Consider the following 203,357-nt stretch of genomic DNA (forward strand, 5'->3'; position numbering starts at 1 on the left):
GAGGGCCTTGAGTCGTCGCTGGACGTTTGTGCCGGTCCCCAGCTTCTCGGTCGAGCCGAGCAGGATCGAAATGGAGCCGTCGCGACAGGCGCTGAAGACCGCGTGGCGCGCCTTGTCGGTCTTCGCCTCATGGATGAATCGAATGCGTTCGGCCGGGACGCCACGGGCCACCAGAGCTGCTTTGACGCGCCCGTACGTCTGTGAGTCGTCGGGGTGCGGGGTGCCGAAGTCGGCGAAGACGAGCTGGAGGTGGCCACGGGTGCCGCCGTACTCCACCGTCATGCCCTCGTGGTACTCGCGGGCGATCTCGTCCGCCATCAGCTCGACCTTGGGGGAGGCCTCGTGGATGTCGACGAGCATCGGGTCGAGGGCGACCTTTCGTCCGTCGCCGCAGATGAGCAGCATGTTGTCGGGGAAGTCGTCGGGCGCCTCGCCCATGCGTCGCGGGTCGCCAAGACGAATCAGCTCGGCACGCTCGGCCAGGTCGGCCACGAAGCGCTTCTGCGCCTCCGTCGAGCGGGCGGTGAAGTTCTTGACCTCCGCCGTCGGCCGCACCAGGTCGAGAGCGTCGGAGGGGAGCAGGTCGGCGATCTCGGCGAAGATCGAGCGCATCTCGGGGAAGTTCTGGATCGCGACGGGGCGACGGGACATCCGGAATCCCGATCCATCGGGAGTCACCTCGACCCGGTTCTCGTAACGGACGAACGTCGCAGCCCACGCGTCGAAGTGCGCGACGCCCATCTCTTCGAGACGCTCGGGCTGGAGGTATGTCTGCCAGACGAAAGTCTCCGCCAGCGTGTTCGACCAAGGCGTTCCGGTGAAAAACGAGACGATCGGCTTACCAGGACGACGCTCGGCCAGGGTGTTGATCTTCAGCAGGAGGTCGGCGGCGCGTTTCGACGAGCCGAGGAGAATCCCTCCGCGCGGGTCGCGATCGGGAGTCGCTTGAAGGCGTGGACTTCGTCGATGCTGATGTGGTCGACGCCGAGGTGTTCGAACAGGATCATGTTTTTATCCGTGTTGGCGTTGTCTCGCAGCTCGGCGAGCTGGGCGTCGAGGCGCCGGATGGCCTGGGCGATGAGCTTCGCCCCGCGCTTGCCACCGGTGGAGCCGCTGGCCTTGTCGTCCTGGAGGAACGAGCGCAGGTCGGCCTTCTTCTCCTCGATCCAAGCCTCTTCGACCTCGGGCGCGACGGGGAGGCTGACGAGCGCCTGATGGGTGAGGATGACCGCATCCCATGAGCCGGTGGCACAGCGCGCGGCGAAGAGTCGGCGCCCGGACCCCTGGAGGTCTTCGCGTCCGGCGATGAGGAACTTGCCTGTGGGGTAGAGCTGCTTGGCCTCGCGGGCCACCTGCTCCAGGAGGTGGTTGGGGACGGCGATCATCGGCTTGTTGGCGAGACCGAAGCGCCGAAGCGTCATGGCTCCGGCGACCATGTCGGTCGTCTTGCCTGCGCCGACAGCATGTCCGACCATGAAGCGAGCGTTCGAGACCATGCCGTCGATGGCGTTCCGCTGGTGGGGCCAGAGGGTGAAGTCTTCGCTCATCCCGGGGAACGTGAGGTGGGCGCCGTCGGGCTTGCGGACGACGTAGCTGCTGAAGCGCTGGTTGTACTCGTGGCAGATGGCCTCGGTGCGGGCGGCGTCTTCCCAGACCCATTCCGCGAATCGCTCCTGGATGGCGCTCTGCTTCGCTTCGGCGGCCATGGTCTGCGCGGGGCGCTTGACCTTCTTCAGCTTGCCGTTCTTCAGCACCTCTTCGGTGATGACGGGGGCCTTGCCGTTGAGTGCCAGCTCCAGCAGGCGGAGCGGGTTGGCGTCAGGAGTGCCCCAGGTGAGCGTGATGTCGGGAGAGAGGTCCCCACTCTCGTTGGTCAGCTCCCAGTAGGAGATGGGGGCGGTGTAGGTGACCTTGACGCGGCCGAGGAACACCTCCTGGACGAACTTCACGATGTACGCGGGCTTGATCCACGGGGCGCCGAGGGAGACCCGGATGTCGAGGGGCCCAAGGTCGGCGGGCATGACGGCTCGGAGGGCTTCGACGTTTGCACTGAACGCGGGGTCGGTCTCGGCGGCACGCTGGGCGTCGGCGAGCTTCTGTCGAACGTTGCCGGAGAGGTAGTCGACGGCGAGCACGTAGTCGTCGCTGGTGGGGGAGCGGAAGATGTGCCCGGCGAGCTGGTCGACGACCACCTGGGGGTCAGGCTCACCGATGAGGTCGCCGATGCGCGCCAGGTCGAGGCCTCGACCTTCGCCCCGCACGATCGACAGGGCCTCGGTGGCCGATGACGCGCTGGTCGCGCGGTCGGGCGTCTTGTTGACGCGGCGCACGAGGATCGGGGCCGGTGCAGCCTCACCGATCTCCTGGTCGAACTCTTCCATGGCGAGGACGGTCACGTAGTCCGGGTCCTGCCTGAAGCCGCCCATCGTCGGGCGTTTGTAGCTGAGCGCGGGCAAGCCCGTCTCGGGGTCGACGGCGCCCTCGTGGAGCGCGCCACGGTTGAGCGCGCCGAACTTGTCCGCGTAGTCGAGGTACGCGCCGCGCGCGAGATCGCGCAGGGGCGTGATCGACTCGTCCGACCGCGCGGGGTCGCTCTCGGCCTCGATGAGAGCGAGGGAGGCGTCACGCAGGGTGATCAGGGACCGCAGTTCTTGCGGGGCTCGGGGGAGCTGGACGAGGGCGCCACTGATCACCTGGTGGACCTCGTCGTCGGCGATGTGGAACGAGCCCTCTTTCCGGCCCTCGTCGTCGGTGAGGATCACGTCACCGAACTCGGGCGCAACCGTGGATCGAGGGGGCAGTGCGGGCATGAGACCTCGGAGCGCGGCCATGGCCCGGGCGATGTCGCCGTCGTGATCGGTCGAGAGAACGACGAGCGGGCTCTGCGGGTAGCCGGTGACGGCCATCCTGCCCGCGACGTGCTCTGGGTGCTGCCCCCAGTAGGCGTTGACCGAGACGGGGACACCGGCCTTGGCAGGGTCGGCGTGGGCGGTGATGGTCATCCGCCGGGGGCTCGCGCCGTAAGGGTTGTAGGCGCTCGGGGCGTCGTGAAGAGCGAGGTCTGGCGGGAGCTGCGCGTCGCGCTTCTGGAAGACGACCAGGTCGGTGACAACCTCAGTGCCGGATGCCGAGAAGGCTCCTGAGGGAAGGCGCACGGCGCCGACGAGATCGCCGATGCGCTGCGCCTGCTCGATCATCTGCGCGGAGTCCATGACGTTCCGGCTGGTGATGATCAGGACGAGCCCTCCGACACGCACAGCGTCGAACGCTCGGAGCATGAAGTAGCCGTGCAGGGAGGTCGAGGTGCCGTAGGCGGGGTCGTAGACGGAGCCCCTGCCCGCGAAGGGGACGTTGCCGATTGCGACGTCGAAAGCTCCGGCGCGCAGGGAGATGTCCTGGAGGGCGCTCGTGATGATCTGCGCCTTGGGGTTCAGGACGCGAGCGATGCGGGCGGCGGTGGGGTCGATCTCGACGCCGGTCCAGTCGATCGCCAGGTCGGAGGGGGCGTGCGCCATGAAGCGGCCCGAGCCGCAGCCGGGTTCGAAGACGGACCCGCCAGTGAAGCCCGATGCCCGGAGGAGGCCGAACATTGCCTCGATGATCTCGGGTGGCGTGAAGAAGGACGTGTCGAGATGGTCGGCCGCGGTCTTGAGGTCACCTGGGCGGTCCGAGAACGACTGCTCAAGGCGGTCGGCGACGTCGAGCCAGCCGCTCTTGGGCTGGGGCGAGAACGCGGGAGCAAGGGCTCCCCATCCGGGCCAGTCGAGCAGGCGCTCGCGCTGAACCGCCGTCGGCCCTGCTTCAGTGAGGACGCGGAGGGTCTCCAGTGCGAGCAGTGCACGGCGGGCGGGGTTCTCTCGGCGAGCGGTCTCGGTCACGGGAGCCTTTCAGTCGACTGCGACCAGTCTACAGTACATGTAAACCGGCTATGCGTCACGAAACTGAGAGAGCCCCGCATCGCCGAGTGGCGAGCGGGGCTCTCAGGTGCAGCGAGTGTCAGCCGACGAGCGCGAGCGGCGCCGAGTCGAACAGGCCCTGCTGGACGTCCTGCATGTAGCAGTCCGCCGCCCAGAGAACGAAGGCGCGTGCGCCCTCCGATGCCCACTCCGAGACGAAGTCGGTCTCGACGTTCTTGATCGTGATCGACTCGATCACGAGCCCGTCGTTCGACAGCTCGGCGACGACGTCGTGCGACGCGCCGTCAAGTTCGAGCGTTCCCATGAACGAGACGGCGGCCTCGGCCGATGCCTCGTCGAACTTGTGCGTGAAGTTGATTTCCTGACCCTCGATTTCGAGAGTGGTCCAGGACTGCTGCGCGACCATCATTCCCCCCACCTACCTTTCCCTATCTTCGTTTGCCCACCCCTGTGCGAAGCGGTCTCTCTTGTCCTATGAAGCTAACGAGAGCAGCCGACATGGACCCATCCCCCCGACTGGGGGACATTGGACGCATAGACGGTGGGGTGTACTGTGCAACCCCCGCCGATCGTTGATTTTCCGGGGTTCTTGGCCGTTCATCGGGCGGCATTAGTGCATGAATCACCCGGGAATGATTTTGAAAAAGGGGTCAAAACCTGGAATTGATTTCCCCGAACCTGGCTTTTCGACAGGCGTCGGCCTTCGGGCGCTCTCGGGGTGGCAGCTCGGGCGCAGCGCGGCGATCCACGGAGCCGGGGAGGGCCGCTCGCGGGCAAAGAAGAAGGGGAGTGAGCCATCGGCCCTTGGGGCAGATGTTGGCTCACTCCCCAGGGTCCAGGGGGAATACCCCCGTTAGGGGACGGTCGCGCACCGTCTAGTTAGAGAGTAACGCGAGTTAGACCCATTTGTCCAAGTCTCGACACGGTCTCGTGCCATCGTGTGCGACCCCAAAACGGAGGACAGACCTCCGTACCCCCAGCTCCGTTCGTCCTCTAAAATGGGGACAAGTAACCGATTCATCCGCCGCGGTACGCTCGCACCGTACTCGCAGGGGTTCTGGGCAGCCGGGGCGGATGAACCGGACCCCAATCCGACCTGCTCTCGGCTCCGAAGCATCGGCGCAGTGAGAAATCCGAGCAGCAGTGAACTGCGTAACTCGACCCTCGTCAATTGGCGACAAGGGGGTTGTCGCTCAAAGGAACGCTGATTTGACAGGGTCAGACCCTCAGGGCACGTCGGGCGGCGCTAGCTGGACGGACGGCCTCCTGCCGGACGCCGACTCCTGGAAGCGCGTCTTGTCATACAGGTCCGAGGATGCCAGCGAGGCCTATCGACTTGCTGGCTGCGGCCTCACGCCCAGCGACATCATCACGGCGCGCTACAACCTGACCGACGTGCTCGCGCAGGGCTACCTGAGCCCAGTGGCGGCCGCGGTGCTCGCAGACGAGACGGCCACCTACTTTCAGGTCAGGCTCGACCAGGCTCTAGATGCCCGTGGCGCAAGCGTTCGAACGCTCATGGACTCGTCCTCCGAATGGACGTTCACGAAGATCGGCGCACTCCTGAGGATCACGAAGCAACGTGCCCGGGTCGTGGCCGAACGTCTTCGCCGTCCCTGACCTCTGGCGATCCTGCATTCGATGCAACTCCCGCTAGTTTACTGGCAGGAGCCGCTGTTCGGGAGCCGGGAGTTGCATCTAATTCAGGGAGTCGCGCTCAACGACCAGGACAACAAAAAGCCAGGCCGGGAAGTCTTGGACTAAGGAAGCAGAACCTTGGGCAGGAATGAAGTCAACGTTTACTTTTCGTAGGAGCATGCCTACGAACGTGGCGCAGGCATCGTCCTTCGGGCATCGACTTTTTCGCGGACGCCGAAGAAGACGAGGACGAGGGCCGCAATGGGATTGATGAACCACCATTCGAAGAGGACTTTGAGTAGCAGGCGGAGTAGGTCCGCTGTCGACAGATAGGCGCAGGTCAGCGACTACTTAGAACGACAACGGCGGTCGCCGCTCCTAGTTTTGTTCCCGTCGTCCGAGCAACGACAGCCGGGGTCCGATGACGACGCCCAAGCCATGAGAATCGTGCCGAGGTGGGATGCTCAGGCCGAGCGCCCGGTGACTCCGAGGGCTGAACTCAGGGATGTAGGTATGTTGACCGAACTACGGGTGCGGGCGCTTAGTTGTGGAATTCGAACTCACGGCGGCCGCAGGTCTTCACGAGTCGTCACCCGCTCAGTATCGAGGCGGCACGTGACCCATGCCGCGGTTCGCTCGAAGAAGCAATCCGGTAGGTGGCGCGTCTTCTGACAAAAGTGCAACGGCCTTCTCACATTCACCCGATTGGCTCGTCCAGGTACTTAGCTAGTTGCCAGAAGGGAACTCCCAAGGCATTCGAAATTTTGCACCATGTCCTCAGGCTGCCCGTGGATCGCCCCTGTTCCAACTTGATAATGGCTGTCCGAGAGACACCCGATTCGTCGCGCAAACGCTCGAAGCTAAATCCCCGCTCGTGCCGAAGCCTTTCCAGGGCAGAACGCATGGCCTCGAAGTTCTCAGATCCAGAATTTGGCACCGTCCAAGACTTCCGCAACTCTAGCCATGGCACAGTACACAAAAGTGTACTAATTTGATGGCATGGCATCGTCAGCGGGCTCGCAGTCGGCTCAGGGATCTGACCTCCGTACGTGGTCCAGCGCGGCCGGCCGTCTAGAAATGTCACTCAAGGCCTTCGGCATCGATCCCGTGGACACCGTCAACGACCTCAGCTCGATCCTCGAGGCGCTCAGTGTCAACTCGCTTGGGCTGAAAAAAGCGCACCACCTGCTGCTACTGGAGCGGCTGACCATGGAAGAGCGGCCATCTCGACTCAATGGTCACCTAGAAGCCGACGACATCCGAGAGATCTTGGCGAGGATGTCGTTTCTCGACGTCGGCATGTCACTCACTCCCAACGAGGTGGCGTCCTTGCTGGGGTGTTCGACGCGTGTCGTACTCGACGACATTGAGTGGGGCAGGCTCCATGCGATCAGGGCCGCAGATCGGTACCTGTTGCCGTCGTGGCAGTTCGAATTTACAAGCGATGGCCGCAGCGCGAAGGTCATAACCCAGCAGATGGAGATGATCGTCGCGGCGATACCTCCGGAAATTCCCGCTGCATTCACGAGAGCCATCATGACGCTCGATGATCCGACTCTTCCGCGGCGTGGCAAAGATCACTTGTCGCCTCGGGATTTTCTGCTCAGCGGAGGTTCCGCTCGACCGGTCGCCGCAACGCTGCTCCGCTACCTGGAGGGTTCATCGGAGCGCCTCTTCGAAATTTGGAACATGGCATGACCGACGTCAGCGCCGGCCACATTCAATCCTTTCCGGGCGGAGCGCACTCCGTCAGGTTCGGACGCAACACCGCTGTGAGGGACGCAGCACGAGAGGAAAGTGAGCAGGTCAACCGGCCAGCTCGCTCCACGCGACGACCCGGCTTGGGGTCGCCTCACTCGAAAGCTGTCCCATGGATTCCGCCGTCTTCGTATCTGCCTCTTTCCAGCAAGTCCTCGCCTTCGCTGACACGCTTTCAATCGGGCGGGCCGGATTTCTCAGGGGACTCGCCGATGGAGTGCGCGGGTCTATTCGTGCATCGAGGACGCCGCAACGGTCTGGCGACTGGCCGTTGCCCGAAGCTGCCGAGAGCTTCTGTGCGACGAGCTACGCGCGGGAGCCGATCTTGACGACCAGTGTTTCGCGAGCAGCCACGCTCCTGACGATTCCCCAAGGCGAGGTCAGAGGGCTGATCGCTGCCGGCCGTCTTCTGGCGGTCCTCGTGGACGGGGAGCAGCGGGTTCCGCTTTGGCAATTCACAGAGGAGAGTCCCCGCGACCTCCTGCCGGGCCTGGAACAAATCCTTTCAAGTGCCGACGGAATGGACTGGCGACTCCTGAGCGCATTCATGACGACCCCTCAACGCGCTCTGAAGATGAATCTCGCTCTAAATGCCATCGAGTGGGCCCACGTCGGAGGAGCGGAGGACAGTCTGTTCTCCGCCCTTGAGGCCGCTCGTGACTGACCGACCTACTGAGGCTCGCCTGGAAGCGGACGCGTCCCTCCGACGAGACTCTCAGGGGCTGCACGCCCTCCTGCACTCGGGGGACGTCGACTCCGAAACGGGATGGGCGGCGGTCAATAGTGCCCTTAGGAGCGCGCCTGGTCCGGGCGCGTCGATGCTCACCGAGGACGTTCGTTCTTTCCTCGTGGACTCCGGGATTGTCACGAGCACGCAACTCTCGGACGCTGAGGAAGCCGCCCGGAGTGGGCAACTTCATGTAGAGCTGGCGGGAAGCCTCATTCTCAACATCGCGTCCGCGTTCGTCCCGCAAAGCCTCGCCTCATACCTAAACATCCCTCTTCAACAGGTCGATGCGTGGCTGGCCAGTGGCCTTTTGTCAGCATTCTTTGTGGGAAACCTCGTGCTCATTCCCGCCTGGCAAATCGACTCTTCGACCCATACCGGCCTGCTCAACAGCCTCCAGGGCCTGCACGATCTTGAAGACGCCAAACGAATCCATGACCTCGGCGACTTCATGTACGACGCTCAACCCACGCTGCGCCGACATGCGGCGGCCACTCCCGTCGGTTGGCTCAGCAGTGGAGGCGACATGCAACCCGTTCTAAATGCATTGAACGATCTTCAACGCACTATTGCCGATCGATCCGGGGTATGACCGCGTGGGTTCCCGACGCGGCGGATCCGCGCGTGGTCGTGGCGGGAGATTGGCACAGCAACATCATCTGGGCCATGAAGGTCATCCCTCGCGCCGCACAGATGGCGCCAGGGGCGAAGACGATCTTGCAATTGGGCGATTTCAACATCGGGCGAGGTCGCGTCGCCAAGGCTTTCGTGAACATGGTCGACGCCCGGTGCCGCGGCAATGGGATCGAGCAAGTTCTCATTACCCCCGGAAACCATGAAGACTATGGCCGCCTTAGAAGCACACCTGCATGGGTGCGACGAGAGCCCGTTCGGATCGGTCAGCACATCTGGGTCCTGCCACACGGATACCGTTTCGTGATCGGAGGGCGCACGTTCATGTCGTTCGGGGGAGCGGCGTCGGTAGATCGGCACCGGCGAAATGCTCACGGAAAAAACCGCGATTGGTGGCCAGACGAGGTCGCCCGCAAAGAAGCGTACGCGGAGGCCGCTCTATCGGGCCCGGCAGACATCATGCTCACTCACGAGGCCGTCAACGGCGCCACCGAAGCGACGGCAGGCATCGAGGAAGGACGGAACCCCGGCAGATGGCCAGCGGACCGACTCTGGGCGTCCGCCATCTCGCGCTCCCGAACAACAGACCTGTGGAATGCCATCCACCCTGGCATCCTGTTCCACGGCCACATCCACAGCCGAGCCGAAGCAACCCTCGAAGACGGCCGTCGCGTCTATTCCATGGCGCCCGATGAACGACCGGGAAATATCGGCGTTCTTGAACTAGAAACGCTCCACTGGAGGTGGGGATGAGGTGGCAACGAGGTTCGCGGACGACCATCTCCCGACTCACAGGGAGGCGATTGTGCTGACGAGACCCGCAGTCGACATACAGCAGGGCCTGGAGCGCGTGCTCGCGTCGGTGATCTCCCGATGCGAACCCATCTTGGCGACGTCACGATGGGGCGGAGCCGTTCTCCTCCCGTCCAGCTATCTCGCACCCTGGATCCCGCTCGTCACCGAGCTGGTCGCTCTCAACCAGCCCGATATCCAGCGCGTCGATGCGGGCATGCACACCTCGCGCTGGGACTCCATCACAGATCTCTACGATTCCGACTCCGGCACGTGGAAGGTCGGAACCTCTGACGAGTTGTTCATCTTCGACATGGATGCCCGGCAGCTCTATGGCCAGCGGACGGGAAGTGGTGGAACCCCAATGGGACGTGAAGGCTTCGGCGCCATTGTCGAGGTCAGCGTCGGAGCCGTGGCGACCTGGTCTACTGCCCGGATAGGGGAAGTGACGCAGAGATCCTCTAGATCAGCCGTCACGGGGATCTACCGTCTCGACGAGAGAAGCTCCCTCACATCGGAGAGTGAGGCCGACGTGACGCCATCGGGACAGTTCCCTGCGCGACGATCGATTTCCGTCCACGACGCTTCTGGCCAATTCACCGACCTGGTCGCCGACGTTGCCAGTCGAGGAGATCAAATCAGCATCGAGACTCACTCCGGCAGCGCGTTGATGATTGCGGTCGATATCTTTGACAGCCTTGCATTCTTGGCCCAGGGCGTCGGAGAGCTATTTCCCTTGAGTCAAAGTCCTTCGGAAATCACTGACGTCGTCCACATCGGGCAGCAGATCGTTGAGTTGCGCGACAACGACCAAGGTCTCTGGCACGTGCAAACTGAGAATCACAATTTCATCTTCGACATGGGTGACCGAACTATCCGCGAAGCGGCGACCGACGATGACGGCGAACTTCTTTTCGACAGAACTCGCCTCCGCCTTCCGGAAATTGAAAAGTGCCGCGTCGGCGCGACAATTGCATGGCAAGGGGAAATATCGGTGGGTGGAGGCTTCGTGGGCAATGCGGATGACTCCGCCGTACTCGCCATCACGCGCCTGGATCCTTGGTCGTTTTGATGTCGTAAGTCCAGATATGGATAGCCCGCAGGATTGCCACGTCGATTGGCCGGTTCCCGCTTGTCTCTCGATGTGTGTTTTTCATGCCGCTTGGACCTGTGTCCGTGCTGACGGGTGAACGTGAAGCGAAAGACGACTATGTCAAAGTGTCTCGGACCCACTAGGGCACTCAAGCGGAACCCACTTAAGGCCTTCGCGGACGCTCGTGATGTGGAGCGGTCCTCGGGCTAAATGGAGCTGATGTCTTCTTCGAGGTGCCGGTAGATGGTGCCGCGTGAGACGCCGAAGGTGTCAGCAATCTGCTGGACGGTATAGGTCTTCTCGTCGTACATCGCTCGGGCCTGCTTGGCTTTCGTGGCGGTCATCTTTGAACGCCCGCCGCCTTTTCGGCCGCGGGCTCGGGCGGCAGCTAAACCGTCCTTCGTGCGTTCGACGATGAGGTCGTGCTCGAACTCCGCAATGGCCGCGAGCATGTGGAAGAACAGCCGGCCGCCGGGGGTGGTCGTGTCGATGCCCTGCGACAGGGCTCTGAGGCCAACGCCGCGGCGCTCGAGTCCGTTAGCGATCTCTTTCAGGTTCCGGACGGAGCGGCCGAGTCGGTCGAGTTTCGTGACGACTAGAGTGTCGCCTTCGCGGAGGTAGTCGAGGGCATCATCCAGGGCGGGCCGTTTCGCGAGAACCCCGGAGGCATGCTCGACGAACACCTTGTCGCAGGCGGCCGCCTCGAGGGCGTCCGTTTGTGCGTCGAGGTTCTGCTCTTGGGTGGAGACGCGGGCGTAGCCGACGGATGCCATGGCAGAACTGTACCTCGAACGTGTCTTACGGAACATAGGTCGCGGACACGGGCCATGGGACATGACGCGCCGACTCTTGAGCAGCTCTGCGTGACTGTCTCGTGGACGGTCGTTTGTTGCACACCTGAAGACAGAGCTCTCCTTAACGATGGAGGGGTGCGTTTTTTGAGCTAGTCGCTCTTGCGAGCGGCTTTCGCCCGGTGCATGCGAGCGACGCGGCGTGCAGCCTTGTCGTTCAGCACGGGCCACGCGGTACGGATGGCGGTCGCGATGATGCCTGTTGCGACGGCGAATCCGATTGCGTAGCCCGCGGCAGCAGGGATCTCAATCGACAGCTGGAGCATGGAACCTCCACCGTTGATGCTGCCGACCCAGGGGTCGGCTCACGAACCTCGCGGCGTGCGGGTCCGAGGCTGATGTTTCTCGCGGGCGAGAACAGCGAGGTGCCGCCGGTGCGGTGGCCTCGCGGTGGGTGTGCTGACCGATGGCGCAAAGAGGCGACCGTTTTCGGGCACAAAAAAACCGACCCAAGGGCCGGCTGTTTTTCACGCGCTAAAAGCGCAGGACCATTGTGACATGAATTCAGACTGACCTGCAAGGGGCGGCTGCGTGACTAGGGCTCGTCGGCCTGTTACGGTCATCTGAACAAGTGATCAGATGAGGAGTCGGCATGGCGAGCGATCTGGCGAGCATCGATAGTTGCGAGCTGAAGATGGTCGACCCGGACAAGGTCGACCTGGTTCGACGCAGCCTGCCCGACGCGGAAGACGTCGTCGAGCTGGCGGACGTGTTCTCTCTTCTCGGCGACCCAGGCCGGCTTCGCCTTCTGATGTCTCTTCTCGAAGGCGGTGAGATGTGTGTGCGATCTCGCGGCGACAACGGCGATGAGCGAAAGCTCTGTCAGTCACGCACTCCGGCTCCTTCGGGCGCACCGGGTGGTGTCGGTCGCACGTCGTGGGCGGATGGCGTACTACCGCCTCGACGACGGCCACGTCCGGATGCTCCTCGACCTCGGGCTCACCCACACCGGTCACACGGTCGCGATCCACCCCGAGACCACCGGAACCGACCAGTGACCGACACCCACCAGCACGACAAAGCACACAGCCACGGGGCCGCCCCCGACGCGAACACCCGGCTCCTCAGCATCGCCCTGGCCCTGATCGTCGGTTTCCTCCTCATCGAGGTCATCGTCGCCATCATCTCCGGCTCGCTGGCACTGCTCTCGGACGCCGGTCACATGCTCACCGACGCCGCCGCCCTCGCCGGGTCGCTCGTCGCGATCCGACTCGCTGCCCGCCCCAGCAGCTCAAGGTGGACATTCGGGCTGAAGCGCGCCGAGATCCTCTCCGCCGCGGTGAATGGCGTCACCCTCGTCGTCATCAGTGGCATCGTCGCCGTCGAAGCCATCCGACGCCTCCTCGACCCACCCGAGGTCGAAGGCGGCCCGGTCCTCGTCGTCGCGCTCCTCGGAGTGGCCGTGAACCTCGTCGCCGTGTGGGTGCTAGCGAAAGCCAACCGTCAGAGCCTGAACGTCGAAGGGTCCTTCCAGCACATCCTCACCGACCTGTATGGGTTCATCGCCACCGTCGTCGCCGGGATCGTCATCCTCGTCACCGGCTTCACCCGCGCCGACTCCATCGCCTCCCTGATCGTTGTGGTCTTGATGCTGCATGCGGCGTGGGGGCTGCTGAAAGACTCCGGCCGCATCCTCCTCGAGGGCACCCCAGAAGGTGTGGACCTTGACGCCATCCGAGGGCACCTACTCGAACCCGCCCACGTTCTCGCAATCCACGACCTCCACGCGTGGACCGTCACCTCGGACCTCCCCGCCCTGTCAGCGCACGTGACCCTGACGGACGAGTGCTTCCAGGACGGCCACGCACCCCGAGTCCTCGACGAACTGCAAGCGTGCCTGGTCGGCCATTTCGACGTCGAGCACAGCACCTTCCAACTCGAACCCGCCGGCCACACCGCCCACGAACCCGGAACGGACCACGCATGACCAGCACCGAAGCCCTCGCTGTCCCGCCTCGTACCCGGATCTTACGCCGCCGGATACGGCTGATCGTCGCGGCGACCATCACCTACAACGCCATCGAGGCGGTCGTCGCGATCACCGCCGGTACCATGGCCTCCTCCGCAGCCCTCGTCGGCTTCGGCCTAGATTCCATCGTCGAAGTCCTCTCCGCCGCGGCAATCGCCTGGCAATTCACCGCCCGCGATCCCGAGGCCAGGGAGCGGACCGCCCTCCGCGTCATCGCAATTTCGTTCTTTGCTCTCGCGATCTACGTCACCATCGACGCCGCCCTGTCGCTAACAGGCGTCCGTCAGGCCGAGCACAGCCCCATCGGCATCGTCCTCACCGTCATCAGCTTGCTGATCATGCCTGCCCTGAGCCTTGCCGAACGCCGCACCGGACGAGAACTGGGATCGGCGTCCGCGATCGCCGACTCCAAACAGACCCTCATCTGCGCCTACCTGTCCGCGGCGGTCCTCGTCGGGCTCCTGCTCAACAGCTTGTTCGGGTGGACCTGGGCCGACCCCATCGCAGCCCTCGTCGTCGTCGGCTTCGCCGTCAAAGAAGGCGTCGAGGCATGGAAGGGCGACAGCTGCACCGTTCCCGTATCCGTGCTGACCGGTGAACGCGAAGCGGAAGAGGACGACTAGCTCCCCTCCAGGTCATAGCGTCAGGCGAACAGGTCGGAGGTGATGCGCGCCGCGACCGCTTCCCTCAAGGGCCGGACGGAGTCCACGTCCCAGTTCTCCGGATTCGGGAAGGACCACTCCAACACCCGTCCCGCGGGCGTGCTCGGCAAGACTAGGCCAGGCTTCATGAGGACGACGACGTCGGCCTCTTGGAGGTCGGTGACGGTGACGGCCCGCGGTTCCCGCTGGCTGATGTCCATCCCCAGCTCCGCGATACTCGCCGCGACGGCCGGGTTCACTGTCTTGTCGGGCGCGATCCCCGCTGAGGTGACCGTGTAGTCGTTTCCGGCGAGGTGTTCGAGGAGGGCTGCGCCGAGTTGGGAGCGGCCGGCGTTGTGCTGGCAGATGAACAAGACGGTGGGCTTGTCGGTCATGCGGTCACCGCCTGGCGGTGCTCGCGGGACCATGCCTGGGTGGCGATCTGCACCGCGTCCCACGGGGAACCGAGCGGTGGTGTGTAGGAGAGGTCGAGTTCGCTGACCTGCTCCACGGTGAGGCCGGCGTGCAAGGCGACGGCGTACGTGTCGACGCGTTTGGCGGTCTCGGTGCCAAGACGGCCGACGAGCTGAGCGCCGAGGAGTTTGCCGTCGCGGCTGTCGCCGGTGACGCGGATCGAGATCGGTTGCGCGCCCGGGTAGTACTTCTTGTGGTCATCCGCGATCGCGGTCGTGCTGACGGGGGCGAACCCGGCAGCGGCGGCTTCGTGTTCGCGAAGGCCGGTCCGGGAGGCGACGAGGTCGAACACTTTCACGACCTGAGTGCCGACGGATCCCGCGAACCGGGCGGTGCCACCGAGGGCGTTCTCGCCGGCGACGCGGCCCTGCTTGTGAGCCGTCGTCCCGAGAGGGAGATACGTCAAGCCGAGGAGGCGGTGGTGGGTGGTGACCCCGTCACCGGCCGCGAACACGTCGGGAAGACCCGTCCGCATCGTGTCGTCGACGACGACCGCCCGGCCAGCACCAAGCGTCGCGCCGGCGCGCTCGAGGAGGTCCGTGTTCGGGCGGACCCCGACGACAACCAGGACAACGTCGGCCGTGTGGGTGACGGGGGTGCCCTGGTGGGTGGCGCTGACGGTGAGGCTGTCGCCGGTTTTGTCGATGCGGTTCACGATGGTGTCCGTGAGGACGGTGACGCCGTGGTCGGTGAGTTCAGTGTGAACGAGGGCGCCGAGTTCGGGGTCGAGGGTGGAGAGCACTTCCGGACCGCGCTGAATCTGGGTCGTCTTGATGCCGCGGACGGTGAACGCTTCCGCCATTTCAAGGCCCACGTAGCCGGCGCCGACGATGATCGCGGTCTCAGGGTTCCGGGTCTCGAGGAACCGGTCGAGGGCGAAGGTGTCGCCCATGGAGTGGATGACGTGCACCCCGTCGTCCGGCCCCAGGATGTCGAGGCCGTCGATGCCGGCGCGGGAGGGCAGCGCCCCGGTGCCGACCATGAGGGCGTCGTAGGCGATGAGGGATCCGGTGCCGTCGAGGGCGCGGACGGCGAGGCGGTGACCTACGACGTCGATCGACGTCGCGAACGTCTCCAACCGGAGGTTCATCCCGGTCGCTTCGAGGTCGGCATGGGTGCGGTGAGCGAGGGACTGCCAGGGCTGCACTTCGCGGGAGAAGAAGTACGGAATCCCGCAGATGGAGAAGTTCGGGTAAGCGTCCGCGACGACCACGGTCACGTCTACGGACGGGTCGAGTTCGCGGGCGCGGAGGGCGGCGGAGATGCCGGCGTCCGATCCGCCGATGGCAACGAGATGCATGAGAGGGCCTTTCGGGGCGGGTCAGGCGGACGCCTGGTCGAGGTGCGGGATGACGACGTCGTCGGCGGACCGGGCGACGTCGGGATAGAGAACGAGAAGCAGGGCACAGCCGACCGCGGCTCCCACCAGCTGGACGCCGATGAAGGCGGGGGCGGAGGTGGGGGCGATGCCGGCGAAGGTGTCGGTGAAGATCCGGCCGATGGTCACGGCAGGGTTCGCGAACGAAGTCGAGCTGGTGAACCAATACGCCGCCCCGATGTACGCCCCGACCGCAGGAGCAGCCAGGGCCCCGCGGCCGGTGCGTGCGAGGGCAAAGATCACCAGGATCAGCCCTGCCGTGGCGACGATCTCCCCGAGGAGATGCCCGCCAGTGGCGCGGTGCGTGGTTGCGATGGTCGTGCGGGTGTCGAACATGGTGTTCGCCAGGACTGCTCCGAGGATCGCCCCAACGACCTGCGCGACAACGTAGGGAAGGACCATCGCTGAACGGAGCCCGGTGCGGGTGCGACGGCCAAGAGCCCAGTCCGCCAGCGTGACCACCGGGTTGAAGTGCGCCCCCGAGATCGGACCGAGCATCAGGATCAGAACCGTCAGGCCGAAAGCGGTAGCGAGGCTGTTCTCCAGCAGTTGCAGCCCGACGTCGCGCGGGCTGAGCTGCTGGGCCATGATCCCCGAACCGACAACGACCGTCACCAGAAGAGCCGTCCCGAGCAGCTCCGCCAGCAGGCGGCGCAGGAGATCGGTGCGTGGGATCGGGGTCAAGAAGGGCACTTGCACATCTTGACGCCAAGACGGTACCTCAGTCAAGATTGAGGTAATGAACGCTGAGCTAACAGAGATGATCGAGGCGCGGGCTGCGAAACATGCCGCCCTGGCCGATCCGGCACGCCTACGGATCGTCGACCTGTTAACCCTTGGGGATGTCTCCCCGACCGACATGAGCCAGCAGCTCGGCATGCCCTCGAACCTCGTGGCGCATCACCTGAAGGTGCTGGAAGGCGTGGGCATTCTGGTTCGGGTCCGGTCAGAGGGCGACCGCAGGCGCAGCTATCTCCACCTCGCCCCAGGTTCCTTGTCGGGGCTGACTCCGACATCCTCGGTCGCCGGCCACCGGGTTGTGTTCGTTTGCACCGGGAACTCCGCCCGGTCACAGCTCGCCGCAGCGCTGTGGGCCAGCGCCAGCAGTATCCCTGCCGCATCCGGGGGAACTCACCCCGCCGAGCGCGTCGAACCGGGCGCTATCCGGGCAGCGAAGCGGCACCACCTGAACCTGCAAGAGGCCACCCCGCAAATGCTCTCTGACGTTCTCGCGCCGGATGACTTCGTGGTCACGGTCTGCGACAACGCCCATGAGGAACTCTCCGTCCCGTCCGGGCTGCACTGGTCGATCCCCGACCCTGTCCGTCTGGGCACGGATGCGGCATTCGAGGCCGCTTTCACGGACCTCGAACACCGCATCCAGGAACTTGCGCCCCGTCTCGCCCCCGCCTAGCGGCGACTGGTTCGCTCAAGCGGTGACGGGGGCACGGCCGATCTGCAGAAGTGTCGATGCAGGGGCGCAGCAGGCGCCGCCTCTGGCGCCGGTGGGGTCGTCGAACAACCCTGCCCCGCCACACACGCCGGTGTCAGGGAGGATGAGGTCGATGCGGGCGGCGGCCTCGTGGTCGCCGGCCAGTTCCGCGACGACGCTGCGGATCTGCTCGTATCCGGTCATCGCCAGGAACGTGGGCGCGCGGCCGTAGGACTTCGCGCCGACGAGGTAGAAATCCTGTTCCGGTTGTGCCAGGTCCGCAGCTCCGGTGGCTCGGACGGACCCGCAGCTATGTACGTTGGGGTCGACCTCCGCCGCGATTCGGATGGGTGCCTGCAACGTGGCATCCAGCTCGAGGCGCACCTCCGACAGGAACGACAGGTCGGGTCGGAACCCGGTCAGGGCGACGACGAGGTCTGCCTCGGGCAGGGCGCGTCCGTCTTCGGAGATGAGGACGGCGCCGGTGTCGGTGGTGTTGATTCGTTCGACGCGGAACCCGGTGACGAGATCCACGATCCCCGCCTCGACGGACTTCTGCGCACGAGCGCCGAGGGCTCCGCGCTCGGGCAGCTCGTCGGCCGTGCCGCCACCGAATGTGTTCCCAACGCCACCTCGACGAAGGACCCATGTGATGCGGGTATCGGGGTGCTGTTTGGCGACGCGGGTGAGTTCGTTGATCGCGGTCGCCGCGGAGTGCCCACTGCCCACGACGACCGTGTGTTTGCCGGCGAACCGGTCATGGTCGTGGAAGTCAGGGATGCGATCGGAGATGAACGCGGCCGCTGCCTTCTCGCCGAGGGCGGGGAGACCGTCGGCGCCCAGCGGGTTCGGGGTCGACCAGGTTCCCGACGCGTCGATGACAGCACGAGCGGTGATGCGTTCCTCGGTCCCGCCGGCGTTGACGTGAACGGTGAAGGGCTGCTCGCTTCGGCCCGCATCCACCAGCCGGTCACGGCCCTGCCGACCGATACCAGTCACGGTGGTGCCGTACCGCACCCGGTCACCCAACGCCTCAGCGAGAGGCGAGAGGTAGCGGCTGATCCACTGCGCTCCGGTCGGGTAGCCCTTCGCCGGAGCCGTCCATCCGGTTCCTTCAAGCAGCCGGCCGGCCGTGGTGTCGACGAGTTCTGACCAGTCCGAAAACAGCCGGACGTGGCCCCACTCATTCACAGCGGCCGCCGGGCCGTCGCCAGCTTCGAGTACCAGGGGGTCAAGGCCACGTTCGAGAAGGTGGGCGGCAGCGGCAAGGCCCTGCGGGCCGGCGCCGATGACGACAACGGGAAGATCAGACACGGGAAAACTCCTCGGATCGACAACAATCAATACATCGACTGTGCTCGATACATCGACAGATGTCAATGCGACTGGCAGAATGAGGCCATGACCACCAGTGCCTCGCTTCTCGCGCCCACCGACGCGGCGTGCTGCGCCCCGACCAGTGAGGACGCCCTCACGGCGTCCGCAGCGGAAGACGTCGCCAAGGTGTTCAAGGCGCTCGGCGATCCCACCCGAGTGCGGCTCCTGTCACTCATCGCGGCAAGCCCTACGGGGAAGCCTGCATCTGTGACCTCACGGCACCGGTCGGGCTGTCGCAGCCCACGGTGTCGCATCACATGAAGCAGCTCGTCGACGCCGGCCTTGCCATCCGCGAACAGCGCGGCAAATGGGCGTACTACCGTGCCGACTTCGCCGCCCTCACCGCCAGCAGTCGGACCCTCAACCCGGCATGACCGAGGTGACGATCCGTGCGATGAAGGCGGGCGACTGGCCTGCCGTCGAACGGATTTACGCCGAGGGCATCGCGTCGGGTAACGCGACCTTCCAGGACAAGCCTCCGTCCTGGGAGGAGTTCGATGGCGGAAAAATTCGAGGACTCCGACTCGTCGCCGTGGACACGCAGGACAACGTCGTCGGGTGGGCGGCCGCGTCGAGCGTGTCGTCGCGGCCGGTGTATCAGGGGGTCATCGAGCACTCCATCTATGTCTCCAAGAACGCCCGCGGTGCCGGGGTTGGCCACCTGCTCCTGGCGGAATTCATCACCACATCCGAAGCAGCGGGAGTCTGGATGATTCAATCCGCGGTCTTCCCCGAGAACCGCGGAAGCCTCGCCCTTCATGCCGCCCACGGATTCCGAGAGGTCGGCATCCGGGAACGCATTGGGCGGATGAGCTTCGGCCCGTGGGCAGGACAGTGGCGAGACAACGTCTTCCTCGAACGCCGCAGCACCGTCACCGGAACCAACTAGGAACGACGCCCCTCGCCTAAGAATGCGCTTTGAAGGATCGCCGCTTGGGTGACAGCGGCGGAGTCAAATCGCCGGCTGCGACGAAATGCCAACGACAACTGAGCGACGTGCTGCGATCGCGCCAGTGCGACGTACGGAACAGCGTTCTCCATCTCGCGGAGACGCGTCTGCCTCCTCGTCAGGGTGAGGCATTTCGTCTCGTCCCTGGTCAGTGCGTTGGCGCCGATACGATTGACGCAGTGCTGCAATGGGGGAGAGTCCGTGGTCGAAAAAGTTCAGTGGCGGACAATTTCCCGCGAGGACTTCGAGCGAATCGTGAACGTGCTTATCACTCGTGACGGTGACGCCCTCGGATACGCCGCTTCGGCACCCAGCGGCCGCGGCGGTGACGGCGGCATCGACATCGTCTTTCGGGACAAGACATCTGGTTCAGTCGTCCATGTGTTTCAACTGAAGCATTTCCCTGAAGGCTTTTCGGGGGCTGGCGTGACAGTCGACGCAAGCAAATCAAGAAGTCGTTCACGACAGCGACAGCCCTGGGCATGCCGGACTGGACCTTGGTGGTGCCAGAAGAGTTTACGGACGCCGAACAAAAGTGGGTTTCGAAGCTGAGCGATGGCACCTCGATTCGAACTCACATTCTTGGCTCCGTTGAGCTGGACAGACTCCTCGCCAAACATCCCGACGTCCAAGACTGGAGCGTGCGCAGCGCGGTGGACTTGGCCCTTTCAAGGATTGGCCATAAGGATGCAGCACCTAGAACTCTTCAAGAGGCCCACGACGGGCTAGCTCGGTACATTGCCGACCAGAACACTTTCAGCCTGTACTGGGGTCGCCGACTGGCTGTCGTCGACGGATTGCCAGGGTGGGAATTGTACGCGAAGAGGAAGACGCAGCGGACATGGAACCGCTGTCGATCACGGTCAACATGTTGTTCGGCCGTGAGGATGCGGAACTGGCAAAACTGACGAAAGATGTGTTCGGCTACGGACGGGGCACGCGTCTCGACTTGCCGGAGCAGAACGTCCATTCACTGGTCTATGACGGGCCGGCCGACTGGTTTTCGGGGACGGAGAGCGGCTATGCAGTCTCGGTAATCCCCGTTCGTGACGCTCACCAAGGTGAACCAGCCCGCATCGACTCATACGCCGCTGACGGCACGCACCTTGGCGGGCTTACTGGCACGAGCACCGATGTGGGGAACGGCACGGAAGGCGGCTTTATCGAGGTGTCCTTCGAAGAAGTCCTTTCAATGTTCTGGCGCTTCCCACGAGACAGCCTTTCTGGTTCCACAGACATGACCTTTGATGCTGTGGGACGGTCCGGCGTGGCCGTCAACCGGGTAGTTCGCTTTATGGACACCCTTCCTCGGGCTCAACGACTCCGGCTCACCCTGAGTGGAAAGTCGGTCAGCGCGGCGCTCCCACAGGGGGCAGACCTAAGAGCGGCTGACCCAAAATTGAGCGAGTATGCCGAGGACTTGTCTGTGATCGAGAAGTTGGGCGATGTGACCTTCGCTTTTCCGCAGGAGTTGCCTGAGGCTGCGGAGCGTATTTGGACGCGGATCGCACGGATGCTGCTGGAAGGAAAATGCGCCCTCATCCCTAACTATTCTTCGATGAAAGCCACTCTCAGCGGCTCAATGGACGAGGGCCTGATGGTCTTGCTGGACGCGGGAGGTGCCATCTTAAACCGGAGCGTTTCCGGGGAGAAGGTTCAGGCGTCAACGTGCTGGACAATCCAGTCTTAATACCCGAACCAAACATTTTTCACCCAAGGATGAAAATCGCGGATGCCGACGAGGTGCGAAGGCGACTCTTGGGCGGCACGGCAAAGGGCATGAATATCAGACTGGAGCCCATGGATGGAACCCCGTTCCGGATCTATAGTTCTGAACTTCTAAAAAATGACCTTGTCGTTCCGGAGCCATGGTCAATCACCGGGATACCCGAGCATAGGGATCTTGCCCGTATTCGGCTGGAAGCGGGACTCAGCTGAGAGCCGACCGAGCCTTGGTGTCGGGATGAGGGAGAGATTCAAATAGGCAGCGCGAGGAAATCCACAAGCCTGCATGAATCAAGCCCTCAATCTGGCTGGTCTTCACTGCGAATCGACGCGACATAGCGGGCGTAGGCGGAGGCGGAGTCTTTTGCGTGAGCCTCAATGGTTTGCGGCCGATAGCCGAGTGCGTCGGCGATCACAGGGATCGGGCCGAGTTTGGAGAGTTCGTGGAGGGTACCAAGGCGCGCGGCGCGTGCGCTGAAGTATTGCTTTAGCCGGTTCCGCATGTGACTCGGGTTGACGTGATAGCCGGGCTTGGTCCCGGGGAAGACCCAAGAGCTATGCGGGTGGGCCGCGGTCTGCATGTTCGGCGAGTGGGCCGCAAGCTGCCGCCATGGCTCGTCGAGGGGAGCCGGGAGGTCGATGTCGAACCCGCCCATGCGAATTGTGACGAGACCGTCTTCGATGCGCACCCGGTCCCAGGTAAGGGTCACGATGTCTCGAACCTGCTGGCCGAAGACGAGGACGAGCGTCGCCGCTATTCGCTCACGGGGCGCCAGCTCGTCGGTATGGACGACGCGTTCAAGGGCGGCTCCTTGAGCCGAAGCATCCAGTCGCTCGGCCGTGCCACGCCGGTGCGGTGCAATTGTCAAGTCGGGCTTTACGAGACGGGTCTTGATAGCCCAACGAAGGAATCGATTGGCGATCTTTCGTGTCGAAGGTCCAGTGTTAATCCACTCGTCGAGATGCGCTTGACGGACGTCCGCGAAGAGCACTCCCTCATGATGTAGCCAGTTAAGAAAGTCGATGGCAACCGTGACGGTCTGCTTCGAGCGAAGGAATGTGCCGATCGTCACCTCGTCCATCTGCTGCATGCGCCGTAGGTGCTGCCACCGGACGTAGCGGACCACGATAGCTTTATCCGGCGCGTGGACGAGTCGCTCGACGGCTTCGTTGGACCACGCGGTGTAGCGGACGAGATAGTCGTCGCGGGTGACGATGATTCCGTGCTCGACAAGGAGGCCGCGGACGTATTCGCGCGTCTTCGTTTTTGGGAGGGCATCAAGGCTCTCCTGAGTGATCGTGTCTGAGGTGGCGAGGGTGCGGAGGAATGCCTGAACGTGATCCTGTCTAATCCAGGTGAGCCCGCTGTTTGCCCTCTTCATCCCTTTGAGTGCCGTCGCCAGGGGGACAAGCGCGGGGGAGATTGTGCCGGTCGACGGGTTCGTCAGGGCGGAATCCACGGCTTCACGGAGTGTGCAGTTCCAGCACCGTCCACCTGAATAGAGTTCGTCCTCGGTTCCGCATGAGACGCAGTCGATGTTGAGCTTTACACCGCTGCATGCTCGGCACGCCGGCTGCCCCCAACCATGCCAGGAAGGACCCCCTCGTGCCCACAGGCGCAGACCCCACGGGTGCGCTTGGCTTTCATGTAGCAGTTGACGCAGACGCTCCCTTCAGTCCCGAAAAAAGCTGCCAGGGCCCGATGCTCATGACAGCGCGCGCAGGCAAGCGGAAAGCGCTCCGGGTCCTCGGGCTGCTTTGGCCTACTCATCGTCTTCGACGCGGCTCAGACGCACCCGGTGCGTTAGCGGCTGTCCCGGCGTGGAAGTCAAATCCTCGACGTCCTTTGGCGCGTTGGCGGTCGCGGCGGCCCGCATCTCGACAAATGGTTCGAAGAGGTCATTGGGCGTGCAGTCGAAGATGTCGCAGAGTACCGCGAAAGTGCGTGCGGGAATGCGCTCGGGGGAGCCGGTGACGAGTCGATAAATCTGACTTTCGGAGAGGTTCACGCCCCTCGATTTTAGCAGCGGCATGAGGTCGGTGGACTTCCAGAGGTTGTGCTGGGCCATGACGGCACGGAGTTTCCAATGGAAGCCGATTCGGCGGATTTCAGGCATGGGCAGTCTCCGTCTTGGCTGGAACGCGTGCAGCAATCATTTCCTGGACCGCTCTCTGTTTGAAGTTGTCGGACACCGAGGTGTAGAGACTCGTGGTGGAGGCGTAGGCGTGCCCGACCTGCTGCTGAACGAACAGCGGGTCATATTTCGCCTCCAGCAGGTGCGTGACGTAGGAGTGCCGGAGGCAATGAAGGCCGAGATCTTCGGGTAGGCCGACGGCGCGTCGAGCTGCGGTGAACGCGTCGCCTAATGTGCCGAGGGAGATGCGGTTACCCCGCTCACTCGGCCAAAGGGCGAGCGATCCGTCGGCGTGAGAGAAACGTCCGCGGCGTTCTGAGCTGATCCACTTGTCGGCTAGCTCGACCACCCAGTCGAACTCGGGGACAGTCAGTACCGTTCGGCGTCGTGGACCCGATCCCTTGACCCCTTTGGCCCAACGCACGGTGAGGGCGCCGAACATGCCGTAATCGGGGACGTATGGATTGGGTCCGAAATCGACAGTGTCGAGCATGGTGAGTTCCCGACGTCTAAGGCCGTAGGCATAGCAGATCTTGAATGCATTGGAGTCACGGAGCAAGTTCGGCCAGCGCTTGGACCCACGGGCATATTCACTGTCTGCGAGGTCGTCAACATAGTCGAAGATGAGCTGAAGCTCCGGCTTAGTAAAAGCTCGTTTGCCTGTCGGAACAGCATCGTCGGCCGAGTGGTGCGGGCTGTTCCACTCGAACACGATTTGTGAAGGAATTGAGTCGAATGTCCGTTCGCAAAAGGCCACCCAGCCGTAGGCCGGATTAGACACATAAGAGCAGAACATCGCGATCGTATTCGAGTCGGTGCGGAGGGTTGTGGGCTTGATCGGCCGCTCACCGGACAGTCGCTCGGCCGCGAACTCGTTGATATCGCCTGGACCCCACATCCACGGGTAATCATTGGTAAACGACTGGAACCGCCTGAGCAAGCTCACGCGATCCTTGATCGTTGACACCTGATTGCCACGAGCCAGCATCTCCGACGTCCAACCATCAACCATCGCCTCGAATACGCGGTCTTCGGCGCGAAACAACGCGATAGAAGGATCAAGCAAGACCTTCGGGACAAAGCCCGGAAATTCGCCATCCATCCGGTTCTCCAATCGTGGTTTCCTGCATCTAATGCAGGAAACCTACGCCTATGCGGATCTGACGGCAAGAGAAGCGTCCCTGATAGTTATTCACTGGGAGCCGAATACGGCACCGACCTGGCTTTTTGTTGTCCTGGTCGTTGAGCGGGAGTTCCTGCATTAGATGCAATTCCCGACACTTGTGCGCCGATAATGTACCTTATGTCAAGTAATAACTATAAGTCCAAAATACCACTTCCCAACCAAGCTAATGATTGTGGATGGCCAACGCAAGGCAGAGGCCCCGATCCGAAGATCGAGGCCTCTGTTTAGATGGGCTGGAGGCTACAGGGTGCCGAAGACGAATCGGTTCGTGTTGCCGCCCTGGGAGGCGATCCAGGTGTGGCCGTCGCCGGAGATGGCGATGTCGTACGTCTGGGCCCAACCTCCAGCGCTGCCTGCAACCTGACCCTTGACGTTCTGCCAGGTCGAGCCGGAGTCGAAGGAGACGGTGATGGTCTCACCCGAGTTCTCGGAGCCGCTGATCATCGTGTGACCGTTGCCGGAGACTGCGACGTGATCCAGGTTGGACGAACCGGAGCCCGTCGTCTGACGCCACGATGAGCCGCCGTCCGTGCTCACGAAGAGGGCGCCAGCGTAGTTCCCATCGTGGCCGAGGGCGGTGATGGTGCTTCCGTCGCGGGACATCGTGACCTGCGTCAGAGTGAACTTGCCGACGGAGGCCGCGGGCATCGTGGTGACGTTGAGCGAGACGTTGAACGTCTTGCCGCCGTCCGTCGACAATTCGATGAGGGCGCCGTTGAAGAAGACGATTTTCGATCCGTCGACATTCGTTGCTGGGTTGAAGCTGCCGTAGTTGCCCGAGACGCCGGTCGGGGCGCTGGTGACGGTCGGGGTGGCTGCGGCGAGGTTGGTCACCTTGTAGAGCGTCGAGTTCCAGATGCCGTAGACGATCGAGCCATCTCCGGAGAGGGCGTACGAAGTGACGGCGCCCGCGGGGAGCGGGAGGGTCTTGATGGTGGTGCCGCCGTCGATGGAGTACAGCATCTGGCCACCGTTGGTGCGGAAGACGAGAACCTTGCCGCCTTCGCTCTGCTGGAGGGTGCTGTAGCCGCTCTTGTCGTACGCGCTGGCTGCCGCGACCGTCGTGCCCCAGGCGAGCGTTCCGTCGGATGCGAAGGTCGGCGACGAAGGGCGCTTGACGTTCGACTGCGTCCAGAGAAGCGTCGATCCCTTGGTACCGAAGTCGAGCGAGTTGGTGGAGGTGCTGGAAGCGGCGAGCGAGTGCGACCCAGCCGTGTTGGCCCCGGCGGTTCCGTCAGGCGCCAGGCTGTCGTCGATGACAACGGCGGGTGCGCTCGGCGTCGAGGTAGGCGTCGGCGTGCCCGTCGGCGTCGCGGTCGGAGTGCTGTCGGCGGGCGCCCCGATAACCGAGCCGTCCTTGCCGATGAGGTTGATTCCCTGGGTGAGCTTGGGCATGGTTGCCGTGAGCTGCGAGAGGTACACCGCCTTGATGTCGGTCTTGGTGCTGGAAGCGGTGATCGCGTAGCCGCCGCTGCCCACGTCCGCGACGGCGAGGGGCTGGTCGGTCGTGGTCGAGAGCTTGACCGTGGCGACGGCGGCCGTGATGAGAGCGATCTCGTCGGTCGGCGCGGCGGCGGTGAGATGAATGCCGCTATCCCCCTCGCCTCCTGAGTGCTTCGAGACCGCGCCAATGAGGGCGGATTCTGCCGCGAGGGAGGCGTTGTGGACGTCGTTCTGGAGGTTCGAGACGACGGCCTTCTGCCGATACTGATTGAACTGCGGGATCGCAGCAAGGATCAGAAGGGCCGCGATCGCCATGTAAGCGAGGAGTTCGATGAACGAGAACCCCTATCGCGTCGCTGACGAAGGAGGGTGGTGATCATGTCGCTCCAGAGCTAGAAGAAGTCTTTCCTTCGACCGTACGGAGCGGTACGGATCGCCCCCAAGGCCCTCGAATGGGGGCCTGCTCCCCTATTTCAAAAACGATGTATCGCTGCCGCGCTCCCGGGGCTCGGCGACTCACCCGAGCTTCCCGGCTGGGCACATGCCGAGCGATCAGTTGTAGTTGTAGATCAGCTTCGTGGCGTCAAGGGTGTCTCCGATGGAGGCCGAGGAGCCGTTGGTGATGCGGTAGATCGCGGCGAGGTTCTTGGTCCCGGCAGGCGGGGTCACCGCGGCCGTGACGAGCTGCCACTGCCCAGCGCGGAGAGTCACGTCAGGCGACGACTGGAAGCCGAGCCACTGCTGGTCGGCGCCTGCGAAAGCGAAGACGAGGGCGGCCGTGGTGGTGTCGTTGGACGAGCGCACCCACATGGACACGTGGACGGGCCTTCCGGGCGTGACGGGCCCGCCGGTGGGGTCGGCTGAGCCAACCTCGGTGTTGGCCACGATGCTGAATCCACGGCCGGGGGCATTGCTGGTCATCCAGGTGGCTCGCGCCGCCTTCGTCGCGCCCTCTGGCCCATTGGTCAGATCGATGAGGCTGTACGACTCGTCGCCGCCGTAGCGGGTCGGGTTGATCCCGACCGAGTCGTAGTCGCTCCACGCGTCGCCGCTCCACGTGATCGCGCTGGCGGTCGTGCAGCGTCCGGCCTGGATCGAACCTCCGTCGGAGTTGTAGCTCCATGGGGCCCCGCCATTCGGGATGGCGGTCAGGCAGAACCCGTCACTTGATGCGCTCTCGACGGAGAGGGTGATGCCCTGGGAGGCCTTGACGGAGGCGGGTAGTGTTGACGGGTAACCGGCATCCGGGTCGTAGGCGCCCTCCATGGCAGCGGCCGCGTTGTGGAGGTCGCTCTGAGCGTTCGAGACGAACGCCTTCGCTCGGTAGCTGGAGAACTGCGGAATCGCAGCGAGAATCAGGAGCGCAGCGATCGCCATGTAGGCGAGCAGCTCGATGAAGCTGAAGCCGTCGTCGAGCGGGCGGCGTGGGAGCGCGCGTGGTCGCATGTCATCCTCTGGGTGGGGTTGTCCCTCCAGATTCCTCGCGGCTACGGGGCCGACTCGACCCCCTCGTTTGCGGGTGGACGCCCCAGTTTTCGACCCTTTTTAGGCCCAACGCCAGGTTGCCTGAGGGCGGCCGCGGCCTTTCCTCGGAGCTTCGTCGTCCGCGCCGACGGGCTCGGCGGGGCCCTTCTCGAACCAGCCCGTGCGCTCCAGGCGGCGCACGCGAAGCGAGTCGGCAGGATCGGTGGGGCGAGCGCTCACGGGCAAGCGCTTGGCCTGGATCGCCTTCGTGATGCGGGCGCCCATGTCGCCGTAGATGGCTTGGATGTCGCCGAGCGTGAAGGCGTCCGGCAGTAGCGCGTTCGTCAGGTCCCGGTCGACGAGGAGCCGCTGGTCGATCAGGACGGCGACGGCGTCCACGATGCGGTCGTGGTCGAATGGAAGGCCTGTGGCGGCGAAGGGCGAGATTTTGGTCTGCTCATCGTCTCCTGGCGCGAAGTTGTCCTTGAGGACGGCGAGACGGGCGATGGAGATCGTGTCGCCTCGTGGGTCTCGCAAGTCCCCGGGGAGCCCCTCGAAGATGCCGATGTCGAACAGCCCGCCGCGCACGCTCGTTCCGCCCGCACCGATCTTGGTCCGGAGCGCGCGGTACGCGGCCTCCCTGGTGCTCTCGATCCGCTCCCCCGGCGTGCCATCGCGCATTGGGTGCGGGAGCTTTTGCCCCAGGAGCACACCAGGCAGCGCAGGCTTGCCGAGGGCAGGCTCAAACAGGCGGCGCCCGGTGAACAGCTCGACGAAGCCGCGCTTGCGGCTGTACCGGATGGGGACGACGTCGACGGCGATGAGGGGCTGCTCGGGCAGGGCGGCGGGGGTCACTTGCGCTCCAGGGGCTCGTGGCAGAAGACGCAGCAGTCTCGCGCCGGGTCGGTGTCCGTGTCGTAGACGCAGATGCCTTCGGCGACGCCGGGGCACTGCCAGGTCGTCGTGAAGTGGAGGGTCATACTCTCGGGGTGGAAGCCCTCACGACGGAGGATGGCGTGCACGTAGGCCGTCTCGGCGGCCGCCTTGGTCTCGGCGTGCATCCGGGCGCCGGAGGCGAGGTCGCGGGCGCGACGCGCTTCCGTGACGAGGCGACGCCGGAGGACTTCGATCTCATCGGGCTCCGGATCGGTGGGTCCATTCCACTCGGCGATGAGCCTGGGGAGGATGACGTTCGGCAGGCGCTCGGCGAAGAGCGGTGCCACCTCGTCGAGCCTCCAGCCGCCGATGCCGAGTCCGACCTTGGTCACGTAGAAGAACCGGCGCGGCCAGGAGCGAGCGGTCGCATACAGCAGCTCGACGTCGTCCTGGAACTGCCGGAGGGTGCCCATCGTGTTGATGGCGAAGCACTCGCCGGTGAGGCCAGACGTGGAGCCCATGCGCGCGCCGAACTTCTTCACGGCATCAGCCGCCGCGCCGCTGTAGTGGGCCCCGAAGGAGTTCGCACCGAAGACGAAGACCTCATTGCGGCCGAGGTTGCTGATGCGGTCGGGGGTGAACTCGGGGCGTGATCCGGTGGGGGCGCCGTCGACGGATGCCCGCTGCACGTAGGCAAGGCGGGCGGCGACGTCTTCGATGGCTGCGATCGCCAGCGTGCGGTCGGTGCGGGCTCCGGTCGTCGCGGGAACCGCCTTCTTCTGCGAGTAGCCGACGTCACGCCGGGCGTCGAGGTAGAGGCTGGCGAGCCAGTTGGGACCCTTGGGCGCGGTGACCCGCCAGGAGTAGCCGTCCCGGAGCGCAGGGAGCGCTGCGGTGCCGTACGGCGTCGACACGTCGACGGTGTTGTCCATGAGGCTCATTCTCTCGTGCCGGTCCCTTCAGGGTTGTGAGTGCCGGGCTGACTGGGTGCGCGTGCAGCCAGCCCGGCCGTCGGTGTGTGGCTCAGGCGGCCACGGTCTCGGTGCGAGCGGCGAGGCTCGCGGCCTGCTCGGCCAGCCGATCCCGGACGTTGCGGAAGGACTGGTATTCGATGAACTCGCCGTCGGCCCACACGGGCTGGAGCAGGCTCTGGGCTTCGGTGGCGGCGTCGACGTTCTCGTGCAGAGTCAGCTCGCCTCGGTCGCCCACCAGGACAGCAAGGCGGCCGCGTGCGCTGCGCTTACTGCCGTTGTCGGTGACGGGGTCCTTCCGCATCGGGTGGCCCTCCCCGGAGCGCAGGACCCAGGTGGCCTTGATGGCCGACCCGAAGGTGTCGCGAGTCACGTACTGGTAGGTGAACGAGCCGACACCGAAGACGACGTTGGTCGAGGCGAATCCCTTGGCAGCGAGGCGCTCGACGATGTCCTTCGCGCGCTCCACGGTGATCGAGTCGCCGTAGATGGCACCGATGTGCGGGTCGAGGACCTTGTAGCCCTGCTCGTTGACGGTCCCCCCGAACTCGTCCCACAACAGCTCGACGACACCCTTGTCCGCGGGCAGGTTCTTCTGGATGGCCGTGCCGCAGAGGATGTCGGCGGGGTCGCCAGAGTCGGGCCGGATGACGAGCTTCCCGTCGCGCGTCACGATCTCGTCGTGCAGCTCGGGCAGGACCTTCGTCAGGACAGCCCAGAGGTCGTAGGTGTCGCTGACGACGGAGACGATCCCCGACGGGTAGAGCGAGATGATGCTGCGGAACATGTCAGTCTCGTCGCCGCGCTCGGGCGTACCGGCGGTCATGACCGAGTGCTCGGTGGCCGGGACCGACTGGAGCACGATGCCGTTGTCGCCCTTGTAGAAGCGGCGCACGTAGTCGATGGTTCCGAGGCTGTCGCTGCCCTTGAAGCTGAGCAGGTGACCGGCGCCGGATGCGGCGGCACTCTCCGGCGACGAGAGGCCGCGGAACGAGAAGTCGTGGAGCTGGTAGTCGACGGCGGCGAGGTCTCCCCGGTCTTGCGCGCGGCGTCTTCGAGCAGGCCGCGGTAGCGGAGCGCCTGCGTAGCGCTCGTCGACGGGAGCCAGTACGAGGACGAGAGAGCCGTCTCGATGTAGTTGACGAGCCAGAAGAACTCGTCGACGGTGTTCTCGATCGTGAAGGTCGGCACGCCGATGGGCACCAGGGTGCCTTCGGGGACGGCGGAGAACTTCAGCGGCAGGTAGCCGAGACGGTGGAGGGCGCGGATGTGGTCCTCGCCGATCGCATTCGGCCCGACGACGCTCTCGACGTCCTCCTTGTAGAGGCGCGCGACGTCGTCCTCGTCGGCGGCGAAGAAGGGGGCGAACTTGTCGATGCAGTAGCTCTGGAGGAATGCCTGGAGGCCGAAGTGGACGACGTGATCGACACCCTCGATGCGCGAGGAGCGGTTGGTCCAGTTCGAGTAGACGCGGGTCACGCCCTTGCCGTACATCCTGCGGTGATCGAGCTTGTAGGAGTCGACGTCCATCAGGGCGGCGATGGGGGTGGCGGTGGTGATCGTGGACATGGTGGCCTTTCGGATCAGGCGACGAGGGTGACGCTGGCGGCGTCCACCTTGACGGGAAGGATGTCTGTCATGAGGAACGGCAGCAGGTTGATTACGGTCGCCTTCAGGGGCGAGACGGCCGCGGTGTCGAGGCTGTCGGTGGTGAAGACGCGGCCGTAGCGCTCGGCGAGCTGTGCGGCGCGTCCGGAGAAAACGCCGTGGCTGACGTAGAGGTCGAGGTGGTCGCGATCGAGGCCGGTGGCGTCGGCGAGGCCCATGAACGTGCCGCCACCGTCGCAGATGTCGTCGCAGACGAGGTACTTGCCGTTGGGGTTGAGGGGCTCGACGCTGAAGCCGGAGAGTTCCCCGGTGGCGGTGTCGCGGTGCTTCTCCGCGTGGAAGACGGGGAGGTGGCAGATGTCGGCGATCCGCTGGGTGCGCTCGATGGCGCCGTGGTCGGGGCAGATGATGCCGTCGTAGGCCATGTTCTCGCGGTCCTTGCCGACGATGGCCTTGCGCACGAGGCGCGCCGGTTCGACGACGACGAGGTTGTCGACGAGGCCCTCGATGACGTGGGAGTGCGTGTCGAAGGCGACCACTCGGTCGGCGTGGATCGAGTTGATCAGGTCGGCGTAGGCCTGGACGCCGAACTCGTGGGCGTGGTCCTGACGGGCGCCGATGAGGAACGGGATCACTGCGGTGACCGGGAACCCCTTGCGGTGCTGCATGTTGGCCCACATGGCGGCCTGGACATAGTCGTTCGCATCGGCGCTGCGGATATCGACGTAGTTGGGGACCTCGTTGGTTGCGCGGTCGAAGATGTGGCGCTCCCCCGAGGGGAAGGTGATGGGGGTGTCGCCTGAGATCAGGTGGAGTCCCTTGACGTGTTCCGTGGTGCTCTTCGAGTGGAAGCTGATCATGAATTGACCATATCACGAATAAAAGCCCGCCGGGCTAATAAAAAAGGAAGATGCGCTGAGGGGCCACGAATGACGCCGCCCCGAGCGCCACATGGCAGTCGGGGCGGCGTGCTGGCGATGGGATGGCTACGCCGCGGCCTTGAGGTCGGCGAGCTTCGTCGAGACGGCGCACCAGTCCGGCTTGGCACCGTGGGTCTCGTCGAAGTTCGGGATCGAGGTCGGGTACCCAGTGGGCGCGACATCCTTGGCCTTGAAGTCGTTCGCCATCGTCGCGTTGTAGTCCGCGACGATGCTGCGGTACGTCGCGGCGTACGCCTGCGCGGGGTCCTCGATCATGGTGGGCGAGTTCGATGTCGTGGCCGCGTTCACGGCGGAGCAGGCGTTGTCAGCGCTCTGCACGAGGCCCGCCCAGTCCTTCGTGATCGTCTCGGTCTGCGCCTTGACGTTCGGGGCCGAGATGACGTCGGCCTTGGCGTCGAACCAGCCGAGCCCTCGGCCGATGACGCCGAACACCAGGTAGAGCACGACGAACAGCGCGATGGCGCCCGCGACTGCCCCGACGACCTTGCCCGTGGGGAAGGCCTCGCTGTCGCCGCTCACTTCTTGATCCCATCGAGGAGCTTCTGGGCGCCCGCGGCGTCGCCTGCCTTGAGCAGGGCCTCCGCTTTCTGCGTGACGGCGTCGGCAGCCGTGTCGACCGAGGCGACCTGGATCGACTGCTTCTGGAACGACGTGAGCTGCGTCGTGCAGAACGTCTCCATGCCGGTGAAGTCGACGTACTGGCCGCCCGGAGTGAAGCCGTAGCGGTAGGGCGGCGGCGTGCCGTGGTACATGCCGTCGACGGACTTGCGCTCGACGAGGACGTTGCCGTCGGAGCTGTAGTCGACCTGCTGGTTCGGGTAGTAGCTGACGCTCGACGAGGTGAGCTTCCCGGCGATCGGAACGGTGAAGATCGGGGCGGTCGAGTTGCTCCACGTCGCGGTGCACCAGATGATGCTCGCCTTGTCGTCGTAGAGCTTCTGGGCCTTCATGTAGTTGTTGTACTCGGTGTCGCCGGTGACGTCGGGGGCCGCCCGCTGGTCCGACTTCTTGTCGAGCTTCGAGTACTGGGCGTCACGGTTGTCGGTGTCCGCGCAGCTCGATGCGGTGAGTAGGAGGGTGGCGCCGATCGCGGCGGCGATGATGCCGACGACCTTCTTACGATGCTTCATCTGGGGCCTTTGTGATCAGGGGTGCCGGGGATACGCCCGAGCCCGTGCGCACGACTGCAAGCGAGTTCTGTCCGCTGACTTAGTATAGCAGGTTGCTACTACACATCAGATCGCGATCGCCCGGTTGGGCCGAGCGCTCCGCCGGGACAGGGCTACTTCGCCAGCGGGTTGCCGTCGACAGGGTCACCGAGGTGGACAGTGACGAGACCGAAGCTGGCATCGTCGAGCCCGGTGAGCTGAGCGGCGTCACTGCACGATTCGTTGGGCAGGACGATGAGCCTTTCGTCCTGAAGTGTGAACGCCGCAAGGTGGCGGGACGGGGCTGGCGCCAGGGTGAGCGCGGCAGGGCTTGACGCGGTGATGCTGGGGATGACGACGGCGTACGTGACTGCTATCGCCGCGGCCGCCATCGACAGCGTCACGGCGGCAGCGGCTCGATGGAGGCGGATGTTCATTCGGGCGTTCGTTCGGCGTCGACCGGCGCGGAATGTCGCGCGTGCTTCGAGTCGAAATCGCAGCCGCACGTGGGGCACGCGATGACGCTGGCGGGCGTGAAGATGCCGAGAGTCGCCTCGTCGTACTGGATGGCGACGAGGCCCTCGCCGAACTCGGCGCTCAGCGCGTGCGTACGGGCCACGAGTTCCGTGATCCCGATGGGCATGGCGACGGTGTCGACGAGGGCCCCGGCGCTCACGGGAACGTGACGCCCGGGTTGATGAGCGATGCGAACGGCGCGGCCGCCTGGAGCTTCGCCAGGTGGCGACGCGTGTGGTGTCCGCAGAACAGGAGCGGATTGACGCTGGCCGAGGTCACGAGCCAGGCCGACTGTGCGGGCTGGTTGCAGGATTCGCAGCGGTCGGCGCCGGTGAGGTCCGGGATCGGCACCCCGGTGCGCGTCGGCGTCGGGATGTCGTTCATCCCGGGCTCTTTGGGGGCAGCGGGCTTGGAACGCGTGAGGGAGTTGACGGTCATGATGACGCCTTTCCTGCGATGGCGGATGGTGCATGGGTCCCGATCCACGTTCGGACGACGCCGACCATAGAGGGGCTGAGGCTGAGGTCGTTCGACGGGGCCATCAGGTAGGAGGGGCTGCGCCTGTGGCGGAGCCATTTCGTGACGGCGGCATGCGCGCCGACCTCGGAGTCGGTCCAGAGGAGCGGGCGGTTCATCGCAAGGCCCCGGGCCGCCTGGAGCTTCGCCTCGCGGGGGTCGCTGTGACTGCCGGGCTCGACGATAGGCAACCGCGGGAGCGCCAGCGCGTCAAGAAGCCTCGCCGCGTAGTCCGGCTCCCAGTCAAGGGCGCAGACGTCGAGCCCTGAGGCGAGCGCTTCGTGCACGAGCGCCGTGACGGATGGCGAGTAGAGGACCTCGGTCGACCCGGTGATTGCGTCGACGGCCACCGACTTCCAGTCGGCCCATCCGTTGCGCCCTCGTCGGCCTGCACCCGACGCTGACGTCAGGGTGTCGGTGACATCGATGAGCCATAGCGGTCGGCGTTCGACTCCAGGCAAGGCTGGATTGCCGTCCTGCGTGGTCCGGTTGTCCATGACTCTACAGTACATGTTGCAATCGATATGCGTCAAATTAGACGAGGTCGAAGAGGGATGGCCCATCCTGCACCGCCTTGGACTTTCGCGTCCTTGGCGTTGACGTTGCCGAGGGAGCCAGCGGGGCCGCTGCCGCTTTGTTCGCCGCCTTCGAGCGCTCGGATGCCTTGGCAATCGGCGCCCGCTTGGTGCTGGCCTTCTTCGGAGCGACTGCTGCTCCCCGCTTTTCGCTGTAGCGCTCCGAGTCTCACGCGGAGTCGGAGCGAGATCGGCGACTGGCTTCGCCCTCGCGGAGGAGGCCGATTTGCGCGTGGATGAGCGCGAGGTTGCCTTGACTGCCGGGCTGGCAGCCTTCGCCTCGGGGGCCTTGCTCGACGCCGCGCGAGCCCTAGGCGACTTCGGGGCCATCGTGGCGGGCGTTGCCGCGGCGGTCTTGCGTGTCGCTGGCTTGGTCGGCGGTGTCGGAGCACTCACCACGGGCACCGCGGCGGTACGGGGGCGTCGCGTCACAGGCGCAGGCGAGGGGGTCGCTGGTGTCTTGGGTTTCGTGCCCTTGCTCCGGGTTGGGCTTGCCTTGGCGACAGCGGGCTTGGCGGGGGGCGGAACGGGGAATGACCGCGGCTTGGCGACTCGTGAGGGGGCGGGCGCGGGACGAACCCAGTCCTCAGGCCGCTCCTGCGGGAGCTTGGCATGGCAGGAGCACGGGCACCGATCGATGGATTCGAAGAAGACGGGGCAGCCCACGTGGCCAGTCATGCACCAGCCCGAGACGACGGTGGCCATCAGCGCTTCCTGTCGTGGATCGGGACGGCGCCGTAGAACGGCACGAGGTCGGCGATGTTGTCGCCGAGGATGGCGTAGGCACCACCGTTCTCGTATCCGGATGCGTCCAGCTCGGGGCAGACGATCGGCCGTCCAATTTCGTCGCGGGTGAGGTAGACGGCAGGGGCTTCAGGCGTCTCAGCGAAGTATTCGGGCACTCCCCTGCCGACGAGCGTGAGCCGCGATCGTCCGGCTGAGATGCCGCCGAATGAGTAGTCGAACTCGGGGTCGCGGACGATGCCGATCTGGATACCGACGCGTGGCTGGATGGGCTGCTCGATCATGCTGGCGCTCCTCCTGCAAGCGGTACTCGCCGACCTGGATTATCTCCAGGCGATGTCTGACGTTGCGCTTAGTGTAGCAGTTGCAGTGTTCTGGACTGTTGACAAAACGCCATGTACTGTAGAAGGACGAGGGTCGCGCCTCGCCTGCGCTCGGGGTCGAATGTTCGACCCCGGCGGGCCAGATCGGGGCGCCGAGAAGATGGAGACGTGCATGCGTGAAGAGTCACTGCGGCCGAAGTTCTACGCCGGAGAACGCACGGAGGCGACGCCCATGAACATCCTCGCGTTCGAGGAGCGGTGGGCTACGAACCTCGACGCGCGCCGAGCCGTGTGGCGCCGCAACGCGATCATCGCGGAGTTTCGGATGAACCCGACGCGCTTCCAGCAGCTCTCGCTCAACGCGCTCGACGACCCCGAGGCCTCTGCCGCGTACCCGCACGTCGTCGCGGCCATCCGTAAGCGCCTGGCGGCTGCCAGTGCGCTCCGGACTGCGAAGACGTTCCGCCGAGCGAGCTAACCGGGGGACGTTTTTTGAAAAAGGGGTCAGATTTTTGGATTGACCCCTAAACGAGGGGGCTCTGGGGGTCCCGTACCGCTTCGTACGGTCGAAGACGAGACATCGAGCAGGTAGATACCGGCTCTCCACCAGCCCCCAGAAGAAAGCATCAACCGCCATGCGCGCACGCTTCCGTTCCATCTCCACCCGCCGCAAGATCGAGGACTCCGGCTTCTCGTTCATCGAGCTTCTCGCCTACATGGCGATCGCGGCGCTGCTCATCCTCGCGGCGATCCCGCAGTTCAACCAGTACCGCGAGAAGGCCGCGATCTCGAACCTCCAGTCGGACGCCCGCAACGTGGCCACGACCATCGAGGCCGACTACACCACGTCGCTCGCCTACCCGTCGACCATCGCCGCTCCCGCCGCCCAGGTCCTGACCATCGGCGCGGGCTCGACCCAGAAGCTCACCTTCTCGGACGAGGCCATCACGTACAGCACCAACGGCACCGACTACGCCTTCAAGCTCACGGCTACGTCGCACACCAGCACCGAGGTCGTCTACAGCTCGAAGGACGGCGGCCTCCAGCCCGTCGGCACGGCGTACACCGCTCTCGTCGCTGGCTGATTCACCTCGCCAGCCAGAACGGGCGGAAAGCTTCGGCTTTCCGCCCGTTCTGCGTTTCTGGGGCTCGGACTTTTGAAAAAGGGGTCAGTTTTCGATTTCTACCCCAGAACGAGGGGGCACGGGGGGCACCGTAGCGATTCGTAGTCTCGGTGACGAGAGAGAAAGAGCAGGTGAGAGACAGCCCGAAGACCCCCACCAAAAACCCACCACACAGAAAGCACTACGCACATGCGCGCACGCTTCCGCTCCATCTCCACCCGCCGCAAGACCGAGGACAACGGCTTCTCGTTCATCGAGCTGCTGGCCTACATGGCCATCGCCGCCCTGCTGATCCTCGCCGCCATCCCGCAGTTCAACCAGTACCGCGAGAAGGCCGCGATCTCGAACCTCCAGTCGGACGCGCGCAACCTCGCGACGACCATCGAGGCCGACTACACCACGTCGCTGACCTACCCGGCGACCGGCGACTTCGGCACCACGACCACCCCCGGCACCGCGACGGTGAACACCGGTTCGGTCCAGAAGCTCAGCTTCACCGACGAGAAGGTCGCCTACGTCAAGACGACCGGCGCGGACGCGTACACGTTCACGCTCTCGACCGGCAAGACGACCACGACCGTCAAGTGGGACTCGGCCAACGGTGGCCTCCAGCGCTAGGTCCAACTCGCCAGCCTGAAGGGGCGGGGAACTTCGGTTCCCCGCCCCTTCTTGGCGTCTGGATAGTCGCAACTGCTACACTAAGCATTCGCCTATCCTGAGGGAGCTGACCATGGCCGCCGTTCGACTTGTGATCCATGTCGTGTTCGCGCTTGCACTCCTCGGAGCGGGCGCGTACATCGCCTATCTGGACCCGGCGCACTTCTACGTCGGCATCCTCCTCCTAGGCGGATCGGCCATGGTGATCTTCCACGCGATCGCGACCACGGAGCGCCTTCGAGATGCTGAGCCCGACCGTTCGTAGAGCAGCACGACGAAGCCCCCGAGCCCATTGGGCGCCGGGGGCTTCGTGCTGCCCTGACTAGGCCTTGCGGCCCGCCGAAGCGAGGATGCCGAGGATGAAGCTGCGGCACTCGTCGTCGCGGTTGTAGCGTCCGGCGCCGACGAAGCCGCCCTGCGTCCCCGTGAAGAGCGACTCCATGCCGACGCTGAGGATTTCGGTGCCCGGGTCGCTCTTGTCGGCCCTGCCGTAGGAGTAGTCGCGGCCCATGTAGGCGTCCGGGAAGCTGTCTGCGTAGCCGATCTCGCGGCTGGTGCCGCCGCTCACGTTGACGGGCTTCTCGCGGGTCCCGTCGGCGAGCGTGGTGCGCCGCACGATGAACTTCTGCTCCATCTCGTGAATGCCGGGGACGGTGTACTGGAACCGGTGAGCCAGCTCGTGCGTGGCGACGCGCTGATGGTCGCCGACGCCGGAGACGGTCGCCTTGTCGACGTTGGTCAGAATCTCCGGGACCCGCTCGGAGTCGAGCGTCTGGAGCCGGGTCTTCGGGCGCCGGTAGTACATGTCTCCACGCTCCGTCGTGTACGTCTCCCATCCCCGACCCTTCGGCACCGGGGTGTTCTCGTCCCACTTCGTCTTCGTCTCGTACCGCTTGTTGATCCAGCGCACGCGCCCTCGGGCACGCCATCCTGGTTCGGGTCGCGCGTGTACTCGTAGTGGGCGTCGTTCGAGAGGGTCTTATCCTCGTCGGCCCGCGCGAGGACGGGGTAGCTGACCGGCATCTGCTTCCGGGTGCGCTCGACGTGCCCGTGGCTGTAGTGGGCGCGTGCGGTGGCGATCTTGGCGAGCGGTGCCGCCTGGCTGTTGGAGGCGTCGATCCAGTCGCTCGGGTAGACCTGGGCGGCCTCGTTGAAGACCTTGTTGGCCTTGGGCGCGGTCTTGTCGTGGAAGGCGAGGGAGCCGCCGAGCTGCCGGACTTCGGCGAGGGCGGTGGTGTAGCCGTCGCGGAGTTTGGCGAGCTTCTGGCCCGACTCTCCGGTGGTGCCGTTCTGGGCCGCCTGGAGCTGTACGCGAGCGTCCTTGTACTCGGCGCTGCGGATGGCGGCGTTGTACTGGTCGACGACCTCGTTGCGCCTGGCGTTGGCTTCGATCTTCTCGGTGAGGGTGGAGCGGCCCGACTTCACGATGCTGTGCAGCTCGTCCATCTCTTTCTTGAGGGAGTCGAGCTTCAGGCGCCCGCGCACGCCTGCTGCGGCCAGCTCGGCGTTGAGGCGGTCGGCCATGGTGTCGCCGCTGATGTCGTCGGCGGTGAGGCCTGCGTGCATCTCGGCGCGCGCGGTGAGTGCGTCGCCGAGGGCGATGACGGCGCGGTCTTCGCTGCCGTACTTGGCGATGAGGGCTTTGCCGCGGTCGCTGTGGCGGGTCTCGGGCGAGTAGAGGTCGCTGACGCCGTCGGCCAGCTCGCGCACTTCGGCGATCGTCGGGATGACGGGGCCCGCGGGCACCTCTTCGACCGTCGTCGCGTCGGTCAGCCCGCCCTTGACGCCGGAGCGCGCCTTGGTGGGCTTCCGGGTGGCTCCGGCGGCCTTGTTGGCGGCGTAGGCGCTGCGGTCGCGGGCGGAGCGGAGTTCCCCGAGGGATGAGGGGCAGCGGCGGGGGTTGGCGTCGGTGCAGGCGCGGCACATGTCAGGCGCTCCAGAGTTCGGGCTCGTCGAGCGAGGCTTGGTGGTCGAGGATGTCGAAGATGTCGTCGGGCGCCTGGATGAGGATGGTGCGGCCTGGGCTGTACGCGTAGAGGGCCGCGAGGGCGCCGGTGGTGCTGTCGGAGTCCGCCTGGATGGGGATGCCCATCACGTCGACTTCGAGGCTGAAGATGGAGGCGTTGCGCGCCATCTCGACGATCTCTTCGTCGCCGGAGAAGATGCCGTCGCACCAGGCGGCTCCGCGGCCGTCGATGCTGACGGAGATGAGTTCGCCGGAGAGTTTCACTGGTCTGGCCATACGACCAGTCTTGAGGGTTTCTGTGTCCCCGACGGGGGTGACTTCGTGGCGGCGAGGCCCGTTTTCAAACGGTCTGGGCCCGGCGGCTACACGGCGCTCTTGGGTCGCCCACCGGTGGCGAAGAGGCCGAGGATGAAGCCGCGCATCTCGTCGTCGCGCTGATAGCGACCGCGGCCGATGAGGCCGCCGTACGAGCCAGAGAAGAGCGACTCGGAGCCGGTGGCGAGCAGCTCGGTGAAGTTGGCGGCGCCGTAGTCACGGCCCATGCACTTCTCGACGAAGCTGTCCGCCCAGCCCATCTCGGCGGGGCGGCCGCCGGAGACGTTGACCTGCTTGTGTCGGCGCCCGTCGGCGTGGGTGGTGCGGCGCTCCAGGAACGCCTTCTCCATCCGGGCGACGGCGGGGACGGCGTGCTGCATGCGGTGGCTCAGCTCGTGGATGGCGGCCCGACTGTAGGTGCCTTTGGTGAGGTTGCCGCCGTCGGGGTTCGCGAGGATTTCGGGGCCGCCGATGACGTCTTGCTCGACGGTCTTGGTGTGCTCGCGGCGCCAGTTCTGTCGCCCTCGGCGGTCCTTGAACTCTTCCCACTCCTTGCCGCGGGGCTTCTTGACGGTTCCGTTGACCTCGGGTGCGGTCTCGAAGGTCGTGTGGACCCACATGACGCGGCCGTCGGGCTCGTCCATCACGCGGCGGTAGAGGGTGTTGTCGTTGTTCCAGACGGTCATGTCCTGGTCGGCGTCGGCGTGCACGATCGTGTGGTCCGCGATCTTCGTCTTCGTCTTCCCCTTGATGCTGTTGGGCGTGTAGTGCGCCCGGCCCGCGATGAGTCTCGCTTCCATCGGGGCGAGGCGCGAGGAGGCGTCGACCCAGTCGGAGGGGAAGTACTGGACGCCGTCGGCGAAGACGGCGCGGGCCTCATTGTTCGTGTCTGCGGAGAACGTCAGCTCCCCGCCCATGGGGCGCAGGTCGCGGAGCACGGTCTGGTACGCCTCCGCGAGGGCGCGGGACTTCTCCCCCGTCTCGCCGAGGAGGTCATTCTCGCGGAGCTTCTGAGCCTCCTGGATGGCGGCGTACTCCTCGGTGGCGTAGAACTCCCGCACCTTCCCGACGACCTCGCTGATCTGCGCCTGGGCCGCCTTGAACTCCTCGGGGGTGGTCTCCTTGCGGAACATGCCCGCTTCGATCTCGGCGCGGCGGTTCTCCAGCTCGGTGATGCCGTACTTCTCCTTGGCGGCGAGGGCTTGGGCCTTCAGCAGCGCCTCTTGGTCTTCGCCGAGCCATTCGATCTCGTCGGCGCTGGTTCCGGCGATCGCCTCGGCGCGCTTGGCCACCAGGTCGCCGACGTGGACGATGGCGAGGTCCTTGCTGCCGTACTCCTCGACGAGGGCGGCGAACTCGGCGGGGTGGTCGTCCGGGTTGCCGTAGAGCACCTGCACCCGATCGATGGCGGCGCTGATCTCATCGACGGTCGGGGTGCCCTCGGGCAGGGGTGCGATCTGGGTCTGCGCGGTGACGTCGGCCGCCGCGGCGGCGCCGAGCCCGCCCTTCACGCCTGCGCGGGAGCGTGGCTTCGAGGCGGGCTTGGCCGGTGTGGCCGTGGCGGCCTTCTTGGCGTTGTAGCTGGCCCGGTCGCGGGCGGCGCGTGCCTCGCCCATGGAGGACGGGCACCGGCGGGGGTTGGCGTCATCGCATCCTCGGCACATCAGGCAGCGCTCCAGGTCTCAGGCGCGTCAGAGGCCGCGCGCTCGGCGAGGAGCGCCCCGAACTCGGGCGTGGACTCAACGACGATGGTGCGCCCCGGCAGGTGCGCGTGGAGGGCGATGAGGGCACCGAGGGCGTCTTCCCCGTGGGCCTCGAACTTGAGCCCGTTGATGGGGACGGCGGCGCGGTAGGTGGCGGCGAGGCGGGCGTCTTCGATGATCTCGGCGTCGCCCGACCAGAATCCGTCGCACCAGGCGGCGCCGCGGCCGTCGACGGAAACGCTGACGAGGTCGCGGGTGCGCGTTGCAGGGCGAGCCATGCCGGTCCCTCCTATTTCTTGCTCGGGCGGTGGGCGGAGGCCATGACGCCGAGGATGAAGGCGCGCATGTCGTCGTCGCGGTGGAAGCGGCCGCCACCGACGAGGCCGCCCTCTTCTCCGGCGAACAGCGACTCGGCACCGGTGCTCAGGACCTCGGTGGAGGCGCGCCCGTAGTCGCGGCCGGTGTAGGCGAGGGGGAAGCTGTCGGCCCAGCCGGACTCGCCCTTCTTGCCACCGGAGACGTTGACCTTGGCCTCCTGGGTGCCGTCGGCGAGGGTGGTGCGGCGGTGCCGCCATTCGTGTTCGAGCGTGGAGATGCCGGGGACGGTTGACTGGAAGCGGTGGCCGAGTTCGTGGGTGGCGACACGGGTGGTGGTGTCGCCGTCGAGGAAGCCGGAGTGGTCCTCGTTGGTGGTGATCTCGGGGATGCGCTCGGAGGCGACGGTCTCCATGCGGTACTTGGGGCGGCGCCAGACCTGGCGCTCGGGGATGCTGGATTCGTGCTCGACCCAGCCGCTGCCGCGGGGTTGGTGCCCCAGGACCCGGATTTGGTGTGCACGTCGTAGTCCTTGCGAATCCACGCGCGATCGCCGTAGCCATCTTTCTCAGGGTGGGGGATGTACTCGCGGTACACGCCGTTGTCCTCGCTGAGGTCGACGTCGGCGGAGGCGAAGTAGAGCGTCTCGACGGGCTTGCGCTTCTTGGTCGTCTGCGTGGCGCCTTCGAAGTAGTGTGCGCGGCTCTTGACGATCTTCGCGATGGCGGGCGGGCGGCTGTTGGAGGCGTCGATCCAGTCGCTCGGGTAGAACTGCGCGGCGACGTTGAAGGAGGCGGCCGCCTTCTTGGTGCTGCGCTCGTGGAAGGCCATGTCGCCGCCCATGGGCCGCACTTCGGCAAGGGTCTTCTGGTAGCCGTCGGCGAGGGAGCGCAGCTTGTCGCCGACGGGGCCCTTGCGGTAGTTCTGGGCTTGGTTCTGGAGTTCCTTGAGTTCGAGGTACTGGGGGTCCTTCCATGCGGCATCGCGGACGCGCGCCAGCTCCCAGTACTTCGCGGTTAGCTCGGCGGCTCGGGTCTCGTCGCCTGCGCGGCGCGCTTCTTCGAGGGCGGCGTGATTGCGGGCGATCTCGACGCGCGTCTCATCGATGCGGAGGCGCTTGGTCATCTCGGGCGTCTCGGTCTTGATGCGCTCGATGTTGGCCTGCTGGAGCGCTTCGACCTCGTCGGCGGTGACGCCCGCGTGCATCTCGGCGCGTTCAGCAATGGCGGTGCCGAGCGCGACGACGGCGCCTTCACGGGAGCCGTACTTCTCGATCATGGCGAAGTAGGCCTCGGGGTCCGACTCCGGGACGCCGACGGAGCCCTGGTAGGCGTGTTGCACCTCGGCGATCATCGCGTTCAGCTCTTCGACGGTGGGCGGCTGCTTGACCGCGGGGGCGTCCAGTCCGCCCTTGACGTCGTGGCCTGCGGTGGGGCCGTGCTTGCGGCGGGGCTTCGTGAGCCCGGCGGCCTTCTTGGCGGCGTACGCACTGCGGTCGCGTGCGGAGCGCAGCGGCCCGGACGAGGAGGGGCAGCGGCGGGGGTTGGCGTCGTCACAGGCACGGCACATTAGGCGCTCCAGAGGTCGAGGTCTTCGGGGGTGTCGCTCTCGTCCTCTTCGTCGAGGAGGGCGCGAATTCGCTCGGGGGCTTCGATGAGGATCGTGCGGCCCGGGCTGAAGGCGTAGAGGGCGGCGAGGGCGCCGAACATGTCGACGTTGTCGGCGACCATGGGGATGCCCATGACGTCGATCTCCGTGTTGAAGAGGATGCAGCGGCGCGCGTACTCGATGATCTCGGGGTCTCCCGAGAACTCACCGTCGCACCACGCAGCGCCCTTGCCGTCGACGGACACGGAGATGAGTCGTGCCGAGAGTTTCGCTGGTCTTCCCATGCCTCCAGTCTTCGGACTTTCCGTGTCCCTTCGGGGGTCATTTGGTTTCGACGAGGCCGGTTTTCAATACAGCACACGAGCGAGTGTGACGAATGTCAGTGGCTACCAGTACTGTAAGAATCAATCGGGCGGAGGGGCCGCCTGCGAGAGGAAACCATGAAGCTCAACGTCACCTTCGACTGGAACCAGACGAACGTCATCCCCCCGCGCTGCCGCAACCCGCGCACCGTCGCGCACGAAGGCCTCACTCTGGAGGTCGACTTCCGCAGCGTCACCGGCGCCGAGGCGCCCGTCGCGATCCGCTACACGAACGCCTGGGACAAGACCTTCGAGCTGCGCTGGTTCGAAGGTCAGCTCTGGGTTCGCCACCTGCCGAACTCCGGCCAGACCGACGACACGATCCTCGGGTCCGCCTCGTTCCCACTGGAGCCGCGGTTCACCGGATGGTCGAGCATCGTCCCGCGCACCGACGAGCTGCCCGCGGCTGAGGCCGCCATTCAGGCGCACTTCGATCAGTACATCGCCATCGACAGCGTCATCTACCAGCGCGGCAATGAGCCGAAGTACAACATCGACCACAACCCGCGATACGGCGCCCCGGCGTACATCCACCTCGCCGAGAACGGTCGTCGCGTCGAAGGGCGCAACTACAGCGCCCTCGACTACGACCTCGCCTCGGCGGACCTCCAATCCATCCTGGAGAATCGGCCGACGATGGACACGAACGCCGACACGGGAAAGGTGATCGACGTCCTGATCCCCGAGGCAGTCCAGTTCGTTACCGACAGCTACGAGGCGGTCGTCGGCGAGGTGGGTATGGCGCACATCCTCGCGGCCGTCGTCGAAGCCCAAGGGCACGAGGCGGATGAGGAGACCCCCGTGCTGGCCTCGCAGGCGCTGGAGGCGATGATCGAACTCCGCGGCTGGGCTGCGACGTACGAAACGCTCTGCCGCTGGCACCAAGACGCGTCGGAGGTGGAGCGGCACGTCAGCGCGGGCCTCTTCCACGCTGGCATCGCGACCAGCAACCCGACCATCGTCCGCACCGTCTACGTCTTCGAGGTCCTTCACCGCGCGGACGAGCAGCCGCAGGACATCGCCTCCGCCGTGAGAGCTGCCGACGACGGCCACGCTGTCGGTCAGACTCTGAGCGAGGTGACGGCAGGTCTCGCCGACGCGCTGGTGCCCTCGGCCCTCCGGCGCCTCGGCAACGATGGCGACTTCTTCGCCATCGACCTCGACGCAGAGGCATACGCAGACTGACGAACTGCCGCTACGCGCAACCTGCTATACTAACCGGAAGCGCGTAGCGGCATCCGCCGACGGCGCACGACAGCACGAAGGACATCATGAGCACGCCGACGATCGACACCTCGATCCCCCGCGACAACCGCGCCCTCAAGGCGACCACCGACCTGATCCAGGCTGGCGGCGGCGCGCTCGTGGCAGAACCCGGCTCCGACGTGCCGAAGGTCGTCGTCGCGGCCGCCGGTGCCCTCGCTCGCCTCAACGACACCGGCCTCGTCATCGTGGCGGCTCCTGCCCAGCAGAAGCTCGCCCTCGACCTCGTGGGCGACGAGGGCGTGCGCGGCGCTGTCGTGACAACCCCGCGGGGCATCCAGGACGACCCCGAGGACATCGAGGGCGCCACGGTCGCGATCCTCGCGGACCTCCCGGGCGTCAGCTCGCCTTCGGGCGCAGTCCTCCGCCCGATCTTCGAGCGCGCCGAGTACGTCGTGTACGTCTCCACGGAGCGCAACGACGGCCTGCTCGCCTCGATCGTGACTCGCGACGACCTCGCCAGCGTGTCGCTCTGAGCATGACTCCGCTCGCCGTCCACGCCTTCGACTTCCCGCTCATCCAGGGATTCGATTACGGCCTCTTCCTCCTGGTTCTCGGCGTCGGCGGACTCCTCGGAATCGGCGGCTTCATCTTCACGCTCTCGCGCATCAACATGCAGTCGGAGCGGCCGGTGTTGGAATCGGTCGGCGCGACCGCGGCGTTCGTGGCCTGGCTCGGGTTGGCCGTCTTCTACGCACACCTCGGCCCGCAGATGCAGCTCGACGCCCGCGTGGCGGCGGCCCGCGTCGATGTCGAGAAGCAGCTCGACGCGTGGACCGGCGATGACCAGTACCTTGCCCAGTTCGGGCAGCAGGGCCTCACGCACGACGAGGTCGAGAAGCTCGTCGCAGGCATGGACCTCACCCACCGGCCAACTCGCGAAGGCGAGGCCGTCGGTCACGTGATGCGGGCTGGGCAGGCCAGCGACTACAACCTGCTGATCCTCCACTGGGAGTCCGGCAATGGTTACTACATCAGCGCCGATGAGGCCGCGAGCCCGGCGGCTGCCGAGAAGGTGCTCGCCGCTCTCGGCTCGGCGTCTCGGGCGTCGTAGCTCTGGGTCACCCCCGTTTTGGCGTTTGCCATTCCTATGCTGATCTGATTGGTTTGTAAGCACCCCTCAGGTGCGCCTATTCGCGTTCGTGCATCCTGAGTTCCCTCACGCTTCCCGGAGGTTCGCTTGCCTGCGAACAGAATCACTGAAGCTCTGCGCCTGACCGAGGCGCTTGAGCCGCGCGTCCAGGACCTCCGCACGGTCCTGGGGATCGGTGACGTCACGCAGGAGGGTGCCGCCATCACAGGCCTCGCCCTCATCACCGAGATCAAGGCGACTCTCCAGGGTGTCGAAGATGAGCTGACGCTCGCCGCCTCCGGCGATACGGCCATCCCGATCACCGTGTACGCGGAGGCGGCTGGGGTGACGCCGAACGGCTTCCGGCGTCGCATCGCGCGCCTGGAGGTCTCCGGAGATGACGCGCCGAGCTACGCCGTCGGCATCGTGAACAGGAAGACCATCAGGACGAGCCCTGGCGCGCACCTGCACGTCCGGCAGCGCTTCGGGGTCCAAGACGGGGCCGCCCTGGCCGTGACCCTCGACTCACTCCGCGAGCAGGCGGACATCGTGCACGACCTCGACGCGCAGGACGTCGGCGGCGAAGCAGATGCCGAGCGCGTCGTCGGCACCATCGCCGCGTCCATCGACTCCCTTCGTGTACTGGTCGTCATCGACGGCGTGGATGAGCCCGCCATCGAGCGCTTCATCGGGGCGCTGGAGGCCGACGCCTCCTGGGTCAACGTGACGCTGGTGTGGATCGACCGCCGTCCCGAGTCGGAGGGCACTGCCGTCACCACGGAGGCCGCCCTCGGCCACGTCCTGACGATCGCGGACGACGGAGAGTCGATGATCCTCGGCGGGTTGAACGGTCCCGGCGTGGAGATTCGTCCCGCGACCGACTTGTGACAAACGGACCGAGCGTGTACTGTAAGACCTAACGGAGCCGAGGGACGGCTCACGAGAGGGAACCATGGACTACATCAAGCTCGCAGGCGCACTGGTCCTGCTCATCCCCGTCTGCATGCTCTTCACGTGGCCGACGTGGCTCATCGGGCTCTTCCGAGGTCGCTCGATGAAGCCCCGCTTCAAGGCCTCGTGGGCCGTCGCGGGCCGAGTCCGCCGATACGCGTTCTGGTACATCCCGGGCGTGCTCGGGATGATGCTCGCGGGCTTCGGGCTCAGCCACCCCAGCATGTCGAAGCTCGGCATCATGCTGACGCTGATCGCCATCCCCATGTTCGCGCTCTCGCAGTACTGCGCGTTCTGGCACGCGTACCTCATCGGCGACAAGCGCTACCGGAAGGTGGCAGCAGAAAGCGCCGCCCGCGTGGCCGCCGAGCACAAGGCTTGGGAGGACCGACGCGAGGCGGCGCTCGTCGAGGCAGAGCCCGACTGGGTCTAGCTAGGCGCCGGTGGCGACCGAGGGCATCGTGGCGATGGTCTCGGCGTCCGGCCAGTTCGGCTTGTTGCCGATCTCGACCTTGCGCGACACCTTGATGCCGACTCGCTTCTCCAGCGTCGCGAGGGCATACTCGGCGTCGTCGTAGGCACCCTGGGCATCGGCGGGCATCTGCTCAGCCGAGCCGTCGTAGGCCATGATCAGCGTGAGGGCGTGGTCGACCTTCTCGACCACGGACTCGATCGCCTCGATGCTGCCGTTCATCTCCTGGATCATCGCGAGGTCGCCGCGGGCGGCCTGGAGACCAGAGATGGTGTCGTCGAAGTCGCGCAGACCCTCGAAGGGCTGGCGCAGGAACTCCATGACGGCCGCCGTGTGGCGAGCCAGCGATCGTGCGGGATACATGAGCGTCATGCAGTACACCTTACTTTGTTTTGCTGTCTAACGGGTAACTATAGTTATTCGCGTGTCGGTCATTCACGGAAACTCGAAAGGTTCTTCGAAGGCGAGCGGGTCGGGGATGGGAGAACCTCTGCGACCGGTTCGCGCGGCCTGACCGAACTAGGCCCGAAAAGGACCAACGCCCCGAGGCGGCGATCGCTTCGGAGCGTTGGGTGGAGCGGGGGCGGTCCTTCGGACCCTGGTGACCGCTTGCGGCGCCACTTCGGCGTCTGAGGCGATCCCACTCGACGCGTTCTGGGTTGGACCAGGTGGCGTAGCCGGGAACCTTCTTGGCACCGCCCTTGCGGGCGCGACTCTTTCCCATCGTCATCTCCTCTCGGGTGTCGTGATGAACAGTGGACGCGCCTTACAGTACATATGCATATGCGCTTCGTCAAGAACGCTACCGTCGTCCATCCAGATGACGAATGACCCTCACATGGTGTACTGTAGAGATGCCCGAAGGTCTAGGGCCCGATAGGGCTCCTCGACCACAGCCGCAGCACCCGTGCTCGCGCATCTCCGAGACGGAGTCACACCCCGCATGATCCTCAAGCACGCCGAGTCCATCGACGGCTCCACCCTCGTCCGCGACACAGAGCGCTCCAAGTGGCAGGTCATCACTGCCGACGGGGCACGCACCGTCAAGCTCGGAGAGGCGGTCACCATCGCCGCCGACTGGCGTCACGACGGCGGCACCGTCACCGCGGGCCTCATGGGCGCCAACCGCTTCGACACGGCCTACGAGGCCGAGCGCCTTCGCCGACTCAAGGCCGCTCGATCGCTCGCTGCCCAGGATGCGAAGGCCGCCTGATGCTGCCGTTCATCATTGTCGGCGGCGTCGGCCTCGGTCTGCTCCTCGTGAGCATCATCATCGGCGACATCCTGGACATCTTCGACATCGGCGAGGGGCTCGTGTCCGGCGTGGCTCTCGGCACGGCCATGTCGATCTTCGGCCTCGCCGGAGTCATCACGGACGCCAACGGCCTCCCGCAGTGGGCCACCTGGGTCATCGCGATCGCTGGAGCCGCCCTGACTGTGGTGATCGTGCAGGCCTTCGTCCGCAGCGTCACGAAGCGCGAGTCGGGCGGCTACCACTCCCCCGTCGGATTCACCGGGAGGGCGATGAGCCCCATCGAGCCGACCTTCGGCGAGGTCACCCTCGACGACGTCCGCGAACTGGCCCGGCGCCAGGCGTACAGCGACACCCCGATCCCTCGCGGCGCACGCATCCGTGTCGTCAGCGAGTCGGGCCACCGGGTGCTCGTCGAGCCGATCGACGACCCCCAGGCCTGACCACCCCAAGACCATCCCCTAACGAGAGGAAGCCCGCATGGACTTCACTTCCGGCACCATGACCGTGATCACCGTCGTGGTCGCAGTCATCATCATCGTGGCGCTGCTCGCCTTCGTGGCCAGCCGTGTCCGCCGCGTCCCGCCGAACACCGCGCTCATCGTCGTCGGTCGCGATGGCGGGAAGGACGGCTCCAGCGTCGAGAGCCCGCAGAAGGTCATCATCGGCGGCCGCACATTCGTCTGGCCCATCCTCCAGGAAGGCTTCATGCTCAGCCTTGAGCAGCGGCAGACCGGCGTGGAAGTCCAGGCGCCGGACTCCAACTACATCAAGACGGGCGTCAAGGCGACGGTGAACTTCAAGGTCACCGGCACCGAGGATGGCGTCCGCAAGGCGGCCCAGCGCTACCTCAAGCAGCAGGAGCAGCTTCCGACCATCGTCCAGCAGTCCCTCGAAGGCTCCCTGCGCGGCCTCATCGGCCAGAAGAAGGTCGACGACCTCGTCAAGGACTTCGCCGGGCTGGCCGCCAAGGCCATCGGCGAGACCAAGGACGAGCTGGCCGAGCTGGGCCTCCAGATCGAGACGCTGAACATCCGCGACATCGAGACGCCAGGCTCGACCTACCTCCAAGACCGCGGCCGCGCCGAGGCTGCCACCGCGCGCCAGCTCGCCGAGGTCAGCGAGGCCGAGGCCGACCGCATCGCCGCCTTGGCGAAGATCGAGAACGAGCAGCTCACCAACGAGCGTCAGCTCGAACTCGACCTCCGCAAGGCTTCGATCAAGGCCGAGACCGACACCGCCCAGGCGAAGGCCGCGGCCGCTGGTGAGCTGGCTCGCGCCGAGCAGGAGGCTCTCGTGGCCGAGCAGGAGCGCATCGCGACTGCCGCTCAGGCAGAGGTCGCGGAGCAGAAGCTCAACATCGAGGTCCGCAAGCCCGCCGAGGCCGACGCTTACGCCCAGGTCCAGAAGGCGAACGCTGACCGCGACTCGAAGAACGCGGAGGTCGAGGCTCAGGTCTTCCAGCGCACCAAGACGGCCGAGGCCGCCAAGGTCGCCGCCGAGAACGAGGCCGCGTCGGTCGAGGCTGCTGGTAAGGCCGCTGCCGAGGTCGTGCGCGTCCGGGGTGTCGCCGACGGTGACGCCATCAAGGCCAAGGGTCTCGCCCAGGCGGAGGTCACGCAGAAGCTCGCCGAGGCGCAGAACAAGCTCGACCAGAGCGGTCTGGCCGCCTTGGTCGTCGAGAAGCTGCCCGAGATGGCTCAGGCGTTCGCGTCGTCGTACGCGGGCATCGACAACTTCACGGTCATCAGCCCCGACGGCGCATCGGCCGTCACCAAGGAGGTCGCGTCGAACATGGCTGGCCTGCCCGAGATGGTGAAGGCGACGACGGGTCTCGACCTCACGGCGCTCATCACCGGCGCCGTGACGGGCCAGGCTGCGGGCGCCGCGGCGGCCCGCCAGGCCCCGGCCCGCCCGGTGGCCGCGAAGGCCCCCAAGGCCTCGTCGCAGGACGGCTCGGCCAACTAGCACGACACGAACGAACGCCCCCTCCCAGCCGGAGGGGGCGTTCGTCGTTGCGGCCCGATCTCGCCATTGAGAAGACGGGCTTCTTCTCTCGACCCGGAGCGTAGCGCGATCCCTGCGATCGCGCATCTATCGGTGCCGCAATCGCTACACTAATCGGCTCTCTGAAAGTTGAGGTCAGCTACTTGTGACGCGAGAAGTAAACGTGTACTGTAGACGTTAGACATCCGAGGGACGGATGGCGAGAGGAATCCATGAGCACCAGCACCGCCGTCACGGGAAGCCCCACGGGCACCGACGCTCCGAGCAAGAGCAACGTCCTTCCCTTCCCGGTGCGCCCCTCGCTGCACCGCCCCGCCGAGCCCGAGTACGTCGTCGAGCGGGAGGCCGAGTACTCGGTCGAGCAGCTCGCGAACGAACCTGCCATCGAGGCTGCCGACGCTAAGGACGTCGCCGAGATCACGGCGCCGCGCATCGCGCGCACGCGCCTGGTCATCACCGACCGTGGCGTCATGGTGCTCACAGTCATCGGCACCATCGTCGGCGCAACCGTGATCAGCAAGGCCGCCTGGTTCCTCTACTTCCTCCACTTCGGCGGCTGACATGCTCAGCGAGGGCGCGATCGTCAGTCTGAAAGGCGACCCGGAGCCGGGTCGCCGCTACCAGATTGTCGGCCGCGCCCCGGAGCGCGGGGCCTGGTGGGCGTTGCCCCTGGATCGCCGCCCCGTGTCGAAGAAGCTCCAGCGCCGCTCAACCACGCCGAACACGGCTTGGCTCCTGGCGCTTCACGTTGAGCGCGACTTCTCGCTGGCGACTCTGCCGCCCGAGCTGGACCTCGGCATCTGACAAGACTCCCCTGGTGACGGGCCTCACGCCGTCACCAGGGGTGTTTTTCGTCGTGAGTCAACCAGGGTGCGTGCCCCAGGGCCAGGTGGGCCTAGAAGAGGGTCGACGCGGTCTCGGCGGCGGCCATGTCGTCGACCGTGACGAGGCCGAGGAGGTCAGGCTGGGCAGCGACCGCGACGATCGTGTACTCGCGCTCTCGCCAGTCGTCGATGCGGACGGTGCGTCCGTCGTCGAGGCTGTGCATCTCGCCGTGCCCAACGACCTCGAAGGTCCCTCGCCGGACGCCGTCGCTGAACTTGTGGGGCTCGGTGAGCGCGATGGTGTCGCCGACGGTGGCGACGGGGCGATGCGCGAATGCCGTGGCGCGCTCCCGCCAGATGTTGGCCGCGAGGTCCTCGGTGGGGGTGAGTCGATCGAGCATAGCGATCGTCGTGTAGATCGGCGCCGGATTGAGGGTCTCGTGCTCGACCTTCCAGCCGAACTCGCTGCGGGTCCACTCCTTGGACACCACGACGGCCGAGACCGAGCCCACGTCTTCGTGGGAGCCGGACAGTGCCTCGCGCGCGACGTAGAAGGCGCGCTTGGTGGAGTAGGTGTCGAGCAGCCGGAAAGCGCCATCCTCGGTGAGGTCTTCGTGGTTCGTGAAGAACTCCGCGTCGGAGATGCCCGCGGGTCGTCCCCGTCCGATCGGTGTGGCGTTCCAGGTCATGTGTCTACAGTACATGCAAAACGAGACAAGTGGCACATGTCTTAGGTGTGTTGTGGTGAAAAGTGGCGATCAGTGAAGCAGGTCGGTCGAGCGATGCCGTCTAGGCCCCCTACTCTGGATGTGAGCCCGCCGCTTGATGAGAACCACGTCGATGCGGCGCGGGGCTCCGAATCATCTGCACGCCTACCGAACGGACACTCGCCATGAGCAGCCCTCTCTCCCTGCATGAACCCGACCAGCTCGCTCTCGCCGAGTCCTCGGGTACGCCGGTGGAGGTCCTGTCCGCTCTCGGTCGGAGCCGGTTCACGCCGGTCCGTCGGCGCGTCGCGATGAACGGACGCACCCCCGATCTCGTGCTCGATGTCCTGACGCTCGATATCGAGCGAGACGTCCGCAACCAGGCTCACATCACCGTCGAAACCAAGGCGATCCTGGAACTCGAAGCGATCTACGCGCTCCCCTCGCACAATGAGGAAAGGCCAGGCGCGACCGCCTGAGCGGTGCGCCTGGCCTTTCGGCTGGACCTTGGCTACGCCTTGACGGTGTCGACGCCGTCGCTCTCCTGCGAAGTGCTGACGTCGACGATGTCGACGCGATCGAGGGAGACGGTGCGACCCTCCTCCTCGTAGCGCTTGAGGTTCGTGATGCGGCTCGTGATCTCGGGGCCGCCCGTGGCGAGGATGCGGAACTCGGTGTCCGTGCTAACCCTGCCTTCGAGGTTCTTCAGCAGCTCGCGGCAGTTCTTGACCGTCTCGCCCGCGACCTTGTACTCGGCGTGAGCCTTCAGGATGAGGCGCTGCTCGGCGGCGGCCGAGGTCTCCTCGGTGTTGGAGTGCGAGAGCAGGATCGTGTCGGGCTTGTCGATGGAGACGAGCGTGAGGACGTCGACGCCGTTGGGGCTGATGGCGTGGTTGATGCGCATGCGCTTGCTGACGTTGTGGAGACTGCGCACGATGGAGCGGGCGTTCTCCAGGCGCTCCTGGACTCCGGCGATCCACTTGGCCAGGTCGGGCGGCGACAGCACGACTGCGTGCGTGACGTTGCGGTCCGATTCGAACGTGATCTTGCCACCGTTGGGCAGGTCAACTGCGAAGAGCGTCAATTTTTTCCTCTGATCCCCTAGTTCAGTGGATGTCGGGGGTTGTCCCCCACCCACTACCCCGTGTGCCGCCCCAGGGCAGGGCAAATCGAATGGCGACCGCATCGCTCCCAAGCGAAGCAGTCATCAGCGTGTTCCCCGAGGCGACTTTCACAGAGCCTGCCGAGCCGGAACGGAGTCTCTTGGTTGGAGTGACCGTTCCGCTCAGCCCGTGCGCGACCAATGCCGCGGGGCGGGTTGGCTCTCAAGCAGCGACGAAGGTTTGAGTTCCTTCTAGTCATTGCTCGGGCGTCAACCCCTGATAGCTATGAATCTACCTGACGGGACCGTCAGTGTGGGCCAAAAAGGGGACCCAATATGGGGGTGCGAGGCAAGTGTCCGACACGTGTCGCGCGCTTTCATGCTGTGCGAGTCTCGTCCAGTGATTGAGGGTTTGATCTGGAGGTGACAATGACAGTGGATGCATGTACTGTAGTTTTCATGCCCGAGGGACGGGCCGAGAGAGGATCATCATGACCACCCAGCACTTCGTCATCGCACAGTTCCGCGAGAGGGACCGCCGCTCGATGAACGCGCTCCTCATCGGCGGCTCCGAGATAGTCGACGGCAGCGAGAAGACGAACGACCTCGGCTTCCAGGTCGCACTCGTGACGGTCGGCGAAGGGCGAGCCGAGATGCAGGCTGATCGATTCAGCTCGGGCCTGATCGGCGCGCGCCCCTTCGAGACTCTCGACGCGGTCAAGGCGGATGCCATCGACGACTTCGGTGTCGACTGGTCCGCACTGACGGTCCCCTCCCTCTAGCGCCGGTACGGTCGACTCATGGCACAGAGCGAGATCACCGTCGTTGTCGAAGCGAAAGCTGGCGACCCTGTTGCGGCAGCACAGATCGGCTACGCACAGATGGCGTGGCGCAGCGACACCATCAGCCGCGCCCCCTTCCATCAGGTCGTCGAAGCGATGACCGACGGTCGCGAGGTGTCGGCTCTGGCCTACCAGGACAACCCGCTGGAGCGCACGTCGTCGCTCGTATCGGTCAGCGGCATCCTTGCCACCGACGCCCAAGGGTCCCGTGTGATCTTCGACGGGCGTGGCGGTGGCTACGTCATCGACTCCAACCTTTTTCTCGACATCGTGCTCGGCCGCGACGGCGTCGCTCAGTTTCGCCGCAAGTACGACGAACTCATCGCCGTGCTGCCCGAGCTGGAGCCACTGACTGCCGACCACATCCTCGACCTGCCAGACGAGGATGAGACGGCCGACGCGCGCGAGACCGGCGACGAGATCATCCGCCTCACCATCTTCGGGACCCGACGCATGCCCGGGGGCCCGATCTACGGTTCCTTGTTCTTCGCAACGAGCCACACCGAGGGCGTTCTCGACGGCTTCCTCTACTCGCCGCCCGCCACTGGCTGGGAGTCCGAGCACGGGAGCATCTACGTCAAGGACGTCCTCGACCAGCACGCTCTCGTCCGCGTGGTGAATCAGAAGCCCGACCTGCCGTTCGCGACCCCCATGGGCGTCCTGGGTCGCGGGCCCGGCTTCTACAACATGACTCCGACGCAGGCGTACGCGGCCACGACCACCCCATAGCAAGAGGAGGGCGCGGGTCGCCATGGGGTCGGCGGGAACTCCTTCTCTTCAATAGTTGACACTTAGTTGTCATGCGTGTACTGTAGCAATCAAGCGAGTGAGGGACACTCGCGAGAGAGGACACCATGTCGACCACGAACACCGCGGCCCGCGCCGCCAAGGCTCGCCCGAAGTCGGGCACCGCCTCCCGCATCTCCGGCAACTCCCCCGCGATTCAGCGGGTGCTCATCGTCGGCGTTGCGATGCTCTACCTGCTCGCATCGATCGTCAGTTTTCAGGGCCTGTTGGCCGTCGCGCCCTGGCTCCACGTCTCACCCCTCTTCGCGTTCGCGATCCCTGGGTTCATCGATCTCGCCATCGTCTTCTACAAGCTGAGCGAGCTGATCCTGAAGAGCCGCGGCCAGTACAAGGCGGCCAAGAAGGCGGTCTTCGGCACCTTCTTCTTCACGGGCGTCTCCGCCATCGCCAACGGGCTCCACGTCTACACGCAGGGCGCCAATGGCCCGCTCGTGGAGCTGGTCGGCGGCATCTTCATCGCCGTGATCGCGCCCTGGGCGGTCTACCTCGCGGCCTCCGTCCTGACGGACGTCGTCGTCAAGCCGAAGCCGGTGCCGAGCGGCCGCACGGCGGCCCGCAAGGCTCCCGCTAAGGCGCGTGCCACGCGCAAGGTCTCCGCCCCCGTCGCGCAGGAAGTGGCACTGCCTGAGGTCACGCTGGCCACGGCATAGCCCGAACGCAGAAGCGCCCCGACCTTCAGAAGGTCGGGGCGCTTCCGCGTGCTGGCGGGACTAGGCGGAGGCGGGGGCTTCGTCGGCGTAGACGGCGGGGCGCCAGGACCGGTTGATCATGAACAGGAACGCGACGATGCCAGTTCCGATCCAGAACGGCGACGACGGGAAGTCGCCCGGAGCGCTGGAGCGCACGTCTAGGTTGGCCTTCTGGGCAGCTTTCAGCGCCTTGTCGGCGGTTGCTTTGTCGCCGCTGTCGGCCTCGCGGAGGGCTTTGGTGGCGGCGGAGAGCTTCGCCGACGAGGCGTCGAGACGCGAGCTGTAGCTGGCCTGGATGTGGTGCTCGTACTGCGTCGCGCCGAGGCCGCTCAGCACGCCGACGATGACGGCGATGCCCAGTGCCCAGGTGAGGATGTAACGGAGCTTGCGCAGGCCGGTGGGGCGCGCCTTCCGCGTGTCTGGAGCGGTGGGCAGGGTGGTGGTGGGTTCGTAGGGCATGGCGGCTTTCAGTGCGTCGAGAGGGTCGTGGGGATGCCTCGCCCCGCCGGATGGGCGGCGCGGGCCTTGAGAGTGGCGCGGATGCGGTTGAGGCTGAGGAGCCCCCAGAGGGCCGCCGCGAAGCCAGCGGTGCCGACGACGGCGGCGAGGATCGCGAGGGCGCCGAGGTGTCCGTGCAGGTAGGAGCTGGGGGTGAACCGCAGTGCGAGCACGTGGGAGCCGATGGCCATGGCAGCGATACCGGCGAAGAACGCGACCCGCGCCCTCCGGGTGTCGAGCCAGACCATGTGATCGTCGCGGAAGTCGAGCAGGTGGTCGACGAAGAGGTCGAGGGTACGCTTCGGGTGCATACGCTTAGTGTAGCAGGTTGCCACTTTACGACTTCGGAATAACGTGTGTCCCCCATTGTGGGGGCGAGGTTCGTCCCCTCGATAGGAAATACTGACCGTGGATCACGTTTCGACAAACGGGGGAACATGCGGGGGCATGTGCGAGAGATCGCGCGGAGTCGTCGCGGCTTATCGGCCGCGTCGGCGCACCCCGTCGCTCGCTAACTCGGTAGCGTGTCCTCTGCTCCGATGCGCGCGTCGAGCAGATGCAATTCCTCTCTCTCCGAGACCCCTAGACCTCTGGGTACGGATGCGGGCGGCGGCGCAGTCCATGACGGCCTTGGAGCCCGAGGGGCTTCGCCTGATCGCTCACTCGAATGCCCAGATGCTTGACGCCGGGTGGTGACTGTCTTCACGCGGCGCCGCTCAAGCGCCTAGGTGGGACTTGGCAGCCAAGGAACAGGACCAACCGCATGACGACCAACCTCAACGTGGGTGGGGGCACCGGGATACTCACCATGCCCGTGCCCCCGCTGCTGTCGAAGGACAAGCCGCTGCCGGAGTCGTGCCGGATAGAAGTCGGCGACATCTCGCTGAGCTTCATCATGGAAAGCGGCCTTCGCCTCGGTGTCAGGAATCGTCAGCTCCAGGCTTCTGCGGGTTACGCCGTGGAGATGAACAGCGGGCCACTCGCTGTCCAGGTGGTCCCGATCGGCGAGGAGCACTGGACGCAGGAGGACTTCGTCGCCGTCGACGCATGGGTTCGCGCGCTCCACGGCGACGCGTCGCGACTCCTCCTGGAGAGCTTCGTGCAGTTCGAGGACGCCATCCTCGCTCGGGAGCGCGGCGCCACATTGACGGTCCCCCTTGGGTGGGATGCGATGGAGATGAAGGTCTCCCGGCAGAATCCCTACCGCGGCCATCGAACAGTCATCGCTGTCGCCGTCTCTGAGTACATCAACAGGCACTCCTCGCGCTGCTGAGCGCGCTGGGCGTGCTACACAAGACGGATGCCTCGCACCATCCACGCCCCGCTGCCCGCCGTTCGACCGACCTGCATCGCTGAACCCGCTCGTGGTCGCATCGATCGGAGTTGGGGCAGTGTCGACGTGGCCCTGACTGATGGCGTCGTGGGTCGCCTACATGTCGACTCGGGCTGCGTCTTCTTGCTGGATGTCGACTCCCCCGAGACGGACACCACGCCCCTCCTGCCCGGCGTGGCACCTCAGCTCGCGACCTTCCTGGGTGACCTGTACGTCGGGGCTACCGCCCGACTGGGCCGACGGCGCTCCGCGAAGCTCCTGGCCTCCTAGAGGCCGCCGTGGCGCGTCTTGTTCTCCAGGATGGGCGCCACCATCGTTTCAGCCAGCCAATGGTCCTGGCGGGGCAGGAACGGCTCGAAGTACTCCATGAGGGATGCGGCCTCGTCGCTCGGCGTCTCGTGAAGGCTCTCGTTCTGCGCGAGGGATGCCTCGATGAACCGGCGGTCGTGCGTTCCGAGGACGTCGACCAGGGAGCCGTCGGGCGTCTTGGCCCACGCGTGCACGAGCGCGAGCTGCCCGTTGTCATAGTGGGCCAGGTGCATGAGGACGCTCCAGCCGGTGCGGCCCGCGATGGCCACCGCGAGGGCGAGGCAGTGCCCGGCCTCGTACGCTCCGATCGCCTCGTCGTCGATGACACCGGGGTGCAGGGTCCAGACCTCGCCGTAGGAGCCCGCGAGAGTGCTGGTGATCTGCTGGTCGTCTGACACGGCCCTGACCTTACCGGGATAGGCCGCCGACGACGGGATGTCCGGTTAGCGCTGTGCTGTCGCGCTCACGCGGGGCCGGAAGCTGAATGCCGCGCCGTCTGCGACCTGCGCGGTTTCAGGCAGCTTGACCTGGACGTCGAAGACCGCGTTGCTGCTGGTGATGGTCTTCGAGAAGTGCGCTCTCACTGCGGGGCCCTCGTAGACGATCTTCGGGTTGTCGGGATTGGTTTCGTCGATGACGATCGCGGTAGCGGACTCCATGATCGGGTCGTCCGTCACGGCAGTCACCTTGATCGTGACGGGCGAGTCGAGTTCTCGGTGCACCTCGAAGTCGTAGTGCCCCGTGGCGCCAGGGGCGGGGGCCGTGGCGCCGAGCGCGCGGAAGTCGGTGCCGGATGGCGTCTTCGCGTTCGGCGTCGTGCCGTCGACGATGCTGATGAGGGGCCCTGCGTTGACGGCCTGTGCGGCGTCCCGGCTGACAAACGCGTCGTGGACGGCGCTGCCGATGACAACGAGAGATGCTGCGCCGAGGGAGCAGAGGCCGATGATGCCCAGGATGCGCCCAACGGCGGGCAGGAGCCCCGTGGGGAGGCCCTCAGAGCGGTGATTACGCGGCATGGGGCTTGGCCCTCTCGGCTTCGATGGAGATGTCCGGTGATGCGGCATGTTCGCGCAGCTCGGCGGGCAGCCCCTCGTTGAAGGTCAGGGTGATCTGGAAGACCCGGCGTGAGGGGGCGCCGTGGCCGACGTCGTAGGCCTTGACGACGCCGTCGCCGACGGGCCCCGTGTAGAGCGTCTTGTTGGCGGTGAGGTCGCGAAGAGTCAGCTCGACGTACTTCGCAGTGTCAGGCGCTGGCGTGAATCGCATGTCGAGCGCCATGTCGGCTTTGCCCGTGTTCTCGATGGCGAACTGTTCGGTGACGGTCCCCCCGGCACGGATGTTCTGGGAGTCGAATCCCGGGAGCTTGGCCGGGTGCCAGGTGGTGGCATGCCCAGGGTTCGTCACGACGAGCTGCGGTGCGGCCAAGGCTGCGCCGCCCCCGATCGCTCCGAATCCGAGTGCACCGACGCCGAGGATGCTGACTCCGGCGATGAGGAGTGCCGTCTTGGGGGTGGTCATCAGATGCTGTGAGTTCCGAGCAGGAGGGACGCTCCCACGGAGACGATCACGATGGCGACGATGGCGATCGCGACGGCTCGGATCACGGCGGATCGTCGTCGGGTGTGCATGGTGCTCCTGGGTGCGTGGCAGGCGGATCGGGCTTGCCAACATGCTACACTAACGCGTTGACCCCAACCCCACGAACGACTGTGAGCGCATGCCCTCCACCACCCGATTCACCGCCCCGCTTCCCCCGTGACGTCGACCTCGACCATCTGGCCGTCGAACGCCTCCCCCATCGACGGGCTGAACATCCCGGGCGCCGACGGAGCGCTCATCGCAGTCAACGTCGACGGGCTCTGGCTGAACGTCAAGCGCGACGAGGACAACCACCTGGAGACGTTCGTCACCGACGATGACGGCGTTCGTGTCGACTCGCCCTGGGACGCCGTCACGACGGCCGAGATGACGCCCCTCGCCCTCGCGCTCCGAGCCGACCTCGACGCCCACGACCAGAACCTCCGCGACAACGTGGACGCCCTGGCGTCGAGCCTCGGGCTCGAACTCGCCGTCCCCACTCAGACCGTGCCCGGCGGCGGCATCCTCCGCGCTTCCGAGGTCCCCGCCGTGCCCGAGGTGCCGCACTGGAACTTCGACGCCATCCCCTACCCGGACCGAGCACGCCTCGATGAGGCCAGCGACGCCGTCATCTTCAACGCGTCCTTCCGCACGGTCAGCGTGCAGGGCGAGATCGTGATGGAGAAGGGCCAGCTCGTGGTCCTGACGCCGGAGGAGCTGGCAGTCGTGGTCGCCTGGGCCCAGGCGTTCCGCGAGGCTCGCAAGATCGTGACGACGATGCTGATCCACAACATGCAGACGTCGGCCAAGGAGTGGATCAAGGGCAAGCAGGACCAGCAGCTCGTCTAGCGCTAGGTCGAGGGGCCGGGTGGGCGAACGCCCCCTGGCCCTTCGTCGTTCCTGGGCCGTCTATCTCGGAGCGCGTGTGGCGGCCTGGGCGATAGCCCGAGCCAGCGAGTGATGCGCGATCGCGCGCGCGCCGTCGATGCCGAGGTGCGCCCTCGTCGCCGGACCGCCCGAGGTGCCGTCGAGTACGATCCATCGCCCGCCGTGATGGATACGCGGGCGGGCGTCACCGCCGGGGATCACGATCTCCAGGGCACGATCGCGCCCTTGTGCATGGTGGGTCATTCGCCGGTTCTCCCTCGCTCTTGCTCTCGGGAGTGGACTCTAGGTGCGGCCGCCGACAATGACGGAAGTGCTTCAGTGACGGTCCCCCTGCGGACGCACAAGAATGACGTCTTGATCGGCTGTACGACGCCCCCGCAGTCACATCGACTTTGGCGCCTGCTTAGTGTAGCATGTTGCTATCTAGTCGTTCCGATCCAGGGGGACCCTATGGCCCAGCTTCCCGCCCCGTCCAAGCCGCTCGATGCGGTCGTCATTACGGAGCCGAAGCGCCGCGGCCGACGTACGGGCAGCGAAGTCACCTTCCGCATCCGATCGGGCCACGAAGAGCACGAGGTCTACGCCTCGGGTATCGACTTCTGGCCCATGGCGACGCTTCGCCGAGGCGAGCGAGTAACCCTGCGAGGCGCGTTCGAATCCAAGCGCCGTGCCCCGCGGTTCCTCGCGCGGAGCGTCGAGCGATGAGCGGCAAGGCCAAGGTCACCGAGGGCGTCCGCATCAGCGGCGTCGTCTCGTCCCGCCCTCACGGCTTCGGAGCCAGCGAAGGAGGGGTCTCCGTGGCGATCATCGCCGACGACGGCCGCGAGATCGGACTTGTCGTCACCGACGAGTCGATCCCCGCCGCCGTCTCGCTCGCCGTCGGCCAGCGCGTCACCTGCTACGGCACCTTCTTCACCTGGCCCGGCAAGGACATCGACGAACTCTGGGGCACCATCCAGCCCTACGCGCACCACGAGCAGGAGGCAGCATGAGCCGCTCCAAAGACATCCCGAACCTGCACGACTTCGGGCCCAGCCTGCGGGGCCGGGTCATCGAGCATCGCGGCGACGCGCTCGTGCTCCGGATGACCGACCTCACGGAAGCTGTCATCACCGTCGGCGGCCCGTACTCGGCGACCTACATCGCCCGTGCGAATGTCGGCGACGCGATCGTGGTGAAGGGCTTCACCCCCGGAACGCTGCTGTCGAACCCGTGGACGGTCGATGACGAGACGCAGAACGTGCGCCGCGAGTACCGGGCCCTCACGCTCCAGGCCGCATGACCCTCCTCGCTCATGTCGGTGCGATCCGCACCCTCGCCGACCTCGATCGCCTCACTCGGGACATCGAGGACCGTGACGTGCGGATCATCATCGGACACCGGCTTCCGGACGGGAAGTTCGAGACGTTCCCTTTCGTCGAGGTGCCGGATGCCGATGAGGGCTACGACCCCAGCTCCGGGCCCGGCCTGGTCCTGATCGGCTGCGAAGAGTGATGCGCCCGACGCGGGTCATCGCGATCGTCAGCGCGGCGATGGCCGCAGGCTTCGCTGTCGCTGGCATCGTGGCCGCATCCGAGCCCGCGGGGCCGCCACCACACGCCGTGACTATCCATGCCCCGAGCGGCGACTCCGCCACGCCTCAGGTCACCATGCAGCACGTCTCGTCCGGCGCGGCACCCGGCAGCAACCTCCGCTGAGGCATATGCGCTTGCATGGAAGCTCGCTGGGAGCATCCGCGGAGCCCCGCAGTACCGTGTGAAAGTCGGGCGCCGCTAGCAACCCGAATGCTGCGACGCCCAACTTCTCGCGCGGCGGCCGCAGACCCGAACTGACGGCCGCCGCGCTCCCGTCGACGCTACGCGGGAAGCTGTTGCTTGTCACATCCGCTCGTCATCGCGCATGCCCCCTCGTCCCCGCATCCGGCCCGCGAATTGCTTGTTGAGCGGCCTGAGCGACTGCATTCTGCGGTCGAATTCGTAACGCGCGTTGCTTTCAGTACACGGCATTCGTGAAGAATGTCAGTGGCTCTATGTACGGTAATCACAAAGACCTGAGGGACAGGTTTTGAGAGGGCCACATGACCACCGAGATTCACGTCGTCAGCCGTGACGACCGCGCGCACTGCGCCGCGGACGTACGCGGGGACACCTGGTTCGCAGCGTTCGTCGAGGAGCTGCCGAGGCAGGTCCTTCACGCCTGGCAGGCGCCCGGCATGGGGCCCACTGGGGACCCAATGGGATCGCCGACGTCCTACGCCCACATCACGCGCCTGACGCCCGCCCAGTACGCGGCCGTCGCCATCCTCGGGGAGGGGTCAATCAAGACCGCACCCGGCGCTCTCGATGCGATCACCCTCACGATCGTCGACGAAGCCGCCCTCACCGTCCATACCATCGACTTCGACGGCAGCTACTCCACCATCGTCCGCCCCTTCGCCAACTAGCAGGAGACCCATCATGCAGACCACCACCCCCACCCTCGCCGAGCCCACCGGAATCCACCTCGAAGCCGACGGCACCGTCACCTACGAAAAATGCAGCGCGTGCCACTTGTTCGTGGATCGCAACGACTCATTCGACGATGACGACACCCTGGCGCCTTACGTGCACCTCTATGGCGAGTGCGACCTCTGCGTCGAGACGGACGAGTCGCACGAAGCACGGCCTGGCGGCGGCCGCGGCACCCTCGACTACTGGAAGGCCAACGGCCCCGATCTCATGAAGGCACGCTTCGACGAGGAGTAGAGCAGCGGGTCGGGGATGGGAGTCTCGGAGGTCGGTCGCTTCTGGCCTACAGCACACGTGAAATGTGACAAATCACGCTCACTACGTGTATTGTGGAACACGTGCCGCGAGGGACGCGCCACGAGAGGACACCATGACCACCACCGCAGACCCCATCATCACCGTCGACATCCACATCGACCTCAGCCCGGTGCACTCCGAACTCGTCACCGTCATGGCCTACCCGGTCCACGACGACGGCGTCCAGGCCTGGGCGAACGAGGACAACGCCGTCTCGCGAGGCATGATCACCGATGCGCAGTTCGACGGCGTGAGTCGCGTGGTCACGGCCAACGAGGACGCCGACTGGGCCGCCGAGAGCCTATCGACCGCCACCTCCGCCCTCGTCTTCGCCGTGCTTGTCGACGCGCAGGCCAAGCTCGACCTGCCTGACTCCGCCATCGGCTTCCCGGACGCCGCCGACGTCTGGGCCATGGTCCGGTGATCCGAGCCGTCTCCGATCCGGGTCGCTACCCCATCGGGCACCACCTCCACTTCGACAGCCAGGTCGCCGAGAAGCTCGCTCCGAATCTCTGGATCGTCGACGGCGGCGCGCTGATGACCGATGCGAGGCTCCTGTCCGCAGGGCTGATCCGCGACCACGGCTGCACGTCACGCTTCGAGGTCGTCGCTGACGGCGAGTACTACCAGGTGCGCGACCACTGCACGACTGCCCTGCTGCTCTACCTGCCGGAGGGCTACTCCATCCCGGACGCTTCATTCGACGGCTACTGGGACGCCCTTCCGGCGCCGGTCCGGGCCAGCGTCGAGGCGCAGGTCCTCGGCCAGCTCACGACTCCCCCGCAGCTCGGGGCCGACGGCGTGCACTTCCTAGTCCGCGCGGTGCCGACCACCGCGGAGTACGAGGTCGTCATCGACGCCGAATCCGGGCAGATCGCCACCGCCATGAACCTTCGCGAGGGGTCCTACGCCTCCGTGAACGGCCGGATCGCCTACCGCCCCGAACTGACCTCGCACGTGGTCACTGGCTCCCTGGATATCCCATGACCGAGAAGAAGCCGAAGGCGCCCGCCGCGCCGCGCTCACGCCCCTGGTTCTGCATCGACTGCGGAGACCGCTTCGCGAAGAACGTCACCAAGGGCAACCACCGAACCGAGTTCCGCCCTCGACCCACCGACAAGCCCAGGAGCGATTCATGACCGACGCCACGGACAAGCCGCCGTTCTCCCCCTGGGCGCACGACCACACCGAACTCGTTCACGTCCTCTGGGGCGCGGGGATCAAGGGTGTGGAGGCCGACGCCCTCGCCTCGAAGATCATGCAGTCCGACTGGCTCGCCGCTCAGCAGCGGAAGGCCGCCATCGATGCCCTCTCTGACGAGGCGCTCGTCGCGGATCACGGCCTCGTCACGAAGGAGGCGCACGCGAAGGTCGTCGCCCTCAATGAGGAGATCGCCGAGAAGCTGAACTTCATCGGGAAGGGCTGCTACGACGCGTCGCAGGAGGAGCTGGTTCGCCGCATCACCGCCGTCGGCCACGAGGAGTACAAGTCGGGCGACTGGCTCACGCAGCGCCTCGCGCCGCTGCGGGATCGGAACTCGTCCCTGGAGTGGGCCTTCCGCGATCTCCTGGAGGTCTACCGGGCCGAGCAGACCGGCACCCCGATCGTCGACCCCGCCGCGGAGGTCGCTCGCATCCTCGCCGAAGTCGCCGCGGACGCGCGCTTGAAGGCTCCGACCGCGCCGACTTTCAACGAGACCCTCGACCGCACCCAGGCGCACGAGGGGGCCTCTGGCAGAGGCTTTCCGGGGCGTACCAACGCGCGCTGAGCGAGTATGGCAACCGCACTGACGAGCTGCCTCTCTGGCCACTCGTCGATCGCGAGCTGCGCCGCGAACTCTCCGGGGTGGGCTACATCCCCGCTAGGGACTATGACGCCCTCGCTCACGAGGTGTCGTGGCGGCGTCGCACGACATAACGACCGTGTGAAATCGGGCACGTAGCCCCCGAACGAGGGGCGGGTGTCGCGCCCGCGCGCGTTCATACCGTGAAGTAATCCCCCTTCTCCAGTTAGGACGCTCATGCGACGCCTCCACACACGCATGTCGCTCGGTCGCAGCGACCGTGGCTTCAGCTTCATCGAACTTCTCGCCTACATGGCGATCGCGGCCCTGCTCGTCCTCGCCGCCATTCCGCAGTTCAACCAGTACCGCCAGAAGGCGGTCGTGTCGAACCTCCAGAACGACGTCCACAACGCGTCGCTCAAGGCGGAGGCGGAGCTGATCGGGCAGGTGTCGAAGCGCACCGGCGACAACGGTGGCATCCACCTCGCCGCGGCGTCCGGCGGTCTCGACATCGCCGATCTCCAGGCGGCAGTCAACACCGTCAAGCCCTCCTCGACCACCGATAAGCCGTTCATCGTGTCGGCAGTCGGCGTGAACGGCTACTCGATCACCGCGGCGAGCACCAAGACGGACATCACCGCCGTCTACGAGTCGACCATGGACACCGCCCACCCGACCTACGGCGTCGGCATCAACACCGTCGACAAGGACGGCGCCGTCATGGGCGTCGCGCCGACGGCCACCCCCAGCCCGTCGAGCAGCGCCTCGACTGGCTTCACGCCGGACAACCCGGCAGGCACCCCCGCGATTTCCTACGACCCCACCGTCATCACGGGCCAGGAAGTCACGGTCAGCCCCGCGGGCGTCATGATCAACGTCCGCACCTCGAACAACGCCACGACGAAGCTCTACCCCGGCAGCAGCTCCGATGGCGACAACGGCCACAACATGGCAGCCAACCCCGAGCTGTGGATCGGCTCGACCAAGATCGCGCTACCGACCCCGAGCAACGACTTCGCGACCTCGGGCACTCAGACCAAGGAGTACTACGCCTTCAGCACGTACTTCTACAGCTACGGCGACCCGATCCTCACCGACGCCCAGGCCCTGAGCCACGAGACGATCACCATGGCCTACACCGACGACAGCGGCTACCGCGTCGTCTACAAGGCCAAGTGGGACGCCTCGTGGAACCAGACCGGCGGCAACACCAACGTGGAGTAATCCAGCCCGGCATTGCCCGCAACGCCCCCGCGATCCATCGCGGGGGCGTTGCTTATTCCCGCTGCGCTCACTTTCAAATCCGAAGCGAGGCCCCGATTCGAGGGTCGAGCCAAGGGACCGCACCGCTGCCTACCGTCGATGTAATGCCTAGGCCTCAAGTTCTCGACGACAGTGCCTCCACGGAATCCGTGGGGGTACTTTCGTTCGCGTCAATCCTTCAGAGATCAAACCTCTCACTTTTCGTGTGAAAAGCGACCACGTGCCCCGAACGAGGGCCGGGCGCCGCCTCCGTAGCTCTTCGTATGGTCGGGGGACCCGCACACCCCACAAGGACTTCCGCATGCCTCGCCTCAGCACCCTCCGGCCCATCCGCGACCGCGGCTTCTCGTTCATTGAGCTGCTCGCGTATATGGCGATCGCCGCCCTCCTGATCCTCGCCGCGATCCCGCAGTTCAACGCCTACCGCGACAAGGCGGCCGTCTCGAATCTTCAGTCCGATCTCCGCAACGCGGCGACCGACATGGAGGCCAACGTCACTGCCGACGGCACCTACCCGGCATCGCTGCCCTCGTCGGTGCGCGTCAGCCGCGGCGTGCAGCTCTCCTCTCGGGTGACCTGTCCGACACCGACCAATGGTCCCTGACGCACATCCTGAACGGCACCACGCTCCGCACCCACGACAGCGCCACCGGGCAGGACATCGACGCTCCCGCTGGAGAGTGCGGCGTCTCGCGTGACGTCTTCACCGGCGTCGTGGCATCCCAGGAGGCCAGCGTGCAGCGAACGAAGGCGCTGCTGGCGCCGTGCGGGATCACCTCGGCGCAGATCGACGCATTCCTCGCCACGCAGACCCAGGCCGCCCGCGACGGCGGCATCCTCATGTACGTCCAGAAGGGGACGCTCGGCTCGTACGGTGGCCCGAACGTCGGCACCCCGTACGGCAGCGACGACAACATGGGCGCCACGTTCGCGCTGCGGAACTCCGCTCCCGTTGGTGGGTACTGCATCATCGGCACGACCATCGGTCTCGACTACCACTTCAACTCGGCCGAGGGGCAGGTCGCCAAGGGCGCCTGCTAATTGACGCTTCTTACAGTAGCGTGTACTGTAGAGCGTGACGAGAGGGACTCGTCACGAGAGGCCACCATGACCCGAACCCCTTCATCTCCGCGCGCGCCCATGCGCCGCCGCACCAAGATCGCGCTCGGCGCTGTCGGCCTCACGCTCGCCGTGGCGCTGGCTGGGGGCACGTACGTGTACGCGTCCTACGTTCGCCCCATCCAGGAGGCGATGGCCGCGAAGGATCAGGCCCTCGACCAGGTCGCGCACGCCAAGGAGGCGTACGCCTCGCTCGCGACACCCGTCGCCACCGCGACGCCCTCGCCTGCGGCCTCCGCCGCTCCCTCTGCGCCCAAGGCCTCCAACGCCCCATCCGCGGCCGCGCACGCCGCCCCTGCGGCCGCGCCGGTGAGGGCCCCCGCCGCGGCCCCGGTGACCCCCGAGTCGAAGTACCTCACCTCTGCGCGCTCCGCTCTGGGGATCGGCCCGTATGACACCCAGGCCGACGGCACGCTGCTCAAGATGGGGCATCTCGTCTGCTCGTACTCGGGCATCGCGAGCCGGGACTCGATCGTCGGGCAGGCCGTGAGCGTATCGAACGGCGCACTCTCCCCCGCGGCGGCGAACTCGGTCTACGACGCCGCCAAGGCGAACCTCTGCCGCTGAGCTGAGTCTGCGCCGGGGCGCGTCCACTGGGGCGTGCCTCGGCGCTTTCGCGCGCCCTCCCATCCCCGACCCACCGGCTCCGACCGGCTGAATCTGCCATCTCAGCGGATGCACTTCTTGACCATGCGTGACGAATGTCGGTAGGCTCGTGTACTGTAAGATTCAAGTTGCTGAGGGACAGTAACCGAGAGGACACCATGACCATCACGAACACCGTGATCGACATCATCACGTACCAGAAGCCACCTGCCGGGGACGCCCAGTTCATCTGGACCGACAACCCCGAGACCGCCGACCAGCACTACCGCCGCATCTGCGCCGAGTACCCCGAGTACTTGGTCCGCCAGTTCCGCTCCGGCGTCGAGGGTGACGACAGTGACCTCGCCCAGCAGACCCCCACGGCCATCGACGACCTCATCGGCTTCCACCTGCTTGCCGACATGCCCCTGGGCCTCTTCGTCCGCGAGCGTCCTGCACTCATCGACGGCCACCGCGTCATGGCCTCCACCGTCTCCGTGACGGGCGCTCAGTGGGACGCCATGGAACGCCTGACCCCACAGGCCGACGGCGCGGCAAATCGCCTCGTGCGGCCCCTGAGGGCCGACGGGAACGTCTCGATGTTGATCGTCGATTCCGAGGTCATCCTCGACTACCTGATCCGCCCCGACGGCACCTACACCGAGATGAACGCCCGCATCGACCACGACGCCTGGCAGGGCACGCACGACCTCGACGCCGACCACGCAACCACCACCGAACCCGGAGCCTGAACCATGACCACCAGCACCGCCACGACCGCCGTCTTCATCGTCTGCACGGACCGCCAGAAGCCCGGCCAGTCGAACTTCTTCTCCGCCGAGGCCGAGGGCCGCCAGAAGGTCGCGCGCCTCGCCACGGAGAAGCCGAACCAGCTCCACCAGCTCTTCGTCGTGCGCCTCACCGACGACGACGACTTCGGCGCGCTCGACGCCTTCACCCCCACCGAGGCCGACGTGGCCCTGGCCGAGCACCTGCCCACCGACACCGAGCCGACCGCGACGCCGCGCAACCTCGCCCGATAGGGGCGGGGCGAGCGGGTCGGGGATGGGAGAACCCCAGAAATGACGACACACGAGACCGAGGACCCGGCGCGCGGAGCGATCGCGCCGAGCATCAGCGGGCCCCTCATGCGGCAGCCCGCCGACCCGGATGCAACCCTGCCCGAGGTCCCTCGCGGCCCTAGGGGTATCACCGTGCGCCCCGTCGTCGAGGGGTCGGGCCGTGGCCACATCGCCTTCCGCATCAGTGGGCGCGCGCTCCCGGCGACCACCAGGTCGTTCGATGGCGTCACCGTCATCAACGGGCACGAGGGGCTCGACGAGCAGACCATCGCGTGGATGCTCCACGTCCACGCGCGAGCCGCCCGCGCCATCAACTCACTGGAGCCCGAGGCTCGTATCGCGGTCAACGGCGACAGTGCCGCATCCCAGGCAGTCGTCTTGTACGCCATCCATCAGACCGACCTCCAGGAGGTCGCCCGCGCGGTCGGCACCGTCGGCTACGGTCTCATCGAGGTCGCCGCAGCGCTCCAGGCCGACCTCAGGCGCTACCTGACGTCGCCCATCAGAGCCCTGCGCACCGGGGGCATGTCGAAGCAGGCGTGGAGCGTCCGGCGCAACGACATCGTGCGCGCCACCTCGCCGAGCGAGCCGATGAAGATTCATGGCGAGGCCCGCTTCGGAGGCATCGAGTACCCGACGGTCCGCGCGGTCCTCGTCGGCTCGGAGCCCGTGAGGGACGGGGCTGAGATGAACGCGCTCCGGGACTCGATCCTGGAGCGCCTCGACGATGCGCGCTTCGCCGCCCGTCGCTACCGCTCCCCTTCGGGCACCAGATGAACACGCTGTCGATCCCGCACTGGCAGCCGACGGTCCGCGACAAGAATTGACGTTACGCACTAATCGTGTATTGTAGAACTCGGCACTGAGGGACAGCGCCACGAGAGGACACCATGAGCAACGACACCGACACCTCCTGGGTTGAACCCGGCAGAGGTCTTCATCTCCTCCTACGGCGTCGCACCCATCCGCGACACCGTCGAGCGCCACACCAAGACGCAGGTCATCCTCGCGTCCGGGCGCAAGTTCCGTAACGACGGCCGCTACGGCGAGTTCGCCAAGGGCACCAGTGCCTTCCGCGGCGCCGCGACCCTCGCGCCCATCACGAGCACCCGCCTGCTGCTCGACGAGAAGCGGACCACCATGCACGCGACCGCTCGTCGCGCCGAGGCTGCTGCCGAGTCGTTCCGCATGGACCCCTCCGAGCAGTCGATGGCGCACCTCGAACTCGCAACCCGCCACGCTCGCGGCGCCTTCTCCGAGTTCCAGACGGCCGAGCGCCTGCACGAGGCCCAGAAGGCGTGAGCAAGGCCAAGCCCGGCGACTTCGTCGTCGTGAAGCGCACAGGCCGCGTGGGCTGGGTGGCGGCGCTGCCCGAGACGGGCGGCAAGGTGAAGGTCATCTTCGGATGGGATGCCGCCTGGATCGAGCGCAAGGCGCTCCAGGTGCTCGCCACCCGCGACATCCACGCCGTGACCACCCGCGTGAACGACGAGCGCTCCACGCAACTGCCCTACCGCGTCGTGCTGCCCGCAGAGAGCCTCGATTTCGCAGTCGAGGCGTTCAAGCGCCTCGCCTCCCGCAAGACCGAGCAGGTCACAGAACTGTGGTCCGTGACGGTGCCCCTCTTCGAGCCCCGCGCCGTCGCCGACGACGACCCCGAACGGGCGTGGCTCTGGGAGCGATTCCAGAGCCGCCTCACCGGGACCCTCCTCCGCACATCCGACCCCGCCAGCACCGAAAGCGTCGCATGACCTACACCGACCTCGCCGCCCTCCGAGAAGACCACGAACGCCAAGGCGGCACCTTCTTCGCCACCGCGGAGAGCCACAATGACCTCATCGTCGGCAGGCTCCGCCACGGGCGCTTCATCGTCGTCCGCGAGATGAACGAGAGTTACCGCGGCCTCGGCGTCTTCGCTGGGGAGGCACCGCACGTCTGGGCGATCTACCTGGTGACGCGGACGAGCAGAATCGTTCGCTTGGGCCACGAGGCGGAGGAAGCCTCGGCCGAGCACTACATCGAGCGCGTGGCCGACATCCCCATGTCCTCCTCGCCGAGTCGCGACCTCCTGCCGTCATCCTCGGCAGGGGCCTGGGCGGACGCGACCGCAGCGCCATCGCGCTGACCCGCGATACCCCCGGCCTGGCGCGCTGGCGTACCGTCGTGGTGGTTCGCCGATCGAGCAGGGGGTCGGCGATGGGAGAGACCGAGTGAACGGGGAGACGACGTGACCGACAAAGCGGCAGCCGAGGCAGCGATGCGCGTTCTCGTCACCGATCTTCGTACCGAGATGGGTGACTGGCCCTGGACCTCGGCAACCGACCATGTCGTCATCACCAGCGCTGGCGGGTGGACGACGACGAGCGACGACCGCCCTAAAGAGGCCCGCGCGGGCTTCGGCCGGGGCCGCATCCGCTACGACGCCTGGAAGACCATCCGTGAGGCAATGACGGACCCCGAGCGGGGCGCCTGGCTCTACGCGAACGTCACCATCACCCCCGACGGCGAGCACGAGTTCTTCTTCGAGTGGGACCGCCGCCCATCCATCTACGACTACGACGACGACATCTTCACCGCGAAGCCGAAGAGCGCCCAGGTCTCGCCCCTCGACTACGAGTGGCTGTGGGACCTGAAAGAGCACCCGCGCACCCCCGAGCACCAGCCCGAGTGGATGAAGCGGATGCTCGCCAAGGATGCGCGCAAGCGGAACCCGGCCAACATGCCCCGCACCAAGAAGGCCATCAAGGCCGAGGTCGCCTGGCCCGAGGAGCTGGCGCCCCTCGCCGGCGACCTCCTCTGGGCCGAGGTGTGGACCGCGATCTCCGACTACATGGTCGCCCGCCTGAAGACCGGCGCATACCCACGCCTCGCCAACAAGGACGAGCGGGACTCGTGGGGCGCCGAGGCCGACGGGCTCGTACAGGACGTCTTCGGAGACGTGTCGGGCGTCTTCGTCGAAGGCCAACCCCTGGCGGCCCTCGCGGGGCTCTGGCGGGACTGGTCGCAGCTCGTCAGCCACACGCCCGAGCCTGAGGGTCTTGCTGGCGTCGACCTTTCCGCCACGGCCGTCTACTCCGAGGCAAGCGGCCCCACGCAGAAGCTCTTCGACGACTTCGGCGACACGGTCGGCACGCTGATCGACTCGCAGGTCTTCCAGCGCTTCGGAGTCCGCCCAGAGGCGTGACGTCGCCGCAGCGCCTAGCTCCTCCGCATCTGCCCCGACGCCTCGCGCGCGAAGAGGCGCTGCCCAGGGCTCATCATCGACGCGGGCAGCAACAGCTTCTCTCGTGCGATCCGTGCCCTCCGGCTCGCTGCCATCTCCCGCCAGTTGCCTCGGGGGCGCGTCGCCCACGATCGCTCCTCGCGGGGGTCGCCGACGCGGCACCAGTGTGCCTGGGATTCCCCGTCGCCGACGGGCACTGTGAGGCGTCCCGCAGCATCGTCCTCCCAGAGCGAGTCGACGTAGCTCCAGCCGAACAGGGCCGAGCAGTGCGGGCAGGTGAATGCGATCTCCCCTCGGGATGCTTCGTGGTCCGGCGTAGCGCTAGGCGCGCCATGGGGACGTCAGGAGCGCCCGCCGCAGCCTCCGCTTGCACGAAGCGCGCGAAGGACGTCATGCCGCGCTCTGCCATGCTCCGATGCCCGCAGTCGTCGCAGCGGACGGACTGGATGTCGCTGGGGCTGAAGATGATCGAGTGGACCTGGCACTTCCAGCACTGTTCGAGCCCCCAGGCGACGCGGGTGGTCGCGAGGCCGGGCCGCCGCGGCGCGAAGGCGAGGCGGCCGTCGAGATAGGCGGCGACGACGCCCGCCAGGGGAACCAGGCCGTCGGCGCCGGGCCGGGCGACGCAGTTCTCGTAGTGAGCGCCCGCCTCGTGGGGCAACAGTTCGATGACAGGCTGGCTCGCGGCGAGGAGCGGGGTCATGTGGCGGATCAGCCAGACCGTCTCGATGCCCGCGCGAGCATACCTGTCGGTGCGCCGGACGTAGTCATCGAAGCCCTGGCGCGACCATTGGACCTCGAAGGCGACGCGACGGGCGCCATGGGAGACCAACACGTCCGCGATCCACGAGCCGTCCTCGGCGCGGACCTCGTCGCGAGCGTCCCATCCTGCACGGGTGGCCGCCGCGATGATCGCCTCCTTGGCGTGCAGGTGCTCCTCCGTCTCGGGCTTGTGGTCGAAGCCGCAGTCGACGCGCCAGTGGGCGAAGAAGCGGGTGCCGAGCCGTGAGCGCTTGGCGACGCCGCGGGCCCCGCAGGGCATGACCATGTCGCGCCCGCGCAGGTCGGCCCATTCGTCAGCGGAGAGCTGCGGGGCGCGCAGGAGCTGGCCGTCGAGCACGGCGGTGAGGGGCATCGGGGACCTCCGCGGGGTCGCGGGTGGGAGCCCGCGTGGGAAGCGTAACGCGAGTTAGTGAGGACTGCACTCATTGAAATGCTCGGTGAAGTGACGGTCCCCCTCCTACCGTGAGACGAATGTCAGAGGTGCAATGTACTGTAGAACCATCGCCGAGAGGGACTCGGCCGAGAGGAAACCATGACCACCGGATTCAGCAACATCACCATCAGCATGCGAGGCGACGACCACGAGCCCCTGGCGCTGACCGTCCACACGGGACGCATCATCGACGGCGAGGCCATCCTCGACAGCGAGCAGGTCGCCCAGGTCGCCGACCTCTGGACCAACCGCACCGGCGACTTCCTCACCACCTGGACCTGGGGAAACACTAACGACGAGAGTGACCTGGTCTTCGCCGAGACGGGCCCCGACGGCATCGAGATCACCTTCTGGTCGACCATCGGACCGGACAACGACGACGATCGCTACATCGGCCAGCGCCCCCTGTCGAACCGCTACGACACCGCGTCCGCCCCGTTCTACGACGACCTCGTCATCACGATCCTCGAAGGCCCCGCAGCATGAGCGCCTTCGACAGCATCAGCCAAGGCGACTCGCGCCGTGTCGACGGCCAGGAGCTGGCGGACCTCGGGATCGCTGACCTGGTCGACTACCTGGAGATCGTCGTCGAGGACGACGGCCAGCGCCGCCTCGACGCGGGACTCATCGTCGACCTCGGCGACATCGGTCCCGATGACGCGTTCCGCAACGACGAGAGCGGCCGCATCGAGAGCTGGGTGGCCGCCACCTACAGCTCCGACGAGCCGAAGGTCGTCGCCGCGCTGGACGACAGCACGGGCGACTGGGCATCGCAGGACATCGTCTTCACCCTCACCGAGTCGCTGGGCGGCCTCTCCGTCGAGGACCTCGCGTCCGTCGTCGCCACGACTCCGAAGATCATCGAGCTGCACAACGATCTCAACGGGGGCTACCGGCCCGAGAAGCTGTACGGCTTCCACGACTCGCTCATGGGGCACCTGGACGGCCGCGAAGATTAGCCGCAACCTGCTACACTGAGGGCATAAACACCCGCCCCTCTGGCCCCCACCGATATTCAGTCAATGGGACGCCATGGGCGGGTTTTCTGTCTGTCTTGTGACAAAGCTCCTTAACGTGTACTGTAGAAATCAAGACGCCTGAGGGACAGGCTTCGAGAGGACCATCATGACCGAGTACATCCAGCCGACCGACGTCGCCAAGCGCGTCCGTGCGGCCCTGAAGCACGTGTGGCCCGAGACGAAGTTCAGCGTCCGCACCTCGCAGTACGCAGGCGGCGCCAGCATCGACGTCTCGTACACCGACGGCCCCGCCCAGTCCTTCGTCGACAGCTACCTCCAGAACTTCACCGGCGCAGACCGCTCCCCCGACGGCGACAGCATGGACCGCCGCACGACCACGCTCGCCGACGGCAGCTCCATCCACTACGGGGTCCAGCACATCTTCGCCCGCCGCGAGGTCTCCCCGAGGTGCGCGAGCGCGTCACCGCCGAGCTGGCACGCCGCCTCGGCGTCGCGAGCATCGAAGCGGGCCGCTGGTACGACGTCCCCGCGGACTACGCGGCCGAGATCGAGTTCACGCACACCGACGGCACGGGGTTCCTCCTCGTCAACCACCTCGCCGAGCGCGAGGCCCAGAACCTTCGACCCCAGGAGACCCAGAAGTGAACCTCCCCTCGCGCACCAATGCCGCCGAGCGCGTCCTCGGGTCCATCGCCCGCGGGCGATGGCGCACACCCGACCAGGAGGCCCCCACGAGGGCTCAGGTCGCCATGGTCGCCCACGCTCTCGCTGACCACACGCTCAACGTCCAGATGGTGCAGTTCAGCGACTCGCCCGATGGCGTCGCGATGAACGTCGGCCGCTGGATGCACGCACTCGGTGACGACCTCGACAACCTCGTCGACGGGCTCGCCGTGCCCATCCTGTTCGCGGGCGACTTCCGCGTCGGCCACATCCTCGACCTGCCATATCTCCCCGACGCGCTGGGGTCATCCGTGAGCATCAGCGCCCCCACGAAGGCGTCGCATGGTCAGGGGTTCAGCCTCACCATCACGTTCGGCGACGGCGAGTCACGCCTCTTCACGTCCCTCGTCGACGCCTTCGAGATGGCGCCCGTGCCGAAGGGGCGCGCCAAGTCGGCCTGGGCCGAAACGGATGTCGCGGAGGCTCGCGCTTTCGGCTACCAGGTCCTGAAGATCGTCACGGAGCAGATGCGTCAGCGCATCGAGGCACTCCTCGAACTCTCACCGTCGCTGCTCGTTTTCGGCGATGGGAAGGTCCATGTCTCTTAACCCCACGGAGCGCGTAGTCCACGCTGCCCTCTCGGATGGAGGCGAGATCGTCCGCTACGACAAGGCGGGTGCCTGGTACGTCGAGTGGCCGCCCGGCGGCGGCAAGAAGCGGCGCAAGCTGAAGCTCTCGGAGGCTGTAGCTCTGGCGGTAGAGGCGCACGACTCCAAGGGTGGCTTCGTCGCGCTCGGCCGGTACGGCGGCACGCGTTTCGACGCCGACGTGCGGAAGGCTCTGCGCTCAGCGGCCTAGGGGCACGTCAGTTCTCGCTGGCGGCGTCGTAGCCGTTCTCGAAACCGGCCTGGTAGGCGGCTGCCTGGATGGCGGTGCGTCCGCCGTGCGTGGATGCGGGCCCACCGGTGGCGGTCTTGCACTGCTCGTAGGGGGCCGCGCCGCAGTAGTCGCAGGGGCTCGATAGCCAGAAGTCGTCGATCATGGGTTCTCCTCGTGGGGCATTCGGGCGTCCCGCTGATTCTCCCATCCCCGACCCCCTCGCTCTAGATGCGCCATGTGACGAATGTCGGTGGCTCTATGTACGGTAGAAATCAGGGTCCGAGGGACGGGCTCACGAGAGGAACACCATGTCAACCCTGATGACCTCCCCCTGTTCGGCGAAGCCAACGTCGCCGCACTCGCGAGCGTCCGAGACGCCTTCCAGCGCGCCGAGCGCATCACCACTGTCGAGAACATGCGACGCGCCATCGCCTATGCCCACCCCGACGCGGCCGCGGGCCGCTTCGTCGAGGTCTTCCCGCGCTCCCGCTCCCGCTCCGACACCGCCATCGTCTTCGACGCAATCCTCGACGAAGGCGGCAACGTGATCGTGGACGATTTCGAGTTCGACGACGAGAGCAACTTCACCTTCACGGACCGCGACGAGGCGGACGTGGCCCTCGAAGGGCGCGACTTCCGCAACGGAGTCGCTTCGTACTGGGTCCTGAAGATGGACGAGGACCTGGACGAGTCCTTCGAGGAGGCCATGCCCGACGCGGCCGAACTCTGCGGGGTCCTTCCCGATGTGTTCGCGAAGGAGCTGCTGCTGGCGTTGGTGAATCGCTTCGTTGGCTAGGCCTCGGGTTCGGAAGCCCAGTCGTCCCCTTCGGAGGGCGGCTGGGCTTCTTCGTTGCTGCCGTCCATGGCGATCTGTTTCCAGAAGTCCCGGATGCCAATGCGGTCGAGGGGCTCAGCGGAGAACATCTGCGCGATGTAGGCGCGGCGGTCGGCGCGGCTGAGACGCGCGATCCAGGCGTCGTCTTCAGGGTCGTGTAGCGGGGGTGGCACCCACCCACGGTAGGCGATCGACGGAGGACCGCCAGCCAGAGGTCGTCTGTGACGAATGTCAGAGGCTCCATGTACCGTAAGGATCAGATAGAGAGCCCCGAGGGACGGGGCCGAGAGAGGAACCCATGAACGACACCGAGATCACCACGATCGAGACCCCGAAGCCCGAGATGGACACGTTCGAGCAGATGACGAACGTGGTCTGGACGGCCCAGTCGGCGCGCCTCGCCGCTGCGCAGAACGCTCTTCGCGCCACCCTCAAGGCGATGCACCCCGACGCCCACTCGGGCCGCTTCAGCTTCTACGACGAGGGCTGTCCCACGCGCCTCGACTTCGAGGCGGTCCTGGACGCTGACGGCGAGGAGATCGACATCGACCCCATGGTCGCCTACGACTCCTTCATGCAGATCGGCCAGGCGTACGAGGACCACGACGACGCCGAGGAGTGGACCGACCGCCACGTGCAGACGGCCCGCTTCGAGACGGCGTACTTCATCGAGAACCTCGACGAGCGCCTGCCGGTCGCGAACTCCTTCGCCACGGCATCCGCCGCGGACTGGAACGTCGTGCTCGGCGACGGTGCCGCGACCGACCTGTTCGAGCTGCTGAAGGTCCGCCTCGGCAAGTAGCCCAGCCGAAGAGCCGTCCGCCTCCCCTAGTGGCAAGTTGCTACACTAGGACCAAGAGCCGGACGGCTCTTTCCATGGAGGGGCACAAGTGGCAGACCGAACCAACAGCGAGCATGCAGACGTGGCGGTCCCCCTGCGAATCGGAGCCAAGTTCCCACGCTCCGCCAACGATGAGGCCGCCTACAGCCTCGCCGTCGGCCACATGGATGCCGCAGCGGCAACTCCCGAGGATGCGACCCGCATCGTCGAGATGGGACTGTGGCGCCTCAAGCACTCGCGGCCGACCCTTCGCTCCGTCGGCAGCCTCGCCGTCGTCTGGGGCTCCGGCGCCGTGATCATCTGGCTCACGGACCTGCTCTTCCACATCGCCCTGGCCTGGACCTACGTCTTCGTCGCCGCCTCGTTCGCATGGCAGGTCGGCATGCTCATCCGCTCCGTCGTCCTCGCCCGCCAGGCCGAGCGCCTGGACGCGGCGGCGTACGTCGCGGCCCACACCAGACTCGACAGCCGCCCAGCCCAGTTCGAGCGGGCGCTGCGACTCCTCGCCGCGCAGCCCGTCCCGCCGCTGCTGCCGATCGAGACCCCCAAGCTCATCCAGGCGAAGATCGTCAAGGAGCCGGAGATCGTCGCCTACAGGGCCGCGACCGCAGCTCTCGCCGACGGCACGGCAGAGGAGGCGGACGCGCGACTCGTTCTTGCGGCGGCCGCCGCCGAGCGGGCCCCGCGCGCGACGACGAGGTCTCTCCTGGCGAATGGCGAGGTGTGGATCGGCATCGTCATCTGCGCCCTTTGGATGATCCAGAAGTACGCCACCGGCAACGCGCACTACCTCGACAACTTCAGCCTCACGATGACGCCCGTCGTTGTCGCGTTCTACGTGTGGGCCGTCCGCTCCCGGTCGAAGCAGACCAGAGCCATCGCCGACAGCATGGCGCCCGCAGCAGACCGCGCCGCATCCGAGAGTCTCGCGTGCGCGTGGCTCGTGACGCACGTGTCCCCGGCGGAGACGCTGTTCCAGCCGCAGACGGCGATGGAGCGGATGGCGAACCTCCGCGTCGCGGCGCGATGACCACCGACGCACAGTGGGGTGCGCCCCGCCAGGGGCCTCGTAGGCGCTTCGGGCGTGCGGGACGACCGCTTACCCCCGGTGAGGAGCGCGCGATCGTCACAGCCAGGGGCAAGGCGCGTCAGGAGCAAGTCGAGCTTGACCTGGCGGCGGCCCGCGCCGACAGCGAGGCGCATGAGCGATGGATGGCCGGGAAGGTCGTACCTGCGTACATCACCGCGGCGCTCGACATGGCGAGTCTCTACGGACCCGAGGTGGACGAGGCGTGTGGCGTCGAGGAGCCCGCCGTCGATGAGTGGGAGGAGGGCGTCCGCTACCCGACGTGGGACCAATTGCGGGCGCTGGCGACGCTCACCGACACCACGCCGACGTTCTTCGTGCGCCCGCTTCCCCGCGTGACGAACGAGCCATCCACGCTCGACTTCCACCTGAGCCTCCGCGAGAAGCGAGCGACGAGGTCCAAGCCCACGGTCCTCGGATTCACGGACGCCGCGCTCGTCGCCGTCTTGGGATGCGTGCCAGGAGAACTCGGGCGCCACTGACGCCCCCACGCTCTGACGTGACGAATGTCAGCGGCACCATGTACTGTACAATTATGCCTGAGGGACAGGCACACGAGAGGACATCATGACCATGACCGACACCAGCACCAAGATCGACCCGCTGGGCACCAAGACGCTGCACATCGTCGCCAGCCAGCGTCTCGCCGGAGACCTGTTCATCCTCGACGGCCACCAGGTCTTCACGGACCAGAGCGAGTCGTACGACGCCTTCAAGAAGACCGCAGCCGAGCACCCCGAGATGATGCACCAGAACTTCTCCATCTCGGTCCTCAACCTCGCCGACGAGTGCGACATCTACGAGTACGTCACCGAACTCATCCTCGAAGGCCTGGAAGGCGCCCCCGCCGCCGAGCACAACGCCCCCGGCTCCAAGCGCTACCGCATCAGCGGCCCCGAGGTCACCGGGCACGAGGGCGTCTATCTCGTCCAGGACGGCCTCTATCGCCGCTCCTTCGGCCACAACCCCGAGGAGCCCGTCGAGTCCGGCTACTACGACGACCTCCCCGCCGACTTCGCCGACTCGGAGTGGTGAGCAGAATGGTCGACATGCACTTCCACAAAGAGCTTGCCCGCCTCAACGACCTGACCGCGCACTTCGCGACCCTGGCGCACCAGACGGCACTCAACGGGCTCCGCATCATGCTGACCGAGGCGTTCCCGGAAGCCGACAAGGCCGTCGTCGAGTACGTCCTCGTGGGCGGCGTGTGGGAACTCCACCTCCGCCACGTGCTCCGCAAGGACGGCACCGACTTCGCGATCCACCCGGTCGAGACGAACGGACCGATCGATGCACCATACGAGACGACGAGGATCGGCGAGAGCCTGCCCGAGAGCGGCCTGAAGGCCGTCGGTCACGATCACGTGCACGCGATGCCCAACAAGGACGGCCGCCGTCTCTACGTCCTCACGGAACTGTTCGTCATCGACATGCGCTCCCGCGGCTCGATCGGCGGCTACGAAGAGATCAAGGGGCTCGCCAGAGACCTCGCCATGGAGGACGCGGAGCAGCTCGTCGAGGAGCTGACCGAGGTGCACGGCTGGCTCGGCACCCTCGGCACTCGAAGCCTCGCCCTCGACAAGTTCAACCAGGAGGCCGTCGCGTCGGGCTTCGTGGAGCGGGATGTGCTGCCGGACCGGGACTGGGCGAAGGTCCGGGAGTACCTGACCAGCCAGCGATTCCTCGACGAGTCCCGCGATGCGATCCTGTCGGGCGTGCAGGAGGTCGCCGCGGAGCATTACGCCGAGATCGCGAAGCGCAACGCCGACATCCTCCGGGAGCGCGGGCTGGGGCTCTAGCAAGCTCACCCCGCCGCGTTGTCGGTAGGGTTGGGAACAGCTCGTCGGCCAGCGGCCGAAGGAGTAACGAGGCCGTCCTTCGGGGCGGCCTCAGTCGTTCGCTCGCGCCCCATGAGCGCGTCTCGCGAGGTTCTCCCATCCCCGACCCTCGGGCCCCGGCGAAGCAATCCACTGTAGACGCTCGATCCCGCAGGGTGTACTGTAGAGAAGGCCCGAGGGACGGGTCACGAGAGGAATCCATGACAACCCCGGACACCCGCACCGACGACCTCAGTCGATCAGCGCGCAAAGACTTCGACGACGCCATCCGAGTCAACGCGGACGGCCGCCTGGCACTCCACCGCGCGGCCATCGCTGGCCTCCGCACGATCCTCCAGCTCGCCTCCCCCACGATCTCCGGCGCCACGTTCACGATCGAGCCGCTCAGCGAGGACCCGAGCGAGTCGGACTACCTGACGGGTGCGCCCGAGTTCATCAGCGCCTTCAGCGACAGTGGTCAGATCATCGAGGTTGGAGACATCGACGGCCTCGACTACCGGGAGTTCATCGCCAGGCTCGACGAGTACGCGGCCGCGTTCGCCGACTTCGACGAGGCATCCCGTTACTTCGACGGCAGCGCCATCCGCGAGAACGGCTACGTGCTGCTCACGCTTTCGACGCACGTCACGACGGCTGCGCCCGACCAGCCTTTCGCCCGCTCGGCGCGGACCATCCATCACCTCGCCGCCTCGCTCACGGATGGCGACGCCGAGGCGCTGCTGGACGCGATCCTGGCTCGCCCCGAATTCGCAGGACTCGCCTACTCGCGCACGGCCGTCGTCAACGACATCAATGACATCCGCGCCGAGGCGGGCCTTGACCTGATCGAGGACATCGCCGATTCGTCGTGGGCTGAGTTCCGCACCGGGTGGTTCGCCAGAAGCCGTTTCGATGTCGACATCGCCACCCCGGAATACCTCAGCGCCCTCCGCATGCTCCCCGAGGGGAAGGCGCTGTGACCAACGGCACCACCACCCCGCTCACGCAAGACCTCCCCGGCTTCCTCCGTGCGCTGAAGGCGGGCTCGCCCTCGGGCGCGACCATGCGTGGCCTCTTCCAGCAGTTCGGCCTGCCATGCGGCCCTGACGGTCGCGACCCCGAGTACTTCGCGCTGGCACAGGCGAGCATCATCGTCTGGAAAGAGGGCCGATGGTGGCAGCCCGGCACCGTGGGCGAAGCCATCCTCGCGGCCGCAGACGGCGGCGTGAGCGCCCAGCGGCGCGACCTTGAGGCGGGCACGCCCGTCCTCTTCTCGAAGGGCTCTACGGAGCCCTGGGAGCCGGGTGTCGTCGAGAGCATCGGCGAAGGCCCGGACGTGGGCCTGTACCGAGTCCGCCCCGCCGCGTACGCGGGCGAGATCGCCCTCCCGGCGTTCGAAGCCGACTGGACCGAGCTGACTCCTCTGGCCTAGTCGGACCTCGATTCCCGAGGGCCTCCGATGATGCGGTGGCGCGAGTAGCGCCCTCAGTGGATCGTCTTTGCCATGAATGGTTGACACTACGCGTGTAGCGTGTACTGTAGAACTCAAGAGGACCTGAGGGACAGGGCCCCGAGAGGACACCATGACGCCGAGCGCCGTCATCGAGCGAGCCACTGCCGCCCGCAGCGAGGCCGCCGACATGCACGCGGAGAAGGATCACCAGTACGGCATCGCTATGGCGGCGGCCGTTCGCGACGGGTACCACTTCTCGACCGTTCCCGGCCCACGCGACCGTCAGGGCGAGAAGGCCCTCGCGTGCATCAGCATCAACCACCGCGACTTCATCGCCGACGTGCTCGTCGATGGCGCGACTAATGTCACGCTGACCTTCAACTTCGCCTCCGTCAAGGGCTTCCCGGCGTCGGCACCCGACGCCCATGACCTCCTGGCGCACGTCGAGCAGGAGATCGTGACCTACGCCTACGCCGCCGCTCTCGCCACGGAGATCGCCGACCGCTACGGGGTCTCGCCGGGCTTGCTCCTGCCGCTCTGACGCATCTGATCCATGCGCCATGACGACTGTCAGTGGTCACATGTACTGTAGGAGAAAGGGCCTGAGGGACAGGCCTGAGAGGACCGCATCACCATGAGCATCAAGATCACCACCGAGTTCGGCGTCTTCGAGGGCCGGACCATCCAGTCGGCCGCCCGCCGCGGATACGGCAAGCGAGTGCAGGTCCACGCGACGCCCGCCCGCGTCGACGTCGAGGGTCGCATCTTCGACCCCAGCCAGGGCTACATCGGCACTATCTACCGCATCGAGGGCATCGCGCCCGACCCACTGACCGACGACGAGATGGTTGAGGTCGCAGCCCTCCTCGACGAGACCATGAACTGGAACGGCTTCATCGCCGCCGACCAGCGCGCGCGCCTCTTCGCCCTCATCGACACCCCATGCCAGGACACGTGGGACGGCGCCCACTCCCTGACGCTCCTCGACCCCGCAGCCCAGACCATCGCGAGCACCCTCTGGGACCTACTCCTGGCCTGCACGGCATACCGCTGCAACGGCCGCATCCACGGCGAAGCGTGGGACTCGATCCCCACGCGATCAGAGGTCATCACGGCGCTCCGCCGCGCCGTCACCATGAACCGAGCCGCGCTGCTCGGCGAGACCCGCGGCTAGCCACATCCCCCAACGGGTGTCGTGCGCTTAGGGTAGCCGTCCCGCATGCTGGATCGACAACACCAAGGGACGATCCTCATGCGAATCACACAGGCCGACGTCGGCAACACCTTCACCGTCAGGGCTGAGCTGGCACACGAAACGCTCGTGCTGCCCGGACGGCTCCTGTCGGTGGAGACGTTCGTCGGCGCCCCCTGGGCCACGGCCCGGAGGCCAGTAGGCACGCCCGCGTTCATCGCCAAGGGCTGGGGCGGGAAGCACCCTTGCGCCGTCGCCATCGATCCCGCTTCAGTGGAAGCCCTGGAGGGCATCACGTTCGAAGACGCGATCGCCACGCGCGCCGGGATCGCGAACCGTGCCTTCCCTGACGGGATCATCCCGCTTCTCGTGCCCGCCTCGCACATCCTGACTCCCTGGACCGGCGAGAGCGTCGGGCAGTCGAGCGACTCCCGGAGGGCGGGGCTCACCGCTGATCTCATGGCGGACCTCGCGTTCTTCCAAGACGCGCGAGCAAGCTAATCTGACGAATGTCGGAGGGTGCATGTACTGTAGTAAATGAGCCCGAGGGACGGGCCATGAGAGGCGACACCCCATGAACATGGCCACGATGCTGCGCACGAGCGACGTCATCCACACTCGCGGCGTCAGCCGCATCCTGAACCACGCCGCATCCAAGCTGCCGATGCCCTGGGCGCTGAGCTACGCCGACGACAAGCGTCACGCCGTCACGATCTTCAAGGCATCCGCCGCCGAGGCTGTCGATGTCATCGAGAGCGGTCTGCGCGGCCTCGGCATCGGCGTCGACGACCTCGGCGTCGCGGGAGTGCAGGCCCTCTCGCTCCTCCAGGAGATTAATGACGGTTACGACCAGCGAAATGGCCTGAGTGCCTACGAGCACGCCATCCGTGCGACCGCCCAGCTCGCCGAGGCCGACCGCCGCGCCACCGAAGCACTCGGTGACGCGCTGGAGTCAGTGCTCGGCGACGAGTAGCCCCAAGCCAGCCGGGTCGCTCCGGCGAAGGATGTCTCGGGAGAGACGAAGAGACCCCCTCGCGAAAGAGAGAGCGTGAGGGGGTCTTGTCTTGACGGGTGGGCGGCTACGGACGGTGGTGGCCCAGGCTGTCGCCGACGGCGGCCTCCAGGGAGTCGATGGACCCGGGGAGGTATTCGTCGCACTCCTCGCGGGAGTCGAGGCGCAGCTTGAGCAGCCCCGCTCCACTCAGGGCGATCCACACCGCGGCGCAGATGGTGGCGAAGGTGACGGTGTCCATGTGAAAACGGTACCCGTGGCGGCCGCACCGGTCACGCGGACGCTTGTGCCCAGTCCGGGGGCGAACGACCGATCGCCCCACCCTTTTTCAAGGTGTGGGGCGATCTCGGCTATGGACCCAAACGCGCGACCGTTACTTCCAACGGGGACTAAGCACTTGCAGTCTGCCTGGTGCCACCGACATTCGGCAAGCGCGAATGCTGAGAATCACCCGCTTCGACGAGAACTCATCACCGGGTGTCCTCAAATGAGGACTGACCTGCATTTTTTTCGCGCAGATATCTCAAAATCTGAACGGTTTGACAGGCGAACTATCGATGCCACAACGACAGTCGCTACCGAGTTAGCGACGTGAGCCTGAGGGGAAGGGGACAGCACGCCGGGGCCGAGGGTCGGGGATGGGAGACTCCCGAGTTCAGTCGATCGTGGTCGCCAGCTTCAGTGCGCGGTGGCCTCTGCGGGATGCGGAACGTCGCAACTGCTACACTAAGGTCACCGCTGACCCACGCGGAACGCATTGCGCCTCGCTGCGCCCTCTTCCCGAAAGGCCGACTGTGTCCCGCACCTTCACGGCTCCCACCACGCTCGCTATCCCGACTCTCGACACCCCCTACCCGCACGCGGTCGGCGTGCCCGTGGTCTCCTTCGGCGACGACAATGGCAAGAAGTTCACGATGATCGTCCAGCTTCCCGGCTTCGACCTCACCGTCAGCGTGGTCCGGGGTCAGCCCTTCCCCGTCTTCTTCCGGCACGGCCGCATCATGCGCCCCATGCGCAAGTCGCCCTTCGACCCGCAGGTCACGAGCCAGCTCGTCGCATGGGCCACGTCGCTGTTCCTCTACGCCCAGGAGCGCATCGACACCCTGGAAGCGGTGAGCAACGCCGTTCGCGAGGCGATCCTCCAGGGCCGCGACTCGATCGATACCCCCGCCGACGCTCGCGCCACGGTCACGGTCGAGCTGGCCGACATCCCCGAGGGCGCCGCATGGGTCTTCGATGGCACCCCGCCCGAGGCCGAGCTGGACGACAAGGCGCTGACGACCGTCCACTTCTACGTCGACGGCAAGAAGATCGGCACCGCCACCGAGGAGAGCGCCGTGCTCTCGACCGTGGGGCGCCGCCTGGATGCCGACAACGACGCGCTCATGGCATGGATGGTCGCCGAGCGGCCCCACGCCGCCGCCGTCGAGGTCGCCGTCGGCCAGTTCAACGACGAGCTGATCCGCGTCCTCGGCGCCCTCGACTAGCATTCGGGTCGAACGAGAAAAGCGCCAGCCCTCAGGGGCTGGCGCTTCTTCGTGTGAAGGTCAGTTCGACAGGTCCGGGTCCTCGTGGACGCTGTCCAGGCCGAGCGCGATCTTCGCTTCGCCCCACGTGCTGATCTCTCGCAGGCGCGCGATCTCCGCACGGGGCTCGCCGCCGGACGCGGTGCGGAGGATGGTCATGCCATCGGGGAAGCGCACGGCGTAGAAGCTCATCCCGTCGAGCGCACGGAACGTCTGTACGCGCATGACGCGGGTCGCGTGCTGCGCGAATGACGGCCACTCCTCATTGCGAAGCCGGGGGCGTTGGCGATCATGCGCGCGCCGACGAACGGCAGGTCGTAGGCGTTCTGGAGCGCGCGGGTATCAGACCAGGCGGTGATCGCGCGGTAGTAGCCGTGGAGGTAGAGCGCCAGGCTGGGGATCGTGAAGACCGCGAGGAGGATGCCGCCGAGGTGAACGAGACCTCCGCGCGGTGCGCTGGCGGTCAGGGTCAGGAACGCGGTCATCGCGATGAGGATGACCCAGCCGTAGACCCGGAGTCCGCGGATGGGCCGGAAGCCGCGGATGAGCCGCTCGGCGCGACTGCGGTCGACGTCGTCGAGCGTCTTCTCGGCAACCCCGGCCAGCTCGACACGCTCGGCGGGAGAGAAGGCGTCCTCGAAGCTCATCGTCATGCGTTGTTGTCCCTGATTCCTGAGGCGGGAAGCCCGAACGGCAGGCCCGCGGCCGCAGTCCGCTCTTCGTCGGTGAGGGTGGCGAGTTCGGCGGCGCGCTCGGTCATCGTGGGCACTCGCCGCACGCTCTCGCCGAAGACCTCGAAGAGCACCGGGTTGCCATCGATGACGGCGAAGTAGATGTCCCCGAGGGGCCGCTCGATGCGCCGGACGTAGACGGCGTCGTCGAACTCGGGCGGAAGGTCGCCCTTGGGGCGCTCGGCGGCGAGGATGTCCTGCACGGTCGCCATGCGGGCGCCTTGCTTGCTCATCCACTGGCTGGCCTTGAGGGCCCAGGCGTTCTGCGCCTTGCGCCAGCGGACGGCCATGACCAGGGCGACAGCAACGTAGGCGACGACGATGGCGATGCCGAGGATGATCGGCGCCGGGGTGAAGAAGGAGGGCTCCAGCGTGACGGAGGTGAAGGCGGCGAGCACGATCGTGACGAGCATCACGAGCATGATGCCCCGGAGCACGCCGCTGGGCTCCTTGGGAGGAGTGAAGTCGGTGTCGTCGGTCATGTCGTGTTGGTCCTCGTTCGGTGGGCGGCACCCCGTGGTTCCGCCTCTGTTCGAGGGTAGGAATCGGTCACGGCGGGAGGCTTGTCCCCAGTGCGTGGGGGGCGTGCCCGTTTTCGTTAGAAGGGCTGCTCGGTGGCGGCGGCGCGGGTCAGGGACTCGGGGTTGTCGTACCAGTCGGCGAGACGGTGCGGGTTGGCGATCCCGTCGCCCTCCAGGGTCTTGATGCCGGAGGCGGTGAAGCGCTCCTGCCAGTCCTCGATGGAGCCGTCACCGGCGATGGTGACCTTGTACTCGCACTCGGCCTCCCCGAATCTGGGCAGCCCGTCTTCGATGATCGCCGTGGCGACACCGCCCTCGACGTGGACGCTCTGCACGGAGCCGCCGACGATGTTGACGATGCGACCGATGCGGTCGTTCTGCTGGCGGGTCTGCGCCTCGGCGCGGGTGGGAGTGGTGATGGTCATGCTGCGATCTCCATGGGCTTGCGGTACTCGGCGGCACCGTTGATGTGGAAGAACAGGGCTTGGGACTGGCGGGCGTTGAAGCTACGGAGGCAGGGGGCGTCTTCGAATCCGTAGTCGTCGTCGCCCTCCGTGCAGGCTCCGCAGAAGTCCCCGGCTGAGGTCTGCGTGCAGACCGTGCCGACATGCACGTCGTCGTACTCGCGGCGGAGCGCCTCGTACTCGTCAGCGAGCGGGTGCGCGTCGTAGGCAGCCTGGAACGCGTCGTGGCTGTCGTAGTGGGTCAGCTCACGGAGGTAGTCGCGGCGGAGCTTCAGGAGCGAGGCGAATCTGGCATCCTGTGCCGGATCGGCGTGCTCACACTGCTCCGACGAGAGGAACAGGGGCTGCATCTCGTGGCCGATGCTTGTCGAGTCGTGGAGGTTCGCGCTGGTTGCCGCCTGGAGGTCGCGCTCCAGCGCAAGCTCATCCGGTAGGACCAGGACCATCAGGCGGCCTGGGCGCCGTCGACGGCGGTGATCGGGGTGACGGGCGCGACGCGGGCGATCTTGTCGTCGACGGCCGCGTGCCGGTTGGCGACTTCAGCCTCGGCGACGCGCCGCTTGGCCTCGTCGAACAGCTCCTTGGCGGAGAAGGCGGAGAGGAGGGCTCGGAGGTCCTGCGGGGCGGCCAGGATGAGGCCTGCCGCATTGAGGGCTTCCCACGTCGAGCAGTTGTAGACCTCGGCGAAAGTGATCACGTCGTCGGCACTGGGGACGGCCTCGTTCCAGCCCATGACGACGTGCCGGGAGATGCCGGTGATCTTGGCGATCGCCGTCGGGTTCGCGGCTGCATGGCGCTGCACGTAGCGGCGCCAGCTCTCCGCGGCCGCGGCCGGGTGCATGGATGCCAGAGTCGATGGGATGACCTGGATCGATCCTCCGTGTGATGCCCTCACTGTGATGTCCCCTCAAGTGGTGGTAGGTACGTCGCTAGTATAGCAGGTTGCTGCTACGATGGGTTCATGCACACTGCCACCCTCGGCACCGCGTTCAAGGTCGGAGTCCCGCGCGACCTGATGCCCCACACGCCCTTCCGCTGCACCACCAAGCTCGGCTCCTTCGAGCTGTCGGCGAGTCAGCCGAGCCCTGGCGTCACCGGAGTGCTCATCTACTTCCAGAGCGGCGCTGCCACGTTCACGCGTAGCCTGACCGAGGACTCGATCACCTTCCACCCGAGCGGCGGCGGCGACGCCGGGCGCTCCCCTGGGGGCTCACGGACACCACGGAGGTCTGCGAGTTCGGCGTCCGGCTGACGATGTTCCTGGCCGACCGACTCCCTGCGATCTCGGCCCTGGCTACCGCCGCGGCGCGAGCGATCCACGACGGGACCCTTGCTGATCCGACCGAGGACGAGCGCGTGGTCACGATCCCTGCGGCCGCCATCGAGCGCGCTCCGGGCGGCGGCGGACTCTCCGGCCTCACGCAGTCCGTCGTCCTCGAAGGCATCCTCCTGGCGATGGCGGGGTGCGCTCTTCCAGTCGCGGGCGAGCAGGGCGCATGAACGAAGCGATCTCGGGCGACTTCGTCATCCTCTCGGCTCCACGATTCGTGGCGGCGAAGAGTCGGAAGCGGCTCCTCCGGGGCCCGACAGCTTCCCTGGCGACGTTGCGATTCGACGCGGAGGCCATGTGCCCAGACATGGGCGTGCAGGACGTCCTGGACGCCCGCGTGGACGGTGTTCTCGCCGAGCGCTGGCACGACGTCCAGCTCGGCATGATCGTCACCGCCACGGGCTTCCTGCGCCCGCGAGACCCGCACGAGATGTGCTTCGGGGAGCCGTTCGTCGTCCGCGACATCACCGACGCCCGGATGGGGCGCCCGTCATCGAGCCCACTGCGCGAGTTCCGCTGGTAGTGACAAATGTCGGCAGTACCATGTACTGTAAGACTTAGAGCTTGAGGGACAGGCTCACGAGAGGAAACCATGACGATCGCGAACGTCACCCGCTCCCCCGGAGTGCCCATCGCCGGAACCGGCCTCATTGCCGGAGGCGGCACGCCTGACAACGAGGACTACCGCGAGCACGCCGACGCCGCGGCCGCCGCCCTCAGCACCTACTTCGACGGAGCCCTCGTCTCCGTCCGCTTCAACTCGCAGGGCGGCTCCGGTGGGGCCTGGCTCGTCACGAACGACCACGACGCCGTCGGCCGCAACGCCGAGATTGGCATCATCGCGTGGATCAACCCCGAGACGAACGAACGCGGCTTCACCGTGCGCCTCGCCCCGATCGCTACGGGCACCACCGAGCACTTCGTGGCCAGCGTCGACACGCTCCCCGAGGCGCTCGCCCTGGTCGCCCACGAGGCTCCCGTGACGCTCGACGAGCTGAAGGCCCGCATTCAGGCCGCCAGCGACAAGTACCGCGAAGAGCACCTCCGCATGGGCCTTGTCGCCCGTCAGAGCGACGGCAGCGCGCACGTCGTCTTCGCGGACACCTCCGAGCAGGGCAAGGCTCTCCTCGTCAGCGTGCAGCGAAGCCGAGCCAAGAACAACCTGGTGTTCAACACGTGGCACCAGGAGGCGCTCTACGAGATCAAGGACCTCCAGGTCTCCTCGCGCCGGACCGGCCTCGTCAGCCACATCCGCACGCCATGGAAGAGCGCCCTCGACGTGGAGACCAACGTCGTCTACGTCATCGCGCCCGACGGCAAGAGCGCCGAATCGCTCGGCGCCGCGTTCTCTGGACGCCGCCGATGATCGGCATGGCCCTTCGTCTCGGAGCCTGGTACGCCGCCGCCCGCTTCAGCGTCTTTCTCGGCATCCGGAGCGCCGACGCCACCGTCCGCCTCATCGAATCCTGGCGCCGCAAGTGAAGCGCCTCCTCGTCATCATCGTCGCCGCGTGCCTCGCTGCGGGATGCGGCATCCGCCTCGCCAGCGACATCCGGCTCTTCCGAAAGGCCCTGGGCAAATGAGCATCGCATTCAGCACGGCCACTCCAACGGGAGCTAGCCCGGTAGCGCATGCCACGCGTACCGTGATGGCCATGCCACGACAACCAGACGGCGCCGTGGCCGCGACACCCAGGCGCATCCGCACCGAAATTGAGGTCGACGAGTTGGCCAACTGGCTACGGTCCTCAGAGCGGAACACCCCGGTCGTCGTGGTCACCACGCACTTCGACAAACCCGTTACCCGGCTCAACGCCGACAAGATAGCCGCCGACCTCACCGGAATAGCCGAGGTCGTCATCCTGGAAACCGGCCCGCACACGGAGCGTCTAGCTGAGGTCGTAGGGCCCATGTGGGGCGTCTTCGGATCGGGCGGACGAATATACCCCGCCGACACCTACTGGCATCACAACCCCTACTTCGCGCCGATCTTCATCCGCTACACCGGCACCACCGGCGCCAAGCAGTCGGAAGAGATCATCCGGCGCACCATCAACCGCGACTACGGGGCCACCTCCACGCGCCCCGTGAAGGATTGGGATGGCCCGAGCATGCTCGGCGCCGAACGCAGGCCCATCGACCTCGACGCCGTGCGCCGCGAGAAGGCAGGCCGCAACTACGACAAGGTGCCGGAGAACCGCCCTGCATTCACCAGCTCCCTCGGCGACAGCATGGACCCCCTCCAGGCCCAAGTTCTCCGTGAACTCGCGCTCCGCTCCACCGAGGCTGCTCCAGAGGTGGTTGCGCCCGAGGTGGCTACATCCGAACCGGTGCGGGCCGAGCTTCCCCAGAGCCCGCGGCGCAGGCGCCAGTAGAGCCACGCGTCGCCGCGGCGCCCACGCGGGAGCCGGAACCCGTTCGCCCGCCCGCCCGCGTCGATCCCGACCGCGCTCTCGGAATCGCCGACCCCTTCAGTGCCATCCGAGCCGTCGTCAAAGAGGCCCAGGATGACGCGGCCGCCGCGACGACCCGCGCTGAGCGCGCCGAGGCGGACCTTCGAGACGTCGAGCGCCAGCGGAGCGGCGAACGCATCAAGATTGCCCGGCTGGAGACCCAGCTCGCCGGTTTCCGCACACATGCCCGCGTCGCAGCTCAGCCACAGTCCGGCTCGGCCTCGGACCTGAGCCGCGCCCGCGCCGAGAACGCCGATCTGTCAGCCCAGAACCAGGACCTCAGGGTCAAGCTCGCGGCCGCCGTCGAACGAGCCAAGACGGCAGGCGCCGCCGCGCGCAAGGCCACGAAGGGTCAGCAGCCCGTCGCCGCCGACAGCCTCATCGAGCTGGAGATCGAGAAGTTCCCCACTCCCGAAGATGCCGCCCGGCATGCGATCCTGCTCGCCTGGACAGAGCGCGTCCCTGCTACCGAGAAGGCGGACCACCCGCTCCCTGACTACGGCATCGGCCCCAAGTTCATGCCCAGCCTCACCTCGCTCACGCAAGCCCAGCTCGGCAAGGCACTTCGGTGCGCTGTCGACATGCTCACCGGGCTGGGCGACGACATGTTCGCCCGCCGCCTTCACCCACTGCGCACCAGCGCCGCCGGGAACGCAGGATTCCATACGCGCGACGACGGGGCCATCTGCATGCGCGCCTACATCGAGTCGAACAGCGCCAACGCGAGACGACTCCACTACTGGAAGTGCCAGGACGGCTCGATCGAGCTGATCCGCATCGTCAGCCACGACGATGTGAACCCCTAGCCCAGGGGAATTCGACGGCCCGGCTTGCTTCGGCAGGCCGGGCCGTCGTCATGCTCGCAGGCTCGCGGGTCGGGGATGGGAGTGCGAACCGCGAGGGCTCCGGGGGCGCCACACTGACGGTCAGGCGGCGAGGGGCTCGTCCGGGAGCGAGAGGCGCGCGGCCTCCGACGCCCCGAGGATATACTCGGCCAGCGCGCGGGCGTGGCCGTTCTCCACGGCGGTGACATCCCCGAGAAGCTCGCCGTCGCGGCTCATGAGTGGCTCAGCCTGCTGACGCTTGATCCCGAGCGCTTCGGCGACCACGGGGTCGCTGCCCATGTCGGAGACGAGGTAGTGCGCGACGACGGGGCGGCTCATGTCCATGCCGGGGCGGCTCGCTCGGCCGATGCCCTGCTTGTGCACGGCGGGCGACCAGTCCAGCTCGCCGAAGACGACCTGGTTGCAGACCTTTTGCATGCCGTCGACACCGGCGCCAGAGCGGAGCGACATCAGCAGGACGCGCGACTCCCCGGTGATGAACGCGTTCTTGCTCTTGTCCTTGCGGCTGCTGTTCTCGCTGCCCGTGTAGAGCATCGGATTGAAGTCCTCCAGGGCGTCCATCCAGATGTCATAGACCTCGCGGTGCCAGCCGAAGAGGATGACGCGCTCGTGTGAGGCGAGCAGGGTCCTGACATACTCGGCGACGAACGGCGCCTTGGCGATCCCGGTGGCCTGGCGGAATTGGGCGTTGAGGTCTCCGGCGGCCTGGAAGCGGGTGTGCCGGTGCGTGTTGCGGTCGAGGATGAGGCGTGCCATCTCGGCGGCGTCGCCCTTGATGGCGTCGAGCGCGGCGGGGTCGGCGTCGCAGTTCAGCTCCAGCACGTGCGGCTTCGGCATGGCACGGCCGACCTCTTCGGCGGAGTGGCCATGGAAGAGCCCGATCTCGCGGAGGTGAGACCCGAGCGCTGCCGGGTCGGAGATCATCACGCCCTTTTGCGTGTCGTAGCCCCACTCGCGGACAAACTCTCCCTTGGAGCCCAGCTCGTCCGGGGAGATGATGTCGGCGATGTTCCAGACCTCGCCGCCGAGGTTGAACACCGGGGTGGCCGTGCAGCCCATGACGTAGGTCGAGGCGGTCGACAGCATCGCCGCGGCAGCGCCCTTTGCGTGCCTCGGCCGCCGCGCAGGTCGTGGCACTCGTCGAAGATGGTGGTGACGACGTGGTCGAGCAGGTAGTGCGCCCATCCGGCGAGTTTGCTGTAGGGGACGATGAGGACGTCGGGGAGAACGCCGTCGATGACGTCCTGGTCGGGAACCGACTTCGCGGCAACCTTGACGCTGAGGTGCGGCACGGTCTCGCGCAGCTCGTCGGTCCAACGGGACTGGAGGTGCGTCGGCGGGACAATGACGGCGGGCAGCATCGAGGCGTCGTTGAGCCCGATGACCCCGGAGACCGTCTTGCCCATGCCGACGTCGTCGGTGAGGATAAATCGCTTGCGGGTGCGGAGCATGCTGACGTTCTGCTCCTGGTACCAGAACGGCGTCTTGAGGGGCGGCGCGATCTCGGTGACGTGCGGTTTCCGTGTCCCCTTGATCACCTCGTTGATCTCGCGCTCGATGCGGCGGTGCTCGTCGGCTTCGCGGTCGAGGTGCTCGACGGTGGCTTCGTCCTCAGCGACGAGCGGGTAGCGGGTCAGGAGCCACTGGAGGTCGCGGGCGGCGTCCGTGGAGTCCTGGAAGGCGATCTCGCCCTTGCGCGTGGAGTCTGCGCGGCCGAACATGCGCTTGGCGCGCATGGCGACGGCGGCCTCCATCTTCAGGACCCACCGCCCCTTGCGACTCAGGCCAGTGGGCGGCTCGAACTTAAACGTGCCGTAGGTGCGCTCGGTCATGCTGCTCCGACGAGTGAGACAACGAGGACGGGCTTGCCGCCGATCTCGCGGGGGATGGCGTTGTGGGCGGCCTTGCTGGTGACGAGGATCAGGGAGTCGATCTCGGGGCAGTGCGAGTAGCGCAGGAGCTGACGCGTGACGGCGGCCCAGGTGCCCTTGGTCTTGATCTCGACGCCGACGCGGCCCACGAGAAAGTCGATGCGGCTCACGCCGTCGGAGAGGTTCGCCTCGCGTTCGGCGGGGATACCAGCATTCGCGAAGACGGGCACGAGCGCTTTCTGGAGCTGCGCCTCGGTGACGAAGACGACCTGGCGGCGCGCGGCGAGGATCGTGTCCGCGATCAGCTCGGGAGGCGCGTCCGTGATCAGCATGCGGCGATCAGGTCGTCGATGGACGGGGATGCTTGGGTCACCGAAAACGGCAGGGCGTACACCGCGATGTTGGGGCGAACGCCGCTCTCGTCGTCGTTCATGACGTCGATGCCCGATCGCGACAGCATGTCGTCGAGGGCCCATTCCCCGGCGCGGTCGTGATCGATGCCCCCTTCGCTGTCGTCAGCCGAGGCGAACCAGCCGTGCGCCGGATCGAGGAGGGTCGCGACGTGATAGCTCTGCTCGCCGCCGATCGGGTTCTGGAGGAACACGGTCGTCCCGGCGGAGAGGCTTGTGCCGGGGCCCAGGAGGCGTCGGAGCGAAGCAGGATCGAGGGAGAGGGTCATCAGCGTCCCATAGGGGCGCATGACTGTCAGCCTGGTCACCGGGGCCGCTCCGCCGTAGTCGATCCCGTGCACCTCGCGCATGAATGCCTCGTCGAAGGACTCGGTGATGACGGTCGCGGACCATCGCTCCAGGGGCTGCCTCAGCGACCGAAACGAGTAGCGCCACTCCAGGCCGTCCGTCACAGCGAAGACCGATCCAGGCGTGAGCGCCGCAACCTCGGCGGGCTCGATCCGACGCAGGCGGCTCGCATGGAGCAGCGGGGGCATGTAGCTCGCGGAGTACAGCGTGGGGCTCAGCACTGGAAGCCTTCCATGATCGGGAATCGGCCCACCAGGTCAGGGCCGTAGTTGCGGAGGATCGTGGCGTGCACGAACGGTGGCGGGTCGAGCTTGGGCCCCTCGGCCTCGTCGAGGTCGAAGAGGGTTCCGGGGTTCTCCTGGGCGTCGTAGCGGAGCTGGTAGACGCGCGCCTGGATGACGCCGGTCTCGTGCGGGTACGCGATGGGGAGGGCGCCGAGCTGGAGTGCGCGGGCGCGCTTGTTCAGCGTCAAGTCGAAGTGCTCCATCCACGTGCCGGGGTGCTGAATCCACATCGGGTTCAGTCCGAGCTTCCGCGCGAACTTCAGCAGCTCCTCCGGGGAGTCAGCGATCAGGTGCGACCACTGGCTCTTGATGCGCGCGGGGCCGACGGTGGCCTCGCGGAGCATGTCGTCCACGTAGACGCTCATGCCGCGAGTAGCTCCGTCATGCCGTCGGTCGCCCAGGCCAGCTCGCCGTCGACGCTGATGCGCCCGATCTCGCCGCGGTGGTACCAGAGCGGGTAGTCCGGGTGACGCGGGTCCTCGTCGGCGATCGCGAAGTCCTCGCCGAAGTGGACGAGGGCGAGGGCGGTGGCCCATTCCCTGGTCGGGGCCTCGATGGCGACGAAGCCCTCGCGAGTGACCTGCTCGTACACGTCGCTGCGGAACGGGAAGTCGGTCGGCGAGTAGTCGCCGAAGGTGACATAGAAGTCGTGGCGTGCGAGGGCGGGTGTCGGAAGCGGCAGAACGGGGGCGATCGCCGCTGCGGCCTCGGCCTCGGCGGCCATCTCGGCCTTGAGGCGTGCGCGGGTGGCCTCCATCTCGCGGTCGAAGCGCGCCATGTGCGTGTGCAGGTCGGACATCAGGCGATCCTCCAGTCGAGGGGCTCGACGTGGTCCATGTCGCGCCCGATGAAGGCGAGCAACTCGTCGGCGTCCATCTTGTGGCCGTCGACGAGCCAGCGGCCGTTGCGGCGGGGGCCGTCGCAGTACGCGATGTGCGGGTTGCGGTCGGCGTCGTTCCAGACCAGTGCGGGTGCCTCAGGGAGGCCGTCGGCGTAGGCGGTGACCTCGGCGAGCCATCCGTCGCGCTCGTAGACGACGTCGCTGTCGACGCCGTCGGCGCTGAGGATGGCCTCACTGCGGAGGAATGCGCCGTAGCGGGTCGAGCTGGAGGCTCCGGCGACCTTGAACTCCAGGACCGCGCTACCATCCTCGGGAGTCAGGCGGACGGTGTCGCCGACCTTGACGTGCCGGAACGCGACGGCGCGGTGGACATGCACGGTGCTGATGGTCATCTGAACCCCCAAGTGTGAGAGTGCTAGTATAGCAGGTTGCCATTAAACCGACAGGGCGATCCCTCTCGCTACGAGGCCGCCTCGAACTCGAATCCGAGCTGGACGGCCTTCGCGAAGGGGCGGTTGGACCACAGCATCTCGGTGCGCGCAGCCTTGTCCCCGGACTCGTTGGCTTGCCCGGTGTAGGTCTCGATCGCGACGCGGTCCCAGTCGCCGTAGAGGTCGTCGTACAGCTCGCACGGGTAGCCGCTGAGGATGACGGTCCCCCTGGCCGCGTGGAGCGTCTGCGCGAGGTCGCGATGCCGGTCGGCGCGCTTCATCTCGTGGCGGTAGCCGTTGGTGGCTCGTGACCCTCCGCGCACCTCGGCCGGGTACGGCGGGTCGGCGTAGATCAGGGTCGACTCGTGCTGACCGTAGTGCTCGATGACCTGCGAGGCGGGAGCGCATTCGAGACTGACGTGCTGGAGGCGCTCGATGACATCGGCGAAGCGCTCCACGTAACCCTTGAGATAGCCGGGGATGCCGAAGCTCGCGACGGCGCCGTTGGCGTTATGTCGCCAGCCGGTCTTCGTGAGCTGGCCCGCGCGGCCCTGAGTGATCTGGACCCAGACGCGGCGGGCGCGCTCCAGGTCGTCGAGCCCTTCGCGATCATGGGAGGCCTCGTACTCGGCGCGCGAGTGCGGAGTCAACGCGGCGGCCCGCATCAGCTCGTCGCCGTGGTCTCGAAGGACTCGCCAGAAGGTCATGATGTCGCCGTCGAGGTCGTTGACCGTCTCCAGCCTGGAAGGCTCCTTGGCCAGGAGCACGGAGAGGCTGCCCGCGAAAGGCTCTACGTAGTGCTCGTGCGGCGGGAAGTGGTCGATGATTTGCTGCGCGATGCGCTGCTTGCCGCCGAAGTAGGGCATCGGGGGCTTCACAGGGCGGGGCCCTCGGTGACCATCTCGATCTTCCAGCGCTCCGTCGGGTAGGGGCGCTCCACCCCTTCCAGTGTGATCTGCGGGTGCGTGCCGATCATCTCAATCTCGACGACTGCGGCTGCGCGCGACGCGATGTGGGCGAGGTGAAGGATGACGACGTCACCGACCCGCGTCTCGCTCGCAGGCCACTCGTCGAAGACGGGCGGGGCGGGCGCTTCGGCACCGGGGAGCGACACGAGGCGGATGTAGCCGAGGCGATCGCGCTGCCAGCGCGTGGCCGCGTAGACCAGGTAGCCGGATGCAGCAAGAGTCTCGCCGTCGTCGCGGTCGGTCGGGTCGAGCTTCAGCCAGGACCCGTTGGTGCCCATGGAGTACTTCTCGAAGTACTCGGCAGTGGGGAACTCGGGGTCGTCGACGAGCTGGACGACGGAGTGGATGGGGAGCGCATCAAGCTGCTCCTCGGAGGTGATGATCGGGCCCGGCGTCAGGGACGGGGTGAGACTGATCGGCGGCTCGATCGACATGGCTCTCCTCGGGTCCGGAGCGCCTCGTCTCCATTGGGGGCCTAGTGTAGCAGGTTGTCACTATGCATCGCTGGGCGGTACTCTGTTCGCATGGACGAAGTCATGCCGGGTCGCTACCGCCACTTCAAGGGCGGCGAGTACCAGGTGCTCCTCGTGGCCCGAGACGCCGAGACTGAGGGGCAGGTCGTCGTCTACCAGGCGCTCTACGGCGAGAAGGGCCACTGGGTCCGCCCGCTCGGAATGTTCGTCGAGCATGTCGATCGGGACGGCTACTCCGGTCCCCGCTTCGTGAAGATCGACGACTGATATGGCAGCATCGGCAGCCGCCTCGGGCTGGAAGATCGTCATCGTCGACTACCCGCTCCCCGACCTTGACGCCATCCCGGAACAGAACCGCGGGGCGGCTGAAGCGATGCTCGCCATCTGGCGAGACTGGTTCGGGCCCAAGGACGGCGACGGCAACACGGACTACGAGAACTTCTTCGAGCAGGCCGCCCGGCTCCAAGCCGTGATCGCAGAATGCGACCCCGAGACGACCTTCATCGCAACACTGTCGGATGCCCCCGCGCGCCGCATCTCTGACCGTCACGAGCGCCCCAAGCGCGACCTGGCAGACCACGCACGCTACGGACCCATCGGCCGCATGGAGGCACTCCCCGCCCAGGAGCGCCTCGCCGCGTCCTACCACCGCTACGACGCGTTCCTCCGCCACGCAGGCCGCCTCGCGATCCCCTGCGGCGTCGACCTCGACGACCCAGACGAGACCACCCTCACCCAAGCGCTCCACAAGGTCATCCCCGCCAGCGGAGGCGACTTCTGGGTGAAGATCATGCTCTCTGCCAAGTACGGCATCCACCACATCCAGGTACCCGTCGACACGGCGGCCCCCAAGGCACTCGACGTCGTCGACGAGAGCCTTGTCTGGGCGCTCGTCCACGCCTCAGGCAGACCGAAGTCGCTGCTCGTCCAGGCGCACGCCGTGATGACCCACGAGTACCGCGTCTTCATCGTCGACCACCAGCCCGTCACGGCCGCCGCCTGCATCGAGGAGTTCACGCCCCTCGACAACCTGGAGCCCTTCGATCCGCAGTTCCGAGTCCACCGCAGCGCCGGAACGCCAGTCATCCGCGACGAAGCCGCACGAGACGCCCTCGTGGCCTTCGCAGTTGCCGTGGCTGCCGAACTGCGCGCCGAGGTGCCGGAACTCCGCGACTACGTGATGGACGTTGCTCTCGGCGCGGACAGCCAACCACTCGTCATTGAGCTGAACGGTCTCCAGAACGCCGGGCTCTACGCGAGCGACACGCGCCGGACCCTACGCGCCCTCATGGCAGCCGGATGGCAGCCCGCGGGCGACGACGACATCCTGGCAATCCGAGTCGACGTCCACTGACGCGACCCTCCCGGACCCGCCTCAGGCGTCGGCGTAGAGGTCCAGCTCGCTCTGGGCAGCGTCGCGCTCGTCTGGAGTCTCGTTCGGGTCTTCGAGCGCGTCCCGCAGGGCCACGACCCGGTACTCGCCCTCGATCCCATCGAGTGTCAACATGCGCCCGAGTGGGTAGGTGTCGATCTCAAACCTGCGCGCCTTGGGGATGGACGAGAATCGCGGGTCGACATCGTCCTCCTCGTCGGTCGTCGGGCCCACGAGGGCCTCGCGGACGCGCCTCAGCGTCGCCAGCTCAGCCTCTCGGGCGGCAATGAGCGAGTCCAGCTCCGCCAGGGCCTCCGGGACTCCTGTCGCGCTCACAGCGTCCACACGAGCGCCTTCTGGGCGCCCTCGTCGTCGGAGGCGAGCCGGTTCCAGAACCGCATATCCTCGTCCGCCTCTTCATGCGTCGCGTCGCGCCAGACGCCCCACTGCGCCACCGGCTCGTTCTCGATGAAGTCGACCATGATCTCGTCGGCTTCCTCGTCCGTGTAGCCGTCTTCAACGATGAGGTTCGCCCTCATGGCGGCCCAGGCCTCGTGGGTGCTGTGGGTGCCGACGACAATGCCGCCCGGATAGTCGGACCATCGGGTCGCCGTGATCGTGCCATCCCGGAAGTCGGTGTTGAAGCTGGCATCTGCGGGTCGCGCGTCGCTCGTCGGCGAGAGAAAGGCGTAGCGGAAAGTCTCCAGGACGCGAAGGGCTTGGTGGTCTTGGGGTGCGCCACGACTGCGTCGACGACATATGAGCCGTAGATGTCGAACATGCACTCTCCGAATCTGGCGTGCGAGAACGTCACGGACTTGACGTAGAAGTCATCACGTTGGTCGAGAACCTCGGTCAGAGCATCCAGCCCGGCTCGCTTCCAGGCGCGAGCCGCAAGTGCCCCCGCCACCCCCAGATACGCGCGGTACTTGGTGTCACCTGTCCGCTTGGGCGCCATGTGGAAGGCATGAGCGTCGTATCCGATCCGACACAGCTCGACAGCAAGTTCCAGGAGCCACTCCTCGGAGCCCCTGCCCTCACGCATGTGGTCGCCTATCTGATTCACGCGCCGTCGCTTTCGTCGGCGGCTTCCGCGCCACCCGCGGGCACCAGGGTGAGGACGGTGCTTCCATCGCGGACCGCCGCCTCGATGAGATCGGCGAGGATGGTGGCGTCGACAGTGGCGCCGGTGACCTCGTGGCGCCAGCCGTAACGCGAGTTACTCCAGTCAGTGAAGCCGTCGATCATGCACGAGGCGCCGAAGGGCGCGTTGGACAGGGCCTGCTGGAGCCCGCCTCGGAGATCGCCCTCGACGACAACCTGGCTCACGACGTGATCCCGAGGAGCGGCGGGACGGTGCCGGTGGCGTAGGCGCGCTCGATGGCGGGCAGCGTGGCCTCCATGACGGTGCGTCCATCGGGGAGAACGATGGCGTGACCAAATTCTTGCTCCCAGCTAGCCACGTGCGAGTCGATGGAGACGAACTTGGACTTGATCGTGATGAACAGGGCGCGCCAGCGCTGGCGGACGGCCTGGTCGTAGACCCGGGTCAGCTCGGCCTTGCTGGTGCGGATCGCGCCCGAGGGTGTCCTGGTGATCTCGGGGCTCTCGACGTCCGGCATGGGGACGGTGAAGCGGACCTGACGCTCGTGCGCGGAGAAGGCGACGACGATGAAGCCCCGGATGTTCCCGAAGGCGATGTCCTCGGAGCCGTTCTCGACGAGGAGCTTCTCGATGTCGTCGCGCGACTTCGTGACCGGCACGCTCGTCTCGGCGGCGTAGGGCTTCTTGGTGGCCATCAGGACGCCTCGCGTCCGTGCGAGCAGGCGGCATGCGAGACGACGACGCGGCCGTCGTGGCGAACGACTCGGCAGGTGCGCCAGTACCGGCGGATGTAGCCCTTGACGATCACGACGCTCCTTGCCGTAGATGGACGGCGTAGCGCCGTGAATCTAGTGTAGCAGGTTGTCGATATCTGCCGGTGCGGTCAAGGGCCGAGAAAGTGAACGGCCCGGCGCGGGGAGAGGGACACCAATTGGAGACCGAACCCGCGCCAGGCCTGACCCGCGAGACGAATGTTTGGGACATTCTCAACGGGCTACAGACAGGATAGCGGCTTGACGTGTGTCACACGGCCTCGTGTATCCCCAGGTTCTGCCCGCGCGTGTCGGCGCGGCCCCGACCCCCGACATCTCGGGGCCTGGGCCGCTTCCGGGTCTACTTCGCCTTCAGTTTCGCCTTCAGGGCTTTCAGCTCGGCTTCGCGTCGCACGGCGGCGTCGTAGCTGCTCGATCCGTAGAGGTACTTCACGAGCTTCGGGAGCACCTTGGCCATGATCTGGTCTGTCTCCGCCTCGACGGTGACGCCGTGCTTGTGCGCCAGGGCGACGATGCTGCGCTCCGCGATCCCCTGGTGGTCGGCGATGTACGTGGCGACCTCTGCGTCATCCCAGTGCGACGGCCAGGTGGTGTCCGTGTGGCGGAAGGTGTCGAGAAGACCATTGACGGCGTTCGTGACGACGGTGGCCTCAGTCTTCACGTCGCGCCCGTAACGGTCCTGGATAATCCTGCCGTCGGGGTGGATGACCAGCTTCGCGGCCGCGATGGCGTCCCGCTCGGCCTTCTTGGCGGCACGCTCGATGCGCGCCTCGGCGGCGGTGATCTCCTCGCTGGAGAAGATGCTGGTCGGCTTCGCGATCAGCTCGACGGGAGCCTCGGGGTAGCAGACCGTGCACGCGCGCTCACCCGCGGCCGCGATGATCTCCAGCTCATCATGATCGCTCAGCTCGGGACGCCAGTGGAACCCGGTGTCCTGGCGGCACGTCGAGCACTCCATCGACGAGTGGACGTGGCCGCCCATGCTGCTGACGACGAGGAACGCGCGGGTCCAGCCGCCGCGGCGGATGAACTCGGCGTTGAACGGGGCGATCTCTGCGATGACGCGGGCAAGGTCGGCCTTGAGCTGCGCGACCTCGGCCGTCAGCTCGTCGAGTCGATCCTGGTTGTAGTAGTAGTGGCGGTAGGTCGGGTTCGCCGCCGACTGACGCTCCATCTCCTCCTTGGTGGAGGCGAGATGCTTCACTGCGATGTCGAGCTTGTGCGCCATCGAATTGCGATCCGCGTACAGGGCTGCGAGCTGGGTGTCGATCTCGACGGGAGACTGCTCCGTGAGCGTCTTCTCGGTGGTCTGCATGATGTCCTCTCGGGCCCGTCCCTCAGGCCTCGATAGCTACAGTACATGCAATGTGGCAAAGCGTCAAATACTTCTTGACTCGTGCCGATGAGTGCTCCCATCCCCGACCCTCTCGCCCCGACGAACGAAACCCCGGAGGCCGATGGGCGTCCGGGGTTTCGAGGGTGGCTGCTACGCGCTGACGAGCGAGAGGTGAGTCGCGCCGATGGCGAGGGGCTCGGCAGCTCGGGCGATGTCCCAGGTGTTGAGGTCGAAGACCTGCGGGGGCTTGCCTTCGGCGCCGAGGATGGCGAGGGAGGCGGTGGAGGCTTCGATGTCGAAGTCGACGAGGATGCCGGGCACGGGGACGGAGCCGAGGGTGAGCACGACGTCGTGGCCCGTCATGCGGAGCAGCTCGACCTCCCTGCGCAGCTTGACATTCTCGGCGCCGACCTTCTCGATGGCGTCTTCGCGGTCGAGGCGGAGGCGACTGAGGTCGGCGCCCTGCTGTCCGATGAGCTGGTTCTGATCAATCTCGACGGTCTTGAGGCGGCTGATTTCGCGGGCGGCTTCGTCGAGCTGCGCTTCGAGGCCCGCGATCTTCTCGTCGGCGGCGGCCTTGTCCGCGTTGCGGGCGATCTCTGCGTCGTGGAGCTGACCCTTGAGACGCTCTGCGCTGGCCTTGGCCTTGGCTACAGCGCGGCTGGCCTCCTCATCGGTGGCGGGGCGGACGGGTGCCGGTGCCGTCTCGCTGGACTGCTCGGTGGCGGGTGCACCGACGGCTCCGATGGGCTGGAGGCCTTCGTCGGAGTCCATGTCGAAGTTGAGGAAGAACGTGGGCCATCCGAGGCTGCGTCCGAGATCGCGGTTGGCCTGCTGGCTGGCGAACTGCGGGGTGCCCTCGGGGCTCATCGGCGGGCGCTGCGCGAGCTTCTTGTAGGCGGCAGCGATCGACTCGATGGTGGTGGGCTTGAGCTGGTCGGGCGCTGTGATCAGCAGATGCCAGGTCTGGTCGGTGGTGATGCCGACCTCCTTGGCGACCTCGGAGGCGGCGTAACCGAGGGCGACGAGCCCGCGGAGGCGGCGGATGCTGGCGCGGGCGCTCAGCTTCGGAGTGGGCGGTGCGGGGGTGGCGACGACGGGGGCGTCGGGCTCTTCTGCGGACTTGGGGCGGAGGCCGGACGGGATGGTGGGGCGGCTTGGCAGTGCGGGCTCGGCCGGGGCCGTGGTCAGCGGGCGCTGGGTGTAGCTCGGGGCGGGCTTGGTGGCCTTCGCGTCCGTCTTCTTGGCGATCTCGGCGTTCGTGAGTCCGACGGCCGTGTCGGCTGCGGCCTCTGCGGCGAGACGCGCTGAGTTCTCGATGTCGACCTTGGAGCGGCGCCCGCGCTTGATCACTTCGCCGCGTGCGCGCCGCTCTTTGAGGTCGGCGGCTTTTTCGCGTCGGAGGATCGCGTCGGGGGTCATGAGTACTTCACGAGGCACGGCAACTCCAGAGGTCGTCTTCTTAGCAACATGCTACACTAAAGCGCCTCCGATCGGGAAGATCGACACGCTCGCAATCTGCTCGCCTACGAGCGAAAGTGACGAATGTCGGAGGCCATGTGTACTGTACGAATTAGCCCGAGGGACGGGCCCGAGAGGACACCATGACCACCACGACCGAGACCACCACTCCAACCGTAACGGCACCGCGCATCACCGCGACCGTCTACTTCCAGGTGTGGCAGAACAACTACGCCGTCACCGTCGACCAGGCCACGTTCGACGCGACGAGCCTCTACGAGGCCATGAGCGTCAAGGACCGTGCCGCGATCGAGGACAACCGCGACTCCTCCGACAACATCTACCTCGACGCCGTGGAGCGAGGCCTCGTCGCCGCGTGGCACGACCGCCCCTTCTACGTCGACATCGCCGACGCCATCGAGGAGTACCTGGAGGCCAAGGCCGCATGACCAACACCACCCGCCCCGAGGCGACCTTCGACCGCGACGGTTACCCCACCGAGGAGGCCCTCGACGCGATCCTGACCTTCGAGGGCACGGCCGCGGAGTTCGTCTTCTTCACCCAGCGGCTCTACCGCAACGGCGCCGTCGAGATCGAAGCCGTCACGGACGACCTCGGCCGAGACGCCTTCCGAATCCGCTACGTCACGCTCGGATGGTCCGGCTGCGAGAGCGTCATGAGTGCCATCAAGTACACCCTGTTCATGCACTTCTGGCGGAAGTCCGAGGCGGGCGGCCTCGACGTCTTCGAGGTCCACCGCGACCAGTGGAACACCAACCCTGGCTTCTGGGGAGACTTCCGCCGCAAGGACGGGGCCAGCCCCGCCGAGGGCGCGGAGCTGGACCACCGCGTCGAACTCGCCCACGCCCGCAAGCGCGCCCTCCTGCTGGCCGCGAACCTCATCGAGGACGCCGTGCAAGCAGGTGATGACGTGCCGACGGCGACCGGAGCTGTCCGCGCCAAGGCGTACGACGAGATCATCGCCTTCTCGGAGCGCGTCGACCTGCCCGCCACGGACCTCGCCGACGACCTCACCTCGCGCTTTGACGCGCTCTGCCGCCTCCTGGAGGCCGAGGGCCACCTGACGCCTCTCGGCACGCGCCAGATCAAGGCCACCCTCGCCGACAGCATCGACAAGCACTGACCTGGAGCACGCCATGACCAACGACATCCTGGAGGCCCACGGCGGCCTCCGCACCGAGCTGGGCGACTGGTTCCCCGTGGTGGAAGCCACCGGCGTGCCGGTCCCCGGACCACGATCCTTCCCGCGAACGGCCACGACCTGTTCGCCCTTTTCGACGTGGTGACCGAGCCCAGCGTCGAGGCGCTGGCGAAGAGCGTCGTCCAGGCGGCCGAGGGCTACGGGTTCCCGGCGTTCGTCCGCACCGGGCTGCTCAGCGCGAAGCACAACTGGAAGTGGACGCCGTGCCTGACTCGCGCCGACGACGTGATGCGGACGCTCTACGGGCTGACAGAGATGCAGGAGATGGCGTGGCTGCCGCCGGTCGAGAACATCGTCGTCCGGGAGATGCTCCCGACGTTCCCGCTGTTCCACGCCTTCGAGGACATGCCGATCACGCTGGAGCGCCGCTACTTCATCGACGGTGGCAAGGTCGTCGACCGCCAGCCGTACTGGCCGATCTCCGCCATCGAGGGGCACGTCGAGGACATCGAGGACCACGAGGTCGTCGCCGACTGGAAGGACCGCCTCATCGAGGCCAGCCGCGAGTCGAGCGAGGAGGTCGCGTTGCTCACTGGGTACGCCGAGCGCCTCGCCGCCGTGATGCCGGGCGCCTGGAGCGTCGACTTCCTCTTCACTGAGCGCGGCTGGTTCTTCATCGACGCCGCCTGGGCCGAGACCTCGTACGTCGTCACGGACGCAGACCGGAGGGCGCTCGGGATGCCGCTGCGGCCCGCGATCCTCCCGCCCGTATAGAAGGCGCTATCGCCGCGACGACCTGGTGTCGTCGATCTCAGAATCGAGGGGCATGCCCCCTGGCTCAACCTGATGCTTCTCGACGACCTCGGGCTAGCAGGCGCCCGGAGCGATGCCGGAGTCGGAGATATAGTGCCAGGTCTGTCCGGGGACCTGCGAGGAGGAGCCGTTCAGGCAGAAGGCGTCGGGCGTGTAGCTCGTTGTCGGGGCCATCGCCCAGGTGACGCCAGCCGTCCCGACCGTGTAGTAGATGAGCCCGGCGGCCGAGCCGGTGACCTTGATGCCGAAGTGTGTGCCTTCGTTGATCGGGTAGGCGTACGGCGCCGTGAAGGGGGCGGGCGTGTAGACGAGAACATGCGTCTGAAGGGCCGTGCGCAGCTCGGGCGCGAGGCCGCTGTACCCGAGGGCCTTGAATGCGGCGTCGAGCAGGTCGGCACCCTTGGTGCCGAAGTAGTACTGGCCCCCGTGCTGCTCTGTCCGTTCATGTCGGTGATGTTGACGGGCTGGCCGGTGTTGACCTGGAGGAGGTTCATCACGGCGCCGAGGCCATAAGGGTCCGACGAGGGGTCGCTGATCGTGACGTCCTTGCTCGTCTTGAACGACGGGAGCGTCTGCGGGTACGCCTGGTCCGTGACGTAGACGCCCTCCATCGCCAGCGCGGCGTTGTGCAGGTCGTTCTGCACGTTGGACACCGCGGCCTTCTGTCGGTACTGGTTGAACTGCGGGATCGCGGCCAGAGTCAGCAGAGCAGCGATGGCCATGTAGGCCAGCAGCTCGATGAAGGAGAAGCCGGAGTCGCTGGGGCGGCGACGGAGAGCGCGGGACGTGGACATGGGAGCCTCGGGGATCATTCGGGAGTGGATGCTCCCACCGTGCCAATCCGCACGGAGGCGAATCATGCCCCCGTTCGAGGCGTCGATACCCGATTTCATGGCGTTGACGAGAGGCCACTGAGCATGTACTGTAGAAGGCGCGCTGAGGGACAGTGCGCGAGAGGACACCATGAAGACCACCGACCTGACCCCCGGCGTCGTCTACGCCATGCAGCGCCGCAGCTACGGAACCCCGACGCCCGTCGCCGTCATCGACGTGACACGCCCCGTGAGCCTGAGCAGGCCGAGGTATTCGTTCCTGGGCACGACAGCCGCCTATGCGATCGACGAGCAGAGCGCGCCGTCGGCACGCACCTACCTCGCCGTCACGGCGGCCAACTTCGACGACCTCGCGAAGGGCCTACCCAAGGCCGCGAAGCTCACGGTCGACGCCCTGCTCGGGCCCGAAGCTGACGTGGACAAGAAGGCACCCAAGGGCCTCTCCATCACCACCATCCGCCCCCGCGACATCACGTCCACGTGGGCCGACTACCTCGAACAGGAGCGCAACGAGAAGGAAGCCCGGGAGCGGGCGCAGATCGCCCGCGAAGCACTGGAGGGCCTCCAGCGTCGCCAGGCCGCTGCGATCACCGTGGCACTCCAGGAGCGCGGCCTCACCGCCGAGCGTTGGCGCGGCGACGTCCGTCTGCACGAGGGCTCCGCGGCGATGGACTACGCGGTGCTGCTGCGCCTGCTCGGCATCGACCCCGTGGAGTAGCCGGTGAAGATCAAGGACATCAGCCCAGGAGTCGTCTACGCCACGGGGCGTGGCGATTTCGTGCACGCCGAGCCGCGAGTCCTGGTCGACACGGCGCACCCGGTACGCTCGCGTATCTCGCACTGGGCGAGCCGCAGCGATACCGACGCCTTCGAGGCGGACGACTCCGCGAAGGGCGCCGCCGCCCAGTACCTCGCCTTCGCAGGGACGGCTGACATGCTCGGGCGCCACCTCCCGACCCTCAGCGCCTTCACGCTCGAAGACTTCATCGGACCCATACGTGCCGCCAGCGCGAAGCTCCCCGCGGGCATCTCGCTCGTCACCCTCAGTTCGGCGGCCGTCGTCGCCACGTGGCCCGAGTACCTCGCCCAGCAGGAGCGCGATCGCATCGCCATCGAGCATCGTCTCGATCGCGAGAGTGATCTGAGAGCGCAGGCCGCGCGAAATGCGGCCACCCTTGCCGAAGCGCTTCGCCTACGGGGTATCCCGACGGTCGACGAGGTGACGATCAGCCCGTTCACCCCGAGCGCGACGCTCAGTCACGCTGCTCTCGCGAGCCTCCTCGGAGTCGAGCTTGACCTCGGTGAATGAGCGCGACGCGCTTCTGTGCCGTCCCGATCTGAACGCCGCGCTGCACCTCGAAGCGCCCGATGTCAGAGTGCCCCGGTACGGTCTCCATCATCCACATCCGAGGGGGCGCTCATGGCACTGAAGTTCGAGGTCTGCACGGTCTGCCAGGAGGACCATGCGGTCCGAGCCGACGGCCACATGTCAATCCACACCGACCGCGCCGGGCAGCGGTGCGCAGGGTCAGGACCCACTGCGGTCGAGATCGCCGAGCGTCATCGGATCGACGAGGCCCGAGCGGCGGCCGACCGGCTCCACCGTCAAGCGGAAGAGGCCGTCGCCGCCCGAACTGAGCCGCGCCCGAAGCTTCGAGGCAAGGCTCTCGACGACGACCCTGAACTCCAGGAGGCGTTCGGCTACGCCAACGACTTCCGGCACGGCGTGGCCGACAAGGCGGAACCAGCACGATTCGATCGCCGCATCTACGCAGTCAGCGGCGCCCGCGAGGTGCGCGGCGGGTTGCCGACACTTGGTCGCGGGCGCCGCTGATGGGTGCGTCTTGGCTATCGGTTAGGAGCAGACGCCCGGAGCCATGCCCGCGCGCGAGTCGTAGTGGTAGCTCTGTCCGGCGGCCTGCGAGGACACCCCGTTGAGGCAGAACGTGTCAGCGCCCGCGGACGCCTTGGCGATCGCGGCTTCCCAGGTCGTGCCGGTGATGTCGTAGGCGTAGACGATGGGGTCGGTGGTCTGCGTTCCGGAGGCCTGGTCGCCGATGGAGTCGGCAAGAGCCTTCGGCCCGGACTGGCCGACGGTCACTGTGCCGCCGGTGTTCGCGACGCCCTGTGGGAACGACAGGAGGGCAGCCTCGTCAGCGGCGCTCAGTGACTGACCCCTGGCGTTGTCGGTCATGAACTTCTTGACCGCGGATACGCCCTCGGGGCCGTAGTAGTACGGCTGCGCCGAGACGTTGGAGCGGCCGCCGTTGTAGGCGACTGCCACGGGCGTTCCCGTGTTGACCTTGAAGACGGCGAAGGCCTTCGCGACCTCGCTGGCATTGGCGATCGAGACGGTGACGTCCTTGCTGGCGGCTTGGGCGGGCAGCACTGCCGGGTAGCCCGTGGCGGGGTCGTAGGCAGCCTCCATCGTCATCGCGGAGTTGTGGAGGTCGTTCTCGACATTCGAGATCGCGGCCTTCTGTCGGTACTGGTTGAACTGCGGGATGGCCGCGAGGATGAGGAGCGCGGCGATAGCCATGTAGGCCAGCAGCTCGATGAACGAGAAGCCGTTGTCGCGGGGCTGGCGGGACGGGGTGAACGAGTGCATCATGGTGGGTCCTCAGGGGAGCTGGGTGGCGGGGTAGCTCACGCTCTCAGGCCCCACGGATGGTACTCACGCCCCCGTTCGAGTCAGTTCACCCTCTTTTCAGGCGTGCCTGCCAGCCTCCGGCCCGCCCTCCCATCCCCGACCCACAGGCGCGACGGTCGCACCACCAGTCCGCTCTGTGACGAATGTCGGTGGCTCCATGTACCGTAGGTTTCAGATCGAAAGGCCCCGAGGGACGGGGCTACGAGAGGAACCCATGAGCACCCGCACCTACATCGGCCAGGCCGACATGAAGACCGCCACCTGGAACGCCGTCTACGTCCACATGGACGGCAACCCGCTCTCGATACTGCCGACACTCGGAGCATTCCTGGCCCGCACCGGAAGCGTCGACGGCGTGATGGGCCTGCTCACCACCGGCGGCGCGACGCACTGGTCGTCCATCAACCACGAGCAGATCGACCCCGCCGACTACTTCCCCGTCAAGCCCGAGTGGGCCAAGGCCCCCTTCCGCTCCAACGAACGCCGCGCCTGGAACTGGTTCCAGTACCAGGACGGCACGAGCGAGATCGCCGTGGGCGGCGTCGGCGTCAACTTCCACGTCGATGGCATCGAGGCTCCGAGCGGCACCCTCCACGAGGGTCGCACCGAAAGCGAGAACGCTCCCTCCGACGCGGAGTGGGCGTACATCTTCACCAGCACCGAGCTGGTCATCCTCATGCCAAAAGCGTTCATGGAGGAGAACACGATGATCGAGGTCGACCGAGTGCCCCTCGCCGACCTGGCAACCCTCTCCCCCGAGCGCATGGCCGAGATCAACTACGGCCCCGAGTTCGAGCGCACGAACCCCTACGCCTGGGCGATCGACAGCACCGTGCCGGAGGGCTCGCGGAACCTGACGGCTCGCACGTGGCTGGGCCTGGACCCACTGACGCCGGACGATGCTACGGGGCTCCGCTACGGCAAGTCGGGCATGTTCTACAAGTTCACCGGCTCGTCCACCTCGGACGGTCGCACCCGCACCGTCACGACCGAGACGGCGGATGGACGTCGCGTCGACATCAAGCTGCCGCTGGTCGACTGGTCGCTCAAGAGCGCACCGAAGGGTGCGGAGTTCGTCTACCCCGCGACGAAGTTCGACATGGTCGTCGCCTAGCTCGACGGAGAGGGACGAGGGCTACCTTCGGGTGGCCCTCTTCTTTGTCGTCACGGGCGGTGGCAAGGGGGTCGGGGATGGGAGCACGAGCCTGGGGCGGAGGTGGTGACCCTCCGCCCCAGCGGGCTATGGCGTGCTGGGGCCCGCAGCCTCCCCAGCCGCCAAGCCGAACCTCACCGCGTCAGCCACGCGCTGCCCGTCCGAAAGCCCATGAGCGAACTGCCCCAGCTCGCCTGACTCCATAGTGACGCTCGGGGTCGGTGCTGGTGCGGTCGCGCTGGTGGCGACACCATTGGCGCACATCCCCAGCCCCAGTAGGGCGAGGATGCTGATGATGATGGCGATGGTGGCTCGGGTGTTCCTTGCGACCACGGTGACGGTGCCAGCGTGATAGCGGATGGTCTTGCTTTTCTGCCTGCTCAGCTTCTGGCGCTCTACGCGTTCGGCGAGTTTGTTGGTCACTTTGAGGTGGCGTAGCTCCTCTGCGTCCTTAGGTGGTAGCTCGTTCTCATCGCGTGGTGATGGGAGGCTGCCAGTGTTGCCGTTGTTTCTGCTCATTTTTCGTATCTTTCTGTTGTTGAATCGGATTGTGTAACTTGAAATGGGTGGTGCGAACATTGTGTTCATAGTATCCATTCTACTATAATATCGGCTTGTTATGTAGAAAATAAACCCGATCTGAGCATTTGTTACATGATTGTAACAATTGAAATATTGCGTTTTTGGGGTAGGAATGCTTGTAGGCGCTGAGTTCTCCCATCCCCGACCCCCGTGCCATGGTGGGGCTGAGCCGCGCTCCTGATGCTTGAGCTGAGGGCTGACGGGTGCACGAAAGCCCCACTCCCGTGCGGATCGCACAGGGGTGGGGCTTCGCGAAAAGTGCTCGGGGTTCGGCTAGCCGAGCTGTCCGACCGAGGTCATCTCCTGGTAGCGCTCGAACAGGCGCGCCTGCCGCTGCGGCTCGGCGGGCGGCTTGGCGAAGCCGAAGACCTTGTCCACGGCCTTGTCGAGCGCTCGGTGGGCATCCAGCAGCTCGCGAGCCATCCCGAGCGGCTGGTAGAGGTCGGCGAGACTCTTGCCTGGTTGGAGCCGTCGGGCGGCGAGGACGCCCTCGCCAGCCTCGATGATGCGCTGCCGGTCAGCGTCGCTGACGTCCGGGAAGGGGAACGTGTTCCATGTGAGGGTGCTGGCGAAGCGGATGTCCGACTTGATGCGGCCCCCGATGGTCTTCTGCCACGTCGCGAACATGGTGGAAGAGATGGCGGCGAACACGAGGCCATCGGGATCGAGCGCAGTGAAGTTGGCGTCGCCCGCGATGACATCGGGGCCGAAGTGGCCGACGGTGATGTACCGACGCGACTCGCTGAAGTGGCGAGGGATGCAGACGTACGCCTCCGTGGGCTGCTGGGGCTGCACGAAGAGGTAGGGGTGTCCGCGTGCGGCCGCGTGGTCTCGGCCTTGCTGGCGAGCCGCATGTCCCGCACCGCCTCCAGGCGCTTGCGGATGAGGGGGCTCGTCACCAGCTCGGAGGGGTCTGCGTCCGCGAACCAGAGCACCCATCGCTCGGTGCCGTTGATCAGTTCGTCGGCGCCGTAGAAGCGGCGGAGGTACTTCGAGGCGATGGGGTCTGCGGCAACCTCTGCGTAGTCCTCGGCGCGGACCATGAGGTGGCCGCCGTCGGTGGCCATGCTGCCTCGAACGGCCCCGCCGAGCACGGGGCTCAGGGGCTTGCTCAGCTTCTCGACGAAGATGTCGGGCGCATCCACGAGGTAGGGGTTCAGGCGCGTGACGTCGACCTCTTCCGGGAGGCCTCGCGACTCGCTGTAGTCGAAGAGCCGCACCGGCTTCGGGTCGCGCGCGAATCCCACGATGACGCAGTGGACTGCGGCGGCGCCGGTGGCTTCGCTGGTCCAGGTGAAGGTGCGGTGCGCGAACGCGATCTTCCATCCGGCGTTGAGGATCGAGGGGAACAGGAGCCGGACCTGGTCGCCCTGCGTGATGGAGTTCGTGGTGACGAATGCGAAACGCGCGTCACGGGCGTCCTTGAGGTAGTCGATGGACTTGGCGTGCCACCCGGTGACGAAGTCGAGTCGGCTGAGCGACTTCTGCCCCCATGCCGCCTGGAGGTCGGCGAGCTGGTCCTTCTCGCGGTTGTCGCCGAGGAAGGGCGGGTTGCCGAAGACGAGGGTGGTGTTGGTGGCGGGGAAGACGTCGTTCCAGTCGGCCCGCAGGGCGTTGTCGTGGACGATCTTGGCGGCGACCTTGATGGGTAGCCGCTCGGGTGCGGCGCCGAGGGTCTCGGCCATGCGCTGGTTGGCCTGGTGGTCGACGAGGAACATCGCGGTCTCGGCGATCTTGGAGGGCCACCAGTTGATTTCGATGCCGCCGAACTGGTCGGGTGTCACGTTGAGGCCCCAGGTGGCGTCGATGGCGTACATCTGAGATTCGCCGCGCAGTTCGCGGAGCCGAACGAGCAGGCGCAGCTCGATGTCGCGCATCTCGCGGTAGGCGACGATGAGGAAGTTGCCGGAGCCGCAGGCGGGGTCGAGGTAGCGCATGTCGGCGAAGGACTCGTGCAGGCGCGTGAGGGCGGCGTCGGAGTTCCACGCCTCTTGGAGTCGGTGCTCCAGCTCGTCGAGGAACAGGGGCCGGAGGGTCTTCAGGATGTTGACCTCGGTCGTGTAGTGCTCGCCGTGCGCCCGGCGCTGGGCTCGGCTGGACATGCCCTGGAACAGGGAGCCGAAGATTGCCGGGGAGACCTTGGACCAGTCCTCGTCGCAGGCTCGGAGGAGGGCCTTGCGCATGTCGGAGTCGAAGGTCGGGATGTCGACGTTGGCCTGGAAGATGCCGCCGTTGACGTAGGGCAGCTTCGCCAGTCGGGTGTCGAGGCGCGGTGAGCGCTTCTCCTTCGGGGTGTTGAGGACCTGGAAGAGGTGGGCGATCTGCGCTCCGGTGTCGGACCCGTCTTCGCTGGTCATCTCGCTGATGAAGGTCTCGAAGGCGCCGTTCTCCCAGAGCCCGTCGGCATCGTCGCCGAAGAGCAGGAACAGCAGGCGGGTCATGAAGATCGCGGCCTGCTCGGCGTCGTGATCGTCGCCGTTCGCGTCGATGTCACCCAGGAGCGCTTCGTAGAGAGCGCCCATGGCGCGGGCCGCCTTGACGGTGACCTCGTGCTGGTCGTCGAGCTGACGCTTCGGGGCGGCGTACCCGCTGAGGAATGCGAAGCGGGAGATGTGCCTGGGGAGCTTCGAGACGGGGAAGCGGAAGGGCGGATCGGCGGGCGACAGGAGGTCTGTGATCTGGATGTCGTGGAAATCCGAAGAGACCACGAATCTGGGCATCTCTGCTGGGAGGATGTCGCCGCCCGCGAGGTAGTCCTCCGCCTGGCTGTCGGCCTTGCCGAGGTCGCGGCCGAGACTCTTCTGCTCGGCGATCATGACGCCGGGCATGAAGACGTCGATGCGACCGTCCTGGCCGGTGGAGGCCCGGCGGGCCCGGCGCTCGAACACGGCGGTCGAGTAGCGGTCGACGCCGAAGACCTCGAAGAGCTGATTCCAGAAAGTCTGGCTGCTCCGCTGCTCCTCGCCGAGATCACCCTTCCACCGCGCCGTGAATGCCTGCGCGCGCTTGGTCATCTCGGTGGAGGAGAGAACCTTCGGCTTCGTCGAGGTCTTGGAGGGCATGCGGGTCCTGTCGGGTCAGTCGTTGTGGGGCTCGGGCGTGCGGCCGTTCGCGATGTCGTCGGCGTCTCGGTAGTCGAGGAGGCGCTGTCGCTGCTCGTCGGTCAGCTTGACGCCGAAGGGGCCATCCTCTGCCCAGGTGAGCCGTGTGTCCTCGGGGTTGGGGAGGGAGCGCTTGTCTCGGCGGGGCATGGTGCGGAGCATCTCGCGTGACGTCTCCAGCCCGCGGATGATCTGCGGGACCGGATCGTGCGGCTGCTGCGGTTCCGCGCGCTGCCGAGCTTCGAGCGCCCAGGCGGCTTTTCGCTCGGCGGCGAGGTAGTCGATCGCCGCTTCGGCTGTCGGCAGCTCGACGGGTGCGGTGCCGGTGTCTTCGACGAGCGGGAACATGCCTTCTCGGCCGCTGGGGCAGTAGATGCGCCAGCCTCCACGCCATCGTTTCGCGATGCGGTAGTTCTGGCCCTGGGCCTTCGCGGGCCCGCCGCGCCCGAAGGGGCCGACGTCGACGAAGCCTGCGGGCAGACCGAGCGACTGTGCGTACTGGTCGTAGGTGGCGCGCATGGGCCCTCTCGTCGGTGTGGCGATGCCGCGACGGGAGCTGCGAGCCCCCAACCCAGCCTGTCTACAGTACACCCAATCCGCGCGACTGTCCAGGTCGACGCGAGGCCGTGCCGGTCCCTCGTGAGTGAAATCGGGATGAGGTCGCACCTCCGCGACGCGCCCCGATTGGCCAAGCTGGAGGCCCACGCAGAAAGCGCTCCATGGACATCACGAACCCCCTCGCCGCCGAAACGGACTCCGACGCGCTCCGCTCTGCCGAGCGCGTGTACGGGCAGTGCTCCCTGCGGCTCGTCACCTCGCGCGTCTGGTCGATCAGACAGGGCTCGGTGGGCATCAGTGCGACCGAGATCATCCGGATCGACACGCACCCGCAGACGAAGCCGCGCGCGACCCTCAAGACCACGCTCGATGCCGGACGCGTCGGCGGCGGCCAGATCACCGTCGAGGTGTGGGGAAGCATCGGCTGGATGCCCGTCCACTCGCAGTTGATCGACATCGACAGGTGGACGCCGGAGTTGCAGGCGGTCGACGTGGAGGACTTCTCCGACCTGCCCGAGAGCCTGCGGGACTACCTGAGCATGCAGATGGGCCGGGTGACCCTGGAGGCCGTCGGCTTCTTCATCTGAGCGCTGGCGACCGCAGGCGGCTCACGCGAGGGCGAAGACCTCGGCGGGGGCCGCCTCGTCGACGGGGATGGCTCGAATCGTGGGCTGGTAGACGCGTCCCGGCTTGTCGATCGTCATCTCCACGATCTCCGGCAGTCGCAACATCGGCCTGGGCTTCATGACTTCGCGTTCGATGAGGCGCTCGATGACTTCGACGTCGCCGCCGTGGTCGACGACGACCCAGAGGTGGCGGTCCCCTTCGGGCAGTGAGTCGACGGCGTGGAAGGTGAAGTTGGACCCGTCGTGGATCACGTGGTCGCGGGAGGGCGGCGCGTCGAACATGGCGACGAAGTCCGCCTCGGGGCGCTCGGTGATGGTCGCGACGTAGAGGCGGACGCGGCGAGCCCAGCCCTTGGCGATCCGGGCCTGGATGCGCTCGGTGCCGTCGCGATGGCGCCACCAGGCGAAGTACCCGACGGCCGCGAACAGGCCGAGCAGCAGCGGCGATGTCGCGGGGTAGGCGATGCTCCCGGCGAGGATCAGCGCGGCGACGAGGACGAAGACGAGGATCGAGCGGTTCGCGTGGACACCATGCGGGGTGACGCGAGGCTGGAGGTGATCTGGCGGCCTCGTGGCGATCATGGATGCGCGTTCTGCGGGAGTGAAGTCGTCGTACATCAGGCACTCGCCGCCGAGCGGTGGTGGATGGCGACGGTGCCATCCGTCTTGGCCGCGACGGTGATGGAGATCGGGGTGCCGTCGGCGTCTTCGGTGGCAGACCAGGTGGCGTGAGCCAGGGGAAGTCGGGGTCGTTCAGTCGCGGGGGCTTCGAGAAGGCCTTGCGGATCAGGGGCATGGGAAGCTCCGCGGTCTCGGCGACGTAGCGGCTGACTTCCGCCTCCCAGATGTACTCCTCCAGCACGAGGCGGTGGAGTCGGGTCTCGGCGAGGCGTCCGACGCTTCCGGTGATGCCGAGACCGACGATGGCGATCGCCACCGTGACAGGCCAGTACCCCATGGCTCCGATGGCGACCGCGAGAGTGACGCCAAGAAGGAATGCGACCCCGGTGGCGATGCATCGGGTGCGGACCTGGTGTCGGATCGCGGCGCTCTTGGGCGGGATCAGCCCGTTGCCTGTTAACACGAGCGACTCCGTGCGCCGGAGGCGTCGGTGAGGAGCAGGATGCTCCCGTCGGCGGCGACGACGAGCGTGTCCGTGCGATGGTCGCCGAAGACGTCGGTCGAGTGGGCCGCGCGCCAGAAGTTGGGGCCGGGGAGATCGGGGTGGTTCGAGTGGATGGAGGCGCGCAGGACGCGCTCCACTTCGGCCTCGTCGAAGTCGATGGTGTCGACGCGCGTCACGGCGGAGCGGACGAGTCGCGACCACGTGTTCATGCGGGCGCGGGCGCGGTCCTGGAGCATGAAGGTGACTCGCTGGGCCAAGAAGAGCGCGATCGTTGCCGCGGTCGTGAGGGCCTGCGCGATCATCGGCGCTTCGAGGAAGGCGAGGGCGAAGACGCTGACGGCGCCGACGAGAGGCAGGAGTGTCGCTGCGGGATTGCGTCCGTGACGGCTGGTCTCGACCGTTCGGGGCGTCGGGGTGAGCCGGGCTATCTCGGCATTCGCGGGAATCGAAGCGCTGGTCAGCATTCCTTTAGTGTAGCAGGTTGCCGAATTGGGTCGACGGGGTTACTCTTCGGCGCTGCGTGACGGGACTCGGGTCCGCGCTGCCGCCGTGCGCTCCTCCATGTCGAGTACCGCCGTGATGCGCTTGTCGACTGCGGCGTTGAGCGTCCCGAACGTCACGACGCACGCGGCGATGATGATGACGACGATCCGCCACGGAAGGGCGCCGAAGGCCATCCCCACCATGCAGGCGGCGATACCGGCGAAGGGAAGGATCAGGGCGCCAATGCGGGCGCGATTGAGGAACCTCAAGCGGCTCGCGAGCTGATCCCTCGTGAGCGCCTCGATGTCGTTCATGGCCACATCGTACACACGCGGTTTTTGACGAATGTCGGAGGGGGTATGTACTGTAGTAATCAAGCCCGAGGGACGGGCCACGAGAGGAGACCATGACCATCACCGCACCGGCTCGCGCAGCCGCCACGACCCCCGCCAAAATCGCCGAGTACAAGATCGGCCCCTACTCCATCATGAAGTTCGAGAAGTGGTCCGCCCGCGAGGGCATGGGCTTCAACCTCACTGTCAAGCGCGACGGCAAGAAGGTCTTCACTGTCCACGAGGAGGGCAACGGCGGCTCGATTCGCTACGACGAGATCGTCGACCCCAACCTCTACGAGAAGGACGAGGAGAAGTTCTGGCAGCAGATGCGCGCCAGCCAGGGTGAGATCAAGGAGTTCGCCGCCTTCGCGGACCGGCTCCTCAAGGGTCTCGGCGAAAAGGAGATGCTCGGAGACGAGTGGGCACCCGCGTCGCTCCTCTGGACCTTCGTCGCCAACAAGGTGGATGTCGAGCGAGTCATGCGCCGCCGCAAGTGCACGCGCCTGGTCGCGGCCGACGCTCTCTTTCCGATGGCGGCGGCTGGGCGCGAGGGCCTTTCGGCCCCGTACGAGTTCGACCTGCTGGCCACGCCGGAGATCGCGAACCGCTACGCCTGAGTCGCTACCGAAGCGCCCGTGAGCAGGTCTTGCGGGCGCTTCGCCACGCTCGGAGTCATCCCTCTTTTTCGGCCCAGAGCTTGTCGAGGGCGGCGATGTACTTGCCCTGCTGGTCCTTGGCCGTGCCCTTCTTGTAGAAGACCAAGCCGATGTCGCCCTTCAGGTACCCGCCGCCACCCTTGGTCTCGTACTCGGCCTCCCGGACGCTCGTGAACTTCACCACGTCGATGTTCGGCGTCGTCACCCAGTCCGTGCACTCGTTGATGCCGTTCTCGCCGCACTGATAGTCCGAGACATCCTTGAAGCTCGTCTCCGGCAGCCCCGCGTTGATGAAGGTGGCCACCACGTCGAGGGCGCGGATGCTGGACTTCGGCAGCACGTCGCCCGACGCCGTCGGCGAAGGCTTCGAGGTCGCCGCGGCCGTCTTCGTGCCAGTCGAGGTGCCGGGCGTCGCGCACGACGCGAGCCCCGCAACGAGTGCCAGTCCGGTCATGGTGGCGAGAGCGAGCTTGGTGGTGCGCATGATGGTTCCCCTGTGATCCGGCGCCCAGTGCGGCGCATCCCCAGTATTCCGGGGATCGCGAAGGGACCGGAAACCGGCACGGTCCCGTTTTCAGGGGACCGACGCCCCGCGATCGCCCCACTGGGCCTCGCGGGGCTCAGCAGGCGTGAGCCGGAGGGTCGGGGGCGGGAGTCCCGGCGAAGCGAAGAAGAAGGGCCGCCCGGATCACGCGGGCGGCCCATTCTGGAAGTGGCGGGGGTAGGGGACCCCGCGTGAATAGGTTCGCACCCGAGGACGAATCGGATTGACCTCGCCGCACCCCCAAGTCGGGGCTCAGCCGCCCAGGAGCATCGTCCGGGCGTCGTTGGATGCCCGGCGGCGGAGCGCATCGCACTGCTCGCAGGCGCACTGCTCCGTCACCCAGCCCGTCGACTTCGAGATCGCCATGATCGGTGCGCCCTGCGCGAGGAGGCGCGTGATGGCGGCCGTGAGGTCGTGGGCGTGCTGGTTCGTGATCACCGTGGATGGCCGTTCACCCCGTGCCGCCGCGGCGCGGTCGTAGATGTCCTGCTCGACAGCGCGCCTCGCCTCGCGGGCGCGGGCGGCGGCCAGATTCTCGGCGTGCGCCCGCGCGTCCTGCTGGGCCTTCATCTTCAGCTTGATCCGGGCTCGGTCCATGGCGATGTTGAACGCGGCGAGGTCCACTTCGCGGGGGCGCGAGCGCGGCGCGGGGGCCGCGACGCGGTGGTGTCGCCGAGGCAGTCGGCGGTCTTGGCCGGAGTGTCGATCGCGTAGTCGGGCATGCACCAGTGCGCGGGGATCGTGACGTCGGTCAGCTCGACAGGTTCGTAGGCCATGTCCTGGTTGCGGAACATGGCTCGGCAACTGACGCAGTGCCAGTGGTTCTCCCCCACGGTGATCGTCCGTGGGAGGTGGTCGAGCCCCTGCCGCGCCGCAGCGACGCGGGCGACTCCGGTGAGTAGGTCGTGGTTGTCGACGCGCGCGGAGGTGGCGCAGTCGGGGCATGAGCCGTGAGCGTCGACGAGGTGCCCGACGCCGATGGATGGCTTGTGGCACGCCTTGCAGACGTGGACACCCCAGGGCACGAGGCCGCGGGCTGTCGTCGTCTGGGCGCCCCGCCAGGTCGCGGGCCATGCGAGGAGCGAGCGCACGGCCTGCTCGATCGGGAGCGTCTCGCCGTGGCTTCGCTCTACGGCGACGGAGTCGCTCGTGAATCGCAGGGTCAGCGTCGGAACGTTCGTGGGCTGCGCCGGTTTCGCATGGGCCGCGAACCAGATGGTCTCGACGCCGTCGGCGGCGTAGCGCTCGGTGCGGCGAAGGTATTCGGCGGGTGTCTGGCGTGACCACTGCACCTCGAATGCGATCCGGCGGCCGCCCTTCTCGACGAGGACGTCGGCGACCCAGTTCCGCTCCGAACCGTCGGGCACCTCGTCGCGGGCGGTCCAGCCCGCGCTCCGGGCGGCGAGCATGATCGCGGCCTTCGTGCGAAGGTGTTCGGCCGACTCTGGGCGGTGGTCGACGTCGCAGTCGGCGAGGCGCTCGTGGTGGAAGTGCCGGAGCCCGAGCTTGGAGGTCCAGGGCAGGGCCCGGACGCCGCAGGGGAAGCGCAGGTCGGCCTTGTCGCGCCTGAGAGCCGTCCACTCGTCATCCGTGAGGAACGGCGCGGCGACGGCGTTGTTCCCGAGGTACGCGGTCAGCGGCATCGGGGCATCCCGGGGTTACTCGGCGGACTTCTCCGGCGCGGGCTTCTTGGCCGCGGGCTTGCGTGGCGCGGCGGGACGCTTGGCGGGGGTCGACGTGGTGGCGCGCGGCTTGCGGGCGGCCGTCGTGCCCGACTTCGCGGCAGGCTTCCGCGCGATGGTCTCGGCAGGGACGGTCGGTGCGGCGGTGTCGGCCGAGACATCCTCCAGGGTCGGCTCGGCGACGATCTCGACCGGCTCGGGGGTCGTGAAGCCTTCGGGGGCCTCGGCTTCGACCGGAGCCTGGTCAGCGGCGGGCTCAGCCTCAGGCTCGTCGACGACGACGGTCTTGCCGTGACCGGGTGCGCCGATGATCAGCGCGGCGGGCGCCTCGTCGCTCGGTTGGGTGAGGTCGAAGTGGACCGTGTCGGACTTCGCGGTGCGCGTCCGGAAGCGGAGGAGCATGAGGGCGACCGCGTAGGCGGCGACGGCGAGGAGGCTCCCCAGAAGGTGACCGACATCTCGGCGCCGAAGCTCGCGAAGATCGAGAAGACGGCGAAGAAGACGAAGACGGCCAGGAGTGCGTTGCGGACGTAGGTCCAGGTGCGGATGCCGCGCGGCGACGCGAGCCAGGTGCGGACGTTCGAGTCTGGCTGAGGCTGGGTCGCATTGACAGTCATACGTGTATTGTAGCAGAACTGGTCTGTCTACAGGGCAGGCGTCGCACCCCAGATCGAGTGTCGGCACTCTTGCCGACTTCATCCGTAACACCCGTTAATCGCACGTCGGCATCGAAAGGCGGCCCATGGAGGCATTCGAAGAGTTCGTGGCGCTGGCCATGGAGTCCGAGGGGCTGCTCGTCGCCGGGCCACGGAAGTACCCGGTGAGCAAACTCACCCGCAAGGCGGGATACCCGGAGACGCAGACGCATGGCTACGAAGTCGACCTGGTCGGCGTGCGCTCCGATCGGCTGGTCCTGGCGACGGTCAAGTCGTTCTTCGGATCGCGCGGCGTCGTCGCCGAGCACGTGCGTGGCGAGCACGACAACCGGGTCTTCAACGCCCGCTACGCCCTCCTGAATGACCCAGTGGTCCGCGACGGCGTTGTCGCCAAGGCCGCGGAGCAACTCGGCTTCCGCCTCGACCAGGTCGAAGTGCGGCTCTACGCGGGGAAGTTCGCGGGCAAGCGGCACGAGGGTGAGATTCGCGAGTGGGCCGCCGGGCAGAACGTCGGCGGCGGGCCCATCCAGGTGCACGGCCCAGACGCCGTCGTGGACAAGGTCCGGCTCATGGCCGAGCGCACGGAGTATCGCGACAGCGCCGTCCTGGCCACGCTGAAGCTCCTGAATGCCACTGGCGACCTCTCGCCTCGCACGCCCCTCGCGTAGGCCTGAGCGGGCACGGCAGAGCCCCCGGCTTCCAAGTGGAGACCGGGGGCTCTGCGGTGAGGCTAGGAGGCCAGGAGCGCCTGCACCTTGGCGAGTCGCTCGGCGGGCGTGATCTGCCAGTCCCCCGCGGCCGCGGTGATCTCGGCGAGCTTGCGGACGATGGCCTGCTCGGCCTGCTCCTCGGGAGTGGCCTCCGGGGCGCTGAGGTCGAGCGCCGGGAGGAGCGAGGGGTCGTCGTGCCGAGCTTTCAGGTGGTCCGAGTTCTCCCAGATGTTGCCGGAGTGCGGGCGGAACGTGGCCTTCTCCATGATTTGCTTCACGTGATACGAGTAGTAGACGCTCCCGTCGGCGTTGAGGGTGACGAGCCTGTTCCGGTGGTTGCCGACGAGCGCGGTGGGCAGGATGGCCTTGGCACCGTCGGCGTCGCGGACGATGCTCGCGCGGACGAAGGCCCCGAAGGAGTCGTGGTAGTGCACCGTCGTGCCGACGATCTGCTGGTCCCACCAGATTTCCTCGTCCGACTGCGCCGCCTTCCAACGGGCCTCGAACGCGACCTTGTGCAGGATCGACTCGCTCATGAAGACCTCGTGGTGGCCCGCGAAGTCGGAGGGGATCGTGCGGCCGTCGAACTCGATGGGCTCGTCGATGACGACGCACTCCCAGCGAGCGTTGCCGAGGGAGCGGATCGCCTCGAACAGCGGCTGGCCGTCCGCCATGGGGGAACGGAAGCGCATCCCCTTGCTGACGCGGGTGGGGGCCTTGCGGGTGGCGGTGGCGGTGGTCATGATGTCCTCTCGTGTCCCCGTCCCTCGGAGACATTTGCTACAGTACACACAGCCTCCGACATTCGTCAAACAAGTCGTGTCCGAGTCGTCGTAACTCGCGTTACTCTTTGACCACCGAGCCCAGGAGTGCCATGCCGATCATCATCACCTCCGTCCTCGCGCCGCTCGACGGCGAGCCGCCACTCGCGGCGGCGAGGCCCGCCCTCATGAACACCCTGACGGGGTGGCGCTTCGACGCCACTGACGGCTTCGCGGGCAGGCTCACCGCGTCCTCCGACGACGGCGACATCGCTGTCTGGGCGGAATGGTCGGACTCTCCCAGTGGCGTCGACTACGGATACCGGGGCCGTTTCGAGTCACTTCCGCTGGCACTCCAGCAGGCCCTGAGCGACTTCCTCATGGAGGGCCAGGCGAGAGTGCGCGCCGCGGCGCCGGACCTGGAGAACGTGTGGGCTCGGATCGTCGACGCCTGGGAGGACATGGTCGACTACGAGGACTTTGCCGAACTGCCCATCGACATCCCGGGGCTGAAGTACCCGCTGGTCGAAGCACGGCTGCGCGTGCCCGGCCCGACGGCCTACCCGCCGGAGGTGGAGCCTCTCTTCTATCGGAACCGGCGGCGCTCGATCGACGAGAACCGCACTGCGTCACTGTTCGAGGTGTACGCGCCCCACGGCGGGATCATCGCCTGGGTTCGGCAACTCGGCACCCATGGCCACCCGGTACTCCTGGACCTCGTCGACGAGGACCCGAAGATCGGCCTCACCGGCGCGCGGCTGACTGAAGCGCTCATCGCCCGAGGGGTGCACGAGTTCGATCGAGAGGAGCTTCGCTACCGGTTCGAGACGGCCGCCTACCGTGCGCTCCTGTTCGGCGACGTGAGCTAGCCCGCCGCGATGGAGAATCACCCGCTTCGAGATGGGGAGCCTCAGTAGATTCGTTGCGGGGGCGAGGCGCCTCCGCGGCAGAGTGAGGAGACGTCATGGCGAGGAAGTTGAGCAAGAACGAGCAGGACAGCATGGTCGTCGAGATGGCCGTGAGTCTCGATGGCAACAAGCTGGGCGACGAGAAGTTCGAGGAGATGTACGAGCAGCTTGACGCGTCTCACCAGGAGCAGGTCGATGAGGACCTGCGCACGTTCGCCAACAATGCCGTCGGCGACGACGACTGGGAGTGATGGCGTCGACACCCACGCCCTACCCGCCGTCCTGGGACCGGGAGGGGCTTGAAGCTCTGGGGTTCGAGGGCTTCGTGAGCTTCGGCGAGGTCCGCATCCCGAGGCATCTCGTCATGCCGAACGAGCGCGGCATCTACGCCGTGATCCGACCAGGCTCGCAGGCGCGCGCCTTCACCGCCGAGACCCGCGCGAAGGGTGGCGCATACGACCTCGACGATCTCGCCTCCCGGTGGGTCGACGCGAGCCCGATCGTCTACATCGGCAAGGCCGACCCGGTCGGGGGCATCCACAAGCGCGTGAAGCAGTTCGGTCGCCGGGGCAACTCGCACACGGGCGGGCGCTCCATCTGGCAGTTGGCCGACGCGGACGAGTTGCTCGTCGCATGGCTTCCGACGGGCGAGGAGACGGGGCGCGCAGTGGAGAAGCGGTGGATCGAGCGGTTCGTCGAGACCTTCGGCAAGCGCCCCTTCGCCAACATCGACGACTGACTTCGGCCGGCTCTCCCATCCCCGACCCTCCGGCGCCCCGCGCCCTGCACGCCAAACGCCCGCCCTCTCGTGGAAGGCGGGCGTCGAGGCGGAGCTGGGCTTACTTGACCTCGTCCTCATCGAACGGGCGGGCGAACGCGGCGAGGCGCTGATCGGACCCCCATGCGTCGTCGAGCACTTCGAGCGCAGCTTCGACGGCCGCCTCCAGGCCCTTCTGCGAGTAGCGGGCGACGGGGATGGCGGGCAGGGCGACGACGTTGATGAGCCCGTCGCGGCCGTACGTGATCTGCTGGTGGCGGACGTTGCCGACGAGGACGCCGCGGTTCAGGTGCGCGACGAAGTTCTTGCCGCTGTGCTGCACGACGAGCTTCAGGCTGACGGCACCCCAGCCTCGGGCGGTCTGCATCTCCTGGTGGATGACCTCGATCTTGACGATGCGGTCCTTCGCGTCGAAGCGGCGCTCGGCGCCTCGGAACGGGTTGGTGCTGTCGGTCATGGTTTCCTCTCGGGAGCTGTCCCTCAGCTCCTCATGAAACCTACCGTACATGCATCATCCGACATTGCGTCACAGGGGCAGGTCAGTCGGCGCAGGGCTCGGGTTCATCCTCGGCGGCATCGACGGCCTGGTGGGCGTCGGTCGCCTGCCCCTTCCACACCTGCCCGTAGACGGATGCGCGAAGGTTCTCCAGGAACGCCTCACGACTAAGCTGCAACGTCCCAGCCCTCCGACTCGGCGATCATGGCTTCCTCGTCGCGCAGCTCGTGAACGCGGCGGAGCACCTGTCGATCGCTCATTCCGATGCGCCGGGCCGTCTCGTTGATGCCGACGCCCATGTCGCGGAGCCTCCGGATGGCCTCCCACTGCTCGGCGCGGGTGAGGGTCGTCGAGTGCTCGCCAAGGAGGACGCCCTGCAAGGCCACCTCATCGACGGCGGAGGAGAGCCCGTCGACCGAGTCCGATTCGGGAAGGTCGAGCGCGACGACCCCGGTGTCGATGTCGTCCCATTCCATCGGCCCCAGCCAGCCTTGAGCGCGGGCTCGGGCCACGTTTCGTCGGCCGTGCGCTGCGGAGTGGGAGTTGTCGTACGTGACGGGCGTGAAGGCGTACTTCCCGTAGATGGCCTTCACGGCCTCGGCATGCACGATCTGCATGGTCGGTTTCGTGAGCTTGATGAGAACGTTCTGTGCCGAGCACCCGAGCATTTTGCCGATCATGCCGTACGAGTAGCCCATGACGGCCAGCGCCTGGAGGCGACGAACGTACGGGGCGGAGTCGACGGCCTTGTGCGGGCTCTGCTGCTCGAAGGGGGTCACGGCGAGGATGCGGCGTGCGGCTGCGCGCGGGACTCGCTCCACGGGCGTCGGGTTGGCGACGGTCGGCTTGGTGGCCAGGTAGGAGCTAAGACGCCTGCGGTCGAAGCCCGCCTGCTCACCGATGAGCCTGAGGGTCATGCCTGACGCCTGGAGGGTGCGGATGTGATCCCGAATGGTCTCCACGGGGACCCAGACGACCTTGGAGACGCGGTCGATGCCGACGGGCGCGACGGCGCCACTGAGGACCTCGGGCGTGACCGCGAGGATGGCGATCGCCGTCGACTTGAGAATGCGGTGTCGCACGCGGGACCGCCGGGGGCCGCCGTCGGTGGCCATGAGGTTGTAGAGGGTGTCTTGGCTCACGCCGCACGCGGTGGCGATCTTGGCCATGGAGGTGCCGGTGGCCCGAAGGGTCGTGATGTGCTGACGGATCGGAGCGATTGGCAGGTAGTCCTTCCCTCCGCTCGGAAGCCGAAGCGTGCCCGCCATCGGCGCGACCGCACCGCGGCCGCTCATGCGACTTCCCGGGAGGCGTCGTTCGGGAGCGATCCGTCTTGCTCCATGCCCCGCTCGATCTCGCGCGCGGTGAAGATGCCCATGGCGAGCCCGTCCGAGACGGCCCGGTAGCCCATGCCTGCGGCGAAGAGGCGGACTGCCGCGATCTGGCGTTCGGTGCCGGTGAGGGACTTCGCGTAGCTCCCTCGCAGAACGCCTGAGCGGACGTCGGCAACGGCGAGGTCGATGGCGATCTCGTCCACCAGGTCGATCTCCGCGCCAGCATCATCCAGCTCCGGAGTGAGTGCCTGCGCCCTCAGCCCCGCCTCGATGTCGTCCCAGTCGAGCGGCCCGAGCCAGCCCTTGGTGCGGGCCCCCGCCGCCAGCTTGCGGCCGAGCCTCCGGGTGGAGTCGGAGACGTAGACGGGCTCGCGGTGCGCGTACTTGGCGTAGGCGACGGAGACGGACTCGGCGAAGTGGACGCGAACCTCGGGCTGGATGGCCTTGGGGCGCACGGTCTTGGCTTTGCAGCCGAGCATGCCGCCGATCATGGCGTACGTGTAGCCCATGGCCACGAGGGCCTGGAGGCGGCGGTTGGTGGGCCGGGCGTCGATGGTCTGCTGGGGGCTCGTGGGTCCGGGCTTCACGGCGAGGATGCGCCGCGCGGTCCCGCGGGAGACGCGATCCGCGGCGGCGACCTGTTCGACCTCGGAGCCGGTGGCGAGGATGGCGACGAGGTGACGGCTGGTGATGTTTGCCTGCTCGCCGATGAGGTGGAGGTTCATCCCGGAGGCCTGGAGGGTGCGGATGTGCGTGCGGACCTTTTCGACGTCGACCCAGACGGCTTGCTGGATGGCCTTGGGGGTGACTGGCGCGTCGCCCGTTTTGAGGGCGTCCGCGGTGACCGCGAGGATGGCGGCCGCGGTGGTGCGGAGGATGCGAGTGCGTGGGGTTGGGAACTGCTTGGTCGGTTCCGTGATGAGGGCGTTGAACAGGGTGCCGACGCTGATGCCGGAGATGCGACTGATGGACGCCATGGATACCCCGGTCTCACGGAGAGCCTGGACGTGCTCGCGCACTGGGCTGATCGGCATCCAGTCCTTGCCCCCGGTGGGCAGCTTGATGGCGCTCATGCGGCAGCCCTGCCCTCGTCGCGGATCGAGGTGACGGCGGCCAGCGAGTCCTCGCCGGTGGCGCGGAGGACGCGGCTCCGACCGATCTTCGTGATGCGGCAGATGAGCTTGATGCCCATGCCCGCACGGCGGAGATTGCGCACGATCTGTTCCTTCTCGGCGATCGTGAGGAGTTCGGCGTCGATGTCCTCCGTTTTCCGGGAAAGGGCGATCCTGGTCGCACGGGCGACGAGTTCCGGATCGACGGCATCCTGGCTGCGGAGGGTCTTCGCGTCCTCGGCGAGGATGCCCTGCTCGATGTCCTCCCAGTCGAGAGGGCCATGCCAGCCACTCTCACGGGCGTGAATCTGGCTCCGGCGGGCCGCACCCGACTCGTAGGCCGTCCGGTAGACGGGCGGCTCGAAAGCGGAGCGCTGGTAGAACGCCCGGATGAGGTCGGCGGCGCGGCGGCCGATACCCTCCTCCTCGTCGATCTTGCTGAGGAACGATTTCGATAGGCCGATCGCGGCGCCGACCATGGTTGGCGTGTAGCCCATGATCGCCAGGGCGCGCATCCGGCGCACAGAGGGCTGGGATGGGATGAGGTGCGCGTTGGGCAGGAGCGCGGGCGGGGCCACGGGACCCGTGACGGTGCCTGCATCCTCGGAGAGGAGACCGCGCTCGATGTCGAGCCAGTCCCCCGGGCTGCGCCAGCCCTTCGCTCGGCCTTCGTTCTGGGCCCGAATCGCCGAGCCGCGTTCGTAGCCGTCCCGGTAGACCGGGGGTCGCATGGAGTCCTGCTGGTAGAGCGCGCGGATACGGGCGCCCGTCAGGCGTGTGACGGTGGTGCCCGCCTCGATGTTCAGGAGGCGTTGCCTGGAGACGCCGAGCTTGTTCCCGATCATCGAGCGCGAGTAGCCGACGACGACGAGGGCCTGAATGCGGCGGATGGTGGAGGCCGACGATACGAGGGTGGTTCCCGAGACGCCGAGGTCGACCGTGACGGCGTACAGCGCGTCGGCGGTCGTGGCGAGGGCATGCGTGTAGACGTCGCGCCCCTTCGTCGGGGTGGTCTGCACCAGGTTCGCGATCGTCGTGACGCTGACGCCTGACAGGTCGGCGATCCGGCTACGGGTCATGCCGCGGCGGCGGAGCTGGTTGAGGTGATCGCGGAGCGGCTCGATGGGCACGTACTCGGCGCCGATGGACGGCAAAGACATGACCTTAGTGTAGCAGGTTGCGACTAAAGTCTTCTCCAGATGCGGGCGGCTCCGCCTGACTCTCCCATCCCCGACCCCCTGCTCTAGTCGCGCTCCATCGCCCGCTCGAAGTAGGTGCCGGTGTCCAAGTCCGGGTCGTAGCCGAAGCCCGTCTCGCCGTAGTCGTGCGGAGCACCCGCTCGAAGAGTTCGTCCTCGTCCGCGATCTCGATGATCACGTGTCGACTTGTCGTGTGCGCGATGCTGACGGCGTCTTCGTCGAGACCGAGGGCCTCTTCGATCGCACCTGCGATGTAGAGGTCGCGGTCCACCCCGACTGGTGCAGCAACGGCGATGGCGCGGCCGTCGGCGACGATGGCGAACGCCTCCTCGGCTTCATGGACGCGCACGAGATGGACGTCCTCCTCGGGGTAGAAGGCGATGGGTCGGGCGTGAGCGGTCAACCAGGCCTTGCGGCCGCCGTCGCGCGCGCCCCACCCGACGGCGTCGCTGGCGCGCTCGGGGGTGTCGGCGAAGGCGCGGCGGAGGGTCGAGCTGAGACCGTGGGGGTCGTCGTCCTCTTCGGAATCGACCACGAGGCCGTAGCACTCGGCGCAGACGAGACGGAGGCGCGAGATGGCGCGCGGGATGCGCTCGTCGGCGGTGTCGGCCGGGAGGTCGTCGTCGCAGAGGATGCAGCGGGCGCCGCCGAAGTCGATCATGCGTCGCCGTGGTTCTCGTCCGTGATGCGCTGGTGGCAGGGGGTGCAGAGCAGGCGCAGCTCGTCGGCCGTGCCGCGGCGCGGGTCGCCCAGGGGCATGAGGATGTGGTCGATCTCGGCGCCGGGCTCACCGCATTCGACGCAGAGCCCGTTGTCGCGGGCCCAGACCTCGGCGCGCAGCTCGGGCGTGATGGGGCGGTCGTAGCCGCCGACGGACGCCCAGTGCAGGTTGACGCGGAGCGCGCGGATGATGCTGTCGGGTGCCGTCTCGGGGCTGTCGGCGTTGTTCTCGATCTCGCGTCTGATCTTGCGGATGACGGTGGCGGTGGCGCGGCAGTCGAGGGAGCAGAACGCGTCGGCGTGCCCCGTCGTCAGGAACGTCTCGTCGCAATTGGCGCAGTCCACCTCGTAGAAGCGCCTCGGGGGCGCGTCAGCTCCGATGGTGGTCATGGCTCGAATCGTACGGTCGCCCGCCGACGTCGGGGAGCCCACCTTCGGGCTACTTGCGAGCCAGCGCCGCCGCCTCGACCCGGGCGTCGTACTCCGCGCCGACTCGTCGGAGCACGGCGAGGGCGTCCTGGAGCCCGGTCTCTGCGGTGACGTCGCCGTTTCGGACGGAGATGTGCGCGTCGTGCCCATGCATGGCTACGAAGCTGCCGTCGGCGGCGAAGAACAGGTCGAACATGGCGTGCGGCTCGTCGCCGATCCTGACGCGGCGCCCGTTGCTGGCGCTCGGGTGCTCGATCGTGAGACCGAGGCCAAAGGCGAGATTGGTCGCGGCGACGAACGGTGCGGTGTCGAGAGCCACCGGCTTAGCGTCTTCGATGGCGGCGTCGATGGCGGCCACGCGCCGCTCGAAGCTCGGTGCGGCCTCGATGATGGATGCTCCGCCGTCCCCGTAGTACTGGAGGCTCCGCTCGATGCGGTGCAGTTCGTTGTCGCGGTCGAAGGTGGCCTGGGCGGCGAGGATGCGTTCGGCGAGTTCGGACATGGTCATGCCTCCTGGGCGACGGCCGCGGCGCGGTCGAGGTCGGTCTGGGTCTGCGGGGTGCCGCCGGTGTTGACGAGCTGGAACATGGCTGCCTCTTCGCGGATGGTGGTGAGCTGTGCCTCGACGGTGGGGATGGCCCACGCGAGCTTGAAGCGGGAAGCGCGACGTGCGGAGAGTCCGCTGTACGTGACGTAGGCGCCGTCGGGGGTGTCGATGGTCGTCACGACATCCTGGGGCGGCAGCCAGGACGCGGGGATGCTGAGGTTGTCGTCGAAGAACGCGGCGAGGGCTTCGAGTCGCTGCTTGCCGTCGATGACGGCGTACTCGTACTCTCCGCCGTCGGCGAAGTCAGCGTTCCAGCGCGCGTTGATGATGAGCGCCGGGACGGGCAGGCCGACGATGAAGGACTTCACGAGCCCGCGGCGCTGGTCCTCGGACCAGACGCTGCCGCGCTGGTAGGCCGGGTTCAGGTCGGTGCGGCCCAGCGCGACGTCGCGAAGGAGGCCCTCGATGGGGCGGTTGTAGATGTTGAGCGCGAGCGCTTCGAGGGGTGCCTCGGTCTGGAGTGTCATGGTGTCCTCTCGCGGGCCGTCCCTCAGCTCGCATTCGCTACAGTACACGCATTGGCGCAACGTGTCCACTCGGCTTCGGATCAATGCGGCGTCAGGCGTCCCGTCGTCGCCACGGCCAGAGGCTCCGCTTCTTGGCGGGGGTGGCCACGGCGGGCGGCTCAACTCGGGGGGACGTTGGGAAGGCGACGGTGAGAATCTGGGCCCCTGCTGCATTGACTCCGCGCGGGTCCTGGATCGCGTACTCCAGGTCGTCGAGTGAGATGCCGAGCAGATGGCTGTGCTCGTCAGCGCGCTCTCCGTAGGCTCCGGCGGGCATCCGCGCGACCTCCTTCCCCTTTCGGGAGAGGTAGACCTTGCGGTTGCTGTCTTCGCGCGAGGTGAAGCCGTCGGCGAGGCTGGCCGTGTAGGGCAGGCGGTAGACGCCGCCGGCTTCCCAGTCGGACTTGTGCTCCCAGGCCAGATGCCTCTGGAGGGCGTCCATGTCGTCGACCCAGATGACGAAGGTGTCGAAGTAGCCGGACTTCTCTCCGCGCTCGTGCACGGCGTACCCGGTGGACTGCTTGCTGATCCGCATGCCGCCCCAGGGTGCGTCGTACGTGATGGCGTGCAGCTCGACCGAGACGGGCGCCTCCCAGCGCTTCTCGATCCAGACGCGAGTGCGCGCTGGAAGCCAGTTGTCGACCATGATCCCCCGATCCCCCGCGCTCACTATGCGCCGTACGAGTACCGGCGAGCCTTCGCGATGTCGGCGATGCTCTGCGGGGTGCCTGCGGCGTTGACCATGAGGTAGATCGCGGCCTCCTCCTCGATGGTGCCGACGGAAGTCTCCACCATGGGGATCGGCAGTGCCGTGTTGCGGCCGCGGTGCGTGAGGTTCTCGAAGGAGACCATGCTGAACTCCTGCACGGAGTCGAAGTCGTCGGAGTCGAGCCAGGCCGCGGGGATGGAGAACTTGTTGTCCAGCCAGGCGAGTGCGGTCTCGATGCGCTGCTTGCCGTCGATCACTGCCGTCTGCGCGTCGTCGCCGCTGAGGTTCCACCCGCCGCGGAATCGGGAGTTGACGACGATGGCGGGGATCGGCAGACCGATGATCCACGAGGCCATGAGCGCCTGCCGCTGCTCCAGGGTCCAGACGCTGTCCCGCTGGTACGGCGGGGAGACGATGGTCTTGCCTTGGCGGACGCGCTCGATGATGTCGAGCATGTCGAAGTTGAGGTTCTGCGCGGGAATCTTTGGCAGGCCGCGGTTCCCGATGAGCCCCGTGGGGATCGGGCGCTTCGGCTTCTTGGCGTTGGGGTGCTCGCGCTCGTTGTGGCGGTCGGCGTCGTCCTGCGCGGCGTCAGGGCGCTTGCGACGAGGACCACGCCATCCCTCGATGGGGCATTCGGCCACAGTGAACTGCGGCTTGTCCTCGTCTTCGATGATCTCGGCGCCGTAGGAGTCGGAGCCGTCGGCTTCGATGATGGTCATGGTGTCCTCTCGCGCCGTGTCCCTCACGGCGCTATCTACAGTACACCCACATTCTGCCGCATGTCACGCCTGATCTTGCCAGGCGGGTGCGTCGACTACGAGATCGCGACGATCGCGAGCGGCAGTGCCACGATCGGCGCGAGGGCAAAGAAGCCTCCGTCAGCGGAGGATGAGATGCCGTAGGCGCCACCGTAGCGGCCGCGCGAGGTGTAGGCCACCGTGGTCACGACCCTGGAGGCGATGCTGCGGCGATCGCTCTCCCCGGCCGCCCGACCACCTTGTGCGCCACCCTGCGGAAGCCTCCGAGGAGGCCGCGAGTGGACTCCCTGTAGGCCCGCTCCGCCGCTTCGGCGGCCTCACGGGCTCGCGCCTCAGTGGCTCGGCGTTCGGCCTCCAGTCGGGCAGCGCGAGCCGCTGCGATGCGCGCGTCGACGATGAGCCCAGCGGGGACCACGACGACGGTCGAGCAGACGGCGATCGCGATGACCGCGATGGACCACAGGATCGGCGCGTTGTCGATCGCGAAGACGGTGAGGACGGCCACCATGGCGGCAACGAGCAGGGTGGAGCCGATCGTGAGCGCGAGGCGTGGTCGGCGGCGACGACTACGCACGAGACCCTCCCCGGCTGCCGCTTCGCTGTCGGCGGCCGCGGCCTGGACGCGCGATTCGAAGTGGGCCTCGTGAGCCTCGCGACCCTCGGGGGTGAGGATGCCACCCGGCTTGCGAAACACCTCGATGAGCGCGCTCACGCCGCTCAATCCGAAGATGATGGCGCCGACCAGGAGGAAGGTGCTCGCCGCGGCGAAGGCTTCCAGGTGCAGCACGGGCGCGAGGCGGTTGTAGACGACGGGCGCCACGGCCACCACCGCGCCGATGACGAGAGCGATCTGAGTCGGGATGGTGATGTCGCCGAGGCTGCGTTTGGGCATGCTGCTCCTGGATGCACGAGTATGGGCGACCGATTCGTCGCCCACCCTTAGGGTAGCAGGTTGCGACCTACGCCCAGGGTAGCGAGGAGTCTCCCTTGCTCGCCAGGTGCTCCTCGACTTCTGCGTCCTCCAGGTACGGAGACAGGTCATCGCGGATGTCGCCCGGCATCTGTGCCCATGAGTCCAAGAGGCTCGCGTACGTCGGCGAGGGCGGCGCGATCTCGCCGCGACGCCGCGCTTCATCGATCATGGCGGAGTAGTTGGCTCGCTCGGCCTGGAAGAGGCGGGTGAGCTGCGTGTCGCGCACGGCGGAAGCCCGGCGGGCGCGCTCGACCACGGCGGCCGCCTCGAAGGCCTCGCGGCTGACGACCGAGTAGTCCCGGGCGTGCCACTTGGTGAGCGAGACGCGAGCCCCCGTGAGCGCGTCGACGAGCTTGCCGCCCTGCGTGATGCGGAAGAGTCCTCGCCAGACGCCGTCACCGAAGCGGAACGCCGACGGGAACTCGATCACGTCGTCGACCTTGGGCTTCGGCCGCTCGGCAAGGGCCCGGCATCCCGTGCGCCACGTGGCGATCCACGCAGTCGTCTCCTCGCCGAGGCCCATGTCCTCCGCGGGCGTCAGGGCGTCGAGAACCTTCAGTGAGGGGCCTGCGTCTCCTGCGCCGAGTCCCATGCCCTCCCATTGCGACTTGTAGATGAACTCGCGGCGGTCGCCCTTCCCGTGCCAGGACTTGAGGATGACCTCGGCGAACACGGACCCCTTGGGGAGGAAGTCGCCGTCATCGACGATCCGGATGGCCATGTAGAAGGCATCCGCGGTCGAGTTGTGAGCGACGATCTCTCGCCGCCGGGGCGTCTCGGGCGGCGTGGTTCCCGCCAGGAAGAGGGTTTCGGCCCTATCGCGCAAGAAGTAGGAGATGTCGCTCTCGCCCTTTGCGCGACCGAAGGCCGGGTTGTCGGTGACGTAGACGCCGATGCTGCCCATGGTGATGTGTTCCTCTCGTGGACCGTCCCTCGATCCATGAGTCTTACAGTACATAGAGCCACCGACATTGCGTCACACGAGACGAGGTGGGGCGCCTGCGGGTCGGGAATGGGAGTCGTCCGCGGAGCGGATCAGGCCTCGATGTTCTGGCCCACGCGAGCGACGTCGACGATCATCTCCGTGACCGCCGCCAGCTCGCCCGGCGTCAGGATCACGCTCAGGTCGCGCACAAGCGCACCATCAGGGAACTCCGCGGCGGCCCTCACGGCCGTGCGATCGACCAGCGCTCCGTCGGCAGAGGGCTCGAAGTAGGCGGTGGCGTCCTCGAACCAGGCGTCGCCTCGCGCCTTGCGCGCCCCGACGCCCACCTCGCCCTTGCCGCGGTTCAGCAGCTCCAGCCGACGTCCGTCGGAGTGCTCGGCGGCCCAGTCGGGCGAGGCGAGGTAGCGCGGCTCCCCCATCGGCTCGACCATCCATCCGGAAGCCGCAAGGCTCTCGCCGAGCTTGGTCAGGGCGCCGAGCTGCACGAGCCACGCGACGATCGAGCCACCGACGGCGGACGGGGAGACGAGATCGCGCAGGATGGCGCCGGAGCGCTGCATGGCCTCAGCCGTCTCGGTGAACATCGACACCGGCACCTGCGGCGGACGCGGGGTCTGGAGGACGAGGGTCGGGATGTCGGCGTAGGCGTTGGTCAGGGGCGACCAGGTCTTGGGGACGCCGTAACCGCCGTTAGGGAATTGGCGGCTGACGATCGTCTCGATTTCGGTGATCGCGGCGCGGCCGGGATCGTTCTGCCCCACGCTCAGTTCGTAGGAGGCCTCGGCTCGGACGTCACGGTTCTCCTCACGCCAGGCGAGGACGCTCTCGGCAGCCCAGAAGGGCCGTGCGCGGGTGAATCGCTGCGGGTTGACGAGCGTGATGCTCGCAGGCGTCGGGGCCCCGTCGCGGATGAGGTCCTCGACCGCGGCGATGAGAGCGGTGGCGTCCGAGCCGGATGCGGCGAGGTGCATGCCCTGCGCGATGTTGGCCTTGATGGCGTCGACCGCCTTGGCCATCGCGTCGATCTCGGCGTTGACGCTCCTCAAGGGAGTGCGGGCTGCGTCCACCCACTCGATGTCGATGAGGCCGCCGTACCCGGCGAGAAGCGGCCACTGCCGATCAGGGTTGGACCCCTGCGCTTTGACGACGACGAGCTTCTCCACGATGGCCCCCTGGCTCTAGTGACGGTCCCCTTTCGGGGAGGCGCGGCCAGTGTAGCAGGTTGTGACTACACGCCCTTGGGGAGCATGGTGACCAGGGCCCCCTCCTGGCCGACGAAGTCCCGCTCGGAGCAGTGCAGGACGATGCTGTCGCGGGTGACGGTGTAGCTCTCCAGGACGCCGAGGTACTCCCCTCGGGCGTCTCGTACTCGCGCCCGATCCGTTCCTGGGTCACCGACGTGATCTTCGACGGCGCGTTCCGGGCACCGGCGTACTTCCGGCGCTGCTTCGTGTCGGGATTGCAGAGCCCGCAGGCGCGATACGAGCGAAGGTCTTCGACTTCGGCGAGGGTGACGAGGTTGGGCCACTTGGCGACGTAGTCGTAGCCGGACCCGGAGTGCCAGGAGCCTTCGATGGCGTCTCCGCGCTCGATCTCGAACTCGTGGGCGATGTCGCGGTCGACCTGGTGACGGATGGTTCGGCAGTTGGCGAAGTGGACGACGTTGGTCGAGCCTGCGACCACGTTCACGAGGTAGAGCCTGCCCGCGGCAAGGTCGGTCATCACCTGGTCGTTCTCGGCCTTGATCTGCTCCGGGAGCTGCTTGAAGTGCTCGCGCTCACGGGCGTCGATCTCGGCGGCGTAGCGGACCGCATCGTCGAAGGCGAGCTGCTGGCGGGGCGAGAGGTCGATCGAGGCTCCCGAGTACTTCATCGCCACCGCCGCCTCATCGAGAGCGGGCATCGCGAGATCGAGGATCGAGTCGGCTTTGACGAGCGGCATGGCTTTCCTTTCGCGAGGCGTGGAGTGGGGCGTCAGTCGCAGTAGGTGCGCTGAGTGGCCGTGGGGGCGGGTCCTGTGGGCGCAGCCTCGGCGGCTCGCTCGCTCGCGGATCGGTCCAGGCCGAAGAACTCGGGCGATGCAAAGTGGCGCGCGATGGCGTCAGGGGCTGCGTTCGAGTCGTCCATGGGCCAAGTCTGACAGGCGCTCAGTCGTGCATGGCGGGCGGCCATGATTCCGGCTCGGGGTTGCTCGCCTGGATGAGGCGGCTGATCTCGCGGTCGTGCTGCATCATCCACGCGACTGCGGAGCCGAACTTCTCCGAGGTGAACAGCCACGGGCGGCCGCCATTGTCGTCGCGGCAGTGGGCGTAGCAGTCGAAGACGAAGGGTGAGGAGGCTCCGTGGTGCTGGGTCCGGCGGACATAGCCGAGGGGCGCCGCGCCGCCGACCTGGATGAGCCAGAACTGCTGATTGCCGGGCGCGATCGGAATGGCGTTGGGGTGCCTGTACTCTCGGCGGAACAGGGCGTCGATGGTGCCGGTGGGTCGTTCGCCTGCTGTCGTCGTCACGATGTCCTCGATCTCTCACGTGGGTCGCGTTCGAGCCCGACCATCCGTGGTGGCTACATTAACGACGGTTACTGACTTTCCGGGCCAGATGCGGCCTTCTTGCGGCAAAAGTCAATGGAGCGTAGACTTTTGCGGTATGAAGACCGCGGAGATTGATCAGGTCCTCGGCGACCTCGCCGCGGGCCAGTGGGGCATGCTCACGACCGCGCAGGCGAACGAACGCGGCATCAGCCGAGCCAACCTCGTCAACCGGGAGGGCGACGGTCGCCTGGAGCGCATGGTGCACGGGGTCTACCGTCTCGGCGGTTCCGCCTCCTCCCCTCTCGACGACATCCGGGCCGCCTGGCTCTCCACGAACCCGACTCCGCTGGCGCACGAGCGTGTCGGAGCGCCCGACGTCGTCGTCGGCAGCGCCGCGGCCGCACTCATCCATGGGATCGGCGACCTCGACGCCCTGCCCTACCTCATGATCTCCCCCGAGCGGCACTCGACCCGGCGAACGGACATCACCTACAGCACGCGCGACCTTGATCCGGGCGACGTTGTCGTCCGCGACGGACTCCCCGTCACCTCGGTCGAGCGCACCATCGCCGACCTCCTCCGCGACCACGGGGACCTCTCGCTCATCGCCGACGCTCTCCGCGACGCCATCGACGCTCGCGCCGATCTCGACGAGACGCGCATGGCGACTCTCCTCGCGCCCCTCGCGCGCCGCTACAAGCTGCGGGAGGGTGATGGCGCCGGGCTCTACGCGCGGCTCCTGGCGGAGGCGTCGCGGGACGACGGAAGCCTGGCCCTCAAGGCTCTCCTGACGAACCCCATCCTCCGATCCGCCATGGACGCCATCCTCAAGGCCCAACAGGCGCAGACGGCCACAGCCATCGACTCGATCATCGGCCCGATCGCGAAGCAGCAACAGGCCTCCCTGAAGCCGATCATCGACTCGCTGGCCAAGAATCTGCCCGTCTACAAGCTCGACCCCGCCATCCTCCGCGGCATCCAGAACGTCGCCAAGATCAACCTCCCCGAGGGGGTCATCAGCTCACTGGTGACCGTGCCGAAGATGGACATCGCCCTGTCCACGGGCATCCCGGCGGCCACGCTGGAGGCCATCGGCAAGCTGGCAACCAGCGCCGCCGCATCGCGGGCCGCCGCCAGCATCCCGAACCCCGCCCGCCGCGCCGCGCGTGCGCGCCCCGGCTCGGCCAGCCGCGCCTCGCACGGTACCGAGGGCTTGCCCTCCCCCACCTCTGAGGGCTCGGAGTCCACCGCGAATGACGCCTAATTTCGAGTCCGGCAAAGCGGCCCGCGACGCCATCACGAAGGCCGCTCGGAAGAGAGCGGGCGGCATGGGCCGGGCCGACGTCAAGCGCTTCGTCGACCAGGCGGACTACGACCGATTCCTCTGCCGGGTCTTCTCGCGTCCCGACGGACGTCTCCTGCTCAAGGGCGGGACGCGCATGCTCGCGCTCGTCCCTGGCGCGCGGCCCACGAATGACGTCGACCTCGAAGCTCGCGAGAACACGCTCGACGTGGCGGTGGAACTCCTGAAGGAGCTGGCCTCCATCGACCTTGGTGACTGGTTCACCTTCACCTACCGCGGCCGCCAATCCGCGGGAGGCGACAGCCAGCCCGAGGTCGAGGCGACCAAGGTGATCTTTGACGTCTCCGTCGCTGGCAAGCCTCGCGGCACGATCAAGGTCGACCTCGCCCTTCATCCCCGGCCGAGCGCGCCCGTCGTACGGGCGACTCCAGACTTCCGGCTGGACATCGAGGAGTTCCAGACCTTCGACTACGCGATGATCGCCACCGAGGATCAGATAGCCGACAAGGCGTGCGCCATGATGTCCGTCTTCGGGGCCGCCGGTGAGGGGTCGTCGCGTGCGAAGGACCTCGTTGACATCGCGATCATCGCCCTCCACCTCCGCCCCGACGCGCAACACCTGCGCAAGGCGATCCGCGACGAAGGCGCGCGCCGACGGCTCATGCCGTTCGACGCGCTCGTGGCGGCCGACGGCATCCAGGCCGGGTACGCCGGGCGGGCCGCCAGCAGCCCCATCCTCGGCGAGTACCGATCGTGGGAGCCCGCACTCGATCTCGCCAACCGCCTCCTGGGTCCCGTGCTCAGTGGAGACGTGTCGGAGGGCACTTGGGACCCTGCCAGCCTCTCGTGGGGACCTCGGGCGGCTACGAGAGGGTGATCTCCCGGAATGCTTCTGGGCTCGCGCCAAGCAGCGGCTGGGACCCCTGCGGCATGTCGTAGCCCTTGTCCCATGGGAAGCGTGCGGATGTGTCGGGCCAGACCGCTTGGAGGGCATTCTTCTCGCCGTAGATGCGTCCGACGACGGTGAGGTCCGAGTCGTCCTCGGCGGCGATGAATGCGAGCGGCAGATCGTTTCCGAGAAATCCCCGGACGACATCGCCGGGAGCGAGTCGAAGACCGTCCTTGATGACCTGCCCGATGTTGTTCAGCACGCCCTGAGCGGCAGCCATCGGGAGGCTCTCGATGATGACCTCGGCGTGCCCGAGGGCCGTGAACCCCACCGAGTAGGAGAACTGCGGAGCGCCATCACCGGCGCCCACGCCCTGTACGGCCCAGCCGTACTCGGCGATGAGTGCTTTCGTGCTCTCGATATAGGCGTCGATCTGCTGGTCGCTCATGGTCAAAGTATGTCGCGCCGGGGCTACTGGGCGACGAAGTCGATGAGACCGCGCGTCCAGCCTGAGACGGCGTCGAAGTTCACGACAGTGAAGGCGCCGAACAAGAGGGCCAGTGCGGAGACGCCGAAGGACATGCACCGAGCTTCCATCTTCACGACGAAGTCGCCGTATGTATCGATCTGGGCCCGGGACGGCTTGATCACCAGGTGGTACGCGTGCTGGCCTGGCGCCAGGTATGCGCGGAAAGCGAAGACAGCCAGCGTGATACCGGCCGCGAGAAGGGCGACGAAGCTGACGTTGACGATCATGGTGTCCTACTCGACGCTCGGAAGGGCTTTGACGATCATGTCGAGCGCGCCGAAGCAGTTGGTTGCGATCAGGAGCCCGAGGACCACCAGGGCGACGCCGACGAACCCCACGCGGAAGGCGAAGTGGCGTGCGCGAGCGACCTGCCCATCCTCCCGGGTCGGCGATTCGGTCGAAGGCTGAGCGGAGCTGCGAGGCGCGAGGAGCGATGGGGCGATGTGGAAGGAGGCGTTCATCACGGCGGCCAGGACGAGCAAGAGCGCAAGCGCCGCCGCGGCGCCTCCGGCGATGGCGATGATGTGCCCTGCCAAGTGCAGGGGGGCCAGGTTGTCCATGGAGTGTCCTTCGATTCAGAGTCGGGATCAAGCGGCGAGGATGCGCTGGCGAAGCGTCTCCGCGGCCTTGGTCTTGGCTTCAGCCTTGGATGCAGCGGTGGCCTCGGCAGTGAAGTCGGGGGCGGCCTCGTAGGTCGCGCGGCAGGTGAACTTGGGGGCCTGGGCGGTCCCGGTGTTCGCGATGTCGAAGGTCGGCGCGTGAAGGCGGGCCTTGGCGGCGTGCTCGTTGATCCAGGAGATGGGGTTCTCGTGCGTCGGGAGCGCCTCCTCTTTGGGGAGGGCGATCGGCGCGGGGGCCGCGATGCCCTGCTCTTCGTGGACTTGCTCCCCGATCAGGTGCAGGAGTGCTGCCTGCGCGGCGCGGTGACGGGCGAGCTTCACGGTCGTGGCGGAGCGAGGGAACAGGCGCTCCGGTCCGACGCTCGGGTGGATGGTGAAGACCGGCGCGTGCGGGGGCCGTCTTGACTCTCCTGGTAGGTGACGGGCAGGGCGTCAGCGTTCTGCTGCTGGTACTGATTCAGCAGCATCGAGGCCATGGCCGGGTTGTGCTCGTCGACGTAGGTGAGCAGGTCGAGCTTCAGTTCACGCCACGAGTCGTTGGCGCCGAGCACGTATGCGGCGTCCTGGTGGTCGAGGAGGCGCGCGTCGATGCGGCGGCGCACCTCGATCGCCACCGGCGCCAGGTAGGGACCCTTGGTGGCCAGCTTCAGGGTCTTCAGCCAGCGCTCGGTGGAGAGGTCGGCGAGGCTGTTCGCCCGCCCGACGGCCGTGAGGGTGCGGTCGACGTCCTTGGCTTTCTCGCGCGCGGTGACGGCCGCAGACCGCAGTGCAGCGGTCTCCCGCAGGGACTCTGCGATCTCGGTGAGGGACTCGGCGCTGTACGGCAGCTCGCGCTCGTCGAGCGCCGCGAGGAGCTGGCGCTGCGTGACGAGGTCGGCGTAGCGGCGGAGGGGCGACGTGGAGTGGGTGTACGACGGCAGGCTCAGCCCGTAGTGGCCGAGGAGGCGCGGGCCGTAGGTCGCCTTCTTCATCGTGAGCGAGGTTCGCTGGCGGAGTGTCCGGAAGTCGGCCGCGGGGTCTGCGGAGTTCTGAGCGACGCGGATGTCCTGGGCGATCTCGCTCAGGCTTGGCGCAACAGCGCTCGCCTGGTGGTTGCGATAGAGGATCGGCAGCTCTCGCTCGGCGGCCCATGCGGCCACGGCGGCGTTGGCGACGATCATCATCTCCTGGACGATGACGTAGGCCACGTTCCTCTCGATGTCGGCGAGGGGGATGAGCACGCCCTCCTCGGTGACGGTCCATCCGTCGGCGAGGTCGTAGAGCGCGAGGGCGCCGTCGTTGCGGCGGCGGTCGAGCAGGATCATCGCGAGGTGGTGGGCGGTGATGAGGTCGGGGCGCCACCGGTGGTCGGTCTCGTCGAGGGTGGTCGTCGCGCTGGCGTACGTCAGGGCGACCGGGTTCAGGGCGATGTCGCGGCGAAGCTCCCGGCCGACGACTTCGCCGGTCTCGCTCAGGTCGATCTGGATCGCGACGGTGGGTCGTGACTCCTGGTGCTTCAGGGTGGCGAGGTCTTCGATGGTCTCGCCGAGCATCGGTGTGACGCGGCGCGGCCCGTAGAGGGTCCATCCCGCGGCGCGCGCGGCGAGGTCCTCATCGGAGCCCAGGGGGACGTGGTCGGCGACTCGGGCGACGTGCACGGTGACCCGGTAGCCGGTATCCGTCTTGTCGACGCGGAAGGCGTCGTCTCGATCGCGCGTGGTCGGCGAGTCGATCATGTAGACGCGCGGAGCTGCGCGGTCGACGGTGGTGGCATCGGTCGAATCGGACACTGACGGTCCCCCTCGGGTCGGCTTGACGAGGCCATCATCCGATCTCGCGTGGCGATGCTGCGCGGGATCGGATGATCGCATTGAACTGTCTTAGTGTAGCAGCTTGTCGACGACGGGATTCCGTGCTTGACGACGATCGAGAGCGCATGTACTGTAACAACGAAAGCCCCGAGGGACGGGGCGCGAGAGGCAAGATCATGACCTTCATCACCTTCCAGCAGGAGTCCGACGCCAGCGGCAAGCGCCCCTGGCCGATGCACATCGCCGAGGACGGGGCCGTCGGCAACCAGCGGGCCTACCAGGGCGACCCCATCGCACTCATCGGCTTCCAGGCCGACGTCGACGTCCAGCACGTCGACCTCCTGAACAAGGACTTCCAGGCCGACCCGCAGCTCGCCGTCGGCATGTACCCGGTCTTCCAGGAGACGGGTAAGGGGTTCTACGCGGACATCCGCAAGGTCGTCTCCGCCACCGTCGTCGAACAGGACTTCGCCGCCATCGCGAACTGACCTGCCGCATCAACAAAGGCCCGTCACCCCAAGGGGTGGCGGGCCTTTCTTGCCTGATCCGGCGCTTCGAAGCTACGCCGCGATCGCGCCCGGCGTCGGGGCGTCGTGGAAAAGGAATGGCCCCGCCAGGAGTTTGGGACACTGGGCGGGGCCGCCTCGCCGCCGAGAGGAACCAAGGCAATGCGAGGAGTTTGAGGGGGCCGCCGAGGAGTTTGGGACACCCGACGGCCCGCGTGCGCCGGAGAGAGGTGATCAACGGCCCACGGTCTGTGGAGCTGCGACGTCGCAGCAGGTACGGATGAGTCACAGGCGCGACAGCAAGACCCTCCCAAAGGGCCCAGATGACGTGAGGCGGTTGACGAAGGCTGCCGGAGCTGCCCTGCCGGTCCGACTCAATGCGAGCTTTTCCGTAGTCACTACAGTACATGAAGACTGGCGTGACGTCAACTCCTAGATCGAGCTGGCGCAGACGGGGCCGATCCCAGCGGCAACCGACTCCGGGTCCGTGAGCGGACGGGAGCACTTTCCGCAGTTGCCGGTGGTGTGCCCGTAGGTGGCCATCGCCGCGGTCGGGTCCTTCTGGATGCGCTGGAGGATCGAGTGTGCGTCGGCGCCGCGGATGTCGGCCAGTTCCCCTTCGAGCTGCTCCTTGAGGAACACGCGCCCCGCCCACTTGCCCTTCTCGGGCTTGTCGACCTTGTAGATCGAGACGCTGCCATCCTCGTTCTGGAAGGCGTACTTGCCCTGGGGCATGGTCCAGCCCGGCTGCTCGCGCCGGGCGGCGGGAGCAGCGGCCTGAGGCGCCTGGGCGTAGGGCGAGTTGTTGGCGTCATCGTCGTCACCTGGACGGCGGACGGGCCACTGGGGCGGGATGTTCGCCGGAGCGTCGGTGTTGGTCGGGTCGCTGGCCTGCTTGCCGCGGAGGTACTTCTGGAAGTCGGCCTGCTGCTGGGCGTACCAGCGCTTCTGGTTCTCGTGCAGCTCACTCAAGGGAATCTGCACCTGCTCCGGGTAGCGCTGGGCGATCTTGTGCGCGATGCGGGCGGCGGCAAGGCTGTCGGCGGACGAGTTGTGCGCGTTGTCGAGGGGGACGTTGTAGTGCTCGGCGGCCTGGGTGAGCTTGCGTCCGCCGCGGCGGTACTTGTCGACGTGCTTGTCGATGACGAGGGCGTCGACGATGTAGTTGTCCTGGGTGATGGGCACTCCGTGTCGGGCGCCCTCGGCCTCCATGACGGACATGTCGTAGGCGAGGTTGTAGCCGATGATCGGGACGCCGCGCTCCTTGGCGCTGGCCATGCGCTCGTTGATCTCCCGGAGGACCTGCGCGGGCGGGTGCCCCTCGGCGCGGGCGCGCTCCGTCGTGACGCCGTGCACGGCCGACGCAGCCTCGGGAATCTCGATGCCGGGGTCGGCCATCCACTCGAATGTCTTGGTCTCGCCGGTGGTGCCGTCGATCTCCAGCCAGCTCGCGGTGACGATGCGGGCCTCGAAGACGTCGATGCCGGTGGTCTCCAGATCGAACGACACGAGGTCGCCCTTGTGCCAGGGGGTGAGTTCAGACATGCGTGACCTTTCGACGTCCTCCACGCTTCCCTAGTCGGATGCGCGGTGGGGTGGGCGACTTCGCCCTTTTTGAAGCATTTGGTGCCCGATTTCAGGCGAGAGCGTCGCCGACGGGGAAGGGCGTGAGAGTGAACGAGCCGTCGGCATCGATGCGGAGCACGTGCTGGCGATCGTTGACCGTCCCGTGCGCGACGTAGCCGCTGTGGCAGTCGCCGTCTTCGATCAGTTCCACGGGGAGTGCGGAGCCGAATGCCCGGGCCTCCTCGATGGGGATGCGGATAGCGGGCGAGATGACCTTGGCCACCTCGTCCGCCCAGTCTTCGGCCGCCTGGTCGGCGTGACGGCTGTCGTGGCCGTGCAAGGCCAGCCGATAGCAGGCGAAGATCGTGGCCGCGAGGGGCAGCAGGGTCAGCGCTCCATGCAGGCCGATGACTCGCATGGTGATCAGCGCGCCCATGCCGAGGACGAGGAGACCCCGTGGAGGATGCGGAAGGTGAGCGCGTAGCTGCGGAACTCGGCGACGTGGAAGGCGTCGTGGGCGATGTCCGTGTCGAAGCGCATCAAGCCGCCATCGGGAGGTCGCGCACCAGATTCTGTTCGGCCCAGGCGCTCACGGCGTCCCAGAATTCATCCCGCTCGTCGCGGGCGCGCTGGCCGCGTTCGCATTCGGCCGGATCGATGTCGTCGACTCCTCCTGCGCACTCAGGGCAGAAGGTGCCGATGGGGCTCTGGTGGCAGAGGCCGTCGTAGTGATCCATCTCGTAGGCGTCGATCGCGGCCTTGTACTCGGGCCAGCGCTCGTCGCTGTAGAGGTCGGTGAAGGGGATGTACTGCATCCCGTCGAACTCCTGGCCGGGTGCGTCGGGCGCGGGATGGACGCAGTCCGTGACGTACTCGTAGGCCATGACGTCCGAGTGGAAGAAGCTGCTGTGCGCGACAGCGGCGTTGAGGGTCGTCACCTGGAGGGCGTTTTCGAGGTTCTGCTCGTCCGTGGCGCCCTCGGTGAACGCGTAGGCGGCATAGGTGATGCGCGTCATGGGTCAAGGCTCCCTGTGGGCCACGGTGGGCGCCCCGTCGACGGACGCGACAGGGTTGGAGACGGCTTCGAGCTTCACGCGTGGACCCCCTCGGTGACGACGTCGATGTCGCCGTTGTGACGGACGTAGATGGTCGTCTGGTGATCGTCGACGCAGCCCCGGAAGGCGTATTGGAGGCCTGCATTCAGGGTTTCGAAGTGAGCGGCCTGAACGAACGCGTTCGCCTGCTCCATCGACAGGCCGCGCGTTTTCATGAGCTGGACGGCGACGGCGGTGTTGAGGAGATCGCGGTCCCTCAGGGCCCTGCGCTTCCAGAGCATGAGTCGGACACGCATGATGCAGGCGATGGCGGCGACCGCGAGCACGCCGAGGAGGATGAGCCCGTAGGCCGATGACGTGAGGGTGCTCGGGGCGACCGAGAAACCGAGGATGGCGCCGATTCCGAGCGGCGCGAGGGCGTAGTAGGTCGTCTCGTTGGCGCGCCGGACGACGTCGGGCGTGTATGAGGCACTGGAGGCGGCCATGGCCCGAAGATTCCGTCCAGCCGGAGGACGAGTGAGTGTCGTCAAAATGGTGCCCCCTCTGCTCCGTCCCTCGGAACATCGTTGGGCTTAGTGTAGCAGGTTGCTACGGAAGGGGCATGGAGCCCCGCCGCCCCAAGGTGGGTGACGGGGCTAGAAGCCCTATCGGTTCGAGCGCAGCGCCCGCCCCGGGATCATGGGCATGTCGTCGTCGGGGCTCTCGCCGCGGTGGACGCTGGTGCCGAGAATGCGGCCGCGGTCCTCGCCCGTCTGGACGATGGCAGTCAGGCGCATGTTGCCCAGGGTTGGGTAGTAGAAGATCGAGCCGACGCGCATCGCGTCGCCCTCGACATCGTGGACGACGGTGATCTCTGCGGTGTCGTTGCTCGCGGTGGCGCTGCTTGTCATGGTGTCCTCTCGTGCCCGTCCCTCGGGCTCGTGGTTCTACAGTACACGCTTAGGCCAACATGTCAACCGACCAGGCTCGGTAGTCTCGGGGCATGTTCATGAGCCCGCCTGCCGCGATGGCCGATCCCGAAGTACGCGCCGAACGCGAAGCCATGAAAGAGACCAGCGTGGCCTACCGGCCCCTTGCTGAATACGAGCGCCTTCTGACCGAGCGACGCCTCGCGGCCTGGAAGGATGGCGACTTCCCGGTTCGCGTCCCATCCTTCGACCCCGCCGATGCGGGCGCGGATGCCAAGGTTCTGATTCTGCTTGAGTCCCCCGGACCAATGACGAGCACGGAGCGTGAAGGCAGGCGACAGGGTTCCGGATTCATCTCCCCCGACAACGACGACTTCACGGCCCGCAATACATGGTCCGCTCGACACGAGACCCGGCTCGATGAGGGCATCGCTCTTCAGTGGAACATCGTCCCCTGGCTTCTCGCGGTCGGAGTCCAGACGCCCACCTCGGACGAGGTTCGTCAAGGGGCCCTGGAGCTGCGGCGCCTTCTCGAATATTTGCCCAGGCTGGAAGTGATCGTCGCATGCGGCAAGCCTGCCCAGGACGCCCTCACGCGCTTCATCGAGCCTGCCTACGAAGGGAAGTATTCCTACCTGAGGACGTGGCATCCAGGGCAGCGAGCTATGGCAGTGCGGGGGCGTCGCGAGGAGCTGGTTGCCGTGTTCGGACGAGCCGCTCGGCTCGTCGGCGCCTAAGTGGCTCGTCTCATGATCTCGGCCGTGACCGAGGCCAGGAAGGTGGGTTTGGCGGCGAAGTCGACCATCATGCCTCACGGGCGCCGGGCGCTCCGTATTGAGCAATATCCCGCTTCTGCGCAACTGGGTCCACCTCGATGTACTGCATGGTGGTTCCGCCGAGGAGGCGCACGACAACAGTGACGGGAACACCCTTGCGCACGAGCACCTGGTCGACTTCTGCGATATCGCTCGTCATTCCCGCGTGGACGGCCGCCTGCTTGCGGATCACGGGGCGCTCGGCGTCGCTGATGACGCCGATGTTCAGCAGGGCGTTCGCGACGTGAATGCGGACCGCCTGGCGGTAGTTGTGGCGTCGCAACGCCGGGTAGAACCAGACGGCTACAGCTATGACGGGGAGCGCGATGTCGGCAGGGCGGACCGTGTCCTCGTGGCTGAAGATGCTGGAGGCGCGTGCGATGATCGCGAGCAGGCTGCCGAGGGAGATGAGCGCCGGAATGATCCAGCTCCTGATGGTCCACTGACTCGTCGTGACCCACATGGCGAGGTCGTAGGTGCGCGAGTTCAGAACCCCGTCGATGGTGTCGTTCCTGAGGATGCCGTACGTGGGGATCGACTTGTCCATGCCGTGATCTTACAGCACACGTCAAAGACCCATGCGTCACAGGGGCTGGCGGAAAGAGTGAGGCCCCGCTCGCCGACCAGGGGGAGAGGTCGGCGGCGGGGCCACATCGACGCGCGCTAGGGGTCACGCGATGCCACTGAGAGAGAAGATTCCGAGGGTGGATGATTCGGGCATCCGGCCCTCGAAACCCGCCTGGCTTCGATAGGTATGAATCTACATGTCGGCACAAGTGGGGACAAGCTAGTCCCCCACCCCAGAGCAGGTGCCACGGGGTGTCGGGGTACAAATCCGACGAGCGACGCGACCATCGAGCCCGGCATCGTGCAGCCCTGAGCGCCGCGCATGGCAGGGCAGGGTGACAAGCCGTGGCTCACCGCCTCCACGGGTCCCTCCTCGGGGGCGCGCGATGCCCCTCTTCGACCGCCGTTCGGGGTGATTTCCGGCGCTTCGCTTTCTTCTCCCATCCCCGACCCACCGGCCCTGAGCGCGCGAAAGCGCCCACCCGCTCTACGGAGGGTGGGCGCTCGTGCGGTCGGGCTAGAAGCTGCTGAGACTGATGAACGGCCCGGCGGCGATCGTCGCGCCCTCGTAGCCATCGAGGCCTTCAGCGTCCCCGACGAAGGCGTCGCGGAGCTGGCTGGCGACGAGCATCCCTGCCTCGGTCTTGAAGTGCGTCACCTTGGCCGCGTCATCGCTGTCGAGAAGGACGCGGACGGTCAGGACATGCTCACGACCTCCGGCGGGTCGTTCGTCGCTGGGGTCGACCTCGTCCGGCTCGTCCTCCTCGTTCGCGAACGGGTCGACCGTGGGGCGCTCTTCGAGGCCGATGATCGTCAGGGCCTCGTCGAGTGCCCCCTGAAGCGACTCGATCTCGCCGTCGTTGCTGTCGTCGGCGGCAGCCTCGCGCGCCTCGTCGACGGCGGAGCGGAGGCTGTCGAGCGCCTCATCGGTGACGTGGAGTCGGCTGCTCGCGGCAGGCTCTTCGCCGGGGCGGGCGTCGAGGGCGGCGGTGACAGCGGCGGCGGCGTCGCTGATGAGCATGCTGGTGCCTGCGGGGTTGGCGAGCTGGTCTTCGTCGCGCTCGGAGTCGTAGTTCTTCCACGGCTCGAAACCGTCCATCTCCTCGACGTCGATGCGGTAGTTGCGCAGGGCATCGAGGACGACGTGCAGCGCCGCCTCGGGAAGTGCGATGTAGCGGTCGGGGGTGCCTGCGGAGCGGATGAGGTCGGTGGTCAGGTCGCCGCGGTCCTCGTCGTCGGCCTCGGGGTTCTCGTACTCGCGTTCGAGGTAGTCGACGCGTCCGCCCTGGGTGACCAGCTCGTTGTAGCGGGCGATGGCGTCGGCGCTGTTGGTGAACTCCTCCTCGGCGGCGGGGGTGCGGACGATGAATGCGGCGTCTGCGCTGCTGATGTTGGTGGTCGTGGTGCTCATGGCCTTGTCCTCTCGTGGGCTGTCCCTCAGCCCTTCCTTCTTGATTACTACCGTACACAGAGCCACTGACATTCGTCAGAAGCGACCATGTACTGAGGCGTACTGCGGCCGTCTCGGAAAAAGTTCCGGTGTCGGCGCAACTCTCGCGAGGTCGCCGCACTCATGGTGGGCATGGACACGAAACTCACCAACCAGAACTGGCAGCGCGCTCTCGACGGGCTGGAGGCGATCGCGGCGGACCCCGCCGAACGACCTGGCCGTCGACGACGCGCAGCCGCCGCCCTGCGGGAGGCCTACCGCGGGTCCCCGCACCTGCTGCCCGCAGCGCCCGGCAGTCACCGCGGCGGGGCGGCGCTGGCTATCGAACTCGACTACGAGGGGAGGTCGCCTAGCTGGTAGCAGGCATGCCAGAGGGGCCGCAGGCATATGCCCACGGCCCCTCGTGATGGCGGCTAGCGCCGGTTGAACCAGTCCACCGTCTGGGACGGCGGCGTGAACACCAGGTACAGCCCGCCATCCGCCTCGGTGAGGACGTCCTCCGCGGTCTGCGGCCCGAAGGTGCCCGAGATGAAGTAGTGCCCCGTGGGGTCCTTGTGGACGCTGAGCGTCCCGGCCTCATCCGCGATGGCGAAGATCGAGAACAGCGGGGCGGCCTCCAGCTCCGCGAGCGTCGCGATGCGGGTCACGGGTGTGGAGGGAATCCACGTCGGCGTCCCCACCTGAGCCGTGGCGGTCGCCTCGGAGACGAGCATCTGCGCCTCGGAGATCATCGCGCGCATGCCTTCGCGGCTGGCGGCACGGCGGGAGCGGGCGTCGGCAGCGCTCTGACCCCAGGGGTCTTCGGCTTCCGTGTCGTCGGGGGTCTCCTGGCGTACGTACTCCAGCGACTCCGAGATCGCGCCCGCGACGTCAGCGGGGACGGTGAATGTGACGCTCGGCTGGGCGCTGGTGCGGATCAGGCGCGTGACCATGTCGTCCTCGAACCGGTCGTAGACGACGTGGATCAGCTCGGCGGCCTGGGGTGTCGCGCTGTCCACGAGCGCCTCGTAGGCGTCGTTGGCGCGGCGCGGGTCGGTGAAGTCGTGCTCGGCACCGTCGCTGGCGAGGACCCACTTCTGGGCGTGCTCGCCGGGGCGCACCTTGATGGGTGCGGAGCTGGGCCACTCGTCGATGTAGTCGATCTGGATGAGGTCGTCGATCGCGGCGGGGGTGAGTGCGGCGGCGACCGTGATCTCGTAGAGGGCGACCGTGTCGTCCGTGAGGTCTGGGTCGGTGGTCATCGACTCGTACAGGGCGTCGATGCGGGCGTGGTCGGCCGTTTCCCACTCGAAGCCGCCGACTCCCCCGTGTTCGCCGCAGGACGGCTCGAAGGTGATGAAGCGGATCGTGGTGGTGGCCGTGTCGGTGATGGTCATGGTTTCCTCTCAGGCCTTGTCCCTCAAGGCCACGTTGTTACCATACATGCGACCGCCGACATTCGTCACAGACGGAGGCTCGCCCTCGCTGGCGATCAGGCGCGATGGAGCTGCGAGTAGCCGTCGAGGGCGTGCATGAGGGTCGCTGGCCAGAGCAGGACCCCTCCGGTCTCCGTGTTGCTGAGCGCAGCCAGCACTACGAAGAAGACGCAGACTCCGAGAACGGCAAGCACAAGCAGTCCGACGAGCTGCAAGTACTTCCCGATGCGCCTTGGGCGACCTGCCATCCGCTCCACGATGACTGAAAGGACCCAGGCGGTCACGGCGGCACAGAGCCACAAGAGCGACGCACCTACGAGCGGCGGCACGGGACCCCAGATGGAACTGCCTGACTCGTAGGCATAGGGCTGGATGATGGCCAGAAGCCAGACGACGAGGTGGGTGGCGTAGAAGAGCCATCCAGCCACTCGGAGGCCCCTCGCTTCCAAGGCGACATGCGGAGCGCCGACGAGCACAGTTCGAAGTGTCATGCAGCTCCCCCAAGCGCTTGCGTGCGGTGGTCGTAGTGTAGCCAGTTGCGATTTCGCACTCTACCCGGCGGCCTGCTCAGCCCGTGGAGCCTGTGGGTCGGGGATGGGAGAACCCCGCGGAGGGCGAGGCGCGAGCCCCGCCCTGGGCGGTCAGGCCGAGACGTGCTCGGCGCTCGTCGCCGCCAAGCGCTCGCGCTCGACGTCGACCGTGGCGTCGGGCACCGGGTGTTCGACCCGCGTCGTCAGGTACGCCTCCCCGGCGCCGAGCGCCGAGAGCTGCGCCAGGAGCGCGGCCACGTCCGGGAAGTCCCCGTCGTGCACGAACTCGATCGCGAGGGTCGTGCGCTTCACTGCTCCGCCGGTGACCTTGAGGGCCGCGAGGGCGTCGGCGATGACCTCGGGGCTCCGCATGACGTGGACGTCGTTCCTCCAGTCCCAGGACTCCCCCAGGGCCCGGACGACGCCCCACTCGCCAAGCGTGGCCACCAGGTGCTCGAAGAGGTCGGTGGTGACCTGGTCGACGATGCTCGGGAGGGCGGTGGCGCCCAGCGAGTCGACGACGGCTGCGCGGCCGCGCTCGTAGTAGCTGTCCCAGCGGGCCTTGAAGTACTCGGCACGGGTGGGCGTCACGAACTGGGCGGCGTCGTCGATCAGTACTTCGATCACCGGCGTCAGCTCGATGTACTCCAGGCGGCGGGCGGGGTCCCCGTCGCGGTTGTTGTCCGTGACGCAGGAGCGCATGGCGGCCAGGAACGCCTCGCGGTCGCGGGCAGAGAAGTGGGACGTGGGGCTCTGGGGGTTGACCGGGCCGATGGTCCAGGCGGGGTGCAGGTCGAGCCCGAGGGTGATGTAACTGTAGGTCGGCTCGGGCTGCGCGTCGTAGACCCATCCGTCGACGATGAGCATGTCGGCGTACTCGGCGGCGAGGTCGGCCTTCGCTTCACGCTCGGTGACGTAGCCCGCGTTCCGGTGCACCTCCGCGGGGAAGGCTTCGGTTCCGGCGATCATGTCGACGGGCTCGCCGTCGCGGACCCAGCCTTCTCGCTTGACCCAGAGGCGGCCGTCGTGGAGACGGTACTCGGTGTCCTGCGCACGGATGCCGACGGGCGCCTCGGCCTCGGTGGTCTCGGCGACAGTGACGACGGTGGCGCTGGTGAACTTCGTCGGGCGTGCGTTCCGGCAGCGCGGCGGTACGAAGTCGATGGTGAAGTCGAAGTTGACGTTGATGTCCATGGTTTCCTCTCGTGCCCCGTCCCTCGGAGCAGCTATTTCGTACAGTACATAGACCCTCCGACATTCGTCACGCAGCGGTCGCGACACGCCCCGAGACGGGCGGCCACGCAGGGCCCGGCGGAGGTGTAAGCGCATCCACATAGATGCGGCGCAACGTTCCACCCCCGAAGATGGCGCAGAGAGGTAGCTCGTTGCGTGAGATGGTTGAAAATCGAACTAGTCCTCCAGAAAGGGGAGTTTCCGTGTCCCCTCCTGCCAGGATGACGAACGTGACGGAATACGTGGGCTTCACCGCTGCCGAGTGGCAGGAGGTGAGCGAAGAGATCGGCGCCAGGCTGCGCGAGAGGCGCGAAGCGCTGGGCTTCAGCGTGGCCACCGTGGCGACGATGGCGGAACTCGATCCGGACGAATACGCGCGCTGGGAAGACGGCGGAGCTGCCGGGCCCCGCGTGAATCCGTTCCTGCGCGACTTCATCCGCGTCACGATCTGTCTCGGCCTTGCCCTGACGGACGTGTTCGACATGGAGGAGCTTCGGCCCATCGAGGTCTGGCCCGACACCATGACCGCGCACGGCTTCCTGGAGGACGAGAAGGACATCTTCCGGGACACGGTCCCTGTCACGAACGAGTGGTGGTCGGTGTACTCGATGGCCCTCGGGGCTCGCTTCCGCATCCGGCGCTTCCGGCTCCGCGTCTCGATGGCGGCACTCAGTGAGATGACGGGGCTCGACAAGGAGTACATCTCCCACATCGAGACCGGGCGAGCCTCCTCGAATCAGGAGAGCCAGGTCGGCTCCATGCCATCGATCCTGACGATCGCGACGATGGCGAGAGCGCTACGGACCTCGCTCGTCGACCTGCTGCCGATCAACCCGCGGGTGTATGACGAACTGGACCGCAGGCCGCCCAAGTAGGCACCGATCGGGGGCTTAGGGTAGCATGTTGTTACTAAACCCTGATTTTGGAGTCGCTTTGCCCCGCATCTACAGCACGAACCCGAAGTCGGTCGCCGCGCGCGATCTGGCTCGGCGCCGTCGCGAGGGGCAAGAGATCAAGCGCGGCCGTCCGCCGGGCTCCAAGGGCAAGAAGCCTGAGGAGACCGCCGTGACCACGAGTGCCGTCATCGCCCCGTCCACGTCCGTCGCCACCGTGCCGCCGCCCGCCATGCCGGTCCCCACGGGCGGCTCAGACGTCGTCGGAGCGGTTCGCCGACTCCAGGCGCTCGTCGCGATCGGCTACCAGCCGGGCGAACTCGCCCAGCGCCTCGGCATCTCCCCTGACGCCGTCTGGTTCGTGATCCTGACTCCCCGGAGCGGATGCCCGCGGCCGCGTGCGAGCGGATCAAGGACGTCTACCGCGATCTCGCGCGCTTCCCCCGCGGCATCGACGAGAAGTCCGAGCGCTCCACCCCGAGCGAGACATGCCGCCGACTGGCGGACGGGCTCGGATGGGCATCCCCCGTCGCCTGGGACGACATCGACACCGACCCCGAGCCGATCCGGACCACGCTCCATGGCCGCCGCCCGTTCGGCGAGACCCCGCGCCCGCGCGCATCGGGCCCCGCAACCACCGTCGCCGACCAGGCTCGTATCGACGACCTCCAGCGCGAGCTTCGCGAGACCAAGAGCGAGAGCAAGCGGCTGCTGGAGACCGCGGCGAGTCAGCTCGCCGCCTCCGAGGGGCGTGCCGTGGACCTCCGCCAGTCCATCGCTTCGAAGGACGAGCAGATTCGTCAGGTCCAGGCGATCGCCGACGACGCCAACATCCGAGCCTCCGAGGCCGATGTGGCGCGGGCCGCAGCCGAACGCGCCCTTGAGGCCACCGACGAGGCCAGAGGCGCCGGGGCGGGCGAGTACACGGTCCAGGCCGACGACAGCCTCTTGGCCCGGCTTCGGGGCGAGATCGCGCTGCTGCGCCTGCGCGGTACGGAGGTCACGCTGACCTGTGGCGAGTCGAAGATCGTCGGCGAGCTGGTCGAGTACATGGCTGAGCCCGAGCCCGCCGTCCAGGTGGCGCTTGCGGGGATGCCCGCGGCCGCCGCGATCCCCCTGGCGCTCGACCAGTGGACCATCACCGGCGCCGATGGCCAGGAAGTCGCCACCGGCAAATAGTGACACAATCGTGGTGGCCGTGTACGGTAGAATCACGAGGCCTTGAGGGACAGGGCCGAGAGAGGAATCCATGAGCTTCGCAACCCCCATCCAGAGCCCGAGCATCGCCTTCGCGCACTTCGGCTACCAGGGCATGGTCCTGACCTTCGAAGAGGGCGGCCTGCGCCTCACCGCCGACTTCACCGGCAAGGGCAGCAGCGACCACGTCGTGGTCTTCCAGGAGACCGAGGACGGCATCTCCGACTCCCAGTACAGCTACGACGACTTCGGCCGCATTCTGGCCGTCGACTTCGAGGGCTGGAACGAGCAGGATCACGCTCTCGTCAGCGAGTGGGGCACCCACCGCCTGGATGAGGCCCGCGACCGACTCAACGAGAAGCTGGCCGCGCTCCTGAAGGTCGACGGCATGCAGCACGAGCTGCTGAAGGCCTGACGTGGACGAGTGCACCTGCTACCCGACCGACCCCAAGACCTGGACCCGGCACGGAAGCGCCGTCGAGCCCGGTTCGATGCTGGAGCCCAACGACGAGTGCCCCGTGCACTTCCCGGAGCAGGGCGAATAGGCCAGCGGGCCTAGACCTCGGCGGGGACCGGGCGCTCGTACCGGTGCTCGTGAATGCGCAGCCTGCCGTCGTGTAGGAGCGTGGCCACGGCGTCTCCGAACAGATCGCAGGGCGTCCCGGGCAGCTCCGACCGGAGCACGTCGTTGACCTGGCTCTGATACTGCGGCCCCCGCTCGATGAGGCGCAGGATCAGCGCCATCACGGCTTCGATCGTCGGCTCTGATTTGCTCATCGCTCGCCTCCCATCCCTGTCCCCCGGACCTCGGTAGGCACAAGGTATCCGTCGGATGCGCCGCTGGCTACCTCCGCGAGGTGAATCTTGCCCGCGCGCACAAGAGCCCCCGCTCTCTCGACGGGGGCTCTTGTGGCTTTGGGCTACTCGCCGTCGGCGATCTCCCTGCGGGTGAAGGTCGTGTTCTCGCCGCCGCGGATGGCGAAGGTGTACTCCCACGAGCGGGGCGGCTCGTCGCCCTCGTAGGTAATCTCGTGAACGATGCCCACGAGGACGAAGGCGCCGCTGTGGTCCTCGGCCGAGGTGATGCTTCGGACGCGAATGTTGAGCGCTTCGGTGCTGAAGTGGAACGTTGCGGTGCCCTTGTCGTCGCGACCGTCCTCGAACGTCGGCGTGAAGATGGCGGACGAGTAGGCGCGGGCCTTCAGCTCGCTCCCGTCGCGGAGGCAGTCGAGCGCTGTCTGGAGGTTGATGGGCGTCTCCAGGACGCCGGGCTCGAAGCGGGTCGCTCTGAAAAAGTGCTCGGTGGGGGTGCGCATGGTTCGTGGTCCTCTCGTAAACCCCGTCCCTCGGGGTTGTTGATGGCTACAGTACACACAACGTGTCTTGATCGTCAACACTTTGAAAAAGGGCCTCGGTTTGAGTTGACGAATACGTACAGTCGTGTACTGTAGATTCTGCGGGTCGAGGGACGGCCCACGAGAGGACCACCAGCACCATGAAGCGCATCCTTGCCCTGACCGCCATCGGCGCGACGGCACTCATCACGATCAGCCTCGCACTGCCGCACCTGACGGGTGCCGACCTTCCGGTGGCGCAGTCCGCTGGTATCGCCACCAGCGCCCCCTCGACCGCTGCCACCACGGCCCCTGCCGCCGTCGCCTCCGATTCGCTGTCATCCTCCGCGAAGAAGCTCCTGGAGGAGGCCAAGAAGAAGGCTGCCGAACTGGCCGCCAAGGCCAAGGCCGCCCAGGCCGCTGCCGCCGCGAAGAAGGCCGCCGACGCCAAGGCCGCCGCGGGCAAGGCTCCCACCGGCGGTGCCGCCTGGAACAACGTCACCTTCACTGGCGCCAAGGCCAAGACCTCCCTTGCCACGCTCAAGGTGGCCCCCGCTGGCACGATGGCGGGCTACTCGCGTGACAACTTCAAGACGTGGGACAAGAGCACGCTCGGCGCTGGATGCGACACCCGCGACGCCGTCCTCTACCGTGACGCAACCGCCCCCAAGATCGGCGCGAACTGCCACATCACGGGCACCTGGGCGGACCCGTACACGGGCACCACCCTCCGCGACCAGTCGGACCTGGACATCGACCACATGGTGCCCCTGGCGGCCGCCTGGCGGTCCGGTGCCGCCACCTGGACTGCCAGCCAGCGCGAGACCTACGCGAACAGCCCCCTGGTCACGCTCGCCGTCGACAACTCCGCGAACCGCCAGAAGGGCGACAAGACCCCGGATCAGTGGAAGCCCGCCAACACGGGCGACTACTGCGCCTACGCGGTCCGCTGGACCGAGATCAAGACGACCTGGAAGCTCAGCGTGACCACGAGCGAGAAGACGGCCCTGACCTCGATGCTCGGCACCTGCAAGTAGTTCAGCCCCACCGACAAGGCCCCCTCCGGGAACGGAGGGGGCCTTGTCGCGTCGACGGGCCGCGATGACGACCCGACTGAGGGGATGCGCCTAGTAGCCGCTGAGCGCCGGGGCCCCGATGAGGTTCGCCTTGCCGTTGACGACGGCGACGAGCTGGTAGTACTTCGCGTTGGCGACGGCAGGTGCCAGGTAGTACTCCGAGATCGTCTTGCCTGCGGTGTCGACCACGTGGCCACCGTTCCCGAGCTGAGCGTCCTGCGGGGTCTTGCCCCAGTAGAGGCCCCAGGTGACGGTGTTCCCCGAGCCCGCCCAGTCGCTCATGAGCGACGTCAGCGTGACCTGGAGGTAGGTCCGGTTCGGCGTGATCGCGGCCGCCTTGACGGTCGGTGCCGTGGGGCGGGTGGCGGTGACCGTCGTGGTGACGGTCTGTCCATCCGAGGCGGCGAGCGAGATCGTGACGCTCTCCGATCCGCCGATGGCGACGTTCTGGGCGGCGAGCGTCGCCGGGAACGCCGAGACGGTCGTCGTTGCGCCATCGGCCTTCACGGTGGCGCTCGTGGCACCCCATGTCGCGAGCGTCTGACCCGTGAGCTGGATGATGAGCTTGGCGTCGCCGCCGTTGACGTAGGCCGAGGCCTTGATGGGCGTCCACACCGTCGGCGGGGTCGAGGCGGAGGGCTTCGGAGTAGCCGTGGGCGCCGGATCGAGCGTCGCGGTGGGACTCGGTGTCGGCGTCGCGCTGGACGAAGCGCTCGGGGTCGACGTGGGCGTCGGTGTGGCGGTGGGCGTGGGGTTCGTCGGCGTGACAGTGCCTGACGGCCTGATGATGTTCAAGCCCGCGTAGTAGCCGCGACTGGCGTCGGGGGCCGAGGCATAGGCCACGGAGTAGTCGATGGCGGTGTTCGTCCCGACGATGTCGTACTCGCCGGAGCCTGCGTCGATGACGGTGAAGCTGGTCGCCTTGTCGGAGGCCTTGGTCCCGGCGACCGCCGAGGTGACGGCCGTGATGATGGCGGAAGCTGCCACCGTGCGGATGTGGGCCGAGACGAGGTGGACGCCGTCGTCGGCTTTGTGTCCCTTGGCGACGACGCCGATGGTGGCGGCCTCGGCGGCGAGTGCGGCGTTGTGCACGTCGTCTCGGAGGACGGAGAGCTTGGCCTTGTCGCGGTAGAGCCCGAATTGGGGGATCGCGGCGAGGATCAGCAAGGCCGCGATGACGATGTAGGCGAGCAGCTCGATGAAGCTGAAGCCTCGGTCGACAGCCTTATGGCGAAGCGCGTTCCATGTCGGGATGGTCACGGGTCAGCCCTTGTAGCCGGTCGTGTAGGGCGTCTCGACGGGAGTGTTGGTCGGGTACTGCGACATGTAGAGCTGGGCGTACTTGCAGTTCGAGTTCATCCCGATCCGCCCGGAGATGCTCGCCCCATCGAACTGCGACTGCGCTCCCGAGATGGCGGCGGTCGTGTTGGGCGCGCTCGTGCCGCAAGCGATGCCCCAGCGGGTGGTGGTCAGCCCGCTCCAGCTCTTGGGCGTGGCGGTCAGATTCACGGTCATCACGGTCCCGCTGATGCTGAAGCTCGCGATCGTGGGCATCGCGGTACGCGTGGCCGTGATGGTCTGGGTGATGACCTGCCCGTCCGAGGCGGTGACGCTGAGGGTGACGGGGATCGAGGCGCCTGACGCGACATTGGTCGCCGCGACCGTGTACGGGAACGTCTTAACGTCCACGCTGGCACCGTTGGCGGTCACCTTGATGGTGCTCGCACCCCACGTGCTGGGCGCGCCGCTGTTGAGCGAGACGGTGAGCTGGCCGCCCTGCCCGGTGATGAGAGCGGACGCGTCGATCGGGGTCCAGGTCTTCTTGGGCGGGTCGGGCGTCTGCGTCGGAGTCGGGGTCGCCGTCGGGGTCGGCGTGGCGGTGACCGTCGGGGTCGCGCTGGGCGCGGGGCTCGTCACGGTCGGCGTGGGCGTCGGCGTCGGAGTGGTGGGGGTCGTCGTGCCGTCGGGGCGGACGATGTTCAGGCCCGCGTAGTAGCCGCGCGTCGCGTCGGGGGCGGAGGCGTAGGCCACCTGGTAGTTGATCGCCGTGCTGGTGCCCAGGATGTCGTAGTTGCCGCCGCCCGCGTCGATGACCTGCATCGTGGTGTCCTTGTCGGAGACCTTCGAAGCCTTCACCGCGTCGGTGACCGCCTTGATCAGGGTGGACGTGTCGACGAGGTGGACGCTCTTGGCGACGAGCTGGACCGAGTGCCCGTCCGAGTGCTTGGAGACGATGCCGATGGTCGCAGCCTCCGCGGCGAGAGCGGCGTTGTGGGTGTCGTCTCGCAGGACCGAGAGGCGTGCCTTCTCGCGGTACTGGCTGAACTGCGGGACGGCGGCCAGGATCAGGAGCGCCGCGATGGCGATGTAGGCGAGCAGCTCGATGAAACTGAAGCCGCGGTCGGCGAGAGTCTTGCGGATGCGCATGTCGATTTCTCCTAGGCGCCGGTGGCGATCGGTTGGCCTACGAGGTAGACCTTTTTCCCGTCCTGGATGACGAGCTGGATGTACTTGCCGTTGGGCGACGGCGGCATGGTGATGGCGCTCGATAGGGCGGTCGCCTTGGCGCTGATGCTGGCGTAGCCGGTCCCCGCCTGGGCGATAGCTGCCGTGCTGCCCTGGTAGATGCCCCACTTCATGGTGCTGGTTCCCCAGTCGGAGACGAGCGAGGTCAGGGTGACGGTGATGATCGACTTCGTGCTGTTCAGCGTTGCCGACTGGACCGCGGGGTAGTTCTGCCGCTCGGCCGTGACGGTCGTAGTGAGTTTTTGCCCATCCGAGGCCGTCAGGGCGATCGTCACGGGCTCCGAACCTCCGACTGCGACACCCTGCACGGGAAGTGTGGCGGGGAACGCGGTGACGGTCGTCGTCGTGCCGTCCGCGGTCACGGTGGCGCTCGTGGCGCCCCAGGTGGAGAGCGTCTGGCCCGTGAGCTGGACCGTCAGCTTGGCGTCGCCGCCGCCGATGGCTGCGGCCGCCTGGATCGGGGTCCAGACCTTCTGCGTGGGCGTGGGGGTCGGCGTGGGCGTGTTCGTGGGCGACGGGGTGCCGGTGGGAGTCGGCGTCACCGTCGGGGCGGGGGTCGACGTGGCAGTCGGGGTCGGCGTGGGGGTGACGGGCGTCACGTCTCCGGTGGGACGGATGATGTTGAGGCCCGAGGCGTAGCCGCGCGAGGCGTCGGGCGCGGATGCGTAGGCCACCTGGTACTTGATCGCGGTGTTCGTGCCGAGGATGTCGTAGTCCCCGCCCCCAGTGTCGATGACCTGCATCGAGGTGTCCTTGTCGGACAGCTTCGTGGAGGCGACAGCCTTCGTGACCGCGTCGATGATCGCCGAGGTCGACACGGTGCGGATGGTCGCGGCGACGAGCTGCGGGCCGGTGCCGTGCGTGTGCTTGGAGACGACGCCGATCGTCGCCGCCTCGGCTGCAAGGGCGGCGTTGTGGGTGTCGTCGCGGAGCACGGACAGGCGCGCCTTTTCGCGGTACTGCCCGAACTGCGGGACGGCGGCGAGGATGAGGAGGGCTGCGATCGCGATGTAGGCGAGGAGTTCGATGAAGCTGAAGCCGAGATCGGCGAGCTTCAAGCGGCGGCGGGTGCGCATGGGGGCCTTTGCGGTTGTGGTGGGGTGCTCTCACTCAATCGGCCGCTACGGAGGCGCCACACGCCCCCTCTTCGCGGGTAGAAGAGCCGGTTTTTACGAATTCTGCGGCCAATTCGCTGCCGTCGGTTGACACTCGTGCATATGCGTGTACTGTAGCAATCAAACCCCGAGGGACGGGGCGAGAGAGGACCGGTCATCATGGCCAGCAAGACCACCAAGGGCGGGCTCGTGCTCACCCCCGCACGTGCCGCCGCGATCGTGCTCGACATGCCCCGCGACTACAAGCGCGAGGCGCTCAAGTCCGGCTACCAGGAGCGCGTCACCTTCAAGGGCACCGGGCGCGACTACTCCGACCGCGACTACACCGCCGCTGGCGAGTGGCTCATCGAGCAGGTCTCCAAGCTCCGCCTCCCGGTGCCCGCCTGGCAGCTCGACGCGGAGCGCCGTCAGGGCGTCAAGGCCGCCTGAGGCTGACGCCAGGGGCCGCGAGACCTTCGGGTCCGCAGCCCCTGGCGTTGACGCTACAGCCGTAAGCATGTACTGTAAGACGAGAGGGACCGAGGGACGGCTGCTGAGAGGACCGAGCACCATGAGCGCCACCGACATCGTCGGCTACACCTACAAGGCCGAGAACTTCACCCCCGAGAGGCTCGTCGAAGAGCTGATCGTCCGCGGCGAGCTTGCCCCCGCAGCCCGAGGCATGACCGTCGAGGAGGCCCTCGACCAGCTCGCCGCCGTCGACGGGATCGACCGCGAGGACGAGTTCAGCTTCGACAGCGACGACTTCCCCAAGGTGATCTTCGAGTCCCAGGTCACCGAAGATGACTACGCGTGGCTCGGATGGGACGACTGACCATGGACACTGGAAGCATGGACGAGACCACGCCGCCCGCCGACGGCCTCAAGACCTTCACCGCGGACCCCAGCGCCGAGAAGCACCACATCGACGCGCCCTGCCCCATGTGCGGCCACCAGGGCATGACCGTCGCGCCGCGTCTCACCGCCAAGCCCCTCGGCAGCTACTCCCTCGCGGGCGTCCAGATGAAGTTCTCCGCCACGTCCGAGATGTGGATCACCTGCGACGCAGGCTGCGGCTTCGAGGAGAAGGGCAAGCGCGGCTGACCGCCGCGCCCTGACACAGGGGGTCGGGGATGGGAGCGCGGGGTTCCGACCGCATCGCGGGTAGATTAATCGCAACCTGCTACCCTAAGAACATGACTCTTGAGACGGCGCGCTCCACGACCTGGCAGTTCTGGGACGCCTCTGCATCCACGCTCTTCGCAAGTGCGCCGGGCTGGGTCACCGCGAAGGACGAGGCCGATGCCCGCGAACGCGCCGGACGCATGGGCCACGCCTTCATCCGCGAGGTGGCATCCATCACGGTGACCACGACCAACTACCCCGCTGACCAGTCACTCGGCGAGGTCCACTGCAATCCGGCGACCTTCGATCACATTGGCCCCTGGGGTGAGGTCGGCGACAACGACAAGTGCGAGGCCTGCGGCTTCGTGATCGACAAATGAGCGGCGCGCAGGACGAGCGCCTCGCAGTCGTCCGGGAGGCCAGACGGCGCCTGGAGCTACTCGTGCGCCTCGGCACTCGTGGCTCCTGGAGGTTTACGGACGTGGCCCTCCGAAAGGATCGCGAGACGTTCAGCACGGCGAATGTCACCGTCGACATGTGGGACGTGGCCACCTGCTACGGCGGGGCCCCTGTGCCTGGCGCCCCCATCGAGCAGCGGGCGATCGCCGACGCGGCCCTCATCGCCTCCCTGCGCTCCACTGTCGAGGCTCAGCTCCGAATCCTCGACGCCGCGCTGAACCCACCGCACGGCGAGGCTCCCGCCGTCTCTGCGGCCTACCTGCTCTGCGCCGAGTCTCTCGCGCTCGGCATCCTGCGACATGGCGACCCCGCCGAGGCAGGGCTGGCTGAGGGTGCCGGTTACCGTGTCCCCGTCGCCGCGACCGACGCCCCTCTCGGCGAGTAACGCGCGTTACGGTACTCCCTCGTGTGACGAATGTCAGTGGCTCCACGTACTGTAGGAACGTGCCTGAGGGGCAGGCTACGAGAGGACAGAACATCATGAGCCACAACGAAACCGAGACGGGCACGATCCTTCTCCTCGCACCTGCTGTCGCGCAGATCAGCCGGGCGCTCGTCGCCGCCGCGAATGCGATCCACGACGGCGCCTACGAGGAAGCCCGCGCCATGCACCGCGGCATCAAGACGACGTCGCTGAAGGCCTACGCCGCCGCAGTGTATGAGCTTCAGCGGGCCGCCGCCGCCGAGCTGGAGGCCGCCGAGCGATCCTGGTCGAAGGCCCCGTTGTCGCCCCGCCACCTGCACCGGGCCGTCGCGATCAGCGTGCTCTTCCAGATCGCCCACCAGGGCAAGCTCCACGCGCCCACCCACGCCGACATCGAACGCATCGCCCCCAAGGCGACCAACCGTACCGACAGGTTCGAGGTCCTCGGCCGGTACGCCTCCCCCGACGCCTACATCACGCTCCGGGGTCGCGAACTGGGGTGGGAGAGCGAGGGCAATCACGCCGTCGACCAGGCGCACGAAGCGATCCTCGGCCGGGTCCTCTTCGAGACCCTGAAGGCCGTCAAGTGGACCCGCACCTCGGGCGGGGCGCTCTGGTACAACTCCGAGCACAACGAGGGCCCCAGCGGCAACGACTGGGGCGGCGGGGACAGCATCAGCGAGCACTTCGGCCCCCTCGGCAAGTCCGAGTACAAGCGGGTCCACGGCTGGTACCCCGGCGAGTAGTGAGCACCGGGCAGGCCGCCTCATCTCTCTCGGGATGGGGCGGCTTTGTCGTGGGCCGAAGCGGGGGTCGGGGATGGGAGGACTCGACGAGATGCGCCAGGAACGGCAGCATGGCCCTACGAGCACGAGGCCCGCGAATGTGACGAATGTCAGTGGCTCTGCGTACTGTAGGAATGTGCCTGAGGGACAGGCGCGCAAGCCCCGGAATCCCAGGGCACAGAGAGGACATCACCATGAGCCACGACGAGCGCATGCACGGCACGATCACCCTTCCCGCCCGCGAGGTCGCGGCGTTCTGTAGGGCCCTCACTGAGACTCTGAACGAGACGCACCAGGCCGTCTACGACGAGGCTCGCGCCCTCCACAAGCGCATCGGCACCACGAACCCCACGAAGTACGCCGAGGGGCTCCGACAGCTCAAGCTGGCCCACCACGACCACGCTCGTGCAGTGCGCGCCCCGCGCAACGCCACGGCCGAGGCACGCACCGCCCTCGCCTTCGAGGTGCTCGACAACATCGCCGGGAGCGGGAAGATCGCCTCCCCACGCACGACGCCGTCGAGGCGATCGCCCCGCGCGGCAACATCCGCACCGGCACCTGGGCCTTCATCCGGGCGTACGGCGGCGACTACGGCTCCGTCAGCATCCGCGGCCGCGTCGTCACCGTCCACGCCGAGGGCAACCACGGCGTCGACCACGCCAACGAGTCCATCATCGGCATGGCCTTCTACGCCGCCCTCAACGCGATCACCTGGGGCCGCAATTCCGGTGGTGTCATCTGGTACAACTCCGAGTACAACGAAGGGCAGACCGGGGCGTCCTTCGGTGGCGGGGATCGCATCTCCAACCACTACGGCCCGCTCGGCGAGGCCGCGCACGACGCTCACCTCGGCTACCTCATCGCGCGGTAGTTGACCGAAGACCGCCCTCGGCCGTCCATGGCTGAGGGCGGTTGGTCGTACGGGCGTGAGGGTCAGGGATGGGAGAACCCGACGAACACGTCTCCGCCCCAGCCCCGCTCGTTGCTAGAGCGGTCGGTTGGCGAGTTCGGCGGGGAACATCGCGTCGAGCTTCGCCGTGACGTTGGACAGCATGGGGACAGTCTCGTCCGGCAGGAGTCGCTTCAACTCGGGCCCGAGCCATCGGGGCGGGTGGTGCATGTCGAGGGCGACCAGCATGCTGCGCCCGAGGAGCACCGCCGCGGTGTCCTGCTCGGCAATGAGTCCCCGCTCCCGGATCGCCGCGGCGCGCTCGGCGGCGCTGGCGTACGCCGCGACGGCAGCGTCGGCGGCCTGCTGCGCGTCGGCATCCCTGCGGAAGTGGCGACGCGTCACGCGCTTGCGCGACATCGAGTTCAGAAACATGGCGGCACCGAAGACGCAGGTGATGCCGAGGACGAGAGTCGAGACGTCGGCGCCCCCGCGGATGGAGCGGATGAGCGCCGCGACGTCCCAAGCGAGGACGACCGTCCAGGCGATGCGACTGCTCTTGCTCAGGCGGTATCCGAAGTCGAGAGCCCACCGTCCCGGCGTCGACACGATCTCAGGAGTGGGGGTGGTTGCCATCCCCCAGAGTACAGTAGTTGGCCCTCGTGACGAATGTCAGTGGCTACGCGTACTGTAAGAATATGCCTGAGGGACAGGCGCGAGAGGACAAGATCATGAGCTACACCTGCGGCCTGAGCGGCACCATCACCCTGCACAAGGGCGACGGGAAGCGGCTGGCGGAGAGCCTCACCAAGCTCTTCAACACCACCCACGATGCCATCTACGAGAAGAGCCGCGCCTGGCACCGCGCGCTGCCGAAGACCTCCCTGGAGGCCTACCGAAACGCGGCCGAGAAGATGAACGGCCAGGAGCGCCAGAAGTTCTGGACTCGTCGAGAGCGCCCCGGAGAGACCGACGTCCTCCAGGCCGTCTTCGCGATCTGCTCGCCCTACTCGGGCACGCTGAAGCTCCCCACGCACGCGACCGTCGACCAGCACGGCGCCCAGCGGGCCAACACGCGGACCAAGAAGTGGGTCTTCCAGTCGACCGACGGCGGCGGCGCCGGGGCCGAGGTCACGATCGAAGGCGACGTCGTGCGCGTCATGGGGGCCTACGAGAACCACGGCGACGACGTCGCCTACGAGTCGATCCTCTTCGGCGACCTCCTCGACCTGCTGAAGAGCCAGTGGTACCGAGGCGAGGACGAGGGGGCGTCATCTGGTTCGAGGGCGAGTCGGGCGAGAAGCGCATCGCGCACGCGTTCGGCGGCGCCGGGAAGCACGAGGAGGCCAAAGAGACGGCGCTGGCCACCGCCCGCGCCGAGGTCGAGTCGCGCTTCGCCCGCTGAGCATGGACGAGCAGCCAGCCCTCTCGTGAGGACTGGCTGCTCGCTGGCGTAGCAGGTTGTCAGCGCGTAACGCCCGTTACGGCGTAACGCGTGTTACTAACGCCAGTTACCCCTCCGGGTTTCGACGAGGCGGCACGACCCAGTCGCCCCCACGCAGCACGCGGATGCTCATGAGCTGATCCGGGAGCGTCGGCACCTGGATGCGGATCGTCTCGTGTTCGCCGTGCCGGAACGTGAGCCGATCGCGGAGAAGGTAAGGGCTCTTCGGGTGCTTCAGAAAGGGCACGAAGATCAGCGCCCGATTGAGGTCCGTCAACTCGATGTCGAACTCACGATGGAGGCGCTGGGCGATGATCGCGAGCCAGAGCGACTGATGGAAGCGAAGCTGTCCCCGAGCCCAGACCGTGATGACGCGAGCGACGACGATCGTGAGGAAGACGAACGCCCACGGCGCCACGTAGACCCAAAGGTCCTTCGTCTTCTCGCCGGGATGCAGGCTCACCTGGTTCATGATCGTGGCGAATCCGACCGAACCGACCCACGCCGTCACGACGGTTGCCACAAGCGTCGCGGCGGCCTGGATGCCGTAGTACGACTGCCAGTGCCGCCCTGGAGACAACGCCGTGTCTGTGTGCGCTTCGACGTCGAGGGTCTGGCCGGACCAGAGCCGTCGACCGAACGAGCGCGCCATCATGCCTCCTGGGCCGCTGCGGCGGCGCGGTAGATGCTCCCGAAGGTGCGGACGTGTGCCATCAGGGCCTGGGCGTCGACCCCTGCGGCTTCCAGGGAGTCGATGGGCTCCCAGTCACTCGCGGGCATGCTGACCTCGTAGGTGGCGTTTCCACTGCTGTCCAACAACGCGGCAACGCCGCGAGGGACGAGGGCCGATGGGGCGAGTTCGATGCGGGTGACGATCGCGTTCCCGGCCGAGCAGGGGGCCAGCGTCAGGCTGACGCGGTAGCCGCGCTCCCTGCCGACGATGACGGCGTCCGAGAGGGCGCTCAAGCTCAGTCCTCGCCGGGCATCGAGATGATGAAGCAGGGCATCCCGGTCATGTCGTACCCCTCGATGTTGATCTGGAGGCGAGTGCGGAGAGCCGTGGTGGAGCGCGACGGCTGCCCCGAGGGCGTCTTGTCCGGGATGCGGTGCAGCTCGAACGGGACCTTCTCGTTCGTGTCGGCTGCGCGCTTGGCGATCCCCATGAAGGTGATGATCGACAGGACGTCGTGGGCGCGGCCGGTGATGCTCTGGCCCTCGTCGTCACCGCGAGTCCAGTCGACGGCGTCGGCGTACGCGGCGCGAGTCATGAGGACGGGTACGAGGATGCGGTGGCTCTTGACGAGCTTGTCGTCGAGCGCGACCAGGTCCCCGTCTGCCACGGCGTCGGCCGCGGTGTAGGCGTGGATGACTTCGGCGTCGTCCCAGAATCCGGGCGTGGTGACGGTCGTGTTCGGCATGGTGGCCCCCAAGGTCTGCGTGAGCCTGTCCCTCAAGCTCGTAACCTACAGTACACCCTATGGCGCTTGTGTCAAGCAAGACGGGCGGGAGCTGACGGTCCCCCATCCTCTATCGGGATGACCCGCCGAAGCGTTAGGCGCTCAGGCCTTCTTCGAGCCTCGATCGTGCGAACAAACTATGGCCAGCGACCAATCGTGCCCGACGCTCCCGGATGGAGGCTCCTAAGCCAGCAGGTCGGGGATGGAAGGAGAACGCGGACGCAACGACGAAGGCCCCGCCGAGACGACGGGGCCTTGGTGATCGATCGCTCTACGCGTCGATCAGCTCTCGCTCTTCCACGCTGGTCTCCGCCTTGCTGCCGCCGAAGAGGCCAGACAGGACCCGCTGCGCCGTGACGGCGCGGTCGAAGTCCTCGCGCGAGCCCCCGTTGGCCTTGAACTCGCCCCAGGTGCGGCCCTTCGAGTTGAGCCTGCCGAAGTCCTGCCCGAGCCCCCGGAGCACCTCGGTGGTGGTCGGGTAGCGCTGCGCGGTGTGCGACGCGTCACGGTCCGCACTCGCCAGGATCGCCTCGCGCTTGGCCATGATCGGAGCGGCGTCCGTCTCGAAGACCTTCTGCGTGCGGACGCCGTCGACATCGCGCTGGAGGACGACCTGCACCTTCGGCTTCCCGTCGGCGCCGACGACGTTGCGGTGCCCCGACGAGACGCCGGTCCAGACGGGCTCCTCCAGCATGCGGAACTCGCCCTGGTCGGCCGCCTTGTAGGGCTGGAGCATCGACCTGGCGCGATCCCGCTTGCGGGCGGCGTCGATGGTCGCCTGGGCGGAGGCGAGGCGCTCCTTGGCCTCCGCGATCTCCTCGGGCGTGCCCTCGTTCTCGTAGATGATCTGGCCCGCCGCCTTGTGCTCCCCGAGGGCGTCCGTCATCTCCTCATACTCGGCGTAGCCCTCGGCGGACTCGATCTGCGCGCCGTTGCGGTTCATCGCCTCTTCGGCCATGCGGCGCTCGGCCTTCTCGCGGCGGGTGGAGAGGCCCTGGAGTTCGGCCAGCTCGGCCGACTGCTCGTGCGTCAGCTCGGTCCCGACGCCGGGGACGCTCGATGCCTCGACGCTGCGCTGCCACGCGGTGTTGCGCTGGTTGAACTCGTTCGTGAGGGTCATCAGGCCCTCGGTGGTGGCGTCGTACGCGTACAGCGCCTCGGAGTTGCGCAGCTCGGCGGTGCGGCTCGCCTGCTTCGCCTCGGACCAGGCCTTGGTCGCCCTGCGCTCCTGCTCCGCCATCCGGTCCTCGATGCGAGCCTCGCTGTCGATCTGCTCGGCGAGCTTCGCGCGCTGCTCGGGGTCCTCGGTGCGGAGGTACTCGCGCTGGAGGTTGACCTTGGCGTCGTTGTGGTCGACGTGCGCCGCCTCGGTGGCGCTGCGCTCGGCGTTGGCAGCGCGCTCCAGCATGCGCGCCTCAGCGGCGGCCGACGACGCCTCCTGCATGGCGGTGCGTGCGTGTCCACCGCAGCGGTGCGGCCCGCCCGGCTCGTTCGGTCCCTTGCACATGACGGTCTCCTAGCTCGAAGTTCTGGTACTTCGAGTCGACCAAAAACGGGACCACGCCGGGGCTGGCGGCCGGTCCCTTTTTCACGCGATCGAGCCCCGATTTCAAACGGCCCCGAGCAAGCGAAAGGCGGAGCCGGGCATCCCAGCTCCGCCTTCGTCAGTGCGCCTACGCCGCGGCCACGGCTTCCCGCTGCCCGAAGAGGGCATCAAGGGCCCTGGCGGCCTTCACGCCCGCGTACCAGTCGTCCTTGCTGCCGCCGTTGGCGGTGTGCTCGGCGAGGGTTCGCCCCTTGGCGTTGTGAGCGCGAGCGTCCTGGAGGTAGCGCACGAGGCGGGTCGTGGAGGGGTCGCGCTGGGAGTGGAGTGCGTCGAGAGCGTCAGTCGGCGCCGGGAAGGCCTCGCGAGGGACCTCGACGGTGGTGCTGATCCGCTCGTCGCCGTCCATGCGGAACAGGCGCGCCTCGATCGTCTCCCGCCCTTCGCTGTCGTACATGGGGCGCTGGATCGAGGAGACGCCCTGGAGGGACTTGCTCTCGTCAGCGGTTCGTTCGGCGTGGCCAGCGTTCGCGGCCCGGTAGCCACCGAGTTTGGCGTCGGTGCGTCGATGTGCGTTGAGGTCGGCCTGGCGGCGGGTGATGGTCTGCCCGAGTAGTGCTCGCTCGCCTGCCGCGTGGGAGTCGTCCGGGTCCTCGCCGAGAGCATCGCGCTCCTGGCGAATCTCGTCGATCCGACGCTGCTCCAACTCGGAGTCGAACGGGGTGAAGTCGCGGTTGTGGCGGCGCTCCTCCGCTTCGTCCTCCATGCGGGATTCGGCCTCGGCGCGGCGGCTCAGCATGTCGTGGACGGAGCCTGCGAGGGCGTTGCTCTCGTGCGTCTGCGCTTCGCCTCGGGCGGCCATGTCTCGCAGGGTGCGCTGGCTCTGGTCGATGTCCAGCTCCAGGCGGGCAAGGCCCTCGGGGGTGGAGTCGTAGGCCGCGCGTCGGCTCAGCATGACGGCGCCCGCGTGACGCTGCTCGGCCACGAGCTTCTCTCGGGCGCGGTCGGCGTTGATGGCGGACTGCATGAGCCGGGCCGACTCGGCGTACTTGGCGTCGTAGTCGACTTCGAGCGCGGCGACGTTGTCCGCGGTGGCGTTGTCGAGCTTCGCGCGGGCGGCGTCACGGTCGTTCGCCGCCGCGGCGGCAGCGTGGATGAGGGCGGAGTGGGTGGCGCGGGCCTCACCGGCCTTCTCGGTGGCGGCCACGTGCTCGCCGACGGCCTTGTCATAGGCGGCGCGTGCGTGGCCGCTGCACCGCTTTGGGCCGTTGGGTTCGTTGGCTCCGAGGCACATGGCGTTCTCCCTGATCTGGTGGTAGTTCGAGTCGACCAAGATCGGGCCTCTCGCGGGGATGTCAGGTGGTCCCCTTTTGAATGGATCGCTACCCGTTTTCAAACCCGAGGTCGAGGTAACGACGGAAAGGCCCAGGCGCGATGCCTGGGCCCTTCTCGAAGTGCGTGCGACTACGCGCGGTCGGCGACCTCGTCGAGCAGCCCGGCGATCAGCGACAGGCCGACGAGGTTCTCCTCGGCGAAGGCCAGGGCGAGGTGGCCCGCGTCCTGGGAGTCCTCGAAGCCGGACACGTGCTCGCCGTTGACGCGCAGCTCGACGTTCAGTGCGGACGTGACGATGACCTGGCACCAGTCGTCGCTGGGCTCCGTGCTGGCGACGACGACCTCGTGCTGGCCGACGAAGACGGCCTGGGTGGTGACGCGGATGCCGGTGGCGAAGCCTTTAACGCGGACGTCGAGGCTGAGTTCAGCGATCATCTGGTGGAGGTCCGAGATGCTCTCGGTCTCGACAGGGGTGAAGGTCGTGGCGGTGGCGATGTTGGTCATGATGGTCCTCTCGGCCGAGTCCCTCTCGGCCTTCTTGATAGCTACAGTACACGCATATGCGCGACTGTCAACATCGACCCGAGATTTGTTTGACTGGCAAGTGGCCGACCTCGCTACTTCCCCATGTTTCCGGGGATATTTGCTTGCACGGTAAATCGCCAGAGCCTGCCGGATGGCTCAGGCGTCGAAGGATTCCCGCTCACGCCACGCCCTGTCGAGCTTTGAGGGCGGGTCAGCGCGCCACCCCGGCATCACGATCGAGTACCGAGCCATGATGTGTCGCGCGAGGCGGTCCTCCGCCGCCCGAGCGCGTTCCCGGATGAGCCAGTTCGTCGCTGTCATCCCTGCCGACGTCAAGGCCCCAGCCTCGGCCAGCGCGAGCATGTCGAGGGAGCGCTGGTCGAAGTCCTCGACGTAGGCGCGGCGGGCCGCAGTCGTCACCTGCGGAACGAGACGCGGACGCCCGGTATCCATCGACGTCGGGTCGAAGGAGCCCTCACGCCAGCGCGGGCAGGCGGCCGTCATCGCCTGCGCATCGCGAGCGGAGACGCGTCCCTGCCCATCCGCGTCCCGGAAGGCGTCGAGCCAGCGGATCGCTTCTGGCATGTCGCCAAGGATGCCTGAGTCGGCCAGGAGGGTGAAGGCCGCGATGGTCCGTGCGTGACTCTCCTGCGGCACCTGGTGGATGGTGGGCGCCGCGGCGGGCGCGGGAGTCGCGGCGGGTTCCGGCGAGGGTCTTGGGGTGCTGACGTCGAGGGTCCACGCAGGGAGCATGACGTCGAGGCGGGCGATCAGCCGCGGGCTCAGCTCACCCTCGTCGCGCGAGGATCGGAGCGCGTTGAGCCAAGCGATCGCGGCGTCGTCCCGCGCCTCTGCCTGGAGGGCCTCGATCATCGCCCGATCGGTCTTCGACAGGTAGGTGCGGAGGCTCCGCTTCACCTTGACGCGTGGATTCAGCGTCACGTCCGGCTGGGGCGCTAGAGGCTTGGGCGGGAGGGTTGGTCGGGGCGCCTCGGCGCTGTGATTGCGCGCCCGCCAGCGCGCGTCGAGAACCTCGGCGTCGGTGGTGCGCCAACCAGGTGCGGCCGCATCCATCGCCCGCGTCTCCGCGAGGGGCAGCTCTCCCTCGGCAGCGTGGGCGCGGAGCGATCGGAACGCTCCCTGGAAGAGCGACAGGGTACCACCACGGGCTGCCTTGATGACGCGCAGCCACGGCGACGACTCAGGCACACGAGGGTCAGGAGCTACCCGGATGAGGCCAGGGCCTGGGCGGGCCGACGTGGTGACGACCGCGGGCTCGGGAATCGGTGCGATCTTCGGCCTCTTCTTGCGGTTACGCCGACGTGGCGGGACGGGCGCACCGTGGCGCTTCGCCCACTCGCGATCGATCTCCACCGGCCGCAGGCGCCGCCAGCCCGGCATCACAGAGTCGAGCGCGACGACCTTCTCGGGGCTGAGCGCATCCGAGTGAGCGCGAGAGCGCTGCGACGCGAGCCATTCCGTCGCGTAGGGCAGGGTGAGGCGCAGTTCACCGCGTGAGGCGGCCTCGATGAAGATCGCGGACCGTTTGGAGACGCCCCAGCGCTTGGCTGCTTCCCTGACCTCATCCGTCAGCCGGGCGTTCAATCCCCTCGCCACGCTCGCACCTCGCACCGCTCGTCACGCGTCCCTCACGCGGCATCCAAGATACAGGGCGGCCGAGGGGGTGTGCGCGATGTCGAGCACGCGGGAGTGTCAGGCGGGCTGGAGGACCGAGACGGGAGCCTGGAATCGGCCCGACGCCTCACGGCTCTGAGTGCGCTTGCGCTTGTTCCAGGCGGGCCAGAGCGCGGAGAGCGCCGTGGCGACGACGACGGGCAGCTTGCCGCCGCGATCGAGAGTGCGGAACCGGTCGAGCCAGGGGACGAGGTCCGGGTTGAAGGCGTCGTCGTCGACCGTGAGTGCTGCGAGGTAGTCGAGGTCCCACAGGGGGTCCGCGACACCCTTGCGGATGTGCCAGGCGATGTCGAGTTCCTGCTGGGTGAGATAGCGCCACCCCGGCATGTAGTGATCGAGCGCCTGGGAGAGCTTGGGGGCGATCGCCACGCCGAACCAGTCGCGACGTCGTGCCTTCAGCCAGTCGGGCACGCCGGTGGTGAGAAAGCGGAGCTGTCCGCGGTCGGCCAGGACGCAGTACATGGCCGTGCGACTGTCGAGGCCCAGGTGAGTCTGAAGCACGGCCGTTCTCGCCTTGACCTCAGGGGTGAGGATCATGTTCGGCGAGACGGGAGCCGGGGTAGCGAGCGTCGAAGACATGCTGGTTAGTGTAGCAGGTTGGTGACGGAAAAGTCCCCCTTAGACGGGACTCGGGCGTCCCCCGAGGCGCGAAGGCTACGACGCCCGCAACATGGCCGACCCGGAGTGGATCGGGCAGAGGTCCTGGGTCCCATCGCCGCGTCCCCAGCCGTTCTGTTCCGCCTTCTCGCGGATGATCTCGACGGCGATCTCAGCGGGCTGATGACCGCGGTACTCCCCGAACCACTTGGCTTCGCAGGGCTCTACGTCGCAGGCGATGAGGGCGCGCTGGGGCGCTTCGGTCTCATGGGGAACCGGGGCAGCGAGGATGACGTCCTGCACGTCCTCCGGGCACGGCCATGCGCCGGAGTGGATGCCGCAGCGCTTGGTCTGGCTCTGGAAGTGGAACTTCGGGTAGCAGGGGAATCGGGGCGTCACGATGTACTCGGCGTCGTCTGCTCGATTGCCGCTCATGAGGCTTCCTCTCGGTCGTCCTACAGAACATGCTCCCAGTGATTTCTGTCACGCGCCTGGAAGTCTTGCGCCCCTTTTCACTCGCAGCGCCTGCACTCCCATCCCCGACCCCCCGCCGTCCGGCGCCAGGGCACGACGAAGCCCGCGCCGCTCCGTGGGGCGTGCGCGGGCTCTCGGGGCGACTAGAGGGCGGTGCGGCGACCGTAGCGGTCCACGCGGTAGTTCTGGCCGTTCTCCTGCTGGTAGTCGATGCCGTCGCGGCCCATGTAGTTCAGGCGCACCTTGTCGCCCGCAGGGACGTCGTCGATGTGGCGCTTCAGCGTGGGGTACTTCACGCGCGCTCCCGCGAGGTCCTCGGCGGCGCCCCACCAGGATTCCTCGGTCTCGCCTTCGCCGACGGCAGCCCAGTCCTCGAAGCCGTCGATGGAGAGCATGGGCATCCACCATCCGGCGAGGGTGGCGCCGTGCTCGCTGTCGATGGCCTCGGTGTAGGCCTCGATGACGAAGTTGTCGATGGCGACCTCGTGGCCGCCGATGGTGCGGTACTTGAGTCGGCCGAGGGGCGGCTGGTCGATGGGTGCCTCCAGGCGCACGCCCTGAGGCCGCTCCGCATCCGCGGGGTAGTACTCGTCGAGGGTCAGCGTGGTGGCGGCGTAGACGGGAAGCGCGTCCGTCGCGCGGAGTCGAATCCAGCGCTCGGCGGCAACCGTGCCGTCGCCGTCAGCGAAGGCGTAGACCCGCTCGGGGTCGAGGGTGTTCGTGAAGGCCTGGCGGATGCCCTTGTCGTCGTGGAAGTGAATGTCTCCGAGGGGCACGTCGGCGATGGGGCGCTGGAGGCGCTGGCCGACGAGCATCGCGTACTCGTTCATGGTGGCGTTCGCCTCGACGTCGCCCGCGTGCATCACGGCCGTCCAGCAGGCGTGGCCCTTGGCGTCGACGTCGATCGACCAGAGCTGGGCGGGGGCGAAGGTCTCTCGCGGCTGGTGGTCGAGGGCGTAGTAGGTGCCGTCACCAATGCCGTAGACGATCTCGACCGGGGTGCCGTCGCCCTTCCAGTACTTGAGGCGCCCGGTGGGGATGTCGGCGATGTCGCGCTTCAGGGTGATGCCCGCGGGCGGGGTTGCGCTCGAAGTATCCCACCACGTCTCGATCGTCTGGTAGTCGACGACGGCCTGCCAGTAGAGGCCGTGCTCGTCGTCGCTGAGGAACCAGAACCCGGCGCGCTCGTGCCCCTCGTTGAGATTGTCGCTGTAGAAGATGGGCCGAGCTGAAATCGGGGTCGAAATCGTGGTGTTCATGGTGATCTGGGTCCTCTCGTCACCCGTCCCTCGGGCGATAATTTGAAGGTACAGTACACCTCCGACATTTTGCGTCACGCACCCTTGAGGACTCCCATGCAGCGCCTTCTCCCCCTCGCCCTCGCGGCTACCCTCGCCACCGCCGCCCTGGCTGGGTGCGCCATGCTCCCCAACTCGGGCGACGTCGATGCTGCGCGCGCGGCTCGTGATGCGTCGTCGGCGCCTGCCGCTCCCGTGACGCCGTCCGTCGCCCCTGCGGCTCCGAGCACCACGCCTGCTGCACCGGCGACCCCCGCCCCGCTCACGCTGGACCAGCGAGCATGGGGCAACTGCGTCGCGTACGCGCAGTCGATGCAGGACGACCTGACCTTCGGCGCCTACGCGAGCGAGAGGGTCCTCGCCGTCCCCGGGCAGCGACGCTCCATCGCCGTGCCAGTGGCGACCATCGGTGGCGTGACGGACTCCTACGCGAGCTTCACCTGCTCGATCGACGACTCGTCGAGCGCAACGGTCCTCTCCGGGGGCCTCTCGGACGCGCACTGACCACTGCCCCCTGGGGCGGCCGTCCTCTCTGGCGAACCTTGACGCTTTCAGTTACTGCATGTACTGTAGCCACGAAGCGCTGAGGGACAGCGCGACGAGAGGACCGTCCACCATGCTTTCCACCTTCAGCTTCCGCGCCGCCTCCACCCCCTCGCTCTCGGCCTCGGCGGCCTGCGCGACTCGCGCGGCGTCGACATCGCAGGGACCTTCGCGTCCTTCGCTGACGCCCTGCGCGCCGTCAATGCCCTGACCTTCGAGGGGCGCGACCTCAACGTGGACCTGCTCCACGCCACCAGCGACCCTGTCGATGCCGCGGCGCTCGGAATCGATGCGGCCCCCGGCACGCTCGTCGTGCGGCTCCGCGACAACCGCCTCCCGGATCGGCCGTGGACGCGCGTGCGCGAGGCACTCGACCGCGCGGAGGCGAGCCTGGCGGCCTGAGCACCGCCCCGGAGCCTGCCTCCGCAGGAGCTGTTCTCCCATCCCCGACCCACTGCCCAGGTGGCCCTACTAGTCGACCGTGACAATGTCGGTGGGTGCATGTACGGTACGAATATGGCCCGAGGGACGGGCTGGAGAGGACGCATCATGCTGAGCATCAAGACCACCCCCGAGGGCGTGGAGACGGACATCGCCGTCACGAACCCGATCCTGAACTACCTGCGCACGGAGCGCCCCCGTCGCACCGACGCCGAGTGGCTCGACGCCATCCTGCTCACCTGGAGCCGCTGGCTCGGCTGGCTGGCCGAGAGCGGTCAGCGCGGCAGCCTCGGCTCGATCCCCGCCGAGTACGGCTTCACGCCGCGTGCGTTCGGCGACTTCGGCCCGGCCTACGACGACATCGAGGATGCCCTGGATGTCGTCCGGCACACAGGCATCGAGGATGACGTGTGGTGCGCCGAGTGCGAGACCGTGGCGATCGCCATCCGCCACGCGGCCCGTGTCATGCACCTGATCGTCGTCGCCGACGAGCGCCAGGCGGTGGCCGCATGAGTACCCTCGCTGCCGTCGCGCCCGCCTTCCCCAGCCTCGACCCGATTCGCTTCGGCGAGCCGACCGACTCCCGCGAATGGAACGTCCTGCTGGACTGCTGGCGCGAGAACACCGGGCACAACGACGAGGACAAGGTCGGCGACGCCCGCGCCTGGCTCCAGGCCGTCCTCCAGACCTGGGACGACCGCTTCACCCGCCTCCTGGGCCCGATCAGCGAGCGGGTCTACGGCGACCTGAACAACTACCACGTCGGCTTCGAATTCCAGGACCTGGAGACCGCGATGGCCGAGTACCGGTTCGAGCAGGAGGGCTTCCACGGCAGAGAGCGCTCCATCGTCCAGGCCCACCTGGCCGCGATGGTGCTGCACGCCGCGAACGTCCTGCGCCGCTACATCGCCATCTTCGGCGAGTTCGAGAGCGAGGAGCACCCGTCACTGCGGGGGATGCGCTTAGAGGATGGCGGCTTCGCCCCCGGCGCCGTCCTCTGTCAGAAGCACCTGCTGGACCCGTCTGCACTCGCGCAGTGCCACGAATGGGCCGCCTCCCGCGCGGCGCGTGTCGTCGACGGCTGGGTGCCGGTGCCCTCGGGCGTCACGGTGCGCTGCATCGCGTGTGTCGGCGAGGACGACGCACGTCGAGGGCGAGGCATCGAGTGACGGCCCCGCAGGGGCTCATGGCGAGCCTCGACCTCACGTCGCCCGTTGGCGTTGCGCGGCGTCACGCACGCTTCGCCACGGCCTTCGGGATGTTCGGCGGGCCATCCACCCCGTCGGCGACCTTCGCTCACCTGAAGGCCGAGATGGCCCGGCCCGCGCACATCCGCTTCCTCATGACGCACGGCTCCAGGAAGTACGTCGGCGAGATCACGGACGGCCTCGACACCGGCGAGTACACGGCGATCGCCGAGCTTCACGAGGGGACGATCCCCTGCGACATCCTCGTGGTCTTCGCGTGCTTCCAGGAGCCCGAAGCCTGGCTGCCGCTCGTGGAGCCGGGGAGCGGCGTCGTGACGTACTCCGACCTGCTCTACAACCGATCGATCAGTCCCCTCGTGTCCGAGTTCGGCAAGGAGCCGTTCGTCACCCCGCGCGAGGTGGGCATGATCCTCGACAAGACCGCAGCACGGCGCGCTGCGGAGTCTCCCAGCGGCGACTACTTCTACCGAGACAAGTGGCGGACGGCCATCAAGGAGCGCCCCGGCACCGCGTGAGCTACCAGCGCGCAAGGTGTGGCACTCGTCACGTTTAAGGTGTACTGTAGAAGATGACGAGTCGAGGGACGGCTCGGCGAGAGGACCCATCAGCATGAGCGGCACGCTCACCGTCGTCAGCGCGAGCATCATCGTGCACACGTCGCCCGACACCGAGGCGGGGCGCCAAGAGGCGCAGCACGTCTACCGCATGACCGCGCGCAAGCACCCCGACAAGCTCGTGCAGTTGAAGCTCGCCCGCCCCGACCGCTCCGTCGCCCTCATCGCCTTCAACCAGCAGCCGAGCGTCGACTTCGACCTCACGCAGTCCGACATCCGACTGCTGACTCTCGCGCTCAACGTCCTCAACAACGCCATCGCCAACCCGGCCTACGCCCCGTGGGCGCCCCTGGCGGCGAACGAAGCCGTCGACCCTCTCGCCAGCCGCGAGGGAACCACCGCCGCCATCGACCGCCTCGCCGCAGGCTTCGAGGGCATCCGCTTCACCCAGCCGCCAGCCACGCTGGCGCCCGCGCACCCGCGCTCCTAAACTCACCCCGAGCCGACTTGCAGGCTCGCCGAAGCCCACGCCACCCACACTGGCCGGGCGCTCAGGACGGCGAAGGTCCCCCGGACGCCCGGACGTGGATCGCAGGAGAGAACCAGTCGGAGCAACTCGACCGCTCGTGGTGTGGGAACGCGCAGAGACGAGACACTCATGACCAAGAACGCCCGCCGCAAGAAATCGGTCCGCAAGCGCGCCGCCGACGCAGGCACGACCTTCTCCGCAGCCCAGGACAACTCGCACCTCGACGGCGGCCTGGTCTTCCTCACCGTGCCCCGCGACGCAGCGCCGAGCGAGCCGCTGCCCATCGACCCGTCGAGCCCGCTCTTCGTCGACTATCTGGGCCTCCTGCGCGAGACGCGCGATGTCGAGGCCACGCCATTCGAGCAGCCCGCGGAGATGAGCGTCCTGATCGCGGAGGCCCGAGCGCGCATCGCGGCGCGGGGCCCGCACCCCTGGTGCACGCGGACAAGCCCGAGCACCAGGCGGGCCTCGAAGCCCTCTCCCGGCGCCTCGGCTCGCTCTTCATCGCGCCCGCGGCGCGCCAGAAGCGACGCCAGGCCGACCTGCTCCTTGAGGGGAATCGTGTCCACGCCTTGGCAGAGCGGTACGCCGCCGACCGAGCGTCTTTCCAGGCCGCCCTGCGCGACGCGCCGCCTGCACCCGCAGCCGCGTACGGCCCCCGGAGCCCGCGGGTCAGGGATGGGAGAACCCGATGAAGACGTCCGCTTCGGAGCAGCCCGTAACGCGCGTTACTTCCCGCTCCAAACTTGACAGTCATCTATGAACGTGTACTGTAGGAGTATGGCGCTGAGGGACAGTGCCCGAGAGGACTCCATGAAGCTCAGCGACATCACCGCAGGCGAGGTCTATGCCTACAGCACCAAGCGCGACCCCTGGGAATGGCGCACCGACAGCGATGCCGCCTTCGTCCTGGATGCCAGTGGCGACTACTCCCGCTCCGGGGGCAGCGGCCACCACTCAGGGCGCATCACCAACTTCGTCGGCAACAGCCGCAGCCAGCGCATGGTCGTGATCGCGACGCCCAGCGGGCCGCACAAGGTAGCCGACCACCTGAAGGCCCTCGCCGCCATCGACCTGTCCTCGATCAACGACCTCCGTGACAACGCCTCGATCCTCGGCGATCGCTTCCGGGTCCGCGCCGTTCGTGCGCAGGACATCGTGGCCACCTGGGAGCAGTTCAACGCCGAATGGGATGTCCTCGAAGTCTCGCTCCGCAAGAAGCGCGAGGACGGCGACGCTCGCGCGAAGGCGCTCACGGAAGGTCGTCGCAAGGTGGAGGCGGACCTCGCAGCGAAGGGCCTCACGAACGCGAGCGTCGACATGCAGTCAGGCCGGGTGCTGGTGAACCTCAAGCAGCTCCAGGACCTGCTGGCCGCCCAGTAGGCATCACTGATCTGGAAGCATGGGGCAGGCGCCCTGGGTCATTTCCAAACCGTGGCTACGCGGCCTCCCGAAGAGCGCGCGAGCCGATTTCTGACCAGGTGTCGGTTCGCTTATTCCACGCCATCGCCGTCCACTTGGGTAGTGCGTTGAGCCGCTCCTCGACCTTGGCGGCGCCGTGAGACAACGCTTCGCTCACCGTGGTCTGATGCAGATAGGTAGACCAGGCATCGAAGTAAGACTGAGGGATGTGTGGCGTCGATACGATGAATCGAGAGCCGGGCACTTCCCGCGCCCTATCCCGCCAACCTGCGACGATCGAGCCGAGTGGGCCAGCGAGGCCCCGTTGCCGCTCCTCCGTTAGTTCGGACTCCCAGTCAGGCGTTCGGAATACGTAGGTCGACGGTTGGATCGGAGCCGATAGGGATGACCTGACGCTCCATGCTCGACTTTCGTCCATCGGTGGCAATGCCCGCGGGCTCAGTAAAACGAAGTCCCCGCCTGTCGGGAGTACCTCATTCATGACGGTCGCCGCCCATGCATGATCGCCCTGAATCAAGACGTCCGAAACTGCTGGTACAAATCGCCGCGGCGAGTGTCCGTAAAGGATGTGCTCAAGGTTCGGGAAACTAATCGGCATAGTCGAAGGTTACGAATAATCGCGCCACCCCCACCCTGCTACCAAGGTCGCTTTTCAAAGCGTGGGCAACCATGACGGGTACTCGTCACGAGCGCGCCAGAAGCTTATCTCGCCGCGGCGATCCCCGATGCTCTCGGGGTCGCTGATCCAGGTGCCGCAGGCGACGCAGCCATGGAGCGTGCGGTGCCGGTCGAGGTCGACGTGGATGACCTTCACCTCGTGCACCGAGGAGGCCTTGTGCGCCTCCAGGTCGCCGGGAGCGACCGCGGGGTGCAGGAATTCGTCCGGGATCGGCAGGGCGCGCGCCACGGCGTCCAGTAACGCTTTCCGCCAGGCGTCGACCCACCAGGCGCCGTCGGCGCGGTACGGGACGCTCTCGGGGCGGCGGGTGCCCTCCCACGGGTTCGGCAGCTTGCGGAGGTCATGGATGATCGACTCCGTCGTGATCGGCGTGCCGGGCGAGCGGTACTGCCGGACGCTCGCGGCGTCGTGCACGTCGTTCAGCATCGCCTCGTAGGCGAAGTAGCGTTTTCCGGGGTCACCTCGCCGGAGGCCGAGCGGAGGGCCAGGCCCTGCCGGGTGCCGCCTCCGAGCACGGCGAGCGTGAGCTGGATGGCGACGATCTCTTCGTCGAAGCCAGCGGGGCCGACGTTCGGCGGCAGCTCGACATCCATCCACGCGTCGAGGCCGTCCATGTTGCGCGTGCTCGGTGCGGCGGGCCAGTCCGTGGTGCTCATGCGCTCCTCCGAGGGTTCGTGTTCATGAGGTCGCTGATGATGAAGCAGACCATGCTGATCGCCGCGACGATCGCCATCACGAGGGCGAGCGGGACGAGGACAACACCCAGGGTCCAGCCGAGGTTGGGCATGGTCACCAGGAGGACCAGGAGTGCCATCAGCTTCACGAGGACGGCGCCGAGCGCGACCTTCAGGGGCGCGGGCACACGCCTGGTGTCGAGCGTCATTTCCGTGTCCCTTCGATCCACTCGCGCGGGATGGGGTCGTCGGGGCCGAGCGGCGGCGCCTTCGGGCGCTTGGGCAGGGCGAAGATGTACGCCAGGAGTCCCACGAAACCCAGGAAGCCGCCGAGCAGGGTTCCGGCAGCGAGGATCGCCCGGCCGAGGGTCAGCTCGGGCGGTTCGATGATGCGGTTGACGACGGCGGCCACGATCAGCAGCGCGAAGCCTCCGATGGCGACGCGCTTGGCCCAGACGGCGAAGTGCTGGCGGCGGGTCATGCGAATCGCACTCCTGAGAGTCGGTGGATGCTGTCGAGCTGTTGTGCGACGCTGCCGACGAGGGACGGGTCGCAGGCCTCGAAGACGTCGACGAGTTCGGTGGGCCTGGCGGGCAAACCGGGGAAGACGTAGGCGCGCAGGCCGCTGCCCTGATCGCGGGCCATGCCGCTCGGCCAGACGTCGAGGCGGGCCCCGTTGATGCCGAGCTTCCAGCCTTCTGCCTCGGGGAGGCGTCGGGCTTCGCGGAGCGCCTCGAAGGCGTCGTGCCCGATGCCAGCCGTTTCTGGGAACGGCCCGGAGAGATGCACGGCCCAGTCGCCGCCGTCGAGCTGCACCCAGCCGACCGATGCGGTCACGGCGCGGTGGAGGCGGCGCTTGGCGGCGATGTCGATGCGCCCCTGCTCAGGCATGGGGGTCGACCTTCGCGTTGGGGACCATTCGCGATCGCGAGTACGAACCCTCCTCGCCGTCAGCGAAGCGGACGTACCAGCTCGTCGTGTTGCCCGGCGCGAGAAGGGTGGCGAGGAGATCGCCGATGCGGACAGAGTCGCCTGCCTGAAGGAGCGCGCGGGCACCCGTCAGAGCGTGCTGCGCGGCGACGATGATGTCGGCGGCCGACGGGGGCTCTTCGGAGGTGACGGGCAGCATGGCGACGTGCTCTTGGGTGTCGGCGAGTTCGATCACGTAGTTGAAGTCGCCTCCCGCGTCGGGGCGGTCGACGAAGAAGACCTCGAAGTCGCAGCCTCCGTCGGTGAAGGCGGCGTCATAGACCGTTCCGGGCTGAGTCATGTCGTGTCTCCTGGTTTCCGTGTCCCCTCGCCCTAGGCGGGCTGGGGCTCCGTGAAGGCGTTCGGGATGATCTGGTGTCGCGGGAAGCGCTTGACCTCTCGGTCGTGGAACTCCACCAAGAACTCATCATCCTTCGTGACGTGGGAGATGATGAGGCCGAGACGGTTGCCGACGCGGACCTTGTGCTCCACGTCGATGTCGGCACGTTCCGCGCGGAGATACTCGCGCGCGTGCTCGGTGACGATGTGGCCGTCGGCCGGGATGTCGAGGGAGATCGCGAACTCCCCCACCTGCTCCTGCGTGTCGATCAGGACGAGGCGGTACTGGCCCTGGAGAGACGGATCGACCGCGCCGACGTTGATGATGAGGAACTCGTGTCCGGCATCCTCGAAGTCGTAGGCGACGGGTTCCGCTTCACGGCGGCTCATGCGTCGGCGCCGCCCGTCTTGGCGAGGGGTCCGGCGCCTGTTCTGCGGTCTCGGAGGCGGCTGACGAGCAGGCTCATCTCGATGACAAGGGCGGCCGCTGCGGTGCCCGCCAGGACCCAGATGCAGATGGCGATCTGGGCATCAACGGGGTGCGCCACGCGACCAGTGCTGCTCCGACGAAGCCGACCATCGTGTTGATGGCGGTGGCCATCCAGTCGAACCCGGCGAAGCGGAATCGGAAGTAGGAGATGAGCATGAAGGTCGCGAAGAGGATGATGCCCATCACGTGCAGCATCCCGTGCATGTCGCGCAGCGCTGCGATGTAGGGGTCGTGAGCCATGGGGTAAGTCCATTCTTCGAGACGGCCGCAATCGCGCGAATCGTACGCGTCTACAGTACACCGTGCACAGATATACCGTCAAACGTCTGCGCCGCGGCCGCGCTGGTGGTCAGGCGCCCTAACGTCCATCCGGACGCGGGATGTCATCGAGGAGGAGGCGCTTGTGGCCGCTCGTGCTGCTGAGCGACTCGACGTAGATGACGCCCTCGGCGACGTACTCCTCGCGGAAGCCCCAGTCGTAGACCTCCTTGGCGAGGGTCGACTGCTTCTCGCGGGGCCGATGCAGGATCAGGGCTCGAACGAAGGCGGCCTTGGAGGCGAATGTGCCGACGTAGTTGACCTGTCGGACCCAGTCGTCAAGGCCAAGCGCTTTCGCGGCCACGCCATCGACCATGGTGATCGCGTAGGTCGACTTCTTCGTCATCGTGCCCAGCCCTCTCGTGCCCCGTCCCTCGGAAGCCCTTTCTACAGTACATGCCAGGAATGGTCACGTCAATTGCCGGAGGTGCCAGCGGGTCGGGGATGGGAGGGTGAGCGGAGCGGTATTCCCCGGCGCCCGGCAGTCGGCCTAGGCTCAGAGCCACATCGAGGAGGGTGTCGATCATGACGGACGAACTGGCCGCCGACGCCTCACCCCTGCGCGTCAGGGCCGTTCGCGACAGCCTGTCTGTCGATGGCATCCGAGACTCTCCCGAGCGCGAGATCAGTGTCGGGATGTGGCTGCCGCGGGACAGCTTCGGCGCGGCCGTGGAGATCGACCACCTCCTGCGTGACCCGCGCTTGAACTATCACCCGGGCCGCGAGGGCCCTCTCGTACTGCGCCCGATCGACACCGATTTGACGACGATGACGCTCACCTGGGGGCACCGGGTCGACGAGGCGGTCTTCAACCTTGTCCCGAGCACGCGCATCCCGTTCACGGTGGCGCAGGTCCAGGTCATCGAGAGATGGATGCGGGCATCCGCGAGGCGACTTCACGCGCACCGCGCATTCCTCCGCGACGCCTGCACCCGAGGCATGTGGGACGCCGCCGAGGGCGCGACCGAATCCCTTCCCGCCGCCGATGAACTGATCGCCGGAGAGCTGGTCCTGACCTCGGTGTTGACGAACGTGCAGGGGCCGGATTCGACGTGGCCCCTCGGCGTGGTCGAGGTCGACAGCGTCGGCACCCCCGAGGAGCCCTGTGACGCGTTCGTGGAGACCGCGACCCAGAAGCGGTTGGGCACGAGGACATCATCCCCGGATGCGGACTTCGACCAGCACTGGGAGCGGTTCACCGTCGACGAGAGCCAGTCGGAACTGACGCCCGAGGACTTGATCTTCTGGTACCAGCAGGCGTGCTGGCGGTTCACGCTCTACGACGATCTGTGGCTCAACTTCTGCCACCTGCTCACGGGACTGGAGCCCCCGACGCCCTAGACGCCGGTCCCTTCTCTAGGCGGCGGCGAGCTGCTGGCGGACGATCTGGATGCGGGTGCCGTCCATGGGCTCCGACTTCATGCCCAGGCCGTAGCCGCCGTGGCGACGTTCGAGAAGCTCGGAGTCGATGTCCCAGTATCGGAACGCTTCGAGCTGCGCTTCGGGGAGGGGGTAGAGCAGGTGGTCACGCCCGCGGATGGACGAGCAGTAGACGCACGAGGTGCCGCGGTAGATGCGATCGAGGACGTCGTTGGGGAACGCTGTGACGCTGACGTACTTCTCGCCAGGCTGGATCACTCGCTGGCAGTACCGGGACATCTTGTCGTCGCAAGGGTGGGCCTTGCGGGCCTTGCGAGCGATCAGGTACGACCCGTCCTTCTCCTCGTAGGTGCTCAGGTCCTTCGTGCGGGTCATGCGGCGACCGAGTGGATGTTGGAGATCGCGACCTCGAACTCGTAGGACACCCCTTCGGCGTTGGAGGCTGTGACCGTGATGGTGCCTCCCTGGCTGCCGATGACGCGGACTTGGAGGTCGGCGTCGCGCGAGTGCCCCATGGCGTCGATGATCGCGCGTTCGAGGTCGACGAGCGATGGCGGAGTGCCGTCTGCGCGCGTGGGGGCGCTGCGGACGATCTCGACGTCCTCGGCGTGGAAGATCATGTCGTTGATGCCGTGGCGGGTGCTGCCCGTGTAGTAGGGATGCGTGCCCTCGGTGTCGAAGTAGGTGCCGACGGTGATCTCCAGGCCTCCGGCGCGGCGGCGGCCGTCGACGGTGGACGCGCGAATGAGACGGACGACCGTGCCCTTGGGGATCGGGGTCGCCGCCTGGCCTCCTGTGTCGCTCACAGCTCGTACTCGCGGATGTTGTCGGCGAAGACGTTGAACGTGAAGTCGAGGCCGTCGGCGGTCCGCGCCACGACCTCCACGGCGCCAAGGCTGGCGTCATAGCCGGTCTCGCTGATGCTGAAGGCGTCCTCGTCACGGCTGCTGATGATGAGGCCGCCGAGGGCACGCAGGAGGTCCTCGCGCGAGGGGAGGGTGCGGTTCGACTGCTGCTCGGCCGTGCGGATGACCTCCACGTCTTCGTGCAGGAAATTCGCGTTGTTGTAGCCACCGCGGCTGTTGCCCCAGTAGAACGCGATGCCGTCTTCGGCGAGGTCCGCGGAGATGAACTCGCCCACCTCGATCTCCAGCCCCTTGCTGCGCTGCTCGCCTGCGAAGTCGGAGTCGCGGATGAGGCGCACGAGCGTGCCTTCGGGGTGCGGCGTGATGACGGGCGCCGATGCCGGGGTGGTGGTCGTCATGCTGCTTCTCCTTGGTTCTCGGTGCCGTTGGTGTCGAGGTCGGCGGGCGACCAGGAAGGGACGCGCTCGGCGTAGAAGCGCTCCTGCCAGTGGGCAAGAGCGTCCAGAAAATCCGGCTCGATGTGGTCGGGCGCCCGGACCTTGACCGCCAGCCCGGATCGTTCATCGATGACGCGCCAGTCGTTCATCGCTGCATCGCGGGGCTCGTTGGGATCGTCGAGTACGGGCTTCATGTGCGTGAGCTGGTCGAAGGTCACGTCCGGGCGGCCGCCACGGTCGTGCCGGTCCTGCCACTGAGTGATCTGGACCCAGCACTGCTCCTCGCTCAGGAATGAGCCGGAGGTGGCGCGGCGGCCCGTCCGGGAGTCGACGATCTTCCACACTTCCGAGGCGAAGGCGGGGCTTGCTGCTGCGCTCATCAGGACGCAGCTTCTTCGTCGACGAGGTCGAAGCCGTAGACGAGCGAGGCGTAGAGCGCCTCAGCAGTGGCGACGAGGTAGGTAAGGTCGTGGCCCGAGCCGCCCATGCCGTTCTGGTCGACGTCCGCCACGATGCTTTCGAGGGCCTTGACGGCGGCGAGCACCTGACCGCGTCGGCCATCGCCGTAGACGGCGTCGCGAGGCGCGCCGGTGACCGCACGCACCCGCGGGGCCGCTTCGGTGAGCGTGCCGCGCCAGGAGGGGTCGTAGATGTCCAGGTGCTGGACGAGAGCGACCGTCAGGGTCCCGGCGAGCCAGCGCTCGTGAATCTCGGTGCGCCAGGCCTCGTAGAGCGGCACGTCGGCCTCGGTGAGCCCCCGCGGAGGAGCGTCAGGAATGCTCGGTCGTGACGGCTGATGTCTTCGCTGGGGAAAAGGCCCATCGAGTAGTAGCGGACGACGCTCGCGATCGAGCCAGCGCGCCATCCCGGCAGGTCCCTGTCGATGACTCGCTCGATCTCCGGCAGGAGAGTGCGGTCGTGGGCGAGGTGCCGAACGCCTTGCAGCCAGGTGAGTGCGGCGTCCATGTCGTCGCCGAGCACGCCTCGGGCGGCGAGGTCGAGGAACGCGTTGACGACGACGATCGATCCGGGGTTGCCTTCGACGGGGGCGGTTGCCTCCCGGAAGGTGCGCCACCCTGCGAGCCGAGCGTCGAGGAAGCTGGTCTGTTCGTCGTTCAGCTCGCCACGGCTTGCACGGCGGCCGAGGTCCGAGAGCCACGCCAGGTGCTGACTGTCGACCCGGTCGAACAGGCTGCCGTCGACGGCCTCGACGACGTACTCGCGCTCGGCCTCGGCGGCACGCTCGGCGGCGGTCGGGCGGCGACGGTTCTGCCAGCCGGGAAGGTGGATGTCGAGGAAGGCGGACTGCCTGGGGCTCAGGGTGCCCTCGTCCAGGCGCTTGCGCTTCCGGGAGAGGAAATGGCTCTGGGACTTGGTCAGGTTGATGTGGGGCCATCCGGGGCTCATTGCGATGATCGTGGCGCGGAACTGCTCGTCGTGCGGCGAGGCTTTGCCCGCGGCGCCACGGCGCTTCACGATGCCTCGTGCGCTCGGTGCGTCTTCGATCATGGCGATGCTCATTCTTGCTTTCCCCTGGTGTCCCAAACTGTCCGCTTAGTGTAGCAGGTTGTTGCATACCACCCATTGGGGGGACACAGGGGTGTGACAGGCCGCAACTCCCCCGAAGATGGACTAGATGACAGCCCGTCATGTCGGCAGACTGCTCGAATGGTCTTCGATTCCCGAAAAATCAAAGGCCCTCGGCGCCCTCCGGCATGGCTTATCGCTATCGCCGTGGGAGCCACTGGGGGATTAGTCGCATGCGTCGCGCTCGGCCAGGGGATGGTCAGCGAGGTGGTCGTCATCGCGGATGCGGCAGTGACGACGGCAAGCCTTGTCGCGCTCTCGCGCTGGGTGAGAGCTAGGCCTTGACGCGCCTGCTGCGCACCCGAGCGATATCGAGTGCGAACGGCGGCGTGGTGCGCCATCCGGGCATGGCCTGATCGAACAGGCGCGCCTCCCAGTCGAGGAGCTTCCCTCGGCATCCCGAAGGCGCAGCCGTTCGAGCCAGGACGCACTCGCTCGGCCGCCCTCCTCGAAGAGACGCGCCCGCAGGGCGAGGTCGACGTGCTTCTGGTCGCTCGGCTTCAGCGCGCGCTTCGAGAGGCGATCCAGGGTCATGACGCCTTCGCTGCGCCAGAGCGGGATCACCGCATCGAGGGCAGCGATCTGCTCAGGGTGAAGCTCTGCCTTGGCCTCCATCGTGCGCATGCGGGAGAGCCACGTGCTGGCGGCGCGGCCAGCGACCTGAAGCATGCTCCGCCGCGCGAGGTCCAGGTAGTACTCCTGCGTCTCGGTGAATCCCAGTTCGCCCCGTGTCTCCCCCGATCGCAATGGTGGCGCTGGGACCTTCTTGCGGCGCTTCAGGCGTTTTCTGGCAGCCGCGTCGAGGCTCGCGGCATCCTCGGTTCGCCATCTGGGCATCACGTCGTCCAGGACTGCCACCTGCGCGGCGCTCAGCGGGTCGCTCTGCTCGCGGGAGCGCATGGACTCAAGCCAGGCCGCCCAGTCGCTCACACGGCGCTCCAGCTCGCCTGCGAGTGCGAAGCGGAGGCGGCGGCGGTCGTTGTCGTCGAAGAGGTGCATGGCAGGCCCTCGGTCCGCTGGCCAGCGCTTGCCGTGGCGCTCGAACCAAGCGGCATCGAGGCGCTCGGCGTCGAGGGTGCGCCAGCCGGGAATGACGGTGTTGAAGATGGGGGTCTCGTGCGTCTCGGTCTTCCCGAAGCGTCGTCGCTGATTCTTCAGCCAGAGGTCCGGGTCTTCGGTGCTGAGTGCCATGCGGCCTTGCAGGGCCTCGAAGAGGATGTAACGCGTCCGCAGCGTCGCGCCGGGCCAACTGTCGATGAGGTACTTCTCGCCGAGCGCATCTGCGGCCGCGACATCGTCGACCTGCTGCTTGTCGTCCACGTTCCCCCTGGTGCCAATGTCTGCCATCGAGGCTATGCGAGTTCGAGACGCAAATGACGATGCCGACCGGCCCCAATTCGGGTGCCGATCGGCATTTTCTCGCTACCGGAGTAGCGCGTCAGTTGACGGCGATGGAGGCTACTCTCGCGCCGAGGTCGACGATGAGCGAGCGCGCCTGCTTGTTGACCATCGAGCGGAACTCATACTGCCCCTCCCCAATCTCGAACGCCCGGCTCCAGGCGAGTTCTTCACACCCGAGACGGTCGAAGGGGGCGTTGGCGGCGAGCCAGCGATTGATGATGAGTCGCTCGCTGGCGTAGCTGAGCTTCCGGGCCCCGCGGCGCGTGACGAGGATGAGTCCGAAGACGAGGATGAGGGCCCCGCCGAGCATGAGGCCGAGTCGGTAGCCGCCCGGCAGCGGGAGCAGGAGCCCCAGTCCGATCGCCTGGATACCGCACAGGAGCGCCGCGATGGCGTAGTTGGACTGCATCTGGCCGGGACGGCCGCCACCGGCAGGGCCGTCCGTGAGGCGGCTGACGTTCAGATCGATGGAGGCGGATTTGGCCGCGGGGCGGATTGTCTCGTTGTTCATGGTGTCCTCTCGTTGACCTGTCCCTCAGGTCGTGTCGCTTAGTGTAGCAGGTTGCGTCCGACAATCCCCAATCATGGGGTCGCGTGCGATCCCGTTTTCGTAACGCCCGTTACGGTCGATTGACGCGCGTTGCATATGCATGTACTGTAGAGAGATGAGCAAGCCGACCGCGGTCATCTTCGACGTCGACGGGACTCTCGTCGACACGGGTCCGGTCAGGCACTACCTCAACCAGGACGACGGCACCCGGGACTTCAACGCTTTCCACGGCGCTTCCGCGTTCTGCCCGCCGATACCCGACACGATCGAGGCCATGCACCAAGCCGTCGTCGATGGACACCAGGTCATCGTCGTCACCGCCCGCAAGGCGAAGTGGCGCATCCTCACTGTCGGTTGGATGCGCTCCGTGGGCGCGCCGTTCGACGTCAACCACGTCTACATGCGGGGCGACTACGACCGCCGTCGCGACGTCGAGGTGAAGCGCGACATCCTCGCGAGCATCCAGCAGGACTTCGAGATCGTCCACGCGTTCGACGACAACCCGAACGTGATCGCCCTCTGGATCGAGAGCGGCATCCCCGTCACCATCATCCCCGGCTACGACCCGGTCATCCCGCCATCCCCCGTGGGGGCGCTGGCGTGATCCGAGCCTCAGGCTCCTACGCGCTCTTCGAGGGGCGCTGGTACGCCTGCGACCACTACCCGCTGCCGGGTCGCGAACAGGAGGCTCTGCTGCGAGACGTCGCCGATCTCGACTCCGACTGGCTCCCTGGTCCAGGGTTCCAGCCCACCAAGCAAGCGCCTGAGACGTACTTCCGCCGCGTCGACGAAGCCCTCATCGAGGCTCGCATGAAGGTCGCCACGACGTGCATATTCGGCAAGATCGGCCCCTTCGACATCTGGTCCGTCTTCGGGTACGACCCGGTCCGGGTCCTCGTGCGGTATGTCGGGGACGACCCGTCGAGCGCACTGGCGTTGCCAGGGTTCGAGAAGTCGACGAGCTACGACCTCATGGGCGAGGGTATCTTCGGGGCCTTCGATGCCGCGGCCGTCTCCGACGTCGTCGAGAAGACCGAACCGATGCCGACCCACTACGACCCCACCTACTTTGCGAAGAGGGATCACGCCTGAGGCGGCAGCACTCTGCGCGAGCGCTTGCCCTCCCATCCCCGACCCGCTCGCACATCCCAGGTTGACGATACGAAGAGTGACGTGTACTGTAGAGTCATCACCGACGCTGAGGGACAGCGTCCGAGAGGGCCACAGACCATGAGCACCATCATCCGCACTGACAGCGAGATCGCCGAAGACATGATCTTCGCAGCGGCAGGAATCACCGACGTCGACCTCTACGACTTCGACTACCCGGAAGGCGTCGCAGCGACGCGCAAGGCCCTTCGCAACGGCCGCGGCCAGAGCGCGGGGCAGATTCGCCGCGTGCTCATCGGATGGCCGTCGGTCCCCGCAGCGTCCGACGCCGACGGCTTCGAGCTGGTCGGCCCCTCCGACGGGCGCCCGCTCGTCGTCGAGAACTTCCGCTCGCCCATGGGGATGAAGGTCATCAGTGGCCACGTCATCCTGTTCATGCAGTCCGAGAGCGGCAACGCCGTCGAGGTCATGCCGGGCGCCAAGGCCACCATCGTGAGCCTGGGTGGCCTCAAGACGACCGTCACCGCGGCCGCGGGCTCCATCGTGAGCCTGCATGCGTTCGACGGCACCATCCAGCACGCAACGGGCGGCATCTCCACCACGCGTGCGACGGTCTGGGGCCCCCGCGAGGGCTCGGCCGACGTCACGGTCACCGGCGAAGCTAAACAGCTCCGGTAGGCCCCCACAGACTGCGTCGCGCTTGATGTCCTCTCGCGCGACGCATGGTCGCCACCCCGAGTCCCAAGCTTCCGGGGTGGCGGCCCCTTCCAGCTCCTGCCGTCGACTAGTCCTCGCCCGGCAGGCCGAGGCCCAGCGCGAGTCCCCCATCTTCCGCGCTGGGCCTCACTTCATGCCTGAACGAAGAACGCCCCGTCACGATCGCTCGTGACGGGGCGTTCTGGTCGGCTAGGCAGACCGGGCGAGTACTCGCTGAAGCTGGTCGACCCAACCTTGCAGCTCTTCGCGAGTCCAGAACTGTCGCGTGGTGTGGAAGTCGACGCCGTCCTCGTGATCCTCGGTGGTGACGGTGAAGCGGCCGTCCTCCTCCAGGACTTCGTAGACGGTCGTCCAGCCGTTGGCGCCGGTGGTCTCGAAGGCAGCTTCGTTGCGGCAGGGGGCCGCGTTGGTGTTCGTCATGATGATCCCTCCTGGGCTGGAATGCGGAAGGGCCCCGCGAGACATGCCCGCGAGGCCCGAGTGGTGGTGGTCGTCTAGGAGGCGACGCGCGCGCGGCGCTCGATCTCCTCGTTGGTGACGTACTTCGCCCAGCTCAGGCTGTGCTCGTTGATCTTGATCTCGACGCCGTAGCCCTCGATCTCCCGAGTGGCCTGCTGGCCGGTCTCGTCGAAGGCCAGCCAGCGGCTGGTGTTGTTGTCCTTCTGGATCGTCCAGCCGTTGGTCGCGAGGTAGACGCCGCCCTTGAGGCGCGCCCAGTTCAGGTCTTCGCGGTGAGCCTTGTTCTGCTCGACAGTGGTGTGCATGATGTCCTCTCGTGAGCCTGTCCCTCAAGCTCGCTTGCTACAGTACATGCTTTGTGCATGTTCGTCAACTCTGGGCGCTAATCCGAGGCGCTCCCCGTTTCGGCGGGCGTCTCCGTGACGCTGGTCCTGCGCCAGGCCGGCTCTCCCATCCCTGACCCCCTGCCCTTTCGTCACGGGCTGCATGACGACGCGACGAAGCCCCGAACAACTCGCGTCATCCGGGGCTTCGTCGATCAGGTCAGGCGGCGCGGGCCGTCCTGGTGAAGGCGTCGTAGTAGCCGCCCTCGTAGGCGTCGGCCAGCTCGTCGATGTCGTCCGAGTCGGAGCCGTCCCACTCGGCCTCGCGGCCCATGATCTTGCGGAACAGGCTGGTGGGGGTCAGTTCGCCGGACCACTCGCCGCTCAGGGGGCGGAGGGCTCCGTGGCACCCTGGAAGCGCTGCTCGGCGCGCGCCTTGGTGGCGCCCATGGCTTCGGCCTTGTCGATCTCTTCGTTGCTCAGCATGATGGTCGGTCCTCTCGGGCCCCGTCCCTCGGGGCTTCTTGAGTGTTACAGTACACGCACTAGCGATGCGTCACAAGTAGTTCTGCGATCGTGTCGCGCCAACCGATGTTGAAGACGCCGGACGCGGCCATCTCCGTGAAGGCGCGCGCGGTGACGCGGGCCGTGTCGACGAGATGGAAGACGGGCGCGAACGCACCCGCTCCCGCGCAGAGTGTGACGAAGACCATGAGGCCGACGTTGGTCTCCTTCCGCTGATCGCCCTTGGCATCGATGGCCAGGAAGATCGAGAGGATGATGCCCATGGCCGTGAGCGCGATGAGGATGATCCCGACGTTCCCCATGGCATCCCCGATCTGCGTCACGAGGCCGTCGAGAGCACTTCGAACCGCGGCCCATGCGTGCCGAACAGCTCGTCCGTGCGCACCTTCTCGACGGACCCGGGCTGCGACCAGAATCGCCCGCTCGTGCGCACAGCGATGAGGTCGAAGCGTCCCTTCACCACCGTCTTGACGGGCAAGGCGTCCAGGGCAGCGACGGTCTCGACGATCGTCGTCTGAGGGAGGTGGTTCCACTCGCCGAAGGCGTAGTGCCAGGGCGACAGCGTGAAGCCGTCCGCCTCGGCCGCGGTGAGATCGGCGATCGCGCGAGTGAGCGTGCGAGTCATGCCCTCGCCGGTCCACTCGGCGTGCGAGAGGGCGTAGGCGCGCCGCTCGGCCGTGGAGCCGAGGGTCGATGCCGCGCCGAGGGCGTCGAAGTGCGCGTCGGGGTAGCCCATGGCGTACTCGGCGGCCTGGTGGGCCGTTCCGAGCGCATGGATGATGGTCTGCCGAGCGTTCCGCACGGATGCGTGTCCGGCGCACATGCGGCGGGAGTCGATGTTCGGGTCCTGGCTGCTCCAGCGGAGCGTGCAGCCCGCCACCTCGCACCGCGGCACCAGGTGCTCGTCGACCTCGAACTCGATGACGGCGTCGCCACCGGGGACCTCGATGCTGCTCTCCTGGTAGACCCAGGAGATTTCACTCACGGGGGCGAGGGCACCTTGGTCACCCAGATACGGGAGGCGGCGTCGACGAGCGGCCGCGCCGGGGTCTCGGAGTCGATGTCGTACTCGTGCTCCTCGGCCCACTCGTCGAGGCACGCCTGCGCGAGCACTCGCGCCTCGTCGTCCGTGAGGTCGTGCCCGTACACGTAGATGCTGAGTGGCTTGCTCCACTCATCGCCTTCGTCGTGGGTGGTGGTGATCTCGCGATGCGCGGCCGTCGTCGTCATGATTTCCGTGTCCCCTGGAGCTACTTGCCGACCGGGCGAGCCCACTTGAGCTGGTAGAAGTCGGGCAGGTTCTGGATCGGCTTGCCGACGGCGGTGTAGTCGCTGGCACCCTGCTTCTTCGAGGTGATGAAGAGCGTCGTCGTGTTGTCGGAACCGTGGGCCGCGAAGCTCCACTGCGTGCCGTCTGCGGCCTGCACGTCGACGAGGCCGGGACCGTCGATATCCTTGCCCCAGAGATAGGTGGGCTCCACGGGCTTCGGGGCGGGTGCCGCGTTCGGGTCCTCGGTGGTGTCGGGAGCCCGAGTCTTCCACGAGGGGACGTTGTGGTCGTCCAGGACGAGGTCCTGGTCGGCGCTCTCCCGCGTTGCGCTGCCGTTTTCGACAGGAGCCTTCTTGAGGTCCGAGACGTCGTACGACCAGGTCGAGAGCGTCTCATCCTTGCCGTCGAAGTCGACGGTGGCGACGAGCGTGTGCGGCGCCTTCATGTCGAAGCCCACGCCGACCACGCTGGTCTTGGCGCCGTAACCCGGGATCGTGTCGACGAAGTTGAGGTTCGTCCCGGCAGGGAAGCCCGCCGCGACCGGGACGATCGGCACGGAGGTCTTGTTGCTGGCGCTGTCGGTGTTGAGGCGGTAGAGGCCGTCCCCGGAGATGTAGCCCTCCGGGTAGCTGTCGCTGGGGATCGACGTGATCGTCGTGACAGTCCCCTTGGCAGGGTTGATGGCCTGAAGAATCGAGGCGTCACTGTCCGTTCGAACGGAGGCGATCCACGAGCCTGCGGGCAGGCTGGTGGAAGCCCCCGCCTGCGAAGACGTGCCGCCCGTGGCCTTCTCGTCGGCCTTCTTCGAAGCGGACGGGCTGCACCCCGTGAGGGCCAGGGCCCCGATAGCGACGAGTGCGGCCGCGACGGTGATCTTGCGGATGTTCATGATTCCCCTTGTGTCTCAGGCCCCTGATGGCCCGGATGATGCTGGAAGGTGGTGGTGGTCTGGGCGACTACTTGCCGAGAGGGCGCGCCCAGGCGATGTCCGTGCCGCTGGGGAGCTGCTGGAGCGGCTTGCCGACGGTGTCGTAGGTCGAGCCGCCGGAGGCGCGCTTGGAGACGAACAGGGTCGTGTCGGTGTCGCTGTGGCGGGTCGAGAAGGCCCACTGGGCGCCGTCCTTGGTGTGCACCGCGGCGTCGGTCCCCGACGGCAGATTCGGGTCGTAGCCGTCGTCGTCGGCCGTCATCCACGGATAGACGTAGTTCTCGGGGATGTCGGCGTAGACGTCGTCGCCGTCCTCGTCCTTCTGGCCCGTGGCCTTGGGGAACGCGGGCAGGGCGGTCACGTTGTCGATGTCGAGTCGGCCGTCGTTGTACGTGGCGACGGTGAGCTTCTCGGGGGCCTGCGTCGGCTTGGTGACGTCGTAGCCCCAGGCCGTGACGTCGCCGCTGTCGTCCATCGTCGCGTCGACGACGAGCGTGTGGGGCGTGTCGAGGTCGAACCCGATCGACTCGATCTTGGTGCTCGGGCCGAATCCGGGCATCGTCGAGACGATGTCGATGGGGTCCGAGTAGGCCTTGTCGTCGCCGACCTTGATGAAGTTGATGGCGGTCTCGTCGTCGACGTCGTCGGCGGGAATCCAGTACTGGCCGTCACCCGAGAGGTACTCGATCGGGTAGTGGCCGCCGTTCGTCTCGATCTCGCCGATGTTCTTGAACGAGCCGGTGGCGGGGTCGTAGATGTTGAGCCGGGTGTAGGTGCTGCTGTCCACGGTGGCGAGCATCCACGCACCGGAGACGGCGGGCGCATCCTTGGTCGCGGCTGGCTTCGGCGCGGAAGCGGCGGAGGTCGACTTGGGCGCTGCGGTCTTTGCGCCGGTCGAGCTGCATCCGGTGAGCGCGAGAGCACCCACGGTGATGAGGGCGGCGGCCGCAGTGATCGTGCGGAACTTCATGGTTGTCCCCTTCGGCGTCAGGTCCCTCCCGACGTCATCTTTAGTGTAGCAGGTTGCGAGTAACGTTCGACGCAACGCCCGCTCTGCGGACGATTTCCGTGTCCCTAGCTGGCAGCAGCGCGCAGATCACCGAGGCGCAGCATCATCGGCCCGATGGCCGCGCGGATGGCCGCACGGTCGGAGTTCGACAGATCGCGGACCAGCTCGGGCGTCAGGGCGTCCAGCTCGTCGGCGAAGCGCATGACGATGTCAGAGACGCTCGCGTCGCCTTCGCCGCGCTGAGCCATGGCGAGGAGTCTGTCGAACTCAGTGCGGTGTTGCCGACGGCCTTCGAGGGCGCGCTGGCGCGGGTTGTTCTCGTCGAGCCCGTACTGCTCGATCGTCTCGGCATCCAAGCGCTCTCGGATCACGTTGCCCACGTGGTAGCGGATGTTGGCGGGGATCGTCACCATCGCAGCCATCCCCTCGATGGAGGCGCGGTAGATCGAGCCGACGAACTGCTTGTAGGCGTAGGTGCGTCCCAGCCAGTCGGGACTTCCGTCTGCTCGCGGGAAGGTGGCCCTCGCGTCGATGAGGAGACCCGCGATCTCGCGGTAGGTCGCGGTGCGCTGATTCTCCGACACGACCTGGAGGCTTCGGATGGCGTTGATCGTCGCGACCTGAAGGACGGCCTGCCGCGCTCGGGTCGAGGGTTCCGGTGCGGCCGTCATGAGGAGGGGGTCGTGAGGGTCTCGGCGAGAGACTCCCCCGCCACGGGCCAGAACACGCCCTCGTGAATGGTGACGACGCCCTCGGTGTCCATGTGCAGCCAGGTGCCCTCACGCGCGACGCCGACACCGGGGATCACGATCTCGGCGCATTCCGACTCGGGCAGGTGGCGGGTCTGGATGACGCCGCCGCTCCAGCGCGCGAGCATGTCCCAGTCCGCCTCCTCGGTGAGCTTCACAGCGACGCCGCTGGCGATCTCTGGGCGGTAGGCCACGTCCTGGAAGTGCCGCTCCGTGAGGCGGGTGTTCGCTTCGGCATACTTGGCGGCGAGCTGGAGGAGGAACTTCACGTCCTCGGAGAATTCGGCGGGGAAGCTGTCGACGGCGCGACCGAGGGCGGCGAAGCGGTCCCTCTCGGCGTCGCTGATCTGAGGTCCGAGTTCGATGTCGGGGCCTACCCAGTCGCTGGAGACGGCGAGGAACGCGTCGGCCGAGTCCTTCGGGATCGTCACGAGCCCGGACTTCTCGCCGAGGCGGAGGCTGGCGGCGAGGATGCCGTTCCGGTCCAGGTCCCAGAACGACACCTGCCCCCGCATGATGAAGTCGCGGTGGCCGTCGCCGGTGGTGACCCGCTTGAGCAGCAACGACGGCATGCCGAGCGTCGGGTCGAGGTCGGCGTAGTAGCTGGTGATGGGGGTGGTCAACGTCTGCATGTGGGGTTCCGTTCGGAGCGGGCGCCGCGGCGCCGGGGTGCGGGCTTCGGGTTAGCGGAAGCCGTCGGGGTACTGGGCGTGAAAGGCGTCCGCGTCGATGTAGAACAGATGCGGCCGCGCTTCGCTGAAGGGGATGAGGGCGCCGACTTCGGCGAGGCGGGCGAGGAGCGGTTGCGTGCCCTTGCGGATGTTCGCCTTCGAGGTCCGCGTCTCGATGTGCAGGCGCTCGACGAGGTCGCGGGCATTGAGAACGCCCCGAGGGCGCGCGCTGTACGGCTCGCCGCTGATCTCGGGGCTCGCGGACGCATTACTGGCGTCGATGAAGTACTGGATGTCCCGGAGGGTCTTCCGCTCGATCCGCGTCAGCAGGCGCCGGGTCTTGAGAGCGGGGTCGGCGGTCGTCAATTCCGTGTCCCCTCGGTCGCCGGTGCCGACGCGGGCGCACCGACGATCTTCGTGAGGGCGATGGCCGCGGCGACCAGGCCGCCGCCGACGGCGCCCATGACCAGCGCGAGCGTGCTGAGGGCCGGGTCGACGTCGATCGGGACGCGTGCGAGGACGACGGCGCCGCTGATGAACGCGATCGCTGACCACTGGAAGAGCTTCAGCATCCGCCGAGCAGTCGCGCGCGATGCCCGCGCACCGTGGATTCCCCGACGAGTGCGGACGATCGAGTCGATCCCCTCGGCCGCGGCGGCGAGGAATGCCCCGAGGCAGACGGCCCCGAGGAGGCCCAGGCAGAACAGCAGGGACAGGCCGAGCACGCTCATGCGCCCGTCCAGACGTCACCGGGGCGGGCGAGCCGCTCGAAGCGGAAGCCCGAGTAGTCAGGTCGGCCATCGAGGGTGCCGACGGAGGCGACGGCCTCGATGAGGTGGAGCCGCGCGAGAGCGAGCGAGCCATCGGCGACGACCGTGTCCTCGTAGCGCTCGAAGTCCCCTCGGTATGCACGGACGCGGTCGCCGATGCGGAGGTGGCCGAGGTCGCTTTCGACCCAGTAGCAGCCATCGGCCTTGAGGGACGCTGCCGTGGAGTCCAGGATGTCGAGCAGCACGCGCGTGAAGTACCGATTGGGCACCGGACGCCCGGTTGCCGGATGGAAGAGCAGGCTTCGGTAGGCGATGTGGGGCGCGATGTCGGGGACGGTGATCGTGACGGTGTCCTGCCGACCGAGAGGGGCGCCAGGAGCACCCAGGGCGAGCCTGTCGAGAGTCTCGTCGATGTCGTCGAGCAGACCTGCGATCATTGCGGTCACGTTGCTGCCACCCATGTCGTAGCCGTGGCGGATGTTCCAGGCCACCCGGCTGACGATGTCATCCATGGTCTGGCTCTCGGCCCTGTGCGCCACCTCCGGCCTGGGGATGGTGATGTGCTCGGGGTTGACGTCTGCGCGCCTCGGTCGAGCGCGGTCGGAGGTGCTGACGCTTGACGTCAGAGTCATGGGGGTCTCGCTTCACTCGTCTCGAACACGGGGGCGATGCGGAACCGGGACCCCCTACAGCCACGGTTCCACGTCGCCAATCTTAGTGTAGCAGGTTGCTAACTAGGCGATCAGCTCGATAGGCTCTCGCGCCCACCAGCGATCGATCGCCACGGGCTCCTGGCGGCGGCTGAGGGCTCGCGCCTCGGCAGTGACGAGCCCGCACTCGCATTCGCGGTCCAGGGCCCTCCTGGCGTCGTTTGCGGCGTGCCTGCGGAACTTCCTGAGCGCCTGGAGCACCTCGGAGCCGTAGTCGATGCGTCCCTCGTCGGCGGCGAGGCTCGCGAGGCGGTCGGCGGCGAGGCTCGCGAGGCGGTCGGCGGCATGGTTCAGGGGGTCGCCCGAGTGGCCGCGGACCCAGTGCGCGATGATCTCGCGCGATTCGGCCAGCTCGGCGAACTCGTCGACCAACTCGGGCCGGAACTTGGTCGGGCCGCCCAGGTCGAAGCCCGTGATGATCGCATACGGCGCGATGAGCGTCAGGGTCACGCGACTGTCCGTGCGCAGGTGCACCTCGGACCCCTCGGGCGTAGCCCTGACGGCCTCGATGGCGGCGCGCAGCTCGGTGCTGCCGACGTCAGAGGGGGTGGCGGACTGGCCGTACGCGTACGTGCCGTTCTCGCGGACCCAGGCCCATGTGCCGCGCGCCATCCTTCCGGAGGCATCCGAGCACACGGCGATCATCGGAGCGCCTAGCCAGCGATCCCGACGAGAGCCCCCGTGGCGGTGTCGCGACTACCCCTAGCTACGACACCACCACGGAGTGCGGACGGCCCTCCCAGACTCGTCCGCATACCCGAAGGCGACCGACCCGAATCGATCACCTGCGTGGGCGATCCTCCCCGGCGCGGATCAGGCGCTGAGGGGAGGTTCATGCGCTTTACTGTAGCAGGTTGTCACCCGTTGCCCTACTCGGATGGGCCATTCGTACCCCGCCTATGCGGAGACTTCGAGGAATGCCGGAGGGTCGGGGATGGGAGAGCGAGCGGAGCGACCTACGCGCGCGCCTCGGCGCGCTTCACGTGGGCGAGCCAGGCGGCAGCGAAGGGGTCCGTGCGCTTGAGCATGCGAGTGTCGAAGAGCCTGGTCATCAGCTCGGGCAACGTCGGCGGCTCGACGGGCGTCCGGGCGGCCACCACGGCGGCATCCACCCCTGCCGGGTTGAGCTTCCTCCATCCAGCCGCGATCTCGTCGAGCGCGACGGACACGTCGAACGGGAGCTGGGCCTGCTTGTCGAGCTGCTTGGCATGATCCAGCCATGCCTTGGCGCCCGCATCGGTGGCGAGCTGCGCGCGGCGGGCGAGGGCCAGGTAGTGGCGATCGGGAGCCTTCTCCACCGCTGCCAGGAGTACGCGTCGGTCCCTGTCGAGCGTGTTGACGTTGTCCCGGCGCCAGCGGGGCGCGATCAGGTCGAGGGCGGCGTGGAGGTCTTCGCTGAGATAGCCGCCGGATGCGGCGGCTCGGGTGACCATGAGCCACTGCGTCGAGTACTTGTCGGAGCCGAGGCGGGCATCCTTGGCCAGCGTCAGGTAGTGCTGGTCGCGCCCGTCGGCGACCTCAGGGGCGGATGCTGCCTCATCGACGACGGATGCGTCCGTGACGTACACGTCGCGCCAGTCCGCGTCGAGCTGGCTGGGGCTGGCCGAGCGCCACAGCGGCATGATGCTGTCGTACTGCGCCTTCACGTCGGCGGGCAGCAGGCCAAGGGAGTCGAGTTCCCGTTCACGGATCAGCCATGCGCGGGACGCCGTGGACTTCTTCGACAGCCGCCCGTCCGAGGCGGCGGCGATGTACGGTGCGCGGCGCGCTGTGCCCTCGGATGTCCGAGCGGACCGGGCTGCCCGGATGATGCTCGGCATCTCGGATCGCCATCCGGGGATGCTGTCATCGAGGGCCCGCTTCCGGGTCTCTGTGAGCTGCTCGCGACGGAGCTTCACGCCTTGCTCGTGGAGCCAGGACTTCGCGGGGCCGGTGATGGGTTCCAGGGGCCACCCCTTCGAGACCTCGACGATGCGGCGCTCGAAGAGGGACTTGGGTTCGATCTGGGCGGTTCCGGCCTCGACGGCCCGGAGGCGGGCGTCGGTGTCGAGGTCGGCGGCGTTGTGGTCCCGCCATCCGGGGATCGCCTTGTCGTAGCTGGCGGCGCGCTTCTTCGTGAGGTCGCCGGTGGCCAGGCGGTGGCGTTGGTCGTTCAGCCATCGGTTGCCGGTGGGCAAGGAGGCGAGGCGTCCTTCGGCGGCGGCGGCGAGGTAGCTGTCGCTGTCCAGGTCGCTGCGGACTGCCGCTCGATCAAGGTCGGCGAGGCGCTTGACTCGGCGGGCCGCCTTGGCGCGGTCGTCGGGATTCTCGGCGGTGATCTGGTCGAGCTGCTCGGCCGTGAGGGGGTTCACCCAGCCAGGGAGGGCTTCGTCGAGGACCTTGTCGGTCCCTGCGCCCTGGTGGACGGAGAGGAGGGCGCGCTGGAGCGTAAGCCAGTTGTCGGCGTCGGCCCCGACGGATGCGAGTCGACCTTCACGGGCGAGGGTGAGGTAGTCGTGGTCCCAGGAGGGCGGCTGCACGCCGTTGCGGAGGGCCCACCCGTCATCGAGTTCGCGGGGCGAGAGCGTGAGCCAACCGGGTGCGGCCTTGTCGAGCTGGGGCTTGAGCTGCGGCGGGAGGGTGCCGCGACGGAAGGCGCGACGCGAGTCGGCGAGGTAGAGAACTGCGGCCTTGACGTCCTCGCGCAGGGTGCCGGACTTGGCGGCGCGAACGAAGGCGGCCGTCGACATCGGCTTCGGAGTCGCCGGAGCTTTCGCTGGCGCCTTCGGAGGGGTCTTGGCGTCGGGCTTCGCGGCCGCCTTCGGGGCGGCCTTGGCAGGGGCCTTCTTGGCGCGGGGTTTTGTTGCAGCAGGCATGAGCATCTCCGGGAGGAAGGAGGGCGATCGTGATGCACACCGTACCGCTGATTGCTTGGTCGAGCACCGCGCCGTGCCGGTCCCCTTGGGAGGTTGTCAGTGAAGCACGTGGCCGCTTCAGTCGCGGGCGAGCTGGCGCGCCAGGTCGCGGCCAAGGCGCGTGGTGGCGACCTTCCCGGCACCCGGTCCGATGTACTGCCGCTCGATGAGGCCGCGAGCCTCCAGCGCGGCTGCGGTTCGGGCGCCGACGCGATCGCGCATCGGGTCGACGTGACGCCCGACGCGAAGGGGACCGGCACTTTCGATCCAGGCAAGGGTGTCGAGCATGCGGGTGGTCAGGTCGGCCATGGTGGTCCTCTCGATGGGGTCTCTACTGGAGAGAGCGTCGAGGGGCCCCGATCTATCAGTCGGCGACGGACTTCTTACCAGCCCGGGTCTTCGTTGACGTGCCCGACGACGCCGCGCCCACGCTTCCCGGCGAACACGCGAGCGGGCTTCTCGCTCGCTCGGGTGTCGAAGATGTCGTCGTAGACGGCGAGGTACCTGTCCGGCAGGACCAGGCGTGCCCACGCATCGACGAGGCGGAGCGCATCCTCGATCGACGCCTTGTTCGGGGTCCGCATGAGGGAGCGGCCGAAGACGCTCTGTGTGAAGTCGGAGTTGCCCTGCTCGATCCAGCCGAAGGAAGAGCCGTGGTCGCCTTCGTCGCCGAGTCCGCACTTGAAGACGATGGCGTCGTAGAGGACGAGGGTCACCTGCCGCTTCTCGGAGTCGTAGGTGAAGTCGTGGTTCTTCTGGCCGAAATAGCCCCACACGACGCGGGACAGCTCGTCGACGTCCGTGATGCGGCGCTGCGGGTCGTCTGGTGTTTCCGTGTCCCTTGTGGTCATTTGACTACTCTCCCAGGCTCGTGTCATCGGGGTAGGTCTCCAGCCAGTGGCCGAGACCCTTGAGGTAGCGCCCGACGCCGGTAGCGCGGGCGAAATCCTCCCCGAGCGGGTCGAGCTTGTCGGCGCCGAGGGCGGCCACCTCCGGCGAGAGCATGTGGCTAGCGAGACCGAAGTTGGCCAGGCCGTGCAGCACCGCGGCGACCTGGTTGCGAGTGGGCGGCGGATCGCCGTGAAGGTTCGCGTCGAGATGGAGAGCCTGGGCGCCCATGAGGACATCCGCGGCGTGCTGGCCGTTGAGGTCGTAGGCGCTCGGGACGGAGGGGTCTCTGTGCGCGGTCATCGGCGGTTACTCTCCCACTCGCGAACGCGGGCGAGGTGGGTCGCGGCCCAGGCGGGCAGCTCGCTCATACGGCTCGCGGGCTCGTCCCACTGCCGGACATTGTCGTGGAACGCGACGCCGCGGCGATGCTGCCCGTCACTGCCATTCGTCTTGACCGTCGGGCCCTCGATGTACACGTCGAGCACGCCAGGCTCGGAGAAGCGAGAGGCGCTGATGGTGAGTCGCTGCGGCTTGATCTTGACGCGGCGACCGTGCTGGAGCTGCGTGAGGTGGGGAAGATCACCCGGCAGGTCGAACTCGTACTTGACGCCCGGCTCCTCCTCGGTGAGGTGGAAGGTCATGGTTTCCGTGTCCCTACTGCTCGGGGAGGAAGTGGAGCGCGCCGATGATGATGGCGAGCCCACCAAGGGTGGCAGCGTCCACAGGCAGAAGGCGCCGGAACCCCTTCAGGGTGAGCTTCGGGCGCTGGAGCGTGTAGGCGACGGGTGTGCCTGTGCGGGCGGCCTCGTCGGCGCGCTCGGCGGCGTTGTCGGCGATGACGATGCGCCCCTTGACGATGAGGTTGACCGCGACGGCCAAGCCGATGATGAGCCAGAGAATCGGCGTGGGCACGGCGGGCGCGAAGGCTTTGAAGGCACGCGAGGCGGCCGCTGCCAGAAGAATGATCATGGGGCTCCGTTGCGAGCTGGGATGGCGCGTGGCCCGCACGGGACAGCGCTACCTGGATAGCGTCAGTATAGCAGGTTGCGACAGAAGCGGTCTTCGTCGGGCGCACCGGAACGCCCCAGGCCCGCATGGCCCAGGGTGTTCGAGCGAGTGCTCTTAGAGGGCGGAACGGAGTTCGAGGAGTTCGTCCAGGATCGCCACCCGACGGGCACCGTAGCTGCGGCGCTGTTCCGGGTCGGCCGAGCTGGTCTCGACCTCGGTGAACACGAGGATGGCGCGCCCGAGGGCATCGGCGGAGTTCCCGAAGGGACCACCAGTGCTCGCCAGGGCCCGGGTGAGGCGGAGGGCGTTGCTGAACTCGATGGGGCTCGCGGCTGAGTTGCGGGCCTTGATCGATGAACGGCGTCCGTCTCGGAGCGCCTCGACGATGCGTGCTTCGAGGGAGGTGGTGTCGATCGCGGTCATGCGGCTGCGCCCTTCTGGTCGCGTCGGAGCTGTTCGAGGTCGCGCATAGTGTCCGCGCGGAGGCGGCGCCAGCCATGGAAGGCGTCGCCGGTCTCGTTTGCCGAGAGGGGGATGCTTCCTGCGCCAGGAGCAGGGCTGTGGCAGTCAGATCGGGGTCGGCCGCGAGTGCCGCGCCGACGGCGAGTGCCGCGAGGACCTGATCCCGTCCGGCGTCCCACTGCGCCGCCGTCAGGGCGGACCTGGTGGACCGCTGCGACTCGCCGAGCAGGCGCTTGAGCCTGATCCCGGCGAGTCGCTCCGAGACGATGTGCTCCATCAGCGGCTCGCCCTGTTGGCGGCGATGAGGAGCTTGGTCAGCGTCTCGGTGGTGAGCGTGGCGTGGCCCTCGAAGTCGAACTCGATGCGGCCCGGACCCGTGGCAGGGATGCCCGCCTTGCGGATCATCGTGCTGAGGTTCATCACCTTGTCGTACTCGGCTGCGCGTGCTTCACGGGCGGCTTTCTCCTCCGCCTTGCGCTCGGCTTCGATCCGCGCCTGCTCCGCAGTCACCTCGTCGAATGTGCCCTTGAGCATCGCCGGGGAGATGGCGCGCATGAACGTGCCCCGCGGGAGCTTCGTCGACATCTGGGTCTCACCGAGGAGGTCGTTGACGTTGAGCGCTCGAAGCTCTTCGAGGTGCTCACGGATGCTCTCCGGCTTCTGGATGGCGAGGATCGCCAGCATGCGCTTGGCCTCGCCCTTCTTGGCCTTCCGGAGCGTCCCCATCTCGGCACCCTGCGACGTGGAGAAGAGCACCGGCGTCGTCGTGTCGAGGATGAACATGGCGCTGGGCTCGAATTCGGCGGCGGTGCCGGTGGTGTAAAGCTCGCCTGCGGTGATCTCGGTGGTCTTCATGATGTCCTCTCGTGG

294 protein-coding genes and 4 pseudogenes (1 of these 298 running past the window's edge) are annotated in these 203,357 nt (G+C 67.1%); 127 read left to right on the top strand and 171 right to left on the bottom strand.

Features of this window, described 5'->3' with window-relative positions:
- The 3 genes from QUE79_RS23200 to QUE79_RS23210 form a co-directional block, all read right to left on the bottom strand.
- Window positions 1-915, bottom strand: partial view of a hypothetical protein gene (locus QUE79_RS23200; RefSeq protein ID WP_491018497.1) — the 5' portion only. Its footprint begins 105 nt before the window's first position; the window shows 915 of its 1,020 coding nt (coding positions 1-915); its start codon is at window positions 913-915; its stop codon lies off the left edge, out of view.
- Window positions 873-3,878, bottom strand: a complete 3,006-nt coding sequence (locus QUE79_RS23205) for a DUF8437 domain-containing protein (protein WP_286347417.1) — start codon at window positions 3,876-3,878, stop codon at window positions 873-875. Before QUE79_RS23205 ends, QUE79_RS23200 begins: the two co-directional genes overlap by 43 nt.
- A gap of 118 nt (window positions 3,879-3,996) precedes the next feature.
- On the bottom strand, window positions 3,997-4,326 hold the full coding sequence (locus QUE79_RS23210) for a hypothetical protein (protein ID WP_286347418.1): 330 nt from the start codon (window positions 4,324-4,326) through the stop codon (window positions 3,997-3,999).
- A gap of 887 nt (window positions 4,327-5,213) precedes the next feature.
- Between QUE79_RS23210 and QUE79_RS23215 the strand changes: the two genes are divergently transcribed.
- Window positions 5,214-5,537 carry a hypothetical protein gene (locus QUE79_RS23215; RefSeq protein WP_286347419.1) on the top strand — a complete coding sequence of 108 codons (324 nt, stop codon included), beginning with the start codon at window positions 5,214-5,216 and terminating at the stop codon, window positions 5,535-5,537.
- 715 nt (window positions 5,538-6,252) lie between these two features.
- Here the strand turns inward: QUE79_RS23215 and QUE79_RS26015 are convergent.
- Window positions 6,253-6,561: a helix-turn-helix transcriptional regulator gene (locus QUE79_RS26015; RefSeq protein WP_350271763.1), complete on the bottom strand. Its 309-nt coding sequence runs from the start codon at window positions 6,559-6,561 to the stop codon at window positions 6,253-6,255.
- A 71-nt stretch (window positions 6,562-6,632) separates the two neighbouring features.
- Here QUE79_RS26015 and QUE79_RS23220 point away from each other — a divergent pair, with 71 nt between their 5' ends.
- The 5 genes from QUE79_RS23220 (at window position 6,633) to QUE79_RS23240 (ending at window position 10,537) form a co-directional block, all read left to right on the top strand.
- The gene (locus QUE79_RS23220) at window positions 6,633-7,253 is read left to right on the top strand and encodes a hypothetical protein (protein WP_286343524.1); all 621 of its coding nucleotides are present in this window, start codon (window positions 6,633-6,635) and stop codon (window positions 7,251-7,253) included.
- Window positions 7,254-7,425: 172 nt separating this feature from the next.
- A complete protein-coding gene (locus QUE79_RS23225; protein WP_286343523.1) occupies window positions 7,426-7,977 on the top strand; it encodes a hypothetical protein in 552 nt (183 codons plus the stop codon).
- A gap of 154 nt (window positions 7,978-8,131) precedes the next feature.
- On the top strand, window positions 8,132-8,632 hold the full coding sequence (locus QUE79_RS23230) for a MerR family transcriptional regulator (RefSeq protein ID WP_286343522.1): 501 nt from the start codon (window positions 8,132-8,134) through the stop codon (window positions 8,630-8,632).
- Window positions 8,629-9,426 carry a metallophosphoesterase family protein gene (locus tag QUE79_RS23235; protein ID WP_286343521.1) on the top strand — a complete coding sequence of 266 codons (798 nt, stop codon included), beginning with the start codon at window positions 8,629-8,631 and terminating at the stop codon, window positions 9,424-9,426. The genes QUE79_RS23230 and QUE79_RS23235 overlap by 4 nt, the downstream gene beginning before the upstream one ends.
- 1 nt (window position 9,427) lies before the next feature.
- A complete protein-coding gene (locus QUE79_RS23240; protein ID WP_286343520.1) occupies window positions 9,428-10,537 on the top strand; it encodes a hypothetical protein in 1,110 nt (369 codons plus the stop codon).
- 227 nt (window positions 10,538-10,764) lie between these two features.
- On the opposite strand, the gene QUE79_RS23245 is transcribed toward QUE79_RS23240, so the two are convergent.
- Both QUE79_RS23245 and QUE79_RS23250 read right to left on the bottom strand, forming a co-directional pair.
- On the bottom strand, window positions 10,765-11,331 hold the full coding sequence (locus QUE79_RS23245; protein ID WP_286343519.1) for a recombinase family protein: 567 nt from the start codon (window positions 11,329-11,331) through the stop codon (window positions 10,765-10,767).
- Between the two features lie 170 nt (window positions 11,332-11,501).
- Window positions 11,502-11,675: a hypothetical protein gene (locus QUE79_RS23250; protein WP_286343518.1), complete on the bottom strand. Its 174-nt coding sequence runs from the start codon at window positions 11,673-11,675 to the stop codon at window positions 11,502-11,504.
- Window positions 11,676-12,215: 540 nt separating this feature from the next.
- On the opposite strand from QUE79_RS23250, the gene QUE79_RS26020 reads away from it, so the two are divergent.
- Genes QUE79_RS26020 through QUE79_RS23265 form a run of 3 tightly spaced genes read left to right on the top strand, consistent with a single transcriptional unit; the run spans window position 12,216 to window position 14,001 of the window.
- Window positions 12,216-12,407: a hypothetical protein gene (locus QUE79_RS26020; RefSeq protein ID WP_350271543.1), complete on the top strand. Its 192-nt coding sequence runs from the start codon at window positions 12,216-12,218 to the stop codon at window positions 12,405-12,407.
- Window positions 12,404-13,336, top strand: coding sequence for a cation diffusion facilitator family transporter (locus QUE79_RS23260; protein WP_286343517.1), 933 nt, complete (start codon window positions 12,404-12,406; stop codon window positions 13,334-13,336). Before QUE79_RS26020 ends, QUE79_RS23260 begins: the two co-directional genes overlap by 4 nt.
- Window positions 13,333-14,001, top strand: coding sequence for a cation diffusion facilitator family transporter (locus QUE79_RS23265; RefSeq protein WP_286343516.1), 669 nt, complete (start codon window positions 13,333-13,335; stop codon window positions 13,999-14,001). The genes QUE79_RS23260 and QUE79_RS23265 overlap by 4 nt, the downstream gene beginning before the upstream one ends.
- Window positions 14,002-14,021: 20 nt before the next feature.
- Here the strand turns inward: QUE79_RS23265 and QUE79_RS23270 are convergent, their stop codons facing one another.
- Genes QUE79_RS23270 through QUE79_RS23280 form a run of 3 tightly spaced genes read right to left on the bottom strand, consistent with a single transcriptional unit; the run spans window position 14,022 to window position 16,564 of the window.
- Window positions 14,022-14,414 carry an arsenate-mycothiol transferase ArsC gene (locus tag QUE79_RS23270; RefSeq protein ID WP_286343515.1) on the bottom strand — a complete coding sequence of 131 codons (393 nt, stop codon included), beginning with the start codon at window positions 14,412-14,414 and terminating at the stop codon, window positions 14,022-14,024.
- On the bottom strand, window positions 14,411-15,793 hold the full coding sequence (locus tag QUE79_RS23275; RefSeq protein ID WP_286343514.1) for an FAD-dependent oxidoreductase: 1,383 nt from the start codon (window positions 15,791-15,793) through the stop codon (window positions 14,411-14,413). The genes QUE79_RS23270 and QUE79_RS23275 overlap by 4 nt, the downstream gene beginning before the upstream one ends.
- A gap of 21 nt (window positions 15,794-15,814) precedes the next feature.
- Window positions 15,815-16,564, bottom strand: coding sequence for an aquaporin (locus tag QUE79_RS23280; protein WP_434010999.1), 750 nt, complete (start codon window positions 16,562-16,564; stop codon window positions 15,815-15,817).
- A gap of 46 nt (window positions 16,565-16,610) precedes the next feature.
- Between QUE79_RS23280 and QUE79_RS23285 the strand changes: the two genes are divergently transcribed.
- Window positions 16,611-17,285, top strand: a complete 675-nt coding sequence (locus QUE79_RS23285; protein WP_286343513.1) for an arsenate reductase/protein-tyrosine-phosphatase family protein — start codon at window positions 16,611-16,613, stop codon at window positions 17,283-17,285.
- A 15-nt stretch (window positions 17,286-17,300) separates the two neighbouring features.
- On the opposite strand, the gene QUE79_RS23290 is transcribed toward QUE79_RS23285, so the two are convergent.
- Window positions 17,301-18,617: an NAD(P)-binding domain-containing protein gene (locus QUE79_RS23290; RefSeq protein ID WP_286343512.1), complete on the bottom strand. Its 1,317-nt coding sequence runs from the start codon at window positions 18,615-18,617 to the stop codon at window positions 17,301-17,303.
- Between the two features lie 87 nt (window positions 18,618-18,704).
- On the opposite strand from QUE79_RS23290, the pseudogene QUE79_RS23295 reads away from it, so the two are divergent.
- The 4 genes and pseudogenes from QUE79_RS23295 (at window position 18,705) to QUE79_RS23305 (ending at window position 21,319) form a co-directional block, all read left to right on the top strand.
- Window positions 18,705-19,054, top strand: a pseudogene (locus tag QUE79_RS23295) (ArsR/SmtB family transcription factor).
- Window positions 19,051-19,569 carry a GNAT family N-acetyltransferase gene (locus QUE79_RS23300; protein WP_286343511.1) on the top strand — a complete coding sequence of 173 codons (519 nt, stop codon included), beginning with the start codon at window positions 19,051-19,053 and terminating at the stop codon, window positions 19,567-19,569. Before QUE79_RS23295 ends, QUE79_RS23300 begins: the two are co-directional and overlap by 4 nt.
- A gap of 261 nt (window positions 19,570-19,830) precedes the next feature.
- The gene (locus QUE79_RS26025; protein ID WP_350271754.1) at window positions 19,831-20,181 is read left to right on the top strand and encodes a restriction endonuclease; all 351 of its coding nucleotides are present in this window, start codon (window positions 19,831-19,833) and stop codon (window positions 20,179-20,181) included.
- 253 nt (window positions 20,182-20,434) lie between these two features.
- A complete protein-coding gene (locus QUE79_RS23305; RefSeq protein WP_286346879.1) occupies window positions 20,435-21,319 on the top strand; it encodes a hypothetical protein in 885 nt (294 codons plus the stop codon).
- A 334-nt stretch (window positions 21,320-21,653) separates the two neighbouring features.
- Here the strand turns inward: QUE79_RS23305 and QUE79_RS23310 are convergent, their stop codons facing one another.
- The 17 genes and pseudogenes from QUE79_RS23310 to QUE79_RS23385 all read right to left on the bottom strand — a co-directional run bounded on the left by QUE79_RS23310 (window position 21,654) and on the right by QUE79_RS23385 (window position 35,761).
- Window positions 21,654-22,814, bottom strand: a complete 1,161-nt coding sequence (locus QUE79_RS23310) for a site-specific integrase (RefSeq protein ID WP_286346880.1) — start codon at window positions 22,812-22,814, stop codon at window positions 21,654-21,656.
- A gap of 303 nt (window positions 22,815-23,117) precedes the next feature.
- A complete protein-coding gene (locus QUE79_RS23315) occupies window positions 23,118-23,471 on the bottom strand; it encodes a helix-turn-helix domain-containing protein (RefSeq protein WP_286343508.1) in 354 nt (117 codons plus the stop codon).
- On the bottom strand, window positions 23,464-24,591 hold the full coding sequence (locus QUE79_RS23320; RefSeq protein ID WP_286343507.1) for a tyrosine-type recombinase/integrase: 1,128 nt from the start codon (window positions 24,589-24,591) through the stop codon (window positions 23,464-23,466). The genes QUE79_RS23315 and QUE79_RS23320 overlap by 8 nt, the downstream gene beginning before the upstream one ends.
- Before the next feature lie 324 nt (window positions 24,592-24,915).
- Window positions 24,916-26,433 (bottom strand): hypothetical protein, encoded by a 1,518-nt coding sequence (locus tag QUE79_RS23325; RefSeq protein WP_286346881.1) that lies wholly within the window; start codon window positions 26,431-26,433, stop codon window positions 24,916-24,918.
- Window positions 26,434-26,670: 237 nt separating this feature from the next.
- Complete coding sequence (locus QUE79_RS23330) at window positions 26,671-27,564, bottom strand: type IV pilin protein (RefSeq protein ID WP_286346882.1); 894 nt, start codon at window positions 27,562-27,564, stop codon at window positions 26,671-26,673.
- A 99-nt stretch (window positions 27,565-27,663) separates the two neighbouring features.
- A complete protein-coding gene (locus tag QUE79_RS23335) occupies window positions 27,664-28,437 on the bottom strand; it encodes an NUDIX hydrolase (RefSeq protein WP_286346883.1) in 774 nt (257 codons plus the stop codon).
- Window positions 28,434-29,390 (bottom strand): A1S_2505 family phage non-structural protein, encoded by a 957-nt coding sequence (locus QUE79_RS23340; RefSeq protein WP_286346884.1) that lies wholly within the window; start codon window positions 29,388-29,390, stop codon window positions 28,434-28,436. The genes QUE79_RS23335 and QUE79_RS23340 overlap by 4 nt, the downstream gene beginning before the upstream one ends.
- A gap of 91 nt (window positions 29,391-29,481) precedes the next feature.
- Window positions 29,482-30,888 (bottom strand): hypothetical protein, encoded by a 1,407-nt coding sequence (locus QUE79_RS23345; protein ID WP_350271764.1) that lies wholly within the window; start codon window positions 30,886-30,888, stop codon window positions 29,482-29,484.
- A pseudogene (locus QUE79_RS26030) lies at window positions 30,864-30,998 on the bottom strand (hypothetical protein); the annotation flags it as partial. The pseudogene QUE79_RS26030 and the gene QUE79_RS23345, both read right to left, overlap by 25 nt.
- Before the next feature lie 14 nt (window positions 30,999-31,012).
- The gene (locus tag QUE79_RS23350) at window positions 31,013-31,897 is read right to left on the bottom strand and encodes a ribose-phosphate diphosphokinase (RefSeq protein WP_286346885.1); all 885 of its coding nucleotides are present in this window, start codon (window positions 31,895-31,897) and stop codon (window positions 31,013-31,015) included.
- A 126-nt stretch (window positions 31,898-32,023) separates the two neighbouring features.
- Entirely contained in the window at window positions 32,024-32,497 is a 474-nt protein-coding gene (locus QUE79_RS23355) for a hypothetical protein (RefSeq protein ID WP_286346886.1), read from the bottom strand.
- The gene (locus tag QUE79_RS23360) at window positions 32,494-33,108 is read right to left on the bottom strand and encodes a hypothetical protein (RefSeq protein WP_286346887.1); all 615 of its coding nucleotides are present in this window, start codon (window positions 33,106-33,108) and stop codon (window positions 32,494-32,496) included. Before QUE79_RS23360 ends, QUE79_RS23355 begins: the two co-directional genes overlap by 4 nt.
- Window positions 33,109-33,260: 152 nt before the next feature.
- On the bottom strand, window positions 33,261-33,563 hold the full coding sequence (locus QUE79_RS23365) for a hypothetical protein (protein WP_286346888.1): 303 nt from the start codon (window positions 33,561-33,563) through the stop codon (window positions 33,261-33,263).
- Complete coding sequence (locus QUE79_RS23370; protein ID WP_286346889.1) at window positions 33,560-33,802, bottom strand: hypothetical protein; 243 nt, start codon at window positions 33,800-33,802, stop codon at window positions 33,560-33,562. Before QUE79_RS23370 ends, QUE79_RS23365 begins: the two co-directional genes overlap by 4 nt.
- Entirely contained in the window at window positions 33,799-34,080 is a 282-nt protein-coding gene (locus QUE79_RS23375) for a DUF7455 domain-containing protein (RefSeq protein ID WP_286346890.1), read from the bottom strand. The genes QUE79_RS23370 and QUE79_RS23375 overlap by 4 nt, the downstream gene beginning before the upstream one ends.
- Window positions 34,077-34,655, bottom strand: a complete 579-nt coding sequence (locus QUE79_RS23380) for a hypothetical protein (RefSeq protein WP_286346891.1) — start codon at window positions 34,653-34,655, stop codon at window positions 34,077-34,079. Before QUE79_RS23380 ends, QUE79_RS23375 begins: the two co-directional genes overlap by 4 nt.
- A 782-nt stretch (window positions 34,656-35,437) precedes the next feature.
- Window positions 35,438-35,761, bottom strand: coding sequence for a hypothetical protein (locus QUE79_RS23385; protein WP_286346892.1), 324 nt, complete (start codon window positions 35,759-35,761; stop codon window positions 35,438-35,440).
- A 211-nt stretch (window positions 35,762-35,972) separates the two neighbouring features.
- Here QUE79_RS23385 and QUE79_RS23390 point away from each other — a divergent pair, with 211 nt between their 5' ends.
- The 4 genes from QUE79_RS23390 (at window position 35,973) to QUE79_RS23405 (ending at window position 37,846) form a co-directional block, all read left to right on the top strand.
- Window positions 35,973-36,278, top strand: a complete 306-nt coding sequence (locus tag QUE79_RS23390) for a DUF3263 domain-containing protein (RefSeq protein ID WP_286346893.1) — start codon at window positions 35,973-35,975, stop codon at window positions 36,276-36,278.
- A 157-nt stretch (window positions 36,279-36,435) separates the two neighbouring features.
- A complete protein-coding gene (locus QUE79_RS23395; RefSeq protein WP_286346894.1) occupies window positions 36,436-36,885 on the top strand; it encodes a prepilin-type N-terminal cleavage/methylation domain-containing protein in 450 nt (149 codons plus the stop codon).
- A gap of 228 nt (window positions 36,886-37,113) precedes the next feature.
- Window positions 37,114-37,542, top strand: coding sequence for a prepilin-type N-terminal cleavage/methylation domain-containing protein (locus QUE79_RS23400; protein WP_286346895.1), 429 nt, complete (start codon window positions 37,114-37,116; stop codon window positions 37,540-37,542).
- A gap of 112 nt (window positions 37,543-37,654) precedes the next feature.
- Window positions 37,655-37,846, top strand: coding sequence for a hypothetical protein (locus QUE79_RS23405; RefSeq protein ID WP_286346896.1), 192 nt, complete (start codon window positions 37,655-37,657; stop codon window positions 37,844-37,846).
- A 57-nt stretch (window positions 37,847-37,903) separates the two neighbouring features.
- On the opposite strand, the gene QUE79_RS23410 is transcribed toward QUE79_RS23405, so the two are convergent.
- The 7 genes from QUE79_RS23410 to QUE79_RS23440 form a co-directional block, all read right to left on the bottom strand.
- Complete coding sequence (locus tag QUE79_RS23410) at window positions 37,904-38,386, bottom strand: hypothetical protein (protein WP_286346897.1); 483 nt, start codon at window positions 38,384-38,386, stop codon at window positions 37,904-37,906.
- Window positions 38,320-39,507, bottom strand: coding sequence for a hypothetical protein (locus tag QUE79_RS23415; protein ID WP_286346898.1), 1,188 nt, complete (start codon window positions 39,505-39,507; stop codon window positions 38,320-38,322). Before QUE79_RS23415 ends, QUE79_RS23410 begins: the two co-directional genes overlap by 67 nt.
- 1 nt (window position 39,508) lies before the next feature.
- On the bottom strand, window positions 39,509-39,823 hold the full coding sequence (locus QUE79_RS23420; RefSeq protein WP_286346899.1) for a hypothetical protein: 315 nt from the start codon (window positions 39,821-39,823) through the stop codon (window positions 39,509-39,511).
- An 86-nt stretch (window positions 39,824-39,909) separates the two neighbouring features.
- A complete protein-coding gene (locus QUE79_RS23425; protein WP_286346900.1) occupies window positions 39,910-41,478 on the bottom strand; it encodes a hypothetical protein in 1,569 nt (522 codons plus the stop codon).
- Between the two features lie 47 nt (window positions 41,479-41,525).
- Complete coding sequence (locus tag QUE79_RS23430) at window positions 41,526-41,843, bottom strand: hypothetical protein (protein ID WP_286346901.1); 318 nt, start codon at window positions 41,841-41,843, stop codon at window positions 41,526-41,528.
- A 145-nt stretch (window positions 41,844-41,988) separates the two neighbouring features.
- A complete protein-coding gene (locus QUE79_RS23435) occupies window positions 41,989-43,449 on the bottom strand; it encodes a hypothetical protein (protein WP_286346902.1) in 1,461 nt (486 codons plus the stop codon).
- The gene (locus QUE79_RS23440) at window positions 43,449-43,772 is read right to left on the bottom strand and encodes a hypothetical protein (RefSeq protein ID WP_286346903.1); all 324 of its coding nucleotides are present in this window, start codon (window positions 43,770-43,772) and stop codon (window positions 43,449-43,451) included. The genes QUE79_RS23435 and QUE79_RS23440 overlap by 1 nt, the downstream gene beginning before the upstream one ends.
- 156 nt (window positions 43,773-43,928) lie before the next feature.
- On the opposite strand from QUE79_RS23440, the gene QUE79_RS23445 reads away from it, so the two are divergent.
- From QUE79_RS23445 to QUE79_RS23465, 5 genes are all read left to right on the top strand, one after another.
- Window positions 43,929-45,035, top strand: coding sequence for a DUF8359 domain-containing protein (locus QUE79_RS23445; RefSeq protein WP_286346904.1), 1,107 nt, complete (start codon window positions 43,929-43,931; stop codon window positions 45,033-45,035).
- A gap of 86 nt (window positions 45,036-45,121) precedes the next feature.
- On the top strand, window positions 45,122-45,589 hold the full coding sequence (locus QUE79_RS23450) for a hypothetical protein (RefSeq protein WP_286346905.1): 468 nt from the start codon (window positions 45,122-45,124) through the stop codon (window positions 45,587-45,589).
- Between the two features lie 2 nt (window positions 45,590-45,591).
- Window positions 45,592-46,167, top strand: coding sequence for a hypothetical protein (locus QUE79_RS23455; protein ID WP_286346906.1), 576 nt, complete (start codon window positions 45,592-45,594; stop codon window positions 46,165-46,167).
- 126 nt (window positions 46,168-46,293) lie between these two features.
- Window positions 46,294-47,073: a hypothetical protein gene (locus QUE79_RS23460; RefSeq protein WP_286346907.1), complete on the top strand. Its 780-nt coding sequence runs from the start codon at window positions 46,294-46,296 to the stop codon at window positions 47,071-47,073.
- 64 nt (window positions 47,074-47,137) lie between these two features.
- Window positions 47,138-47,569, top strand: coding sequence for a hypothetical protein (locus QUE79_RS23465; protein ID WP_286346908.1), 432 nt, complete (start codon window positions 47,138-47,140; stop codon window positions 47,567-47,569).
- On the opposite strand, the gene QUE79_RS23470 is transcribed toward QUE79_RS23465, so the two are convergent.
- Complete coding sequence (locus QUE79_RS23470; RefSeq protein WP_286346909.1) at window positions 47,570-47,980, bottom strand: hypothetical protein; 411 nt, start codon at window positions 47,978-47,980, stop codon at window positions 47,570-47,572.
- A 571-nt stretch (window positions 47,981-48,551) separates the two neighbouring features.
- Here QUE79_RS23470 and QUE79_RS23475 point away from each other — a divergent pair.
- The 5 genes from QUE79_RS23475 to QUE79_RS23495 all read left to right on the top strand — a co-directional run bounded on the left by QUE79_RS23475 (window position 48,552) and on the right by QUE79_RS23495 (window position 51,671).
- Window positions 48,552-48,821, top strand: coding sequence for a hypothetical protein (locus QUE79_RS23475; RefSeq protein WP_286346910.1), 270 nt, complete (start codon window positions 48,552-48,554; stop codon window positions 48,819-48,821).
- Window positions 48,821-49,303 carry an NfeD C-terminal domain-containing protein gene (locus QUE79_RS23480; RefSeq protein ID WP_286346911.1) on the top strand — a complete coding sequence of 161 codons (483 nt, stop codon included), beginning with the start codon at window positions 48,821-48,823 and terminating at the stop codon, window positions 49,301-49,303. Before QUE79_RS23475 ends, QUE79_RS23480 begins: the two co-directional genes overlap by 1 nt.
- Before the next feature lie 37 nt (window positions 49,304-49,340).
- Entirely contained in the window at window positions 49,341-50,828 is a 1,488-nt protein-coding gene (locus QUE79_RS23485; protein WP_286346912.1) for a flotillin family protein, read from the top strand.
- Between the two features lie 251 nt (window positions 50,829-51,079).
- Window positions 51,080-51,427: a hypothetical protein gene (locus tag QUE79_RS23490; protein ID WP_286346913.1), complete on the top strand. Its 348-nt coding sequence runs from the start codon at window positions 51,080-51,082 to the stop codon at window positions 51,425-51,427.
- A 1-nt stretch (window position 51,428) separates the two neighbouring features.
- Window positions 51,429-51,671, top strand: a complete 243-nt coding sequence (locus QUE79_RS23495) for a hypothetical protein (protein WP_286346914.1) — start codon at window positions 51,429-51,431, stop codon at window positions 51,669-51,671.
- Window positions 51,672-51,762: 91 nt separating this feature from the next.
- Here QUE79_RS23495 and QUE79_RS23500 read toward each other — a convergent pair whose 3' ends face one another.
- Window positions 51,763-52,380 (bottom strand): DUF6927 domain-containing protein, encoded by a 618-nt coding sequence (locus QUE79_RS23500; RefSeq protein ID WP_286346915.1) that lies wholly within the window; start codon window positions 52,378-52,380, stop codon window positions 51,763-51,765.
- 203 nt (window positions 52,381-52,583) lie between these two features.
- Here QUE79_RS23500 and QUE79_RS23505 point away from each other — a divergent pair, with 203 nt between their 5' ends.
- A complete protein-coding gene (locus QUE79_RS23505) occupies window positions 52,584-52,877 on the top strand; it encodes a hypothetical protein (protein ID WP_286346916.1) in 294 nt (97 codons plus the stop codon).
- Between the two features lie 32 nt (window positions 52,878-52,909).
- Here the strand turns inward: QUE79_RS23505 and QUE79_RS23510 are convergent, their stop codons facing one another.
- The gene (locus tag QUE79_RS23510; RefSeq protein ID WP_286346917.1) at window positions 52,910-53,482 is read right to left on the bottom strand and encodes a hypothetical protein; all 573 of its coding nucleotides are present in this window, start codon (window positions 53,480-53,482) and stop codon (window positions 52,910-52,912) included.
- A 509-nt stretch (window positions 53,483-53,991) separates the two neighbouring features.
- On the opposite strand from QUE79_RS23510, the gene QUE79_RS23515 reads away from it, so the two are divergent.
- The 3 genes from QUE79_RS23515 (at window position 53,992) to QUE79_RS23525 (ending at window position 55,799) form a co-directional block, all read left to right on the top strand.
- On the top strand, window positions 53,992-54,282 hold the full coding sequence (locus QUE79_RS23515; RefSeq protein ID WP_286346918.1) for a hypothetical protein: 291 nt from the start codon (window positions 53,992-53,994) through the stop codon (window positions 54,280-54,282).
- An 18-nt stretch (window positions 54,283-54,300) separates the two neighbouring features.
- Entirely contained in the window at window positions 54,301-55,071 is a 771-nt protein-coding gene (locus QUE79_RS23520) for a hypothetical protein (RefSeq protein ID WP_286346919.1), read from the top strand.
- Between the two features lie 125 nt (window positions 55,072-55,196).
- The gene (locus tag QUE79_RS23525) at window positions 55,197-55,799 is read left to right on the top strand and encodes a DUF2637 domain-containing protein (RefSeq protein ID WP_286346920.1); all 603 of its coding nucleotides are present in this window, start codon (window positions 55,197-55,199) and stop codon (window positions 55,797-55,799) included.
- Window positions 55,800-55,859: 60 nt separating this feature from the next.
- Here QUE79_RS23525 and QUE79_RS23530 read toward each other — a convergent pair whose 3' ends face one another.
- Window positions 55,860-56,297 (bottom strand): hypothetical protein, encoded by a 438-nt coding sequence (locus QUE79_RS23530; RefSeq protein ID WP_286346921.1) that lies wholly within the window; start codon window positions 56,295-56,297, stop codon window positions 55,860-55,862.
- A gap of 8 nt (window positions 56,298-56,305) precedes the next feature.
- Window positions 56,306-56,647, bottom strand: coding sequence for a hypothetical protein (locus tag QUE79_RS23535; RefSeq protein WP_286346922.1), 342 nt, complete (start codon window positions 56,645-56,647; stop codon window positions 56,306-56,308).
- 452 nt (window positions 56,648-57,099) lie between these two features.
- On the opposite strand from QUE79_RS23535, the gene QUE79_RS23540 reads away from it, so the two are divergent.
- Both QUE79_RS23540 and QUE79_RS23545 read left to right on the top strand, forming a co-directional pair.
- Window positions 57,100-57,609, top strand: coding sequence for a hypothetical protein (locus QUE79_RS23540; RefSeq protein WP_286346923.1), 510 nt, complete (start codon window positions 57,100-57,102; stop codon window positions 57,607-57,609).
- Window positions 57,610-57,636: 27 nt separating this feature from the next.
- A complete protein-coding gene (locus QUE79_RS23545; protein ID WP_286346924.1) occupies window positions 57,637-57,939 on the top strand; it encodes a hypothetical protein in 303 nt (100 codons plus the stop codon).
- Here the strand turns inward: QUE79_RS23545 and QUE79_RS23550 are convergent.
- Genes QUE79_RS23550 through QUE79_RS23560 form a run of 3 tightly spaced genes read right to left on the bottom strand, consistent with a single transcriptional unit; the run spans window position 57,936 to window position 59,496 of the window.
- Window positions 57,936-58,376 (bottom strand): hypothetical protein, encoded by a 441-nt coding sequence (locus QUE79_RS23550; RefSeq protein WP_286346925.1) that lies wholly within the window; start codon window positions 58,374-58,376, stop codon window positions 57,936-57,938. The two genes, QUE79_RS23545 and QUE79_RS23550, sit on opposite strands and share 4 nt — an antisense overlap.
- A 45-nt stretch (window positions 58,377-58,421) precedes the next feature.
- Window positions 58,422-58,994 carry a hypothetical protein gene (locus QUE79_RS23555; RefSeq protein WP_286346926.1) on the bottom strand — a complete coding sequence of 191 codons (573 nt, stop codon included), beginning with the start codon at window positions 58,992-58,994 and terminating at the stop codon, window positions 58,422-58,424.
- Entirely contained in the window at window positions 58,984-59,496 is a 513-nt protein-coding gene (locus QUE79_RS23560) for a hypothetical protein (protein ID WP_286346927.1), read from the bottom strand. Before QUE79_RS23560 ends, QUE79_RS23555 begins: the two co-directional genes overlap by 11 nt.
- 237 nt (window positions 59,497-59,733) lie before the next feature.
- Between QUE79_RS23560 and QUE79_RS23565 the strand changes: the two genes are divergently transcribed.
- The gene (locus QUE79_RS23565; protein WP_286346928.1) at window positions 59,734-60,405 is read left to right on the top strand and encodes a hypothetical protein; all 672 of its coding nucleotides are present in this window, start codon (window positions 59,734-59,736) and stop codon (window positions 60,403-60,405) included.
- A gap of 60 nt (window positions 60,406-60,465) precedes the next feature.
- On the opposite strand, the gene QUE79_RS23570 is transcribed toward QUE79_RS23565, so the two are convergent.
- Window positions 60,466-60,687: a hypothetical protein gene (locus QUE79_RS23570; protein ID WP_286346929.1), complete on the bottom strand. Its 222-nt coding sequence runs from the start codon at window positions 60,685-60,687 to the stop codon at window positions 60,466-60,468.
- 207 nt (window positions 60,688-60,894) lie between these two features.
- Between QUE79_RS23570 and QUE79_RS23575 the strand changes: the two genes are divergently transcribed.
- The 21 genes from QUE79_RS23575 to QUE79_RS23675 all read left to right on the top strand — a co-directional run bounded on the left by QUE79_RS23575 (window position 60,895) and on the right by QUE79_RS23675 (window position 72,264).
- Window positions 60,895-61,149 carry a hypothetical protein gene (locus QUE79_RS23575; RefSeq protein WP_286346930.1) on the top strand — a complete coding sequence of 85 codons (255 nt, stop codon included), beginning with the start codon at window positions 60,895-60,897 and terminating at the stop codon, window positions 61,147-61,149.
- The gene (locus QUE79_RS23580; protein ID WP_286346931.1) at window positions 61,146-61,436 is read left to right on the top strand and encodes a hypothetical protein; all 291 of its coding nucleotides are present in this window, start codon (window positions 61,146-61,148) and stop codon (window positions 61,434-61,436) included. Before QUE79_RS23575 ends, QUE79_RS23580 begins: the two co-directional genes overlap by 4 nt.
- On the top strand, window positions 61,433-61,726 hold the full coding sequence (locus tag QUE79_RS23585) for a hypothetical protein (RefSeq protein ID WP_286346932.1): 294 nt from the start codon (window positions 61,433-61,435) through the stop codon (window positions 61,724-61,726). Before QUE79_RS23580 ends, QUE79_RS23585 begins: the two co-directional genes overlap by 4 nt.
- Window positions 61,723-61,938, top strand: a complete 216-nt coding sequence (locus tag QUE79_RS23590) for a hypothetical protein (RefSeq protein WP_286346933.1) — start codon at window positions 61,723-61,725, stop codon at window positions 61,936-61,938. The genes QUE79_RS23585 and QUE79_RS23590 overlap by 4 nt, the downstream gene beginning before the upstream one ends.
- A 583-nt stretch (window positions 61,939-62,521) precedes the next feature.
- Complete coding sequence (locus tag QUE79_RS23595) at window positions 62,522-62,887, top strand: hypothetical protein (RefSeq protein ID WP_286346934.1); 366 nt, start codon at window positions 62,522-62,524, stop codon at window positions 62,885-62,887.
- A gap of 13 nt (window positions 62,888-62,900) precedes the next feature.
- Window positions 62,901-63,188, top strand: a complete 288-nt coding sequence (locus QUE79_RS23600) for a hypothetical protein (protein WP_286346935.1) — start codon at window positions 62,901-62,903, stop codon at window positions 63,186-63,188.
- 133 nt (window positions 63,189-63,321) lie between these two features.
- Window positions 63,322-63,672, top strand: a complete 351-nt coding sequence (locus QUE79_RS23605; protein WP_286346936.1) for a hypothetical protein — start codon at window positions 63,322-63,324, stop codon at window positions 63,670-63,672.
- Window positions 63,669-64,235, top strand: a complete 567-nt coding sequence (locus QUE79_RS23610; RefSeq protein ID WP_286346937.1) for a hypothetical protein — start codon at window positions 63,669-63,671, stop codon at window positions 64,233-64,235. Before QUE79_RS23605 ends, QUE79_RS23610 begins: the two co-directional genes overlap by 4 nt.
- The gene (locus QUE79_RS23615; RefSeq protein ID WP_286346938.1) at window positions 64,232-64,387 is read left to right on the top strand and encodes a hypothetical protein; all 156 of its coding nucleotides are present in this window, start codon (window positions 64,232-64,234) and stop codon (window positions 64,385-64,387) included. The genes QUE79_RS23610 and QUE79_RS23615 overlap by 4 nt, the downstream gene beginning before the upstream one ends.
- The gene (locus QUE79_RS23620; RefSeq protein ID WP_286346939.1) at window positions 64,384-65,016 is read left to right on the top strand and encodes a hypothetical protein; all 633 of its coding nucleotides are present in this window, start codon (window positions 64,384-64,386) and stop codon (window positions 65,014-65,016) included. Before QUE79_RS23615 ends, QUE79_RS23620 begins: the two co-directional genes overlap by 4 nt.
- Window positions 65,017-65,268: 252 nt before the next feature.
- Entirely contained in the window at window positions 65,269-66,255 is a 987-nt protein-coding gene (locus tag QUE79_RS23625) for a prepilin-type N-terminal cleavage/methylation domain-containing protein (protein ID WP_286346940.1), read from the top strand.
- Between the two features lie 340 nt (window positions 66,256-66,595).
- Window positions 66,596-66,898 carry a prepilin-type N-terminal cleavage/methylation domain-containing protein gene (locus tag QUE79_RS23630; protein WP_286346941.1) on the top strand — a complete coding sequence of 101 codons (303 nt, stop codon included), beginning with the start codon at window positions 66,596-66,598 and terminating at the stop codon, window positions 66,896-66,898.
- A gap of 131 nt (window positions 66,899-67,029) precedes the next feature.
- Window positions 67,030-67,335, top strand: a complete 306-nt coding sequence (locus QUE79_RS23635; RefSeq protein WP_286346942.1) for a hypothetical protein — start codon at window positions 67,030-67,032, stop codon at window positions 67,333-67,335.
- Between the two features lie 66 nt (window positions 67,336-67,401).
- Window positions 67,402-67,980, top strand: coding sequence for a hypothetical protein (locus QUE79_RS23640; protein ID WP_286346943.1), 579 nt, complete (start codon window positions 67,402-67,404; stop codon window positions 67,978-67,980).
- Window positions 67,981-68,177: 197 nt separating this feature from the next.
- Complete coding sequence (locus QUE79_RS23645) at window positions 68,178-68,750, top strand: hypothetical protein (protein WP_286346944.1); 573 nt, start codon at window positions 68,178-68,180, stop codon at window positions 68,748-68,750.
- Between the two features lie 3 nt (window positions 68,751-68,753).
- A complete protein-coding gene (locus QUE79_RS23650) occupies window positions 68,754-69,041 on the top strand; it encodes a hypothetical protein (protein WP_286346945.1) in 288 nt (95 codons plus the stop codon).
- A 39-nt stretch (window positions 69,042-69,080) separates the two neighbouring features.
- Window positions 69,081-69,857, top strand: a complete 777-nt coding sequence (locus tag QUE79_RS23655; protein WP_286346946.1) for a hypothetical protein — start codon at window positions 69,081-69,083, stop codon at window positions 69,855-69,857.
- A 141-nt stretch (window positions 69,858-69,998) separates the two neighbouring features.
- Window positions 69,999-70,382, top strand: a complete 384-nt coding sequence (locus QUE79_RS23660; RefSeq protein WP_286346947.1) for a hypothetical protein — start codon at window positions 69,999-70,001, stop codon at window positions 70,380-70,382.
- A complete protein-coding gene (locus QUE79_RS23665; RefSeq protein WP_286346948.1) occupies window positions 70,379-70,831 on the top strand; it encodes a hypothetical protein in 453 nt (150 codons plus the stop codon). Before QUE79_RS23660 ends, QUE79_RS23665 begins: the two co-directional genes overlap by 4 nt.
- Window positions 70,828-71,205, top strand: a complete 378-nt coding sequence (locus QUE79_RS23670; protein ID WP_286346949.1) for a hypothetical protein — start codon at window positions 70,828-70,830, stop codon at window positions 71,203-71,205. Before QUE79_RS23665 ends, QUE79_RS23670 begins: the two co-directional genes overlap by 4 nt.
- A 102-nt stretch (window positions 71,206-71,307) precedes the next feature.
- Window positions 71,308-72,264: a hypothetical protein gene (locus tag QUE79_RS23675; protein ID WP_286346950.1), complete on the top strand. Its 957-nt coding sequence runs from the start codon at window positions 71,308-71,310 to the stop codon at window positions 72,262-72,264.
- Window positions 72,265-72,337: 73 nt separating this feature from the next.
- Here QUE79_RS23675 and QUE79_RS23680 read toward each other — a convergent pair whose 3' ends face one another.
- Window positions 72,338-73,438 (bottom strand): competence protein CoiA, encoded by a 1,101-nt coding sequence (locus QUE79_RS23680; RefSeq protein WP_286346951.1) that lies wholly within the window; start codon window positions 73,436-73,438, stop codon window positions 72,338-72,340.
- A 180-nt stretch (window positions 73,439-73,618) separates the two neighbouring features.
- Between QUE79_RS23680 and QUE79_RS23685 the strand changes: the two genes are divergently transcribed.
- The 6 genes and pseudogenes from QUE79_RS23685 (at window position 73,619) to QUE79_RS23705 (ending at window position 76,020) form a co-directional block, all read left to right on the top strand.
- Window positions 73,619-74,005, top strand: a complete 387-nt coding sequence (locus QUE79_RS23685; protein WP_286346952.1) for a hypothetical protein — start codon at window positions 73,619-73,621, stop codon at window positions 74,003-74,005.
- A complete protein-coding gene (locus QUE79_RS23690) occupies window positions 74,002-74,478 on the top strand; it encodes a hypothetical protein (protein ID WP_286346953.1) in 477 nt (158 codons plus the stop codon). The genes QUE79_RS23685 and QUE79_RS23690 overlap by 4 nt, the downstream gene beginning before the upstream one ends.
- 166 nt (window positions 74,479-74,644) lie before the next feature.
- A pseudogene (locus QUE79_RS26035) lies at window positions 74,645-74,929 on the top strand (LPD29 domain-containing protein); the annotation flags it as partial.
- A 17-nt stretch (window positions 74,930-74,946) separates the two neighbouring features.
- The gene (locus QUE79_RS23695; RefSeq protein ID WP_286346954.1) at window positions 74,947-75,144 is read left to right on the top strand and encodes a hypothetical protein; all 198 of its coding nucleotides are present in this window, start codon (window positions 74,947-74,949) and stop codon (window positions 75,142-75,144) included.
- Window positions 75,141-75,770 (top strand): hypothetical protein, encoded by a 630-nt coding sequence (locus tag QUE79_RS23700; protein WP_286346955.1) that lies wholly within the window; start codon window positions 75,141-75,143, stop codon window positions 75,768-75,770. The genes QUE79_RS23695 and QUE79_RS23700 overlap by 4 nt, the downstream gene beginning before the upstream one ends.
- Window positions 75,760-76,020, top strand: coding sequence for a hypothetical protein (locus QUE79_RS23705; RefSeq protein ID WP_286346956.1), 261 nt, complete (start codon window positions 75,760-75,762; stop codon window positions 76,018-76,020). Before QUE79_RS23700 ends, QUE79_RS23705 begins: the two co-directional genes overlap by 11 nt.
- Window positions 76,021-76,027: 7 nt before the next feature.
- Here the strand turns inward: QUE79_RS23705 and QUE79_RS23710 are convergent, their stop codons facing one another.
- Window positions 76,028-76,204, bottom strand: a complete 177-nt coding sequence (locus QUE79_RS23710; RefSeq protein ID WP_286346957.1) for a zinc finger domain-containing protein — start codon at window positions 76,202-76,204, stop codon at window positions 76,028-76,030.
- A 252-nt stretch (window positions 76,205-76,456) separates the two neighbouring features.
- On the opposite strand from QUE79_RS23710, the gene QUE79_RS23715 reads away from it, so the two are divergent.
- A complete protein-coding gene (locus QUE79_RS23715) occupies window positions 76,457-76,837 on the top strand; it encodes a hypothetical protein (RefSeq protein WP_286346958.1) in 381 nt (126 codons plus the stop codon).
- Here the strand turns inward: QUE79_RS23715 and QUE79_RS23720 are convergent.
- The gene (locus QUE79_RS23720; protein ID WP_286346959.1) at window positions 76,834-77,049 is read right to left on the bottom strand and encodes a hypothetical protein; all 216 of its coding nucleotides are present in this window, start codon (window positions 77,047-77,049) and stop codon (window positions 76,834-76,836) included. The two genes, QUE79_RS23715 and QUE79_RS23720, sit on opposite strands and share 4 nt — an antisense overlap.
- Window positions 77,050-77,174: 125 nt before the next feature.
- Between QUE79_RS23720 and QUE79_RS23725 the strand changes: the two genes are divergently transcribed.
- The 11 genes from QUE79_RS23725 to QUE79_RS23775 all read left to right on the top strand — a co-directional run bounded on the left by QUE79_RS23725 (window position 77,175) and on the right by QUE79_RS23775 (window position 84,239).
- A complete protein-coding gene (locus QUE79_RS23725) occupies window positions 77,175-77,678 on the top strand; it encodes a hypothetical protein (protein ID WP_286346960.1) in 504 nt (167 codons plus the stop codon).
- A gap of 121 nt (window positions 77,679-77,799) precedes the next feature.
- Window positions 77,800-78,747 (top strand): hypothetical protein, encoded by a 948-nt coding sequence (locus QUE79_RS23730; RefSeq protein WP_286346961.1) that lies wholly within the window; start codon window positions 77,800-77,802, stop codon window positions 78,745-78,747.
- A gap of 182 nt (window positions 78,748-78,929) precedes the next feature.
- Window positions 78,930-79,286: a hypothetical protein gene (locus QUE79_RS23735; RefSeq protein WP_286346962.1), complete on the top strand. Its 357-nt coding sequence runs from the start codon at window positions 78,930-78,932 to the stop codon at window positions 79,284-79,286.
- An 85-nt stretch (window positions 79,287-79,371) separates the two neighbouring features.
- Window positions 79,372-79,839, top strand: a complete 468-nt coding sequence (locus QUE79_RS23740) for a hypothetical protein (RefSeq protein ID WP_286346963.1) — start codon at window positions 79,372-79,374, stop codon at window positions 79,837-79,839.
- Between the two features lie 5 nt (window positions 79,840-79,844).
- Window positions 79,845-80,603, top strand: coding sequence for a hypothetical protein (locus tag QUE79_RS23745; RefSeq protein WP_286346964.1), 759 nt, complete (start codon window positions 79,845-79,847; stop codon window positions 80,601-80,603).
- 239 nt (window positions 80,604-80,842) lie between these two features.
- Window positions 80,843-81,601 (top strand): hypothetical protein, encoded by a 759-nt coding sequence (locus QUE79_RS23750; RefSeq protein ID WP_286346965.1) that lies wholly within the window; start codon window positions 80,843-80,845, stop codon window positions 81,599-81,601.
- Window positions 81,598-82,053: a hypothetical protein gene (locus QUE79_RS23755; RefSeq protein WP_286346966.1), complete on the top strand. Its 456-nt coding sequence runs from the start codon at window positions 81,598-81,600 to the stop codon at window positions 82,051-82,053. The genes QUE79_RS23750 and QUE79_RS23755 overlap by 4 nt, the downstream gene beginning before the upstream one ends.
- A 151-nt stretch (window positions 82,054-82,204) precedes the next feature.
- Window positions 82,205-82,615 (top strand): hypothetical protein, encoded by a 411-nt coding sequence (locus QUE79_RS23760; RefSeq protein ID WP_286346967.1) that lies wholly within the window; start codon window positions 82,205-82,207, stop codon window positions 82,613-82,615.
- Window positions 82,616-82,708: 93 nt separating this feature from the next.
- Complete coding sequence (locus QUE79_RS23765; RefSeq protein ID WP_286346968.1) at window positions 82,709-83,248, top strand: hypothetical protein; 540 nt, start codon at window positions 82,709-82,711, stop codon at window positions 83,246-83,248.
- Window positions 83,249-83,326: 78 nt separating this feature from the next.
- Entirely contained in the window at window positions 83,327-83,767 is a 441-nt protein-coding gene (locus QUE79_RS23770) for a hypothetical protein (RefSeq protein ID WP_286346969.1), read from the top strand.
- 73 nt (window positions 83,768-83,840) lie between these two features.
- The gene (locus QUE79_RS23775) at window positions 83,841-84,239 is read left to right on the top strand and encodes a hypothetical protein (RefSeq protein WP_286346970.1); all 399 of its coding nucleotides are present in this window, start codon (window positions 83,841-83,843) and stop codon (window positions 84,237-84,239) included.
- A 106-nt stretch (window positions 84,240-84,345) separates the two neighbouring features.
- On the opposite strand, the gene QUE79_RS23780 is transcribed toward QUE79_RS23775, so the two are convergent.
- Window positions 84,346-84,519 carry a hypothetical protein gene (locus QUE79_RS23780; RefSeq protein WP_286346971.1) on the bottom strand — a complete coding sequence of 58 codons (174 nt, stop codon included), beginning with the start codon at window positions 84,517-84,519 and terminating at the stop codon, window positions 84,346-84,348.
- A gap of 553 nt (window positions 84,520-85,072) precedes the next feature.
- Between QUE79_RS23780 and QUE79_RS23785 the strand changes: the two genes are divergently transcribed.
- On the top strand, window positions 85,073-85,765 hold the full coding sequence (locus tag QUE79_RS23785; RefSeq protein WP_286346972.1) for a hypothetical protein: 693 nt from the start codon (window positions 85,073-85,075) through the stop codon (window positions 85,763-85,765).
- Between the two features lie 60 nt (window positions 85,766-85,825).
- On the opposite strand, the gene QUE79_RS23790 is transcribed toward QUE79_RS23785, so the two are convergent.
- The 6 genes from QUE79_RS23790 to QUE79_RS23815 all read right to left on the bottom strand — a co-directional run bounded on the left by QUE79_RS23790 (window position 85,826) and on the right by QUE79_RS23815 (window position 88,361).
- The gene (locus QUE79_RS23790; RefSeq protein ID WP_286346973.1) at window positions 85,826-85,996 is read right to left on the bottom strand and encodes a hypothetical protein; all 171 of its coding nucleotides are present in this window, start codon (window positions 85,994-85,996) and stop codon (window positions 85,826-85,828) included.
- Window positions 85,993-86,457, bottom strand: coding sequence for a hypothetical protein (locus QUE79_RS23795; protein ID WP_286346974.1), 465 nt, complete (start codon window positions 86,455-86,457; stop codon window positions 85,993-85,995). The genes QUE79_RS23790 and QUE79_RS23795 overlap by 4 nt, the downstream gene beginning before the upstream one ends.
- Window positions 86,454-87,017 carry a hypothetical protein gene (locus QUE79_RS23800; RefSeq protein WP_286346975.1) on the bottom strand — a complete coding sequence of 188 codons (564 nt, stop codon included), beginning with the start codon at window positions 87,015-87,017 and terminating at the stop codon, window positions 86,454-86,456. Before QUE79_RS23800 ends, QUE79_RS23795 begins: the two co-directional genes overlap by 4 nt.
- Before the next feature lie 116 nt (window positions 87,018-87,133).
- Window positions 87,134-87,481: a hypothetical protein gene (locus QUE79_RS23805; RefSeq protein WP_286346976.1), complete on the bottom strand. Its 348-nt coding sequence runs from the start codon at window positions 87,479-87,481 to the stop codon at window positions 87,134-87,136.
- The gene (locus QUE79_RS23810) at window positions 87,478-87,966 is read right to left on the bottom strand and encodes a hypothetical protein (RefSeq protein WP_286346977.1); all 489 of its coding nucleotides are present in this window, start codon (window positions 87,964-87,966) and stop codon (window positions 87,478-87,480) included. Before QUE79_RS23810 ends, QUE79_RS23805 begins: the two co-directional genes overlap by 4 nt.
- A complete protein-coding gene (locus QUE79_RS23815; protein WP_286346978.1) occupies window positions 87,966-88,361 on the bottom strand; it encodes a hypothetical protein in 396 nt (131 codons plus the stop codon). Before QUE79_RS23815 ends, QUE79_RS23810 begins: the two co-directional genes overlap by 1 nt.
- 120 nt (window positions 88,362-88,481) lie before the next feature.
- Between QUE79_RS23815 and QUE79_RS23820 the strand changes: the two genes are divergently transcribed.
- The 5 genes from QUE79_RS23820 to QUE79_RS23840 all read left to right on the top strand — a co-directional run bounded on the left by QUE79_RS23820 (window position 88,482) and on the right by QUE79_RS23840 (window position 91,224).
- On the top strand, window positions 88,482-88,772 hold the full coding sequence (locus QUE79_RS23820; RefSeq protein ID WP_286346979.1) for a hypothetical protein: 291 nt from the start codon (window positions 88,482-88,484) through the stop codon (window positions 88,770-88,772).
- A 104-nt stretch (window positions 88,773-88,876) separates the two neighbouring features.
- The gene (locus QUE79_RS23825) at window positions 88,877-89,020 is read left to right on the top strand and encodes a hypothetical protein (RefSeq protein WP_286346980.1); all 144 of its coding nucleotides are present in this window, start codon (window positions 88,877-88,879) and stop codon (window positions 89,018-89,020) included.
- Window positions 89,017-89,373, top strand: coding sequence for a hypothetical protein (locus QUE79_RS23830; protein WP_286346981.1), 357 nt, complete (start codon window positions 89,017-89,019; stop codon window positions 89,371-89,373). The genes QUE79_RS23825 and QUE79_RS23830 overlap by 4 nt, the downstream gene beginning before the upstream one ends.
- 69 nt (window positions 89,374-89,442) lie before the next feature.
- Window positions 89,443-90,216 (top strand): hypothetical protein, encoded by a 774-nt coding sequence (locus tag QUE79_RS23835; protein ID WP_286346982.1) that lies wholly within the window; start codon window positions 89,443-89,445, stop codon window positions 90,214-90,216.
- 288 nt (window positions 90,217-90,504) lie between these two features.
- Entirely contained in the window at window positions 90,505-91,224 is a 720-nt protein-coding gene (locus QUE79_RS23840) for a hypothetical protein (protein WP_286346983.1), read from the top strand.
- Between the two features lie 338 nt (window positions 91,225-91,562).
- Here QUE79_RS23840 and QUE79_RS23845 read toward each other — a convergent pair whose 3' ends face one another.
- Window positions 91,563-91,733, bottom strand: a complete 171-nt coding sequence (locus tag QUE79_RS23845; protein WP_286346984.1) for a hypothetical protein — start codon at window positions 91,731-91,733, stop codon at window positions 91,563-91,565.
- A gap of 87 nt (window positions 91,734-91,820) precedes the next feature.
- On the opposite strand from QUE79_RS23845, the gene QUE79_RS23850 reads away from it, so the two are divergent.
- On the top strand, window positions 91,821-92,108 hold the full coding sequence (locus QUE79_RS23850; protein ID WP_286346985.1) for a hypothetical protein: 288 nt from the start codon (window positions 91,821-91,823) through the stop codon (window positions 92,106-92,108).
- Window positions 92,109-92,228: 120 nt separating this feature from the next.
- On the opposite strand, the gene QUE79_RS26040 is transcribed toward QUE79_RS23850, so the two are convergent.
- The 9 genes from QUE79_RS26040 to QUE79_RS23890 all read right to left on the bottom strand — a co-directional run bounded on the left by QUE79_RS26040 (window position 92,229) and on the right by QUE79_RS23890 (window position 97,734).
- A complete protein-coding gene (locus QUE79_RS26040) occupies window positions 92,229-93,071 on the bottom strand; it encodes a C-terminal helicase domain-containing protein (protein ID WP_350271765.1) in 843 nt (280 codons plus the stop codon).
- Window positions 93,071-93,979, bottom strand: a complete 909-nt coding sequence (locus QUE79_RS23855) for a DEAD/DEAH box helicase (RefSeq protein WP_286346986.1) — start codon at window positions 93,977-93,979, stop codon at window positions 93,071-93,073. The genes QUE79_RS26040 and QUE79_RS23855 overlap by 1 nt, the downstream gene beginning before the upstream one ends.
- Window positions 93,976-94,350 (bottom strand): hypothetical protein, encoded by a 375-nt coding sequence (locus QUE79_RS23860; RefSeq protein ID WP_286346987.1) that lies wholly within the window; start codon window positions 94,348-94,350, stop codon window positions 93,976-93,978. Before QUE79_RS23860 ends, QUE79_RS23855 begins: the two co-directional genes overlap by 4 nt.
- Window positions 94,344-94,997, bottom strand: a complete 654-nt coding sequence (locus tag QUE79_RS23865) for a hypothetical protein (RefSeq protein WP_286346988.1) — start codon at window positions 94,995-94,997, stop codon at window positions 94,344-94,346. The genes QUE79_RS23860 and QUE79_RS23865 overlap by 7 nt, the downstream gene beginning before the upstream one ends.
- Complete coding sequence (locus tag QUE79_RS23870) at window positions 94,991-95,425, bottom strand: DUF4031 domain-containing protein (protein WP_286346989.1); 435 nt, start codon at window positions 95,423-95,425, stop codon at window positions 94,991-94,993. The genes QUE79_RS23865 and QUE79_RS23870 overlap by 7 nt, the downstream gene beginning before the upstream one ends.
- Entirely contained in the window at window positions 95,422-95,859 is a 438-nt protein-coding gene (locus QUE79_RS23875) for a hypothetical protein (protein ID WP_286346990.1), read from the bottom strand. Before QUE79_RS23875 ends, QUE79_RS23870 begins: the two co-directional genes overlap by 4 nt.
- Window positions 95,859-96,293 (bottom strand): hypothetical protein, encoded by a 435-nt coding sequence (locus QUE79_RS23880; RefSeq protein ID WP_286346991.1) that lies wholly within the window; start codon window positions 96,291-96,293, stop codon window positions 95,859-95,861. Before QUE79_RS23880 ends, QUE79_RS23875 begins: the two co-directional genes overlap by 1 nt.
- 68 nt (window positions 96,294-96,361) lie before the next feature.
- Window positions 96,362-97,198, bottom strand: coding sequence for a DNA adenine methylase (locus tag QUE79_RS23885; RefSeq protein WP_286346992.1), 837 nt, complete (start codon window positions 97,196-97,198; stop codon window positions 96,362-96,364).
- A gap of 8 nt (window positions 97,199-97,206) precedes the next feature.
- The gene (locus QUE79_RS23890) at window positions 97,207-97,734 is read right to left on the bottom strand and encodes a hypothetical protein (protein ID WP_286346993.1); all 528 of its coding nucleotides are present in this window, start codon (window positions 97,732-97,734) and stop codon (window positions 97,207-97,209) included.
- A 90-nt stretch (window positions 97,735-97,824) separates the two neighbouring features.
- Here QUE79_RS23890 and QUE79_RS23895 point away from each other — a divergent pair, with 90 nt between their 5' ends.
- A complete protein-coding gene (locus QUE79_RS23895) occupies window positions 97,825-98,040 on the top strand; it encodes a DUF1653 domain-containing protein (protein ID WP_286346994.1) in 216 nt (71 codons plus the stop codon).
- A gap of 1 nt (window position 98,041) precedes the next feature.
- A complete protein-coding gene (locus QUE79_RS23900; protein WP_286346995.1) occupies window positions 98,042-99,127 on the top strand; it encodes an ATP-grasp domain-containing protein in 1,086 nt (361 codons plus the stop codon).
- 21 nt (window positions 99,128-99,148) lie between these two features.
- Here the strand turns inward: QUE79_RS23900 and QUE79_RS23905 are convergent, their stop codons facing one another.
- The 6 genes from QUE79_RS23905 to QUE79_RS23930 form a co-directional block, all read right to left on the bottom strand.
- Window positions 99,149-99,490 carry a hypothetical protein gene (locus tag QUE79_RS23905; RefSeq protein ID WP_286346996.1) on the bottom strand — a complete coding sequence of 114 codons (342 nt, stop codon included), beginning with the start codon at window positions 99,488-99,490 and terminating at the stop codon, window positions 99,149-99,151.
- Window positions 99,478-99,930: a hypothetical protein gene (locus tag QUE79_RS23910; RefSeq protein ID WP_286346997.1), complete on the bottom strand. Its 453-nt coding sequence runs from the start codon at window positions 99,928-99,930 to the stop codon at window positions 99,478-99,480. Before QUE79_RS23910 ends, QUE79_RS23905 begins: the two co-directional genes overlap by 13 nt.
- Window positions 99,931-100,207: 277 nt before the next feature.
- Window positions 100,208-100,474, bottom strand: coding sequence for a hypothetical protein (locus tag QUE79_RS23915; protein WP_286346998.1), 267 nt, complete (start codon window positions 100,472-100,474; stop codon window positions 100,208-100,210).
- Window positions 100,471-100,944: a hypothetical protein gene (locus QUE79_RS23920; RefSeq protein WP_286346999.1), complete on the bottom strand. Its 474-nt coding sequence runs from the start codon at window positions 100,942-100,944 to the stop codon at window positions 100,471-100,473. The genes QUE79_RS23915 and QUE79_RS23920 overlap by 4 nt, the downstream gene beginning before the upstream one ends.
- Window positions 100,945-101,362: 418 nt before the next feature.
- Complete coding sequence (locus QUE79_RS23925) at window positions 101,363-102,337, bottom strand: hypothetical protein (protein ID WP_286347000.1); 975 nt, start codon at window positions 102,335-102,337, stop codon at window positions 101,363-101,365.
- Between the two features lie 171 nt (window positions 102,338-102,508).
- The gene (locus QUE79_RS23930; protein ID WP_286347001.1) at window positions 102,509-103,780 is read right to left on the bottom strand and encodes a hypothetical protein; all 1,272 of its coding nucleotides are present in this window, start codon (window positions 103,778-103,780) and stop codon (window positions 102,509-102,511) included.
- Between the two features lie 182 nt (window positions 103,781-103,962).
- Here QUE79_RS23930 and QUE79_RS23935 point away from each other — a divergent pair, with 182 nt between their 5' ends.
- The 7 genes from QUE79_RS23935 (at window position 103,963) to QUE79_RS23970 (ending at window position 108,461) form a co-directional block, all read left to right on the top strand.
- A complete protein-coding gene (locus QUE79_RS23935; RefSeq protein ID WP_286347002.1) occupies window positions 103,963-104,268 on the top strand; it encodes a hypothetical protein in 306 nt (101 codons plus the stop codon).
- Complete coding sequence (locus QUE79_RS23940; RefSeq protein ID WP_286347003.1) at window positions 104,265-104,963, top strand: hypothetical protein; 699 nt, start codon at window positions 104,265-104,267, stop codon at window positions 104,961-104,963. The genes QUE79_RS23935 and QUE79_RS23940 overlap by 4 nt, the downstream gene beginning before the upstream one ends.
- Before the next feature lie 13 nt (window positions 104,964-104,976).
- The gene (locus tag QUE79_RS23945; RefSeq protein WP_286347004.1) at window positions 104,977-105,126 is read left to right on the top strand and encodes a hypothetical protein; all 150 of its coding nucleotides are present in this window, start codon (window positions 104,977-104,979) and stop codon (window positions 105,124-105,126) included.
- Window positions 105,120-105,755 carry a hypothetical protein gene (locus tag QUE79_RS23950; RefSeq protein ID WP_286347005.1) on the top strand — a complete coding sequence of 212 codons (636 nt, stop codon included), beginning with the start codon at window positions 105,120-105,122 and terminating at the stop codon, window positions 105,753-105,755. The genes QUE79_RS23945 and QUE79_RS23950 overlap by 7 nt, the downstream gene beginning before the upstream one ends.
- Before the next feature lie 1,002 nt (window positions 105,756-106,757).
- Window positions 106,758-107,345: a hypothetical protein gene (locus tag QUE79_RS23960; protein ID WP_286347007.1), complete on the top strand. Its 588-nt coding sequence runs from the start codon at window positions 106,758-106,760 to the stop codon at window positions 107,343-107,345.
- A gap of 3 nt (window positions 107,346-107,348) precedes the next feature.
- A complete protein-coding gene (locus QUE79_RS23965; RefSeq protein WP_286347008.1) occupies window positions 107,349-107,936 on the top strand; it encodes a hypothetical protein in 588 nt (195 codons plus the stop codon).
- A 111-nt stretch (window positions 107,937-108,047) separates the two neighbouring features.
- On the top strand, window positions 108,048-108,461 hold the full coding sequence (locus QUE79_RS23970) for a hypothetical protein (RefSeq protein ID WP_286347009.1): 414 nt from the start codon (window positions 108,048-108,050) through the stop codon (window positions 108,459-108,461).
- A gap of 21 nt (window positions 108,462-108,482) precedes the next feature.
- On the opposite strand, the gene QUE79_RS23975 is transcribed toward QUE79_RS23970, so the two are convergent.
- Window positions 108,483-109,238, bottom strand: coding sequence for a prepilin-type N-terminal cleavage/methylation domain-containing protein (locus tag QUE79_RS23975; RefSeq protein ID WP_286347010.1), 756 nt, complete (start codon window positions 109,236-109,238; stop codon window positions 108,483-108,485).
- 253 nt (window positions 109,239-109,491) lie between these two features.
- On the opposite strand from QUE79_RS23975, the gene QUE79_RS23980 reads away from it, so the two are divergent.
- A complete protein-coding gene (locus QUE79_RS23980; RefSeq protein WP_286347011.1) occupies window positions 109,492-110,391 on the top strand; it encodes a hypothetical protein in 900 nt (299 codons plus the stop codon).
- Window positions 110,392-110,517: 126 nt separating this feature from the next.
- Here QUE79_RS23980 and QUE79_RS23985 read toward each other — a convergent pair whose 3' ends face one another.
- The 4 genes and pseudogenes from QUE79_RS23985 to QUE79_RS23995 all read right to left on the bottom strand — a co-directional run bounded on the left by QUE79_RS23985 (window position 110,518) and on the right by QUE79_RS23995 (window position 114,632).
- A complete protein-coding gene (locus tag QUE79_RS23985) occupies window positions 110,518-111,018 on the bottom strand; it encodes a hypothetical protein (protein WP_286347012.1) in 501 nt (166 codons plus the stop codon).
- 267 nt (window positions 111,019-111,285) lie between these two features.
- Window positions 111,286-111,951: a type IIL restriction-modification enzyme MmeI gene (locus QUE79_RS26045; RefSeq protein WP_350271767.1), complete on the bottom strand. Its 666-nt coding sequence runs from the start codon at window positions 111,949-111,951 to the stop codon at window positions 111,286-111,288.
- A pseudogene (locus tag QUE79_RS23990) lies at window positions 111,858-114,074 on the bottom strand (DNA methyltransferase); the annotation flags it as partial. The pseudogene QUE79_RS23990 and the gene QUE79_RS26045, both read right to left, overlap by 94 nt.
- Window positions 114,075-114,089: 15 nt before the next feature.
- On the bottom strand, window positions 114,090-114,632 hold the full coding sequence (locus QUE79_RS23995) for a hypothetical protein (protein WP_286347014.1): 543 nt from the start codon (window positions 114,630-114,632) through the stop codon (window positions 114,090-114,092).
- A 200-nt stretch (window positions 114,633-114,832) separates the two neighbouring features.
- On the opposite strand from QUE79_RS23995, the gene QUE79_RS24000 reads away from it, so the two are divergent.
- Entirely contained in the window at window positions 114,833-115,258 is a 426-nt protein-coding gene (locus tag QUE79_RS24000) for a hypothetical protein (RefSeq protein WP_286347015.1), read from the top strand.
- A 21-nt stretch (window positions 115,259-115,279) separates the two neighbouring features.
- Here QUE79_RS24000 and QUE79_RS24005 read toward each other — a convergent pair whose 3' ends face one another.
- The 3 genes from QUE79_RS24005 to QUE79_RS24015 all read right to left on the bottom strand — a co-directional run bounded on the left by QUE79_RS24005 (window position 115,280) and on the right by QUE79_RS24015 (window position 117,220).
- Entirely contained in the window at window positions 115,280-115,915 is a 636-nt protein-coding gene (locus QUE79_RS24005; protein ID WP_286347016.1) for a hypothetical protein, read from the bottom strand.
- Between the two features lie 459 nt (window positions 115,916-116,374).
- Entirely contained in the window at window positions 116,375-116,887 is a 513-nt protein-coding gene (locus QUE79_RS24010; RefSeq protein WP_286347017.1) for a hypothetical protein, read from the bottom strand.
- A gap of 39 nt (window positions 116,888-116,926) precedes the next feature.
- Window positions 116,927-117,220: a hypothetical protein gene (locus QUE79_RS24015; RefSeq protein WP_286347018.1), complete on the bottom strand. Its 294-nt coding sequence runs from the start codon at window positions 117,218-117,220 to the stop codon at window positions 116,927-116,929.
- A gap of 92 nt (window positions 117,221-117,312) precedes the next feature.
- On the opposite strand from QUE79_RS24015, the gene QUE79_RS24020 reads away from it, so the two are divergent.
- A complete protein-coding gene (locus QUE79_RS24020) occupies window positions 117,313-117,858 on the top strand; it encodes a hypothetical protein (protein ID WP_286347019.1) in 546 nt (181 codons plus the stop codon).
- A gap of 55 nt (window positions 117,859-117,913) precedes the next feature.
- Here QUE79_RS24020 and QUE79_RS24025 read toward each other — a convergent pair whose 3' ends face one another.
- From QUE79_RS24025 to QUE79_RS24045, 5 genes are all read right to left on the bottom strand, one after another.
- Window positions 117,914-118,381: a hypothetical protein gene (locus QUE79_RS24025; RefSeq protein WP_286347020.1), complete on the bottom strand. Its 468-nt coding sequence runs from the start codon at window positions 118,379-118,381 to the stop codon at window positions 117,914-117,916.
- 312 nt (window positions 118,382-118,693) lie between these two features.
- The gene (locus QUE79_RS24030) at window positions 118,694-119,038 is read right to left on the bottom strand and encodes a hypothetical protein (protein ID WP_286347021.1); all 345 of its coding nucleotides are present in this window, start codon (window positions 119,036-119,038) and stop codon (window positions 118,694-118,696) included.
- Window positions 119,014-120,084 carry a competence protein CoiA gene (locus tag QUE79_RS24035; RefSeq protein WP_286347022.1) on the bottom strand — a complete coding sequence of 357 codons (1,071 nt, stop codon included), beginning with the start codon at window positions 120,082-120,084 and terminating at the stop codon, window positions 119,014-119,016. The genes QUE79_RS24030 and QUE79_RS24035 overlap by 25 nt, the downstream gene beginning before the upstream one ends.
- Window positions 120,085-120,099: 15 nt before the next feature.
- The gene (locus QUE79_RS24040; protein WP_286347023.1) at window positions 120,100-120,525 is read right to left on the bottom strand and encodes a hypothetical protein; all 426 of its coding nucleotides are present in this window, start codon (window positions 120,523-120,525) and stop codon (window positions 120,100-120,102) included.
- On the bottom strand, window positions 120,435-120,740 hold the full coding sequence (locus tag QUE79_RS24045; protein WP_286347024.1) for a hypothetical protein: 306 nt from the start codon (window positions 120,738-120,740) through the stop codon (window positions 120,435-120,437). The genes QUE79_RS24040 and QUE79_RS24045 overlap by 91 nt, the downstream gene beginning before the upstream one ends.
- Before the next feature lie 125 nt (window positions 120,741-120,865).
- Here QUE79_RS24045 and QUE79_RS24050 point away from each other — a divergent pair, with 125 nt between their 5' ends.
- A complete protein-coding gene (locus tag QUE79_RS24050; RefSeq protein ID WP_286347025.1) occupies window positions 120,866-121,447 on the top strand; it encodes a hypothetical protein in 582 nt (193 codons plus the stop codon).
- 62 nt (window positions 121,448-121,509) lie between these two features.
- Here QUE79_RS24050 and QUE79_RS24055 read toward each other — a convergent pair whose 3' ends face one another.
- On the bottom strand, window positions 121,510-122,232 hold the full coding sequence (locus QUE79_RS24055; protein WP_286347026.1) for a hypothetical protein: 723 nt from the start codon (window positions 122,230-122,232) through the stop codon (window positions 121,510-121,512).
- Between the two features lie 131 nt (window positions 122,233-122,363).
- Here QUE79_RS24055 and QUE79_RS24060 point away from each other — a divergent pair, with 131 nt between their 5' ends.
- The 3 genes from QUE79_RS24060 (at window position 122,364) to QUE79_RS24070 (ending at window position 123,897) form a co-directional block, all read left to right on the top strand.
- Complete coding sequence (locus QUE79_RS24060) at window positions 122,364-123,119, top strand: hypothetical protein (protein ID WP_286347027.1); 756 nt, start codon at window positions 122,364-122,366, stop codon at window positions 123,117-123,119.
- Between the two features lie 95 nt (window positions 123,120-123,214).
- The gene (locus tag QUE79_RS24065; RefSeq protein ID WP_286347028.1) at window positions 123,215-123,409 is read left to right on the top strand and encodes a hypothetical protein; all 195 of its coding nucleotides are present in this window, start codon (window positions 123,215-123,217) and stop codon (window positions 123,407-123,409) included.
- Window positions 123,409-123,897 (top strand): hypothetical protein, encoded by a 489-nt coding sequence (locus QUE79_RS24070; protein WP_286347029.1) that lies wholly within the window; start codon window positions 123,409-123,411, stop codon window positions 123,895-123,897. The genes QUE79_RS24065 and QUE79_RS24070 overlap by 1 nt, the downstream gene beginning before the upstream one ends.
- Window positions 123,898-123,997: 100 nt before the next feature.
- Here the strand turns inward: QUE79_RS24070 and QUE79_RS24075 are convergent, their stop codons facing one another.
- From QUE79_RS24075 to QUE79_RS24160, 18 genes are all read right to left on the bottom strand, one after another.
- Window positions 123,998-124,393 (bottom strand): hypothetical protein, encoded by a 396-nt coding sequence (locus QUE79_RS24075; RefSeq protein ID WP_286347030.1) that lies wholly within the window; start codon window positions 124,391-124,393, stop codon window positions 123,998-124,000.
- Between the two features lie 82 nt (window positions 124,394-124,475).
- A complete protein-coding gene (locus QUE79_RS24080; protein ID WP_286347031.1) occupies window positions 124,476-124,610 on the bottom strand; it encodes a hypothetical protein in 135 nt (44 codons plus the stop codon).
- Window positions 124,600-125,727: a hypothetical protein gene (locus tag QUE79_RS24085; RefSeq protein WP_286347032.1), complete on the bottom strand. Its 1,128-nt coding sequence runs from the start codon at window positions 125,725-125,727 to the stop codon at window positions 124,600-124,602. The genes QUE79_RS24080 and QUE79_RS24085 overlap by 11 nt, the downstream gene beginning before the upstream one ends.
- Window positions 125,724-126,839: a helix-turn-helix domain-containing protein gene (locus QUE79_RS24090; protein WP_286347033.1), complete on the bottom strand. Its 1,116-nt coding sequence runs from the start codon at window positions 126,837-126,839 to the stop codon at window positions 125,724-125,726. The genes QUE79_RS24085 and QUE79_RS24090 overlap by 4 nt, the downstream gene beginning before the upstream one ends.
- The gene (locus QUE79_RS24095) at window positions 126,836-128,038 is read right to left on the bottom strand and encodes a hypothetical protein (RefSeq protein ID WP_286347034.1); all 1,203 of its coding nucleotides are present in this window, start codon (window positions 128,036-128,038) and stop codon (window positions 126,836-126,838) included. Before QUE79_RS24095 ends, QUE79_RS24090 begins: the two co-directional genes overlap by 4 nt.
- 4 nt (window positions 128,039-128,042) lie before the next feature.
- On the bottom strand, window positions 128,043-128,738 hold the full coding sequence (locus tag QUE79_RS24100) for a hypothetical protein (protein WP_286347035.1): 696 nt from the start codon (window positions 128,736-128,738) through the stop codon (window positions 128,043-128,045).
- Window positions 128,735-129,187 carry an HNH endonuclease gene (locus QUE79_RS24105; RefSeq protein WP_286347036.1) on the bottom strand — a complete coding sequence of 151 codons (453 nt, stop codon included), beginning with the start codon at window positions 129,185-129,187 and terminating at the stop codon, window positions 128,735-128,737. Before QUE79_RS24105 ends, QUE79_RS24100 begins: the two co-directional genes overlap by 4 nt.
- A 49-nt stretch (window positions 129,188-129,236) precedes the next feature.
- On the bottom strand, window positions 129,237-129,734 hold the full coding sequence (locus QUE79_RS24110; protein ID WP_286347037.1) for a hypothetical protein: 498 nt from the start codon (window positions 129,732-129,734) through the stop codon (window positions 129,237-129,239).
- On the bottom strand, window positions 129,731-130,300 hold the full coding sequence (locus tag QUE79_RS24115) for a DUF262 domain-containing protein (RefSeq protein WP_286347038.1): 570 nt from the start codon (window positions 130,298-130,300) through the stop codon (window positions 129,731-129,733). Before QUE79_RS24115 ends, QUE79_RS24110 begins: the two co-directional genes overlap by 4 nt.
- Window positions 130,301-130,391: 91 nt before the next feature.
- On the bottom strand, window positions 130,392-130,985 hold the full coding sequence (locus tag QUE79_RS24120) for a hypothetical protein (RefSeq protein WP_286347039.1): 594 nt from the start codon (window positions 130,983-130,985) through the stop codon (window positions 130,392-130,394).
- Between the two features lie 23 nt (window positions 130,986-131,008).
- A complete protein-coding gene (locus QUE79_RS24125) occupies window positions 131,009-131,770 on the bottom strand; it encodes a DUF262 domain-containing protein (RefSeq protein WP_286347040.1) in 762 nt (253 codons plus the stop codon).
- Window positions 131,771-131,865: 95 nt separating this feature from the next.
- Window positions 131,866-131,997 carry a hypothetical protein gene (locus QUE79_RS24130; protein WP_286347041.1) on the bottom strand — a complete coding sequence of 44 codons (132 nt, stop codon included), beginning with the start codon at window positions 131,995-131,997 and terminating at the stop codon, window positions 131,866-131,868.
- Window positions 131,994-132,701: a hypothetical protein gene (locus QUE79_RS24135; RefSeq protein ID WP_286347042.1), complete on the bottom strand. Its 708-nt coding sequence runs from the start codon at window positions 132,699-132,701 to the stop codon at window positions 131,994-131,996. Before QUE79_RS24135 ends, QUE79_RS24130 begins: the two co-directional genes overlap by 4 nt.
- A gap of 67 nt (window positions 132,702-132,768) precedes the next feature.
- Window positions 132,769-133,686 (bottom strand): hypothetical protein, encoded by a 918-nt coding sequence (locus QUE79_RS24140; RefSeq protein WP_286347043.1) that lies wholly within the window; start codon window positions 133,684-133,686, stop codon window positions 132,769-132,771.
- A 131-nt stretch (window positions 133,687-133,817) separates the two neighbouring features.
- A complete protein-coding gene (locus QUE79_RS24145; RefSeq protein ID WP_286347044.1) occupies window positions 133,818-134,891 on the bottom strand; it encodes a hypothetical protein in 1,074 nt (357 codons plus the stop codon).
- Complete coding sequence (locus QUE79_RS24150; RefSeq protein ID WP_286347045.1) at window positions 134,848-135,669, bottom strand: hypothetical protein; 822 nt, start codon at window positions 135,667-135,669, stop codon at window positions 134,848-134,850. Before QUE79_RS24150 ends, QUE79_RS24145 begins: the two co-directional genes overlap by 44 nt.
- Before the next feature lie 32 nt (window positions 135,670-135,701).
- A complete protein-coding gene (locus QUE79_RS24155; protein ID WP_286347046.1) occupies window positions 135,702-135,854 on the bottom strand; it encodes a hypothetical protein in 153 nt (50 codons plus the stop codon).
- Window positions 135,855-135,874: 20 nt separating this feature from the next.
- The gene (locus QUE79_RS24160; RefSeq protein ID WP_286347047.1) at window positions 135,875-136,237 is read right to left on the bottom strand and encodes a hypothetical protein; all 363 of its coding nucleotides are present in this window, start codon (window positions 136,235-136,237) and stop codon (window positions 135,875-135,877) included.
- 136 nt (window positions 136,238-136,373) lie between these two features.
- On the opposite strand from QUE79_RS24160, the gene QUE79_RS24165 reads away from it, so the two are divergent.
- Window positions 136,374-137,522, top strand: coding sequence for a type IV toxin-antitoxin system AbiEi family antitoxin domain-containing protein (locus tag QUE79_RS24165; RefSeq protein ID WP_286347048.1), 1,149 nt, complete (start codon window positions 136,374-136,376; stop codon window positions 137,520-137,522).
- The gene (locus QUE79_RS24170; protein WP_286347049.1) at window positions 137,512-138,438 is read left to right on the top strand and encodes a nucleotidyl transferase AbiEii/AbiGii toxin family protein; all 927 of its coding nucleotides are present in this window, start codon (window positions 137,512-137,514) and stop codon (window positions 138,436-138,438) included. Before QUE79_RS24165 ends, QUE79_RS24170 begins: the two co-directional genes overlap by 11 nt.
- On the opposite strand, the gene QUE79_RS24175 is transcribed toward QUE79_RS24170, so the two are convergent.
- Genes QUE79_RS24175 through QUE79_RS24195 form a run of 5 tightly spaced genes read right to left on the bottom strand, consistent with a single transcriptional unit; the run spans window position 138,425 to window position 141,368 of the window.
- Window positions 138,425-138,898 carry a DUF4262 domain-containing protein gene (locus QUE79_RS24175; protein ID WP_286347050.1) on the bottom strand — a complete coding sequence of 158 codons (474 nt, stop codon included), beginning with the start codon at window positions 138,896-138,898 and terminating at the stop codon, window positions 138,425-138,427. The genes QUE79_RS24170 and QUE79_RS24175 overlap by 14 nt on opposite strands.
- Before the next feature lie 23 nt (window positions 138,899-138,921).
- Complete coding sequence (locus QUE79_RS24180) at window positions 138,922-139,206, bottom strand: hypothetical protein (protein WP_286347051.1); 285 nt, start codon at window positions 139,204-139,206, stop codon at window positions 138,922-138,924.
- 6 nt (window positions 139,207-139,212) lie between these two features.
- Window positions 139,213-139,539, bottom strand: coding sequence for a hypothetical protein (locus tag QUE79_RS24185; protein ID WP_286347052.1), 327 nt, complete (start codon window positions 139,537-139,539; stop codon window positions 139,213-139,215).
- Window positions 139,540-139,566: 27 nt separating this feature from the next.
- Entirely contained in the window at window positions 139,567-139,920 is a 354-nt protein-coding gene (locus QUE79_RS24190; protein WP_286347053.1) for a double-stranded RNA binding motif domain-containing protein, read from the bottom strand.
- Window positions 139,917-141,368, bottom strand: coding sequence for a ribonuclease catalytic domain-containing protein (locus tag QUE79_RS24195; protein WP_286347054.1), 1,452 nt, complete (start codon window positions 141,366-141,368; stop codon window positions 139,917-139,919). The genes QUE79_RS24190 and QUE79_RS24195 overlap by 4 nt, the downstream gene beginning before the upstream one ends.
- 197 nt (window positions 141,369-141,565) lie before the next feature.
- Between QUE79_RS24195 and QUE79_RS24200 the strand changes: the two genes are divergently transcribed.
- Window positions 141,566-141,877: a hypothetical protein gene (locus QUE79_RS24200; protein ID WP_286347055.1), complete on the top strand. Its 312-nt coding sequence runs from the start codon at window positions 141,566-141,568 to the stop codon at window positions 141,875-141,877.
- A 450-nt stretch (window positions 141,878-142,327) separates the two neighbouring features.
- On the opposite strand, the gene QUE79_RS24205 is transcribed toward QUE79_RS24200, so the two are convergent.
- The 5 genes from QUE79_RS24205 to QUE79_RS24225 form a co-directional block, all read right to left on the bottom strand.
- Complete coding sequence (locus QUE79_RS24205; RefSeq protein ID WP_286347056.1) at window positions 142,328-143,440, bottom strand: DUF6011 domain-containing protein; 1,113 nt, start codon at window positions 143,438-143,440, stop codon at window positions 142,328-142,330.
- A gap of 91 nt (window positions 143,441-143,531) precedes the next feature.
- Entirely contained in the window at window positions 143,532-143,897 is a 366-nt protein-coding gene (locus QUE79_RS24210) for a hypothetical protein (protein ID WP_286347057.1), read from the bottom strand.
- Between the two features lie 103 nt (window positions 143,898-144,000).
- Window positions 144,001-144,477 carry a hypothetical protein gene (locus QUE79_RS24215; RefSeq protein ID WP_286347058.1) on the bottom strand — a complete coding sequence of 159 codons (477 nt, stop codon included), beginning with the start codon at window positions 144,475-144,477 and terminating at the stop codon, window positions 144,001-144,003.
- A 74-nt stretch (window positions 144,478-144,551) separates the two neighbouring features.
- Entirely contained in the window at window positions 144,552-145,001 is a 450-nt protein-coding gene (locus QUE79_RS24220) for a hypothetical protein (protein WP_286347059.1), read from the bottom strand.
- Between the two features lie 159 nt (window positions 145,002-145,160).
- A complete protein-coding gene (locus QUE79_RS24225) occupies window positions 145,161-145,406 on the bottom strand; it encodes a hypothetical protein (protein WP_286347060.1) in 246 nt (81 codons plus the stop codon).
- Window positions 145,407-145,498: 92 nt separating this feature from the next.
- Here QUE79_RS24225 and QUE79_RS24230 point away from each other — a divergent pair, with 92 nt between their 5' ends.
- A complete protein-coding gene (locus QUE79_RS24230) occupies window positions 145,499-146,161 on the top strand; it encodes a uracil-DNA glycosylase (protein WP_286347061.1) in 663 nt (220 codons plus the stop codon).
- 67 nt (window positions 146,162-146,228) lie between these two features.
- Here QUE79_RS24230 and QUE79_RS24235 read toward each other — a convergent pair whose 3' ends face one another.
- On the bottom strand, window positions 146,229-146,786 hold the full coding sequence (locus QUE79_RS24235; RefSeq protein ID WP_286347062.1) for a hypothetical protein: 558 nt from the start codon (window positions 146,784-146,786) through the stop codon (window positions 146,229-146,231).
- 537 nt (window positions 146,787-147,323) lie between these two features.
- Window positions 147,324-148,217 carry a hypothetical protein gene (locus tag QUE79_RS24240; RefSeq protein WP_286347063.1) on the bottom strand — a complete coding sequence of 298 codons (894 nt, stop codon included), beginning with the start codon at window positions 148,215-148,217 and terminating at the stop codon, window positions 147,324-147,326.
- Between the two features lie 171 nt (window positions 148,218-148,388).
- Here QUE79_RS24240 and QUE79_RS24245 point away from each other — a divergent pair, with 171 nt between their 5' ends.
- On the top strand, window positions 148,389-148,616 hold the full coding sequence (locus QUE79_RS24245; RefSeq protein WP_286347064.1) for a hypothetical protein: 228 nt from the start codon (window positions 148,389-148,391) through the stop codon (window positions 148,614-148,616).
- 53 nt (window positions 148,617-148,669) lie between these two features.
- Here the strand turns inward: QUE79_RS24245 and QUE79_RS24250 are convergent, their stop codons facing one another.
- From QUE79_RS24250 to QUE79_RS24260, 3 genes are all read right to left on the bottom strand, one after another.
- Complete coding sequence (locus tag QUE79_RS24250) at window positions 148,670-149,632, bottom strand: hypothetical protein (RefSeq protein WP_286347065.1); 963 nt, start codon at window positions 149,630-149,632, stop codon at window positions 148,670-148,672.
- A gap of 95 nt (window positions 149,633-149,727) precedes the next feature.
- Complete coding sequence (locus QUE79_RS24255) at window positions 149,728-150,099, bottom strand: hypothetical protein (RefSeq protein ID WP_286347066.1); 372 nt, start codon at window positions 150,097-150,099, stop codon at window positions 149,728-149,730.
- Between the two features lie 213 nt (window positions 150,100-150,312).
- Window positions 150,313-151,395, bottom strand: coding sequence for a DUF8359 domain-containing protein (locus tag QUE79_RS24260; RefSeq protein WP_286347067.1), 1,083 nt, complete (start codon window positions 151,393-151,395; stop codon window positions 150,313-150,315).
- A 269-nt stretch (window positions 151,396-151,664) separates the two neighbouring features.
- On the opposite strand from QUE79_RS24260, the gene QUE79_RS24265 reads away from it, so the two are divergent.
- The 4 genes from QUE79_RS24265 to QUE79_RS24280 all read left to right on the top strand — a co-directional run bounded on the left by QUE79_RS24265 (window position 151,665) and on the right by QUE79_RS24280 (window position 154,069).
- A complete protein-coding gene (locus QUE79_RS24265) occupies window positions 151,665-152,309 on the top strand; it encodes a transcriptional regulator (protein WP_286347068.1) in 645 nt (214 codons plus the stop codon).
- Between the two features lie 402 nt (window positions 152,310-152,711).
- Window positions 152,712-153,506 carry a hypothetical protein gene (locus tag QUE79_RS24270; protein ID WP_286347069.1) on the top strand — a complete coding sequence of 265 codons (795 nt, stop codon included), beginning with the start codon at window positions 152,712-152,714 and terminating at the stop codon, window positions 153,504-153,506.
- A gap of 70 nt (window positions 153,507-153,576) precedes the next feature.
- Entirely contained in the window at window positions 153,577-153,939 is a 363-nt protein-coding gene (locus QUE79_RS24275; RefSeq protein WP_286347070.1) for a hypothetical protein, read from the top strand.
- 1 nt (window position 153,940) lies between these two features.
- Window positions 153,941-154,069: a hypothetical protein gene (locus QUE79_RS24280; RefSeq protein WP_286347071.1), complete on the top strand. Its 129-nt coding sequence runs from the start codon at window positions 153,941-153,943 to the stop codon at window positions 154,067-154,069.
- Window positions 154,070-154,079: 10 nt separating this feature from the next.
- Here QUE79_RS24280 and QUE79_RS24285 read toward each other — a convergent pair whose 3' ends face one another.
- Both QUE79_RS24285 and QUE79_RS24290 read right to left on the bottom strand, forming a co-directional pair.
- Entirely contained in the window at window positions 154,080-154,301 is a 222-nt protein-coding gene (locus QUE79_RS24285) for a hypothetical protein (protein WP_286347072.1), read from the bottom strand.
- A gap of 143 nt (window positions 154,302-154,444) precedes the next feature.
- On the bottom strand, window positions 154,445-154,840 hold the full coding sequence (locus QUE79_RS24290) for a hypothetical protein (RefSeq protein WP_286347073.1): 396 nt from the start codon (window positions 154,838-154,840) through the stop codon (window positions 154,445-154,447).
- A 179-nt stretch (window positions 154,841-155,019) separates the two neighbouring features.
- Here QUE79_RS24290 and QUE79_RS24295 point away from each other — a divergent pair, with 179 nt between their 5' ends.
- A complete protein-coding gene (locus tag QUE79_RS24295; RefSeq protein WP_286347074.1) occupies window positions 155,020-155,895 on the top strand; it encodes an HNH endonuclease family protein in 876 nt (291 codons plus the stop codon).
- A 90-nt stretch (window positions 155,896-155,985) separates the two neighbouring features.
- Here the strand turns inward: QUE79_RS24295 and QUE79_RS24300 are convergent, their stop codons facing one another.
- From QUE79_RS24300 to QUE79_RS24310, 3 genes are read right to left on the bottom strand one after another with little or no spacing between them, the layout of a single operon-like run.
- Window positions 155,986-157,194: a hypothetical protein gene (locus QUE79_RS24300; protein ID WP_286347075.1), complete on the bottom strand. Its 1,209-nt coding sequence runs from the start codon at window positions 157,192-157,194 to the stop codon at window positions 155,986-155,988.
- Between the two features lie 3 nt (window positions 157,195-157,197).
- Entirely contained in the window at window positions 157,198-158,361 is a 1,164-nt protein-coding gene (locus tag QUE79_RS24305) for a hypothetical protein (protein WP_286347076.1), read from the bottom strand.
- Window positions 158,362-158,372: 11 nt separating this feature from the next.
- On the bottom strand, window positions 158,373-159,536 hold the full coding sequence (locus QUE79_RS24310; RefSeq protein WP_286347077.1) for a hypothetical protein: 1,164 nt from the start codon (window positions 159,534-159,536) through the stop codon (window positions 158,373-158,375).
- A 198-nt stretch (window positions 159,537-159,734) separates the two neighbouring features.
- On the opposite strand from QUE79_RS24310, the gene QUE79_RS24315 reads away from it, so the two are divergent.
- The 7 genes from QUE79_RS24315 to QUE79_RS24345 all read left to right on the top strand — a co-directional run bounded on the left by QUE79_RS24315 (window position 159,735) and on the right by QUE79_RS24345 (window position 163,218).
- Window positions 159,735-160,004: a hypothetical protein gene (locus QUE79_RS24315; protein ID WP_286347078.1), complete on the top strand. Its 270-nt coding sequence runs from the start codon at window positions 159,735-159,737 to the stop codon at window positions 160,002-160,004.
- Between the two features lie 121 nt (window positions 160,005-160,125).
- Window positions 160,126-160,389 (top strand): hypothetical protein, encoded by a 264-nt coding sequence (locus QUE79_RS24320; RefSeq protein ID WP_286347079.1) that lies wholly within the window; start codon window positions 160,126-160,128, stop codon window positions 160,387-160,389.
- Window positions 160,390-160,406: 17 nt separating this feature from the next.
- Entirely contained in the window at window positions 160,407-160,658 is a 252-nt protein-coding gene (locus tag QUE79_RS24325; protein WP_286347080.1) for a hypothetical protein, read from the top strand.
- Window positions 160,659-160,750: 92 nt separating this feature from the next.
- Complete coding sequence (locus QUE79_RS24330) at window positions 160,751-161,059, top strand: hypothetical protein (protein ID WP_286347081.1); 309 nt, start codon at window positions 160,751-160,753, stop codon at window positions 161,057-161,059.
- 101 nt (window positions 161,060-161,160) lie between these two features.
- Window positions 161,161-161,523 carry a hypothetical protein gene (locus QUE79_RS24335; protein WP_286347082.1) on the top strand — a complete coding sequence of 121 codons (363 nt, stop codon included), beginning with the start codon at window positions 161,161-161,163 and terminating at the stop codon, window positions 161,521-161,523.
- Between the two features lie 95 nt (window positions 161,524-161,618).
- Window positions 161,619-162,308 carry a hypothetical protein gene (locus QUE79_RS24340; protein ID WP_286347083.1) on the top strand — a complete coding sequence of 230 codons (690 nt, stop codon included), beginning with the start codon at window positions 161,619-161,621 and terminating at the stop codon, window positions 162,306-162,308.
- A 718-nt stretch (window positions 162,309-163,026) separates the two neighbouring features.
- Entirely contained in the window at window positions 163,027-163,218 is a 192-nt protein-coding gene (locus tag QUE79_RS24345) for a hypothetical protein (protein WP_286347084.1), read from the top strand.
- A gap of 114 nt (window positions 163,219-163,332) precedes the next feature.
- Here QUE79_RS24345 and QUE79_RS24350 read toward each other — a convergent pair whose 3' ends face one another.
- On the bottom strand, window positions 163,333-163,872 hold the full coding sequence (locus QUE79_RS24350) for a hypothetical protein (RefSeq protein ID WP_286347085.1): 540 nt from the start codon (window positions 163,870-163,872) through the stop codon (window positions 163,333-163,335).
- 95 nt (window positions 163,873-163,967) lie between these two features.
- Between QUE79_RS24350 and QUE79_RS24355 the strand changes: the two genes are divergently transcribed.
- Window positions 163,968-164,693: a hypothetical protein gene (locus QUE79_RS24355; protein ID WP_286347086.1), complete on the top strand. Its 726-nt coding sequence runs from the start codon at window positions 163,968-163,970 to the stop codon at window positions 164,691-164,693.
- Window positions 164,694-164,747: 54 nt separating this feature from the next.
- Here the strand turns inward: QUE79_RS24355 and QUE79_RS24360 are convergent, their stop codons facing one another.
- The 10 genes from QUE79_RS24360 to QUE79_RS24405 form a co-directional block, all read right to left on the bottom strand.
- Window positions 164,748-165,335, bottom strand: a complete 588-nt coding sequence (locus tag QUE79_RS24360; RefSeq protein WP_286347087.1) for a hypothetical protein — start codon at window positions 165,333-165,335, stop codon at window positions 164,748-164,750.
- Entirely contained in the window at window positions 165,332-165,646 is a 315-nt protein-coding gene (locus QUE79_RS24365) for a hypothetical protein (protein ID WP_286347088.1), read from the bottom strand. The genes QUE79_RS24360 and QUE79_RS24365 overlap by 4 nt, the downstream gene beginning before the upstream one ends.
- Before the next feature lie 2 nt (window positions 165,647-165,648).
- Entirely contained in the window at window positions 165,649-166,098 is a 450-nt protein-coding gene (locus QUE79_RS24370; RefSeq protein WP_286347089.1) for a DUF6573 family protein, read from the bottom strand.
- 310 nt (window positions 166,099-166,408) lie between these two features.
- Window positions 166,409-167,644, bottom strand: coding sequence for a hypothetical protein (locus tag QUE79_RS24375; protein WP_286347090.1), 1,236 nt, complete (start codon window positions 167,642-167,644; stop codon window positions 166,409-166,411).
- Between the two features lie 166 nt (window positions 167,645-167,810).
- The gene (locus QUE79_RS24380) at window positions 167,811-169,013 is read right to left on the bottom strand and encodes a hypothetical protein (RefSeq protein WP_286347091.1); all 1,203 of its coding nucleotides are present in this window, start codon (window positions 169,011-169,013) and stop codon (window positions 167,811-167,813) included.
- Between the two features lie 131 nt (window positions 169,014-169,144).
- Window positions 169,145-169,519 (bottom strand): hypothetical protein, encoded by a 375-nt coding sequence (locus tag QUE79_RS24385; protein ID WP_286347092.1) that lies wholly within the window; start codon window positions 169,517-169,519, stop codon window positions 169,145-169,147.
- 177 nt (window positions 169,520-169,696) lie between these two features.
- The gene (locus QUE79_RS24390; protein WP_286347093.1) at window positions 169,697-171,157 is read right to left on the bottom strand and encodes a hypothetical protein; all 1,461 of its coding nucleotides are present in this window, start codon (window positions 171,155-171,157) and stop codon (window positions 169,697-169,699) included.
- A gap of 96 nt (window positions 171,158-171,253) precedes the next feature.
- Window positions 171,254-171,814 carry a hypothetical protein gene (locus QUE79_RS24395; protein WP_286347094.1) on the bottom strand — a complete coding sequence of 187 codons (561 nt, stop codon included), beginning with the start codon at window positions 171,812-171,814 and terminating at the stop codon, window positions 171,254-171,256.
- 75 nt (window positions 171,815-171,889) lie between these two features.
- Window positions 171,890-172,267, bottom strand: a complete 378-nt coding sequence (locus QUE79_RS24400) for a hypothetical protein (RefSeq protein WP_286347095.1) — start codon at window positions 172,265-172,267, stop codon at window positions 171,890-171,892.
- 182 nt (window positions 172,268-172,449) lie between these two features.
- A complete protein-coding gene (locus tag QUE79_RS24405) occupies window positions 172,450-173,565 on the bottom strand; it encodes a hypothetical protein (RefSeq protein ID WP_286347096.1) in 1,116 nt (371 codons plus the stop codon).
- A 96-nt stretch (window positions 173,566-173,661) separates the two neighbouring features.
- Between QUE79_RS24405 and QUE79_RS24410 the strand changes: the two genes are divergently transcribed.
- Window positions 173,662-174,108 carry a hypothetical protein gene (locus QUE79_RS24410; RefSeq protein ID WP_286347097.1) on the top strand — a complete coding sequence of 149 codons (447 nt, stop codon included), beginning with the start codon at window positions 173,662-173,664 and terminating at the stop codon, window positions 174,106-174,108.
- Between the two features lie 51 nt (window positions 174,109-174,159).
- Here QUE79_RS24410 and QUE79_RS24415 read toward each other — a convergent pair whose 3' ends face one another.
- The gene (locus tag QUE79_RS24415; protein WP_286347098.1) at window positions 174,160-174,396 is read right to left on the bottom strand and encodes a hypothetical protein; all 237 of its coding nucleotides are present in this window, start codon (window positions 174,394-174,396) and stop codon (window positions 174,160-174,162) included.
- Between QUE79_RS24415 and QUE79_RS24420 the strand changes: the two genes are divergently transcribed.
- The 7 genes from QUE79_RS24420 (at window position 174,382) to QUE79_RS24450 (ending at window position 178,262) form a co-directional block, all read left to right on the top strand.
- Window positions 174,382-174,549: a hypothetical protein gene (locus QUE79_RS24420; RefSeq protein ID WP_286347099.1), complete on the top strand. Its 168-nt coding sequence runs from the start codon at window positions 174,382-174,384 to the stop codon at window positions 174,547-174,549. The two genes, QUE79_RS24415 and QUE79_RS24420, sit on opposite strands and share 15 nt — an antisense overlap.
- Window positions 174,550-174,696: 147 nt before the next feature.
- Entirely contained in the window at window positions 174,697-175,101 is a 405-nt protein-coding gene (locus QUE79_RS24425; protein WP_286347100.1) for a hypothetical protein, read from the top strand.
- The gene (locus QUE79_RS24430; RefSeq protein WP_286347101.1) at window positions 175,098-175,757 is read left to right on the top strand and encodes a hypothetical protein; all 660 of its coding nucleotides are present in this window, start codon (window positions 175,098-175,100) and stop codon (window positions 175,755-175,757) included. The genes QUE79_RS24425 and QUE79_RS24430 overlap by 4 nt, the downstream gene beginning before the upstream one ends.
- On the top strand, window positions 175,754-176,311 hold the full coding sequence (locus QUE79_RS24435) for a hypothetical protein (protein ID WP_286347102.1): 558 nt from the start codon (window positions 175,754-175,756) through the stop codon (window positions 176,309-176,311). Before QUE79_RS24430 ends, QUE79_RS24435 begins: the two co-directional genes overlap by 4 nt.
- A 94-nt stretch (window positions 176,312-176,405) precedes the next feature.
- Window positions 176,406-176,840, top strand: a complete 435-nt coding sequence (locus QUE79_RS24440; RefSeq protein ID WP_286347103.1) for a hypothetical protein — start codon at window positions 176,406-176,408, stop codon at window positions 176,838-176,840.
- Window positions 176,841-177,008: 168 nt separating this feature from the next.
- A complete protein-coding gene (locus tag QUE79_RS24445) occupies window positions 177,009-177,629 on the top strand; it encodes a hypothetical protein (protein ID WP_286347104.1) in 621 nt (206 codons plus the stop codon).
- Window positions 177,630-177,692: 63 nt separating this feature from the next.
- Window positions 177,693-178,262, top strand: a complete 570-nt coding sequence (locus QUE79_RS24450; RefSeq protein ID WP_286347105.1) for a hypothetical protein — start codon at window positions 177,693-177,695, stop codon at window positions 178,260-178,262.
- 691 nt (window positions 178,263-178,953) lie between these two features.
- On the opposite strand, the gene QUE79_RS24455 is transcribed toward QUE79_RS24450, so the two are convergent.
- The 9 genes from QUE79_RS24455 to QUE79_RS24495 all read right to left on the bottom strand — a co-directional run bounded on the left by QUE79_RS24455 (window position 178,954) and on the right by QUE79_RS24495 (window position 182,116).
- The gene (locus tag QUE79_RS24455; protein WP_286347106.1) at window positions 178,954-179,406 is read right to left on the bottom strand and encodes a hypothetical protein; all 453 of its coding nucleotides are present in this window, start codon (window positions 179,404-179,406) and stop codon (window positions 178,954-178,956) included.
- The gene (locus QUE79_RS24460) at window positions 179,400-179,636 is read right to left on the bottom strand and encodes a hypothetical protein (RefSeq protein ID WP_286347107.1); all 237 of its coding nucleotides are present in this window, start codon (window positions 179,634-179,636) and stop codon (window positions 179,400-179,402) included. Before QUE79_RS24460 ends, QUE79_RS24455 begins: the two co-directional genes overlap by 7 nt.
- A complete protein-coding gene (locus tag QUE79_RS24465; RefSeq protein WP_286347108.1) occupies window positions 179,633-179,863 on the bottom strand; it encodes a hypothetical protein in 231 nt (76 codons plus the stop codon). Before QUE79_RS24465 ends, QUE79_RS24460 begins: the two co-directional genes overlap by 4 nt.
- On the bottom strand, window positions 179,860-180,135 hold the full coding sequence (locus QUE79_RS24470; protein ID WP_286347109.1) for a hypothetical protein: 276 nt from the start codon (window positions 180,133-180,135) through the stop codon (window positions 179,860-179,862). The genes QUE79_RS24465 and QUE79_RS24470 overlap by 4 nt, the downstream gene beginning before the upstream one ends.
- The gene (locus tag QUE79_RS24475) at window positions 180,132-180,545 is read right to left on the bottom strand and encodes a hypothetical protein (protein ID WP_286347110.1); all 414 of its coding nucleotides are present in this window, start codon (window positions 180,543-180,545) and stop codon (window positions 180,132-180,134) included. The genes QUE79_RS24470 and QUE79_RS24475 overlap by 4 nt, the downstream gene beginning before the upstream one ends.
- Complete coding sequence (locus QUE79_RS24480) at window positions 180,538-180,924, bottom strand: hypothetical protein (RefSeq protein WP_286347111.1); 387 nt, start codon at window positions 180,922-180,924, stop codon at window positions 180,538-180,540. Before QUE79_RS24480 ends, QUE79_RS24475 begins: the two co-directional genes overlap by 8 nt.
- A gap of 32 nt (window positions 180,925-180,956) precedes the next feature.
- On the bottom strand, window positions 180,957-181,352 hold the full coding sequence (locus QUE79_RS24485; RefSeq protein ID WP_286347112.1) for a hypothetical protein: 396 nt from the start codon (window positions 181,350-181,352) through the stop codon (window positions 180,957-180,959).
- 73 nt (window positions 181,353-181,425) lie between these two features.
- Window positions 181,426-181,692 (bottom strand): hypothetical protein, encoded by a 267-nt coding sequence (locus QUE79_RS24490; RefSeq protein ID WP_286347113.1) that lies wholly within the window; start codon window positions 181,690-181,692, stop codon window positions 181,426-181,428.
- A 118-nt stretch (window positions 181,693-181,810) separates the two neighbouring features.
- The gene (locus tag QUE79_RS24495; protein ID WP_286347114.1) at window positions 181,811-182,116 is read right to left on the bottom strand and encodes a hypothetical protein; all 306 of its coding nucleotides are present in this window, start codon (window positions 182,114-182,116) and stop codon (window positions 181,811-181,813) included.
- A gap of 179 nt (window positions 182,117-182,295) precedes the next feature.
- On the opposite strand from QUE79_RS24495, the gene QUE79_RS24500 reads away from it, so the two are divergent.
- Entirely contained in the window at window positions 182,296-183,111 is an 816-nt protein-coding gene (locus QUE79_RS24500; RefSeq protein ID WP_286347115.1) for a hypothetical protein, read from the top strand.
- A 15-nt stretch (window positions 183,112-183,126) separates the two neighbouring features.
- On the opposite strand, the gene QUE79_RS24505 is transcribed toward QUE79_RS24500, so the two are convergent.
- The 8 genes from QUE79_RS24505 to QUE79_RS24540 form a co-directional block, all read right to left on the bottom strand.
- Window positions 183,127-183,525: a hypothetical protein gene (locus QUE79_RS24505; protein ID WP_286347116.1), complete on the bottom strand. Its 399-nt coding sequence runs from the start codon at window positions 183,523-183,525 to the stop codon at window positions 183,127-183,129.
- Entirely contained in the window at window positions 183,522-183,956 is a 435-nt protein-coding gene (locus QUE79_RS24510) for a hypothetical protein (protein ID WP_286347117.1), read from the bottom strand. The genes QUE79_RS24505 and QUE79_RS24510 overlap by 4 nt, the downstream gene beginning before the upstream one ends.
- Complete coding sequence (locus tag QUE79_RS24515; RefSeq protein WP_286347118.1) at window positions 183,953-184,414, bottom strand: hypothetical protein; 462 nt, start codon at window positions 184,412-184,414, stop codon at window positions 183,953-183,955. The genes QUE79_RS24510 and QUE79_RS24515 overlap by 4 nt, the downstream gene beginning before the upstream one ends.
- Entirely contained in the window at window positions 184,411-184,833 is a 423-nt protein-coding gene (locus QUE79_RS24520; protein ID WP_286347119.1) for a hypothetical protein, read from the bottom strand. Before QUE79_RS24520 ends, QUE79_RS24515 begins: the two co-directional genes overlap by 4 nt.
- Window positions 184,833-185,192: a hypothetical protein gene (locus QUE79_RS24525; RefSeq protein ID WP_286347120.1), complete on the bottom strand. Its 360-nt coding sequence runs from the start codon at window positions 185,190-185,192 to the stop codon at window positions 184,833-184,835. The genes QUE79_RS24520 and QUE79_RS24525 overlap by 1 nt, the downstream gene beginning before the upstream one ends.
- A complete protein-coding gene (locus QUE79_RS24530) occupies window positions 185,132-185,974 on the bottom strand; it encodes a hypothetical protein (protein WP_286347121.1) in 843 nt (280 codons plus the stop codon). The genes QUE79_RS24525 and QUE79_RS24530 overlap by 61 nt, the downstream gene beginning before the upstream one ends.
- Window positions 185,975-186,205: 231 nt before the next feature.
- Window positions 186,206-187,387, bottom strand: a complete 1,182-nt coding sequence (locus QUE79_RS24535; RefSeq protein WP_286347122.1) for a hypothetical protein — start codon at window positions 187,385-187,387, stop codon at window positions 186,206-186,208.
- 91 nt (window positions 187,388-187,478) lie between these two features.
- Window positions 187,479-187,952 carry a hypothetical protein gene (locus QUE79_RS24540; protein WP_286347123.1) on the bottom strand — a complete coding sequence of 158 codons (474 nt, stop codon included), beginning with the start codon at window positions 187,950-187,952 and terminating at the stop codon, window positions 187,479-187,481.
- A 154-nt stretch (window positions 187,953-188,106) separates the two neighbouring features.
- Between QUE79_RS24540 and QUE79_RS24545 the strand changes: the two genes are divergently transcribed.
- The 3 genes from QUE79_RS24545 (at window position 188,107) to QUE79_RS24555 (ending at window position 189,779) form a co-directional block, all read left to right on the top strand.
- Window positions 188,107-188,595 (top strand): phosphatase domain-containing protein, encoded by a 489-nt coding sequence (locus QUE79_RS24545; RefSeq protein WP_286347124.1) that lies wholly within the window; start codon window positions 188,107-188,109, stop codon window positions 188,593-188,595.
- Window positions 188,592-189,083, top strand: a complete 492-nt coding sequence (locus QUE79_RS24550; RefSeq protein ID WP_286347125.1) for a hypothetical protein — start codon at window positions 188,592-188,594, stop codon at window positions 189,081-189,083. The genes QUE79_RS24545 and QUE79_RS24550 overlap by 4 nt, the downstream gene beginning before the upstream one ends.
- Before the next feature lie 138 nt (window positions 189,084-189,221).
- Window positions 189,222-189,779 (top strand): hypothetical protein, encoded by a 558-nt coding sequence (locus QUE79_RS24555; protein WP_286347126.1) that lies wholly within the window; start codon window positions 189,222-189,224, stop codon window positions 189,777-189,779.
- A gap of 228 nt (window positions 189,780-190,007) precedes the next feature.
- On the opposite strand, the gene QUE79_RS24560 is transcribed toward QUE79_RS24555, so the two are convergent.
- From QUE79_RS24560 to QUE79_RS24660, 21 genes are all read right to left on the bottom strand, one after another.
- Window positions 190,008-190,238 carry a hypothetical protein gene (locus tag QUE79_RS24560; RefSeq protein ID WP_286347127.1) on the bottom strand — a complete coding sequence of 77 codons (231 nt, stop codon included), beginning with the start codon at window positions 190,236-190,238 and terminating at the stop codon, window positions 190,008-190,010.
- 74 nt (window positions 190,239-190,312) lie between these two features.
- Complete coding sequence (locus QUE79_RS24565) at window positions 190,313-190,582, bottom strand: hypothetical protein (RefSeq protein ID WP_286347128.1); 270 nt, start codon at window positions 190,580-190,582, stop codon at window positions 190,313-190,315.
- A gap of 563 nt (window positions 190,583-191,145) precedes the next feature.
- Window positions 191,146-191,448, bottom strand: a complete 303-nt coding sequence (locus tag QUE79_RS24570) for a hypothetical protein (protein ID WP_286347129.1) — start codon at window positions 191,446-191,448, stop codon at window positions 191,146-191,148.
- Window positions 191,445-192,110, bottom strand: coding sequence for a hypothetical protein (locus QUE79_RS24575; RefSeq protein WP_286347130.1), 666 nt, complete (start codon window positions 192,108-192,110; stop codon window positions 191,445-191,447). Before QUE79_RS24575 ends, QUE79_RS24570 begins: the two co-directional genes overlap by 4 nt.
- Window positions 192,107-192,355 (bottom strand): hypothetical protein, encoded by a 249-nt coding sequence (locus QUE79_RS24580; RefSeq protein ID WP_286347131.1) that lies wholly within the window; start codon window positions 192,353-192,355, stop codon window positions 192,107-192,109. The genes QUE79_RS24575 and QUE79_RS24580 overlap by 4 nt, the downstream gene beginning before the upstream one ends.
- Before the next feature lie 20 nt (window positions 192,356-192,375).
- A complete protein-coding gene (locus QUE79_RS24585) occupies window positions 192,376-193,284 on the bottom strand; it encodes a hypothetical protein (RefSeq protein WP_286347132.1) in 909 nt (302 codons plus the stop codon).
- Between the two features lie 67 nt (window positions 193,285-193,351).
- Window positions 193,352-194,293, bottom strand: a complete 942-nt coding sequence (locus QUE79_RS24590; RefSeq protein ID WP_286347133.1) for a hypothetical protein — start codon at window positions 194,291-194,293, stop codon at window positions 193,352-193,354.
- Between the two features lie 104 nt (window positions 194,294-194,397).
- Window positions 194,398-195,003: a hypothetical protein gene (locus QUE79_RS24595; RefSeq protein ID WP_286347134.1), complete on the bottom strand. Its 606-nt coding sequence runs from the start codon at window positions 195,001-195,003 to the stop codon at window positions 194,398-194,400.
- On the bottom strand, window positions 195,000-195,713 hold the full coding sequence (locus QUE79_RS24600; RefSeq protein ID WP_286347135.1) for a hypothetical protein: 714 nt from the start codon (window positions 195,711-195,713) through the stop codon (window positions 195,000-195,002). The genes QUE79_RS24595 and QUE79_RS24600 overlap by 4 nt, the downstream gene beginning before the upstream one ends.
- A 51-nt stretch (window positions 195,714-195,764) precedes the next feature.
- Entirely contained in the window at window positions 195,765-196,118 is a 354-nt protein-coding gene (locus tag QUE79_RS24605; protein ID WP_286347136.1) for a hypothetical protein, read from the bottom strand.
- The gene (locus QUE79_RS24610; protein WP_286347137.1) at window positions 196,115-196,483 is read right to left on the bottom strand and encodes a hypothetical protein; all 369 of its coding nucleotides are present in this window, start codon (window positions 196,481-196,483) and stop codon (window positions 196,115-196,117) included. The genes QUE79_RS24605 and QUE79_RS24610 overlap by 4 nt, the downstream gene beginning before the upstream one ends.
- A complete protein-coding gene (locus QUE79_RS24615) occupies window positions 196,480-197,154 on the bottom strand; it encodes a hypothetical protein (RefSeq protein ID WP_286347138.1) in 675 nt (224 codons plus the stop codon). The genes QUE79_RS24610 and QUE79_RS24615 overlap by 4 nt, the downstream gene beginning before the upstream one ends.
- Before the next feature lie 102 nt (window positions 197,155-197,256).
- Entirely contained in the window at window positions 197,257-197,877 is a 621-nt protein-coding gene (locus tag QUE79_RS24620; protein ID WP_286347139.1) for an RNase H family protein, read from the bottom strand.
- Between the two features lie 311 nt (window positions 197,878-198,188).
- Complete coding sequence (locus QUE79_RS24625; RefSeq protein WP_286347140.1) at window positions 198,189-200,087, bottom strand: hypothetical protein; 1,899 nt, start codon at window positions 200,085-200,087, stop codon at window positions 198,189-198,191.
- A gap of 117 nt (window positions 200,088-200,204) precedes the next feature.
- Window positions 200,205-200,435, bottom strand: coding sequence for a hypothetical protein (locus QUE79_RS24630; protein ID WP_286347141.1), 231 nt, complete (start codon window positions 200,433-200,435; stop codon window positions 200,205-200,207).
- 74 nt (window positions 200,436-200,509) lie between these two features.
- Window positions 200,510-200,977, bottom strand: coding sequence for a hypothetical protein (locus tag QUE79_RS24635; RefSeq protein WP_286347142.1), 468 nt, complete (start codon window positions 200,975-200,977; stop codon window positions 200,510-200,512).
- 4 nt (window positions 200,978-200,981) lie between these two features.
- Window positions 200,982-201,317: a hypothetical protein gene (locus QUE79_RS24640; protein WP_286347143.1), complete on the bottom strand. Its 336-nt coding sequence runs from the start codon at window positions 201,315-201,317 to the stop codon at window positions 200,982-200,984.
- Entirely contained in the window at window positions 201,314-201,658 is a 345-nt protein-coding gene (locus QUE79_RS24645; protein ID WP_286347144.1) for a hypothetical protein, read from the bottom strand. The genes QUE79_RS24640 and QUE79_RS24645 overlap by 4 nt, the downstream gene beginning before the upstream one ends.
- 13 nt (window positions 201,659-201,671) lie before the next feature.
- Entirely contained in the window at window positions 201,672-201,986 is a 315-nt protein-coding gene (locus tag QUE79_RS24650) for a hypothetical protein (protein WP_286347145.1), read from the bottom strand.
- Between the two features lie 153 nt (window positions 201,987-202,139).
- The gene (locus QUE79_RS24655; RefSeq protein ID WP_286347146.1) at window positions 202,140-202,448 is read right to left on the bottom strand and encodes a hypothetical protein; all 309 of its coding nucleotides are present in this window, start codon (window positions 202,446-202,448) and stop codon (window positions 202,140-202,142) included.
- Between the two features lie 315 nt (window positions 202,449-202,763).
- Window positions 202,764-203,342, bottom strand: a complete 579-nt coding sequence (locus tag QUE79_RS24660; protein WP_286347147.1) for a hypothetical protein — start codon at window positions 203,340-203,342, stop codon at window positions 202,764-202,766.
- Window positions 203,343-203,357 lie beyond the last annotated feature (15 nt).

The sequence above is a fragment of the Frondihabitans sucicola genome, from assembly GCF_030296615.1.
Lineage (GTDB): Bacteria > Actinomycetota > Actinomycetes > Actinomycetales > Microbacteriaceae > Frondihabitans > Frondihabitans sucicola.

Coding starts and splice junctions, on each gene's coding strand:
- QUE79_RS24135 (WP_286347042.1), bottom strand. CDS start 132,701: ATGCCCAAACGCAGCCTCGGCGACATCACCATCCCGACTCAGATCGCT.
- QUE79_RS24170 (WP_286347049.1), top strand. CDS start 137,512: ATGACGCCTAATTTCGAGTCCGGCAAAGCGGCCCGCGACGCCATCACG.
- QUE79_RS24050 (WP_286347025.1), top strand. CDS start 120,866: ATGGAGGCATTCGAAGAGTTCGTGGCGCTGGCCATGGAGTCCGAGGGG.
- QUE79_RS24210 (WP_286347057.1), bottom strand. CDS start 143,897: ATGGGCGCGCTGATCACCATGCGAGTCATCGGCCTGCATGGAGCGCTG.
- QUE79_RS24480 (WP_286347111.1), bottom strand. CDS start 180,924: ATGACTCAGCCCGGAACGGTCTATGACGCCGCCTTCACCGACGGAGGC.
- QUE79_RS24540 (WP_286347123.1), bottom strand. CDS start 187,952: ATGAACAACGAGACAATCCGCCCCGCGGCCAAATCCGCCTCCATCGAT.
- QUE79_RS23890 (WP_286346993.1), bottom strand. CDS start 97,734: ATGTCGATCGAGCCGCCGATCAGTCTCACCCCGTCCCTGACGCCGGGC.
- QUE79_RS23725 (WP_286346960.1), top strand. CDS start 77,175: ATGAACGACACCGAGATCACCACGATCGAGACCCCGAAGCCCGAGATG.
- QUE79_RS23490 (WP_286346913.1), top strand. CDS start 51,080: ATGAGCACCAGCACCGCCGTCACGGGAAGCCCCACGGGCACCGACGCT.
- QUE79_RS23365 (WP_286346888.1), bottom strand. CDS start 33,563: ATGAACATCCGCCTCCATCGAGCCGCTGCCGCCGTGACGCTGTCGATG.
- QUE79_RS24055 (WP_286347026.1), bottom strand. CDS start 122,232: ATGACCACCGCCACCGCCACCCGCAAGGCCCCCACCCGCGTCAGCAAG.
- QUE79_RS23400 (WP_286346895.1), top strand. CDS start 37,114: ATGCGCGCACGCTTCCGCTCCATCTCCACCCGCCGCAAGACCGAGGAC.
- QUE79_RS24150 (WP_286347045.1), bottom strand. CDS start 135,669: ATGCCGCTCGTCAAAGCCGACTCGATCCTCGATCTCGCGATGCCCGCT.
- QUE79_RS23940 (WP_286347003.1), top strand. CDS start 104,265: ATGACCAACACCACCCGCCCCGAGGCGACCTTCGACCGCGACGGTTAC.
- QUE79_RS23535 (WP_286346922.1), bottom strand. CDS start 56,647: ATGCACCCGAAGCGTACCCTCGACCTCTTCGTCGACCACCTGCTCGAC.
- QUE79_RS23495 (WP_286346914.1), top strand. CDS start 51,429: ATGCTCAGCGAGGGCGCGATCGTCAGTCTGAAAGGCGACCCGGAGCCG.
- QUE79_RS23620 (WP_286346939.1), top strand. CDS start 64,384: ATGACCGACGCCACGGACAAGCCGCCGTTCTCCCCCTGGGCGCACGAC.
- QUE79_RS24640 (WP_286347143.1), bottom strand. CDS start 201,317: ATGACCGCGCACAGAGACCCCTCCGTCCCGAGCGCCTACGACCTCAAC.
- QUE79_RS23570 (WP_286346929.1), bottom strand. CDS start 60,687: ATGACCCACCATGCACAAGGGCGCGATCGTGCCCTGGAGATCGTGATC.
- QUE79_RS23735 (WP_286346962.1), top strand. CDS start 78,930: ATGGCCGGGAAGGTCGTACCTGCGTACATCACCGCGGCGCTCGACATG.
- QUE79_RS23880 (WP_286346991.1), bottom strand. CDS start 96,293: ATGACCATCAGCACCGTGCATGTCCACCGCGCCGTCGCGTTCCGGCAC.
- QUE79_RS23705 (WP_286346956.1), top strand. CDS start 75,760: ATGTCTCTTAACCCCACGGAGCGCGTAGTCCACGCTGCCCTCTCGGAT.
- QUE79_RS24470 (WP_286347109.1), bottom strand. CDS start 180,135: ATGACCCGCCGCCAGCACTTCGCCGTCTGGGCCAAGCGCGTCGCCATC.
- QUE79_RS23265 (WP_286343516.1), top strand. CDS start 13,333: ATGACCAGCACCGAAGCCCTCGCTGTCCCGCCTCGTACCCGGATCTTA.
- QUE79_RS23860 (WP_286346987.1), bottom strand. CDS start 94,350: ATGCTGATCACGGACGCGCCTCCCGAGCTGATCGCGGACACGATCCTC.
- QUE79_RS24650 (WP_286347145.1), bottom strand. CDS start 201,986: ATGATCATTCTTCTGGCAGCGGCCGCCTCGCGTGCCTTCAAAGCCTTC.
- QUE79_RS24495 (WP_286347114.1), bottom strand. CDS start 182,116: ATGACGAAGAAGTCGACCTACGCGATCACCATGGTCGATGGCGTGGCC.
- QUE79_RS24455 (WP_286347106.1), bottom strand. CDS start 179,406: ATGCTGAACGACGTGCACGACGCCGCGAGCGTCCGGCAGTACCGCTCG.
- QUE79_RS24075 (WP_286347030.1), bottom strand. CDS start 124,393: ATGACCGACAGCACCAACCCGTTCCGAGGCGCCGAGCGCCGCTTCGAC.
- QUE79_RS23595 (WP_286346934.1), top strand. CDS start 62,522: ATGACCACCGAGATTCACGTCGTCAGCCGTGACGACCGCGCGCACTGC.
- QUE79_RS24500 (WP_286347115.1), top strand. CDS start 182,296: ATGACGGACGAACTGGCCGCCGACGCCTCACCCCTGCGCGTCAGGGCC.
- QUE79_RS23520 (WP_286346919.1), top strand. CDS start 54,301: ATGGCACAGAGCGAGATCACCGTCGTTGTCGAAGCGAAAGCTGGCGAC.
- QUE79_RS24205 (WP_286347056.1), bottom strand. CDS start 143,440: ATGTCTGAACTCACCCCCTGGCACAAGGGCGACCTCGTGTCGTTCGAT.
- QUE79_RS24445 (WP_286347104.1), top strand. CDS start 177,009: ATGACCAAGAACGCCCGCCGCAAGAAATCGGTCCGCAAGCGCGCCGCC.
- QUE79_RS24635 (WP_286347142.1), bottom strand. CDS start 200,977: ATGACCACAAGGGACACGGAAACACCAGACGACCCGCAGCGCCGCATC.
- QUE79_RS24110 (WP_286347037.1), bottom strand. CDS start 129,734: ATGACCATGTCCGAACTCGCCGAACGCATCCTCGCCGCCCAGGCCACC.
- QUE79_RS23805 (WP_286346976.1), bottom strand. CDS start 87,481: ATGACCATCACCACTCCCACCCGCGCCGAGGCGCAGACCCGCCAGCAG.
- QUE79_RS26040 (WP_350271765.1), bottom strand. CDS start 93,071: ATGATCTCCGACCCGGCAGCGCTCGGGTCTCACCTCCGCGAGATCGGG.
- QUE79_RS23780 (WP_286346971.1), bottom strand. CDS start 84,519: ATGGACACCGTCACCTTCGCCACCATCTGCGCCGCGGTGTGGATCGCC.
- QUE79_RS23245 (WP_286343519.1), bottom strand. CDS start 11,331: ATGGCATCCGTCGGCTACGCCCGCGTCTCCACCCAAGAGCAGAACCTC.
- QUE79_RS24490 (WP_286347113.1), bottom strand. CDS start 181,692: ATGGCTCACGACCCCTACATCGCAGCGCTGCGCGACATGCACGGGATG.
- QUE79_RS23415 (WP_286346898.1), bottom strand. CDS start 39,507: ATGTGCCGCGCCTGCACCGACGCCAACCCCCGCCGCTGCCCCTCATCC.
- QUE79_RS24610 (WP_286347137.1), bottom strand. CDS start 196,483: ATGAGCGTGCTCGGCCTGTCCCTGCTGTTCTGCCTGGGCCTCCTCGGG.
- QUE79_RS24545 (WP_286347124.1), top strand. CDS start 188,107: ATGAGCAAGCCGACCGCGGTCATCTTCGACGTCGACGGGACTCTCGTC.
- QUE79_RS24660 (WP_286347147.1), bottom strand. CDS start 203,342: ATGAAGACCACCGAGATCACCGCAGGCGAGCTTTACACCACCGGCACC.
- QUE79_RS24120 (WP_286347039.1), bottom strand. CDS start 130,985: ATGGTCGACAACTGGCTTCCAGCGCGCACTCGCGTCTGGATCGAGAAG.
- QUE79_RS23515 (WP_286346918.1), top strand. CDS start 53,992: ATGACCACCCAGCACTTCGTCATCGCACAGTTCCGCGAGAGGGACCGC.
- QUE79_RS23315 (WP_286343508.1), bottom strand. CDS start 23,471: ATGCCTGAAATCCGCCGAATCGGCTTCCATTGGAAACTCCGTGCCGTC.
- QUE79_RS23970 (WP_286347009.1), top strand. CDS start 108,048: ATGGCACTGAAGTTCGAGGTCTGCACGGTCTGCCAGGAGGACCATGCG.
- QUE79_RS23320 (WP_286343507.1), bottom strand. CDS start 24,591: ATGGATGGCGAATTTCCGGGCTTTGTCCCGAAGGTCTTGCTTGATCCT.
- QUE79_RS23560 (WP_286346927.1), bottom strand. CDS start 59,496: ATGACCACCCCCAAGACGGCACTCCTCATCGCCGGAGTCAGCATCCTC.
- QUE79_RS23405 (WP_286346896.1), top strand. CDS start 37,655: ATGGCCGCCGTTCGACTTGTGATCCATGTCGTGTTCGCGCTTGCACTC.
- QUE79_RS24000 (WP_286347015.1), top strand. CDS start 114,833: ATGGACATCACGAACCCCCTCGCCGCCGAAACGGACTCCGACGCGCTC.
- QUE79_RS24630 (WP_286347141.1), bottom strand. CDS start 200,435: ATGGCCGACCTGACCACCCGCATGCTCGACACCCTTGCCTGGATCGAA.
- QUE79_RS24105 (WP_286347036.1), bottom strand. CDS start 129,187: ATGACCACCATCGGAGCTGACGCGCCCCCGAGGCGCTTCTACGAGGTG.
- QUE79_RS24310 (WP_286347077.1), bottom strand. CDS start 159,536: ATGCGCACCCGCCGCCGCTTGAAGCTCGCCGATCTCGGCTTCAGCTTC.
- QUE79_RS23900 (WP_286346995.1), top strand. CDS start 98,042: ATGGCAGCATCGGCAGCCGCCTCGGGCTGGAAGATCGTCATCGTCGAC.
- QUE79_RS23420 (WP_286346899.1), bottom strand. CDS start 39,823: ATGGCCAGACCAGTGAAACTCTCCGGCGAACTCATCTCCGTCAGCATC.
- QUE79_RS23230 (WP_286343522.1), top strand. CDS start 8,132: ATGCTCACCGAGGACGTTCGTTCTTTCCTCGTGGACTCCGGGATTGTC.
- QUE79_RS24425 (WP_286347100.1), top strand. CDS start 174,697: ATGCTGAGCATCAAGACCACCCCCGAGGGCGTGGAGACGGACATCGCC.
- QUE79_RS24505 (WP_286347116.1), bottom strand. CDS start 183,525: ATGACCCGCACGAAGGACCTGAGCACCTACGAGGAGAAGGACGGGTCG.
- QUE79_RS23815 (WP_286346978.1), bottom strand. CDS start 88,361: ATGCACCCGGCCGCGGCCGCGGAGAGCTGGCGCCGCTACGTGCAGCGC.
- QUE79_RS24245 (WP_286347064.1), top strand. CDS start 148,389: ATGGACACGAAACTCACCAACCAGAACTGGCAGCGCGCTCTCGACGGG.
- QUE79_RS24595 (WP_286347134.1), bottom strand. CDS start 195,003: ATGACGGCCGCACCGGAACCCTCGACCCGAGCGCGGCAGGCCGTCCTT.
- QUE79_RS24225 (WP_286347060.1), bottom strand. CDS start 145,406: ATGACAAGCAGCGCCACCGCGAGCAACGACACCGCAGAGATCACCGTC.
- QUE79_RS24625 (WP_286347140.1), bottom strand. CDS start 200,087: ATGCCTGCTGCAACAAAACCCCGCGCCAAGAAGGCCCCTGCCAAGGCC.
- QUE79_RS23530 (WP_286346921.1), bottom strand. CDS start 56,297: ATGCCCTACGAACCCACCACCACCCTGCCCACCGCTCCAGACACGCGG.
- QUE79_RS24215 (WP_286347058.1), bottom strand. CDS start 144,477: ATGACGCGCATCACCTATGCCGCCTACGCGTTCACCGAGGGCGCCACG.
- QUE79_RS23800 (WP_286346975.1), bottom strand. CDS start 87,017: ATGACCGACGACACCGACTTCACTCCTCCCAAGGAGCCCAGCGGCGTG.
- QUE79_RS26020 (WP_350271543.1), top strand. CDS start 12,216: ATGAGCGAAAGCTCTGTCAGTCACGCACTCCGGCTCCTTCGGGCGCAC.
- QUE79_RS24045 (WP_286347024.1), bottom strand. CDS start 120,740: ATGACTGTCAATGCGACCCAGCCTCAGCCAGACTCGAACGTCCGCACC.
- QUE79_RS24090 (WP_286347033.1), bottom strand. CDS start 126,839: ATGAGCGCCATCAAGCTGCCCACCGGGGGCAAGGACTGGATGCCGATC.
- QUE79_RS23500 (WP_286346915.1), bottom strand. CDS start 52,380: ATGACCTGGAACGCCACACCGATCGGACGGGGACGACCCGCGGGCATC.
- QUE79_RS23465 (WP_286346908.1), top strand. CDS start 47,138: ATGGACTACATCAAGCTCGCAGGCGCACTGGTCCTGCTCATCCCCGTC.
- QUE79_RS23475 (WP_286346910.1), top strand. CDS start 48,552: ATGATCCTCAAGCACGCCGAGTCCATCGACGGCTCCACCCTCGTCCGC.
- QUE79_RS23975 (WP_286347010.1), bottom strand. CDS start 109,238: ATGATGCACTCGTTCACCCCGTCCCGCCAGCCCCGCGACAACGGCTTC.
- QUE79_RS23375 (WP_286346890.1), bottom strand. CDS start 34,080: ATGACCGTCAACTCCCTCACGCGTTCCAAGCCCGCTGCCCCCAAAGAG.
- QUE79_RS23540 (WP_286346923.1), top strand. CDS start 57,100: ATGACGACCAACCTCAACGTGGGTGGGGGCACCGGGATACTCACCATG.
- QUE79_RS24285 (WP_286347072.1), bottom strand. CDS start 154,301: ATGAGCAAATCAGAGCCGACGATCGAAGCCGTGATGGCGCTGATCCTG.
- QUE79_RS24290 (WP_286347073.1), bottom strand. CDS start 154,840: ATGCGCACCCCCACCGAGCACTTTTTCAGAGCGACCCGCTTCGAGCCC.
- QUE79_RS24060 (WP_286347027.1), top strand. CDS start 122,364: ATGCCGATCATCATCACCTCCGTCCTCGCGCCGCTCGACGGCGAGCCG.
- QUE79_RS24260 (WP_286347067.1), bottom strand. CDS start 151,395: ATGGACATCAACGTCAACTTCGACTTCACCATCGACTTCGTACCGCCG.
- QUE79_RS23625 (WP_286346940.1), top strand. CDS start 65,269: ATGCGACGCCTCCACACACGCATGTCGCTCGGTCGCAGCGACCGTGGC.
- QUE79_RS23525 (WP_286346920.1), top strand. CDS start 55,197: ATGTCGACCACGAACACCGCGGCCCGCGCCGCCAAGGCTCGCCCGAAG.
- QUE79_RS23925 (WP_286347000.1), bottom strand. CDS start 102,337: ATGCAGACCACCGAGAAGACGCTCACGGAGCAGTCTCCCGTCGAGATC.
- QUE79_RS24155 (WP_286347046.1), bottom strand. CDS start 135,854: ATGGACGACTCGAACGCAGCCCCTGACGCCATCGCGCGCCACTTTGCA.
- QUE79_RS23685 (WP_286346952.1), top strand. CDS start 73,619: ATGACCACCGGATTCAGCAACATCACCATCAGCATGCGAGGCGACGAC.
- QUE79_RS24220 (WP_286347059.1), bottom strand. CDS start 145,001: ATGGCCGCCTCCAGTGCCTCATACACGCCCGACGTCGTCCGGCGCGCC.
- QUE79_RS23385 (WP_286346892.1), bottom strand. CDS start 35,761: ATGATCGAGCAGCCCATCCAGCCACGCGTCGGTATCCAGATCGGCATC.
- QUE79_RS24375 (WP_286347090.1), bottom strand. CDS start 167,644: ATGTGCAAGGGACCGAACGAGCCGGGCGGGCCGCACCGCTGCGGTGGA.
- QUE79_RS23350 (WP_286346885.1), bottom strand. CDS start 31,897: ATGATCAGCTTCCACTCGAAGAGCACCACGGAACACGTCAAGGGACTC.
- QUE79_RS23795 (WP_286346974.1), bottom strand. CDS start 86,457: ATGACGATGAGCTTCGAGGACGCCTTCTCTCCCGCCGAGCGTGTCGAG.
- QUE79_RS23875 (WP_286346990.1), bottom strand. CDS start 95,859: ATGTCCGACCTGCACACGCACATGGCGCGCTTCGACCGCGAGATGGAG.
- QUE79_RS23820 (WP_286346979.1), top strand. CDS start 88,482: ATGCACACTGCCACCCTCGGCACCGCGTTCAAGGTCGGAGTCCCGCGC.
- QUE79_RS24250 (WP_286347065.1), bottom strand. CDS start 149,632: ATGACCATCACCGACACGGCCACCACCACGATCCGCTTCATCACCTTC.
- QUE79_RS23390 (WP_286346893.1), top strand. CDS start 35,973: ATGCGTGAAGAGTCACTGCGGCCGAAGTTCTACGCCGGAGAACGCACG.
- QUE79_RS23220 (WP_286343524.1), top strand. CDS start 6,633: ATGTCACTCAAGGCCTTCGGCATCGATCCCGTGGACACCGTCAACGAC.
- QUE79_RS24585 (WP_286347132.1), bottom strand. CDS start 193,284: ATGAACATCCGCAAGATCACCGTCGCGGCCGCACTCGTCGCTATCGGG.
- QUE79_RS24065 (WP_286347028.1), top strand. CDS start 123,215: ATGGCGAGGAAGTTGAGCAAGAACGAGCAGGACAGCATGGTCGTCGAG.
- QUE79_RS24070 (WP_286347029.1), top strand. CDS start 123,409: ATGGCGTCGACACCCACGCCCTACCCGCCGTCCTGGGACCGGGAGGGG.
- QUE79_RS24465 (WP_286347108.1), bottom strand. CDS start 179,863: ATGACGCTCGACACCAGGCGTGTGCCCGCGCCCCTGAAGGTCGCGCTC.
- QUE79_RS23790 (WP_286346973.1), bottom strand. CDS start 85,996: ATGAGCTTCTACGCCGTGCGCTTCCCCGATGGCATGACCATCCTCCGC.
- QUE79_RS23580 (WP_286346931.1), top strand. CDS start 61,146: ATGAGCGGCAAGGCCAAGGTCACCGAGGGCGTCCGCATCAGCGGCGTC.
- QUE79_RS23995 (WP_286347014.1), bottom strand. CDS start 114,632: ATGCGCGCCACCTACGACCAGTACGCACAGTCGCTCGGTCTGCCCGCA.
- QUE79_RS23745 (WP_286346964.1), top strand. CDS start 79,845: ATGGTCGACATGCACTTCCACAAAGAGCTTGCCCGCCTCAACGACCTG.
- QUE79_RS23250 (WP_286343518.1), bottom strand. CDS start 11,675: ATGCTCCAGCTGTCGATTGAGATCCCTGCTGCCGCGGGCTACGCAATC.
- QUE79_RS24275 (WP_286347070.1), top strand. CDS start 153,577: ATGAGCTTCGCAACCCCCATCCAGAGCCCGAGCATCGCCTTCGCGCAC.
- QUE79_RS23440 (WP_286346903.1), bottom strand. CDS start 43,772: ATGGGAAGACCAGCGAAACTCTCGGCACGACTCATCTCCGTGTCCGTC.
- QUE79_RS24405 (WP_286347096.1), bottom strand. CDS start 173,565: ATGAACACCACGATTTCGACCCCGATTTCAGCTCGGCCCATCTTCTAC.
- QUE79_RS23935 (WP_286347002.1), top strand. CDS start 103,963: ATGACCACCACGACCGAGACCACCACTCCAACCGTAACGGCACCGCGC.
- QUE79_RS23600 (WP_286346935.1), top strand. CDS start 62,901: ATGCAGACCACCACCCCCACCCTCGCCGAGCCCACCGGAATCCACCTC.
- QUE79_RS23680 (WP_286346951.1), bottom strand. CDS start 73,438: ATGCCCCTCACCGCCGTGCTCGACGGCCAGCTCCTGCGCGCCCCGCAG.
- QUE79_RS24430 (WP_286347101.1), top strand. CDS start 175,098: ATGAGTACCCTCGCTGCCGTCGCGCCCGCCTTCCCCAGCCTCGACCCG.
- QUE79_RS23835 (WP_286346982.1), top strand. CDS start 89,443: ATGACGATCGCGAACGTCACCCGCTCCCCCGGAGTGCCCATCGCCGGA.
- QUE79_RS24485 (WP_286347112.1), bottom strand. CDS start 181,352: ATGAGCCGCCGTGAAGCGGAACCCGTCGCCTACGACTTCGAGGATGCC.
- QUE79_RS23850 (WP_286346985.1), top strand. CDS start 91,821: ATGCCCAGCCTCACCTCGCTCACGCAAGCCCAGCTCGGCAAGGCACTT.
- QUE79_RS23980 (WP_286347011.1), top strand. CDS start 109,492: ATGAGCACCCGCACCTACATCGGCCAGGCCGACATGAAGACCGCCACC.
- QUE79_RS24240 (WP_286347063.1), bottom strand. CDS start 148,217: ATGAGCACCACGACCACCAACATCAGCAGCGCAGACGCCGCATTCATC.
- QUE79_RS23765 (WP_286346968.1), top strand. CDS start 82,709: ATGAGCATCAAGATCACCACCGAGTTCGGCGTCTTCGAGGGCCGGACC.
- QUE79_RS24035 (WP_286347022.1), bottom strand. CDS start 120,084: ATGCCGCTGACCGCGTACCTCGGGAACAACGCCGTCGCCGCGCCGTTC.
- QUE79_RS23360 (WP_286346887.1), bottom strand. CDS start 33,108: ATGAAGCATCGTAAGAAGGTCGTCGGCATCATCGCCGCCGCGATCGGC.
- QUE79_RS24475 (WP_286347110.1), bottom strand. CDS start 180,545: ATGCCTGAGCAGGGGCGCATCGACATCGCCGCCAAGCGCCGCCTCCAC.
- QUE79_RS24580 (WP_286347131.1), bottom strand. CDS start 192,355: ATGACGACGACGGCCGCGCATCGCGAGATCACCACCACCCACGACGAA.
- QUE79_RS23960 (WP_286347007.1), top strand. CDS start 106,758: ATGAAGACCACCGACCTGACCCCCGGCGTCGTCTACGCCATGCAGCGC.
- QUE79_RS24180 (WP_286347051.1), bottom strand. CDS start 139,206: ATGATCGTCAACGTCAGCTTCGTCGCCCTTCTCGCGGCCGGTATCACG.
- QUE79_RS24235 (WP_286347062.1), bottom strand. CDS start 146,786: ATGGACAAGTCGATCCCCACGTACGGCATCCTCAGGAACGACACCATC.
- QUE79_RS23585 (WP_286346932.1), top strand. CDS start 61,433: ATGAGCCGCTCCAAAGACATCCCGAACCTGCACGACTTCGGGCCCAGC.
- QUE79_RS26015 (WP_350271763.1), bottom strand. CDS start 6,561: ATGCCATGCCATCAAATTAGTACACTTTTGTGTACTGTGCCATGGCTA.
- QUE79_RS23590 (WP_286346933.1), top strand. CDS start 61,723: ATGACCCTCCTCGCTCATGTCGGTGCGATCCGCACCCTCGCCGACCTC.
- QUE79_RS23830 (WP_286346981.1), top strand. CDS start 89,017: ATGAACGAAGCGATCTCGGGCGACTTCGTCATCCTCTCGGCTCCACGA.
- QUE79_RS24565 (WP_286347128.1), bottom strand. CDS start 190,582: ATGCACACCACTGTCGAGCAGAACAAGGCTCACCGCGAAGACCTGAAC.
- QUE79_RS23485 (WP_286346912.1), top strand. CDS start 49,341: ATGGACTTCACTTCCGGCACCATGACCGTGATCACCGTCGTGGTCGCA.
- QUE79_RS24615 (WP_286347138.1), bottom strand. CDS start 197,154: ATGACTCTGACGTCAAGCGTCAGCACCTCCGACCGCGCTCGACCGAGG.
- QUE79_RS24330 (WP_286347081.1), top strand. CDS start 160,751: ATGACTCTTGAGACGGCGCGCTCCACGACCTGGCAGTTCTGGGACGCC.
- QUE79_RS24010 (WP_286347017.1), bottom strand. CDS start 116,887: ATGCTGACCAGCGCTTCGATTCCCGCGAATGCCGAGATAGCCCGGCTC.
- QUE79_RS23430 (WP_286346901.1), bottom strand. CDS start 41,843: ATGGCTCGCCCTGCAACGCGCACCCGCGACCTCGTCAGCGTTTCCGTC.
- QUE79_RS24200 (WP_286347055.1), top strand. CDS start 141,566: ATGACCTTCATCACCTTCCAGCAGGAGTCCGACGCCAGCGGCAAGCGC.
- QUE79_RS23270 (WP_286343515.1), bottom strand. CDS start 14,414: ATGACCGACAAGCCCACCGTCTTGTTCATCTGCCAGCACAACGCCGGC.
- QUE79_RS23740 (WP_286346963.1), top strand. CDS start 79,372: ATGACCATGACCGACACCAGCACCAAGATCGACCCGCTGGGCACCAAG.
- QUE79_RS23435 (WP_286346902.1), bottom strand. CDS start 43,449: ATGTGCCGTGCCTGTGACGACGCCAACCCCCGCCGCTGCCCCTCCTCG.
- QUE79_RS23640 (WP_286346943.1), top strand. CDS start 67,402: ATGACCCGAACCCCTTCATCTCCGCGCGCGCCCATGCGCCGCCGCACC.
- QUE79_RS24450 (WP_286347105.1), top strand. CDS start 177,693: ATGAAGCTCAGCGACATCACCGCAGGCGAGGTCTATGCCTACAGCACC.
- QUE79_RS23410 (WP_286346897.1), bottom strand. CDS start 38,386: ATGTACTACCGGCGCCCGAAGACCCGGCTCCAGACGCTCGACTCCGAG.
- QUE79_RS24535 (WP_286347122.1), bottom strand. CDS start 187,387: ATGGCAGACATTGGCACCAGGGGGAACGTGGACGACAAGCAGCAGGTC.
- QUE79_RS24025 (WP_286347020.1), bottom strand. CDS start 118,381: ATGCGCACCACCAAGCTCGCTCTCGCCACCATGACCGGACTGGCACTC.
- QUE79_RS24125 (WP_286347040.1), bottom strand. CDS start 131,770: ATGACCATCATCGAAGCCGACGGCTCCGACTCCTACGGCGCCGAGATC.
- QUE79_RS23775 (WP_286346970.1), top strand. CDS start 83,841: ATGAACATGGCCACGATGCTGCGCACGAGCGACGTCATCCACACTCGC.
- QUE79_RS23655 (WP_286346946.1), top strand. CDS start 69,081: ATGACGACACACGAGACCGAGGACCCGGCGCGCGGAGCGATCGCGCCG.
- QUE79_RS23845 (WP_286346984.1), bottom strand. CDS start 91,733: ATGCCGGGCGGCATCTTCGGGAGTGGGGAACTTCTCGATCTCCAGCTC.
- QUE79_RS24100 (WP_286347035.1), bottom strand. CDS start 128,738: ATGATCGACTTCGGCGGCGCCCGCTGCATCCTCTGCGACGACGACCTC.
- QUE79_RS23395 (WP_286346894.1), top strand. CDS start 36,436: ATGCGCGCACGCTTCCGTTCCATCTCCACCCGCCGCAAGATCGAGGAC.
- QUE79_RS24355 (WP_286347086.1), top strand. CDS start 163,968: ATGAGCTACACCTGCGGCCTGAGCGGCACCATCACCCTGCACAAGGGC.
- QUE79_RS24360 (WP_286347087.1), bottom strand. CDS start 165,335: ATGATGGCGCGCTCGTTCGGTCGACGGCTCTGGTCCGGCCAGACCCTC.
- QUE79_RS24165 (WP_286347048.1), top strand. CDS start 136,374: ATGAAGACCGCGGAGATTGATCAGGTCCTCGGCGACCTCGCCGCGGGC.
- QUE79_RS23470 (WP_286346909.1), bottom strand. CDS start 47,980: ATGACGCTCATGTATCCCGCACGATCGCTGGCTCGCCACACGGCGGCC.
- QUE79_RS24350 (WP_286347085.1), bottom strand. CDS start 163,872: ATGGCAACCACCCCCACTCCTGAGATCGTGTCGACGCCGGGACGGTGG.
- QUE79_RS24590 (WP_286347133.1), bottom strand. CDS start 194,293: ATGAAGTTCCGCACGATCACTGCGGCCGCCGCCCTCATCACCGTGGGT.
- QUE79_RS23545 (WP_286346924.1), top strand. CDS start 57,637: ATGCCTCGCACCATCCACGCCCCGCTGCCCGCCGTTCGACCGACCTGC.
- QUE79_RS24175 (WP_286347050.1), bottom strand. CDS start 138,898: ATGAGCGACCAGCAGATCGACGCCTATATCGAGAGCACGAAAGCACTC.
- QUE79_RS23710 (WP_286346957.1), bottom strand. CDS start 76,204: ATGATCGACGACTTCTGGCTATCGAGCCCCTGCGACTACTGCGGCGCG.
- QUE79_RS23870 (WP_286346989.1), bottom strand. CDS start 95,425: ATGAGCGTCTACGTGGACGACATGCTCCGCGAGGCCACCGTCGGCCCC.
- QUE79_RS23340 (WP_286346884.1), bottom strand. CDS start 29,390: ATGGACAACACCGTCGACGTGTCGACGCCGTACGGCACCGCAGCGCTC.
- QUE79_RS24270 (WP_286347069.1), top strand. CDS start 152,712: ATGCCCGCGGCCGCGTGCGAGCGGATCAAGGACGTCTACCGCGATCTC.
- QUE79_RS24005 (WP_286347016.1), bottom strand. CDS start 115,915: ATGTACGACGACTTCACTCCCGCAGAACGCGCATCCATGATCGCCACG.
- QUE79_RS23945 (WP_286347004.1), top strand. CDS start 104,977: ATGACCAACGACATCCTGGAGGCCCACGGCGGCCTCCGCACCGAGCTG.
- QUE79_RS24095 (WP_286347034.1), bottom strand. CDS start 128,038: ATGTCTTTGCCGTCCATCGGCGCCGAGTACGTGCCCATCGAGCCGCTC.
- QUE79_RS24040 (WP_286347023.1), bottom strand. CDS start 120,525: ATGCTCCTCCGCTTCCGGACGCGCACCGCGAAGTCCGACACGGTCCAC.
- QUE79_RS24370 (WP_286347089.1), bottom strand. CDS start 166,098: ATGCCGAACACGACCGTCACCACGCCCGGATTCTGGGACGACGCCGAA.
- QUE79_RS24115 (WP_286347038.1), bottom strand. CDS start 130,300: ATGACACTCCAGACCGAGGCACCCCTCGAAGCGCTCGCGCTCAACATC.
- QUE79_RS24645 (WP_286347144.1), bottom strand. CDS start 201,658: ATGACCTTCCACCTCACCGAGGAGGAGCCGGGCGTCAAGTACGAGTTC.
- QUE79_RS23575 (WP_286346930.1), top strand. CDS start 60,895: ATGGCCCAGCTTCCCGCCCCGTCCAAGCCGCTCGATGCGGTCGTCATT.
- QUE79_RS23715 (WP_286346958.1), top strand. CDS start 76,457: ATGCGACGCGCCATCGCCTATGCCCACCCCGACGCGGCCGCGGGCCGC.
- QUE79_RS23235 (WP_286343521.1), top strand. CDS start 8,629: ATGACCGCGTGGGTTCCCGACGCGGCGGATCCGCGCGTGGTCGTGGCG.
- QUE79_RS24385 (WP_286347092.1), bottom strand. CDS start 169,519: ATGACCAACATCGCCACCGCCACGACCTTCACCCCTGTCGAGACCGAG.
- QUE79_RS23645 (WP_286346944.1), top strand. CDS start 68,178: ATGACCATCACGAACACCGTGATCGACATCATCACGTACCAGAAGCCA.
- QUE79_RS24560 (WP_286347127.1), bottom strand. CDS start 190,238: ATGACGAACACCAACGCGGCCCCCTGCCGCAACGAAGCTGCCTTCGAG.
- QUE79_RS24555 (WP_286347126.1), top strand. CDS start 189,222: ATGAGCACCATCATCCGCACTGACAGCGAGATCGCCGAAGACATGATC.
- QUE79_RS24620 (WP_286347139.1), bottom strand. CDS start 197,877: ATGATCGCCGTGTGCTCGGATGCCTCCGGAAGGATGGCGCGCGGCACA.
- QUE79_RS23210 (WP_286347418.1), bottom strand. CDS start 4,326: ATGATGGTCGCGCAGCAGTCCTGGACCACTCTCGAAATCGAGGGTCAG.
- QUE79_RS23455 (WP_286346906.1), top strand. CDS start 45,592: ATGACTCCGCTCGCCGTCCACGCCTTCGACTTCCCGCTCATCCAGGGA.
- QUE79_RS24520 (WP_286347119.1), bottom strand. CDS start 184,833: ATGAGCGCAGCAGCAAGCCCCGCCTTCGCCTCGGAAGTGTGGAAGATC.
- QUE79_RS24325 (WP_286347080.1), top strand. CDS start 160,407: ATGGACGAGACCACGCCGCCCGCCGACGGCCTCAAGACCTTCACCGCG.
- QUE79_RS23615 (WP_286346938.1), top strand. CDS start 64,232: ATGACCGAGAAGAAGCCGAAGGCGCCCGCCGCGCCGCGCTCACGCCCC.
- QUE79_RS23225 (WP_286343523.1), top strand. CDS start 7,426: ATGGATTCCGCCGTCTTCGTATCTGCCTCTTTCCAGCAAGTCCTCGCC.
- QUE79_RS23285 (WP_286343513.1), top strand. CDS start 16,611: ATGAACGCTGAGCTAACAGAGATGATCGAGGCGCGGGCTGCGAAACAT.
- QUE79_RS23885 (WP_286346992.1), bottom strand. CDS start 97,198: ATGCCCTACTTCGGCGGCAAGCAGCGCATCGCGCAGCAAATCATCGAC.
- QUE79_RS23450 (WP_286346905.1), top strand. CDS start 45,122: ATGAGCACGCCGACGATCGACACCTCGATCCCCCGCGACAACCGCGCC.
- QUE79_RS24305 (WP_286347076.1), bottom strand. CDS start 158,361: ATGCGCATCCGCAAGACTCTCGCCGACCGCGGCTTCAGTTTCATCGAG.
- QUE79_RS24395 (WP_286347094.1), bottom strand. CDS start 171,814: ATGTCTTCGACGCTCGCTACCCCGGCTCCCGTCTCGCCGAACATGATC.
- QUE79_RS23810 (WP_286346977.1), bottom strand. CDS start 87,966: ATGGTCCTGGTCCTACCGGATGAGCTTGCGCTGGAGCGCGACCTCCAG.
- QUE79_RS23670 (WP_286346949.1), top strand. CDS start 70,828: ATGACCTACACCGACCTCGCCGCCCTCCGAGAAGACCACGAACGCCAA.
- QUE79_RS23760 (WP_286346967.1), top strand. CDS start 82,205: ATGACGCCGAGCGCCGTCATCGAGCGAGCCACTGCCGCCCGCAGCGAG.
- QUE79_RS23920 (WP_286346999.1), bottom strand. CDS start 100,944: ATGGCCACCAAGAAGCCCTACGCCGCCGAGACGAGCGTGCCGGTCACG.
- QUE79_RS23930 (WP_286347001.1), bottom strand. CDS start 103,780: ATGACCCCCGACGCGATCCTCCGACGCGAAAAAGCCGCCGACCTCAAA.
- QUE79_RS24345 (WP_286347084.1), top strand. CDS start 163,027: ATGGCCTTCTACGCCGCCCTCAACGCGATCACCTGGGGCCGCAATTCC.
- QUE79_RS24015 (WP_286347018.1), bottom strand. CDS start 117,220: ATGAACGACATCGAGGCGCTCACGAGGGATCAGCTCGCGAGCCGCTTG.
- QUE79_RS24600 (WP_286347135.1), bottom strand. CDS start 195,713: ATGCAGACGTTGACCACCCCCATCACCAGCTACTACGCCGACCTCGAC.
- QUE79_RS23605 (WP_286346936.1), top strand. CDS start 63,322: ATGACCACCACCGCAGACCCCATCATCACCGTCGACATCCACATCGAC.
- QUE79_RS24340 (WP_286347083.1), top strand. CDS start 161,619: ATGAGCCACAACGAAACCGAGACGGGCACGATCCTTCTCCTCGCACCT.
- QUE79_RS23690 (WP_286346953.1), top strand. CDS start 74,002: ATGAGCGCCTTCGACAGCATCAGCCAAGGCGACTCGCGCCGTGTCGAC.
- QUE79_RS26045 (WP_350271767.1), bottom strand. CDS start 111,951: ATGGGTGCTCTGGTTCGCGGACGCAGACCCCTCCGAGCTGGTGACGAG.
- QUE79_RS23630 (WP_286346941.1), top strand. CDS start 66,596: ATGCCTCGCCTCAGCACCCTCCGGCCCATCCGCGACCGCGGCTTCTCG.
- QUE79_RS24085 (WP_286347032.1), bottom strand. CDS start 125,727: ATGAGCGGCCGCGGTGCGGTCGCGCCGATGGCGGGCACGCTTCGGCTT.
- QUE79_RS23840 (WP_286346983.1), top strand. CDS start 90,505: ATGCCACGACAACCAGACGGCGCCGTGGCCGCGACACCCAGGCGCATC.
- QUE79_RS24440 (WP_286347103.1), top strand. CDS start 176,406: ATGAGCGGCACGCTCACCGTCGTCAGCGCGAGCATCATCGTGCACACG.
- QUE79_RS23555 (WP_286346926.1), bottom strand. CDS start 58,994: ATGCCGCGTAATCACCGCTCTGAGGGCCTCCCCACGGGGCTCCTGCCC.
- QUE79_RS24320 (WP_286347079.1), top strand. CDS start 160,126: ATGAGCGCCACCGACATCGTCGGCTACACCTACAAGGCCGAGAACTTC.
- QUE79_RS23985 (WP_286347012.1), bottom strand. CDS start 111,018: ATGAACACAATGTTCGCACCACCCATTTCAAGTTACACAATCCGATTC.
- QUE79_RS23380 (WP_286346891.1), bottom strand. CDS start 34,655: ATGGACAACCGGACCACGCAGGACGGCAATCCAGCCTTGCCTGGAGTC.
- QUE79_RS24140 (WP_286347043.1), bottom strand. CDS start 133,686: ATGGGCAGCATCGGCGTCTACGTCACCGACAACCCGGCCTTCGGTCGC.
- QUE79_RS24295 (WP_286347074.1), top strand. CDS start 155,020: ATGAAGCGCATCCTTGCCCTGACCGCCATCGGCGCGACGGCACTCATC.
- QUE79_RS23425 (WP_286346900.1), bottom strand. CDS start 41,478: ATGGGCGAGGCACGCGCCGCCCGCGACCGGGCCAGCTACAACGCCAAG.
- QUE79_RS24230 (WP_286347061.1), top strand. CDS start 145,499: ATGTTCATGAGCCCGCCTGCCGCGATGGCCGATCCCGAAGTACGCGCC.
- QUE79_RS23300 (WP_286343511.1), top strand. CDS start 19,051: ATGACCGAGGTGACGATCCGTGCGATGAAGGCGGGCGACTGGCCTGCC.
- QUE79_RS23445 (WP_286346904.1), top strand. CDS start 43,929: ATGAAGCTCAACGTCACCTTCGACTGGAACCAGACGAACGTCATCCCC.
- QUE79_RS24185 (WP_286347052.1), bottom strand. CDS start 139,539: ATGGACAACCTGGCCCCCCTGCACTTGGCAGGGCACATCATCGCCATC.
- QUE79_RS24030 (WP_286347021.1), bottom strand. CDS start 119,038: ATGGACCGAGCCCGGATCAAGCTGAAGATGAAGGCCCAGCAGGACGCG.
- QUE79_RS23480 (WP_286346911.1), top strand. CDS start 48,821: ATGCTGCCGTTCATCATTGTCGGCGGCGTCGGCCTCGGTCTGCTCCTC.
- QUE79_RS24655 (WP_286347146.1), bottom strand. CDS start 202,448: ATGACCGCGATCGACACCACCTCCCTCGAAGCACGCATCGTCGAGGCG.
- QUE79_RS23895 (WP_286346994.1), top strand. CDS start 97,825: ATGGACGAAGTCATGCCGGGTCGCTACCGCCACTTCAAGGGCGGCGAG.
- QUE79_RS24460 (WP_286347107.1), bottom strand. CDS start 179,636: ATGAGCACCACGGACTGGCCCGCCGCACCGAGCACGCGCAACATGGAC.
- QUE79_RS23325 (WP_286346881.1), bottom strand. CDS start 26,433: ATGGCGATCGCGGCCCTTCTGATCCTTGCTGCGATCCCGCAGTTCAAT.
- QUE79_RS23750 (WP_286346965.1), top strand. CDS start 80,843: ATGACAACCCCGGACACCCGCACCGACGACCTCAGTCGATCAGCGCGC.
- QUE79_RS24515 (WP_286347118.1), bottom strand. CDS start 184,414: ATGACGACCACCACCCCGGCATCGGCGCCCGTCATCACGCCGCACCCC.
- QUE79_RS23275 (WP_286343514.1), bottom strand. CDS start 15,793: ATGCATCTCGTTGCCATCGGCGGATCGGACGCCGGCATCTCCGCCGCC.
- QUE79_RS23855 (WP_286346986.1), bottom strand. CDS start 93,979: ATGACCGAGCGCACCTACGGCACGTTTAAGTTCGAGCCGCCCACTGGC.
- QUE79_RS24410 (WP_286347097.1), top strand. CDS start 173,662: ATGCAGCGCCTTCTCCCCCTCGCCCTCGCGGCTACCCTCGCCACCGCC.
- QUE79_RS23505 (WP_286346916.1), top strand. CDS start 52,584: ATGAGCAGCCCTCTCTCCCTGCATGAACCCGACCAGCTCGCTCTCGCC.
- QUE79_RS24315 (WP_286347078.1), top strand. CDS start 159,735: ATGGCCAGCAAGACCACCAAGGGCGGGCTCGTGCTCACCCCCGCACGT.
- QUE79_RS24530 (WP_286347121.1), bottom strand. CDS start 185,974: ATGAGCATCGCCATGATCGAAGACGCACCGAGCGCACGAGGCATCGTG.
- QUE79_RS23330 (WP_286346882.1), bottom strand. CDS start 27,564: ATGCGACCACGCGCGCTCCCACGCCGCCCGCTCGACGACGGCTTCAGC.
- QUE79_RS24400 (WP_286347095.1), bottom strand. CDS start 172,267: ATGAGCGGCAATCGAGCAGACGACGCCGAGTACATCGTGACGCCCCGA.
- QUE79_RS24020 (WP_286347019.1), top strand. CDS start 117,313: ATGACCATCACCGCACCGGCTCGCGCAGCCGCCACGACCCCCGCCAAA.
- QUE79_RS23770 (WP_286346969.1), top strand. CDS start 83,327: ATGCGAATCACACAGGCCGACGTCGGCAACACCTTCACCGTCAGGGCT.
- QUE79_RS23650 (WP_286346945.1), top strand. CDS start 68,754: ATGACCACCAGCACCGCCACGACCGCCGTCTTCATCGTCTGCACGGAC.